Source organism: Algoriphagus sp., assembly GCF_039969895.1.
Taxonomy (GTDB): Bacteria; Bacteroidota; Bacteroidia; order Cytophagales; family Cyclobacteriaceae; genus Algoriphagus.
In genome coordinates this window covers 288,357-519,042 of record NZ_JBDVMZ010000014.1, presented here as the reverse complement: position 1 = coordinate 519,042, position 230,686 = coordinate 288,357, and the positions used below count along the sequence as shown (strand labels likewise).

The 230,686-nt window shown below is 42.8% G+C and carries 184 protein-coding genes, 1 tRNA gene and 1 riboswitch (1 of these 186 running past the window's edge); of the genes, 88 read left to right on the top strand and 97 right to left on the bottom strand.

Annotated elements, in window-relative coordinates; all coding sequences use genetic code 11:
- Nucleotides 1-241: 241 nt before the first annotated feature.
- Both ABJH64_RS13520 and ABJH64_RS13515 read left to right on the top strand, forming a co-directional pair.
- Nucleotides 242-784, top strand: a complete 543-nt coding sequence (locus ABJH64_RS13520; RefSeq protein WP_348274324.1) for a DsrE family protein — start codon at nt 242-244, stop codon at nt 782-784.
- 45 nt (nt 785-829) lie between these two features.
- Nucleotides 830-3,358 carry an ATP-binding protein gene (locus tag ABJH64_RS13515; RefSeq protein WP_348274323.1) on the top strand — a complete coding sequence of 843 codons (2,529 nt, stop codon included), beginning with the start codon at nt 830-832 and terminating at the stop codon, nt 3,356-3,358.
- Here ABJH64_RS13515 and ABJH64_RS13510 read toward each other — a convergent pair.
- Both ABJH64_RS13510 and ABJH64_RS13505 read right to left on the bottom strand, forming a co-directional pair.
- Nucleotides 3,355-4,767, bottom strand: a complete 1,413-nt coding sequence (locus tag ABJH64_RS13510; RefSeq protein WP_348274322.1) for a sigma-54 dependent transcriptional regulator — start codon at nt 4,765-4,767, stop codon at nt 3,355-3,357. The genes ABJH64_RS13515 and ABJH64_RS13510 overlap by 4 nt on opposite strands.
- Before the next feature lie 83 nt (nt 4,768-4,850).
- The gene (locus ABJH64_RS13505) at nt 4,851-5,168 is read right to left on the bottom strand and encodes a hypothetical protein (protein ID WP_348274321.1); all 318 of its coding nucleotides are present in this window, start codon (nt 5,166-5,168) and stop codon (nt 4,851-4,853) included.
- A gap of 483 nt (nt 5,169-5,651) precedes the next feature.
- Between ABJH64_RS13505 and ABJH64_RS13500 the strand changes: the two genes are divergently transcribed.
- The 5 genes from ABJH64_RS13500 (at nt 5,652) to ABJH64_RS13480 (ending at nt 11,726) form a co-directional block, all read left to right on the top strand.
- Nucleotides 5,652-7,535 (top strand): amidophosphoribosyltransferase, encoded by a 1,884-nt coding sequence (locus ABJH64_RS13500; RefSeq protein WP_348274320.1) that lies wholly within the window; start codon nt 5,652-5,654, stop codon nt 7,533-7,535.
- 143 nt (nt 7,536-7,678) lie between these two features.
- Nucleotides 7,679-8,731, top strand: a complete 1,053-nt coding sequence (locus ABJH64_RS13495) for a M42 family metallopeptidase (RefSeq protein WP_348299002.1) — start codon at nt 7,679-7,681, stop codon at nt 8,729-8,731.
- Nucleotides 8,732-8,882: 151 nt separating this feature from the next.
- Nucleotides 8,883-9,920, top strand: coding sequence for a phosphatase domain-containing protein (locus tag ABJH64_RS13490; protein ID WP_348273749.1), 1,038 nt, complete (start codon nt 8,883-8,885; stop codon nt 9,918-9,920).
- A 20-nt stretch (nt 9,921-9,940) separates the two neighbouring features.
- The gene (locus ABJH64_RS13485; RefSeq protein ID WP_348273750.1) at nt 9,941-10,840 is read left to right on the top strand and encodes a diacylglycerol kinase family protein; all 900 of its coding nucleotides are present in this window, start codon (nt 9,941-9,943) and stop codon (nt 10,838-10,840) included.
- An 88-nt stretch (nt 10,841-10,928) separates the two neighbouring features.
- Entirely contained in the window at nt 10,929-11,726 is a 798-nt protein-coding gene (locus ABJH64_RS13480; protein WP_348273786.1) for a DUF1080 domain-containing protein, read from the top strand.
- A gap of 70 nt (nt 11,727-11,796) precedes the next feature.
- Here the strand turns inward: ABJH64_RS13480 and ABJH64_RS13475 are convergent, their stop codons facing one another.
- The 10 genes from ABJH64_RS13475 to ABJH64_RS13430 all read right to left on the bottom strand — a co-directional run bounded on the left by ABJH64_RS13475 (nt 11,797) and on the right by ABJH64_RS13430 (nt 22,849).
- Nucleotides 11,797-12,900: a Gfo/Idh/MocA family oxidoreductase gene (locus ABJH64_RS13475; RefSeq protein ID WP_348299000.1), complete on the bottom strand. Its 1,104-nt coding sequence runs from the start codon at nt 12,898-12,900 to the stop codon at nt 11,797-11,799.
- Between the two features lie 82 nt (nt 12,901-12,982).
- Complete coding sequence (locus ABJH64_RS13470; RefSeq protein WP_348273752.1) at nt 12,983-13,156, bottom strand: DUF433 domain-containing protein; 174 nt, start codon at nt 13,154-13,156, stop codon at nt 12,983-12,985.
- Between the two features lie 73 nt (nt 13,157-13,229).
- Nucleotides 13,230-14,000: a 3-ketoacyl-ACP reductase gene (locus ABJH64_RS13465; RefSeq protein WP_348273753.1), complete on the bottom strand. Its 771-nt coding sequence runs from the start codon at nt 13,998-14,000 to the stop codon at nt 13,230-13,232.
- On the bottom strand, nt 13,997-15,442 hold the full coding sequence (locus tag ABJH64_RS13460; RefSeq protein WP_348273754.1) for an NADH:flavin oxidoreductase: 1,446 nt from the start codon (nt 15,440-15,442) through the stop codon (nt 13,997-13,999). Before ABJH64_RS13460 ends, ABJH64_RS13465 begins: the two co-directional genes overlap by 4 nt.
- Nucleotides 15,439-16,818: a glycosyl hydrolase gene (locus ABJH64_RS13455; protein ID WP_348273755.1), complete on the bottom strand. Its 1,380-nt coding sequence runs from the start codon at nt 16,816-16,818 to the stop codon at nt 15,439-15,441. Before ABJH64_RS13455 ends, ABJH64_RS13460 begins: the two co-directional genes overlap by 4 nt.
- Nucleotides 16,808-18,220, bottom strand: coding sequence for a sodium:solute symporter family protein (locus ABJH64_RS13450; RefSeq protein WP_348273756.1), 1,413 nt, complete (start codon nt 18,218-18,220; stop codon nt 16,808-16,810). The genes ABJH64_RS13455 and ABJH64_RS13450 overlap by 11 nt, the downstream gene beginning before the upstream one ends.
- Nucleotides 18,217-18,429 (bottom strand): hypothetical protein, encoded by a 213-nt coding sequence (locus ABJH64_RS13445; RefSeq protein WP_348273757.1) that lies wholly within the window; start codon nt 18,427-18,429, stop codon nt 18,217-18,219. Before ABJH64_RS13445 ends, ABJH64_RS13450 begins: the two co-directional genes overlap by 4 nt.
- A gap of 331 nt (nt 18,430-18,760) precedes the next feature.
- Nucleotides 18,761-21,058 carry an FdhF/YdeP family oxidoreductase gene (locus ABJH64_RS13440; RefSeq protein ID WP_348273758.1) on the bottom strand — a complete coding sequence of 766 codons (2,298 nt, stop codon included), beginning with the start codon at nt 21,056-21,058 and terminating at the stop codon, nt 18,761-18,763.
- 126 nt (nt 21,059-21,184) lie between these two features.
- A complete protein-coding gene (locus ABJH64_RS13435; RefSeq protein WP_348273759.1) occupies nt 21,185-21,814 on the bottom strand; it encodes an NAD(P)H-dependent oxidoreductase in 630 nt (209 codons plus the stop codon).
- A gap of 150 nt (nt 21,815-21,964) precedes the next feature.
- A complete protein-coding gene (locus ABJH64_RS13430) occupies nt 21,965-22,849 on the bottom strand; it encodes a DUF808 domain-containing protein (RefSeq protein ID WP_348273760.1) in 885 nt (294 codons plus the stop codon).
- A gap of 174 nt (nt 22,850-23,023) precedes the next feature.
- Here ABJH64_RS13430 and ABJH64_RS13425 point away from each other — a divergent pair, with 174 nt between their 5' ends.
- Together ABJH64_RS13425 and ABJH64_RS13420 are read left to right on the top strand one after the other, a co-directional pair.
- Entirely contained in the window at nt 23,024-23,956 is a 933-nt protein-coding gene (locus ABJH64_RS13425) for an SGNH/GDSL hydrolase family protein (RefSeq protein ID WP_348298998.1), read from the top strand.
- Nucleotides 23,957-24,106: 150 nt separating this feature from the next.
- Nucleotides 24,107-24,622, top strand: a complete 516-nt coding sequence (locus ABJH64_RS13420; RefSeq protein ID WP_348273762.1) for a GNAT family N-acetyltransferase — start codon at nt 24,107-24,109, stop codon at nt 24,620-24,622.
- Between the two features lie 242 nt (nt 24,623-24,864).
- Here ABJH64_RS13420 and ABJH64_RS13415 read toward each other — a convergent pair whose 3' ends face one another.
- Nucleotides 24,865-25,764 carry a sugar phosphate isomerase/epimerase gene (locus tag ABJH64_RS13415; RefSeq protein WP_348273763.1) on the bottom strand — a complete coding sequence of 300 codons (900 nt, stop codon included), beginning with the start codon at nt 25,762-25,764 and terminating at the stop codon, nt 24,865-24,867.
- 331 nt (nt 25,765-26,095) lie between these two features.
- Entirely contained in the window at nt 26,096-26,773 is a 678-nt protein-coding gene (locus ABJH64_RS13410; protein WP_348273764.1) for an OmpA family protein, read from the bottom strand.
- Nucleotides 26,774-27,129: 356 nt separating this feature from the next.
- Between ABJH64_RS13410 and ABJH64_RS13405 the strand changes: the two genes are divergently transcribed.
- The 6 genes from ABJH64_RS13405 (at nt 27,130) to ABJH64_RS13380 (ending at nt 34,871) form a co-directional block, all read left to right on the top strand.
- The gene (locus tag ABJH64_RS13405) at nt 27,130-28,371 is read left to right on the top strand and encodes an ectonucleotide pyrophosphatase/phosphodiesterase (RefSeq protein WP_348273765.1); all 1,242 of its coding nucleotides are present in this window, start codon (nt 27,130-27,132) and stop codon (nt 28,369-28,371) included.
- Between the two features lie 6 nt (nt 28,372-28,377).
- Nucleotides 28,378-28,773, top strand: a complete 396-nt coding sequence (locus ABJH64_RS13400) for a group III truncated hemoglobin (RefSeq protein WP_348273766.1) — start codon at nt 28,378-28,380, stop codon at nt 28,771-28,773.
- A gap of 362 nt (nt 28,774-29,135) precedes the next feature.
- Nucleotides 29,136-29,804 (top strand): DUF1080 domain-containing protein, encoded by a 669-nt coding sequence (locus ABJH64_RS13395; RefSeq protein ID WP_348273767.1) that lies wholly within the window; start codon nt 29,136-29,138, stop codon nt 29,802-29,804.
- A 139-nt stretch (nt 29,805-29,943) separates the two neighbouring features.
- Nucleotides 29,944-30,966 (top strand): hypothetical protein, encoded by a 1,023-nt coding sequence (locus ABJH64_RS13390; protein WP_348273768.1) that lies wholly within the window; start codon nt 29,944-29,946, stop codon nt 30,964-30,966.
- A 123-nt stretch (nt 30,967-31,089) separates the two neighbouring features.
- Nucleotides 31,090-31,971 carry a formate/nitrite transporter family protein gene (locus ABJH64_RS13385; protein ID WP_348273769.1) on the top strand — a complete coding sequence of 294 codons (882 nt, stop codon included), beginning with the start codon at nt 31,090-31,092 and terminating at the stop codon, nt 31,969-31,971.
- 473 nt (nt 31,972-32,444) lie between these two features.
- A complete protein-coding gene (locus ABJH64_RS13380) occupies nt 32,445-34,871 on the top strand; it encodes a TonB-dependent receptor (RefSeq protein ID WP_348273770.1) in 2,427 nt (808 codons plus the stop codon).
- Between the two features lie 412 nt (nt 34,872-35,283).
- On the opposite strand, the gene ABJH64_RS13375 is transcribed toward ABJH64_RS13380, so the two are convergent.
- Nucleotides 35,284-36,075 carry an NYN domain-containing protein gene (locus tag ABJH64_RS13375; protein ID WP_348273771.1) on the bottom strand — a complete coding sequence of 264 codons (792 nt, stop codon included), beginning with the start codon at nt 36,073-36,075 and terminating at the stop codon, nt 35,284-35,286.
- A gap of 192 nt (nt 36,076-36,267) precedes the next feature.
- Between ABJH64_RS13375 and ABJH64_RS13370 the strand changes: the two genes are divergently transcribed.
- The gene (locus ABJH64_RS13370) at nt 36,268-36,474 is read left to right on the top strand and encodes a hypothetical protein (protein ID WP_348273772.1); all 207 of its coding nucleotides are present in this window, start codon (nt 36,268-36,270) and stop codon (nt 36,472-36,474) included.
- Nucleotides 36,475-37,181: 707 nt separating this feature from the next.
- Here ABJH64_RS13370 and ABJH64_RS13365 read toward each other — a convergent pair.
- Nucleotides 37,182-38,069, bottom strand: coding sequence for a dienelactone hydrolase family protein (locus ABJH64_RS13365; protein ID WP_348273773.1), 888 nt, complete (start codon nt 38,067-38,069; stop codon nt 37,182-37,184).
- A 443-nt stretch (nt 38,070-38,512) separates the two neighbouring features.
- Here ABJH64_RS13365 and ABJH64_RS13360 point away from each other — a divergent pair, with 443 nt between their 5' ends.
- Nucleotides 38,513-40,687, top strand: coding sequence for a radical SAM protein (locus ABJH64_RS13360; RefSeq protein WP_348273774.1), 2,175 nt, complete (start codon nt 38,513-38,515; stop codon nt 40,685-40,687).
- Nucleotides 40,688-41,237: 550 nt separating this feature from the next.
- Here ABJH64_RS13360 and ABJH64_RS13355 read toward each other — a convergent pair.
- Nucleotides 41,238-43,766: a phospholipase C, phosphocholine-specific gene (locus ABJH64_RS13355; protein ID WP_348273775.1), complete on the bottom strand. Its 2,529-nt coding sequence runs from the start codon at nt 43,764-43,766 to the stop codon at nt 41,238-41,240.
- A gap of 169 nt (nt 43,767-43,935) precedes the next feature.
- Between ABJH64_RS13355 and ABJH64_RS13350 the strand changes: the two genes are divergently transcribed.
- The gene (locus tag ABJH64_RS13350) at nt 43,936-44,502 is read left to right on the top strand and encodes a Pycsar system effector family protein (protein ID WP_348273776.1); all 567 of its coding nucleotides are present in this window, start codon (nt 43,936-43,938) and stop codon (nt 44,500-44,502) included.
- 68 nt (nt 44,503-44,570) lie between these two features.
- On the opposite strand, the gene ABJH64_RS13345 is transcribed toward ABJH64_RS13350, so the two are convergent.
- The 10 genes from ABJH64_RS13345 to ABJH64_RS13300 form a co-directional block, all read right to left on the bottom strand.
- Nucleotides 44,571-45,152, bottom strand: coding sequence for a class I SAM-dependent methyltransferase (locus ABJH64_RS13345; protein ID WP_348273777.1), 582 nt, complete (start codon nt 45,150-45,152; stop codon nt 44,571-44,573).
- 78 nt (nt 45,153-45,230) lie between these two features.
- Nucleotides 45,231-45,932, bottom strand: a complete 702-nt coding sequence (locus tag ABJH64_RS13340; protein WP_348273778.1) for an SIMPL domain-containing protein — start codon at nt 45,930-45,932, stop codon at nt 45,231-45,233.
- Nucleotides 45,933-46,081: 149 nt separating this feature from the next.
- Entirely contained in the window at nt 46,082-47,053 is a 972-nt protein-coding gene (locus ABJH64_RS13335) for a kelch repeat-containing protein (protein ID WP_348273779.1), read from the bottom strand.
- 27 nt (nt 47,054-47,080) lie between these two features.
- Nucleotides 47,081-47,239, bottom strand: a complete 159-nt coding sequence (locus ABJH64_RS13330) for a hypothetical protein (RefSeq protein ID WP_348273780.1) — start codon at nt 47,237-47,239, stop codon at nt 47,081-47,083.
- A gap of 169 nt (nt 47,240-47,408) precedes the next feature.
- On the bottom strand, nt 47,409-48,257 hold the full coding sequence (locus ABJH64_RS13325; RefSeq protein ID WP_348273781.1) for a prephenate dehydrogenase: 849 nt from the start codon (nt 48,255-48,257) through the stop codon (nt 47,409-47,411).
- Between the two features lie 114 nt (nt 48,258-48,371).
- Nucleotides 48,372-49,517 carry an aminotransferase class I/II-fold pyridoxal phosphate-dependent enzyme gene (locus ABJH64_RS13320; RefSeq protein WP_348273782.1) on the bottom strand — a complete coding sequence of 382 codons (1,146 nt, stop codon included), beginning with the start codon at nt 49,515-49,517 and terminating at the stop codon, nt 48,372-48,374.
- Nucleotides 49,514-50,341: a prephenate dehydratase gene (locus ABJH64_RS13315; RefSeq protein ID WP_348273783.1), complete on the bottom strand. Its 828-nt coding sequence runs from the start codon at nt 50,339-50,341 to the stop codon at nt 49,514-49,516. The genes ABJH64_RS13320 and ABJH64_RS13315 overlap by 4 nt, the downstream gene beginning before the upstream one ends.
- A 3-nt stretch (nt 50,342-50,344) precedes the next feature.
- A complete protein-coding gene (locus ABJH64_RS13310; RefSeq protein ID WP_348273787.1) occupies nt 50,345-51,562 on the bottom strand; it encodes a 3-phosphoshikimate 1-carboxyvinyltransferase in 1,218 nt (405 codons plus the stop codon).
- A 35-nt stretch (nt 51,563-51,597) separates the two neighbouring features.
- On the bottom strand, nt 51,598-52,641 hold the full coding sequence (gene aroB, locus ABJH64_RS13305; RefSeq protein WP_348273784.1) for a 3-dehydroquinate synthase: 1,044 nt from the start codon (nt 52,639-52,641) through the stop codon (nt 51,598-51,600).
- A gap of 166 nt (nt 52,642-52,807) precedes the next feature.
- Nucleotides 52,808-53,905, bottom strand: coding sequence for a chorismate mutase (locus ABJH64_RS13300; protein WP_348298996.1), 1,098 nt, complete (start codon nt 53,903-53,905; stop codon nt 52,808-52,810).
- 872 nt (nt 53,906-54,777) lie between these two features.
- Between ABJH64_RS13300 and ABJH64_RS13295 the strand changes: the two genes are divergently transcribed.
- A complete protein-coding gene (locus ABJH64_RS13295; RefSeq protein WP_348274381.1) occupies nt 54,778-55,953 on the top strand; it encodes a proline dehydrogenase family protein in 1,176 nt (391 codons plus the stop codon).
- 167 nt (nt 55,954-56,120) lie between these two features.
- Entirely contained in the window at nt 56,121-57,827 is a 1,707-nt protein-coding gene (gene lysS, locus ABJH64_RS13290) for a lysine--tRNA ligase (protein WP_348274380.1), read from the top strand.
- A 426-nt stretch (nt 57,828-58,253) separates the two neighbouring features.
- Here the strand turns inward: lysS and ABJH64_RS13285 are convergent, their stop codons facing one another.
- The gene (locus ABJH64_RS13285; RefSeq protein WP_348274379.1) at nt 58,254-59,885 is read right to left on the bottom strand and encodes an ABC-F family ATP-binding cassette domain-containing protein; all 1,632 of its coding nucleotides are present in this window, start codon (nt 59,883-59,885) and stop codon (nt 58,254-58,256) included.
- Between the two features lie 210 nt (nt 59,886-60,095).
- The gene (gene sucD, locus ABJH64_RS13280; RefSeq protein ID WP_348274378.1) at nt 60,096-60,977 is read right to left on the bottom strand and encodes a succinate--CoA ligase subunit alpha; all 882 of its coding nucleotides are present in this window, start codon (nt 60,975-60,977) and stop codon (nt 60,096-60,098) included.
- A gap of 284 nt (nt 60,978-61,261) precedes the next feature.
- Here sucD and ABJH64_RS13275 point away from each other — a divergent pair, with 284 nt between their 5' ends.
- From ABJH64_RS13275 to ABJH64_RS13260, 4 genes are all read left to right on the top strand, one after another.
- Nucleotides 61,262-62,437, top strand: a complete 1,176-nt coding sequence (locus ABJH64_RS13275; protein WP_348274377.1) for an ATP-binding protein — start codon at nt 61,262-61,264, stop codon at nt 62,435-62,437.
- Between the two features lies 1 nt (nt 62,438).
- Complete coding sequence (locus ABJH64_RS13270) at nt 62,439-63,071, top strand: ATP-binding cassette domain-containing protein (RefSeq protein ID WP_348274376.1); 633 nt, start codon at nt 62,439-62,441, stop codon at nt 63,069-63,071.
- Nucleotides 63,068-64,333, top strand: a complete 1,266-nt coding sequence (locus ABJH64_RS13265) for an FtsX-like permease family protein (protein WP_348274375.1) — start codon at nt 63,068-63,070, stop codon at nt 64,331-64,333. The genes ABJH64_RS13270 and ABJH64_RS13265 overlap by 4 nt, the downstream gene beginning before the upstream one ends.
- A gap of 97 nt (nt 64,334-64,430) precedes the next feature.
- Nucleotides 64,431-64,871 carry a hypothetical protein gene (locus tag ABJH64_RS13260; protein WP_348274383.1) on the top strand — a complete coding sequence of 147 codons (441 nt, stop codon included), beginning with the start codon at nt 64,431-64,433 and terminating at the stop codon, nt 64,869-64,871.
- Between the two features lie 194 nt (nt 64,872-65,065).
- Here the strand turns inward: ABJH64_RS13260 and ABJH64_RS13255 are convergent, their stop codons facing one another.
- A complete protein-coding gene (locus tag ABJH64_RS13255) occupies nt 65,066-65,887 on the bottom strand; it encodes an aminotransferase class IV (RefSeq protein ID WP_348274374.1) in 822 nt (273 codons plus the stop codon).
- A gap of 128 nt (nt 65,888-66,015) precedes the next feature.
- Here ABJH64_RS13255 and ABJH64_RS13250 point away from each other — a divergent pair, with 128 nt between their 5' ends.
- Complete coding sequence (locus tag ABJH64_RS13250) at nt 66,016-66,435, top strand: hypothetical protein (RefSeq protein ID WP_348274373.1); 420 nt, start codon at nt 66,016-66,018, stop codon at nt 66,433-66,435.
- Here the strand turns inward: ABJH64_RS13250 and ABJH64_RS13245 are convergent, their stop codons facing one another.
- The 3 genes from ABJH64_RS13245 to ABJH64_RS13235 are packed head-to-tail and all read right to left on the bottom strand — an operon-like array spanning nt 66,436 to nt 68,067.
- Nucleotides 66,436-66,876: a cytochrome c gene (locus tag ABJH64_RS13245; RefSeq protein ID WP_348274372.1), complete on the bottom strand. Its 441-nt coding sequence runs from the start codon at nt 66,874-66,876 to the stop codon at nt 66,436-66,438.
- Nucleotides 66,873-67,526, bottom strand: coding sequence for an SCO family protein (locus ABJH64_RS13240; RefSeq protein WP_348274371.1), 654 nt, complete (start codon nt 67,524-67,526; stop codon nt 66,873-66,875). Before ABJH64_RS13240 ends, ABJH64_RS13245 begins: the two co-directional genes overlap by 4 nt.
- 4 nt (nt 67,527-67,530) lie before the next feature.
- Nucleotides 67,531-68,067: a CopD family protein gene (locus ABJH64_RS13235; protein WP_348298994.1), complete on the bottom strand. Its 537-nt coding sequence runs from the start codon at nt 68,065-68,067 to the stop codon at nt 67,531-67,533.
- Nucleotides 68,068-68,120: 53 nt separating this feature from the next.
- Between ABJH64_RS13235 and ABJH64_RS13230 the strand changes: the two genes are divergently transcribed.
- Genes ABJH64_RS13230 through ABJH64_RS13220 form a run of 3 tightly spaced genes read left to right on the top strand, consistent with a single transcriptional unit; the run spans nt 68,121 to nt 70,262 of the window.
- Nucleotides 68,121-68,528 (top strand): hypothetical protein, encoded by a 408-nt coding sequence (locus ABJH64_RS13230; protein WP_348277276.1) that lies wholly within the window; start codon nt 68,121-68,123, stop codon nt 68,526-68,528.
- The gene (gene meaB, locus ABJH64_RS13225; protein WP_348277275.1) at nt 68,525-69,520 is read left to right on the top strand and encodes a methylmalonyl Co-A mutase-associated GTPase MeaB; all 996 of its coding nucleotides are present in this window, start codon (nt 68,525-68,527) and stop codon (nt 69,518-69,520) included. The genes ABJH64_RS13230 and meaB overlap by 4 nt, the downstream gene beginning before the upstream one ends.
- Nucleotide 69,521: 1 nt before the next feature.
- Nucleotides 69,522-70,262 carry a DUF4163 domain-containing protein gene (locus tag ABJH64_RS13220; RefSeq protein ID WP_348277274.1) on the top strand — a complete coding sequence of 247 codons (741 nt, stop codon included), beginning with the start codon at nt 69,522-69,524 and terminating at the stop codon, nt 70,260-70,262.
- Between the two features lie 287 nt (nt 70,263-70,549).
- Here ABJH64_RS13220 and ABJH64_RS13215 read toward each other — a convergent pair whose 3' ends face one another.
- Both ABJH64_RS13215 and ABJH64_RS13210 read right to left on the bottom strand, forming a co-directional pair.
- A complete protein-coding gene (locus tag ABJH64_RS13215) occupies nt 70,550-71,599 on the bottom strand; it encodes a DUF5074 domain-containing protein (protein ID WP_348277273.1) in 1,050 nt (349 codons plus the stop codon).
- Complete coding sequence (locus ABJH64_RS13210) at nt 71,596-73,452, bottom strand: TonB-dependent receptor (protein WP_348277272.1); 1,857 nt, start codon at nt 73,450-73,452, stop codon at nt 71,596-71,598. Before ABJH64_RS13210 ends, ABJH64_RS13215 begins: the two co-directional genes overlap by 4 nt.
- Nucleotides 73,453-73,566: 114 nt before the next feature.
- Nucleotides 73,567-73,782, bottom strand: a riboswitch (cobalamin riboswitch).
- Between the two features lie 99 nt (nt 73,783-73,881).
- On the opposite strand from ABJH64_RS13210, the gene ABJH64_RS13205 reads away from it, so the two are divergent.
- The 6 genes from ABJH64_RS13205 (at nt 73,882) to ABJH64_RS13180 (ending at nt 80,178) form a co-directional block, all read left to right on the top strand.
- On the top strand, nt 73,882-75,042 hold the full coding sequence (locus tag ABJH64_RS13205) for an ABC transporter substrate-binding protein (RefSeq protein ID WP_348277271.1): 1,161 nt from the start codon (nt 73,882-73,884) through the stop codon (nt 75,040-75,042).
- Entirely contained in the window at nt 75,029-76,060 is a 1,032-nt protein-coding gene (locus ABJH64_RS13200) for an iron ABC transporter permease (protein WP_348277270.1), read from the top strand. Before ABJH64_RS13205 ends, ABJH64_RS13200 begins: the two co-directional genes overlap by 14 nt.
- Nucleotides 76,061-77,047 (top strand): ABC transporter ATP-binding protein, encoded by a 987-nt coding sequence (locus tag ABJH64_RS13195; RefSeq protein WP_348277269.1) that lies wholly within the window; start codon nt 76,061-76,063, stop codon nt 77,045-77,047.
- A 276-nt stretch (nt 77,048-77,323) separates the two neighbouring features.
- A complete protein-coding gene (locus tag ABJH64_RS13190; RefSeq protein WP_348299864.1) occupies nt 77,324-78,808 on the top strand; it encodes a DUF5687 family protein in 1,485 nt (494 codons plus the stop codon).
- Complete coding sequence (locus tag ABJH64_RS13185; RefSeq protein WP_348299863.1) at nt 78,805-79,500, top strand: ABC transporter ATP-binding protein; 696 nt, start codon at nt 78,805-78,807, stop codon at nt 79,498-79,500. Before ABJH64_RS13190 ends, ABJH64_RS13185 begins: the two co-directional genes overlap by 4 nt.
- 366 nt (nt 79,501-79,866) lie before the next feature.
- Entirely contained in the window at nt 79,867-80,178 is a 312-nt protein-coding gene (locus ABJH64_RS13180) for a hypothetical protein (protein ID WP_348299862.1), read from the top strand.
- Nucleotides 80,179-80,266: 88 nt separating this feature from the next.
- Here ABJH64_RS13180 and ABJH64_RS13175 read toward each other — a convergent pair whose 3' ends face one another.
- The 8 genes from ABJH64_RS13175 to ABJH64_RS13140 form a co-directional block, all read right to left on the bottom strand.
- Nucleotides 80,267-81,706: a TolC family protein gene (locus tag ABJH64_RS13175; RefSeq protein ID WP_348299861.1), complete on the bottom strand. Its 1,440-nt coding sequence runs from the start codon at nt 81,704-81,706 to the stop codon at nt 80,267-80,269.
- Nucleotides 81,699-84,866 (bottom strand): efflux RND transporter permease subunit, encoded by a 3,168-nt coding sequence (locus tag ABJH64_RS13170; RefSeq protein WP_348299860.1) that lies wholly within the window; start codon nt 84,864-84,866, stop codon nt 81,699-81,701. The genes ABJH64_RS13175 and ABJH64_RS13170 overlap by 8 nt, the downstream gene beginning before the upstream one ends.
- 29 nt (nt 84,867-84,895) lie before the next feature.
- A complete protein-coding gene (locus ABJH64_RS13165) occupies nt 84,896-85,984 on the bottom strand; it encodes an efflux RND transporter periplasmic adaptor subunit (RefSeq protein ID WP_348299859.1) in 1,089 nt (362 codons plus the stop codon).
- A gap of 280 nt (nt 85,985-86,264) precedes the next feature.
- Nucleotides 86,265-86,678: a hypothetical protein gene (locus tag ABJH64_RS13160; RefSeq protein WP_348299858.1), complete on the bottom strand. Its 414-nt coding sequence runs from the start codon at nt 86,676-86,678 to the stop codon at nt 86,265-86,267.
- Nucleotides 86,679-87,030: 352 nt separating this feature from the next.
- On the bottom strand, nt 87,031-87,684 hold the full coding sequence (locus ABJH64_RS13155; RefSeq protein WP_348299857.1) for an SDR family oxidoreductase: 654 nt from the start codon (nt 87,682-87,684) through the stop codon (nt 87,031-87,033).
- A 217-nt stretch (nt 87,685-87,901) separates the two neighbouring features.
- Complete coding sequence (locus ABJH64_RS13150) at nt 87,902-88,750, bottom strand: N-acetylmuramoyl-L-alanine amidase-like domain-containing protein (RefSeq protein ID WP_348299856.1); 849 nt, start codon at nt 88,748-88,750, stop codon at nt 87,902-87,904.
- Nucleotides 88,751-88,985: 235 nt separating this feature from the next.
- Nucleotides 88,986-92,555 carry a M1 family aminopeptidase gene (locus ABJH64_RS13145; RefSeq protein WP_348299855.1) on the bottom strand — a complete coding sequence of 1,190 codons (3,570 nt, stop codon included), beginning with the start codon at nt 92,553-92,555 and terminating at the stop codon, nt 88,986-88,988.
- Nucleotides 92,552-93,430 carry an ABC transporter ATP-binding protein gene (locus ABJH64_RS13140; RefSeq protein ID WP_348276917.1) on the bottom strand — a complete coding sequence of 293 codons (879 nt, stop codon included), beginning with the start codon at nt 93,428-93,430 and terminating at the stop codon, nt 92,552-92,554. Before ABJH64_RS13140 ends, ABJH64_RS13145 begins: the two co-directional genes overlap by 4 nt.
- Nucleotides 93,431-93,635: 205 nt before the next feature.
- Between ABJH64_RS13140 and ABJH64_RS13135 the strand changes: the two genes are divergently transcribed.
- Together ABJH64_RS13135 and ABJH64_RS13130 are read left to right on the top strand one after the other, a co-directional pair.
- The gene (locus ABJH64_RS13135) at nt 93,636-94,754 is read left to right on the top strand and encodes a sensor histidine kinase (RefSeq protein ID WP_348276918.1); all 1,119 of its coding nucleotides are present in this window, start codon (nt 93,636-93,638) and stop codon (nt 94,752-94,754) included.
- The gene (locus ABJH64_RS13130; protein WP_348276919.1) at nt 94,742-95,431 is read left to right on the top strand and encodes a LytTR family DNA-binding domain-containing protein; all 690 of its coding nucleotides are present in this window, start codon (nt 94,742-94,744) and stop codon (nt 95,429-95,431) included. The genes ABJH64_RS13135 and ABJH64_RS13130 overlap by 13 nt, the downstream gene beginning before the upstream one ends.
- 100 nt (nt 95,432-95,531) lie before the next feature.
- On the opposite strand, the gene ABJH64_RS13125 is transcribed toward ABJH64_RS13130, so the two are convergent.
- Entirely contained in the window at nt 95,532-95,816 is a 285-nt protein-coding gene (locus ABJH64_RS13125) for a GIY-YIG nuclease family protein (RefSeq protein ID WP_348276920.1), read from the bottom strand.
- A 47-nt stretch (nt 95,817-95,863) separates the two neighbouring features.
- Nucleotides 95,864-95,937, bottom strand: a tRNA-Asn gene (locus ABJH64_RS13120).
- 320 nt (nt 95,938-96,257) lie between these two features.
- Here ABJH64_RS13120 and ABJH64_RS13115 point away from each other — a divergent pair.
- Together ABJH64_RS13115 and ABJH64_RS13110 are read left to right on the top strand one after the other, a co-directional pair.
- Nucleotides 96,258-97,121, top strand: coding sequence for a hypothetical protein (locus tag ABJH64_RS13115; RefSeq protein ID WP_348273928.1), 864 nt, complete (start codon nt 96,258-96,260; stop codon nt 97,119-97,121).
- A 4-nt stretch (nt 97,122-97,125) separates the two neighbouring features.
- Complete coding sequence (locus ABJH64_RS13110) at nt 97,126-98,058, top strand: arginine deiminase-related protein (RefSeq protein ID WP_348273929.1); 933 nt, start codon at nt 97,126-97,128, stop codon at nt 98,056-98,058.
- 61 nt (nt 98,059-98,119) lie between these two features.
- Here the strand turns inward: ABJH64_RS13110 and ABJH64_RS13105 are convergent, their stop codons facing one another.
- Nucleotides 98,120-98,257, bottom strand: coding sequence for a hypothetical protein (locus ABJH64_RS13105; RefSeq protein WP_348273930.1), 138 nt, complete (start codon nt 98,255-98,257; stop codon nt 98,120-98,122).
- Nucleotides 98,258-98,573: 316 nt separating this feature from the next.
- Nucleotides 98,574-99,917: an adenylosuccinate lyase gene (gene purB / locus ABJH64_RS13100; protein ID WP_348273931.1), complete on the bottom strand. Its 1,344-nt coding sequence runs from the start codon at nt 99,915-99,917 to the stop codon at nt 98,574-98,576.
- A gap of 220 nt (nt 99,918-100,137) precedes the next feature.
- On the opposite strand from purB, the gene ABJH64_RS13095 reads away from it, so the two are divergent.
- Nucleotides 100,138-101,241 carry a ferredoxin--NADP reductase gene (locus tag ABJH64_RS13095; RefSeq protein WP_348273932.1) on the top strand — a complete coding sequence of 368 codons (1,104 nt, stop codon included), beginning with the start codon at nt 100,138-100,140 and terminating at the stop codon, nt 101,239-101,241.
- 28 nt (nt 101,242-101,269) lie between these two features.
- A complete protein-coding gene (locus ABJH64_RS13090) occupies nt 101,270-101,758 on the top strand; it encodes a hypothetical protein (protein ID WP_348273933.1) in 489 nt (162 codons plus the stop codon).
- 237 nt (nt 101,759-101,995) lie between these two features.
- Here ABJH64_RS13090 and ABJH64_RS13085 read toward each other — a convergent pair whose 3' ends face one another.
- The 9 genes from ABJH64_RS13085 to ABJH64_RS13045 all read right to left on the bottom strand — a co-directional run bounded on the left by ABJH64_RS13085 (nt 101,996) and on the right by ABJH64_RS13045 (nt 110,867).
- The gene (locus ABJH64_RS13085) at nt 101,996-102,925 is read right to left on the bottom strand and encodes a DUF4097 family beta strand repeat-containing protein (RefSeq protein ID WP_348273934.1); all 930 of its coding nucleotides are present in this window, start codon (nt 102,923-102,925) and stop codon (nt 101,996-101,998) included.
- Between the two features lie 13 nt (nt 102,926-102,938).
- On the bottom strand, nt 102,939-103,739 hold the full coding sequence (locus tag ABJH64_RS13080; RefSeq protein WP_348273935.1) for a hypothetical protein: 801 nt from the start codon (nt 103,737-103,739) through the stop codon (nt 102,939-102,941).
- A 110-nt stretch (nt 103,740-103,849) separates the two neighbouring features.
- On the bottom strand, nt 103,850-104,881 hold the full coding sequence (locus ABJH64_RS13075) for an outer membrane beta-barrel protein (RefSeq protein ID WP_348273936.1): 1,032 nt from the start codon (nt 104,879-104,881) through the stop codon (nt 103,850-103,852).
- A gap of 29 nt (nt 104,882-104,910) precedes the next feature.
- Complete coding sequence (locus tag ABJH64_RS13070; protein WP_348273937.1) at nt 104,911-105,708, bottom strand: hypothetical protein; 798 nt, start codon at nt 105,706-105,708, stop codon at nt 104,911-104,913.
- Entirely contained in the window at nt 105,701-106,270 is a 570-nt protein-coding gene (locus ABJH64_RS13065) for a sigma-70 family RNA polymerase sigma factor (RefSeq protein ID WP_348273938.1), read from the bottom strand. Before ABJH64_RS13065 ends, ABJH64_RS13070 begins: the two co-directional genes overlap by 8 nt.
- A gap of 280 nt (nt 106,271-106,550) precedes the next feature.
- Nucleotides 106,551-107,951 carry an MBL fold metallo-hydrolase gene (locus ABJH64_RS13060; RefSeq protein ID WP_348299853.1) on the bottom strand — a complete coding sequence of 467 codons (1,401 nt, stop codon included), beginning with the start codon at nt 107,949-107,951 and terminating at the stop codon, nt 106,551-106,553.
- A gap of 278 nt (nt 107,952-108,229) precedes the next feature.
- Complete coding sequence (locus tag ABJH64_RS13055) at nt 108,230-108,397, bottom strand: DUF4386 domain-containing protein (protein WP_348299865.1); 168 nt, start codon at nt 108,395-108,397, stop codon at nt 108,230-108,232.
- A 10-nt stretch (nt 108,398-108,407) separates the two neighbouring features.
- Complete coding sequence (locus ABJH64_RS13050) at nt 108,408-110,429, bottom strand: PspC domain-containing protein (RefSeq protein ID WP_348273940.1); 2,022 nt, start codon at nt 110,427-110,429, stop codon at nt 108,408-108,410.
- 108 nt (nt 110,430-110,537) lie between these two features.
- Nucleotides 110,538-110,867 (bottom strand): PadR family transcriptional regulator, encoded by a 330-nt coding sequence (locus ABJH64_RS13045; RefSeq protein ID WP_348273941.1) that lies wholly within the window; start codon nt 110,865-110,867, stop codon nt 110,538-110,540.
- A 671-nt stretch (nt 110,868-111,538) separates the two neighbouring features.
- Between ABJH64_RS13045 and ABJH64_RS13040 the strand changes: the two genes are divergently transcribed.
- The 11 genes from ABJH64_RS13040 (at nt 111,539) to ABJH64_RS12990 (ending at nt 125,497) form a co-directional block, all read left to right on the top strand.
- Nucleotides 111,539-112,618 carry a PorV/PorQ family protein gene (locus tag ABJH64_RS13040; RefSeq protein ID WP_348273942.1) on the top strand — a complete coding sequence of 360 codons (1,080 nt, stop codon included), beginning with the start codon at nt 111,539-111,541 and terminating at the stop codon, nt 112,616-112,618.
- Nucleotides 112,615-117,633, top strand: coding sequence for a C25 family cysteine peptidase (locus ABJH64_RS13035; protein ID WP_348273943.1), 5,019 nt, complete (start codon nt 112,615-112,617; stop codon nt 117,631-117,633). The genes ABJH64_RS13040 and ABJH64_RS13035 overlap by 4 nt, the downstream gene beginning before the upstream one ends.
- A gap of 530 nt (nt 117,634-118,163) precedes the next feature.
- A complete protein-coding gene (locus ABJH64_RS13030) occupies nt 118,164-118,631 on the top strand; it encodes an ABC transporter permease (RefSeq protein WP_348299852.1) in 468 nt (155 codons plus the stop codon).
- Nucleotides 118,632-118,652: 21 nt separating this feature from the next.
- On the top strand, nt 118,653-118,976 hold the full coding sequence (locus ABJH64_RS13025; RefSeq protein ID WP_348273945.1) for a hypothetical protein: 324 nt from the start codon (nt 118,653-118,655) through the stop codon (nt 118,974-118,976).
- Between the two features lie 240 nt (nt 118,977-119,216).
- The gene (locus ABJH64_RS13020; protein WP_348273946.1) at nt 119,217-120,236 is read left to right on the top strand and encodes a pirin family protein; all 1,020 of its coding nucleotides are present in this window, start codon (nt 119,217-119,219) and stop codon (nt 120,234-120,236) included.
- Between the two features lie 701 nt (nt 120,237-120,937).
- The gene (locus tag ABJH64_RS13015; RefSeq protein ID WP_348273947.1) at nt 120,938-122,515 is read left to right on the top strand and encodes an ATP-binding protein; all 1,578 of its coding nucleotides are present in this window, start codon (nt 120,938-120,940) and stop codon (nt 122,513-122,515) included.
- Nucleotides 122,512-122,895: a response regulator gene (locus ABJH64_RS13010; protein WP_348273948.1), complete on the top strand. Its 384-nt coding sequence runs from the start codon at nt 122,512-122,514 to the stop codon at nt 122,893-122,895. Before ABJH64_RS13015 ends, ABJH64_RS13010 begins: the two co-directional genes overlap by 4 nt.
- Before the next feature lie 427 nt (nt 122,896-123,322).
- A complete protein-coding gene (locus ABJH64_RS13005) occupies nt 123,323-123,586 on the top strand; it encodes a TIGR03643 family protein (protein ID WP_348273949.1) in 264 nt (87 codons plus the stop codon).
- Nucleotides 123,586-124,683 carry an FAD-binding domain-containing protein gene (locus tag ABJH64_RS13000; protein WP_348273950.1) on the top strand — a complete coding sequence of 366 codons (1,098 nt, stop codon included), beginning with the start codon at nt 123,586-123,588 and terminating at the stop codon, nt 124,681-124,683. Before ABJH64_RS13005 ends, ABJH64_RS13000 begins: the two co-directional genes overlap by 1 nt.
- Nucleotides 124,684-124,715: 32 nt before the next feature.
- Nucleotides 124,716-125,342, top strand: a complete 627-nt coding sequence (locus ABJH64_RS12995; protein WP_348273951.1) for a flavin reductase — start codon at nt 124,716-124,718, stop codon at nt 125,340-125,342.
- On the top strand, nt 125,342-125,497 hold the full coding sequence (locus tag ABJH64_RS12990; protein WP_348273952.1) for a DUF2256 domain-containing protein: 156 nt from the start codon (nt 125,342-125,344) through the stop codon (nt 125,495-125,497). The genes ABJH64_RS12995 and ABJH64_RS12990 overlap by 1 nt, the downstream gene beginning before the upstream one ends.
- A gap of 347 nt (nt 125,498-125,844) precedes the next feature.
- On the opposite strand, the gene ABJH64_RS12985 is transcribed toward ABJH64_RS12990, so the two are convergent.
- Complete coding sequence (locus ABJH64_RS12985) at nt 125,845-126,540, bottom strand: VTT domain-containing protein (protein ID WP_348273953.1); 696 nt, start codon at nt 126,538-126,540, stop codon at nt 125,845-125,847.
- Between the two features lie 130 nt (nt 126,541-126,670).
- Here ABJH64_RS12985 and ABJH64_RS12980 point away from each other — a divergent pair, with 130 nt between their 5' ends.
- Nucleotides 126,671-127,816 carry a cystathionine gamma-synthase gene (locus ABJH64_RS12980; RefSeq protein WP_348273954.1) on the top strand — a complete coding sequence of 382 codons (1,146 nt, stop codon included), beginning with the start codon at nt 126,671-126,673 and terminating at the stop codon, nt 127,814-127,816.
- A gap of 168 nt (nt 127,817-127,984) precedes the next feature.
- Here ABJH64_RS12980 and ABJH64_RS12975 read toward each other — a convergent pair whose 3' ends face one another.
- On the bottom strand, nt 127,985-130,291 hold the full coding sequence (locus tag ABJH64_RS12975) for a GH92 family glycosyl hydrolase (protein WP_348273955.1): 2,307 nt from the start codon (nt 130,289-130,291) through the stop codon (nt 127,985-127,987).
- 163 nt (nt 130,292-130,454) lie between these two features.
- The gene (gene ssb / locus ABJH64_RS12970) at nt 130,455-130,826 is read right to left on the bottom strand and encodes a single-stranded DNA-binding protein (RefSeq protein ID WP_348273956.1); all 372 of its coding nucleotides are present in this window, start codon (nt 130,824-130,826) and stop codon (nt 130,455-130,457) included.
- Between the two features lie 462 nt (nt 130,827-131,288).
- On the opposite strand from ssb, the gene ABJH64_RS12965 reads away from it, so the two are divergent.
- The 9 genes from ABJH64_RS12965 to ABJH64_RS12925 all read left to right on the top strand — a co-directional run bounded on the left by ABJH64_RS12965 (nt 131,289) and on the right by ABJH64_RS12925 (nt 139,434).
- Complete coding sequence (locus ABJH64_RS12965) at nt 131,289-132,086, top strand: SDR family NAD(P)-dependent oxidoreductase (RefSeq protein ID WP_348273957.1); 798 nt, start codon at nt 131,289-131,291, stop codon at nt 132,084-132,086.
- An 85-nt stretch (nt 132,087-132,171) separates the two neighbouring features.
- Nucleotides 132,172-133,620: an MBOAT family O-acyltransferase gene (locus ABJH64_RS12960; protein ID WP_348273958.1), complete on the top strand. Its 1,449-nt coding sequence runs from the start codon at nt 132,172-132,174 to the stop codon at nt 133,618-133,620.
- A 3-nt stretch (nt 133,621-133,623) separates the two neighbouring features.
- Nucleotides 133,624-134,670, top strand: coding sequence for a hypothetical protein (locus tag ABJH64_RS12955; RefSeq protein WP_348273959.1), 1,047 nt, complete (start codon nt 133,624-133,626; stop codon nt 134,668-134,670).
- Between the two features lie 97 nt (nt 134,671-134,767).
- Nucleotides 134,768-135,595: a metallophosphoesterase gene (locus ABJH64_RS12950; protein WP_348273960.1), complete on the top strand. Its 828-nt coding sequence runs from the start codon at nt 134,768-134,770 to the stop codon at nt 135,593-135,595.
- A 175-nt stretch (nt 135,596-135,770) separates the two neighbouring features.
- Nucleotides 135,771-136,250 carry a hypothetical protein gene (locus tag ABJH64_RS12945; RefSeq protein ID WP_348273961.1) on the top strand — a complete coding sequence of 160 codons (480 nt, stop codon included), beginning with the start codon at nt 135,771-135,773 and terminating at the stop codon, nt 136,248-136,250.
- Between the two features lie 103 nt (nt 136,251-136,353).
- On the top strand, nt 136,354-136,998 hold the full coding sequence (locus ABJH64_RS12940; protein ID WP_348273962.1) for a hypothetical protein: 645 nt from the start codon (nt 136,354-136,356) through the stop codon (nt 136,996-136,998).
- A 422-nt stretch (nt 136,999-137,420) separates the two neighbouring features.
- Nucleotides 137,421-138,014 (top strand): hypothetical protein, encoded by a 594-nt coding sequence (locus ABJH64_RS12935; RefSeq protein WP_348273963.1) that lies wholly within the window; start codon nt 137,421-137,423, stop codon nt 138,012-138,014.
- 35 nt (nt 138,015-138,049) lie between these two features.
- Nucleotides 138,050-138,937 carry a zinc-dependent peptidase gene (locus ABJH64_RS12930; RefSeq protein WP_348273964.1) on the top strand — a complete coding sequence of 296 codons (888 nt, stop codon included), beginning with the start codon at nt 138,050-138,052 and terminating at the stop codon, nt 138,935-138,937.
- 38 nt (nt 138,938-138,975) lie between these two features.
- On the top strand, nt 138,976-139,434 hold the full coding sequence (locus tag ABJH64_RS12925) for a nuclear transport factor 2 family protein (protein ID WP_348273965.1): 459 nt from the start codon (nt 138,976-138,978) through the stop codon (nt 139,432-139,434).
- A gap of 185 nt (nt 139,435-139,619) precedes the next feature.
- On the opposite strand, the gene ABJH64_RS12920 is transcribed toward ABJH64_RS12925, so the two are convergent.
- Both ABJH64_RS12920 and ABJH64_RS12915 read right to left on the bottom strand, forming a co-directional pair.
- Complete coding sequence (locus tag ABJH64_RS12920; RefSeq protein ID WP_348273966.1) at nt 139,620-140,138, bottom strand: hypothetical protein; 519 nt, start codon at nt 140,136-140,138, stop codon at nt 139,620-139,622.
- A 3-nt stretch (nt 140,139-140,141) separates the two neighbouring features.
- Nucleotides 140,142-141,407: a sulfite oxidase gene (locus tag ABJH64_RS12915; protein WP_348273967.1), complete on the bottom strand. Its 1,266-nt coding sequence runs from the start codon at nt 141,405-141,407 to the stop codon at nt 140,142-140,144.
- 369 nt (nt 141,408-141,776) lie between these two features.
- Here ABJH64_RS12915 and ABJH64_RS12910 point away from each other — a divergent pair, with 369 nt between their 5' ends.
- The 7 genes from ABJH64_RS12910 to ABJH64_RS12880 all read left to right on the top strand — a co-directional run bounded on the left by ABJH64_RS12910 (nt 141,777) and on the right by ABJH64_RS12880 (nt 154,379).
- A complete protein-coding gene (locus ABJH64_RS12910) occupies nt 141,777-144,248 on the top strand; it encodes an FtsX-like permease family protein (RefSeq protein ID WP_348273968.1) in 2,472 nt (823 codons plus the stop codon).
- A 292-nt stretch (nt 144,249-144,540) separates the two neighbouring features.
- The gene (locus ABJH64_RS12905) at nt 144,541-146,961 is read left to right on the top strand and encodes an FtsX-like permease family protein (protein ID WP_348273969.1); all 2,421 of its coding nucleotides are present in this window, start codon (nt 144,541-144,543) and stop codon (nt 146,959-146,961) included.
- Between the two features lie 424 nt (nt 146,962-147,385).
- Entirely contained in the window at nt 147,386-148,051 is a 666-nt protein-coding gene (locus ABJH64_RS12900) for a DUF1080 domain-containing protein (protein ID WP_348273970.1), read from the top strand.
- A 27-nt stretch (nt 148,052-148,078) separates the two neighbouring features.
- A complete protein-coding gene (locus ABJH64_RS12895; RefSeq protein ID WP_348273971.1) occupies nt 148,079-149,428 on the top strand; it encodes a Gfo/Idh/MocA family oxidoreductase in 1,350 nt (449 codons plus the stop codon).
- 433 nt (nt 149,429-149,861) lie between these two features.
- Nucleotides 149,862-152,261 carry an FtsX-like permease family protein gene (locus ABJH64_RS12890; RefSeq protein WP_348273972.1) on the top strand — a complete coding sequence of 800 codons (2,400 nt, stop codon included), beginning with the start codon at nt 149,862-149,864 and terminating at the stop codon, nt 152,259-152,261.
- 107 nt (nt 152,262-152,368) lie between these two features.
- Entirely contained in the window at nt 152,369-153,052 is a 684-nt protein-coding gene (locus ABJH64_RS12885) for an ABC transporter ATP-binding protein (RefSeq protein WP_348273973.1), read from the top strand.
- Entirely contained in the window at nt 153,030-154,379 is a 1,350-nt protein-coding gene (locus tag ABJH64_RS12880; RefSeq protein ID WP_348273974.1) for a TolC family protein, read from the top strand. The genes ABJH64_RS12885 and ABJH64_RS12880 overlap by 23 nt, the downstream gene beginning before the upstream one ends.
- Nucleotides 154,380-154,809: 430 nt before the next feature.
- On the opposite strand, the gene ABJH64_RS12875 is transcribed toward ABJH64_RS12880, so the two are convergent.
- Together ABJH64_RS12875 and ABJH64_RS12870 are read right to left on the bottom strand one after the other, a co-directional pair.
- Complete coding sequence (locus ABJH64_RS12875) at nt 154,810-155,658, bottom strand: OmpA family protein (protein WP_348273975.1); 849 nt, start codon at nt 155,656-155,658, stop codon at nt 154,810-154,812.
- Between the two features lie 217 nt (nt 155,659-155,875).
- The gene (locus ABJH64_RS12870; RefSeq protein ID WP_348273976.1) at nt 155,876-156,460 is read right to left on the bottom strand and encodes a DUF4136 domain-containing protein; all 585 of its coding nucleotides are present in this window, start codon (nt 156,458-156,460) and stop codon (nt 155,876-155,878) included.
- A 222-nt stretch (nt 156,461-156,682) separates the two neighbouring features.
- Here ABJH64_RS12870 and ABJH64_RS12865 point away from each other — a divergent pair, with 222 nt between their 5' ends.
- Complete coding sequence (locus tag ABJH64_RS12865) at nt 156,683-157,267, top strand: uracil-DNA glycosylase family protein (protein ID WP_348273977.1); 585 nt, start codon at nt 156,683-156,685, stop codon at nt 157,265-157,267.
- A gap of 112 nt (nt 157,268-157,379) precedes the next feature.
- On the top strand, nt 157,380-158,534 hold the full coding sequence (locus tag ABJH64_RS12860) for a hypothetical protein (protein WP_348273978.1): 1,155 nt from the start codon (nt 157,380-157,382) through the stop codon (nt 158,532-158,534).
- Nucleotides 158,535-158,903: 369 nt separating this feature from the next.
- Here ABJH64_RS12860 and ABJH64_RS12855 read toward each other — a convergent pair whose 3' ends face one another.
- Complete coding sequence (locus tag ABJH64_RS12855) at nt 158,904-159,815, bottom strand: sugar phosphate isomerase/epimerase (protein ID WP_348273979.1); 912 nt, start codon at nt 159,813-159,815, stop codon at nt 158,904-158,906.
- A 157-nt stretch (nt 159,816-159,972) separates the two neighbouring features.
- On the opposite strand from ABJH64_RS12855, the gene ABJH64_RS12850 reads away from it, so the two are divergent.
- Complete coding sequence (locus ABJH64_RS12850; protein WP_348273980.1) at nt 159,973-160,638, top strand: FAD-binding oxidoreductase; 666 nt, start codon at nt 159,973-159,975, stop codon at nt 160,636-160,638.
- 11 nt (nt 160,639-160,649) lie between these two features.
- Here ABJH64_RS12850 and ABJH64_RS12845 read toward each other — a convergent pair whose 3' ends face one another.
- The 6 genes from ABJH64_RS12845 to ABJH64_RS12820 all read right to left on the bottom strand — a co-directional run bounded on the left by ABJH64_RS12845 (nt 160,650) and on the right by ABJH64_RS12820 (nt 165,736).
- Nucleotides 160,650-161,894, bottom strand: a complete 1,245-nt coding sequence (locus tag ABJH64_RS12845; protein WP_348273981.1) for a sodium:proton antiporter — start codon at nt 161,892-161,894, stop codon at nt 160,650-160,652.
- A gap of 107 nt (nt 161,895-162,001) precedes the next feature.
- Entirely contained in the window at nt 162,002-163,246 is a 1,245-nt protein-coding gene (locus ABJH64_RS12840) for a hypothetical protein (RefSeq protein ID WP_348273982.1), read from the bottom strand.
- Nucleotides 163,247-163,301: 55 nt separating this feature from the next.
- Nucleotides 163,302-163,997 (bottom strand): DoxX family protein, encoded by a 696-nt coding sequence (locus ABJH64_RS12835; protein ID WP_348273983.1) that lies wholly within the window; start codon nt 163,995-163,997, stop codon nt 163,302-163,304.
- A gap of 60 nt (nt 163,998-164,057) precedes the next feature.
- Entirely contained in the window at nt 164,058-164,351 is a 294-nt protein-coding gene (locus ABJH64_RS12830; protein ID WP_348273984.1) for a transcriptional regulator, read from the bottom strand.
- Between the two features lies 1 nt (nt 164,352).
- Nucleotides 164,353-164,967, bottom strand: a complete 615-nt coding sequence (locus ABJH64_RS12825) for a hypothetical protein (RefSeq protein ID WP_348273985.1) — start codon at nt 164,965-164,967, stop codon at nt 164,353-164,355.
- A 322-nt stretch (nt 164,968-165,289) separates the two neighbouring features.
- Nucleotides 165,290-165,736 (bottom strand): nuclear transport factor 2 family protein, encoded by a 447-nt coding sequence (locus tag ABJH64_RS12820; RefSeq protein ID WP_348273986.1) that lies wholly within the window; start codon nt 165,734-165,736, stop codon nt 165,290-165,292.
- Between the two features lie 429 nt (nt 165,737-166,165).
- Here ABJH64_RS12820 and ABJH64_RS12815 point away from each other — a divergent pair, with 429 nt between their 5' ends.
- Both ABJH64_RS12815 and ABJH64_RS12810 read left to right on the top strand, forming a co-directional pair.
- Nucleotides 166,166-167,440 carry a hypothetical protein gene (locus tag ABJH64_RS12815; protein WP_348273987.1) on the top strand — a complete coding sequence of 425 codons (1,275 nt, stop codon included), beginning with the start codon at nt 166,166-166,168 and terminating at the stop codon, nt 167,438-167,440.
- Nucleotides 167,441-167,443: 3 nt separating this feature from the next.
- Entirely contained in the window at nt 167,444-168,904 is a 1,461-nt protein-coding gene (locus tag ABJH64_RS12810) for a hypothetical protein (RefSeq protein ID WP_348273988.1), read from the top strand.
- A 15-nt stretch (nt 168,905-168,919) separates the two neighbouring features.
- Here the strand turns inward: ABJH64_RS12810 and ABJH64_RS12805 are convergent, their stop codons facing one another.
- Nucleotides 168,920-170,482 carry a hypothetical protein gene (locus ABJH64_RS12805; protein ID WP_348273989.1) on the bottom strand — a complete coding sequence of 521 codons (1,563 nt, stop codon included), beginning with the start codon at nt 170,480-170,482 and terminating at the stop codon, nt 168,920-168,922.
- A 203-nt stretch (nt 170,483-170,685) separates the two neighbouring features.
- Here ABJH64_RS12805 and ABJH64_RS12800 point away from each other — a divergent pair, with 203 nt between their 5' ends.
- Nucleotides 170,686-175,806, top strand: a complete 5,121-nt coding sequence (locus ABJH64_RS12800; RefSeq protein ID WP_348299088.1) for an adenylate/guanylate cyclase domain-containing protein — start codon at nt 170,686-170,688, stop codon at nt 175,804-175,806.
- 307 nt (nt 175,807-176,113) lie between these two features.
- Here ABJH64_RS12800 and ABJH64_RS12795 read toward each other — a convergent pair whose 3' ends face one another.
- The 5 genes from ABJH64_RS12795 to ABJH64_RS12775 all read right to left on the bottom strand — a co-directional run bounded on the left by ABJH64_RS12795 (nt 176,114) and on the right by ABJH64_RS12775 (nt 186,577).
- A complete protein-coding gene (locus tag ABJH64_RS12795; protein ID WP_348277307.1) occupies nt 176,114-181,609 on the bottom strand; it encodes an AAA domain-containing protein in 5,496 nt (1,831 codons plus the stop codon).
- Between the two features lie 218 nt (nt 181,610-181,827).
- Complete coding sequence (locus ABJH64_RS12790) at nt 181,828-183,651, bottom strand: Xaa-Pro dipeptidyl-peptidase (RefSeq protein WP_348277308.1); 1,824 nt, start codon at nt 183,649-183,651, stop codon at nt 181,828-181,830.
- A gap of 423 nt (nt 183,652-184,074) precedes the next feature.
- Entirely contained in the window at nt 184,075-184,878 is an 804-nt protein-coding gene (locus ABJH64_RS12785) for a DUF1206 domain-containing protein (RefSeq protein ID WP_348277309.1), read from the bottom strand.
- 940 nt (nt 184,879-185,818) lie between these two features.
- Nucleotides 185,819-186,037 (bottom strand): helix-turn-helix transcriptional regulator, encoded by a 219-nt coding sequence (locus tag ABJH64_RS12780; protein ID WP_348277310.1) that lies wholly within the window; start codon nt 186,035-186,037, stop codon nt 185,819-185,821.
- A 3-nt stretch (nt 186,038-186,040) separates the two neighbouring features.
- Complete coding sequence (locus tag ABJH64_RS12775; protein WP_348277311.1) at nt 186,041-186,577, bottom strand: DUF2975 domain-containing protein; 537 nt, start codon at nt 186,575-186,577, stop codon at nt 186,041-186,043.
- Between the two features lie 250 nt (nt 186,578-186,827).
- Between ABJH64_RS12775 and ABJH64_RS12770 the strand changes: the two genes are divergently transcribed.
- Both ABJH64_RS12770 and ABJH64_RS12765 read left to right on the top strand, forming a co-directional pair.
- Nucleotides 186,828-187,703, top strand: a complete 876-nt coding sequence (locus ABJH64_RS12770; protein ID WP_348277312.1) for a carbon-nitrogen hydrolase — start codon at nt 186,828-186,830, stop codon at nt 187,701-187,703.
- 6 nt (nt 187,704-187,709) lie between these two features.
- Nucleotides 187,710-188,783 carry an agmatine deiminase family protein gene (locus ABJH64_RS12765; RefSeq protein ID WP_348277313.1) on the top strand — a complete coding sequence of 358 codons (1,074 nt, stop codon included), beginning with the start codon at nt 187,710-187,712 and terminating at the stop codon, nt 188,781-188,783.
- 342 nt (nt 188,784-189,125) lie between these two features.
- On the opposite strand, the gene ABJH64_RS12760 is transcribed toward ABJH64_RS12765, so the two are convergent.
- The 12 genes from ABJH64_RS12760 to ABJH64_RS12705 all read right to left on the bottom strand — a co-directional run bounded on the left by ABJH64_RS12760 (nt 189,126) and on the right by ABJH64_RS12705 (nt 208,724).
- Nucleotides 189,126-190,367: a glutamate-5-semialdehyde dehydrogenase gene (locus tag ABJH64_RS12760; protein ID WP_348277314.1), complete on the bottom strand. Its 1,242-nt coding sequence runs from the start codon at nt 190,365-190,367 to the stop codon at nt 189,126-189,128.
- The gene (gene proB / locus ABJH64_RS12755) at nt 190,360-191,442 is read right to left on the bottom strand and encodes a glutamate 5-kinase (protein ID WP_348277315.1); all 1,083 of its coding nucleotides are present in this window, start codon (nt 191,440-191,442) and stop codon (nt 190,360-190,362) included. The genes ABJH64_RS12760 and proB overlap by 8 nt, the downstream gene beginning before the upstream one ends.
- Before the next feature lie 136 nt (nt 191,443-191,578).
- Nucleotides 191,579-192,451 (bottom strand): geranylgeranylglycerol-phosphate geranylgeranyltransferase, encoded by an 873-nt coding sequence (locus ABJH64_RS12750; protein ID WP_348277316.1) that lies wholly within the window; start codon nt 192,449-192,451, stop codon nt 191,579-191,581.
- A gap of 272 nt (nt 192,452-192,723) precedes the next feature.
- Nucleotides 192,724-193,677, bottom strand: a complete 954-nt coding sequence (locus ABJH64_RS12745) for a carbon-nitrogen hydrolase family protein (RefSeq protein WP_348277317.1) — start codon at nt 193,675-193,677, stop codon at nt 192,724-192,726.
- Between the two features lie 130 nt (nt 193,678-193,807).
- Nucleotides 193,808-195,394: a glucoamylase family protein gene (locus tag ABJH64_RS12740; protein ID WP_348277318.1), complete on the bottom strand. Its 1,587-nt coding sequence runs from the start codon at nt 195,392-195,394 to the stop codon at nt 193,808-193,810.
- Nucleotides 195,395-195,548: 154 nt separating this feature from the next.
- Complete coding sequence (locus ABJH64_RS12735; RefSeq protein ID WP_348277319.1) at nt 195,549-197,033, bottom strand: RagB/SusD family nutrient uptake outer membrane protein; 1,485 nt, start codon at nt 197,031-197,033, stop codon at nt 195,549-195,551.
- Between the two features lie 12 nt (nt 197,034-197,045).
- Nucleotides 197,046-200,057 (bottom strand): TonB-dependent receptor, encoded by a 3,012-nt coding sequence (locus tag ABJH64_RS12730; RefSeq protein WP_348277320.1) that lies wholly within the window; start codon nt 200,055-200,057, stop codon nt 197,046-197,048.
- 266 nt (nt 200,058-200,323) lie between these two features.
- Nucleotides 200,324-202,204, bottom strand: coding sequence for a 7TM diverse intracellular signaling domain-containing protein (locus ABJH64_RS12725; RefSeq protein WP_348277321.1), 1,881 nt, complete (start codon nt 202,202-202,204; stop codon nt 200,324-200,326).
- 107 nt (nt 202,205-202,311) lie between these two features.
- Complete coding sequence (locus tag ABJH64_RS12720) at nt 202,312-203,094, bottom strand: glycerophosphodiester phosphodiesterase family protein (protein WP_348277322.1); 783 nt, start codon at nt 203,092-203,094, stop codon at nt 202,312-202,314.
- A 753-nt stretch (nt 203,095-203,847) separates the two neighbouring features.
- The gene (locus ABJH64_RS12715) at nt 203,848-206,511 is read right to left on the bottom strand and encodes a HEAT repeat domain-containing protein (protein WP_348277323.1); all 2,664 of its coding nucleotides are present in this window, start codon (nt 206,509-206,511) and stop codon (nt 203,848-203,850) included.
- Nucleotides 206,512-206,720: 209 nt separating this feature from the next.
- Entirely contained in the window at nt 206,721-207,896 is a 1,176-nt protein-coding gene (locus ABJH64_RS12710) for a VCBS repeat-containing protein (protein ID WP_348277324.1), read from the bottom strand.
- A 15-nt stretch (nt 207,897-207,911) separates the two neighbouring features.
- Nucleotides 207,912-208,724 (bottom strand): creatininase family protein, encoded by an 813-nt coding sequence (locus tag ABJH64_RS12705; RefSeq protein WP_348277325.1) that lies wholly within the window; start codon nt 208,722-208,724, stop codon nt 207,912-207,914.
- Between the two features lie 238 nt (nt 208,725-208,962).
- On the opposite strand from ABJH64_RS12705, the gene ABJH64_RS12700 reads away from it, so the two are divergent.
- From ABJH64_RS12700 to ABJH64_RS12685, 4 genes are all read left to right on the top strand, one after another.
- Nucleotides 208,963-209,661 carry a ferritin-like domain-containing protein gene (locus ABJH64_RS12700; RefSeq protein ID WP_348277326.1) on the top strand — a complete coding sequence of 233 codons (699 nt, stop codon included), beginning with the start codon at nt 208,963-208,965 and terminating at the stop codon, nt 209,659-209,661.
- Nucleotides 209,662-209,685: 24 nt separating this feature from the next.
- Nucleotides 209,686-210,504 (top strand): ferritin-like domain-containing protein, encoded by an 819-nt coding sequence (locus ABJH64_RS12695; protein WP_348277327.1) that lies wholly within the window; start codon nt 209,686-209,688, stop codon nt 210,502-210,504.
- A gap of 464 nt (nt 210,505-210,968) precedes the next feature.
- On the top strand, nt 210,969-211,541 hold the full coding sequence (locus ABJH64_RS12690) for an outer membrane beta-barrel protein (protein ID WP_348277328.1): 573 nt from the start codon (nt 210,969-210,971) through the stop codon (nt 211,539-211,541).
- 96 nt (nt 211,542-211,637) lie between these two features.
- Nucleotides 211,638-212,306: a hypothetical protein gene (locus ABJH64_RS12685; protein ID WP_348277329.1), complete on the top strand. Its 669-nt coding sequence runs from the start codon at nt 211,638-211,640 to the stop codon at nt 212,304-212,306.
- A gap of 11 nt (nt 212,307-212,317) precedes the next feature.
- Here ABJH64_RS12685 and ABJH64_RS12680 read toward each other — a convergent pair whose 3' ends face one another.
- Nucleotides 212,318-213,427 carry a family 20 glycosylhydrolase gene (locus ABJH64_RS12680; protein WP_348277330.1) on the bottom strand — a complete coding sequence of 370 codons (1,110 nt, stop codon included), beginning with the start codon at nt 213,425-213,427 and terminating at the stop codon, nt 212,318-212,320.
- 143 nt (nt 213,428-213,570) lie between these two features.
- Nucleotides 213,571-214,080 (bottom strand): RidA family protein, encoded by a 510-nt coding sequence (locus ABJH64_RS12675; protein WP_348277331.1) that lies wholly within the window; start codon nt 214,078-214,080, stop codon nt 213,571-213,573.
- Between the two features lie 78 nt (nt 214,081-214,158).
- Between ABJH64_RS12675 and ABJH64_RS12670 the strand changes: the two genes are divergently transcribed.
- The gene (locus tag ABJH64_RS12670) at nt 214,159-214,620 is read left to right on the top strand and encodes a GNAT family N-acetyltransferase (RefSeq protein WP_348277332.1); all 462 of its coding nucleotides are present in this window, start codon (nt 214,159-214,161) and stop codon (nt 214,618-214,620) included.
- Nucleotides 214,621-214,642: 22 nt separating this feature from the next.
- Here ABJH64_RS12670 and ABJH64_RS12665 read toward each other — a convergent pair whose 3' ends face one another.
- Both ABJH64_RS12665 and ABJH64_RS12660 read right to left on the bottom strand, forming a co-directional pair.
- Entirely contained in the window at nt 214,643-215,566 is a 924-nt protein-coding gene (locus ABJH64_RS12665; RefSeq protein ID WP_348277333.1) for a DUF6089 family protein, read from the bottom strand.
- 52 nt (nt 215,567-215,618) lie between these two features.
- On the bottom strand, nt 215,619-216,521 hold the full coding sequence (locus ABJH64_RS12660; RefSeq protein WP_348277334.1) for a mechanosensitive ion channel domain-containing protein: 903 nt from the start codon (nt 216,519-216,521) through the stop codon (nt 215,619-215,621).
- A gap of 165 nt (nt 216,522-216,686) precedes the next feature.
- Between ABJH64_RS12660 and ABJH64_RS12655 the strand changes: the two genes are divergently transcribed.
- The 5 genes from ABJH64_RS12655 to ABJH64_RS12635 all read left to right on the top strand — a co-directional run bounded on the left by ABJH64_RS12655 (nt 216,687) and on the right by ABJH64_RS12635 (nt 223,142).
- Nucleotides 216,687-218,228: a GNAT family N-acetyltransferase gene (locus ABJH64_RS12655; protein ID WP_348334698.1), complete on the top strand. Its 1,542-nt coding sequence runs from the start codon at nt 216,687-216,689 to the stop codon at nt 218,226-218,228.
- The gene (locus ABJH64_RS12650) at nt 218,210-218,794 is read left to right on the top strand and encodes an HAD-IIIA family hydrolase (RefSeq protein ID WP_348277336.1); all 585 of its coding nucleotides are present in this window, start codon (nt 218,210-218,212) and stop codon (nt 218,792-218,794) included. Before ABJH64_RS12655 ends, ABJH64_RS12650 begins: the two co-directional genes overlap by 19 nt.
- Entirely contained in the window at nt 218,781-219,632 is an 852-nt protein-coding gene (kdsA, locus tag ABJH64_RS12645) for a 3-deoxy-8-phosphooctulonate synthase (protein ID WP_348277337.1), read from the top strand. Before ABJH64_RS12650 ends, kdsA begins: the two co-directional genes overlap by 14 nt.
- Nucleotides 219,633-219,640: 8 nt before the next feature.
- Nucleotides 219,641-221,281, top strand: a complete 1,641-nt coding sequence (locus tag ABJH64_RS12640) for a L,D-transpeptidase family protein (RefSeq protein WP_348299817.1) — start codon at nt 219,641-219,643, stop codon at nt 221,279-221,281.
- Between the two features lie 205 nt (nt 221,282-221,486).
- Entirely contained in the window at nt 221,487-223,142 is a 1,656-nt protein-coding gene (locus ABJH64_RS12635; RefSeq protein WP_348277339.1) for a L,D-transpeptidase family protein, read from the top strand.
- Here ABJH64_RS12635 and ABJH64_RS12630 read toward each other — a convergent pair.
- Nucleotides 223,122-223,811 (bottom strand): murein L,D-transpeptidase catalytic domain family protein, encoded by a 690-nt coding sequence (locus tag ABJH64_RS12630; protein WP_348277340.1) that lies wholly within the window; start codon nt 223,809-223,811, stop codon nt 223,122-223,124. The two genes, ABJH64_RS12635 and ABJH64_RS12630, sit on opposite strands and share 21 nt — an antisense overlap.
- 289 nt (nt 223,812-224,100) lie before the next feature.
- Between ABJH64_RS12630 and ABJH64_RS12625 the strand changes: the two genes are divergently transcribed.
- Both ABJH64_RS12625 and folE read left to right on the top strand, forming a co-directional pair.
- Nucleotides 224,101-224,511 carry a 6-carboxytetrahydropterin synthase gene (locus tag ABJH64_RS12625; protein WP_348277341.1) on the top strand — a complete coding sequence of 137 codons (411 nt, stop codon included), beginning with the start codon at nt 224,101-224,103 and terminating at the stop codon, nt 224,509-224,511.
- A complete protein-coding gene (gene folE, locus ABJH64_RS12620; RefSeq protein ID WP_348299433.1) occupies nt 224,471-225,175 on the top strand; it encodes a GTP cyclohydrolase I FolE in 705 nt (234 codons plus the stop codon). Before ABJH64_RS12625 ends, folE begins: the two co-directional genes overlap by 41 nt.
- A 145-nt stretch (nt 225,176-225,320) precedes the next feature.
- Here the strand turns inward: folE and ABJH64_RS12615 are convergent, their stop codons facing one another.
- The 4 genes from ABJH64_RS12615 to ABJH64_RS12600 all read right to left on the bottom strand — a co-directional run.
- A complete protein-coding gene (locus ABJH64_RS12615) occupies nt 225,321-226,154 on the bottom strand; it encodes a hypothetical protein (RefSeq protein WP_348274234.1) in 834 nt (277 codons plus the stop codon).
- 2 nt (nt 226,155-226,156) lie between these two features.
- Nucleotides 226,157-227,107 carry a Smr/MutS family protein gene (locus ABJH64_RS12610; RefSeq protein ID WP_348274233.1) on the bottom strand — a complete coding sequence of 317 codons (951 nt, stop codon included), beginning with the start codon at nt 227,105-227,107 and terminating at the stop codon, nt 226,157-226,159.
- Nucleotides 227,107-228,402, bottom strand: coding sequence for a deoxyribodipyrimidine photo-lyase (locus tag ABJH64_RS12605; protein WP_348274232.1), 1,296 nt, complete (start codon nt 228,400-228,402; stop codon nt 227,107-227,109). Before ABJH64_RS12605 ends, ABJH64_RS12610 begins: the two co-directional genes overlap by 1 nt.
- A gap of 269 nt (nt 228,403-228,671) precedes the next feature.
- A protein-coding gene (locus tag ABJH64_RS12600; protein ID WP_348274231.1) for a translocation/assembly module TamB domain-containing protein crosses the window boundary here: on the bottom strand, nt 228,672-230,686 show its 3' portion. It continues 2,524 nt past the right edge of the window; the window shows 2,015 of its 4,539 coding nt (coding positions 2,525-4,539); the start codon falls outside the window, past its right edge; the stop codon is at nt 228,672-228,674.

Below are 230,686 nucleotides of genomic sequence, written 5' to 3'. Positions count from 1 at the left end.
GTTATCTTTCAAGTACTCCAAATCCCTTTTCGCAACCAAATAGAAGTCCGAAGACCGGCGACCAGTGAAACTTAATTTCTAAGCTCACCAAATCCTATTTTGCTTCTTTACTAGTGAAAAAGCGGATGTATCATTTCTTTTTTATTTAGAAAGTTAAGGAGGTCTTCAAATTAACTTTTTCCACCAACGGCCTCTTTACTCCCCATTATTTTCCCTACATTTTCAGCCAAATTTGATAGATATGAACCAACTACTGAGAGTAGCCTTCTTTTGCGCAGCAGTTTTTACCGCGCAGTGTTCCATTGCTCAAGAGGCGCAGTATCCAATAGTAAAAGAGTATGGCGGAATTTATGAAGTTCCAGAAGCCACTGAGCGGCCAGATGGGAGCTTGGAGTATTTTATCCTTGTGGATATGACTACAGCTGCTTCGGATAATGCGGAAGTAAGTCGTTGGGTGGATAATATTGCTCGTATGATGAATCTTCACGGGTTAGCTGGCGTTACCAAAGACCGTTTGCACGTGAAAGTTGTCGTGCATGGCGGGGCTATAGCTACTGTGATGAATAATGAGGAGTATAAAAAGCGATATGAGGTCGATAACCCTAATATTCCCGTTTATAAAGCTTTGAAAGCTGCTGGTGCAGAAATTCTTGTTTGCGGGCAATCCTTGCGAGCTAGAAATTTGACCAAGGAAAATGTGTACGATGGAGTGAATGTTGCACTTTCGGCACTTACCACCGTCACTACCTATGCTCCAAAAGGTTATACCGTCTTGAAATTTTAATCCCCACTTGGAATAATTATTGGTTCTTGGGGTAACGTGTTTTTGATGATGAAGAAGTCCCCAAGCTCCAATACCGCAGGGAAAGTCGTGACTGGCTTTTTCATAGCTGCTATTTTCCTGATAGGAATGGCGGGGCTGACTTACTACACTCAAAATCGGCTTCTTGAAACCATGCGTGAACTGGCAGAGCCTAGCCAGAAGCTCACCTTGCTGAACAAGGTGCAGTCGGATATTATCCAAATCACCCAAATGGATCAATCTGGCGTGGATTCTGACTTTAGGGTTCAGGATTCTAGCGCGAATTCTCTGAAGAGAAAATTGGAGGAATTGGCAGAACTGGCAGAAGATTCCCTCGAAGCTTCCTATATCCAAAGCGTTCAGACGAACCTTGATACGCTAATTCTCGGCTATGTGAATTTGTATGAAGTGAAGACCAGTTTAGCCAACCGGAACTTCACACAGGAAGCGCTAAACAAAGTGGAGTTGGGAATTCGCCGACGAGCCGCTAGCGAAGCACAACAGCCCATAGCCAAGATCAACACAAAGGATCAATTTTTCAGTGAACTGGAGCAGGAGATTTCTTCCAGAAAAGAGGTTCAGGCAAATCAAGGCAGAAATACCACTATCATCGCCAAGGACGTTGATAAAGCCATTGCATATTTGCGTGACTTGCAAAGGCAAAACCTTCGGGGATCCACGCTGCCAGAAGGCCAGGCGCTGGACAGCGTGTTGTATAACATCAAAGACGTCATCAATCGGGTCAATCGGGAGGAGGCTTTTCAGCGGCAGAAGCTAGCCAAAATGGAAGCTGACATTTCTATCAGCCAGAGTAAAATCATCAATACGATACAGAGTCTTGTGAGTACGCTGCAGCAGCGTGCCGTAGAAAAGTCTGACCGGCAGAATGACTCCGCCTATCAGCTGACCTATGACATGACTTTTTTCCTGATCCTTATCGTGATTTTGGCAGTGATAGGAGCTGCAGTGATGGTATATTCTATTTTGAAAGAAATAAAAGTAACGAAGAAATATCAGGAGAATCTTGAAGTAGCACGGCAGAAATCTGAGCAGTTGGCCAGATCAAAGCAAGAATTCCTGGCCAATATGAGTCATGAGATTCGAAATCCACTTCATGTAATTCAGGGTTACAGGTCGGTTTTGGAGAAATCAGAACTGGATTCTAGCCAGCAATCGCATCTTAGGATGATAGGCTTTGCCTCGGATACTCTGATGGAAATCGTGGATGAAGTGTTGGATTTCTCTAAGCTCGAGGCAGGGAAATTGAAATTGGAGGCGCATCCCTTTGACCCGGAATTGCTTTTTTCCTCGCTTCAGAATTTCTTCGAATTACAAGCCGCCGAAAAGAACGTAGAATTTGATTGGTCACTGGATCTGCCGGAAGATAGCTGGCTGATCGGGGATCAATTGAGATTAAAGCAAATCCTGAATAACTTATTGAGCAATGCCTTTAAGTTTACTTCAGAAGGGCGGATTAGTGTAAATGTGGTGTGGGGAGAGGGTCTGCTTTCTGTGGAGATCAGGGACACTGGGATCGGGATGTCTCCCGCTGTATTGGACAAAGTCTTCCGGGAGTTTGATCAGGCAGATACGTCGATTTCCAGGAAATATGGCGGAACAGGACTAGGCTTGGCGATAGTGCAGCGACTTGTTTCCTTGATGCAGGGAGAAATTGTTGTTACCAGTGTAGAGCATCAGGGCACCGAAATGCTAGTGAAATTACCGATGGTCACCACCCCATCACAGCGTGTAGCCTTCAATCCTGAGGAAATACAATCGCTAGATCTGAGTGGGTTGAAAATCCTCCTAGTGGACGATGACAAAGTGGGGATTCGCTATCTGGAAACTATCCTCAGCTATTTTGGGGCATCTATCATCGCCTATCCGGGAGGGATCAATTTCAGAGATGAGTTTGAGGAGATGGAATTTGACCTGGCGATTTTGGATATTCAGATGCCAGAGTTTTCAGGATTTGATGTGGTGAAAAAGCTACGCTCCATTGATAAATACCAGGAGATCCCGATTTTAGCCATGACTGCAAACGTGTTTGTGGAAGAACGTGATAAGTTGATAGAAAGCGGTTTTACAGAGATTATTTTCAAACCTTTCCAAGAGCGGGTTTTGATCGAATGCCTAGGGAAATTTTTCCCAAATCATGTCATGAAGGATGAGCAACTAAGCGACAAAACCGGTGAATCCGATACTGCTTTGTTTCAATTGAAAGACTTGGCTCGATTCTGCATGGGAGATGAAATGCTCCTTCAGGATATCGTGCGCGAGCTAATTGTGGAAACACAAAAGGATCTCAAAAAGATAAATAGTGCAAGAAAAAGGAATGACTTTGATGAAATCCTGGAGATTTGCCATCAGCTGGGTAGTCGTCTGGGACAGATAAAAAGTTCCGCCGGCTATACGGCACGAAAGGTGGAAAACAGCCTAAAAATCGGCAACAAAAATGGTCTCAGTGAGACACTGAGCCAATTAGATGAGGAAATAAACATCTTGCTTCAAGCGCTCTCCGAGACCATCGAAAAATCGGCAAACGTAGAAAGTTAGTCTAATCCGTATTTTTCCATTTTGCTGTAAAGCGTCTTTCGATCCATATTTAGAATTCGCGCGGTTTTGGATTTGTTGAATTTGGTATCGGCTAATACTTTTTGGATCAACTCCTTTTCCTGCTCCACCCATTGAGATTTATAGTCTTTGGGCGAAGGCAAATCCTTTCCTCTAGAGTCGCTAGTGAAGCTAGTACGTGTACTTCCTAGTGTGGCTGTTGGCTCATACAAATCTGCCGGCAGGCCTTCTTTCTCCACATGAGATCCAGAGGTTAGCAGCACAGCCCGCTTGATGATATTTCTCAATTCCCTGAGATTCCCTGGCCAATCATACCCTAGAAATATCTCCCATACTTCGGGCGAAAAACCCTTGACGGCTTTGCCTAGACGGGTGTTGCTCTCTTCGAGAAACTGATCTGCAAAATCTTCCAGGTCTTCTTTTCTCCTGCGAAGCGGAATTGCACTTAGCGTAAACTCATTCAGTCTATGATATAGATCCTCTCGAAAATGCCCATCTCCTGCCTGCAATAGCAAGTTGTCATTCGTGGCGGCAATTATTCTCACGTCGATTTGGGTTTCCTTATTTCCGCCGATTCTACGGATGGTTCGTTCTTGAATTGCTCTTAGGAGTTGGATCTGAACATCGTAGCTTAGGTTCCCAATTTCATCCAGGAAAATAGTACCACCATTTGCCATCTCAAAGTGCCCGGTTTTATTTTCGAGTGCGCCTGTAAACGCACCTTTTACATGCCCAAACAGTTCACTACCTGCAAGTTCTTTGGGCAAGGCCCCACAATCAATTGCTATAAAAGGACCGTCTTTTCTGGAAGAAAAATCATGAATTCTTCGTGAAATAAATTCTTTTCCTGTCCCAGTTTCTCCTAAGACTAATACGCTTAGATCTGTGGGAGCTACGAGTTGAATGTGTTTTTCGAGTTTATCAGCTTCTGACGAACTGCCCACCACATAGCTATCTCTCAGGTTTTTCTTGGACGAATGAGAAGGTGTAGGAGCAGCTGTCGCTTGGGGTTCGGATTCAGGATCAGAAGTTTTGGCTGACAGGGATTCATTGACAGTGGCAAGAAGCTCATCGGGGTTGATTGGCTTGGTGATGTATTCAAATGCACCCAGCTTCATCGCTTTGATGGCTATTCGGATATCAGAATAGTGAGTGATGAGAATAACCTGAGTGTGGGGGTAGTTGCTTTTCGACCACTGCAGCAGCTCCATCCCGGTGCCATCCGGAAGTCTAAAGTCAGCGATGATCAAGTCAAACTTTGCGTTGCTGAAAAATTGCTGAGCTTCCTTGACTTTGACGGCGGTTTGCACTGCAAATCCATTTTTCTCCAGAAAGGTTTTAACTATTCTCGAATAGGTCAAATCGTCCTCTACTAATAATATATTCTTCATGAACTAATGTCTTTACTGGGGTAGTTAACAAAAAAAGCACCAGACAAGAGTCCAGTGCTTTTAAAAATAGAGACTTGATGCCTTTATTCCGTTATTTCATTTCCTTCTTGGTCATACTTTTTGGTCAGTTTTTCTTCAGTACCATTATCAAATATGACTTCAAAGTGGAATTTCCCATCCAACTGCGTGATCTGAAATGCCTCGGTGATCGGCAAAGCCTTCACTTCTTCATTTGCAGCGATTGCAGTTTTAACCGCATCAGGCAAAGCCTCTGCTTCTATTTTTACTTTTTCCTGCTGAGCGATTTGCTCCATAGGATTTACATTTTCTTGAAGTACAGCTGGAGTGGCCATAGCTGCTCCTGCTACTAACATAGCGGACATTAAAAGAACCTTTTTCATGTGTTTATAATTTGATTTGTAATGGCCACATGGAATCTCGCATTGTTATGATCATCCCATTGAGTGATGTTCGTCGTCATGCCTGCTTGCCTCAGGCAGGCCTGTCTGCCTCAGGCTCGATTTCATGTGTTAAGTTGGTTAAGTTTAATACTTGTAAACTAGTTGGAGTCCGGACTCCTGATTCTAGACTTTAGCGTTTTGAATCTGAAAGCAAAAACGCCAAGGTTATGCCAACAGCCAAAAACTGCTTTATTTGAGCATTTTTTGATGAAAGTCGATAAAACTGCTGTGGAGTAAAACATCAGTTTGTTCTTAACAAATCTTAAAACTGGGGCGAAATATCAACTATCTCAGCTATTTAGCCGATTTCTGAAGGGTGAATGAAAAAACAAAATTTTAATTTAATTCATAGAACTTTTTTAAAGAAAAACTCTTTTAAAAACTAGTAACTTTGAATCTTCAAAATAACATTTGCCAGACTCTATGAGTGACGCCATCAAACACGAATGCGGAATAGCAATGATTAGATTGCGAAAACCTGCCCAGTATTACATTGATAAATACGGGACAGCAGCTTTTGCCTCTAACAGGCTTTACGTCCTGATGCAAAAACAAATCAACAGAGGTCAGGATGGCGCTGGTGTAGCCAATGTCAAGATCGATACAAAGCCCGGCACTCGCTATATCAGCCGATATAGATCTGTAGAGCCATCGGCAGTCAATTATATTTTTGACAAAATCAACCGCAAATACAAAAAAGCCAAGAAAATCGCCGGGCATGACGCATTGAGCGATGGAGCTTGGTTGAAGGAAAATATCGCGTTCACGGGTGAAGTATGGCTGGGACATCTCAGGTATGGAACACATGGAGAAAACTCCATAGAGACTTGTCATCCGTTTTTGAAGCAAAATAACTGGAGAAGTCGTAACCTAGTCATGGCCGGCAACTTCAACATGACTAACGTGGAGGAGCTTTTTGGTAAGCTAGTTCAAATCGGTCAGCATCCTAAAGAGAAAACTGATACCGTCACTGTGATGGAAAAAATCGGTCACTTTCTAGATGAAGATAACCAACGCATTTTTGATAAATACAAGCACCAATTTTCCAATGAGCAGATCACTCAGCTCATAGAAGATGAACTGGATGTGACGCGGATTTTGAGAAGGTCTTGTAGAGATTTTGACGGTGGATATGCTATGGCAGGTATCGTCGGAAACGGCTCATCTTTCGTAGTGAGAGATCCTTCTGGTATCCGACCGGCTTTCTACTATGCTGACGATGAAGTGATCGTGGTCGCATCTGAGAAGCCAGCGATAAAGTCAGCTTTCAATATTGATTTCAATTCTATCAAAGAGATCCAGCCAGGTCATGCTTTGGTAATCAATAAGGATGGCTCGTATTCAGAGCCTGAAATCATGCCTGCTAGAGAAAAGAAATCTTGTTCATTCGAACGTATTTATTTCTCCAGAGGTACAGATCCGAATATCTACCAAGAACGAAAAAATCTTGGCAAAGCCTTAATTCCTCAGATTTTGAAAGCTATAGATTTCGACCTGAAGAATACAGTATTCTCCTATATCCCAAATACGGCTGAGACAGCATTTTTGGGGATGATTGAGGGGTTGGAGGACTACCTGGCCACCAAAAGGCGAGAAGTATTTGTGGATGGCAAGCCATTCATGGGCGATTTGGATGAGCTTTTAAGCTTCAGACCTCGTGTAGAAAAGCTCGTGAGCAAAGATGTGAAACTTAGAACGTTCATCACCAGCGATGACAATCGTGACTCGATGGTTGCGAATGTCTATGACACGACTTTCGAAGTGATCAAATCAGGAATAGACACGATCGTAGTCATCGATGACAGTATCGTGAGAGGTACTACTTTGGAGAAAAGTATCCTGACTACGCTGGATAAGTTGAATCCAAAACGAATTATCATCGTGTCATCAGCACCGCAAATTCGATATCCTGACTGCTATGGAATAGACATGTCCAAGATGAAAGATTTCATTGCATTCAGAGCAGCATTGGCTTTGCTGAAAGAGCGAAAAATCTCCAATAAACTTGACGAAGTCTATGAGGCATGCCTGAGTCAGCCGTATTCTACCGAGAACTTTGTGAAGGGAGTTTACAGTGAATTCACCGATGAGGAGATATCAGATAAAATATCTCAAATCGTCACTAATGAAGACATTAAAGCTGAGGTGCAGATCATCTATCAGACCGTTGAAAACCTACATAAATGCTGTCCAGATCACTTGGGCGATTGGTATTTCACCGGAGATTATCCTACCACGGGAGGGATGAGGGTAGTCAATAAATCCTTTGTTAATTACATGGAAGGAAAGACTGTCCGAGCTTATTAAAGTCACAGCTATTTAAAGGTTTGCCTTCTTATGAGGTAGAACTTTTCAAAAAAATAAAGGCACTCAGAACTTATTCTTTGTGCCTTTTTTCGTTCAACTTAGTTCAAATTCTTAATTTCACTTATCAAGAAAAACTATATAAAATGGATATAAACGTAGGTCTTTTAAAACAAATATGTGAAATCGCCGGTGCGCCAGGCTTCGAGAAACGAGTGAGAGATCTAGTCCTCGAACTAGTCACTCCGCTGGCAGACGAAGTAAAAGTGGATAATATAGGTAATGTGATCGCTATCAAAAATGGCAAAAGAAATCCCGACGGAAAGCGTGTGATGATCGCGGCTCATATGGATGAGATTGGCTTTATTGTTACCCATATTGATGAAAATGGATTTTTGAGATTTCATACTTTAGGTGGCTTTGACCCTAAAACACTAACAGCGCAGCGCGTGATCGTGCATGGCAAAAAGGACCTGTTGGGCGTGATGGGGAGTAAGCCTATCCATGTGATGTCTGCAGAGGAGCGCACCAAGCTTCCTAAAACCACCGACTTTTTCATAGACCTAGGCATGTCTAAGGTAGAGGTGGAAAAGTACATCTCCATTGGCGACCCAGTGACAAGAGACCGGGAACTGATCGAGATGGGTGACTGTGTGAATTGCAAATCAATCGATAATCGGGTAGCGGTATTTATCCTTATCGAAGCACTGAAGCAATTGGAAAATCCTGCCTATGATGTCTATGCGACCTTCACCGTACAGGAGGAAGTAGGACTGCGCGGGGCAAATGTAGCTGCACATGGAATCAACCCAGATTTTGGAATTGCATTGGATACCACGATTGCCTTTGACGTGCCGGGTGCTCAGGCACACGAGAAGGTGACTGAACTCGGCAAAGGAACTGCCATCAAAATCATGGATGCGATGACGATTTGCGATTATCGCATGGTGGAGTTTATGAAGCAAACTGCTGACAATGCCGCTATTTCCTGGCAACCGGAAATTCTCGTAGCAGGTGGAACGGATACCGCTGGAGTTCAGCGGATGGGGAAGCAAGGAGCCATTGCAGGGGCGATATCCATTCCTACCAGACATTTGCACCAAGTCATAGAAATGGCTCACAAGCAGGATATCGCTGATTCGATCGCATTATTGAAAGCTTGCTTAGAAAATATAGACGGATACGATTGGAAGCATTGAGCCTTTCGCCTTTTTATGCCTAGATGAAATCGAGCCTGTCTGCCTCAGGCAGGCCTGTCTGCCTCAGACAGGCATCACTAGTAAGTCACCCATTGGGATGATTATTAGAAATGCGAGATTCCATGTGACCTAAAAGAAAAATTAGAAACACATGAAAAATATCCTGATAACCTTCTGCGTGGTTTTTGCCGCTATACTAGTTTACCAACTAGGAGGCTATCTCATGAGTACGATTATCAAGGACAAAATAAAAGTTGAACCCTTTTTAGCTTTGGGAAATGACAAAGAAGTTTTTTTCAAAGGCAGGGTTATAAAGGCTTATACGCAGAAAAGACCCTCTTCGCGAAAAAATTGGCTGTCCAATATCATCTCGGCAGTCAAGCGATATGCTGGATCTTCTGTTCCTTCGGCCAAAGTAGAAATCAATTTTCAGGATAAGAGCTACGTTGTCACTACTGATGAAGATGGGGTTTTTGAGTTACATGTCGGGGATTCTTACCTCACTTCAGATCAAAGTGAGCCAGCGACTTTCTATGTGCTTGAGCCAAAATCCAAAGTGGCTACCATCGCCTACATGGAGGTGACTAGGTACTCTGGAAATTTGGGGATTATCTCGGATATAGACGACACCATACTAATTTCTCATTCTACAGACATAGGAAAGAAGTTTTGGCTATCGGTTTCCAAAAATGCTTTTTCCAGACGGCCTCTTCCTGGCGTTTCGGAGTTTTACAAGAAAATCACTTCAGATAGTACGATTCCCATTTTCTATGTCTCAAGTAGTGATTGGTCCTTATTTGATTTGATCAAGGATTTCTTGAGGTATAGGCATATTCCGGAGGGGCCGATTTTGTTGAAAGACAAGCATATCAACCTGAAAAATATCTGGAAATCTGGCGGTGGTGATCATTCTCATAAGCTGCAAAAAATAGAACTACTGATGGATTTATTTCCTCAAATGCAGTTTAACCTCATCGGTGATAGTGGACAACATGATCCAGAAATCTACGCTCAGGTGATTAAGGATTATCCAGGTAGAGTAAAGGATGTATTTATCAGAATTGTGGGAAATCTCGATCCGAACAGAGCAACTGAATTGAAGAAACTCCATGGGTTTGATCATTTTCATTTTATCCAATCCTCTGAAGAAGCAATAGAGATTTTAGAAAAGGAATCCATCACTCACTAACGAAGTCTAACTGCTGCAAAATGGCTAGAAAATGTTTAATAATTTATAATCCTGTTTCTGGAAATAACACTGTCACCCACGATTCCCTTATGGAAATGGCCAGGGTGAGGATGCCTGACTTTTCCGTAGAAATATGGGAAACCACAGGTGAAGATGATGCTCAAAAAATACGTTCTACCTATGCAAACACTACCCCTGATGTAGTGATAATAGGTGGAGGCGACGGCACGGTAAAATTGGTAGCTAAAAGCCTGCATGGAATCAGAGTGCCACTCTGTATTTTACCCTTGGGCTCAGCCAATGGACTCGCCAAATGCATGGGTATCGACGATATAGTGAGTTCTTGGGAGGCTGTCCGCACCTTTGCCATTCAGCCCATAGATGCTATTCATATCAATGAGGAAATTTGCCTGCACCTAGCTGATTTTGGCACCAATGCCAATTTGATCCAGAAGTTTGAGCAGGAGGAGACCCGCGGTATGCTGGGGTATGTCAAGAATGGTCTTTCGGAAATATTAAATGCCGAGGAAAAGAGGTTTGTCCTAAAAATAGGAGATAGAACCATCGATGTTTTAGCAAAAATGCTGGTCATAGCCAATGGAGATCAATATGGGACCGGGGCAATAGTGAATGGAGGAGGGCTGATGCACGATGGTAAATTTGAAGTCGTTACCTTCAATCCAGAGACTGCAGATGAATATTTGAAAATCACAGTGGGTTTTTTGAAAGGTGATTTTAAGAAACAAAAATGGGTTCAAAAATGGACTTTAGAAGCGTGTGAAATTGTAAATCCAGACGGGGTGATGTTTCAAATCGATGGAGAACTCATGGGTTCACCCGAAGCTATCTCTGCCAAAATCGAAAAACATGCATTTCAATTCTTGACAGGTAAAAGCTATACTGCCCACCATACCTCCTAGCATAGGGCATACTCATCCTAAAGTCTGCAGTGGAACCACAGATTTCCCTATCTTACTTTTACGTTTTACTGCAACTACAACCTATATGATTAAGAATACCCTTCTAGCCTTTATTGCAGGAAGTTTATTGATTTCCTGCGGTTCAGAAAAAAAAATGAGCCGATCCGCAGCTTCCTCTAATTCGGAATGGATAGAAATGTTTAATGGGAAAAACCTGGATGGCTGGACACCAAAAATTTTTCATCATGAATCGGGCGAAAATTACCAGAACACCTTCAAAGTAAGTGATGGGATGATAGAAGTCAATTACGATGATTACGAAGAATTTGGTGATCGCTACGGGCATTTGTTTTATGAAAAACCGTTCTCTTCATTTCATATGACTTGGGAATATAAGTTTACGGACCAGTGGCTTGAGGACGCGGCAAGTTACACCTATAGAAATAGCGGGGTGATGTTTCATTCCCAAGCTCCAGAGACGATTCTGAAGGAACAAGATTGGCCAATCTCTGTAGAATGGCAGATGCTCGCCGAAGAAAAAAAAGGTGTCGCCAGACCAACTGGCAATATGTGCTCTCCTGGCACTGATGTGTATTTTGAGGGGAAAAAAGATCCCAGACATTGCATCAACTCCACTTCTCCAACCTTCAAATGGGACGAGTGGGTAAAAGCTGATCTGATCGTATATGGAGACTCGCTCGTGATTCATTTAGTGAACGATGAAGAAGTTTTGCGATATACCCTGCCCCAGATCGGCGGAGGAGTTGCTAATGGCTTTGATCCTAAATACAAACAAGACGGGAAGTCGCTGAAAGAAGGATTTATTGGCCTCCAAAGTGAAGGTCAAGGGGTGGTATTTAAGAATTTGAAGATTAAAGAATTGTAGGGACAAAAAATCCTTCACCCCAGAAATCAGGGGATTCACGTAGGGGCGAAAAATCCTTCGCCCGTACACATTATTTTAAATATACTGTCTTCCCGGTCTTGGCGCTTTCTACGGCGGCGGAGAGGATTTCCATCACCACCATATTGTTTTCCAGCGATGGAAGGGCGTAATCATCGAGTACAAGGTCGCCGTGGATTATGGCTAAGAAAAGTGTAAAAGGGTCTTCGAATGGTGTATTTTGATAGGTTAAGTTTATTGTTTCCTCGTCATACCCGCTGTAGCCTTCAGCATTTCTTACTCTAACTGTAAATAAATTGTCTGCATAAATAGCTCCAGTCAAACCGTAGATTTCCATGTCTTTTCTACCTATAGGCCAATTCCACGAGGCCTGTATCACCCCTTGGGAATCATCGTAAGCAAGGATAATAGTAGCCTCATCGTCCACTTTCGGATTGTTTTCAGGCTGAAGCTGCTGAGTTACTGCGGTGACAGACATTGGTTTTTTGCCATCCTGCAGCCAAGTGATAAGATTGGCACCATAGCATCCAAAATCTATAAGGGCACCGCCTCCGTTCAGTTCTGGGTCTGTCAGCCAGGAAAGAAATTCCTCGCTCACACCGATTTTTTTCGGGCCTTTGTGTCCGTCGTGAACGACTACTTTTCTGATTGCGCCCACTTCTCCAGACTCAAGCACCTCCCGTGCTTTGAATGTGCTCGGGTACCAAGTGGTTTCATAATTAGTGAGGAGATGGATGTCATGCTTTTCAGCCAAAGCCTTCATCTTCTGTGCGTGATCGAGGCTTACCGCGAGCGGTTTTTCCACCATCACATGAATCCCTCTAGGCGCGCAAGCTTCTACCACTGCTAGATGATCATAGATATTTCCAAAAGCTGTAACAGCCTCAGGCTTCGTTTTCTCCAGCATTTCTTCGATGCTATCATAAACCAAATCCATAGAAATTCCATGTTGCTCAGTTAGCTTTTTGGCAAGTTCTCGATTGGGCTCAGCTATTCCGACGATCTCCAAGTCTTCACGATCATTTGCATTCAATATCCAACCCACATGGCCATGAGTCAGTCCTGCTACTCCGATTTTGGTTGGCTTCTGCTGCGCAAAAGTGTAAGTGCTAAAAAGTGATGCAAGGATAAGACTGAGAATAATGCGTGTGCTCATTAGATTTTAAGGATTAGAAAACTAAAAAGTCGAGAAATTGAGCTGACTATACAAGTATTTAAGGGATTTACTTTTCCATGCCTTAATCAAACGTACTTTGTTCAGACAGCTCTGGAAAATCAGAATTAATTTCCTTTTTAGTCATTCCGTTTGCCGACCAGTTTAAAACATACGATACTGAAATTCTAGTACCGATGAAAATTGGTTTTCCAAAACGTTTGCCGGAATTGATTTCGATGTATTTACTGAAATACATCTCTAAATACCTCAAAATCAGACAACAGTGTCAACGAAAATGCCTTATATGTTGTATGAAACTTATCAGTAAACTACATCCTAGCTACAGTCATCCCTCCATCCACTACTAGCACCTGACCTGTAGAATAAGGCAAATCTCCTCTGACCAAAGCAGCCACTACCTTTCCAATGTCCTCTGGAAATCCCATTCTTGGCTCAAGAGTCATCCCATTTTTCACGCCTTCATGATATTTTTCTCTCACTTTTTCGATCATATCTGTCTCGATTACGCCTGGGCGAATCTCATAAACTGGAATTCCAAATTCTGCCATTTTCACTGCCATCACTTGCGAAAGCATAGAAAGTGCAGCTTTGGACATGCAGTAAGAAGCACGGATAGATGAGGCAACGGTCGAGGAAATGGAAGTAATATTCACGATGGATATCTCTGACTCTGGCGTTGCTCTCTTCAGTTCTGCCATCCATTTTGCGATAGCCTGAGTCAGGAAAAAAGTGCCTTTCATATTAATGTCCATCAGCTGGTCAAAGTCCTCTTCGGAAATATCGAAAACGTCATTTCGAGTTCGGGGAGCTACGCCGGCATTATTGATGAGTACATCGATTTTGCCAAACTTTGCGATCATACCCGAAACGATCGCCTCCCGGTCTTCAGCGGACGCGATATTTCCTTGCAGATATTCTACCCGCACTCCGAAGGATCTTAATTCTTCCAACGCCGCCCTGGCACTGGACTCTTCGCGCACTCCATTGATGGCTAGGTTGAAGCCTTCCTCGGCCAGTTTCCTGGCGATTCCCATACCTATTCCACGGCTTCCGCCTGTGACTAATGCTACTCGACTCATGTTGCTTTGAGGGTTTTAAGAGTTTCGTGGATTTCCATTTTTTTGTAAAAAGGATCTAAAGGAAAACAACCTGAAATCATTCCATTTCTAGGTGCAGTGGTGCAATCTGAAAACGTACGACAGATTTTTGCTCGCTTCATCGGAGTTCCTTCTAAGACATCAGCTGGCAATTCAGGATAGCTGAGCACCATTCTTCCTAGGCCGATAGAATCTGCTTTTCCCTCATTCAATACATTCTGAGCCACATTTGGTAGCCACTCTTGAAGGTAGGAATAGGCAGATCCCACGACGTAGAAATTAGGAAAAGCTTTTTTGACCTCCGCTACCGCTGCTATCTGGCGGGCTACTCCTTGGAGTGGATCTTCCGGGGGCATGTAGCCATCAGACGGGGGAAAAAGAGCTGGGCGTTGGATGTGAGGATTGTAATAAGGACTACCGGCTGTAGTGCAAAGCAGTTCTATGTCGAGGTTTTCCAGTTCCCTGAGAAATTGAAATGACTCGCTGAGATCTTCTCCATGACCTGAATCATTTCCGCCAAAAGCATAGTTGTATGCACCTTCTGTGGCTGGAATTCCCGTTCCCTCTGGGCCCTGCTTGAAAGGCATCCAATCGAAAATACTCATGCGAACTCCTATGTCTAAGCCCGGTGCTTCTGCTCTGATTCCAGCTACGATCTCCCGGATAAAGCGGGTTCGGTTTTCTAAAGACTTACCATAAATCCCTTCCCGATCATAAGCGCTCAAGAATTCATGGCCCAAATACCCATGGCAATGCTTGATGTCCACGAATTTGAAACCGGTTTTTTGCGCCCGTACGGCAGCGATGACATAGGCATCGATCAGTTCAGAAATTTCTCCATCAGTCATCAGCGGGTAATCCTCCGCCAAGCCGAATTTCTTATTTAGAATGGGATGGGAATATAAGATCTTCGGCTCCATCTGGGTTTTGCTATTCGGCTTGCAAAATCTGCCGGAGTGAGTTAGTTGTAGCCCAGTGAATAAGTCAGAACTATCGCCAAAAGCTGCTTTATGCTCAGATTCAACCATTTGATAGAGTTTTTCAAAATCCCCGAGATTTTGCTCATTGATCATGAGCTGATTAGGATTGGCTCTTCCTGCCGGCTGCACGGCTACGGCTTCGCAGCCCCAGAGTAATTTGGCACCAGAAATGGCAAAGTTCTTCCAGCGTCTTTGGGTGAGTTCGGTGGGTTTGCCATCAGTTGTCCCATCCCAGCCTTCCATAGGCAGGATGCAGAAAGCATTTCCAATCTGGTTTCCGGATCTGAGCTGATGCGTTTTCGTAAAAGGGGATTCTTTTCCCAGCGATAGCTTTTCATCAAAAGCTAGGTCAATTCCTTCCTTGTCCAGGTGCTCACGGAAAATTTCGGCGGTTTTTAACTGTGCCACTCTTGGAAACTGCGGCTTGTATTTTCCTAGACTCATTGGCTTACACAGTTATAAAAGCTGTAATAGTTTTCTCCTTTTTGCATTCGCTGAAGAAGCAAAGCCAGTTCCCGGGCATGATAGTCTCCCCACATACACGATTCTCCATGGGGAGCTCTATCCGGATCTGGGCGATAATCCCAGCCATTGGGTTGATGATAGATTGCATGCAAAATCAAGCCCTGATGGGTTGGGTCGGTGGATAGATAGGGTTCTGAGAAAAGATTCTGAGCTATCTGAATTCCAGCCTTGATGTATTTTTCTGATCGTTCAGGATCTGAGTTTTTCATCCAATTCCCGATCCTAATCAATCCTTGAGCAGTAATGCAGGCCGCGGATGAATCGATCGGCTCGTGAGCATTGTAAGGATCTGATTTTTCGTTGAGGTAATCTCCCATTTTAGACAAGCCTGGAGCTCCGGTATCCCAGTAGGGAACGCCATCTGTAGGAGTGTTTTTGAGGTAAAATTCAGAAGTTGCGATGGCAGCTTTGGTGAGCTCATGGATAAAGTCAGCTTTAGAAATAACTGATGAATAATCACTCTCTTCGATTTGATCGAGGATTTCCAGTGTTTCTCCGATTCCGCAAATCGCCCAAGCTAAGCCACGTGTCCACGTACTAAAACCGGTGTAACCTTGCTGTGAGTTTGGACAGCGATAGTTGCCGTCGTTAGTGTTGAAGATAATTTCGTGTGCTGTTCTTCCAGAAACATCGTAGGTATCACGGCCTTCGCCATAGAAGATGGAGTAGCGAAGTGTCGATAAAATATGCTGAACAGCCCGTTGAATCAGAGAGATTCGTTTGTCGTTTTCTCCCTGTAAAACATGTCCTAATCCATGCGAAACTACCAAAGCTCTACATGAGCGAATCGTATCTACAAATAAGGAATGAGGTCCATTGAAGGAATATATAAAACCTCCGGATTGAGTAGGTGTCCAGCGCATCGCCTGCACCGCTCCACTCACTTTGAGCGCTAGTTCGTAGAAGTTTTTCTCCCAGTCTGTACCAATTATTTTCCCTTCCTTGATCAATCGAAGTAAATTTCCGTAGGTGCTCACATTGTTGAATCCATGGTCGTGGACGCCAGTGTGTGTGAGGTGTGGAGCCATTTTATTTAGCGTGCTGTCTCTACCAATTTTCAGAAATTGCTCGTCGCCGGTGGCATCGAATTGAAGAATAGCAGCCCCATACTGGAATCCCTGCGTCCATTCTGTCCAACCTCGAGTCACGTACTTTCCACCTTCGGTGAAAACTGGCGCTCCATTTTTGGGGTCAAAAGACTTTTCTATCAGTAAGATTTTTTCTCCGGAAAGCTTCCAAAATCTAGCGAGAGGCTCTTCCAGTTGATTTATTGAAATGGTTGAATCAAGCTTCATGAGTTGTTTTATGGGTCAAATGATGACGGATCATCAAGGTAAAAGTGATAACAAATAGAATAATGTACATTAAGAAATCTAATGGATAGCCTGCGATGATCGTAGGGACTATGCCCACCAGTGATGACACGAAAGTGATTAAAGCGAAAGTAGAAAGCCAGATCAGTTCCTTCGGAGGATTTTTAAAAATCACCGCTCCCAACACCACAGGAGCGATCATGGATGTGCCGGCAAAACTCACCCTTGCCAGCAACACCAATTCGTCACTCATGTAGGTGGAAAATACCAAAACGATGAGTGAAAATACCAGAATTGAAATCTTGGTGACACGCATATTGGATTTATCCGAACCGGAAAGTAGCGAGCGTAATTCTGTGCCAAGTGCGAAAATCTGTGCATTGGTGGTAGAAAGACAGGCTGCGAATAAGCCTACTACGGCGAGTGCCGCTACTGGAACTGCCTGATCAAAGAGCAGTGCATTGGTGAGGAAGTCAGCTGTACTCGCATCAGGATATTTGATGGCACCATAGAGCCCTATGAATGCCGTAGGTAAAATCACCAAGATTGCAAATATCCCTACTGCATAAGCCATGCGATGTACGGATTTGAGATTTTTCATCACGACTAAGCGAGTAGTGAACTGCGGCTGAGAAACTGGGATAAGGACAATTGCAATGGCAGAAGCGATGAGAAATGGTGAAGTAAATAAGCCTTTAGGTCCAGGAAGTGTAAGCAAATCTGGATTGCTGGAAGAGACGGTAGCCAAACCAGCCTCTAGGCCGCCACTCATTTGCAGGCAAGTCACTCCGATGATCCAGATCACCGTGAGCATGATTACACCTTGGATCGCATCGCTATATACGATCGCTTTTAGCCCACCAATCTCAGAATAAATCAGCATGATGAACACCAGAAGTGCCGACCAAGACCAGGAGGGTAGGAAGTCTGGGAAAGCGGCATCTAAGAAAATCGAGATCCCGCGGATTTGAATTGCTACGTAAGGAATTAAAAAGAGGAATGCACTGGCGAATACCAAGTATCCTGCGAAGGAATTTCCATAGCAGGACTTCATCAGTCCGGCTACTCCTTTGTACCCGTTAATTGAGGCTCTTTTTCGCAAAGCGTATCCAAACCAAATCAGGAAAAATACCATCAACGCATCCGAAAAGGCTAAGAAAACCCAGGCACCAACTCCGTGGGAGCGGAAGAAATCCGGCATGCCCATGAAGGTAAATGCCGAGAATAAGGCAGCCGAAAATGTCAGAAAGCCGAGGATCGTCCCGATGTTTGATCCTGCGAAAATGAAATCGTCTGAGGTTCTTTCTTTACTGTACGAGCGGTAGGAGGCATAGCCTAGCATGGCTAGGAATAGCGTGAAAAAGAAAATTAACCATCCTATCATGGCTTCTTCGGATCTTCAAATGGGAAAAATTTGGAGCCTAAAAACGTGGCAAATACAACCAAGCAGGTGACAAGAAATCCGGTCCAAAAGACAAAGGGTATTCCAGCTAAAGTAGGGTCTAGTTTGTTTTCTCTGAATAGAAGCAGAAATGCACCGATAGTCAGGAGAATAACTAGCAGCACCAGGGTTTTCCATTGTTTGGATTGCATGAGAACAGGTTAAGGTTATTTTGGATAAGTTGGGTTTCGCCTAAAAATCGATTTTAGATTGGCTTAAAATAGCAATTATCTTCTTTAATTCTAACCTGTGCTTGTGCTAGCATGGGGATTTTGTTACGAAATGGATTGCATGTGGAAGGGCGACTTTTGTGAGTGGTAAATTTTGTAAATAGTAAGTAGTGAGAAGTAGCAGGTGAAAAGTAATAGGTATTTGCAGAGGAAAAATCGGATGCCATTGTAATACACACCTACCGATCTTTTATATTCTAGCACTAATGACAACTTTTTACTTCTCACTTTTCACAGCATACTTTCTATAATCCTAAGCCTTCTCTATACTCACTCTGACTGACTTTGAAATCGGAGTATTGCTTTTGTCAGCGTATTGGTGGATTGGGATGAGGGGGTTAGTTTCTGGGAAATAAGCCGCAAGATTGCCTATTGGGATATTATATGGGATGACTAAAAACTGGAAAACCTTACGCACTTGCCCTTCATAATTGCTCATGATATTGACCACGTCCATTTTCTTGAGGTTCTCTTTGGCTATGTCCGCCTCATTCATAAAAAGAACCCTGCGCTCATTATGAATACCTCTATAGCGATCGTCTAGACCATAAATTGTCGTATTGAACTGATCGTGTGAGCGGATACTCATGAGCAGATATTCGTTTTCTTTCAGGTTGTGAATTGGAAGTTCAGTCATACTAAACTGTGCTCTTTGATTTGGGAGTTTGCTGAAATCAAGATCCCGCACATTATTAGGCAGGTAAAATCCCGAACCCTTCGACTTGGTGTTGATATCCTTGAAAGAAGCGATTACTTCACCCAGTTTTTCTCGAAGTAATTCGTAATCAGAACCAAGCTCATCCCAGTTTACCGAATGGTTTTCCTTAAAATAAGCTGAAGCTATCCCAGCTACTATCTCTGGCTCGCTTTTGATTTCCTTGGAAATAGGTGCAAGGAAACCCTTGGATTGATGGACGATTCCCATGCTGTTTTCTACCGTGAAATGTCGCTGTTCTCCATCTTTGACGTCCTTTTCTGATCTTCCCAGGGTGGGCAAAATCAAGGCAGTTTTCCCAGTGATCAAATGACTTCGGTTTAGCTTGGTACTGATCTGAACTGTCAAATCACAGTTTTGAAGTGCTTTGGCGGTGTATTCTGTATCTGAGGCTGCAGAGCCAAAATTTCCGCCTAGGGCTACGAAAACCTTAGCTTTACCTTCGTACATGGCAGGAATGGCTTTGACCACATCGACTCCTTCATGATCGGGAGCATCAAAGCCAAAAGTCTTTTTAATCGCTGCATTCAGTTCTTTGGATACGTAGTGCATGATGCCTACGGTTCGATCTCCTTGCACATTGCTATGGCCTCTCACAGGGCAGGTGCCTGCGCCGGGTTTACCTAGACTTCCTTTCAGAAGCAACAGATTGACGCATTCCTTGACATTTGCTACCCCATTTTTATGCTGGGTCAAACCCATCGCCCAGCAGATGATGATTTTATTTTTCTCGGCTAAAAGAGCTACTGCTTCGTCAATCAATTTCTCATCTACGCCACAGAGTTCTAGTAGCTCCTTTTCTGTATGCTTGTCCAGATGTGCCAAAAGTGATTCGTAGCCTTCGGTGTACTTCTCGATAAATTCATGGTCAAATACCTTCGAGTTTACTTTGTCCAAAGCAGCCAATTTTTTCTGAATCAGTTTAAGTAGAGCTACATCCTGATTGATTTTCACCTGAAGAAAAATGTCTGTCAATCCATGTCCATTCAGTAGCATTCCACTTAGTGCCTGAGGATTTCGAAAACGAATCAAACCAGCTTCCTGAAGAGGGTTAATACAGATGATTTTCCCGCCATTACTCTTGCATTTTTCCAGCGCAGAAAGCATTCTTGGATGATTCGTTCCTGGATTTTGACCTATGACTATCACCACTTCGGCTTTGTCAAAGTCTTCAAGTTTCACCGAGCCTTTTCCTATTCCTAGCGTTTCGGAAAGTCCAACTCCGCTGGATTCATGACACATATTGGAGCAGTCGGGCATATTGTTCGTGCCAAAAGCTCTGACGAAAAGTCCGTATAAAAATGCAGCTTCGTTGCTTGATCTGCCCGAAGTGTAGAAGATGGCTTCGTCAGGACTGGCCAGTGCATGCAGGTGATCTGAGATCACTCTAAATGCTTCTTCCCATGTGCATGCCTCATAATAATTGGAGTTAGGCTTGAGGATCATCGGAGCGACTAATCTTCCGCTTTTGCCAATTTTATAATCTGACCAACTGGAAATCTCCTGCACAGAATAGTTTGAGAAAAATTCTTCATCTACGATTTTGGAAGTGGCTTCTTCTGCCAGAGCCTTTGCACCATTTTCGCAGTATTCACCCAATTTAGATCGGTTTTCAGGATCTGGCCAAGCGCATCCCGGACAGTCGAAACCATCCTTTTGATTCATGTGGGAAAGTGTCTGGAAGGATTTAATGACTCCCATTTCCTTAAAGGTATGCTCAAGTGCCACTTTCACCCCCGTCAATCCCGCGGCATAAGCTGCTGGATCTTTCAGTGTTATTCCAGTAAACTCCTTGCAGCTTTGGGCTTGGATATTTTTGCGCGATGGTAAAGACATAGGTTGGTTTTTCTCTAGGCAATTTCTTAAAGTTAAAGAAATCTGGAGGTCCTACTATTGACAAACAAAAAAAGTGGATTTAGCTCTCGCCAAATCCACTTTTTAATCTATTCAATCACCTCTTAATTAGATGACTGTCACAAACTTCTCTTTTGGAGTTCGCACTTTTTTCATGTTAACTAACCAGTCGCCTTCTTCATTTCTGTAGCCAAGAGGCAAAACGATCACCGAGCGAAGTCCTTTTGATTTTAAATCCAAAATCTCATCCAGTGCCGCTGGATCAAAGCCTTCCATCGGAGTAGAATCTACTTCTTGCTCTGCAGCTGCTATGAGAGCAGTTCCCAGCGCAATGTAGGCTTGCTTTGCGGCATGAGTGAAGTTCTCTTCGGCAGTTTTAGCTCCATAATTTTTCAACAGCATAGTTCTATAGTCATCAGTCATAGAATCAGGGATATTTCTCTGCTCATTGTTGAATTTGAAGACAGCATTGATCCGCTCTTCCGTATAATTGTCCCAAGCTGCGAAAACAAGCACGTGCGAAGCATCCGTTATTTGGCTTTGATTCCAAGCGATAGGCTTGATTTTTTCTTTCACTTCCGGGTCAGTGATGACCAAAATCTCATAGGGTTGAAGTCCAGATGAGGAGGCAGAAAGTCTAATCGCTTCTAGAATGTAATCGACTTTTTCTTGAGGAACTGGTGTTCCATTCATTGATTTTGTGGCATATCGCCAATTCAAATTTTCTAAAACTTTCATAATGTGTTGGTTCAGTTTTCAAACTCCTGAGATGTTCATCTGGAGCTATAGATGCTAAACAATGCAAGCATACGAAAGTTCAATGTATAAGCAATAAATGTATATACATTACTATTTTACTCTAGTTATTTCTAAGCTTCCTGTTGGTGTTTAGTGAGTTGCAGAGTTGCTTTTTGCAAACAACTTTTTACCAAAATGAATAATCGCCCAAACCGCGAACCCTACGACTAAACCGACAAGGAATTCGGTGATGATAGCAGGGATGGCTGGGAACAGGTGATGCATAAAATCAATGTTGTGAACGAAAATTCCTCCCGAGACAAGCATCAAGGCAATCGTTCCGATGACTCCCATCGCTTTGATGATTTTGGGTAAAGCATTCACTAGAAGTAGTCCCACTTTGTCCGAAAAACTGTCTTTGCGTTCGTTCATAGCGATTAGTCTGTAGCCAAATTCATCCATACGCACGATTACAGCGACGATTCCATAGACTCCCACAGTAGCAAGTAAGGCAATAATCGTCACCACCATGATTTGTTCTAGTATGGGTTCTCCCACCACCGTACCCAAGGCTATAATCACGATTTCGACGGAAAGGATGAAGTCGGTGACAATTGCAGATTTGACCTTCTCTTTTTCCTTTGCAAGAACTTCCTCTTTCGTTAGCTCTTCTTCCAGATTGATTTGGTGGGCTGGTTTGTGTGGAAAAGCATATTCGTAGATCTTCTCCGCACCTTCATATGCCAGGTAAAGACCACCGATGATAAGGATAATCGTAACCGCTGCGGGGACAAAAGCGCTTAGTAAGAACGCAACGGGAAGTATGATTACTTTATTTAAAAATGAACCTTTGGTGATGGCCCACAAGACAGGGATTTCACGATCGGAGACAAATCCTGAGGCTTTCTCAGCATTCACTGCCAAATCATCACCTAATATCCCAGCTGTTTTTTTCGCTGCTACCTTACTCATCACCGCTACATCATCCATTAGAGTAGCGATATCATCAAGCAATGCAAATAATCCTGAAGCCATTTCTTTTTATAAAAATTTTTAAAATATCCTTCCAATTGATAAGAATTGGAGGTGAAGATACTTTGCTCTAGCGATGCACACAAATGAATATTTCATGAGTGGAGAATTTGCTGGAGTGCATTATAATCTATTTAACTTGAGATTTAATACATGTTTTATACCAAAACTTCCATCATGAATAGAGTTGCTTTAGTTTTTTTACTCTTTACAGTTTTCCATGTTTCTGCTTTTTCGCAGACAGATTACTCCATCCCTGAGGAGGCACAGAGAATAGTTTTTTTGGGAAATAGCATCACATATTCCGGCCAATACATCAGCTATGTGGAGGCTTATTATAGGTTGAAACATCCACTTCGGGAATTGGAATGGATCAACGTTGGGTTGCCGAGTGAGACAGTTTCGGGTCTATCTGAGGAAAATCATGCGGGTGGAGCTTTTCCGAGGCCAGACCTTCACGAGCGGTTGAATCGGGTTTTTGAGCGGTTGAATCCTGACGTGGTTTTTGTGAATTATGGCATGAACGATGGAATTTATTTGCCTCTGGATGAGGGGAGATTTCAGAAATATAAGGATGGCATCAATTGGCTTCACGGTGAAATCATCGCAATTTCCGCTTACGCGATTTTTGTAACTCCGCCAGTATATGATCCGAAAAAAGGAGCTGCCTACGCCAATGTCCTGGACAATTATTCGGATTGGTTGCTGTCCAGAAGATATACAGCAGGTTGGAAAGTGATCGATATTCACTGGCCCATGCGCAACTACTTGGAGGATCAGCGCGCCTTGGACAGCGCATATTTTTTGGCAAAAGATGGGGTGCACCCTGGCGAAATCGGTCATTGGTTGATGGCTAAGGAGATCCTGTTGGCGCTGGGCGAGTCCGAGGTCAAAGATTTCAATGATATTCATGAGGCGTTAGCTGCATTTTCTCATGGAGAGGAAGTGCTGAGCTTGATTTCCAAGCGTCAAATGCTACTTAGAGACGCTTGGCTGACATCCACGGGGCATGTGCGACCGGGACTAGCTCCTGGAGTGGCGCTGGAAGAAGCGCAAGCACTGGCGAACGAAATTGAAAGTCAGCTTACCCAGTTGCTATTAAATAATTAAGGCTTATGGATGAGGTATAAGGGTTTTTATAGGTAGATTTTCTTTTGAGGAAAAGAGGCGAATTCAAGCTAAAGAATTGAAATCAAATTAAATTTGCCGGAAATAAAGAACTATCCAGACTTTGGATAGCTCGAAATAATACATTACCGCATGCCCTATTTGATCAGAAAGGCCAATTTTGATGACCTGACGTCTCTACTGGAAATGGCTAGAAGAGCATTTGTTCAAGCTTTTACCGAAGGAAATAAACCTGAAAACGTAAACGCCTACCTAGAGGAGGCATTCACTGAAGAGCAGTTTGCAGAAGAAATGGAAAATCCAGCTTCAGTATTTTTTCTACTTGAAGTAGATGGTGATCTCGCGGGCTATGCCAAGGTGAATTTTGTCCCTGCGCAGACAGATCTTCATGACAATTCTAGTTTGGAAGTAGCTCGATTATACCTGCTGGAGAATTATGTGGGGTCAGGTTACGGCAAGATCTTACTCACACATACCATCAATTTTGCTAAGCTGAATAAGAAAAAATACCTCTGGCTGGGTGTATGGGAAAAGAATACCCGAGCGATCAAATTCTATGAAAAGAATGGTCTGAACGTGTTTAGTTCGCATCCTTTTCAATTCGGTGATGAGTTGCAGACTGACTTCTTGATGCGGGTAAATTTCTAAAGGACACTAGCAGGTGGCTTTTCTGAAAAGTAATGTCTGATTACTCGCGAGGATTCCAGTTGCGTTTAATTCTTTGCTTATCTGATCGGAAGACCGATGACCAGACTTGCCTCAATTTTTAGGTTTGAGATTTCCTAAGTCATGTTTGCCTCTCTACTGGCAGTAAAGCTGATAGTTAGGAAATAAATTCTTCTAAATAAGCCTATGCTTTGGATCGGGCCTTCTTTTGCGAAGCAATAAACTCATCCAAATAACTGCTTCACCGCCGCAAGATCCTGCTGATGAGCCGTGACCACATCGATAGAATTAGGAGATTCGGCTTCTAAACATTGCTCGATCACTAGGTGGGGTTTGATGTTTTTAGCTTTTAATTGATGTGCAAATTCCGAATAATCAATATCCCCCTGCGCTGAGAAGGTTTCATCCCAGGTTCCGTCGGTCGATTGTCTAAGATGAAGCTCCACGATGCGATCTCCGTACATTTTCAGCATATCGAACACCGCGAGCTGAGAATTATCTGATCCGCGATAGACCCAGTGCGTATCAAAGCAAAAAGCGACATGCTCCGGCGAGGTGTTTTGCAAGGTGTGGTGAATCTCCCGAGCGCCCGCTCTTAGCTCCATGTCATGTGTGTGGTAAGCCAAGGTTATTCCTTTCTTCTTGAGCTCTTTTCCCAGCTTTTCCATAGCTTTTGATTGAGTAAGCAGCTGAGCATCAGATTTATTCACAGGATTGTTCCAATCGATCGGGCTTGGGTTGGTGACAAAAATCTTACAGCCAAAGGGTGCCGCCAAATCCGCTATTTTCAGGATATTTTGAATGGATTTATCTACTTCTGCATCTTCATGCAACACCGAATTGGCATAGAGGGAAGGCATGGAAATTCCATTCTTTTTCATTTCAGGAATCAGCTTTTGGAGATCTTCGGGCGTATCGATTCCAGGTTCGAATGCTTTGAGACCAGACATGGCATAACGTCTCATGTCCTCCTCCCAATTTTCGCCCCAGACTTTCCCTTCACGCTTGTAAAAAGTCTTCCAGTTGTAGCCATTGCTAGAGATGGTGGTTTCTTTGAGGTCAAGAATTTTGAAGTCAAAGCTCATGAGAAGGGGTAGGGCAGCCAGGAAATTTCTTCGTTGCATAGGTTTGATGATTAATTCGGTCCTAATATATGATTATCCGCACTAATGCCAGTCACCTTATATTCCTTGCTTATCTGATTGGAAGACCGATGACCGAAGCGGCCTCAATTCTTAAGTTTAACATTTGCTACATTGCTTATTCCACCTTACTGATAGAAATGCGGATAATCATATCCTAATAATATAAATTCTCAGGAAACAGTCCTACTACCGGGACTCTGGAAGATCATTGACTTCACACATCTGCTCGTATTGAATTTTTTTTAAAGCATGAAAAAAGGTGGTTTTTGAGACCACCTTTCGGATATATAAATAGGGCTTGTGAAAGAGATTACAACTCTCCCAGTTCGCCTCGTTCAGCCATTTTTTGCATCTTCTTATTAGCATAGATAGCTACTTCCACGCGTCTGTTTTGTTGACGACCGTCTTCTGTGTCATTAGAGGCAGTTGGTTGAACTTCACCATAAGCGGTGATTTCCATTCTTTTTTTAGCGATTCCATTGGACGTCAAGAAATCTTCTACGGAGTAAGCTCTTCTTCTAGACAAGTCCATATTGTAGTCTTCAGCACCAGTATTGTCGGTGTGACCTTCAATCAAAATATTTGTTTCTTCGTATTTTTTGAGGGTTTCAGCTAGCTCGGCTAGATTTTGCTTAGATATTTCACTCAGCTCAGATTTATCTACGTCAAACATTAGCCCGGAATCAAAGGTGATCTTGATTCCTTCACCTACTCTTTCCACTTCAGCACCTTCCAGATCTTCCTGCAATTCGTCGGCTGCTTTATCCATCTCATTTCCGATGACGGCTCCAGCCGATCCACCGATGGCAGAACCTATCAATACACCTATAGCAGTATTTCCATCTCCAGCTATTAATCCTCCTAGTGCTCCACCTGCCGCACCGCCTATTGCACCGCCTTTTACTGCGTTACTTGACTTACAACTCACGGCTCCCAGGCTTGTGGCGCAGATCATTGTTGCTATTAAAAATTTGTTGGTCGTTTTCATCTGTTCGTTTATTAAGATTTTAATTATTTAACCCGATTCCTCTCGGTGGGGATTACGAGCGAGTGATTGCTGCTCTATACCTATGAAGGCTTTGAGCTGCTCGATTCTATTATGTGTTGGAATGCTAATTTCAATTCTTGTACCATGTCGCTTATTTGTGAATGGAGGCTGTTTTTCGAATTTTTGACAGGGAAAATATTCCCGATAGTGCGGAGAATAGGGCAAAATGGGCGTGAGTATGACTGTATCTTGCTACTGCTCTGCCTCAATTTTTACCTTGTATTTAAAAGAGCATTTAGTGATGGCTGGATTGCTTGCCAAAACTGAAGCTGGTATTTTTGCAGAAAGGTACTATTATGACACGACTCTTCAAGCTGCTATTGATTGCGGCTTTAGTTTTTCCAATTTTCTCTTTTTCCCATGAGAAAAAAGAACCTATCGTTATCCTGATTTCTCTGGATGGCTTCCGATATGATTATGTGGAAAGATTTCAGCCTGAAAATCTAAGTAAGTTCATAGCCGATGGCGTGAAAGCGGAAAGTATGATGCCGTCCTTTCCCAGCAAGACCTTTCCAAATCACTACACCCTGGCGACGGGAATGAAGCCCGAGCATCACGGATTGGTGGACAATTCATTCTATGATCCCAAAAAAGACCAGACTTACGGGATAGGAAAAAAAGAGCTGGTGCAAGATGGTACCTGGTATGGAGGTACGCCACTCTGGGTTCTCGCCGAGCAGAATGATATGGTGGCAGCCAGTTATTTTTTCGTTGGATCGGAAGCGGCGGTGCAGGGTGTGAGGCCTAGCTATTATTACGATTACGATGGGAAGGTGAGCAATCTCACTCGCGTGACGGAAGTGTTCAAATGGCTGGAGTTGCCAGAAGAAAAACGTCCGAGGTTGATCACACTTTATTTTTCAGACATGGATGATATAGGTCACCGCTATGGTCCAAACAACGATGAGAAGCTGTCAGCGGGATTGGAAAAGCTGGATCGTCAACTCGGAGCATTATTCGAAGGCTTGAAAAGCTATGACCTAGATATCAATGTGATCTTGGTATCGGATCATGGTATGATGAATGTGAAGCCGGAGAATTACCTGAATTTGACCGAACTCACCAAGGATATTCCCGCTAGAATAGTAAATAGTGGGGCTTTGGCACATGTGTATTTGGAAAATCAGCAGGATAAGGAACGGGTTATCCGGCAACTGGAGGCGTCTAAACTCCCGATTCACGTGACTGATGTGGATGATAAGGAAAATTATCAGGACTTGATGTATAAGGATAAGATTGGAGATATTCTGATTATTCCTGATCGAGATTACTACCTCTCATGGGAAACAACTCTGATGAGAATGAGGGAAAATTTGGATCGATTGGACACGAAGATTTTTGGAGAGCATGGCTATAGCCCAGCTTACAAGGACATGCATGCGATCTTTTATGCCAATGGCCCGGCTTTTCAAGCAGGGTTGGAAATTGAAACTTTTCAGAATATCCACGTGTATCCATTGATATGTAAGATCCTAGGACTTCCTATTCCTGATGATATCGACGGGAAGTTGGAAGTGCTGGAGCCAATTTTAAAATAAAGTGAAATGGATAAGATTGATATAAGTTCGAGGAAGGAAGTTGATTTTTTAGTCCGGAGATTTTATGATCAAATCCGCCAGCACGATACGCTAGGACCGATTTTCAATGGAGTAATAAAAGATTGGGACACACACCTGGTTCATCTGAGTGATTTTTGGGAAATGATCCTCTTACAGTCTGGTCCTGGTGCTGGCAAGTTTAATCCAGTTCGAGTTCATCGTGAGGTGGACGCAGCTGTGGATAATAGCATAGAGCAGGCACACTTTGGGAATTGGCTGGAGCTCTGGTTTGAAACTTTAGATAAGTACTTCGAGGGTGAAAATGCCAACTATGCTAAGGAACATGCACGGAGAATGGCACACATGCTTTTTATGCGGATTTGGGAAGCTAGGGTGAGGTGATTTTTAGTTTTCAGTAGCAGTAATCAATCAAAGATTTTGGTCCAAGCCCGATATGGGGACCGATGGTGAATTGAATTCATAGACTTTCCAATCATACTAAACTTGCTTAAAATGAAGAGTTTGTCCCAGCGGGACAACTGGTTTGTAGCTTATTGAGTGTCGTTTATTTCCTCGTTCCATAAGAACGAATGGTGAGTCATATCACCAGACATTTCTAGGGAACTATTTAGCTATAGTCATCAAACTTATGTTTTTTGAAATATAGTTTTCAGCCACATAAAATTGTAAAAAGTAAAAAATGAGAGGTGATAGGTGCGCAGATTCTTGTTAGTTTAAGGGTGCTTTAACTTTATCCCAAACTCATGAAAAAACTTTCTTTACTGTTGCTTTTTGTCCTAGTCACTTTTTTCACCCAAAGCCAAACCATCCATCTTTTCGATGGAAAAAGCCTGGATGGCTGGTACATGGACGTACCGGATTTGGAAGCTGATAGCTCGTTACGCATTCCTTTTATCATTCGGGATGGACTTTTGGTGAGTTTGGGTACTCCTCAGGGGCACTTGATCACAGAGAAGGAATATGATAATTACACCCTAGAACTTGATTATCGATTTGTCGGTGAGCCAGGTAATTGCGGAATTCTGGTTCATGCTTCCGCGCCTCGGGCCTTGTACGATATGTTTCCCAAGTCGATAGAAGTGCAGCTGATGCATAGCAATGCGGGGGATTTCTGGTGTATCGAGCAAAACATCGAAGTGGAAGGTATGGAAGCCAGACGCGGCCCGAAGGAAAACTGGGGAGTAAATGGCAACAAAGAAAGAAGAATCAAGAATCTTACTGACGACTCCGAGAAGCCACTTGGCGAATGGAATCACATCAAAATCCGATGTAACGGAGATAAAATTACCGTCTGGTTAAATGGCGATTTGGTCAATGACGGATTCAATGCCACGGCTACCCGAGGGAAAATAGCCTTGCAGGCCGAGGGAGCAGAAGTGGAGTTCAAGAATGTGACGTTAACTGGACTTTAGTGTACAAGTTTTTAAAAGCAAGTAGATTTTATTTATTGAATAGCAAATTCGAGCTTGGAATGTTTACATTGGATTAGATCAATCAGAATGAGTTGAAAATCTGAGTTTTACTGATTTTTTAAGTTTAAATTTTAGGAATATGAAAAAGTACTTGTCCTTGGTTGGAACTTTGGTTTTTTTGTCCTTCGCCGCCTTTTCACAGCAAGAAAAATTGCTTTTTGATTCAGAGGAAATCCTGGAACTTACGATGAGTTTTTCTGTAAAAAAGCTGCGAAGTGAAACCAACGACTCCACCTTCATTGATTCCTTTCTGGGGTTCAGGAATTCAGCTGGTGTCCTTGATACCTTGGATGTGGAGCTCAGAGCGCGAGGCAATTTCCGCAAGGCCAATTGCTACTATCCGCCCATCCGTATGCGCTTGAAAAAGCAGGAAGGAAAAGGGAATTTGTTTGACGGGAGTAGAAATCTGAAAATCGTGTTTCCTTGTCAGAGAGGCAAAAATGCTGACGCTTATGTAGTGAAGGAGTTTTTGTGCTACAAACTGTATGAGCAAGTGAGTGATTACACTTTTCAGACCCGGATGATTCGAATTAATTTTTTCAATGAAGATGATAAAAAGGGTCAATCAGAGCAGCTGATAGGGTTCTTGATTGAGGACGATGATAAAGTGGCGGAGCGATTTGAAGGGGAAATTCTGGAAAATAAGAAGATAATAGGAGCAGTGTTGGAGGATTCGTCTGCGATCAGACACGACCTTTTTCAGTACATGATAGGCAATACCGATTGGTCTAGTATGTACCAGCACAATATGAAGATTTTGAAGCTCGATGAAAAAACAGTAGTTCCCTTGGCGTATGATTTTGATATGACGGGGATGGTTTTGCCACCCTATGCTCAGGTTTCCAATCTGGTAGCTATTAAGACAGTCAGTCAAAGATTGTATAGAGGTTTTTGCAGGGATGAAGCCATGATGCAGGCTATTCGGGAGGAGTTTATGGAGAAAGAAGAAGCCCTCTTTTCAGAAATAGCAGATCTTGAACCCTTGGTGCCCGGATACGAAATCAAATTTATGACTAATTACCTGAAGGAATTCTACGAAATTCTGAGGGACGATAAGCGATTTGAAAACAATATATTGGCTGCCTGTAGAACTACAGAGTGATTTTTTAAGTGATTAGCCTATAGTGACTTTGGAGCTTAATTTTTTAGTCTCCTGCTTTATTTTTCTTAAATCAAGCTGATTACCTTATGTTGTACGATGGTTGCATAAAATATAACCTACACAATGGCTTGGAAAAAAGAAAAAACAGAGGAACAACTCGAGGCTGAAAAGCAACGGGATATAGACAAGGAGCTAAGGAGGTCTGATTCTAAGGGTAAAGACACAGCCAAAACGCATGGAGAAATCCTGCGCGAACAAATTAACCATGCTAAGGATACCTATGATAAGAGTGCCCAAAGTATTTTTACAAGTTCTCTGACCGCAGGTCTGGAGATTGGATTTAGCTACCTGCTGATCTGTACTCTTTATTTTTTTCTGATAGATAAGGTGGATGATAGTTCACTGATCCGAATTGTGGCTTTGGTGTATCCTTTAGGTTTTATTTTGGTGGTTTTGGGGCAAAGTATCTTGTTCACCGAGCAGACAGCGTTGCTTACACTACCGGTGTTAAATAAAAAGCAAACTATAGGTAGCATGCTCAAGTTATGGGGCATTGTCATCGTGGGCAATCTCATAGGCGGATACATAATCGCTGGTATTTTGCTATGGTTAGGGCCACATTTGGGGATTTTCACGATTGATGTGGTGGTCGCTATTGCAGAGCATGTACTACATCCGCCTACCACCGTCGTGTTTGTAAGTGCGATTGTCGCCGGTTGGCTGATGGGCTTGCTTTCCTGGCTGTTGGCTTCTTCTCGGGATACGATCAGCAGAATCGTGATGATTTTTATGATTACAGCGGTGATGTCATTCACAGGTCTGCATCACAGTATTATTGGTAGTGTGGAGGTATTTTCTGGCATGCTGAGTTCTCCGGATATATCGCTGTGGGATTATGTTTCCTTCCAAAGTACCGCCTTATTGGGCAATGCTTTTGGAGGAGCGATCTTTGTGGCCTTGCTGAAGTATAGAGCTTTTGTGTTCAATATTATTTCGAAGTATTGATCGTTTGTCTGTGCTCTTTCTGCTAGGGTAGTGGATCAAATCCCTGAATAGCTCCCACGGTGGTTCACTTCTGCAATCCAGCAGTCAATCTCCAGTATTCAAAAAAAGCTTTACTGCTTCCAAAAGCTCTTATATCTCCAGCTGCAGTCTTTTTTTGATTTTAAGGGTTGAGCTGACATTGTGAAAGATGTGATAGATCTGTTTAGAAATTCAGGATATTGGTCTGTGCATTTATAACGGTCTCAGCTTTAAAATCCTCCTGTAGTTGTAAGATACTATCGTTTTCAGCCTTGATTACTGAGGTAAAAAGCTCCAAAATTCATGCGTGTTGTGCTACTTTCTATGTTGTGAGTAAACACAATTTTCAAAACTTATTTTTATTAAGATTTTTTCTAAATAGTTCTTGTTTCGAATTATTCTGCCTAGTACGTTTGTGTTATTATTTGAAGTTAATCTAAATAAAAACACAAACAATGCGAGTAGTTTACCTCAGTAGTATCCTCTACTTTTTGGCTTTGAATATGTCTTTTGCGCAGCAAAATGCTGTTCAGGGTAAGGTTCTGGATCAAAATCAACAGCCAATAGCAGGAGCATCTATCACCTTGGAAGGAACAGTACGAGGTGTGCAATCAGACAAAAATGGGAATTATCAACTGAAGGATTTGCCTAAAGGAAGCTATGAGCTCAAGGCAAGTTTGATTGGTTTTAAGCCCCAAACTATAGCGTTTTCCATTGGTAAAGAGGAAGTGAAGACATTTGACATGACGTTGGAGGAGGATGCGATCTGGATGGAGTCCTTCGAAGTCATGGCGAGCAGAGGGATGAATGGTCAAGGCCGGCTTCCTGAAGTAGAGGATTTTCGAATCAACGCCGGAAGAAAAAGTGAAGTGATCCGGTTGGGAGAAATCGATGCTAACCTGGCTATGAATAACAGTCGTCAAATCTTTGGGCGTACGCCGGGAATATCGATTTGGGAAAATGACGGTTCGGGTATTCAGCTTGGCGTGGCTTCCAGAGGTTTGAGTCCCAATCGCTCTTGGGAGTTCAATGTGCGAATGAATGGCTATGATATCACGCCAGACCCTATGGGCTACCCGGAAGCGTACTTCACTCCTCCGATGGAAGTGGTGGAAAACATTGAAATCATCCGAGGTGCATCGTCACTGCAGTATGGGCCGCAGTTTGGGGGGCTTATGAATTTTGTTTTGCGCAAGCCAGATCCATCCACCCGATTCACTGCTGAGACGATCAACACAGTCGGGAGCAATGGGCTTTTTAGCAGCTTCAATTATATCGGCGGCACGGAAGGTAAGTGGGACTATACGGCCTACTATCAAAAAAGAAGAGGGAATGGCTGGCGCGAAAATGGGTTTTTCAACACCGATCACGCACATTTGGAAGTGAATTATGCACTGAGTAATCGCTTGAAGATCGGGACGGAGATGACCTATATGACTACCAAAAGTCAGCAGCCAGGAGGATTGACTGATGCACAATTTGCTGAGGACCCAAGTCAAAGCACACGTTCCAGAAACTGGTTCAATACACCATGGTTCATCCCCTCCCTCAATGCGGATTATATTATCAGTCCGAAAACAAAGTTGAACTTCAAGGCCTTCGGCACCATTGCGGAGCGAAATAGCGTAGGCTTTGTGAATGCGATCACGGTGGAAGATGATCTTGGCAATCGGCAGGTAGATCGAGATATGTACCACACTATAGGTACTGAATTGCGATTGAGTACTGAGTATTCCTTACTAGGAAAGGAGCACAACTTAGTAGCAGGGTATAGATTCTACAAAGGAAATATTGACCGCAATCAGCGTGGAGTAGGAGATGCCGGTTCGGATATGGATTTTGATTTGGTAGAATCAAGCTATCCCCGAGATTTGGACTTTGTCAATACAAACCAAGCCGTATTTGTAGAAAACATGTTTAATGTCACAGAGAAATTCTTACTGACTGCAGGGTTGCGCGTAGAGCATATTTCTTCCACTATGGAGGGGATTCTAAACACAGTCAATGGCGTACCTCAGCTATTGACACCGGAGAATAGAACTCGAAATTTTGCCTTATTTGGCTTCGGTGCTGAGTATCACCTGACCAAAACTACCGAGCTGTACACGAATTTCTCACAGGCCTATCGACCTGTATTGATCTCTGACCTCACACCTCCGGCGACTACAGATCTAATCGACCCCAATCTGAAGGATGCCAGTGGCTACAATTTTGATTTGGGTTATAGAGGGAATATTGGATCCTTCCTGAATTTTGATGCGAGTTTCTTTTACCTGAACTATACCGATCGCATCGGGACGATTACCCAGACTGCAGCAGATGGTTCTCGATTTCAATTCCGTACTAATCTGGGGACCTCAGTCAGTCAGGGTGTGGAAGCATTTGTAGAGTTTGATCCGATCACTGCATTTATAGGGAATTCCACTGTGGGTTACATACATCTCTTTGCTTCGTTGGCTTATGTTAATGCCGAGTATCAGGACTTTCAGCGCACGACAGTAAGTGATGGTGAGATTGTAATCAGCAACTTAGCCGGAAATCAGGTTGAAAATGCCCCAAGAAAAATCAACCGCTACGGTGCGACTTACCGATTCAAAGACTTCTCCATGACTTGGCAGCTGAGCGATATTGGAGATGCATTTGCTGATGCGACCAATTCTGTAGAACCGAATGCGGCTGCAACCTCCGGATTGATACCATCCTATAGCGTGCAGGATCTATCCGCTGGCTATACTTACAAAAAGAAATACAGTATAAAATCGGGAGTTAATAATTTAACAAATGCCAGCTACTTTACCAGAAGAGCGGGTGGCTATCCAGGCCCTGGGATTATGCCAGCTGATGGAAGAACATTCTATTTGACCTTTGGGGTGAAAATTTGAAGCGATTTGCTTGAAGTTATTTAGATCGGCTAGGTATTAGCTATTCTATTTGAATAACAAAATTTTCTGGGTGAATCCATTAAAAAGAGAGGAGTTGTCTTGGTAGGCAATTCCTCTCTTTTTTGTCTGTAAATGAGGTGAATAGTTTAATCATTTTAAATGGGGTAGCTCTCTAGTCTTAAGACAAATTAACTTAGTCAATTAGTTTGGGATAATTATATTGGTGAATGAAAAGATTTTTACTTCTTTTTCTGATTGGCCCAGGCTTCTTTTCTTGTAGTGTAAAGGATCCGAATATTTCTAAAAATGCTGCTGACTTTAGGCTGGAAATAGTTGATTCGATGAGGATCGATTATCTAGGGAGTTTATGTAGAATTGAAAGTGCTTCTGTCACCCGACATCGGACATCAAGCTATCTCAACTTCACCAATGGATAATTCAACCCATTCACTTCATTTTTCATCACTTGGTATTTCTTCAAACTCTTAAAAAGCTCTGTCAGATTTCTAAATCCATAGGACCTTGGGTCAAAGCTTGGGTCAATTTTGCGGAGTGAAGCGCCGATTTTAGCAATGTGGATTGCCTCTTCTTCATCTGAAGAGATCTCAAAAGCCTTGTCAATTACTTCCAGATCTAGATCTTGATTTTCCTTCGCAGGGTTTTCCTTTTTGATTTCTTCCTCTACCACCACATTTTTTCGAGTAGAAGTCGCTTGACTTTTTGCAGGTTTTTTAGCTTCTGCCTTGTTATTTTCTTCCTTGGCTTGCGGGGATAGGTTCTCTGCATAGGTGAAAATTTCACAAGACTGCACAAAAGCTTTTGGCGTAATCCTACGTCCGATTCCCATCACAAACATGCCTTCCTCACGGATTCTTTTTGCCAAACCTGTATAATCAGAATCTGAGGAAACTATGCAAAAGCCGTCCACAGAGCCGCTATGAAGTATATCCATCGCATCGATGATCATGGAGCTATCCGTGGAATTTTTGCCAGTGGTGTAGGAGAATTTTTGGATGGGGCTGAAAGAATGAAGGTTGATCATTTCTTTCCAACTGTTCATGTGAGGAGTAGTCCAATCCCCGTAGATTCTACGGATAGTGGCCTTTCCGTATTTGGAAACCTCCTCGAGGATTTCTTTGATCAATTTTGCTTGTGCATTATCCCCGTCGATAAGGACGGCGATGTTGAATTTGTTGTTATTCATGTATAAAAATAGAATGTCGTAGCCGGTAAGTTAGCAATTAGTAAGCCGAGGATGGGGATTGGAGAAGAAAATTAAGGTAGTCCCAAGTTTTTCTTATCTCGCGGCGGCGCAACGACGCAACGAAGTCTGCTTAGCGATTGGGCTGTGTGTTGAACTTCAAATGTTTTAGGATCCAATTTAACTCTGGTCGTTATGAGTATCCTCACTTACATGGTTGGAAGAATCACTGATCGTTCCTTCGGCACTCTGACAGCTTATTGCTTCCTAGAAATCCCAGAATGCAATTCTGGGTTGGTAGGTGCTAGAGAGATTAAGAGTGCCGAAGGTATGATCGGTTTTTTGACTATTTTGCTTCTAGCGGTTCCATTTAATTCTCTGGATTTTACCAGTGACAAGTAGTACTGTTCCACCTCCAGTGAAACAACCCATAAGAAAGGCGCTCCAACCATTGTAAGGCAGGAAATATATTGCAATGCCCATGGCAATAAGTACTAATCCTAAAATTCTTATTTTATTCATGCTGATTTGCGGTTTGAGCAGAATCCAAATTACCCATTTTTTAAATAGCGGGATACTATTGATGTTGTTCGTGATGACACGAAACAACGACGGAGCGACTGGACTGTGTGTTGAACCTCTGTCGCCGGGGTCTGTGTACTCACAGACCACTCGGTAGTAGTATTGAATTACAAATTCCTGAGGAAAAAAAGGTTTAGCTACAAACTACGCTTAGTGCAGAGGTGATTGAATAATAAAGTGGACTCAAAGTCTTTTACGCTTGCTTTGCAATTATTTAAACTAAACCGGTCTGTGAGGACACAGACCGGGGGTGAGGATCAATTTAAATTGATTAGAATATGAAAGTGTAGTTACAAACTACGCTTAGTCCAGAGCTTGGTATTCACTCAGTGGGGTCATGCTTTTAGTTTTATTATCACAAGCATGACCACGGAGTGGTCCAACTTTTCAATAACCGCGGGTGCAACCCGTGGATACTCGCCTACATTCATCGTCCGGCAACCCTGAAGGGGTTGAACAATTTTGTTATTGACTAAACAAAAAAAGAGCGCCCGTCAGCGCTCCTTTAAATATCTAACTAGAGTTTCTTACCCCAACTTCTCCTTAAAGAACCCGATCGTCCTATCCCAGGACAAGGTAGCGGCTGCCTCGTCGTATCGAGGTGTGGTGTTATTATGGAAACCATGATTGGTATCGGGATAGATGAAGGCTTGATATTCCACGCCATTTTCCTTTAGCACTTCCTCATAGGCAGGCCAGCCGGCATTGACCCGCTCGTCCAGGCCTGCGTATTGCAGCATCAGTGGAGCTTTGATCTGCGCAGCCTCCTCGGCAGATGGTTGTCCTCCATAGTAAGGTACTGCCGCTCCCAGTTCCGGTAGGCGCACGGCCATCATATTGGATATCCACCCGCCGAAGCAGAAACCTACCACACCCACTTCTCCTGTGCAATCCGGGTGATTTTTCAGGTATTCGTAAGCAGCGATAAAATCCTCCAGCATTTCGTTTCGATCTCTTTTGCTTTGCATCGCACGGCCTTCGTCGTCATTGCCGGGATAGCCACCAAGGGGAGTGAGCGCATCCGGAGCCAAAGAGATAAATCCAGCCACGGCCGTTCTTCTTCCCACGTCTTCTATGTAAGGATTCAGGCCTCGGTTTTCATGAACGACTACCACTCCGGGTACTTTACCGGAAGTTCCGGTTGGTGTGGAAAGCAAGCCTTTGATTTTGCCACCGCCCTTAGGAGAATCGTAAGTGATGTAATCCGAAGCAAGGCGGGGATCATCCGACTTGATCGTGCGGGTATCTAGGTAATTTGGCATCATCGCACTCATCAGCGCGGCGACGGTCACGCCTCCTACGGCATAAGCAGATAGTTTTTCGATGAATTGTCTGCGTTCCAGTTTGTTGTGTGCATAGGCATCGTACAGGTCAAAAACCTCCTGATTGATGTCTTCTTTTTTAAGTTCGTTCATGGTTTTGGTTTTGTGGCTAGAAGGGTAATTTACTAAAATGTGAGATGTAATAATGTGCGTTCGTGTAATTTCTGTGTAGGATGTGAGGTTTGGGTTTGTAATAGTATGAGCTTGTGTTTTGTAAGAAAATCCGAAGGATTGAAACAATTCATGACCCTCGGCACAGCCGGGGGTGGTTATAGAAAATGTAAAAAAGCAAGCCCCAAAGGGCAGTGACTGAAAAGTTCCGCCCTTTCAGGGCTTAGTGGTCTGCAGATTCGTTTACCCTGCACTTCGTACAGGGTTATGAATAGTTTGACTCCTTCGGAGCCTATTCGGAGACATACGGGTTTGACCAATAAATTATCTTTCGCTTGGACCTCTTTCCAGCTATCAATTAGGTTAATCACTCAATACTTAACAATTCTTCCGAAATTGCGGACGCAAATCACTCACTTATCATTTTGGCTCAAAAAATTCTCTTTATCACTCCGCCTTTTACGCAGCTGAATACGCCCTATCCTGCCACAGCTTATCTAAAAGGGTACATGAATCAAATCGGTGTAGCCTCCAATCAGGTGGATCTGGGCATTGAGGTGATTTTGCAGCTTTTTTCTAAAAAGGGCTTAACCAAAATCTTTGCAGAAATAGAGGCAAATGAGGCTGAAATGTCTGATAATATCGCGCGGATTGTTCGTCTCAAGGCTAATTATCTCCAGACGATAGATCCTGTCATTGCTTTTTTACAAGACAAAAATCCTACGCTTGCCTACCGCATAGCCGAGGGAGATTATCTGCCCGAGGCAAGTCGTTTTGAGCAGTTGGACGATCTGGAATGGGCATTTGGCACCTTGGGTGTACGTGACAAAGCCCGATATTTTGCGACGCTTTACCTAGAGGATATTGGAGATCTGATCTCAGAGCAAATCGATCCTCACTTTGGATTTAGCCGCTACGCTGAGCGCTTGGGAATGTCTGCAAATACTTTTGACGAAATGCAGGATGCACTTCAGCAGGAGTCGGGGATCATTGACGAGTTGTTGTGTGCCTTGCTGGAGCAAAAGATTCAGCAGTACCAACCGACTTCCGTTGCCTTTTCAGTTCCTTTTCCAGGAAATCTATACGGCGCTTTCAAGTGTGGTCAATACCTCAAAAAGCATCATAAGGAATTGGTGCTTTGGATGGGTGGAGGCTACCCGAATACGGAGTTGCGGTCGCTGAAGGAGCCTAGGGTTTTTGACTACATGGACTTTGTCGTATTGGATGATGGGGAAGCGCCGATCCGTCTGTTGCTAGAACATCTGGACGGGAAGATTCCTGTTGCAGAGTTGAAGCGAACTTTTACCAGAATAGACGGTGAAGTAAACTATTGTAATGGCAATAATGCTAAAGACGTACCGCAGCGGGAAGTTGGAACCCCGGATTATTCAGATTTGCTGATAAGGGATTATCTGTCGGTAATCGAAGTGGCCAATCCCATGCATAGATTGTGGTCGGATGGGCGTTGGAATAAGATGACGCTGGCGCATGGCTGCTACTGGGGGAAATGTACTTTTTGTGACGTGTCACTGGATTATATCGGGAGATACGAACCGATCACGGCTTCGATTTTGTGCGATAGAATCGAAGAAATCATCGCGCAAACTGGCCAGAATGGGTTTCACTTCGTCGATGAAGCAGCACCACCGGCTTTGATGCGGGATTTGGCGATTGAGCTATTGAGGAGGCAGCTTTCAGTGACTTGGTGGACGAATATTCGTTTCGAAAGTAGTTTTACGGCGGATCTTTGTCGCTTGCTGAGAGCTTCGGGTTGCATCGCCGTATCTGGTGGATTGGAAGTGGCTTCTGATCGTCTGTTGGCTTTGATCAAAAAAGGAGTTACAGTCTCCCAAGTTGCCCAAGTGACCAATCATTTTACCCAATCGGGAATCATGGTTCATGCCTATCTGATGTATGGTTTTCCTACGCAAACAGCCCAAGAGACGATCGATTCACTAGAAATGGTGAGGCAATTGATTCAGGCAGGCGTGATACAATCCGGTTTCTGGCATCGATTTGCGATGACTGCACATAGCCCGGTTGGACTCGATCCCAAAGCTTTTGGAGCAGTGAATTTGATGCCTGTGGCTGGCACTTTTGCCAACAATGATCTGCCTCACGAGGATCCCACAGGAGCTGATCACGAGCTTTTCGGTGAAGGGCTTCGCAAATCATTGTTTAATTACATGCATGGCGTCTGCTTTGACGTGCCGCTTCAGGATTGGTTTGATACTAAGGTGCCTAAGACGACAGTTTCTAAGGATTTCATCGCCAATGAAATTGCAAACGAACCTCAAGCTACCTATCTGGACAGAAAGCGCATTCTTTGGATTGGAGCGCAGCCTGAACTTCAGATTTTCGAAGAAGATGAGCTTTGCGAGTTGATTTTCTCAGGGAAAAAAGAGGACTTCGCCATGGAACTTCCATTGGATTTGGGTGAGTGGGTTTTTGAAATGTTACAGACGGTTGGCTATGAGCAAAAACTTAACACCTTAAAACTGATTCGGGCAAGTTATGAAGAGACTTTTGGGGACTTTGAGGAAATGCTCGAATCAGAAGTTTGGGAGATCTTGAGAGAGCATGGGTTGCTGGTGTTTTGATCTGGGGGTAGGAAGACGGAAGACGGAAGACTGAAGACTGAAGACCGAAAGTTTGCCTCAATAGTAGTGTTTACCGAATCCTATGAAATTTTATGTTTTCTCAATTGGGGAAGTGATTTTAAACTCAAAACGGGATATTTTTTACTCAGTATTAAAGTAGAAAACTATTATTTCTCTCGAGATGATAGTGTACATCGAATTGAAAATCATTTTTCAAGTAAGTAGATATAAGCAGACAAAAACAAGCTTCACACTATGATCTGAGTCTCTTTCCTCTCCCATCTTCAGTCTTCGGTCGGGTATAGAAGAGAGGTTTAAAACTGTGTGATCATTTCGAATTCTATATGATTCCAAAAAACAATTGCTATGGCACAACTTGTGAATTGAAGCCATACCAACCATTTTAAACCCTAACTTTCCCCATTATGAACAATCTTTTCAAAGGACTAATCGCAGGCTATGGAGCTTACAAACTAGGCGGAGGATGCCTCGGAACTATCTTGGTATTTGTGCTCATCTTTGTCCTGCTAGGACAGTGTAGTTAATTTTTCTACACAGTTCTTCCCATCTGCGGATCTGAAATGCTGTCTTTGCCGGTTTCCAATCTTCCGGCGTAGGTAATTTTCAGATCCTTATTTTCTTTAGACTCCAGCGTCACCTCATACCAGCCCTTATACTTACTTGTGTCAATTTTTACGTTGGTTTCCTTACCTGCCTCCAGCTTGATCTCCTGATTTAGTTTCTGATAAATGTTGTCTTGGATAGAAAGTGTAAGTTTGGAGGTCGATGTATTTTTAATAGAGAACTCCAGTTCTTCGGTAGGTTTATTTTTTTTCAAAAGGGAAGTTGCTGCTACTTCTATTTTGGAGGAAGTAGGTGTGCCCTTGAATTCCCGATAAAAACCATTTGGTCCATACACTCTCAAGTGAAACATGCCATTTTCGAATTCAGAAATTGGCCAATCGTATGAGATACTATCGCCTGACTTCACTGCAAAAGCCCATGTTTTCACAGGTTCAAAAGCATTCGTTTTGCGATTCAAATACTTTCCGGGAGCATAGACATTGAAGCCTGAGCCTAGAGCCTCTTTTCCGAAAATCTCCTGAGATGCAGTGAATGTGATGATGAAATTCTTGCCATCTGAACTGACGTTTCCATCCGCGTGCAAGTCGTATTTCAGTCCATTAGATGGTTTTGTGCCTTTTTCCTGAACAGCGAAAATAGCTGAATTGGCCATATTCTGAGCAGCTCGTGTTGCTTCTTCTTCCGTCAGCTTGATGAAGTTGGTCGGTTCGTTCTTGAATTTTGCATTGTAAATCTGCTGTACAAATTCAGTTTCATTTATAGGTTCAGCATGGCTGATTTTCTCCCCATGATAAGGCCGAAAAGCTGAAGTAAGATCTCCGCTGACAGTCCTTCGCCAGGAACTGATATTCGTTTCTTCGATTTTCTTACCCGTCTTTTTCGAGAGGAAATTTTCCAGAAACTGAATCGTAGAAGTAATATCACAAACTTCAGAATTAACATAGCCGCCCCGAGTCCAAGGCGATGCAATGATCAGTGGAACACGGTATCCTAGGCCTACCGGGCTTGTTCGCGCATCTTCTGGCTTGAAGCCATAGTTGATCTCTTCCTCGGCGGTCACGTATTCTCCGGCACTTGAAAGACCGGCGGACATTTTGCCGTTTGGCTCGATAGGATGTGGTGGGACAAAAGGTGGGATATGGTCGAAATAACCATCATTTTCGTCGTAGTTGATGATGAAAATTGTTTTCTTCCAGACCTCCGGATCTTCCGTCAAAATGTTCATAATTTCTGAAGCATACCAAGCGCCATACCAGGGAGCACTGGGATGATCGGAGAATTTCTGTGGAGCGACTAGCCAAGTGACAGTCGGCAAAGTTCCCTCTTTGACATCCTTGCGGAATTGGTGTAAGATATCGCCTTTTGGAATTAGAGTTTCCCGGTCTGCATCCTTTTCCTGATAGGCGAGCGTTTCCGTTTGATGGTAATTTGGATCTCCGGTATTGGTTTGGAAGGCCTTTTTATGTATGCTTTTGGCGCGATCAGAGAGTTTGTCAAATTCCTCCGCATTCCATTTTTCCACATACACATCCAAATAGGCTAGCCCTTCTTCCTTTTCCTTCAATTCCTTCTCTAGCTCTTCAAGATTAGTAGGATTACTCGCCAGCTTCACTTTGAGTTCGGAGATTTCAGATGGAAGAGACTGATGTCTTTTCTGAAGAAACAGGTAGTGCTCGGGATGAAATCGTACCCCAAACTGTGAAAACCATTCTAGGTTATTGTCTGTAAAGTTTGCCAAAAGCGACTCGGCCTCACCTTCCAATTCGGTGGTGATGCTCAATTCATTTTGATAGACTTTCCACGAAATCTCATTGTCCTCAAGTAACTCAGGAAAAGTCCTCCAGGTGCCTTCTTTTCCGTAGGTCAATTCTTCATTACGAACTTTGGCTTTTTCTCCGTCTGCACCGTGAGTTTTTCCCGTCCAAAAATAACTCCTGTTGGTCGTGGTACCGGTGAGAGCTGCGCAAAAGTGCTGGTCGCAAACTGTGAATGCATCAGCCAAAGCATAATAGAAAGGCAAATCTTCTCGGCTGTAAAAACCCATCGTTAGCGGTAAGTTGTAGTATTCCTTACCGGGACGCTTGGCTTCAATCCAATTGTCGTATTTGCCATCGTTTCGGGCATCGACTTGATTCTCCCAGGAATGAGGCGTTCCACTCATCCAAGTTGCCTTGGTGTCTTTGATGTCGAAGCGAAAAGGGGCAAAGCGATTTCCATTTCTATCTGGCTGAAGCCACACGGGGTTTAGGTCGGGTAGGGTGATGGCTCTGGGATCATTGAAGCCGCGCACGCCTTTCATCGTGCCAAAACAGTGATCAAAAGACCTGTTTTCCTGCATCAACATTACCACGTGTTCCGCGTCATAAAAAGTAGTTCCCGGCGCAGCAGGGATAGCCATTGCTTTTTGCACTGCAGATGGCATAGCACTCCAAATGCTGGCTCCGCCTGTGACTAAGGCTGCTTTCTTTAAAAATTCTCTTCTTGAATCGTTCATCACTTACTAATTTATTGGCGAGTATAGCTACTTTTCGGGGGACCGGATTACTCCCAAAGTTTCCTTTTTGTTAAGATTCCTGTAGGGGGTTGTAAGTAAAAGTCTCTCAGTGACTGAATTAAACTTGGCTATTTATTTTGTACTTTCAGTTTAACAAAAAATATGGAACATGGAAGAATTTTTAGAAACTAAAAAAGATAAAAATGAACGTCCTCAGCAGACTTTTTTTCGTGTCTCTTTTTTAAATAATTGCAATCTGCTCCAGATAGCAGACAATAAGGCCAATATCGTGATCAGTATTAACGCACTGGTGATTTCATCAGTGGTAGCGATTATTGGGTATGGGACCATGTCACATCAATTAGACTTTCAAGGGACTTATATTCTGGTGCCTATTCTGGTATTATTGACTACTTGTCTTGTTTCCACGATATTGGCAGTGCAGGCCGCTCGTCCAAAAGTGATGGGGAAAAACATAAAAAAGTCCGAAGATGTAAAGTCTAGCCTGCTGTTTTTTGGAGTGAGTTCTGCTTTTACTTTGTCGGAATATCTGGCGGAAGTTGATCAATTGTTGACATCAAAAAAGCAGGTGCAAGAGCAGATGGCTATTTCGCTCTATTATCAAGGAAAGGTGCTGGACAGGAAATATACCCTTCTGGCTCATGCCTATACCGTCTTTATTATAGGATTGGCAGTTGGGGTCGCGACATTTTTCATTTATTTATTGGTTCTATAGAAAACTGAAAGGCTCATTTCTAACAATTGAAATGAGCCTTTCCTTTAATGATCATGTAGCGTTTCAGCCTATTTGATCCGAGTCATCAGGATAATACCCGTTGACCAATTCATCTTGGTAAGGCAAAAATCCTCTCGTGCTTCCAAGGTCTTGACCAATAACTCTGCTTTTTCAGCATGACCATCTGGCCAATTAGGCTGTTCGTCCATATCATCGATAAGGTATATACCGCCGATTTTGACTAAGTCAAGTGTAGCATCAAGTTCACTATATTTTCCTGGCCAAGCATCTGCGAAGATTAAGTCAAACTGGTCTCCGGTGTAATTTTTTATCCATGTGGATCCATCCTGACATAAAATATTCACACGCGAATCAAGGCTGAACAACTGGCTGACGATTTCGGTAAGTTTCGGGTCGTTATCTAGAGAAACAATACTCCCACAGTCATCCATGCCGTCCACCATCCATGAGAGGGACAAGCCTATTCCAGTTCCTAATTCTAGAAAATTGCCACAAGGCTTGCTAGACACCAGGGTTTTTAGGAGAGTTCCCACATAAATATCAGATGGCATCGTAAAACCAATTTTTGATGATTTTGCAGCGATTACGGGGTGAATTCTGGGTTTGTTTCGAATAAGTGTTTGATCCATTAGATAAAAATAGAATGAATTGATAGCGTTGACTAAGAATTAAAAGTAACGTAGCTGATGGCTTTCTTGGATTTACTCTTAATAGGTATATTTCACATAAACCCGCTTCTGTATGCTTTGATCATCTGGATTTAACATGGGCGGTGCATCAGCCATGTCGGCACTAGTACGCATCATTTCCATTTTGGCATAAGGGCGAGCAATCGGCTGTGAATCCAGAGAAACTCTATGTACACGAATGGATTTAATGTTCAGCGTTTGCGCGATCAAAAGGGCTCTGCTTTCGGCATTTTTCAATGCAGCGGCGAGTAGTTCATCTTCCAGAGATTTTTGAGTAGCCTCCGAAATTTGGAAATGTAAGTTGAAACTCATATCGCCGGCTCCCTGAATAGACTCTACGATCTTTTGCAAGTCTTCATTCTTGCTGCTCGTCACTATTCTCAGAGATTGTCTAGCCACGTAGCCAGAATCTCGCTGTACGCCACTTCTGTAGATTCTATTGACATCTACGGAATAATTGTCCGCGATGAGTTTGTAGTCCTTGATCTTTGCTTTAGTCAATGCATCCGAAAGTAGCTTAGTTTTCTTATTCAGGACAGATACAGCATCCGTCACTTTCATCGATTTTTCTTCCAAATTAATCTGAAAAGACGCTTCGTCTGGAGCAACTTTTTTCTCACTGAATCCTTCCACTTCGATGAGGGGAATGGTCATGTTATCCTGAGCAAAAACAGGTAATACTAATGCTAACGCGAGTAGGATAGTTAGGTAGTTTTTCATGTGTAAGTCTTTTGTGTGGTATTTAACTAGTCAAAATGGAAGCCAGTTAAAAGAATGGAAGGGACTATTAAGAGAAATTAAGGAAAAGAAGCCTGAATTTTCAATTCCTAGAAGGCCATTTTAAACCCGAAACTAACAACCCAAAATTCCTATTTCCATTCCAAAACCTCCATGGTGTTCAGCTCTGGTCCTCCGCCGCGCTTGGCACTTCCGGCTGCTACATAGAGTTTGCCTTTGTAGTGGATCACTCCTGTGCCATGACGGCCTTGGGCCAGATCTGGAAGTCTGGACCAGGTACCAGTTTGCGTATCGAGTATTTCTACCTCATCATGGGAATTTTCTTGTGCCGTGCTTTCGCCGTTGAACACCACCAAGTATTTCCCACTGCCTACTGAAGAAGTTCCTCCTCTTGGCGTAGGCAAATCCGCCGCGACTGTACTCCAAGTGTTTGTTTTGAAATCATAATAGTCCACTTCTGAAATTACCAAGTCAAGGACTTTGCCTACTTCAGCATTTGAAGTTCTTCCTCCAGCGGCATATATTTTATCTTCTACGATCGCTGCACCGAAGTGATCTCTTGGCCTTGGAGCATCCGGCAGGATAGTCCAGTTGCCGGTTTTCGTATCATATTCATCAAACCAAGGCACAAAGTCTGCAAAGTGTCCATCGACGATTCCGCAGACTAAATAGAACTTGTCATCACGAACAACTACACCTACGGATCCTCTACGTCTGTCTTCAGGAATTTCTGCTCCTTGACGCCAGGTATTGGTCTTTGGGTTAAAAATAAGAAAATGTGTCAGAGGAGTTTCATGTGGATAGCCACCCGTAAGTGCTCCGATTACATAGATTTCATTTTTGAAAGAGATGGCTTGAAAATGGTGGAACTCCATTGGAGCCATGGCCAGCGTTTTCCAGGTGTTAGTTTTCGGGTCGTATTCTTCAATAGGTTTGATTCCGCGACCGCCAAGTAGGTAGAATTTCCCATTGTTTTCTACAAAAGAATTTTCATGCCGTGGAAGGGGATAGTTGAGCGTTTCCACCGCTGTCCATTTTTCTTTGGATTGGGAAAATGCAGCTAGGGAACTGAATAGGAGGGCTAGGGTGAAAAAGTATTTCATGGGTTGGATTTTGGGTTAGGTTAAAAATTAACTCATAATCTTTTTTTGCCAAGAAGCTAACTCAGCTGGATTCTCAACTTCTTCTCCCAACTCTGAATATTTTTCCTTTAGAGACTCCCATTCTTTGAGTGAAATGATGACTCCTGTAGTTTTGCCATCTTCGTCTTGAATATATTGTAGTGCCATATTTTTTGCCTTTAATGCTTCATTAAGATATCAATTAAACGGTTGAAAGTTATAAAATAGCTCATCGATTTGGATTCTGGTATTTTCTTCATGTGTTGGAGCAAAATCAAAACACCATTCGGTTATTGCAAATGGTGTTTTAGCTAAAGAGCTACCTGGCAGATCAACCTTATTTTTCCAAATCCAGAATATCCCGAATCTTATTGATTTCAGTCATATCATCAGACAAGCCCTGCCCATCACTGGAAGCGATCTTATCTCGAAATGACGTCAGGTTAGCGATATACCCATCCAAAGCTGATAGAATATTATCCTTGTTCTCGGTGAAAATAGGCGCCCACATAGCAGGGCTTGATTTGGCTAGACGAACCGTCGATTCAAACCCAGATCCTGCCATATCAAAAATATTTTTCTCATCTTCCATCTTTTGCAAGACTGTTTTGCCCAGCATAAACGAGGAAATATGTGATAGGTGAGACACAAATGCCAAGTGGCGGTCATGCTCCTCAGGGTCCATAAATCTCAGCTTCAGATTCAGCGCATCGAATAGCTCATAAGCTTTTTCCTTGAGGTTTAGATCAGTTTTTTCCAGGTCACAGATGATCGTCACTTTCCTGTCCAGCAATCCGGCAAATGCTGCCTTCGGGCCTGAATATTCTGTACCGGCGATAGGGTGTGCTGCTAAGTATTGCTTTCTTTTTGGATGCCCGGCCACGAGATTGCAAAGCTTAGCTTTCGTCGATCCCACGTCAAATACTAGCGTGTTTTCACCAATATGATCTAGCGTCTGCACAAGAAGATCGCCCAAGGTATCTGCAGGTGTAGCTAAAATGACAATATCTGTATCAGCATCAGCAGCTTCCTTAGCCTCGTCGATGAGCTCAAGACTCAACGCGTCTTGTAAATTTTTGTCACTTATGTCGGTTCCAGTAATGATAATATCCTGGAATTTATTTTTAGCAGCTAGGGCAAAGGAACCTCCAAGAAGTCCCAAACCTACAATGTGTAATTTTTTCATATCAAAATGTTTAATTTTTAAATTCGATTTTAACCAGTAAAAAGCATTTTAGGATTTGTTCAATACTGGCAAATTAGTGACTTCCGTCTCCCGTTATCGGTTTTTTGTCCCTAGTTATTTTATCCTGTTAATCGCTTCCAAAATCTTAAACTCAGGCATACAAAGCGAGAAGCGCACGTAGCTTTCTCCTTCTGAACCGAAGATTTTGCCGGGTGTGATAAATATATTTCTCTCATAGAGTAATTCATCCACGAGCTCTACTGCTGATCTTCCATCTGGCACTTTGCACCAGACAAATAAGCCAGCCGCATTGGTGTCATAGCTAAGATTTAACTTATCCGCAAGCTTCCAAACCAGTTTTCTTCGGCTTTGATAAGTGCTGCCCAAGTCAGAAAACCAACTTTCTCCTAAGTTCAAAGCTGCAATTGCGCCTTTCTGAATTCCCAAAAACATCCCAGAATCCATGTTGCTCTTCACTTTCAATACTTTTGAAATCCAATCTTCTCTACCGACAAGCATCCCAACTCTCCAGCCGGGCATATTGAATACTTTACTCAGAGAGTTCAACTCCATAGCAACTTCTTTCGCTCCGGGAATAGATAAGATACTAATCGGTTCCTTCGTCAAAATATGACTATATGGATTGTCGTGCAGCAAAATAATCCCATGTTTTTTGGCGAAAACCACCAATTCCTGCAAGACCGGACGGCTTCCAGGTGCTCCAGTAGGCATGTGCGGATAGTTTATCCACATGAGTTTCACTCTGCTGAGATCTTGATTTTCCAATTCTTCCAAATTGGGTCTGCCAGCTTTACCTAGGTCAATTCCGTAGTAAATTGCTTTCGCGCCGAGCAGATTTGTCACCGATGTGTAAGTAGGATAGCCTGGATTTGGGATCAAAACCTCATCTCCCGGATTCAGGAAAGTCATGCTGAGATGCATAATTCCCTCTTTCGACCCCATCATTGGAAGTATTTCCTTTGTTGGATCTAAGCTCACCCCATATTCTCTGGCGTAAAAATTACCCATGGAGGTCCTAAGCTCAGCAATCCCTTGGTAGCTTTGGTAGCCGTGCGATTGCTGGTTGTCAGCTGTACTTTTTAGCGCATCGATTACCTTCTTGTCTGGTGCCAAATCCGGACTACCAATTCCAAGGTTTATAATAGGCTTTCCTTCGGCAATCAACTGATTCACCTCCCGTAGTTTGGCGGAAAAGTAATATTCCTCTACACTGTTCACTCGATCTGCAAAACCTTTCATTGTTTCCTACTTAGGTATTCTCCAAAAATTTTCACTTCACCAAAACTCCCTCTAATTTCCTCAATTGTATTGGAAAAAACGGAATGATCTGTAAAAACCAAGTCGATGAAAAAAGCATATTCCCAAGGCTTTTCGATCACTGGAATCGACTGGATTTTGCTCAGATCCATGCCTTTCTCGGAGATTAACGTCAGCAGCTTTGCCAATCCTCCGGGCTGGTTTTGAATGGTCACTTTTATTGACGCTTTATCTACTGAATAGGGAGCTACTACGGCTTCCTTTTGAAGTATAATGAATCGGGTAAAATTGCTTTTCACCGTCTGAATATCCGGAGCAAGGATTTCCATCCCATAGATTTCTGCCGCTATGCTAGAGGCGATTGCTGCTACTCCAGGTAGGGTTTGTTCCGCAATATCCCTAGCCACCGAAGCGGTGTCGGTATCTTCCTTAAGTTTGATATGAGGATGCTGCGCAAAAAAAGCCTTGCACTGCAAAAGTGCCATAGGATGAGAACGAACTTCTGTAATATCCTGAATTGTCTGGCCTGGAAGAGCCATGAATTGATGCCCGATCGGTAAATAATATTCATCCCGAATGCTCAGCCCGTAACGATCTATCAAATCATAATTTGGTAAAATCGCTCCGGCAATGGAGTTCTCAATGGCCATCACCGCAAAGGTTGCTTCTTCAGTTGCGACAGCTTTCGCCACCGGTTCAAACGTAGTAAAACTGATTATATCTATGTTCTCTCCAAAATTACGCAGCGCTACTTGATGATGAAAAGAGCCTGGAACGCCCTGAATGGCTATTTTTAGCTTGCTCATACGTTAAGATTGGCTGAGGATGGAAATTCCGGCTAGCTGGCAATGCTTCCAAAAACTGGGATAGGATTTGTTTACTACAGTTGGATCTTCTATGCTTACGCGTGTCTTGGTGATCAGCGGCATAAAAGCCATCGCCATTCTATGGTCATCATAGGTGTGAATTTTCACTTCCGCTGGCATAGTTACCGAAGGAATCACTTGATAAACTTCAGGTTCGATTTCCTTCAAGTCCGCATGGAACTTAGCCAGCTCTTGTTGCAAGGCATAGATTCTGTCCGTTTCCTTGATTTTCAAACTTTCCAATCCTGTAAAAGTGGCATTCTGACCTAGGATTGCACAAGTCACTGCGATGGTCTGCGCCAAGTCAGGGCAATGCGTGAAATCCCAGTTTTTTAAACCTGTCACTGGTTGCTTTTCCAATAAAACGCCGCCGTCTTTGAAGGTGCTTTTGATACCTAACTGTCCCATGATTTCCACCACAGCAGAATCTCCCTGCAGACTGTTTTCCTTCAAACCTGAAAGAAAAAACTCACCAGAATCCGCACAAGCCAATAAACTGAACCAATATCCAGCCCCAGACCAGTCGCTTTCTACTGCGAATGTAGTAGGCTGATAGGCTTGATGTGGAACAGTGATTTTATTGTCTTTCCATTCATAGCTGATTCCAAACTGAGACATAGAATCCAGGGTCATCTCTATGTAAGATCGAGAGCCTACTTTTCCTTCCAGCTCAAGTTCCAAACCTTGCGGCAACAAAGGCGCGATCATCAAAATCGCAGAAATGTATTGGCTGGAAACGTCTCCACGGATTTTTACCTCAGCACTTTTCTGCTTAGAAAGTCCATGAACTGCCATAGGCGGATAGCCTTCCGCACCCAAGTAATGAATTTCCGCCCCAAGCGTTCTCAGTGCATCCACCAAAATTCCGATTGGTCGTTCACACATACGTGGTGTTCCAGTCATTACCTTGTTCTGGTTGGTGATGGCGGCGTAAGCAGTCAAGAAGCGCATCGTCGTTCCTGCGTCCAGCACGTCATACACGGGTGGGTTTTTCTTCAGCAAAGAGATCATCGTTTGTGTATCACGAGCTTCGGCCAGGTTGCTAAGCTCATTTTTTCCTTCCGTCAACGCATCGATAATCAGGACGCGATTGGATTCACTTTTGGAAGAAGGAAGAGGAATATGGGTAGCCGAAAAATCTGATTTTTGGGCCAGATGGATGGTTTCCTTGGTTTCAGTCGTCAAAATACAGGGAATTAGGTCTGAGGTAGATTTTGGTAATATTGGATTGCTTGCTGGATTTCTTCCCGAGTGACAGGAATATTGTAGGTGCAATCGCCAATGGAGTTGAGCAAAGAAAACATCAGCTCTTTGCCTTCATTTTTTTTGTCCTGCAGGCAAAAATCAAGTACGTCCGGAACGTCAGTGTCTAGGATTTCAACGTTGCCATAGACTTTCAAAAACGCAGCTTGAATTTGTCTCAGTTCTGTCTCTGAGAGATTTAATTTCTTGTGTGAGAGCCAAGCTTCGCAGATCATTCCGATGGCGATGGCTTCACCATGTAATAAATGTCGTGGCCCGTCCAAAAAGTACGTTTCCAAAGCATGGCCTATCGTGTGTCCGAAATTCAGGATTTTACGCAAACCAGCTTCTTTTGGATCTTCTTTGACCACAGCCCTTTTGATCTCCACAGAATGGTGGATCAGCGGAGTCCAAAAGGAGTCTTTCCAATGCTCAAAATCCAAACTTTCGAAATACGTTTTATCACGTATTAATCCGTGCTTTATGATCTCAGCATAGCCGGACCTTAGTTCTTGCTCGGGTAAGGTCTTCAGGAATTCGGATGCTACAATCACCGTCTCAGGTTCATTGAATACGCCCAAGTGATTTTTCAAGCCTTCAAAATCCACTCCCAATTTTCCGCCTACACTTGCATCCACCTGAGAAAGTAGGGTAGTAGGCATGTTGATAAACCGAATGCCTCTTTTGTAAAGGCTGGCGCAAAATCCACCCATATCTCCCAAAACACCACCTCCGATATTGAGGAATAGTGCTTTGCGGTCAAGTTGAGCTGCTGTCATAGCTGCCCAGATCTGCAAGCAGGTAGCCATGGTTTTGTGTTTTTCACCTGGAGCTATGGTGAAAAAAGTAGAGTTGGAAGGAAAAACTTCTTCTACCAAAGGCAAACAATACTCTTTGGTGTTTTCATCTGTCAGAATAAAAAGGCTGGAATAGTTGAGCTCGCCAAGGACGGCGGTCAAATCGACTGAGGCATTTTCAGAAAAGATAATGGCGTTCACGAAGGCGAAAGTTTGCTGAGTATAAAATTAGAGTAAAAATCTGAGGAGAAATATTCTCCTCAGATTTACTATAAGCTCAGTGTTTATGAATTGCTTGTACTTAGATTGAAAGGGTTCATAGCCAATAGCCTATGGTAAATGGACTATAAACCATACAATCAACGATTTACTTTTTCACTGGATCGGCTTCTCTAAGCTGCTTCTCCTGACGTTTAACAGACTCTTCGTGAATACAATAAAGTAACTCCTTCATGAATTTTTGGCTAAGATTCTTAGCTATTCCTTTTTGAGTTCGGCTTTCCATCACATCTTTCCAACGATCTGACTGAAAGACCGATAAGTGATGTTCTCTTTTATGAGCGCCGATCTGTTCGATCACTGCGAATCTTTCCTGAAGAATGTCTAGTAATTGATCGTCCAGGTGATCCACAGCTCTTCTTAGATCATTCAATCTTTCGCTTGGCTGCTCAGATTCTAGTGGTTTTTTGAAATCGATGGCATCCAAAATCTCTTTCAATCGAGCTGGAGTCACTTGCTGTTTTGCATCAGACCAGGCATTGTCCGGATCATGGTGCGTTTCGATCATCAAACCGTCCAAACCGAAGTTCATCGCTTTTTGTGACACTTCCAGAATACCATCTCTTTTTCCTACGATGTGAGAAGGGTCATTGATTACCTCCATGCCAGTCCATACGCGCTTCAAGTGCATCGGCATAGACCAATTGGGTTTGTTTCTGAAGCGCTTGTCATAAGCATCAGAGAATCCTCTGTGAATCGCAGCTATTTTGGTCAATCCCACTGCGTGGAATCTTTCTAATGCACCTATCCAAAGGTCAAGGTCTGGATTCATTGGGTTTTTCACCATCACCGGAATATCCGAGCCTTTCAATGCATCTGCAATTTCCTGAACTGCGAAGGGGTTTACAGTAGTTCTGGCGCCTACCCAAACCACGTCCACGTTGTTTCTAAGGGCGATCTCCGCATGAGCTGCATTTCCCACCTCAACTGTGATCGGGATGTTTAGATGGTGACGAACGATCTCCATCCACTTTAAGCCTTCTTCACCGATTCCTTCGAAGCTTCCCGGTCTGGTTCTTGGCTTCCAGATTCCAGCGCGGAACATAGAAGGGATTACCTTGTTTTCCTTCATCTCGATACAAATCTGCTCGATCTGCTCTGGAGTCTCGGCGGAGCAAGGCCCCGCGATGATGGTTGGGCCTGTCAGTCCTAGGCCCCAGTCTTTGATTTGTTTGTGATTTTTCATAATACTGAGCTTTAAATGAAAAAAGCCCGACTCTTTCGAATCGGGCTTTATGTGTTATATGATTTTGTAGTTTAGGCTAGGCAATACACAACTCCGATTCGATTTTGTCTTCGAAAGTAAAAGTAAAAGAAGCTAAAATATGTCGCTGCTGTGTTTAACATACGCCAAATGTAAAAGGGTGATTCTTAAAATCAAAATTAATTTTTTGCCGCAGCTGTTATTTAATCTTCAAAGAATGAGGCGATTCTTTGCGTTTTTTAAAATTAGGTCAAAATTTCAGGTTCTTTCAGAATTATATTTTGATTTTTTATTTTATAGGTTTTTAATGTATCGTAAATATTTTTTTGAAATAATTAAAAAATGCGGGATATGGTTAAAGGAAAATGATCTTGGTTTTGGTATAAAAGAAGATTCAATTCACGCTAAGTATCGAAGGGATGTTGGTTTGGTGGGCAGAAGGGTTGATCCAAAAGATTTTAATTCATGCTATAGGTATGTTAGCTGAATTTTGACTACAAAATAAAATATGATTATCCGCTTTTCTACCAGTAAGGTGGAATAAGCAATGTAGCAAATGTTAAACTTAAGAATTGAGGAACGCTTCGGTCATCGGTCTTCCAACCAGCTAAGTAAGGAATATAAGGTGACTGGCATTATTGCGGATAATCATCAAATAAAATATCGTCAGGTCGTGACTTCGCTCGACTTGATGTAATTACATCGATCGATCTCACCACAATACTTCGTTCGAGCTGAGGCAAATCTTAAGTCAAAAATCTATTGTTTAGCGTCTTTTTATAACCCTCAATTATCCCAACAAAAGCAATCCTAAAGCAGTTTTTTTGATATCTTTGCAGCTTTATTTCTGGAATATGCCCGCTAAACCCACTATTTCTTTTGACAACTTAAAAGTTGCCTTTGCTTCTAAAAGTGATGCAGAGCTCAGGAAAATGCACTTGGTTTTTGCCTTGTTGAACAATAAGTTCGTCTCTGATCTGGGAATTGCTTTGACCAAGATAGGTTTTGCCCTTCGCCTCCCTATCAAAGGGATCATGAAGCAGACGATGTTTGGGCATTTCTGTGGAGGTGAGACCATAGCAGAAAGCACCGCCGCAGCGCAGAAACTTGCAGAATACGGGGTGGAAAGTACCCTTGATTATTCGGTAGAAGGAGATGGGGACGAAGCTAGCTACGATCAGACTTGTGCTGAGATCCTGAAAACCATAGAAAAAGCTCAAAATCAGGATTCTTTACCTTTTGCAGTTTTCAAAGTGACAGGATTGGGAGATCATCGCGTGATGACCAAAGTACAGGCGGGCGAGATCCTTTCGCAAGAGGAAAGCCTTGCTTATGATAGATTGAAAAACCGTGTGGATCAACTCTGTCATGCGGCTTTTCAGAAAGGTGTGAAGATTTTGATTGATGCGGAGGAATCTTGGTTTCAGGATACCATTGATTCAATGGCCTACGAGGCTATGGAGAAATACAATAGGGAATCCTGCATAGTATATAACACCTACCAGATGTATCGACATGATATGCTGGAACGATTGAAAGCAGCTGAACAAGTGGCCAAAGCCAACGGCTATTTGCTAGGAGCCAAACTTGTGCGGGGCGCTTACATGGAAAAGGAAGCAGAGCGGGCGGAGGAAATGGGCTATACCAATCCTATTCAACCTAATAAGGTAGCTACTGACAGAGACTACGATCTTGGAGTGGAATTTTGTATTTCCAATGGGGTTTATTTGGTGAGTGGCTCGCATAATGAAGCTAGCAATCACCTCGTGGTAGAGCTGATCGAAAAACATGGGATTGACAAAGCATCGGATCAAGTTTTCTTTGCGCAGCTCTATGGAATGAGTGATAATATTTCTTTCAATCTAGCCAATGCCGGGTATCGTGTGTTGAAATATGTGCCTTATGGGCCAGTAGAGAAAGTGATGCCTTACCTGATACGTAGGGCTTCTGAGAATTCCAGTATTGCGGGGCAAAGCAGTCGGGAGTTTTCGTTGATTAAGAAGGAGATTGCGAGGAGGAAGAGTAAATAATTGCTGATTTATGTCCGATGCCGGATGACCGATGTCAGGAATAATAAGATGAGAAGTGTGAGGTAGTAGGTTGAAAGAGGGTGAAAATGCTGGATTGAAGTGTTCACCGGACATCAGTCACCTGACACCCTACAATTAAAAGAATAACAAATTTCAAATTATATAGAATGCAACTTTTGAGCGAACAGGAAATAGAAAGACGTAAAGATCGGGAAGAACTGATGAAGCTGGGAATCAACCCTTATCCAGCAGAGGAGTTTCCGATCAATGTCACTTCGGAAGATATTCATCGCAACTACGAGAACAGAAAGTTGGACTACAAGGATATCAAAATTGCCGGTCGTCTGATGAGTCGTAGAATCATGGGTTCTGCGTCGTTTGGAGAGATTCAAGACGCATCTGGAAGGCTTCAATTTTATATTCGCAGGGATGATATCTGCCCTGGTGAAGATAAAACCTTATATAACTCTGTGTTCAAAAAGCTACTTGGAATCGGTGATTTCTTGGGCTTGAAAGGCTACATTTTTACCACGCAGACGGGTGAGATATCTCTTCATGTGACTGAGTTGACCGTGCTTTCCAAGTCTGTAAAGCCACTTCCTGTAGTGAAAAGAGATGAGGAGGGTAATGTTCACGACGGATTCACAGATCCTGAGATGAGATACCGTCAGCGCTATGTGGATTTGACGGTGAATCCTGAAGTTCGCAAAACCTTCGTGACTCGCTCTAAAATCATTACCCAGATGCGTCGCTATTTTGACGATCATGGGTGGTTGGAAGTAGAGACGCCTATCCTACAGGCCGTTCACGGTGGAGCAGCAGCTCGACCGTTTGATACCCATCACAATACGTTAGATATGCCGCTTTTTCTCCGTATCGCAAATGAGTTATATCTGAAAAGGTTGATCGTAGGTGGGTTTGATGGAGTTTATGAGTTTGGAAAAATGTTCCGAAACGAAGGTATGGATCGTACGCACAATCCAGAATTTACCTCCATGGAAATCTACGTAGCCTACAAAGACTACATCTGGATGATGAAAATGGTGGAGCAACTCATCGAAAAAGTTACTCAGGAGATTCATGGCAAAACCAAAATCACAGTAGGTAAAAATGAGATTGAATTTGCCGGGCCTTATAGAAGGTTGACCATGTACGATTCTATCAAGGAATATGCAGGAATCGACGTGAGCAAGATGGATGAGGAAGGCTTGCGCAAGGTATGTGCAGAGTTAGGAATCGAAGTAGATGCATCGATGGGCAAAGGCAAATTGGTGGATGAGATATTCGGTGAGAAGGTGGAGGCCAATTTGATCCAACCTACCTACATCACGGATTATCCTATAGAGATGACGCCTTTGGCGAAAAAGCATAGAACTGAACCTGGCTTGGTAGAGCGATTTGAGCTGTTTGTGAATGGCAAGGAAATCGCAAATGCTTATACCGAGTTGAACGATCCTATTGATCAGCGTGAGCGCTTTGAAGATCAGTTGAAATTAGCTGAAAGAGGAGACGACGAGGCAATGGCGATGGATGAGGATTTTCTTCGTGCACTCGAGTACGGTATGCCGCCAACCTCAGGTTTGGGAATTGGAATCGACCGTTTGACAATGCTGTTGACCAATAATACGACGATTCAGGAAGTGTTATTCTTCCCACAGATGAGACCTGAGAAAAAGCAGGTGGATATGACTGAGGAGGAGAAAGGTATCTTTGAGCTTTTGAAGGTAGAATCTCCAGTAGCTATAGCTGATCTTAAAAGTAAAGCTGGACTGAGCGGAAAAAAGTGGGACGTAGCGATGAAAGGCCTTACAGGTAAAGGCGTAGCTAAAGTGACCAAAGAAGGAGACGCGGTGACAGTGTCACTGGTAGATTAACTCTGGAAAATATATGAACACTGAAACCGAGCTTCGAGGCTCGGTTTTTTTCGTGTTGACTTTCTAAGGATTTTAGGTCCCTTGGAAAGTTTTTCTGTTTTGCTGCTATTCTAGAAGATTTAGAAAGAAAAAGGGATTGGCTACGAAGAGCAAGACGAGAAGTGAGTTTGTTTTTTTAACCACAAGGTGCTCGGAGTTTTGCGCAGAGAAAAAGGAGATTTGCCACAAAGGGCACGAAGAAGGCGCGAAGATATTTGTAGTTCAAACACCGTGGTCTGTGTCTCACAGACCACTTATTCTACCGACGTGAGTGTCTTCACTCACTGCCTTTTTATTTACAGCTAGTTGATTGGTCCATGGTATTTTCGTAGCACGTTTTACTGACCTTTGAAGAAATTTGGCTTTCATCGGTCAACCTACAACAACCTATCTTTCCACTTCTTTCAGATTCTCAATCTTCTTATTACGTAGGAAGCCATTGATATCCTCGAAGTGTTCTTTTACACGCTTGTTTCCGAATTCAAAAACTTTGGTAACCAAGCCATCCAAGAAATCTCTGTCGTGAGATACGATGATCAGCGTCCCATCAAAAGCCTTTAAAGCATCTTTAATGATGTCTTTGGTTTTCATGTCCAAGTGATTGGTAGGCTCATCGAGAATCAGCAGGTTCACAGGTTCTAAAAGTAGCTTGATCATCGCTAGACGTGTTTTTTCTCCTCCAGAGAGCACTTTCACCTTTTTGTTGATTGCATCGCCTTGGAACATAAATGCGCCTAAGATATCCTTCACTTTCGTGCGAACTTCTCCCACAGCGATGTAGTCAATCGTTTCAAAAATAGTCAAGCTCTCATCCAAAAGGGAAGCCTGATTTTGCGCGAAGTAACCAATCATGGAATTGTGGCCTAATTCACACTTGCCTTCAAAGTCGATCTCTCCCATAATCGCCTTGATCATAGTGGATTTACCTTCCCCGTTTTTTCCCACAAAAGAAACCTTCTGACCACGTTCAATGGTCATGGAAGCATTTTTGAAGACCACATGATCACCATACTTTTTGCTCATGTCCTCGACGATCACTGGATAATTTCCCGATCGGGGAGAAGGAGGGAAGCGAAGTTTCAGTGCGGAAGTATCTACCTCATCGACTTCGATGATCTCCATTTTCTCCAGCATTTTCACTCGGGATTGTACTTGAAGTGTTTTAGAATAGGTGCCTTTGAAGCGATCGATAAATCCTTGGATATCGGCAATTGTTGCCTGCTGCTCCTCATAATGCTTTTGCTGCTGCTCGCGACGCTCTTTTCTGAGTTCTAGGTAATGACTATACTTGGCTTTGTAATCGTAAATACGACCCATCGTTACTTCGATAGTTCGGGTAGTGATATTGTCCACAAAAGCTCTATCGTGGGAAATTACCACCACAGCCTTGGCTTTATTCAGAAGGAAATCTTCCAACCACTGAATAGATTCAATATCCAAGTGGTTAGTTGGCTCATCGAGAAGAATCAAATCAGGCTTTTGAAGTAGGATTTTTGCCAACTCAATCCGCATTCTCCAACCTCCGGAAAACTCCGAAGTAGAGCGCGTCAAATCTGCTCTTTCGAAGCCCAATCCAAGCAATACTTTCTCAACCTCGGCTTCGTAATTTACTTCCTCGATGGCGTAGAATTTTTCACTCAATTCAGAAACTTGCTCGATCAGCTTGTAATATTCCTCGGACTCATAATCCGTTCGCACCGTTAATTCCTCATTGATTCGATCGATCTCAGTTTTCATATTCAGGTAGCTGGCAAAAGCTTTGGAAGTCTCATCCATCACCGAGCAGTCATCTGAAGTCAGCAAGTGCTGCGGAAGGTAGGCGACCACAAAGTCTTTTGGAGCCGATACCGACCCTAAACTTGGCTTAGTCTCCCCGGCAATGATCTTCAAAAGTGTGGATTTGCCAGCGCCGTTTTTACCCATTAAGGCTATTTTGTCTGTTTCGTTGATGGCAAAGGAAACATTGCTAAAAAGAGTGGTGCCGCTGTGGATGACGCCAACGTTATCTACTGAAATCATAAGTCTAGAAATTGAAGCGGCAAAGGTAAGAAATAGAAGATTGAAAAATTGGAAGATTTGAAAATTGAAAAATTGCGATCCTTAACTTGGTCGTCGATGCTTGCAAATCTCCTTGATCACAACTTATACTGAAACCAAAAAAAAACCGCCCCGAAATCAATCGAAGCGGTTTTATCACCGGGCATCCGTCACCAAACACCCAACAAATAGTTAAGCATTCACACCCAATACTTGAGCAATAGTAGCACCGATCTCCGCTGGAGAATCTACTACGTGAATTCCATTTTCTCTCATGATTCTCATTTTGGCAGCTGCAGTATCGTCAGCTCCACCGATGATTGCACCAGCGTGACCCATTCTACGTCCAGCAGGAGCAGTTTGACCTGCGATGAAACCTACTACTGGCTTCTTGTTGCCATTTTCTTTGATCCACTTTGCTGCCTCAGCTTCGTAGTTACCTCCGATTTCACCGATCATTACGATCGCGTCAGTCTCAGGATCTTCCATGAGCAACTGTACTGCTTGCTTAGTGGATGTTCCGATGATAGGATCTCCACCGATACCGATGGCAGTAGATACACCTAGACCGGCTTTGGCTACTTGATCAGCAGCTTCGTAAGTTAAAGTTCCTGACTTAGACACGATACCGATTCTACCTGATTTGAATACAAAACCTGGCATGATACCAACTTTCGCTTCACCTGGAGTGATTACACCTGGGCAGTTTGGACCGATCAGGGTAGCACCTCTTTCTAGAATGTAAGGTTTAGCTTTCATCATATCTGCCACAGGAATACCTTCTGTGATTGCGATGATCACTTTGATGCCTGCATCTGCAGCTTCCATGATCGCATCTGCAGCGAAAGCTGGCGGTACGAAAATAATAGAAGTATTGGCGCCAGTTTTTTGAACGGCTTCTTCTACAGAGTTGAAAACAGGTTTTTCCAAGTGAGTTGAACCACCTTTGCCTGGAGTTACACCACCGACTACGTTTGTTCCGTATTCGATCATTTGCTGTGCGTGAAACGAACCCTCAGATCCGGTGAAACCTTGTACGATCACCTTGGAATTTTTATTTACTAGTACACTCATGATGCGATTTCTATAGTTTGGCACAAAAATATAACAAACCCACCGCCCACAAAAGAAAAGGATAACATTATGCTGGGATTTTGATGATTCTTTGAGAAACCTGTCCTGAGAGAGATGGATGGTAGGTCAGCGTGACCTTATACTTGCTTATTTCTCGTTTGGTAAAAGGGCATATTGATTAGCGACAGTAGTCTTTAGTAAAGCAATTCAGCTATTTGCTCTTGTCAGAGACATATTTTTCATATTTTCGAGACAAATTAGTTAGTCACCTTCCAGCACCTCGTATGTTCAGTCTCAAAATCCTCATCGTTGAAGATGATCCAGTATCAGCCCTTTTGCTTCAGCGGGCGCTTGAGAAAAATAGACACGAGATACTTGGAATAGCTGATTCGGGTGAAAAGGCACTAGATATTCTGAGTGGCAATCCTGCCGATATGGTAATGATGGATATCAACCTAGCCGGTGAGCTCGACGGGATAAAAACCACTGAGATAATCAATGAGATCTACGATATTCCAGTCGTCTATCTAAGCGCCAGCTCGGATGCGGAGACCCTCAATAAAGTGGTTGGGACCAATCCAAGTGCCTATGTGATCAAGCCGTTCAACATTCGAGAACTTAATATGGTGATCGAATTGGCCATTTACAAGGATCGAAAAGAGAAGGAATTGCAGAAGCTCAACAATGAGTTGGAAGAAAAAGTGAAGCAACGTACGGTAGAACTTTACAATGCGAACCGCGAGCTTACCAAAGCATTGGAAAAGGAGCGAGAAATCAATGAATTGAAATCACGAATTGTTTTGAACGTCTCTCATGGTTTCAAAACACCCTTGACATCCATCCTGAGCTCTGCGCAGTTGCTGCAGATTTACGCTGAAAAGGACCATCCATTCAAGCCAAAAATCACCAAGCATGCCTTCAAAATCGAAAATTCAGTCAGAGCATTGAATAATCTGCTGACGAGTGTATTATTTTTTGGTAAAGCCGATGCAGGAAAAATTGAATTCAAGCCTAAAAAGATGTTTTTGGGTGCCTTTGTCAAAGAGGTTATAGATACCGTGAATGCCGGAAAGGAAAATGACGTCAAAATCAAACCTGAATTAATCAATCTTCCCAAGGTAATTACCTCTGATTCAGAGCTATTGAATCAGATTTTTGAAAATCTACTTTCAAATAGCTTGAAATATTCAAAGGATGGTCAGGAGGTGGTCTTCAAAATGGAATTTGCTAACAATAAATTGATAGGAACTGTGGAAGATCAAGGAATCGGGATTCCCGAAGCTGAGCAAAGCCAACTTTTCGAGCGTTTTTTCAGAGCAAAAAATGTGGGCTTAGTAGAAGGGTCAGGCCTTGGACTTTCTATCGTGAAAAAATGTGTGGATGTATTGAAAGGGGAGATAAGTTTTGAGAGTAGTGTAAAAAAAGGGACAACCTTTAGAGTAGAAATTCCGGTAAGATAATATGCTTTTTGAATCAAAAAATTTAAAGTACAGTCATCCCAATCAACCATCACTTAGTTTTCCTGACATCTCCCTGCAACAAGGGGAAAGTATGCTAGTGCTAGGGAAATCTGGTTCAGGGAAAACCACCCTATTGAATTTGCTTGCAGGGTTGCTTTTACCTGAAAGTGGAGAAGTGACTCTGAACCAACAAAACCTATCTGCCATGAAAGGACAGAAATTGGATTTATTTCGTGGCAAAGAAATCGGGATCGTTTTTCAAAAACCACACTTACTAGCTGCGCTGAACGTCAAAGAGAACCTTCAGATGGCGCATTTTTTCAGTAAGAAAAAAGGTCAGGAATTAGATCAGTTGCTAGCAGAATTAGGATTGAGCGGAAAAGCTAACTCCTCAGTCTTGACCCTGAGCGAAGGCGAAGCTCAGCGAGTTTCAATAGCTCGAGCACTTGCAACTAGTCCCAAACTGATCCTCGCAGATGAGCCTACCTCTAGCTTAGATGATGAAAATGCAAACAAAGTCATACAGCTTCTAAAGACGCAAGCAGCTAAAATCGGAGCAGCCTTGATCATCGTCACCCATGACCAGCGTGTCAAAACGCAAATTTCCAATTTTGTAGAAGTAAAGCCCTTATGAATTTATTTAAGCTCAGTTGGAAATATTTGACATTCAGACCACTTTCTACGGGATTGAATGTGCTGTTGCTCGCTCTTGGCCTGGCGATAATTACTGTGTTGCTGTTGATACAAGATCAGTTTGAAAAGAAAATGAACCAAGACGCGGTTGGGATAGATTTGGTCGTGGGGGCTAAGGGAAGTCCTTTGCAATTGATCCTTGCTGGCGTTTACCATATCGATTTTCCGACAGGGAATATTCCGATGGATGAAGCACAGAAACTTTCCAGAAATCGTCTAGTGAAAAACATAATCCCTATGGCTTTGGGGGATAATTACCAAGGATTTCGAATAGTAGGAACTAACCATGACTATCCGGGACTTTATGATGCACAACTCCAAAACGGGCAGCTGTGGGCGAAGCCTTATGAAGTCGTTTTGGGCGCTGAGGTTTCTGAAAAGTCGGGCTATCGAGTAGGAGACGAGTTCGTTGGAAGTCACGGAATAAGCGTGGGAAGTCATGAACACGATGCACATAAGTTCAAGGTAGTAGGTGTGTTGGAGCGAAAAGGAAATGTGCTGGATCGGTTGATCTTGACTAGCGTGGAGTCTATTTGGTTTACGCACGACGAAGAGGGAGAAACTGAGCTTTCTGATTCTACCTCAAATCACACAGACCATCATGAGGCGCATCTGCAAGATTCCGTAGCTATAAAGGGGTTTCCCAAAACCGATGATTCCAGAGAATTGACCACGCTTTTGGTGCAATACAGAAACCCAATGGCGGCTATACAGTTGCCAAGGATAATTAATTCAGGTACCTCTATGCAAGCTGCTTCACCATCCTTTGAGATGTCTAGGTTGTTCGAGTTGCTTGGGGTAGGGATTACCTTGTTGCAAGGGTTGGCGGTTGTGATTATCGGGATTTCAGGGCTTGGGATTTTCATAGCCTTATACAATTCTCTCAAGGAAAGGAAGTATGACCTGGCGATTCTTCGGGCGATAGGAGCTTCTCGAGGTCAGCTCCTACTATTGATTTTTTTGGAAGGAATTATGCTCACACTACTAGGAGCAATTTTGGGTATTTTGTTGGGCCACAGCTTCCTGTCTGTGATTATTTCTCAGAATGAACAAGGTGTGGTGGGATCTCTTCAGCCATGGATTTTCCTCAAACAAGAACTTTGGATAGTAGTATATGCGTTAATGGTAGGTGTTTTGGCCTCTATAATCCCAGCTATTGCAGCTTATCAAACAAGTATTGCAAAGCAATTGACAAAGGCTTAACTAGCGGCAGAATTAGAGTAACCCAAATAAAAATGTATCGAGCCTGGGGATTCTACCTTTGGGCTAGACCAACCTTAGAAATTAATATAACATGCAGATGAATAAGTTGAAGATAGCCTTATTGGCAGTTTTAGTAGTGATTGTGGGACAAACCTCCCTTGTGGCTCAAAGTACCAATGTCTGGAAGAATCTCTCTGAAGTCACTTATAAAATCTCAGAAGACGAATTTGGAGAACTTTATGTGCCGGTTTTCTCAGAGAACATTACCAAGCTGGCAGGCAAAGTGGTTGAGGCAGATGGCTATATTATTCCTTTTGAAGGAATGTTCAAGCCTGAGCATATCATCCTTTCCAGTTTACCTCTGGCAGAATGCTTTTTCTGTGGATCTGGTGGGCCGGAGACAGTCATGGAAGTAGATATGGCCTCACCGATCAAGTACACCTCGGACAGGGTGCGGGTGCGTGGAACACTTACGCTAAACAGCAAGGATCCTGAGAAGCTCATGTACATTATGAAAAATGCCACCTTGGTCAAATAAGCATTTTTCTACAAAGCATGCGGATTTTCCTCAAAGATCAAATTGGGTCGTTGAGGGTTGGTAGGTATTTGCAGTCATGAATGTGTTTAGAAAATGGGAAATGTTTTCATTTCTCCTTGATGTGAAATGAACCTAACGTAGCGTGTTCTTGAGGCGCCAAGCGGTTTCATTCAGCGGTTATCCGGCATATTCCTTTAATAACAAATTCCCTTTTCCAGCGCTTTGAATTTATCCAAAAGTCCTAGTGAAACTTGCCCAGGTTTTCCATTACCGATTTTGTGCTCGTCGATTTGAGTGACTGGAAGTAGTACTTTGGTCGTGCTGGTGATGAACGCTTCATCGGCGTTCAGCACTTCTTGCATACTGATAGGTCGAATTTTTACATCGCCAGCCAATTCGATGATGTGTTTTCTCGTGATGCCTTTAAGAATATGTGCATCAGGAGTGCTGATTACGCCGTCTTTTACGATGAAAAAGTTGCTGCGAGAACTCTCACTTACGTGGCCATTGAGATGATAAAGTACATCTTCGGCATCAGCATCTTTCCAGCGCATACTATCCCAAACTGCTAGTGCATAGTTGGTGGTTTTGATTTCGGCGATTGGCCTCACGTATTCTAAGGACAGTAATTTGATGCCTTTCTCATATTTCTCTTGGGCAGGAAAAATCAAAGATTCAGCGAAGATGAACAACTTTCCTTTGGCTGGTGAAAAGTGATTTGGAGAAATTCCTCCACTCAAAACCATTCGGATACCACCTTCTTTGAGATGGTTTTTTTCAATCAATTCCTGTATCACGGCCTTCAATTCGGCGCGGGAGTACTCAAGAGGCAAGAAGGTTTTTTCTGCTGACGCGAGAAATCTATCTAGATAGTTATCTAGAAAAAGAGCTTGAAAATTAACAGTTCGGAAAAAATCAAATATGCCATATCCTCGGATGAAACTTAAATCCATCGGGTGAATGATCGCTTTTTCTGTAGGTATGATTTGGCCGTCGGCAAAACAAAATGGTTTCATAGTAGCTGGGGTTAGAGCACCTAAAAATACTAGCTCTAGCTGAATAAATCACTTTTCCCCTCTCATCTTCATTTTTAATACTATTTAGAGATTAAGTAATAACTTTACGGCACAAAATTCTAATTACCATGAAGCGATCTATTCTGTTTTTAATTTTTACCTCTTTTTTAGCTATCACTTCCTGTGGTCCTAGTGGCCCTAGTGAGAATGAACTTCTTCGCGCTGAGGTGATTGCTGTTCATGATGAAGTGATGCCAAAAATAGGGCAATTGAAATCCCTAGAGCGTAAAGCACTGGAAAAGGTCAAAGAACTCGAGAGTGAGGAGCCTGTAGATTCAGTGAAAATCATAACATTTAAATCATTGGCTTATGATCTCAATCAGGCAGATGAAGCCATGTTTGACTGGATGCATCAGTACGATACGGAGGATGGAGAAAAGACTGAAGAAGAGCTAAAGCAATACCTCGACGAGCAGATGGTGTTGATCACGAAAGTGAATGTAGATATGAAAGCGGCTTTGGAGAAAGCAAACAAGGCACTGAACTGATCAAAAGTCAGGTTTTTGCTGCAAGTAATTCTCCACCTCTTTGGAGGTGATTTTTCCCTCGTTCATTCCCCAGATATTATACAGATAAGTGCTGATCTGCGCTATTTCCAGTGGCGTGAGCTTAGGGTTGGCCGGCATGGGTTGGTTATAAATTTGTCCATTTACTGTGATTTCTCCCTCCAGCCCGTGCTTCATGATCCAAACCGTTCGATGAACCGATGCCTGAAAGTAATCTGCATCACGCAAGGGAGGAATTAGATTGCCTACACCAGTTCCGTCATTTTGGTGGCAATTTCCACAGTGATTTTCGTAAATGGTCTTCCCATCCACCGCATATTTCATCACTTCAGGATCTTCGATATGCACGAGCACATTATCTTCATTGGTGCTTTTTGGGCTACATGCTGACGCAAAAAGTAGGATGATCAAGAACTTTCTCATTTGTCTAGCAGCTTTGGGATATCTTTTAGCAGTTTATCCACTTGATCAGACTTCGTTCCATCATACACGCCGCGAATGTGACCTTCTTGATCGATAAGTAGGAAAGCTCCGGAATGCAAAAATCCACCTGGCTCATTTTGGTCTGCTTGTGCCGTAGTGATGTAGCTGGTTTGGCCGATTTCATAGATTTTCTCAGCATCCCCGGTGAGAAAATTCCAAGTTTGAGCATCTTCTATTCCTAATTTTTGAGCATAATCTTTCAATACTTCCTGCGTGTCATGCCTAGGATCAATGGTATGGCTTAGGATTTTAAAGTTGGGGTTGTCACCGAATTTTTCATACACCCGAATCATTTCTTTCTTCATAATCGGGCAGATAGTAGGGCAAGTCGTGAAAAAGAAATCTGCTACATATACTTTTCCATTTACGTCCTGATTACTGATGGTTTGGCCTTCTTGATTGGTGAATGAGAATTCAGCTATCTGATGGTAAACAGTATCCTGCACTACAGCGCCATCTACCGTTTTTTCATCTACATGCCAATTACCCAGCTTTGGAAGTGGAGCAGTTTCATTTTTTCCGGCAGGATTGCATTGGGAAAAAAGAAGAGAAATCAGAAGTAGCGAAAGTATTGAAAACCTATTATTCATAAGATTAAGCGTTTTTTCTAAATTTTTTGTACAGGCGAATACCCAGCATCAAGGTCACGCCCAGTGTAATCAGGCCAGCCAATCCCCAAACCATGCTGAGCGTACTTTTCAAGACAATCAAAAACACGATCGCAAAGAGCAGCAGGGTGGATGCCTCATTCCATATCCTCAACTGTATAGAAGTCCATCGGGTTCGCCCAGCTTGAAGTTCTTTGAAGAGTTTGTGACACCAGCCGTGATACCCATAGAGTAATACTACAAACGCCAGTTTAGCATGCATGAATGGCAACTGCAAGAATTCCATTCGGTGTGTCAATACCAAAGTTCCGAAGATTAACGTGAGCACGGCAGACGGCCAGGTGATGATGTACCAAAGCCGCGAGGCCATTAGGTCCAACTGAGGTTTGAGGATTTTTCGCTCTGATTCTGGACGTTCCATCACTTCAGTTTGATAGATGAATAATCGAACGATATAAAATAGTCCTGCAAACCAGGTGACTACAAAGATGATGTGAAGTGCTTTGAGGTACTCGAAAGTCATTCTCGGAATTTTCGGCTAAATTAAGGCCTAAACTTTACAACCCCACTTAAATCTTGAAAAGCTCAAAGTTCATTTTCTATATAATTGTTGCAGGTGTAATCGCGCTGGTGATTTTGATAGCCAAGGAATCATTTTTTCAACCTGGTATCGAGCGTTTCGAAGGCAAATACAAGGAACTTTCTACCTATAGAAATGAAAACAATACCGGGCCAGTAGTACGGATTTATGCCGTACAAGCCTTGGATAATTCCCAAGAATGGATGCGGGAGTACGGGGACGCGATGCCACACACCAAATACGGTAGGACGGTAGTTTTCTTTTTCTCTGATCAAATTGATCAGGCGATTGATTTATCTCCCACTGATCCGTATTTCAGCCCAGAATTGTGGCAATATGTACATGCTACCTATCAGAAAAGCCCAATGGGCGATGTGAGTTTTATTGATGGCTACCCGAAATGAGAAAGAGGTTAACACTGAACGAATACAAAGAAGGAGTACTTGCCGGAGATAGAACCAAGCTCAGTCAGGCAATAACCCTGGCAGAAAGTTCCTTGGAGAGTGATCAGGCTCTTGCATCGGATTTGGTCCAGCAACTTTTGCCATTTACCGGGAAGTCGGTTCGCATAGGGATCACCGGAGTTCCGGGAGTGGGGAAAAGTACTTTTATTGAGGCCTTCGGCAAAATGCTTGTTGAGCAAGGGAAGTCCGTAGCAGTTTTGGCAGTGGATCCCTCTAGTCAAAAAAGCAAGGGCAGCATCCTCGGTGACAAAACCAGGATGGAAAAATTAGCGAGTGATAAGCGAGCTTTCATCCGTCCAAGCCCTACCGGAAGTACTTTAGGCGGTGTCAGTTCCAAAACTAGAGAAGCCATGTTGCTGTGCGAAGCAGCAGGTTTCGATGCGATACTGATCGAGACGGTGGGAGTGGGTCAATCCGAAACAGCGGTGAAAAGCATGGTGGATTTTTTCCTGTTACTCATGCTTTCAGGTGCGGGAGACGAACTTCAGGGGATCAAAAAAGGCATAATGGAAATGGCCGACGGGGTAGTCATCCACAAGGCAGACGGCGACAATCTGGCAAAGGCCAAAAGAGCAAAGTCAACGTATAAAAATGCCCTTCATCTTTTTCCTCTAGGAGATAATAAGTGGTCAGCTCCTGTGATAACGGCCTCTTCTTTGACTGGAGAAGGGCTGAATGAGTGCTGGCAAATGATTCATTCCTATCAGGAAAAAATGCAGGAATCTGGTTTTTGGGAGGCAAATCGCTCCGAGCAACGGCTTAATTGGTTGGAAGAAAATATGCAATATTTGTTGGGGAGGTTGTTTCTAGGAAATCCGAAGGTTCAGGAAATGCTAACGCAAAATCGCAGCCTTGTGGCTTCTGGAAAACTCAGTCCTTTGGCGCTTGCACGCGATTTAATGCAGGCTTTTTTCAATCAAAAGAAACTCTAAAATGAAATATCTATTCATACTAACTGCCTTACTTTTCTTTGCCTGTGGGGAAAAAGCTACAGAGTCAACTACTAAACTTAGTTTCAGTAGCAAGTCTTTTTCCTCTAAACGATGCATCGATGAAAGCTGTGCAAAGGTGGAAATTAGCTATCCTATAGCGGAAAATTCTCCAGCAGCTGCTCAGATTAACGATGATATCATGGGGCAGCTACTGGTTTATTTTAATAATGAAGAAGGTTTCAGCAACTTAGATTCTGCCGCAAAGAGTTTTCTTGATTCGTATGAAGAATTCAAAACTGACTTTCCTGAATCACCAGGCGAATGGACTGTGGAGCTCAAAGTTGAAGTAACCTACGAGTCAGACAGCACGCTCAGTGTTCAATTTTCAGAGTTCAACTATGCTGGTGGCGCGCACCCCAATTCCAGTGTTTACTACATGAATTTTGATAAGCAGACCGGAGAATACTTAAGTGTGGATCGGGTGATTTTGGACGAGGGGAAAATGCTGCATTTGGCAGAAACTGCTTTCAGAAAACATCATGAAGTAGAAGAAGGAAAGTCATTGGAGGAAGCAGGCTTCTTTTTACCGGAAACAGGTTTCTTTCTCCCAAATGCAATAGGGTATGAAAATGATAAATTCATTTTAACCTACATTCCTTATGAGATTGGGCCTTATGTATTGGGATATACTGTGTTGGAGTTTGACCTGAAGGACTTAGAGGGAATTGTGAGAGCGGAATAACTATTCACTCCCATTATTTTGAACTCCCTTGGAGTGTCTATTCTACAAAAAGCCGCTAAGAAATTAATCTCAGCGGCCTTTTCACCTAGTTACATCGTAAAAGTTTGTTTTATCAGAGTCTAATTTTCTAATATGATTATCCGCTTTTCTACCAGTAAGGTGGAATAAGCAATGTAGCAAATGTTAAACTTAAGAATTGAGGCCGCTTCGGTCATCGGTCTTCCAACCAGATAAGCAAGGAATATAAGCTGACTGGCATTTATGCGGATAATTATATTTTCTAATCTCTAATAAATCAAAAACCCAGAAGGGCCTCTGCCAACTTCGAAAGTTCTGATGACTGAGCCTGATTCAGAAAGAACAGTTATAGATCCGTTTCCTTGAAAGCCATTGGCATTAGCAACGTAGATTTGATCACGCTCATCGTCATAACCTATTCCGTAGAAACCTGAGCCAGTCATCAGTTCGGTTGCAGTTGCAGTGTTGCCTTCTAGATCAATTCCAACAACAGCATCATTGTAATCAGGCCATCCAGAGCTAGTTAAAATATACATTTCATCATCTCCGTCGAAAGCAATTTTACCACTAGCATTGGCAAGCGGAATAGTATAAGAAGTTCCCAAAGTAAGACTGCTCAAATTCAACGTGTAGAAAATAACCTTATCTGAGTCCACGGCATATACCCAAAGTACACCATCCTCTTCGTGGAATTGTTTTGGTGATGCTTCCAAATCAAGAATGGTAATTACCCTTTCTTGAGTGGCGTCGATGATTTCGATTTTGTCTTCTTCCGAACCAGCTACGATGATGTAGTTATTATAGGAGAACAGATCTTCAGGCTTGTTTGAAACTTCAATTTTCTTCGAAACACCTCCGCCATCTAGGCCATTCACTACAGCAACGTAAGAATCCGGGGTACCATAGCTAGCGTCGTAAGGTCCGTAGTCGCTGATGAAAAGCTTGCTCCCATTCACAGCCAAAGATCTTGGTTGATCCAAATCTGCCGAGACAGCACCTAGGCTTTTGAAATCTGTAGGGTCCACGATTTCTACTTTTCCGGTATTAGCTACCAGGTAAAGTCTTTCTGCCTCTAGAACCATATCTTCCAACAGACCCGCAAAAGGTCTCATGTTTTCTGCTTCGAAAATAGTAGGAAGTAGCTCTTCGGTGTTTGGATTCAAGTGATAGACTTCGCCGTCATTTGTCCCGAAGTTCCCTTCATTCATGATCAAAATGCCGTTGTTGTACTTGCCTAGTGGCTTTTCATCGCCACTGTCAGAGCAGGCAAATGAGACAGAAATCAGGGCTGAAGCCCAAAGAAGTTGGTTTAGTTTCATAATATTAAGGATATGTTAAATTGAAAAGATCTTCCAGGCATAGCTCTCAGATAGAGCACTTGATAGTCGGTGTTGAATACATTGTTGATCTGAAAACTCATTGGCAACCGGAGGTTTCCAAGCTCTAGCTGGTCGTAGCCTAAGCCGAAATTGAAGAGCTGAAAAGAAGGCATCAAGCGAGGATTGTCCGCCGTGACCGAGCGCTCGCCTATATAATACGTGCTCACGAAACTTGACAAACCAGCTTTTTCTACCTGTATTTTTGCGTTGGCTTGATGCCGCGGCGTGTAGGGGAGTTGCTTGCCTACTGATTGGTCATTTTCACCAGTTCCCTTGGTGGTCACAGCTTTGGAGTAGGTGTAGGAGGTTGTCAAGTTCCAATTCCAAGTTCCAATTGTACTTCCCAGGGTTCCTTGGTATTCTATGCCTTGATTATCTACTGTTTTGATGTTCTCTGGAGTCCATACACTACCCTTTGGTAGCCAAATAATCCAGTTGTCAACAGACATCCGGTAGTAAGTCATACTTTGATTCCAGGTGAATTTTCCTGTTCCGCTCCATGCCAAACCAATTTCTCCACTTAGACTTTCTTCAGGTTTGAGCGCTGGATTTCCGCCAGGATTCCAGAATCTATCGTTAAGCGTGGGTACTTTAAAGCCTTTTCCGGCGGATGTTTTGAGTTGAAACGCTTGATTTCCTTTTCTCCAAAAACTCCAATCCATTCCTAAGCCAGGAGTGAAGGGGGCAAATGTGCCAGCATAGATCAACTGACGAAGATTTAGAGAAAAAGACAGGTTGTCGCTGGCGGAGTATTTGGTACTTTGATAAAGTTCTACTCGGGTATCGTCTTCTGTGTAAGTGCTGAGTTCTCCTTTAGCCAAGGTGTATCGAATGCCGGCTTTTGTATTCCACTTTTCTGAAAAAGTCTGATCCCAATCTCCACTGGCAAAATATTGTGTAGTTTGATTTAGACTTTCATTGAAAAGCATTTTGTCCTGAACAAACCCTGTTTTCAGGTTCCAGATGGACTTTTTTCCAAAATAAAAGTAATCCAAAACCGCTCGCACACCCTGATCTTCCTGCTCATCTTGGGTAGTTGACCCCATCACGGGCTGTACTTCCCGGTTAGCTTTATGCCACCAAACGGCCGCTTTCAACTGATTTCGTTCATTTAGATTCCACCCCAGATCCTGTGCCCATCCCATTTGCTCGACCTGTGCATGATCCTCGTTTACTTCAGGAGTTCCTAGCTGTCCCAGGTCTTTGTACGGGAAATTATTCTTTGAAAAATCACGATATATCCGGGTTTTGGTGCTGAAATTCGGAGTAGAAAAACCTCCTGTCACATGTGTGTTGAGCAGACCAAAACTTCCTGCTTGCTGTAAAAGTGCGAGTTCCAGTCCTTTTCCAAAACTAGGTTGAGATGCTAAATGTATGCTACCACCAATGGCCTCATTGCCGAAAAGTGCGCCTGCATTTCCAAACTGCAAACTCACCTGATCGACAGCGGAAATCGGTAGTATGGATAAATCACTTTGGCCAAGAGAAGGACTGTTGATGGGAAGTCCATTCCAGAACACTGCTGTATGTCCGGCTGAAGTACCTCGAAAAGATGGGGAAGCAATCATGCCCGCTCCGTACTGCCTCACGAAAACCGGGGATTGTTCCTGAAGAATATCTGCCAACGACCGGCCTTGAAAATTTTCCAAATCCGCTTTTTGCCAATTGATCACTTTTTGTCCTTGGGCAAAGCGATCCAAAGCTGGCGCATAGATTTCCACCTCGGCTAGCTTGACCGTGTCTTGAACCGGGCTGGAACCCACAAAAGAAATTGCCCACAAAAGCAAAAACATCCCTGATCGAATTAGTTGAAAATTCGATTCGGGCTTGAAGAGAAATGTGAAGAAGGATGCGAAACCGAAAGCAATCGGTCCAGGAACATTCTTCGTAGCCTTTCCTCCGAAAGCACAGAATCAACAGAAATCGGCAGGTCTCCTGGCTCACCTCGATTTGCCGCCTTCTCATCCCAAATTGGTTTTGGAACAATGGCCTTTGTGACAAATCATTTGCGGAAAAATCCGCTCGGTTTACAGTTGCGGGGACAGCTTTGGTTTTACACCAAATTCCCTTTTAATCCCAAGAGCTCGTAGGAGAGATTGGGAACCTATTTCGGCTACAAATCTAGATGCATAAAGCTTAGGAAAAAAATCTGTTTGCGGACAAATTTTGGAAGTGGGGAAATCCCGAGCTTATTTTGGATTTTATTCCTCCAACGAAACTCCGTGAAAAAACTTCGATTTTACTTCCTTATTTCTTCTGTTTCATTAGTGGTATTCGCTTCTTTTTCAAGGTGTAAGGAAAGAAAGGATAAAGAGACTGCGATGCTTGAAAATAGCGCTTTGAGCTATGCTTCCGGCTTCACTATTTCTAAAGGAAATAATTATTGGGAACTGGAAGTGACTCAGGCCTGGACAGGTGCGGATCGAATTTTTAGATATTTAGTCTTGGAAGAAAATGCAGAGAAACCTACCGGAAATTATGATGCAATAATTCAGCTTCCAGTAGAAAATGTGGTCCTCACTTCGACCACGCAAATTCCACATTTGGATATGTTGAATGCTACTGAAAAGTTGATCGGTTTTCCGGATTTGAATTTGATTTCTTCAGAGAAAACTTGGAAGCAAATCGATGCAGGAAAAGTCACCGACTTGGGCGCTGGTCCTTCGGCAAATACTGAAATGGTCATCGATCTGGCTCCGGATTGGATCATGATTTCTACATTGGGAGAGGATTTGAAATATTTGGATCTGCTGGCGCAAGCGGAAATTCCAGCGATAATTAACGGGGAATATGTGGAGCAACATCCCCTTGGAAGGGCTGAATGGATCAAGTTTACGGGGATTCTCTTGGGAAAATATGAGGAAGCGAAAGTTGCTTTTGAAGAGGTTGAAAAAGCCTATCTGGAAGCGGAAAAATTGGGCAGCTCGATAGAAGGTTCACTGCGTCCGTCGGTTCTCAGCGGAGTGCTTTATCAGGATATTTGGTATGCGCCAGGAAGTGAGAGCTGGGGAGCAAAAATCCTCCAAAATGCTGGAGGGAATTATATTTTCTCAGCTCAGAAGGGAACTGGATCTGTTCAGTTGAATTATGAGTTTGTGCTTGAAAATGCACTGGAAGCCGATTTTTGGATAGGTTCTGCAGATTATTCTGATTTGCAAACCATGGGTAATGCAGAGCCGAGGTACAGAGCTTTTGCTGCGTTCAAATCCGGAAATGTTTTTTCCTACACGCAGAAAAAAGGAAGAGCGGGAGGGCTGGAATACTTTGAGTTGGGCTACATGCGACCGGATTTGATTTTGAAAGACCTAATCAAAATCCTTCATCCAGACTTACTTCCGGACTATGAGTTGTATTTTTATCAACGACTCAATGAAAGCAACTAGGCCGGTAATTTTACTTTTTGCAGCTCTGACCCTATTGGTTTTGAGCTTTCTGCTCAATGTCAGCTTGGGTTCTGTGTCTATATCTCCAGGTGAAATTGTAGAAGGAATATTCACAGGTGACTGGACGAAAGCATCCCGGGAACAGATTATTTTGAATTACAGAATTCCAAAGGCATTAGTCGCTATTATGGCTGGTATAGGGCTGAGCATCAGCGGTCTTCAGATGCAGACTTTTTTCAGAAATCCCCTTGCTGGACCGTTCGTGTTGGGGATTAGTTCAGGTGCAGGATTAGGAGTTGCCATCTTGATGTTGGCTGGATCGGCGTTTGGCTTGGTTGCATTTGGCGGAGTTATGAGTCCTTGGGCGATTGCGGTCGCTGGGACCTTAGGCGCAGGCTTGGTCTTGGTCACGGTGAGTTTAGTGGCTTGGAAAGTTCGTGATAGCATGACCCTTTTAATCGTTGGTTTGATGTTCGGATCGGCTGTTTCGGCGGTGATTTCGGTATTGTCCTATTTTTCTGGGGCAGAGGCACTGAAGCTTTTCACTATTTGGTCTATGGGTAGTTTGGGAGGCCTGGTTTGGGAGCAAGTTTGGGTGCTGATCTTTGTTATTGCGCTTGGGATTATTCCGGTGATTGCCTCTGTCAAATCCTATAATGGGATGCTTTTAGGAGAGAGCTACGCAAAAAGTATGGGGATAAATCCTGATCGTTTGCGCTGGCTGATGATCTTGAGTACTGGATTATTGGCAGGTTGTATTACGGCTTTTTGTGGACCAATTGCGTTCGTTGGGATAGCGGTTCCGCATGTCGCCCGGATAGTTTGGCGCACATCGGATCATCGGGTGTTATTTCCGGCTACGGCTATTTTGGGAGGGATTTTACTACTGCTTTGTGATGTGGTCGCGCAGTTGCCTGGCTCATCTCAGACTTTACCCATCAATGCGGTAACATCCTTGGTAGGTGCTCCGATTGTGATCAGTCTGGTTTTGAAAAAGAACTTTAGCAAAGAATTCTAAATGATGGATAAAGCGACGGTAATTGGAAAGAATCTGACGGTGGGCTATACCAAGCGAAAGCAAAAAAAGGAGATTCTTCGTGACCTAAGTTTTGCGCTTAACTCTGGCGAAATGACCTGCCTTTTGGGGCCAAATGGTGTGGGGAAATCTACGCTGGTCAAGGCGATTTTAGGACAAATAAAACCCTGGTCGGGCTCAGTTTTTTTGAATGGGAAAGAGATAGCCTCTTATACTAATGAAGATTTGTCGAAGGAACTTTCGGTGGTGTTGACCGAGCCTTTTTTGCCGGGAAATATGACTGTAGGCCAATTGGTTGCGATGGGAAGAATTCCGCATACGAGTTGGACAGGGAAATTGTCTGAAGCTGATTTGAAGGCAGTTGAAAAAGCTTTGGTAGCCACCAAAATCACTTATCTGAAAGACGAGCGACTGGCTGAAATCTCCGATGGGCAGCGACAAAAAGCGATGATCGCGCGGGCGCTGGCGCAGGACGGAAAAGTGATGGTACTAGATGAACCGACAGCTCATCTGGACTTGGTAAATCGTTTTGAGATTATGCGTTTACTCCATGAAATTTCTAGAAGTCAGCAAAAGGCCATTTTAGTCGTGACCCATGATCTGGAAATAGCACTCGAGACGGCTGATAGGTTTTGGTTGCTGAATTGCGGATCGCCGTTGATTTCTGGTCTGCCAGAGGATCTGGTGATTTCTGGTTCCATAAATCAATTATTGCCAGGAAAGCAGTTTCATTTCAGCGTGGATCGAGGAAGAATTGAGTCTGTGGAATCGGACGTGAAATTTGATTTTTCCGGGCCAGTCGAATTAGTTCAGTGGGTGAGAAATGCTTTGCTAAAAGCTGGAGTTAAGAATCTAAAATCGACCATTGAGGTTTGTGGGAACCCTTTATTGATGAAGTATGAAGGTCAGAATTTTGAGAGTGTTGGTGAGTTAGTGGAGGGTTTGAAAAGGAGAGAAGTCCACCTTTGATATTTATTTTAGAAATCAAGCGCTTAATTTTTTTACCGGTTTAGCGCCACATTTTATTCTCTTGTATGGTTTCGGTTCTTCAAAGACTTCGGTATCCAGTTTTAAAGAGCGTGTTTTCATGATTAGGAAGTATATACAATAGAAATATATATTTTCTTATAAGTCCAGGAAAAATGATACAGACTTGATTCATATTTTTCTTGGCCTAGTAAGCTTAATCTTCAATGTTTTTCTAATTTGAGCTCAAATTTGTCCTCACAAACTTTATGAGAATTTATGTTATTTGAATTGATCCGGCTGGAATTCTTGAAAAGCTTCCGCTCCACATCTTTTGCTAAGAGTGTGATGGTGGCGATTTTCTTGGGTTTCTTGGCTCTGATGCTTTTGAGCTACTTATTCATGGCAGGCCTTTTTCTAAATAGGATTTTAGCAGAATTAGTAGAGGGGCAGGGCACGACTGTGACCTTGAACTCCGGGCTGATTTTCTTCTTTTTGGTGGAGTTTATGTACCGGTATTTTCTTCAAAAACTCCCTGTAATCGAGTTGGAAAGTCTTTTGCATTTGCCGATTTCTAAGAAAAGAATTATAAATATCCTGCTTGGAAGATCTTTCTTTTCAGCCCTGAGTGTAGTTGCATTGATCTTGTTTACTCCCTTTGCGTTCACGGAGATCGCTGTTCAATACGGTGTTGCCGGGGCGATATCCTGGCTTGGGGCAGTGGTTTTTATCAGTTGGACTTTGCATTGGTTTATGCTTTGGTTCAAGCAGCGATTCGAAGATAGCCTGATCGGAGTGGTGATCGTTTTTGCAGTTCTGGTCTTAGGCGGAGGCTCCACTTACCTGGGTTGGTTTAATTTGGGTGAATTGGTAGCTCCATTTTTCACTTTTGCCATGAGTAGTTTTATTCCCATGGCAGTTGGTTCTATCACCTGTGTTGTGGGCTATTATTTGGCATTTTCTTATTATTTGAACAATGCCTATTTAGAGGATTTGGCTTCAGAAGAAGAGGTTCGATTTGTAAACCAAAGCGTAGGGTTTTTCTCCAGATTCGGCATGGCAGGGGAATTGGCAAATTTGGAATGGAAACTGATCATCCGCCACAAAAAGAGTAGAACTTTCTTGATGCTGAGTGCTATTTTCTTGTTGTATGGGACGTTTTTCTATGATAATCCAGCCTACCAAGAGGGCCCGATGCGGCACATGTTTATTTTCGTAGGGGTATTCATCACGGGTGTTTTCATGATACAGTATGGACAGTTGTTCTTAAGTTGGAATTCAGGCTATTTCGATTTTTTCCTAGGTAGAAAAGATGGAATAGAGAACCTGATCAAAGGAAAATACCTACTGCTTTTATCCATCTCCTTTCTATGCTTTATGCTTTCTATTCCTTATTTATATTTTGGATGGAAATTCTTGCTGATTCATTTTGCAACTTTCTTATTCAATGCCGGTATTATGATCCACATGATTATTTATCTGGCACTTTGGAAGCCTAAGCCAATGGATCTCAATAAAGGTGCAATGTTCAATTACGAAGGAGTGGGAGCCGCTCAGTTTCTTATGATAATCCCGATGATGATCGCGCCCTATGTGATCTATTTGCCTTTTGCGCTTTTGTTCAATATGTATGCAGGACTGGCTGCCATGGGCACTTTAGGCGTGGTGGGGATCTTGTTCTTCAAGCCACTTTCTAACATTAATATAAATCGGGTATTGAAACACCGTTACGAAATTTCATCTTCATTCCGTCAAGAGTTATGATCAAAGTCACCGAACTAAAAAAACAATATAAAGAAGCTGTTGTACTCGATGTTGCGCTTTTGGAAATCCCCAAATCTGAATGCTTTGGATTGGTAGGGAATAATGGCGCAGGGAAAACGACCTTGTTTAGGATTATGCTCGATCTGGTGAGAGCTACGCATGGCAATGTGGAAATCGACGGAAAAGATGTAAGCAAATCAGACGATTGGAAGCGAATCACGGGTGCTTATCTGGACGAACACATGTTACTTTCCTATTTGACAGCGGATGAGTATTTTCAGACTTTGAGGAAAATCTACGGCCTTTCGGAAGCTGATCTTCAACTTCATTTAAGCAAGTTTACGGAGTTTTTCAATGATGAGATTGTAGGCAAAAAGAAGTACATCCGCGATCTGTCAAAGGGTAATTTGAAGAAAGTAGGTATCGCTGCTGCACTGATGGGAAGTCCAGAGGTGGTATTTTTGGATGAGCCTTTTGAAAATTTGGACCCCAGTTCTCAGATTCGATTGAAGAAATTGATCCTATTGGAAAAGGAAACTTCTCAGGTTACTTTCCTGATTTCTAGCCATGACCTGAACCATGTCACAGAGATTTGCGATCGCATCGTGTTATTGGAAAAAGGAAAAATCATCAATGATATGAGCGACAAGTCGGCTATGCTTTCTGAGCTGGATGCTTATTTCACAGGATAACACTTGATTACAAGTTCGTTTTTTTATAGGAAATGAACATGTAGATTGAAAACTCACATTATCTGGACATATAGTGGCTATATGACCATTTCTTTTATTAACATGAATATGTTCTATGATAATCCGCTTTTCTACCAATAAGGTGGAATAGGTAATGTAGCAAATGTTAAGCTGAAGAATTGAGGCCGCTTCGGTCTTCGGTATTCCAATCAGATAAGCAAGCAATATAAGGTGACTGGCATTATTGCGGATAATCATACTATGTTTTTTCCATGTTCATATTTTCCATAGGAAGCGAAGAGTTCTACAGCCATCGAGAATAATTTCACCACAGAGGACGAGTGGTACAAAGCCTGGATTCTCTATATGCTGAAGGCTGTGGAGAAAACGGCTATTCTCACCGAGAATTTGATCCGGGAGATCATCGTGCAGATGGAAGCTACACTAGCTCATGGCAAATCAAAAATCAAATGGTATTCGAAAGAAGTCAGCGAGCTGATTTTTTCCCAACCTTATCTTGATCCCAAAATCTTGGTTGAACTCATAGGCGTGAGCTCCAGAACGACGCTGACCAAGTATTTCTCAGAACTAAGCGAAGCAAAACTCCTTTTTCAGAAAAAAGATGGCAAGGAAATTTACTACATCAATGAGGAGAGAGCAAGGATTTTAGGGGATTAAAAAAGTCCCTCCGAACATTCAGAGGGACTTTCGAAAGTGCTATCCAAGCCAGCGGATGGACAGCGGTTCAACCGTTAATCAACCAATTTTATTTCCAGCCGCCACCTAGAGCCTGGTAGATAGTTACGGTGGCATTCATTTGTTTCATCTTGGTTTCTATCAATTCGAACTTGGATTCAAGCGCATCTCTTTGGGTTAATAAAACTTCCATATAATCAGCTCGTGCCGAGTTGAAGAGCTCATTGGATATAGCTACTGACTGATTGAGTGCATCTACTTCCTGAGACTTCAAATCATAGGTTTGCTCTAAGTTTTTGATGTTAGAAAGCTGATTAGCTACTTCTATGTAGGCATTCAGAATGGTTTGCTCATAGTCATAGATTGCTTGGATTTGCTTAGCATTCGCGGTCAAATACCTCGCTTTTATTGCATTTCTATTGATCAATGGTGCAACCAGTTCACCTGTCAGAGAATAGATCAGGGATTCTGGGGAAGTGAAGATGTAGCTGGGATTGAATGCATTGAAGCCCAAGCCTGCTGTGATCTCCAAAGTAGGATAGAAGTCAGCTTTGGCTACTTGGATATCTATCTTTGATGCAGCCAGCTCTAACTCAGCTTGTCTGATGTCTGGTCTATTTTCCAAAAGCTGAGAAGGAATTCCTTCATAGATCGTGTGAGGAATCATGTCAGCAAATGCCTCAGAGTTGCGCTCTACTTTCTGAGGAAATCTACCTACCAGGAAGTTGATTCGGTTTTCTACTTCTATGATATCCTGTTGGATTCCATATTGAAGACTTTTGGTGTTCAGTACCTGAGCCTGAAATCTACGGACGGCCAGTTCAGTGACTCTTGCTGCATCCTTTTGATATTTTACTATCTCAAATGCATTGTTTTGAATCTCAATGTTTTGCTGAACGATAGCAAGTTCATTATCCAGCGCCAGCAATTCAAAGTAAGAGTTGGCAATCTCAGAAATCAGATTGGTGACCATGAAGTTTTTGCCTTCCACACTTGCCAGATACCTGGTCAATGCTGATTTTTTAGCATTTCTTAGTTTGTGCCAGATATCGATTTCCCAAGTGGCGTAAGCTCCCAGCATGTAATCTTGCAAGGGATCAGGCATTTCTTTGCCAGGTTTGATATCTGTGTTGGCATCGTTTGCGCCTTGACTGGTGTATCGACCTACTTTGTCCACACCTGCGGCAGCACCGATATTCACTGAAGGTAAGATTTCGCCTTTACGAACTCTCACTTCGTTTTGGGCGATCTGAATTTCCTGCAAAGTGATATTCAACTCCTGATTGTTGCTCAGCGCTGTGTCTATCAAAGCTATCAGGTTTGGATCAGTGAAATACTCCCTCCATGTAAGCTCTTTAGCCGTATTTGTGCTGTCTTGATTGCTATTTTCATAGCGCTCAGGTGTCGTGTTGTTGACGTCTTTTTGTATGAGCTCTGGAGTTTTGCAAGCAGACACTGCCAGTGCTAAGGCCGCTGCGCTCAGACCTATAGTTGCGATTTTTTTAAGCATGTGAATGTTGTTTTTGCTCGGATAGAGGCGTCTCATCTTGATTTTTGATCAATTGGCGGCCATCAGCCAACCTTGCGAAAATGTAGTACAAACCTGGGACTATGATCACCCCGAAGATGGTTCCGAATAGCATCCCACCAAGTGCTGAGGCACCGATGGTATGGTTGCCTATAGCTCCTGCTCCCGAAGCAACGATCAATGGAATCAAGCCTGCGATAAAGGCAAAAGAGGTCATCAGGATTGGGCGGAAACGAACTCGCGCTCCTTCTATCGCGGCTTCCAGGATTGAGAATCCTTCCTGTCGCTTTTGCACGGCAAATTCCACAATCAGCACGGCATTTTTTCCCAACAAGCCCACCAGCATGATCAAGCCAATCTGCGCGTAGATGTCATTGTCCAATCCCATTAATTTTAGTAAGAAAAAGGAACCGAATACCCCTGCCGGGAGAGAGAATACAACCGCAAGCGGGATAATAAAGCTTTCATACTGAGCTGCAAGTACGAAGTAAACAAACACCAATACGATCAAGAATACGTAAAGCGCCTCATTTCCTCTGTTCGACTCATCGTAAGAAAGGCCTTCCCATGCGATGTCGTATCCTTTCGGTAAGGTCTGCTCCGATACTTCCCGAATCGCCTGAATGGCATCAGCAGTAGTGTATCCAGGAGCAGGAAGCCCTCGGATGGATGCTGAATTATACATGTTATAGCGGGTGACTTCGTTAGGTCCCTGAGTTTTCTTCATCGTCATGAATGCAGAATAGGGGACCATTTCTCCAGCTTCATTTTTTACAAATAAATCTAGTACGTCTGACGGAAGCCTTCTGAATGCAGGATCAGACTGCACATATACTTTGAAAAATCTCCCAAATCGTATAAACCCTTGCTCGTAAGTACTACCGATGAGAATGTTTAGATTTTCCATGGCATCTCCGATAGAAACACCTTTTTGCATTGCCTTGTCATTGTCAATCTCCAATTCATACTGAGGATAATTGGCAGCAAAGAAGGTAAATAAGCCACTAAGCTCTTTGCGTGCACCAAGGTCATCCATGAATTTCTTATTGATCTTGTCAAAATCCTGGTAATCAGTAGTGGTAGTTTTGTCTAACAGACGTAGTGAGAAACCACCTGATGAGCCAAAACCCGGAATTGCCGGAGGTTCGAAGAATTCTACGACAGCACCAAGCCCTTTTGATTCATGCTCAAGCTCTTCCATGATTTCCTTCACGGAATGCTTTCGCTCGCCCCATGGCTTCAAATTGATCAAACAGGTACCGGCATTAGAGCCTCGGCCTTCAGTCATGATCTCATATCCTGCCAGAGATGAAACTGATTCTACTCCGTCTATTTCCTCACAGATTTTTTGAAGTTTCTGAGAAACTTGATTGGTGCGCTCTAGTGTAGATCCTGGAGGCGTTTGGATGATTGCATAGATAGTTCCCTGATCTTCACTTGGGATAAATCCGGATGGAAGTATTTGGTTTTCAAAAACAATACCTGCTCCGAATAGTAAAAGAATCACCCAAGTCAACCATCGTCTGCTCACCATAGTACGAAGTAAGCTGACGTATTTGCCGGTTAACTTCTCAAACCCACTGTTGAATCCATCCAATGCTTTGGAAAGGATATTCTTTTTCTTCTCCTTTCCATGGTGATTTTTCAACAGCATAGCGCAAAGTACTGGAGTTAGCGTCAAGGCAATGATCGCTGAAATCACAATGGAACTAGCCATGGTAATGGAGAACTGACGATAGAAAGTACCCACAGGTCCACTCATAAAGGAGATTGGTAAGAATACCGAAACCATGACTGCCGTGATGGCGATGATCGCACCGGAGATTTCACCCAATACTCTTTTTACCGCTTGATACGGAGTCAGATGAGGCATTTCTTCCATCTTGGCGTGGACCGCTTCCACCACCACAATGGCATCATCGACCACAATTCCAATAGCAAGTACTAGGGCGAAAAGGGTGATGATGTTGATCGAAAGCCCAAAAATCTGGAGGACAAAGAATGCTCCGATCAGTGATACTGGTACGGCTATGATCGGAATCAAGGTCGATCGCCAGTCACCCAAGAATACAAAGACAACCAGCGCAACTAGGATAAAGGCATCCCGCAACGTATGAATTACTTGCTCCGTGGAGGCGTCCAGGAATCTGGAAACGTCATAACTGATGCTGTAATCCATTCCGGGAGGAAAGGACTGCTTCATAATCTCTAGCTCAGCTTTCACCTCTTCGATTACCTCACTCGCGTTACTTCCATAGTTCTGCTTTAAGACTATTGCCGCTGAGGGTTTGCCATCCAGATTGGAGTAGATATCAAAAAATTCACTGCCCAGTTCCGTTTTGGCAATATCTTTTAAGTGTATGCTTTCGCCGTCTGAATTTGCTCGAATGACGATATTGTCATACTCTTCCGCCTTACTGAAACGCCCTTTGTATGTTAACACATACTCTAAAGATTGCGCCTCTATACCGGAACTTTGGCCTATCCGTCCAGGTCGGCCTACGATACTTTGCTCTTGCATCGCTTCCATCACCTCATCTACTGAGATGTTGTAAGCCCGCATACGGTCAGGATTTAGCCATACCCGCATCGCATACGTTCGGCTACCTAATATTTGTGATCTTGCTACTCCTTTGATCCGGTTGATTTCAGGGATCATATTCACGTTAGCGTAGTTATACAGGAATTTTTCATCCATGCTTTCGCTCGTTGAATACAGGTTCACATACATCAACATACTAGGTTGGATAGGAGTGATTACCACACCTTCGCGCTGAACTAGCTCTGGCAAAAGAGGCATCACTTGATCCACTCTTGTCTTCACTCGGATAACAGCCTGATTGGGATCGGTTCCCGGTTCGAAGATGATGTTAATGGTAGCTTCTCCAGCACTGGTAGCATCTGTCGCCATGTATCTCATATCCTGGACACCGTTGATGGCATTTTCCAGGGTGATCAGCGTGGACTTCACCAATACATCAGCACTTGAGCCTGGGTAGGCTATGAAAATACTTACCGTAGTAGGTGCAATAGGCGGAAACTGCGATATGGGCAGTTGATTGATAGACAGAGATCCTACAAATACAATGATGATAGAGATCACAATCGCAAGGACTGGTCTTTTTATGAATGTGCTAAACATTAGTTGTTCTGTTTTTAGGGGAGAAAAAACTATTCAGCATAGAGGCCTAACTGGGACAAGGCAGTTTTTGGCTGCACGAAGTCAAAGTGTATTTCGTCATTTTCTCTTACCAGGCGAAGCCCCTCTAGGAGGATTTTATCGGTGGTTTCTAAGCCTGCTGCGACCACATAAATGTGTGGGATTTCAGCAGCGATGCTTATTTCTCTTGAGCGTACTCTGTTCTCTGAATCCACTACAAAGACATATTTCTTATCTAAAACTTCAAATGTGGCTTTCTGAGGAATCAGCAGCGCATTTTTTAATGGAATTCGCATTTCGATGTTGCCAGTTTCCCCATGTCTCAGAAGTCCTTCAGGATTTGGAAATGTGGCTCTGAACGCAATGTTTCCAGTTTCATTGTTGAAATCTGCCTCGATCGTTTCTACTATACCCTGATGTGCGAAGTATTTGTTGTTTGCCATTAATAGATGGACTATTACATCCTCATCGCTCTTAACTTCAGATTTATATTCTAAATATTCTGCTTCAGGGACGTTGTAGTACACCCACATTTTACTGTTGTCAGAAAACTCAGATAGTAGCTCTCCTTCTTCCAGCAAACTCCCTTCTCTAACTCTGAACCGACCGATGATTCCGTCAAATGGAGCTCTGATTTCGGTGAACTGTAAGTGAACTTCTGCTAGAGCAAGTTCTGCCTGAGCTTTGGACAATTTTGCTTTTGCCATGGCCAGTTCGTTCGGCGCTACGATATTTCTATCTGCCAGTGTTTTCGTGTTTTGGTATTCGATCTCGGCAAATTCAACTTCTGCCTTTGCGCTTTGCTGCTCTGCTTCGTACAGCTTAGGCATGATCTTGAACATGAGCTGGCCTTTTTTCACTAATTGGCCTTCATCCACATAGATCTTTTGTAAGTAGCCTCTTTCCTGAGCGCGAAGCTCAATGTGTTGAATAGAATTAATTTGAGACACATAATCTTTGGTGATCAAGGTGTCCATCGTTAGCGGGCTAGTTACCTGAAAGGTAGTTTCAGCCTCCTGATGCTCTTCCTCATGGGAGCTGCAGCTGGATATCCACAGTGAGGCGCACAGGCCTAAGAGCATGAAAATTTGATTTTTCATTTGATTTTTCATTTGTTTTTAGATGGCCTACCCAACGGTTTGGGGCGGGCTTTGCAATCTCGAGGGAGTTTTTAAATCCCAAATTTTGAAGGTTGAGTCAATCTGGATTTCATTGGTTGATTAGTAAATCGAGAAAGATCCTGGTGATTTTGGGTGTTTGTGTAGTCGTAAATACACGGGTTCTTCTGGACGCCAATAGCCGATAACTATGGAAGCAGAAGGATAATTAAGAAAAAGGGAGAGTTGTAGGCAAAAAGGATTTTCGCCTTGAAAAAGTATATTAAATTATAAATACCTGTAAGACTACGTGCTTACGGAGTTCACTGGTATTGGGTACAAACTTGCTGAAATGCAAGTCGTGAGATAAATCCAGAAAAAGAAAGCCAAAAACTCGAGTGAAGAAATAAGAAGCCTCAAGCTGAGTGCTTTTTAAGAACTTATGATCTGTGGAAAACTCATCGTCTTCCTCTTCGACCTTAGAATTATTGACGGTGAATATGTCCTTGCCTTTCGCTTTGGAAGTAGAAAAGGTGAGTGGATGCTGTTTTGTATTATTTGTGCCGACAACAGACTCGAATGAGCCACCAAGATTGTCTATAGCGGCGTCATTAGCGACGTTAGCGTAGATTGCGCTGTAGCCACTCGATAAGAGTATGCTTAGTGCTAAAAGAAATCTAACTAAATACTTTGCCATTTCGACGCAAACTTATAGAAGCTATTTATGATATTCAAACATATTTCATTAATTATCTTTTGGGTTGCACAAAAAAGTAAGGAGTAATTTTTTACGTAAGATCCTTCCGGTAAGAATGTCTGCTACATTGAACTTATTGAAAAAAAAATTGCTGACAGACCTCTCAGGAAATAGAAAAGCTTTCCCCTAGCTAGAAATTAAAACTAGCGTTTACTTTTATTGGTTGACTATCGTGAAATTCTGCTTTTACTTTTCAATCCAAAAAATGATGTCTTGATCCTTTCCTTTCTTAAAATGAAAAAACCTCTCGGTTACGGAGAGGTTTGAACATTGATTTTTAGCGAATTCAGTTTTAGGAGATCTGCAAAACCGCTTCATCGATTTGCACATCTCCAGCCAGAATTTCGAAATGGGAATTATGTGCCACCTCATGAGCAAGCACATGCACAAGTGTTTTGGCGACATCTTCCCGTGAAATTTTGCCTGACTCGTCAAAAGATTGCTCTGCTTTGATTTTTCCCTGCCCTTTGTCATCTGTCAATCCGCCTGGTCTTACTATCGTGTATTCCAAGCCACTTGCTTTCAAATACTCATCAGCATTATGCTTGGCTTTGAGGTATTTATACAAGTCAGAATCTTCATCAGGATTTTCCGCGCCCATGGAGCTGAGCATCACATATTTTTTGAGATGGTACTTTTTCGCCAAATCCACACTTTTCTTGGCTCCTTCCTGATCTACGGCTATTGTTTTTTCATCGCTACTGGATCCACCAGCACCAGCGGCGAAGATTACTTTGTCGATATTTTCGAAGGCATGCTCGAAGTCTTCCTCTAAATCGCCGAGCACAATTCGTATATTTTTCTCTTCGAATTGTTTTTTTTGAGACTCTTTGCGGACCATCGCCACAGGCCTGTAGCCTGGAGAATCTGCCAATATATCGCAAATCAATTGACCTGTAGAGCCGTTTGCGCCTATCACTAGAATGTTCTGAATATCTTGTTTCATGATTTTTTGAGTTTAATTATGCTTCAAAAAAATCAATAAGCTTGCCACGCACTTGGCATCTATCCAAACGCGCACCGGAATTACTTCTCTTGTTCAAGCTTTTTTGGAGAAAAAAACCGACAGCTTGGTCACTTCTTTATTCAGGAAACCATTAAATCTTGTCTTTACTTGCTTAACAAATAAATGAAGCGAAGAGGAATTTCCGGACTGTTCTTTTTTAGTTGGAACTTTGAGCAAGTCTTGACACCATTATCCCTGATTGAGTTTTGTTCGCAGCCAAATAATCGCTGAGCGGTTTTTCGGAGATTTCTACCACCATGTTTTTTGAGGAGGCATGCATCAGATGAATCCTTCCATTTTTCTCAAAAGCAAACCCTACATGCACCATGTCGAGATTGGGTAGGGATGTCGTGATCGCTATGATGTCACCCGTTTGGATGGATTTTTCCAATTTAGAGATGTTGTCTTTTGGGATGAGAAAATACTTGCGAGTCGCAATGACGGCTTCAGTTTCCTTAATTGCAGCTACATTAGTAGGATCAGCGAGCTGTGGGTAAAACTTTGGGTTTTCCGACATAAAAGTCGGGGCATTAGGATAAGGAATTCCACCTATTTCCTCGGTGATGTCTTTGAAAAGCCCTTTTTCACCATTTGCATACATCCAATCTGAGAAGTAATGCAGGCGAGATGGATAGCCGGTATTTTGACCATTTCGATAGCGAATCAGTTCCAACTCCCGCTCAAAGGCCTCTGGGGTGGATTCACATTTTTCCGCTAATTGCACCAGAGCAATCACACTTTCCAAATAGGTGGTACAATCCACACCAATCAAATCGATCACCAGCTGCTCCTCTCCCGGGAGTTCTAGCGTTTTGGCTACATACGGGGTACCGATGAACCACTGTCCAATCGCCGCCACTAGTTCACCACTAGACTTGCCATCTGCTTCGAGTTCAGCCACTTTGCTCAGATTTTGCGCTAGCTTTAGTTGGTTTTCAGGGGTGCAAACCGTTTGGGCTTGGGTGGAAAAGGAAAGGAGTAGGAAAGAGAGCAGGAGGAGTTTCAAGGTGAGTGAGGTTTTGTAAACGGTTGTAAAATAAAATGAATCTCAGTCTTATTCAACCATCCTATGTGCTACCAGATAATTTCCTTTCCTTTTTCCCTCCGCCCTCACAAAGCCATGATCTTTCTAGTGACGGTTCTAATTGGTCGGATATAAATGCTAAGAGCAAAGCTTCTCCATTTTTAGAAATCTTCATTTAAAAAAATGAAGAACTAAGCCCTTGTTGTTGAATTCTGATTCAATCCAATTGATAGAAATTGTCTCTTCGATTTGAATCGGGTCGGGTGCCCCAGGGATCCAGGCCGATCCATTGGGGCTTGACCTTGGAGATGAGAGTAAATTCCCCACTGCCTTGATGTATAGCGATTTTTTGGTTTGAAAGGATTTCAGATTCGGTACTGATATCTTCCGGATGAGCAGCTAACAGCGCTAGTGTAAATGGCTCATCCATAGCTATTTCCTGCACCGAGCCATCAACTAATGTTGCCAGCTTTTTGGCTGAATAGGCAACTTTCAGTTCGTACTCACCATTGCTTAATAGTTTCGTATTTACTTCGTGAATTTTGATGTCGTAGTGAATCACTTTTTCAAACCAATCTTGAATTAGGGCCTTTTCTGCTGGGCTGCTTAGCGCGTTTAATTCGCTCAGAAAATCGCTGATCTTTGCTGCGGGTTTGGGGTTAGTTCTATTGGCAGCGACTATTTTTCGAATTACAGAATTGACTTTTTCCGCTCCGATCAATTCCTGAGTAGCCAGCAAACTGATTAGACTTTTTCCGTAGGATAAATAATTTTGGCTTTCCAGTTTGGACAGTGGTGGCTCTTTTTCTGAAGCGAAGGCTCTACCCGAAAAGTACGTTCGGTTGGCATTGTCGGTTAGGTGCCAAATCGCTTGTTTTCCTAGTTCTTTTTCCATCACCATCGCCTCGGCATATTTGGCAAAACCTTCTACGAACAGAGATGCGCCTGGTAGATTTCTTGGAGCTAGAAGATGCCCAAACCACTGGTGGGCCACCTCGTGAATCACCCGCTTGCGTTGCAAATCAAATTGATTTTTGGGTTCTGGCTTCACCAGGAAATAATTGTCCTCAACCATGCTGATCACGCCCGGATGAGCAAAGCCTCCAAAACCCCAGTAGGATGGCACTTCTACGATTTTCAGATGTGTATCCGGGTATTCACCAAAAGTTTCAGAGAGTATTTCCAAACTGGTCTTCATGGTGGACAACGTCACATTTGAAGCCATCTGGTGGCTGGGAATCGAATAGACTTCTAACAAAACATTTTCTGATTGTAAACTTTCTTTGTGAAAATTACCCGAGAAAAAAGCGAAGGCAGGCATGATCTGATGCGTACTTTTAAACTTGAAAATGTTTCTGTCTCTTGTTGTTTTTTGATCCATCAAATCTCCCGAGGTGAGTGCGGTTTGACCTAAATCCGTGCTGATTTCTGCTTCAAAATCAACTTTCACTAGATTCATTTCTATACCATCAGCATGCTCTTGAGGTCCAAATTTCTCAGGTTTGAGCGGTAAACCTCGCTTTCTTCTCTCCTGATTATCGCTGATTTCCCGGCCTTCAGAAAACCCAAAGTACGGAGCAAAATCCCTGAAATTGAGGTAGGTGCCATCTCGGATGATCGCTGGATCTGAAGTAAAGATGTTTTTTTGGGATTGTACCTCAAATGAGAATTCCAGCTCTTCATCGACTTCTATCGGTTTTTCAAACTCAACTATATAAACGCCTTGAGCTTCGTCTTTGGAGATTTCCCTGGCGTATTGCAGGCTTATACTCTTCAATTCTTCTTTTTCGGTTAGTAGGATTTTGCTGATAATTTTATCACTCGTATTCTTTAGTTTGCCTTGAATTGTGGCGGCAAAAGTCCCTTGCGATGGATAAAGATCTACTTTGAGATATAGGGAGGAATAGCTCAAAAGTGCGGTTGTCTCATAGGGTTTGTAGTTAAGTTCATACTGCTCTTTTTTGCTTAGCATTTCGGCTTGACTTTGATACTTTTCTACATAATTGATCTGATAGAAGCTAAAGCCAGCTAAAGTAAGAAATGCCGTCAAGCCGAGGATTCCAGCGTTTTTGTATTTATTCCAAGAGGATTTCTCGGAAATTCTAGCGAGTGATCCCTGCCAGTTATTGATTGAAAATAGGACCGAACTGCCGATCAGGAAGATCCAAAGCAGGGCTAAAACCCAGAATCCACTAGAATTCATTTCCCATCCTGCCTGCTCACTGTAGATCAAAGCCGGGAGATCTCCGATTTTGAAAAGTGGATGATTCAGTCCCAATGCCGTACCTAATGGGCCGGAGAAAAGGGCGAAACTAAGACCTGAGATTCCCATGCCGAGGTAGTTGCTTTTGCAGAAATTCTGAATGAGTAGAAATAGTGTAGCGTAGAAGGCAAGTGAAATTCCAGGATATACAAAAAGGCTGAAAAGTGCCAAGCTATCCGTGCTGAGGTATCCTTGGGACAAGTGAAATATTAACGTTAGTAATACGGTGACCTCGATAATCAGCAGGATTAGGATCAAGAGGGAAATAAGTTTGGACAGGAAAAAATACCGGTTTGGTGTAGGGGTAGCGCCAAGGATTTCATGGAATTTCGATGCCCTTGCTCTCCAGACTAATTCCCCCGAGAAAAATATCAGCAAGAGAATTCCAAATAAATACAAGGGCTGCTGAATCTGCTCCAAGAGCAGTTGACTGGCTGGGAAATAGCGTTCATTGTATGCGCCTCCCGCCGAGATTTTGGAGTAAATCTCAGTGATGGCCAGGATGAGCCATGTTCCCATGATCCCCCAAAAAGCTATGCTTTTAAGAATAAGTCGAAGATCCTGACGGATAAGTGTTTCCAAAATTGGCCTATATCTTTTGGTGCAAATAGCAGGTGCTTCTGGTGCGTGGATAATACTAGTTGCTACTTTGGTTCGGTCTTCTTGTGATTCCGATTTTGCTTTTCTTTTTGCGCTATGCTCAGATCTGAACGAAAATTTGGCATAACTGAAAGCGAGCAAAAGTCCACTGATTCCTATCCACAGAACTCGATTCCAGCCCAGAAGGCCAAGGAAGGAAATTGATTCTTGATTTTTCTGAAAAGGAGTCCACAGGTTGGTTTGCTCAAAAAAGGCTGAAAGCCCAAATGGATCTGCCAAAGCTGCTGCAAATAGGTTTTCGCTGGCGACGGGACTCGCATTAGCCAGAAGAGGCGAGTTCAAAAATATGGCTGAGATAAAGTACAGCGCATAGATTAAAACGGCCATGGCATAGGTTGCCAAGGAGTTTTTGGTAAGCAGACATACGGAAAACAGCAACACTGTGCAGAAGGTGACTGATGGAATCAAAAATATCCAAGCTACGGAAATGCTGTCTTGTAGATTGAAGCTAGCAATTCGGCTTGGGTCTAGGTCTGAGAAGCCGACGCCCAAATAAAATCCTGGAACTGCTAGGAGCAAAACCAGAATTCCTACGAGCCATGCGCCGAGGAATCGACTGAAAAAGAACCCGTTTTTGGACAGCTGAGTCGTATATATAAGTGCTTCCATGCTATACGTCTTGTCTCTCTGGACTGCCGTGACGACAAAAAACATGATGGAAAAAACAGCTCCAAGACTGATCAAGCCCATTTTGAAAAATAACTCATAGGCAGAATTGTAATTTACGCCAGCAGGAGTAGCTCCCTGGCTGCCCATCAAGTATGCAAAACCAAAATAGATCAGCGCAAAAATGTGAACGGCTTTGGTTTTCAGTTGGTAGCTGAGCTCAAACCTAAGTAAGGATGTGAAGTGTACGCCTCTCATTTCTTGGAAGATTGAAGAGTGGAAAAATAGAAGTCTTCCAAGCTTGGATTGACCTGAGCAAAACCGGCATCAGGCAATTCATCTGCTTGTACATGAATGAGGGTTGCTCCAGCGATGAGTTTGGAGGAGATGATATTCAGCTTTTCTTGGTAGGCTGGCAACTCGGATTTGGAGATTTTTTTACACCATATTTTCCCGATTAAACTTGCAGTAAGCAAAGCTGGATTCCCTTGCGCGATGATTTTTCCTTGGTTCATGATGGCCATTTGGGGACAAAGCTCCAAGACATCATCAACCAAATGAGTGGATAGGATGACGATTACATTTTCCCCGATTTCACTGAGTAGATTCAGAAATCGGTTTCTTTCCTCAGGATCCAGGCCGGCAGTAGGCTCGTCCACGATGATTAATTTTGGATCTCCAAGGAGTGCTTGCGCAATTCCAAATCGCTGCTTCATTCCCCCGGAATAAGAGTACACGGCTTTTTTTCTATGGTCAAAGAGGTTGGTTTGCTGTAGAAGAAATTCAATCTGCTCTTTTCGTTGGTTGGAATTTGAGATTCCTTTCAAAATAGCTAAGTGATCGAGTAGCTCAAGTGCGGAGGTCCGGGGATACACGCCAAATTCCTGTGGCAGGTAGCCAAGTGATGAGCGGATAAGCTCAGGTTGATTTTGTACCTCATTTTCGTTAAAAAGAATTTCCCCAGAGTCAGCTGATTGAAGCATGGCTAAGGTTCTCATGAGGGTAGATTTGCCAGCGCCATTTGGGCCCAACAGGCCAAACATTCCGTTGGTAATGGTTAGAGATACGCCGTCCAGGGCCTTTACGCCATTGGGATAAGTTTTGCAGAGCTTGCTGATTTTGAGTGTGTTCATTTTGGCCTTTTCTATTTTGGAGAAGCGAAGGTTGAGAATCGGCCTGAGCGCAACTAATTAAGATGTCGTACTGCTTGTATTTGAGGATGAACCCGACAAATCTTAGCCTTTGAGTGAAAAGGCACGTTTTTAAGCGTTCGTCCTTAAATTGCTTGTGTAGGTCATGTATATTTTCGCTCAGAGACCGACTAACTATCTTAGCTGAATGCTTCTCAATAGATCCATTTACAAATCCCTGGGCTGGGGCTTAGGTATTACCCTGGTCGTGTCCTATGTGCTTCATCGGATGGGTTTTATTCGTATAGATTTCGAAGATTACCTCGAAAACATCCTAATTCTGGGCACTTGGTGGACGCTGACCAGTTTGGTGTTTTATTATAGCAAGAAAGTTAGGCTCCAAAAACGCAGTTTGCTCAGGATATTTGTATTGGCACTTTTCTTCACCGGCATTCTACTTTTGGACCAATGGATGGCCATACCGGACAATCCCGTTTCCATATTTTTATTGATTCTGTTTTGGATGGGGATAGCTCATTTCATTACTCCGGTCTTTTTCAAAAAGTATCAAAAAGGCATTATTTCAGTATATGGGTTGATTTGGTTGGTGTTTCTGGTTTTGCGCGGGAAGGAAAATTACCTTCGGGAGCATCATGATGTACTGATGTTGATGCTGCTGATTCCCATTCCTTTTTTCTTATTACTTTGGGTGTTTGAGCAATGGAAGAGGATGAGAGATTTGGAAACTCAAAAGAACAAGGCGGAGTTGGCCATGTTGAAAAATCAGATCAATCCGCATTTTCTCTTCAATACCTTGAATAACCTCTATGGGCTTTGTGTAGAAAAATCTGATTTGGCTCCAGAGGTGGTACTGATGCTCTCTGAAATGATGCGTTATACGATCTATGAGGGAAAGGAAAATGAAGTTTTGCTGAGCAAGGAAGTGGAATACCTGGAGAGTTTTTTGGCACTGCACAAATTGCGCCACCGCCAAATACCAAAGATAGAGTTTCAGTTGAATTTGGTCGAGGGATTAAAAGTTGCTCCTTTACTTTTTATCGTTCCCGTGGAGAATGCGTTCAAGCATGGGGTGGAAAAGCTAACTGAGGGTGCGTTTGTGAGGATAGATTTGTCAGCAAATCAGGAAAAGCTTAGCTTCAGAGTGAACAATAATTATGATTTGGAGGGAGAAAACACCGGAAAGGGAATAGGGTTGGAGAATTTGCGACGAAGGCTTGAATTGACTTATCCTGGCCAACATTCCTTACAAATCTCCCAACAGAACGGAATCTATAACTTGGTATTGGAAATTCTATGGAGCAATTAAGGTATGTCATATTGGATGATGAGCCCATTGCGCATCGTATCATTGAGGGTTATTGTGAGAATTTTTCCTTTTTGTCAAAAGCCGGAAATTTCTACAATGGTTTTGAGGCGTTGGAGTTTTTCAGAACCAGCAAAGCAGATTTGATTTTTTTGGATATCAACATGCCAAAGCTTACGGGGTTTGAACTGCTGAAATTACTGCCTCATCCTCCTAAGGTTATCGTGACTTCTGCCCATCAGGAATTTGCGCTTCAGGGTTACGAATTGGATATTTCAGATTACTTGCTCAAGCCGTTTAGCTTGGATCGCTTTATCAAAGCCGTTACTAAAGTAACTCTTGACAAGTCTGTGGGGGCAAAGACTGCCGTTGAACCGGAGCGGATTTTCCTCAAATCCGACAAGAAACATGTGCAGCTGGAATTGGATAAGATTCTATACGTGGAAGCGCTAGGCAACTATTGTAAGGTCTATCACCAAGATGGGATGGTGATTTGCCCGGAGAAAATCTCAGAACTGGAAGGGAAATTGGGAAAGGAGAATTTCATGCGAGTACATAAATCCTACCTGGTGAACGCCGCCAAAATCACAGCTATCGAGGGGAATAGAATTAAAATTGATAGTACTGAGATTCCTGTTGGGCAGACTTATAAAGGAGAGGTAGCAAGGTTGCTGGGATGAGGGGGGAATAAAAAAAAAACTGACACTTTCGAATCAGGCTTTTGCTCCTCCTCAAGGACTTGAACCTTGGACCCTTCCCGATGAATCGGGATCAGATGCACTAACTAAATCGCTGTTTTAAATCGAGTATGTTCAGTGGATTTAGTTTCAGATCAATGAGATATTTTCTGGATTTCATGTTTTTTAAGTGTTTTTCAATCTTCATCGCCTGAGATTTTTCTAACCCTTCTAGTAATATGTGGACATCCCAAGGTTGGCCTTTTTTGGTCCAGATCTTATTTTGATCGCTATTGTGGAATTTTAGACGCTGACTAAAATCTGATGTGTAGCCTATATAAAACTTGTCTATACTTTGAGAATGTAGTATGTAAACAGAAAAATCCATATCCAAAGATTAAACCAAAAAAGCCACACATTTCTGCGTGGCTTTTGCTCCTCCTCAAGGACTTGAACCTTGGACCCTCTGATTAACAGTCAGATGCTCTAACCAACTGAGCTAAGGAGGAATTTTTGTCTTTTCGGTGCTTGTACCGAATTGGTGATGCAAATGTAGGAGGCTATTCCTTTTATTCCAAACTGCAATCAGGAAAAACTGCATGTTTTTACTTTCATTGCTGTTTTTGTATTCAAAATCAATGACTTAATTTTTCCTTATTTTTTAAAAAGATTAGTAAGCTTTTCTGGTTCAAAATCATTTTATGAGATTTTGCAAGAGTTGATTAAGAAAACCTTTCGATTTCTCTACATGACTTTTCAATTCAATCGCGTGTCCTTGAATATCTCAAACCACATTTTCCTTACTTTTAGGGCACAATAAATCTAGCTTATGAAAATCTCAGCAGTAATCCTGATCCTGTTTTTGTCTTTCTCCTGCGTCAACGCTCAGGAAGAAATTGTAACCACTTTCGGAGAGGGTGTTCCTGTAGCTACCGTGTCAGATACAGATCTTGATGAGATTTCGGGTTTGGCGTGTAGCCGAAATATGCCAGGAATGATGTACGTGCACAATGATAGTGGGGGAGAAGCGTCCATTTATCTGCTGGATTCTTTGGGTAAAACACTGGGAAAAATCGAATTGCTCAACACGGTAAATCGGGATTGGGAAGATATCGCTGTAGGTCCGGGGTCGGATGGCAAATCCTACATTTACGTAGGTGAAATCGGCGACAATACTGCTGCATATGATGAAATAGTCATCTATCGTGTACCTGAGCCGGCTACTTTTTCTACAATCAGTAAAATAGAACCTCAGAAAACCACGCTCACTTATCCCGGAGGAGCAAGGGATGCGGAGTCGCTGATGGTTGACCCTATTTCAGGTGATATTTTTATTATTTCCAAACGTGATAGTGCTAATACCTTATATCGACTTCCAGCTGGCAAATTTGGCGCTGCTGATGCCCAACTAGAGGAAATGATCAAACTCCCGCTTACGAGTGCCGTCGCGGCTGATATCTCTGTGGATGGAAGGCAGATCCTGGTGAAAAACTACTTTTCAGTGTATTACTGGAACAGGAAAAATGGCGAAACTATCGCACAAGCGATGAGTAAGGTGCCTACACAATTGCCTTACGCACCCGAGCCACAAGGTGAAGCTATCGGTTTTTCACCTAGCGGAAAGGCGTATTTTACACTTAGTGAAAAGCGATTTGATATAGTACCAGTGCTTTACAAATACTCTGCTAAATAGGCTGATGCAAACTGCCACAACTGTTCTGATGGTTCGCCCTGCGAATTTTGGCTTCAATCCGGAGACTGCTGCCACAAATTTTTATCAGAAATCTGATCCTCGATCGCATGCAGAGATTAATAAGCTAGCGCAACAGGAATTTGATGGTTTTTTGGCTATGCTAAACGATCAGGGAGTTCAGGTGATTGTGGAAGAGGACACAGCTGATCCCCTAAAGACTGATGCTGTTTTCCCAAATAATTGGTTCAGCACCCATGCAGATGGAAAGCTGGTTTTATACCCTATGTTTTCAGCCAATAGAAGATTGGAAAGGCGAAAAGATGTAGTGGAAAATTTGATGAGAAGAGGATTTAAAGTCCAAGAGATCATTGATTTGAGCTTTTTTGAAGATGATCAACAATACTTGGAAGGCACAGGCAGTGTGGTGATGGATCATCAGTCAAAAACGATTTTTGCAAGTTTTTCGGAGAGGACGCATAAGGTTCCTCTGGATTATTTAAGTAAACTCCTGGGCTATAAAGTAGTGGGTTTTCATGCGGTTCAAGAAAGTCAAGGTGAATTAAGGTCTATCTACCATACCAATGTCATGCTGCACGTAGGGTCAGATTTGGCGGTGGTGTGTTTGGATAGCATTCCGAGGGCCTCCGAAAAACTAGCTGTGCAAAGAAGCCTGAGTCAAGCAGGGAAAAAAATAGTGCCGATCACTACAAAACAAAAATTTCACTTCGCTGGCAATATGCTGGAAGTGGGGAACGAGGGTGGTGAAAAATTTACAGTGATGTCTGAAACTGCCTTGGATTCCTTGACTATAGGGCAAATCCAATTGATCGAAAAATACACAACCATCATAAGTCCGTCTATTCCAACCATTGAAAAATTAGGTGGTGGAAGTGCCAGATGTATGATGGCTGAGATTTTTTTGCCGGTGGTGACTTAGTTAAATGAGGGAATATCACTCGCAGGTGAAACTTGTATTCCCCGTCACAAAGACATGGATTTCACTCCACTCCCGGATCTACTTTCTTTTTTCTGGTAAGTTCTGTCTTACCCAAGTCTGACAAATTTTTAACAGCTTCATCTGCTGCACTTTTCATTTGTCCTTGCACGTCTGGAGTTACTGGCTTTTTATTTTTCATGTCTAATGAATTAAAGAATTTAGTTTTAAATGAGTTCACTCGATAACTACTTGTATTCGATTTACTTAAAGTAAGGATTAATTATTAGAAAAGTGCAAATGATTGACTCGTTAAATGGATTACTAGCGATAGGGGCGAGGATGGCCACTTTTATTTTAAAATAAAAAATTCAGTTCTTCTAGAATAAGTACAAAACGGTCAATTTTGACACTTAAAAAAGGCTTAAGGTTTCATGAGTTGAAGTCAACTCATGAAACCTTAAGCCTTTTAGGAAAAAGAAATTATCAGTCAATCCTGACCTTTTACCCGATCTTGATTAGATCCCAGTAAAATTAAAAGGTGAAATCACACTCAACTCAGCTTTTAGCTCATCCGATATTGGGAGATTAGCGATAAATTCTGAGATAGATTTTTCAGTAATTTTAGTATTTGTTCTGGTGAGATCTTTTAGCGCTTCGTATGGTTTTGGGAAGCCTTCTCGTCTCAGTACCGTCTGAATAGCTTCTGCTACTACAGCCCAGTTTTCTTCCAAATCAGCATGAAGTGCAGCCTCGTTTAGCTCCAGTTTTCCAAGTCCTTTCAGTAAGGATTCGAAGGAAATCAACATGTGACCTAGCGGCACACCGATTATCCTCAAAACTGTGCTGTCTGTCAAGTCCCGCTGTAATCTCGACACAGGAAGCTTTGCTGCCAAGTGTTCCAAAAGTGCATTCGCGATGCCCAAATTGCCCTCTGCATTTTCAAAGTCAATCGGGTTGACTTTATGAGGCATGGCCGAGGATCCGATTTCACCTGCTTTGATTTTCTGCTTGAAATAGTTCATCGCCACATACTGCCATACGTCCTTGGACAGGTCTAACAGGATGGTATTGATTCTTTTCAATCCATCAAAAACAGCCGCAAGATTGTCGTAATGTTCGATTTGCGTAGTAGGGTAGCTTCGCTCTAGTCCAAGGTATTCACCCACAAAAGTAAAGGCAAACTCATTCCATTTGATTTCGGGGTATGCTACATGATGTGCATTCATATTGCCTGTAGCTCCGCCAAATTTGGCCGAGTATGGAATATGATTGAGAAGGATAAGTTGCTTTTTCAGTCGCACAACAAAAACCTCAATTTCCTTTCCCAAACGGGTAGGAGAGGCAGGTTGTCCGTGGGTTTTTGCCAACATTGGGATATTTTTCCATTCTTTTGCCAACTCATGAAGTCTATTCATGACAGCATTCAATTGTGGCAAAATCACCTCATTTAAGCCTTCTTTTAGCATTAATGGCGTTGCCGTGTTGTTGATATCCTGAGACGTCAATCCAAAGTGAATAAATTCTTTGTGCGCTTCCAGACCCAGTGTGTCAAACTTTTCTTTGAGAAAATATTCCACCGCTTTTACATCATGATTGGTGATTTTCTCTGTGTCTTTGATCGTGTCTGCATCAGCTAGAGAAAAGTTCGAAACGATCGCTCTTAGTTTCTCAAAATGGCTTTTGTCAAAATCTTTCAGTTGGGGTAATGGAAGCTCACAAAGTGCGATGAAGTACTCTACCTCTACGTGAACACGGTATTTGATCAGAGCAAATTCAGAAAAATAAGCTCTCAAAGGAGCCGTTTTGCCAGCATAGCGTCCGTCTATAGAGGTCACTGCAGTCAATGCGTTTAATTCCATCAGGTTAATTTAATTTGGTTTTAGGAAGGTGTAAAGTTAATTTTTTGAAGGCAAAAGTTTGGGTTTGCACTCCCAAATTCAGGAAATATCCTTCGATTTATTCGAACCAGTCGGGGATTATCTCAGTTAAGAGGTGCAAATAATCTACTACATGACCGGATTTTTGGCTGTATAGGTTAATTTTGCAACCGTTTTAACAGATAAAAAGCTCGGACCAGGAATGTTCAATTTATTTAAGAAAAAGAAGGAAGAGGTAAAGACGCCACAGTATTTGCCGCTGAAAGTGAGAGAGGTAGTAAGAGAAACAGAAGATACGGTTTCATTATATTTTGAGCAGCCAGAGCCATTTTTGGATTATAAGCCAGGTCAGTTTTTGACCTTGGTGATGGATTTTGAAGGAAAAGAGCAGCGCAGATCTTACAGCCTTTGTACTTCTCCCTATGTGGATCCTTTTCCGGGTATTTCTGTGAAGCGTGTACCAAAAGGAAAATTCTCCAACTTTTTGAATGAGCGGGTCTTTCCTGGGAAAACAATCAACGTGCTGAAGCCACTGGGTAATTTCACCACTGATTTTCACTCTAAAAACAAAAAGCATTTTGTTCTAATAGCAGCCGGAAGTGGGATTACGCCAATAATGGGCATTCTCAAATCCGTGCTAGTCAATGAGCCTAATTCTAAAGTTTCGTTGCTTTACTGCAGCCGCAATGAGTCGCAGATAATTTTCAAAAAGGAACTTGGATCACTGGCTGAGAAGTACCCTGACCGATTAGAGTTGATTCACAATCTGAGTCAGCCTAGCGCCGAATGGACAGGTTTGAAGGGGAGATTGACCAAAGAAAACATTGCGGATTTCGCAAAGAAAGCGGAGTTGGATCCTGAGTTTGAAAAGGAATATTTCGCCTGTGGACCCGAAGGAATCATGGATAATGTGGAGGCTGTTTTGGCAGAGTTGGGTGTTCCTACTGAGAAATTTCATAGAGAGAGTTTTTATTCTGCAGCTGCAGACAAAGCGCACGAGGATGCAGCACATGGCCTGACGGGTGGCTTGCTGACTCGTGATGTGACGGTGATTTTGGAAGGTGAGGAATCTGTGGTCACGGTAGCACCAGACAAAACCGTTCTTGAAGCGGGTTTGTCTCAGAATTTGAATATGCCGTACAGCTGTCAAAGTGGCCTTTGTACTGCCTGCAGAGGAAAATTACTCAGCGGAAAAGTGAAGATGGATGAAGACGCAGGCCTGAGTCCAAATGAAATTGAAGCTGGTTACGTGTTGTGTTGTGTGTCACATCCGCTGACAGACGATGTGAAAATCACCATAGAGTAAGCTAGTTCATTCTACCCACTACGCTATTTTGGAAATTCAGGAATTTAGGAGGGTTTACAAAAACCTCGATCGTCTTATTTTGATTCTATTGGTATTGGTACTTCCCGTTTTCGGGATGATTTATTTGTACCAATCTACCGGGGAGATTTCCTGGGATCTTCCTGAATTACCGTTGGTTGTTGGCCAGATACTGACCGGATTGGGAATAGGGATGCTTATTGCTCAATATTTACTTTTTCGAAAAAGAGTAAAGGCGGTTTTTCAAACGGAGGACTTGCTGACCAAGCTAAAAATCTATGCCAACGCCACTCGCGAGCGTTATTTACTACTTTTTTTGGTCGCTCTACTCTGTTCTGCGGGATTGTTGTTTTTTGGATCAGCCATCTACAACGTGATCTTTGCAGTAGCACTTATCTTTTTTTCGGTAGCCAAGCCTACTCCTGAGCGAATCAAGTCCCTGATGAAGTTGTCTAAGGAAGATGCCGAGGTGATAAGGTTGGCATCCCGGCCAGATTAAATTTTGAGATGTTAAACAGTAGATTCAAAAGGAAAATAATGATACTTCAAGATGAAGATGTTAGAATCATAAATTAAGTACTTGGTGACGAAGAATTTGCTCTCAAAATCTTATTTCTTCACTGCTACTAACGATAATTACCTGTGCATCTCTGCTCAATCCTTCACGATACCCGCGGTTAAGACGCAAAAAAGCCAATCCATACAGATTGGCTTTTAAGGATATTATAGCTAATGATTAATTCTCGATGCTGATATTTCCTGACGAAATAGAACCCTTCACCCATTCCTGAGCATCGTTATCGATCTCTAGGTTTTTGCCGGTATTGATTCCACCCACTTTCAGATTGCCTGAGGATGCCTTGAGGGAGAAATTATAGTCTTTCAGATTTGAGGAAGTCTGGATTTTGAAATTCCCAGAAGTACCACTCAAGTTGGTGTTGCCACTCAATCCAGCATTGGTAGCACGGATATTTCCTGAGGTGAATTTAATCTGACCTAAGGCTCCGATGTTGCTTAGTTTTGCATTTCCTGACGTGAGGGTGACACTGAGTTCGCCTTTCACACGATCAGCTTCTAGGGACCCACTGGTGGATTGGTAGGCCACGCTTCCGCCGATGTTACTTATGTTAGCGTTGCCGGAAGTAACTCCAGCTTCTACGTCTCCGGATATTTTATCGATGGTAAGTGACCCGGAGCTTGCTTTGATTGTCAGGTCTCCAGAAATATTGGTAGCTGTAATTTTTCCAGATGATACGCGAAGATTGGTTTTGTCTCCCACCACTTTGTCCACTGTCAGGCTTCCTGAGGAGTTTTTCATGTCCAGATCACTATTCATAGGCCCGGTGATTTTGATGTAACCTTTGCTGCGCGTATTTCCCCAAGAGGAACTACTGGAGCTGGCTTCATGTGATATCTTGAGTACATCACCGACGGTCACGAAGATGATGTCTTGGTTCTCATTCGTCGATTCTAAAAATGCCTCCACGCTCACTTCCGAGTCAGATCCACCCATGAAGGAGACATCCAGCCAACCGCCGCTGACTTCGATGGCCTTGATGTTTGAATAGTTTTTAGTGACGTCCACTAGTACTTTTTGCGCAAAGCTGGCAGCTGAAATCAGCATCATGGCTAAGGCCAAACTTGATAATTTGAAGATGTTTTCCATAGTTGTAGTTGTTTTATCTAATGGTGACTCCGAAGCTTATTGCCTGCACTTCCGGGCCTAAATTTTCTTGGAATAGGTTATTTAAATCATAATTGAAGAATAAAGTCACATCACTTACCCCGATTTCACCTCGAAGTCCATAGCGGAAGTTTTCTACATACATGTTAGATTTTTCAAACTGCTTTTGCTTTTTGCCATCTTCATCGTCATAGACAAACTTACCTCTGCCGCCGATTCTAACTCCGGCATATCCCCCAAGTCCCAATCTCAATTTTTGGTTGTTGGTGAGGATGGTAGGTACTAACGTGAAGTTCAAATAAGAAGCGGAAATTTTGGATTTGGTACCCGTGCCAGGACCGGCAAATTCCTCCCATACGATTCCTTCAGGCGTCTTCACAGCGATTAGATTTCTATCTTCCATTTTGAAATTGTACCAGTTCACTCCGATGCTGGAGTACACTTGAAAGTTTTTGGATACTTTGGTTTTTCCTAAAATATTGATAGCGTAATACCAAGATCCCCAAGGTTTTACTACAGGCATTCTGTCTGTCGGCGTCACTTGGTTGATACCCAGTTCGGTATCCAACCCTGCCGAAAACCTGCTTCTCTTGTGTATTTCACTGACTTCTACTTCGTCGTTCTCTTGGATCTCAAGAATCCATTTTCCATCTTCTTTCTTCTGATAGGTCCAGCTGTTGCCGAATACGGATATGACTTTGGTTTTTGTGTAAATCACCGTGTCTGGTTCGTCCTGAGCAAATGCATGGCTCAAGCAAAGAAGGAAAATAACTAGTGGTAGTAGGGTAGTTTTCATTTTTCTAAAAGTTTTGGGTGTTGTCAGACTGAGCATTGGCGATGGAAATCGTAATAGGATATAGACTCAGACTTCGCTCAGCCTGACATTTGGATAGAAGATTTAAGTTCTTAAAATACTATTCCGAAAGTGATCGGGTTGAGCTCTGGACCTTTTCCTTCTTGAAATAATTCATTCAGATCATATGTGGTGAAAAATTTCACTCGTCCGATTCCCAGCTCGCCTCGGATACCATACCTGAAATTCTGCAAATAAAGTCCCGTGTCTTGCTTGTCTTTAGATTTGTTAGATCCATTCAAATCCCGGTAAACATATTTGGATTGTCCACCCAGTCTGTAACCTGCATAAGGTCCTGCTGCTACTCTGATTCCTCGCCTTCCATTGTCATTCATTTTCCCAAAATCCAATTCCAGCAAAGTCATCGCGGTGAGGTAGGAAGCAGAGATTTTACTTTTGGATCCATCCACGTCTGTGCGCTGAATGAACTCAATGGACTCATCGCCTCTGATGGCTTGATAATCTCTGTTTTCAAACTTGAAGTTGTAGAACTGAAAACCTAGCCCAAAATTCCAGTAGAAGCCTTTGGATAGGCGCTGGGAGGCCATGAAGTTCAGCCCAACTTCCCAGCTGCCCCAGCCCTTCACCGCATAGGGCTTGTCTGAAGTAGGGAAACTGCCGTTTTCCAGGTAGTTATTTATACCTAAATCCATGTTGAAATAAGTGCGAAAAGGAGGGTCGGACTTTCTCTTCAGTCCAGGTTCAAAGCGGACTTTGGTGTTTTCACCGGTCTCATCTACGAGTAGGCGCATGTTACCGATGTAAACTTCCGTCTCAGCACCGTCTTCCGTCACTTTCACTACTTGCTTGGAAGTACCGTCTTTTTTCTTGATTTCTACGATGGTCGTTTCCCCACTGATTTCGTCTTCTTCCAGATCTAGTTCACGAATGATCTGATTGATATTCATCAGTTTGAGCTTTTCAAAATCTTCTTTGTTTTCCACGATGATGACGATTTTTCCGGATTTTCCGAATTCAATCACCACACTATCACTGGCTACGCTGTGGTCAAGGGATGGCATACTTCCGGCAAAACTTAGTTGCACAATTGCCATCATACAAAATAATAGGAGGTATTTTTTCATTAGATTTTATAATTAGTAGTTGGTGAGTTTTATTCCTCAGCTTTTGATTTTTTTGTGGTTATGCTAGCGAAGAGATTGTTTTTTGCATCCTGCAGGTCTGCAAAACCTTGATCTACTTTGCCTAGTAATTCCTCTACTTCTGTCACTGTTTTGCCTATTCCGGCGATGATATTTTTATCTTTTTGAGTTTCTTTCAGGCCATCAGAGTAGATTTTGACAGTATAGGTCGGGTCTGCTTCTTCGGTTGGGCTTGCTACTGCCACTGTTTTTTCTAGGTCTAAAGCTGGCAACACAGGCTCAGCGATAGTAGGGATATCTACCGTGATCGCCGGCACGAATTCATTCACAGTTTTAGGTGTGATTTCCTCTCTTTGATCTCGCGTAGCGATTAGGTTTTGAGGTGTTTTTGGCTGCGCTTTTGGAGTGTTGGAAAAAGAATCAGCAGGCTTTGCATCTGGAGTAATAGTTGGTTTAGTATTCAAATCCTTCGCTGGCTGCTGATTCTCTACATTTGTTTGCGTTTCCTCGATTATTTCAGGTGAAGTAAAATCTTTTGGGGTTGGTGTTTGGATGGTCTCTTCTGTGGTGTTTTCAGAAAGTAGCGGCTTCTGATCTTCAGCTACATTTCCTTCTCTCATCACCAGGTAGCCTACGGCAAACAGGACGGTCAGGGAGGCAGCCACTGCCCACCAGATCCCTTTGTAGGATTTTGACTGCTGTGGGAGCTGAGCTTCCAATCTTTTCCAAGCGAGCGCGCTCGGCTTTTCTGTATGGTTTTCTAGTTTTTCTTTGAAAAACTGATCCAACTTATTTTTTTCCTTAGCCATTGTTTCTCCTTTCTTTTGGTGTTTGACTGGCAATTTTCTCTTTCAAAGTATTCCTAGCTCTATTGAGCTGAGATTTGGAAGTGCTCTCTGTGATTCCCAAGAGTTCTGCGATCTCTTGATGTGAGAAACCTTCGATTGCAAAGAGGTTGAACACTGTCCGATATCCTACTGGCAGGCTTTCCACCATTCGCATCAAATCTTCCGTTTCCATCTGATTGAGTTCATAGTTGTGATCCTGATACTCGGTCTCATTTTCCATGTTGATCTCCATCATCAGATGACGATGACTTCTCAGCGTCATTAGTGCTTGCGTGACGATGATTCGCTTCATCCAGCCTTCAAAACTCCCTTTGGATTGAAACTGAGGAAGTTTTTCGAAGATTTTCATAAAGCCCTCGATCATCACATCTTCAGCATGCTCCCGATCCTTAAGGTATCGGATGCAGATGACCAGAAATTTCCCTGAATACTTATCATACAACTGGCGCTGTGCCAGTCGGTCGCCTTTGAGACAACCTTGTATTAATTTTGATTCCTGTGAAAAATTGGTGCTGCTGAACATTCGATTTAGCTTTCAATTAGGTAGATGCCCGTTCTGAAAAAATGGTTGCGTGGGTAAGTGAAAAAAAGTTAATTTTTTTGATTGTGCACTGGTTTCTGATCGAGGTATTGTTTTTAACTAGTTTAAAATGAGTGGTTTAATAACCTTCGAAAAAGCTACGTGCTATAGCAAAACTTATTGCAGTAAAAGTAAAGAATAAAAAGAAATGGTCTCCACAGGACTGAATTTACTGTCATGAGGAGACCCATTATTTGATAGAAAATGCTATCCTGAATGCCCGTCAAATACCAGTAAACAACACAAATGACTCGAGGTAATTTGGGATTACTGTATTCCATCCCAATTCATTCTTTAGCTTTTGTGCCAGTATTCCAGCACTTTCTTCTTCTCCATGGACGACGAATGCGAGCTTTGGTTTTTCATTGAATCCCTCCGCCCATTCCATCAATTCGTTTTGATCAGCATGAGCCGATAGACCTTCCACACTATAGATTTTGGCGTTTACAGCTACTTGCTGCCCATAGATACTTACCATAGGTTCACCATTCACCAATCTTCGTCCACGAGTGCCATCCGCTTGATAGCCTACGAACACAACTCCGTTTTTTTCATTAGGGAGATGATGAAATAAATGATGCATCACACGACCACCCGTAGCCATACCACTGGCAGAGATGATAATTGCCCTGCCTTTGAGGTCGTTGAGCGTACGTGACTGCTCTTGCTTGCGGTAATAGTGGAGTTGGGAATGCTGGAAAGGATGCTGAACATGGTCATCCAGCACGGCTACGAGTTGGTGATCCTGGTGGAAGTCCTTATACAAATTGGAGACGTTGATCGCCATCGGAGAATCCAAGTAGATCGGTGCTGAAGGGATCTTGCCTTTTTTCATCAATTGGTACAAATAATACATCACCAACTGAGTTCTACCTACTGCAAATGCCGGGATTATTACCAATCCATCTCTGTCAAATGTGTCATTTATAGCTCTAGCAAGTTCTTCTTCAGGCTTAATTGCGGCGGCAACACGATCGCCGTAAGTAGATTCTATCCATACGACATCGGCTTCCGGGATCAACGTAGGCGGGTACAAAATAGGATCATGGTACCTGCCCAAATCCCCAGAAAACACCAGCTTCTTCGTCTGCGTGTCGCCCTTGATAACCACCTTGGCTATGGCCGCTCCTAATATATGGCCAGCATGATAATAGGTGACTTCTACAGAAGGGTGTATTGAAAATGGCTTTTTGAAATTTTGAGGAACGAAAAGCGGAAATACAGCTTCTGCATCTTCTACGGTATAAAGTGGCTGTGGGTCATCATGGCTAGAGTAGCCCTTTTTTCTGGCATATTCTGCTTCTTCTTCCTGCAGCTTACCGGAATCGAGCAGGAGGATTTTGGCGAGTTCTGCTGTCGGGTCAGTGCAATAGATAGGCCCGGAAAAGCCATCCTTGACCAATTTCGGCAAGTAACCTATGTGATCCATGTGCGCATGGGTGAGGACGATGGCTTCCATATCGGTCGGAGGCATGGGGAATTTATCCCAGTTTCTCCTGCGCAATTCTTTTCTCCCCTGGAAAAGACCACAATCCACCAAGAACTCAAATTCTCCTATATCCAATAAATATCGGGAACCCGTAACTGTAGCCGCTGCTCCTAAAAACTTTACTGTTACATCCATTTTATTTGGGTTTAGCTTATGACTTTCTTTTCCCCAAATAACCTATTTGTACCCATTATTAAAAGCCAAAGGCAAATTCCTATTTCACCTACAGAGGCTGGTATTCCAACGATCTCAGAAAAAAGTGTTTGGTGAAAATCTGGATATAGAACATCTCCAATATGATTATCCGCAAGAATGCCAGTCACCTTATATTCCTTGCTTATCTGGTTGGAAGACCGATGACCGAAGCGGCCTCAATTCTTAAGTTTAACATTTGCTACATTGCTTATTCCACCTTACTGGGAGAAATGCGGATAATCATATTCTCCAAAAAATGAGATCAAATAGCCAAAGCATCCAGCCATTAATAAAATTCCGAAGAACCTTGGCAGAAAGTCTGATTTATAGACTAAATAACCAAAAGGAAAAAGCCAAAGTACCCAAAAAGAGGCATCCTTTCGGATGCCTCTTTGTTTAGTCTATCACTACTGTACTATCTACATTTTTCTTTTTCTGCTCAAATTTTGCCCGGCTGATGCTGTCAAGTTTCTCCCGGTTGAAATCTCCTGTATCTGGTTCTTCCACTTCAAAATTGATTTCCTGTCCGTCATTTTCCTCTAGCTCCTCCATGTTTTCTTCGTCTTCATTAGACCTTCTATTTTCCTTGCAGGTCAGGCACACCAGTCCTTGTTCATTGAATGTCCAGACGGTATTTTGCGAAAGATCAGATGAGCGATAGCCATTTCTGTAAATGGTGTTTTGAAGAATGTCTAGAAGCGAGCGCTCCATTATGAATGGCTTTTCGTAGGGGATTTCCAAAACCAAATTCAGCTTTTGATCGCGGAATTGCTCAATAGTAGAGATGTCATACCCTTCGTCAAAAGAGATCATTGAATCCAATACGCTGTAGTGATAGGCAATCACTTGCGCATTATTCATTGCTTCAGCCTTGGTTTTACCTCTGGAGAAGAAATCTTGGCGAAGCGTCACCAGGCTATCAGAAGTGCCTTCCAGCTTCAGATTGACCATATTAAAGGTGGATTCTTCTCCTATAGGATTCAGTCGCAGGATCATAACTCCCTCACTTACGGGAACAGTTTCTTCTATTTTATGCCAATTTTCTTCTTTGAACTGTGCGATGATAAGCGGGATTTGGAATGCGCAGATGCCCACACACAACAGCCATAGCCCTAGCGCGACAAAACCAAACCTTGCCCCTATGAGATTTTTCTGGGACAAGACACTCAACCCCAATAGGATGATGATAATACCAGGAATCACTATCAAGAAGGATGCGCCGATTATTAGCCAGATTGGGATGAGGTTGGAGAACAGCTCAATTGGGAAGTTGTCCATCAAAACTCGGTAGTCATCGTTGGAAAAGATGCCCAAGTAAAGCGCTAAGCTGGTAATAGGAGCAAAAGTAAGTCCCAGTCCGATGAAGAAAACAAACAAGCCAAATATCACCCGGATTACATTCAGTATAAACTTACCCAGCGGTCCCAATGCTTTACCTATAGCTTCAATCACTTGGCCTATTACTCGAAATGGAGTCAGGAGAATCTGTCTGGTTTTCGACTCGGGCTCTTTAGGCATAGGGTTTATATTTTCCTTAAGCGTAGAATCAATGTTGTCAAGGGTGATTTCCCCGCCTTTCATTCGGATACGCTCCGTAATAGAACTCGCCACTGGAGTGATGATCCACAGAATCAGGTAAATAAGTAAACCTGAGCCACCGGCTATCATCAAAAGAAAGAATGCCAAGCGGATGTAGATTACTTCTATTCCGAAGTAGGCAGCCAATCCACTAGCCACGCCTCCCAATACTTTATCATCAGGATTTCTAAAGAGTTTTTTGATGTTTTTGTCTTCTTCTACTTCATAGGAAACCGGCAAAATGATCCATAGCACGATGTATGCGATCGCGGCCAGAATCCCAAATCCCAGGTGAAATCTAAAACTATCGAACGGCCAAATATCCAAGAAATCATAGTCTAATCTCAGGTTGCCACTAAATAATAGCAGGATAGCGATGAGTCTGGTCCAGAGAGGATCTATAGAGAAATAGTGTGCAATTCCAGCACACACGCCTCCAAGGATTTTCCGACTTTCCAGCCGGACGAGTTTTTTATAGCCTTTTTGAGTTGCGTCTGGTGGGGTCACGTATTTATAGAAATCCTGATCAGCAGAAGCATTTTCCTCCGTTGATTCTTGTTCGCTTTTTTCGTCCTCTATGGACGCAAAATCAGCGATGGTTCCCATTTTTTCTATGAGCTTGTCCACGTTTTCTGCCGTGATCACCTGCTTATTGTTTTTCAGATTGCTCAGAAAAATCTCCGCTATCCTATTCTCTATATCAGAAAGGATCTCATGGTTGTCTTTATAGGAAGAGAAGTGATGGTTGATCGCATCCAGGTATTTGCGAAGCGTATCGTAACCGTCCTCTTCGATGTGGAATAGAATTCCACTGATATTTATACTTATCGTCTTTTTCATCTCTTTGTCATTTGTTTGTTAGAGTCACCCCTTTTGCTGTAGTGAGAAATTTCGCATCTCTGCTGATTTTTCCGAAAATGCCTGCGGGCAACGTGCTTGATTTCTTGATCAATTCTTTGAGGTGATGAGTTGGGTAGAATTGACCAGAGCATCCCAGGTGGTGGCCAGCGTACTGAGGAAGGTTTTTCCTTCATCCGTAATGGCGTAGTACTTTCTCGGCGGGCCCGATTCAGACTCTACCCAGCGATATTCGACAAGTGAGGCGGTCTTCAGTCGATTGAGAAGGGGATACAGTGTCCCTTCTACTACGATCATCTGAGCTAGCGTCAGCTCTTCGATCAGGTCTGAAGTGTAAACCTCGCCTCGAGATATGATATGCAATACGCAAAATTCTAAGAGTCCTTTGCGCATTTGAATCTGTGTGTTGGCGACATTCATTGAGTTAGGTGATTAGGTTACTATTTTCCAGGAACTTCTTTTCCTGTCTTTTCTTACTAGTGAAAAATTATACCAATCTTCTCCAAGCTACCTTGCATAACCTAATTCCTTGCCATAGGCAGGTAGTTGGTATAGAGAAATAGCTAAAAAACCACTCTTATTTTACTCAGATCGATGTTTGTGTTTTTTGGAGACTTCTTTGAAAAAAGTTTAAATAAAAAATATTGGCTTAGCCACTTTAAAGAATTGTTAAATTTCTGAACATATTTCTGTTCGGGCGCGGACAGGTGAATAGACATTTAAGATCAGCTACTTGATTACAGATCGTGCCGTCTGCACAAGAGGTAGGTTGGATAGGCATTTTGCCAAAAGCAAATCTAGTTTCAGCCCAGAATTCAATTCTGGGCTGAAACTAATGGTCAAATTAGCCATGAGTGCCTACAGCACGATGAGTGAAATTTCGACTTCATTCTATGATTTACACGAGCATTGAGGCTGCTTTGATCAGCAGTCTTACAGCACATTAGCTGGCAGCGGAGGAAATTATGATAAAGTCATTATTTCATTATTTTTCACCTCCGTTACCATAGGACTGATTATTTGGTTTATTTTGAAAGGTGAATTTTAGCAGAGCAACTACAGTTTTTTATTCTTTTCTCTTTTTCCTCCTCATGGCAGGGGGCACCCCCGTTTTTTCTCAGGATTTGGCTCCCAAATATTCCAATGAATTTCTCAGCATAGGAGTAGGAGCTAGGGCATTGGGAATGGGTGGTGCACAAGTGTCGGCAGTTCGTGATGTCACTGCCGCGTATTGGAACCCTGCGGCGCTGATGGGCGTGCAGCACAAATACGAATTCAGCCTGATGCACGCAGAGTATTTCGCCGGGGTGGCACAATACGATTACCTGAGTTTTACTACGCCGATCAAAGATCAGAGTCAGGTGGCTGTTTCTCTAATTCGCTTCGGTGTAGATGATATTCCTGATACGAGATTTCTCTACGACGCCAACGGCGCATTGAATTACAATAACATCCAATTCTTCAACGCCGCAGATTATGCCTTGCTCCTAAGCTACGCCAGAGACCTCTCGGACAATTTCAAAGTAGGCATGAATGCCAAAATCATCCACAGAAACGTCGGCAAGTTTGCTCAGGCTTGGGGTTTTGGGCTCGATGTGGGTGGAATATACGTGAAGGACAAGCTGACGCTCGGACTAATGGTGCGTGATATCACTACTACTTTCAACGCCTGGTCTCATGACGCCGAACTCGTACGAGAGATCTATGCTCAGACTGATAATGAGATCCCTGTCAATTCAGTAGAGCTGACCTTGCCTCGAGCGATTTCTAGCGTAAGCTATGATTTTCAGATTGGCAAGCAGTTCAGTTTGCTGGCTACGCTGGATCTGGATATGACTTTTGATGGAGAGAGAAACACCGTGATCAGCAGCCCTCTCGTGAGTATTGATCCTCGGTTTGGATTGGAAGCTGGTTTTCAGAAGATCGCTTACCTACGTGCCGGGCTGAGTAACTTCCAATACATCAAGGATTTTCAGGGGAAAGAGACGTTGAATGTAATGCCTAGCATGGGCTTAGGTGTTTTTATAAGTGAGCGCTTTCAGATCGATTATGCGCTTTCAGATATTGGGAATGTTTCAGAGACTCCTTATTCTCATGTGTTTAGTGTGAAGGTGAGTTTGGAGAAACTAGACTCTGACTTTAGAAAATTTAAAAGCTGGACAGGCCGATGATACAAAGAATTCTTCTCCTTTTTCTGGCATTTCTTATAGTTGACCAGCTAGCACTGGCGCAGCAGCCGGTCTGGTATTCTTACGACCAGACTTACTACAAAATACCTACTGCAAGCGATGGTATTCATCGGGTGACCGCTGCAACGCTGAGCGGTGCAGGGATCAACCTCACTGGTTTGGATCCCCGAAATATCCGGCTTTATCATAGAGGGAAAGAAGTTGCCATATATATTCAAGGTGAAAATGACGGCAGATTTGATTCGGGAGATTACCTGGATTTCTTCGGGAGAAAGAATGATGCGACGCTGGACAAATTACTCTACAGTGATTTCGCAACGCTTCCAAATCCCTATTTCAACACGAACTCGGATACTACGGCTTATTTCTTAACTGTCACTACTGGGCAAAATGGAAAACGGATGAGTCTTCGTGCTGCTCCAGAAGCTTCGCTGCCAGCAAGTGCTTCCTATGGGGCTGAAAAGTTGACCGTCCTGGCGGAGCAATACTCGCTGGGAATTGGATATCAGTTGGGATTCAGGCTGTCAAAGTTTGATCAAGGGCAGGGATGGATGTCTGCGGTGATCACCAAAGGCAATACGCGCCAGCTCACCTTCAATCAGCTTGGCACGTTAGGAACTGGAGCTGCGAAATTGGAGATAGGATTGGTAGGAAGATCTGAAAATGTGCATGTCACTCGGATTTTGGCTGGGCCGACGGCAGCCAATCAGCGTCTGATCTCTACCGTGACTTCCAACGGATACGAATATCCACAGCTCACGCTAGCGTTGACTATGGCAGATTTCAATCCTGACGGAAGTATAGTCATCGGCGTAAATGCAGCAGGAACTGAAGCTATTGATAATATTTCTGTGGCTTACGCCAAAATCACTTTCCAAAACAGGGTGAGCGCTGGAGATTTTTCTTCAAAACTTTTCATTTCCCCTGCGGGAAATCAACAAATCAATCTTCCTCAGTTGGCGGGAGCTTATGCAGCTCTTGAAATCTCCGATCCTGAAAACCCTCAGAAAGTTCAGCTTTCCAAAACTGGCCAAACACTTTCCTTCAGGTCTGCTGTCGCCAATGATTCGAGTAAAATATGGGTTCAAAATGAAGCGAACGTCATCTCAGCGAAAATCATCCAGCAGGTGAAATTCAGGAATTACTTGGCTCAACCTGCCAACTATATCCTGGTGGGGCATCGAGCATTGGAGAAATCCACCACACAATTTGACAATCCACTGAAATCCTACGCCGATCATAGAGCTTCGCCGGCAGGAGGGGGATTTGATACGTTGAGAGTGCGGATGGAGGATTTGTACAATCAATTTTCCTACGGAGAATATACCCCGACGGCGCTTTACGAATTTTTGAGAGCTTATTATCCCGTCCATAAGCCTACGCATATGTTACTTGCTGGCAGAGCATTGGCTATGTATTCCACGGCTCGAGCTGGCGGAGTAACTTATTTTTACAGAAATAATCCAGGGGCTTTCGGCTTTCAAGACCTAGTTCCGGCAGGAGGGTTTCCTTTTTCTGACAATATTTATACCCTTGGTCTAGACCCTTCGAAGCCTCTAGTGCCTGCTTTGGCGATAGGGAGAATTCCGGCCAGAAATGCACAGCAGCTTGCAGACTACCTTGGCAAAGCCATTGAAAAAGATGCTGTTGGACTTTCAGAACCTTGGCAAAAGGAGTTGATTCACCTCAGTGGAGGAGAATCAGAATTTGAATTGGAGCGATATTTTAACTTCATGAATGGCTTCAAGACCATAGCAGAAGGGCCTTATTTGGGAGGGAATGTTACCACCTATAGAAAGCGGTCCAATTCCACTATTGAAGTGATTGATATTACCGGCGACCTCAATGAAGGCCGATCCATGCTGACGTTTTTTGGGCATGGATCACCCACTGTTATTGACATCGAGATAGGATTTGCTTCAGATCCCACGCTGAACTATCAGAACAAAGGCAAGTATCCGGTGATGCTTTTCAATGGCTGTGATTATGGATCTGCTTTTGGCAATAGCTACACGCAAGGTGAAGACTGGGTGATTACTCCAGAAAAAGGCGCTGTTTCCGTGATGGCCAATTCCGCTATTGGGGTAGATGTCTTTTTGAGACGATATTCTGATATGTTTTATAGAAAAGCATTTGCTGACAGTAGTTTGATTTACCGGACACTAGGGGAGGTAAAGCGTGAGGCAGAAGAAGCGTTTGTTGAAAATTATGGAAGCGCCCCGCTCACTTACTCGCACATGGAGCAGATGATTAACTATGGTGATCCAGGCTTGAAGATTTTTCCTGCGGAAAAGGCTGATTATACCGTCAGGGCAGAGGAGGTTTCCATAGACAGCTTTGATGAAATACCGATTTCCGTGCTTTCGGATAGTTTGCAATTGACTTTTGTCCTAAGAAATATCGGTAGAGTGGACACGGACTCTTTAGAATATAAGGTCTCGAGGCAATTGCCGGACGGAACGATCGAAAGTTTTGCTCCAGTCAAAATTCCTTATGTGGCTCGGGTTGACTCTCTCTTTTTCACTATTCCTAATTCAGGCCGAAATTCCGCAGGAGAAAACAGTTTTACGCTAGAAGTGAATTCTTCCAGGAATGTGGAGGAAATGACCTTCCTAAATAATCAGGTCAATTTTACCAAATTTATTCCACTGAGTGGCACACTGAATGTATATCCGCTGGACTATGGTATAGTGAATGGTAGCCAAACTATGCTCGTAGCTCAGGCGCCGGGCAAAACCACCGAAGATCGCACCATCATCATTCAGTTGGACACTGCGGCTTCCTTCAATTCTGCGTACCGCAAAGAAGTGCGTGTCACTACTCGAGGAGTAGCTGAGATGCCTTTGGCTCTGACGGCATTCTCGGATAGCACCACGTTCTATTGGAGATCAAAATTCCAGGAGGCCAAACCAGGAGAGACCGATACCTGGACAAACTCCAGTTTTTCCTTTATTCCTGCTGGACCTGAGGGCTGGACACAGCGCACGTCCTTCCAGCTTGATGAGAGTCAGCTGACCAATTTGACGATCAGTGAGTCAGACAGACGTTGGAAATATATTGACATACAGGAAAAAGTAGAAGTTTTCACGGTGGGTGCTCAAGTGGATTCGCTTTCGTTCAGAAACACCCAGTTTTACCTGGATCAAATTCCTCAAATAATCGATAACGTCAACAATGCAAATAGCCGACTTTGTCCAAATGGTTCACTTGGTCTAGTAGCTTTTGAGCAAAAAAGTCTGATGCCATATCTGGCGATTCCGGTTCCGGGATTTGATATTCTGGATTCCAGAGCCTGTGGTCGCGTGCCGCAAATGATCCAAAGTATTCAAAATGCCTGGATAACTACCCCTGGCCAAAGAATGCTGATTGATTATGTAAACAATGTAAAGGTTGGCGATTACGTGGTGATTTTCTCTGTAGGCAATGTCACCTTCGAAGCTTGGCCAGATATTGCGATTGAGAAATTGAAGGAATTAGGTGCAAGTGAAGCGACACTTCGAGCATTGAAAAACGGAGAGCCTTATATTCTTTATGGTAAAAAAGGCATGCGTCCAGGTGAAGCTATAGAGATCGTGGGCGACAAAACCATGGAAGTCCCGCCGGCACAACAGACGATTTCCTTCGATACTGAGCTTACTGGCTACCTGACATCTGGGATGATTTTGACTCCAAGAGTAGGGCCAGCGTCCACTTGGGAGCGGTTTTTCCAAAATGTAAATTCCAGAACCTGGATCAACGAGGAAGAAAGAACCTATTTTGATATCATCGGAGTAAAGGAAAATGGCGAGGAAGATTTATTGATTAGCAACACCTATGACAGGGAAATGGATCTCTCTTTCATCAGTACAGATACCTATCCCTATCTGAAACTCCGCTACAGCATGAATGATCCTGAATCCACCGCTCCGGCTCAGTTGGACAAGTGGCAGGTGAACTATACGGGAGTGCCTGAGGGCGTGCTGATCCTAAAATCCGCCAAGGAGCAAGTCAACCTGCGTGAAGGAGAAACGGGATTGTTGGAGCTACAATTCAGGAATATCTCCAAGTACAACTTCCTTGATTCAATTCAGGTGAATTGGAAAATGACCCATGTGACAAGCAAGAAAGTGGAGGAGTTCTCCAAGAAATTCCCTGCGCTGAAGGCTGGAGAAAGCTTCGACTTTACGATAGAGTTCAATTCTGTAGGGAAAACGGGAGAGAATGAGCTGGAGATTTTTGCTAATCCAAGGATACAGCGGGAGCAGACCTTCCGCAACAACCAGGTGGATATGGGGGCATACTTTGTCGTGGAGGGGGATAATTCCACGGCGCTGCTTGATGTGAACTTCGACGGGATCTACATCTTGGATGGAGACATTGTCTCGCCTAATGTGCTGATCACGGCTTTGCTGAAGAATGACCAAACCTTACTTTATAAGAAGGATACTGTGGGACTGGATCTCTACCTGAAGCAAAACTGTGAAACCTGTGATTTCAAGCGGGTGAACTTCTCCAACCCAAATCTTACTTGGTCTCCTGCCTCAGCAGATGAAGACTTCAAGGTTTCCTTGATTCCCGGTCCGCTGGAAGACGGAATCTATACGCTGAGAATTGCCAATGAGGATTCCAGCGAACCCTATGAGATTACATTCGAAGTGATCAACGAATCCCAGATCACGAACTTCTATCCTTATCCAAATCCATTCAGCACCTCGGTTCGCTTTGTCTTTACGGTGACGGGGATAGAAGTCCCAGACGAGATCAAGATCCAGATCATGACCGTCACGGGCAAAGTCGTGCGAGAGATTTTGCAGAACGAGCTCGGCCCTATCCGAATCGGAAATAACCTGACCGAGTATGCCTGGGATGGCAAGGATGAGTTTGGCGACCAACTCGCCAACGGAGTCTATATCTACCGCGTCCTAGTCCGCAAAAACGGGCAATTTATGGAGCATAGACCTACTGCCGGAGACAAAGCATTTAAGAAGGGGTACGGGAAGATGTATTTGTTGAGGTGATTCTCGTCATTGCGAACGACGAAGGAGAGAAGCAATCCGGATAAAAATACTAAAGTATAGTCGGGCCAAACTTTAGAATTTAACACATCTACCGCTGTGCCTCGACTCTGCATTAAAATCGTTAGGAAAAGATTGCATCTTCAACTTTCTACCTCCCGCTGAGCGTAGTCTAGGCGTTGCCATCATTAGGTGTAATAATGCTTTACCAGAGCATTTTTATACGCTCGATCCTACCTTCCTATCCTTATCAATTACAAATTGATCTTGATAGTTGGGTAAAGTTGCAAACTTCACCCAGTCCTAATCACATGCTTCGGATTTAGTAGGAGCCGAGTGGAGAAAACTTCTACCTAAATGTGTCAAATTGCTACAAAAGTGTACGAAATTCGAACAGCTTTTGTAAAAGTTTTTAGTTAAAAGTCTGATAACTAGGAAGATGTGTTTTAGTGTAGATTTTGCCACGTCGTTGGAGAATAATCCCTGCACTCAGTATTCAGCCTAAAAAAGATAAGAACTTCCATGCTTTAGTTATGATTAAAAACAATTTAAGGCTCGCACTCCGGATACTCTGGAAAAACAAACTTTTCTCATCAATCAATATTATCAGCCTCTCATTGAGCATGGCGGTGGGAGTTATCATTTTCACAGGCCTTAAAGCTACTTTTGATACTGATGGGTTTCATCCCGAAGTAAATCAGCTCGTGCGGATACTCACACAGCATACACTAGAGGGGGAGCAAACACAATGGGCCACTGCTCCATTGCCGTTGGCATCCCCACTGGAAAATCTATCCTTCATCAAAAATACGGTGAGGGTGCGTGTGGCAGGAAAATACAATCTGCAAACTGACAAGGGTGACCTACCTATTGATATAAAGTTTTCAGAACCTTCTTTTTTTGATGTTTTTGGTTTCCACTTGCTGTCGGGCAATTCCCAAAGTCTTGCCGATAATTCCGGTACGCTTTTTTTAACTGAAAAAAGCATGGATTTTGCTTAACAATTTTAAACAAGCGTCTAAATGGAAAAAATGTCAAAACCCATGGCTTTCAATTTGTTGAAAGAAAAATTTTTACGCAATGGAAATCTGCGGATTAAAGATGAATTATTGGTGGCAAAACCCGGATCTCATAAAAGTAAAAAGGGCTACGAGGTGAGGATTTTGGCTAAGAATGAACAGGAATTGGAAGAGATACAGACCGCAATTTCTTCACTAGACTTATATGTAGCGAAAACATTTTTGAAAGGAAAGCAAATTGTTCAACCCATATATGGCAAGGAAATCACCAAGAAATTCGAGAAGATTAAGCTAATGGAAGAAAAGAATCAAAATTTTTTTCTGTAACAAAAGGTCCTTTCATCGACCCTTACTTGATCTACTGCTATTCCCCCACTTTGTCTTCAGACTTCATTATTTAGCCAGGATTCTGGATTAAAATTCAGGTAATATTCTATTGTGAGCTCAAGGGCAAATTGAACTTAGTCGAAGCGATTTTTGCTTTATCACTTGTATTACATAAGAGCTAGGTCTTCCAAATCAAACGCTACTCGAAGCTTTGCTTTTTCACCACAAAACAGAACTCGCATGAAAAACAAACTAATTTCTATTAACCGATTGGGAATGCCGTGGGCAACTCAAGATCCATTTTTATTTGCCGTACATCACCTTGATTTTTACCCGAAGGGCAATGAACACATGGGAATAGACCGCTCAGATTTGGTAGGTAGAAATGTAGGTCAGGACTTCGGTGGCAAGGACGGATTCAGCATGTATCATGGTGAAAATGTACCTGGTTTTCCTTACCATCCGCATTTGGGATTTGAGACGATCACTATTGGGAAGCAAGGTTTTGTGGATCACAGTGATTCTCTTGGGGGTGCAGGTAGATTTGGAGCAGGCGATCTGCAGTGGATGACTGCAGGAAAAGGGGTTTTGCATTCGGAGATGTTTCCACTTATTCACGCAGATAAAGAGAACACGCTGGAGATTTTTCAAATCTGGATAAACCTACCCAGCCAGAGCAAATTCGTAGAACCTCATTACAAAATGCTATGGAATGAGAGCATTCCCAAGGTTGAAGAAACTGATAGTAATGGAAAGAAAATAGGAATAGAGGTATATGCCGGAAGCTATGGCAGCCATCAAGCCCCGGCACCAACGCCAGACTCTTGGGCAGCAAATCCGGAAAATGGAGTAGCCATCTTTAGCGTGAAAATGGAAGCCAATGCCCAGTGGACTCTTCCAGCATCAATAAATACTCAGGTTAATAACACGCTTTATTTCTACACGGGTGATACGATCGACCTGGAGGGTAGGGAGGTTGCTGTAAAGCACCTCGTCCAGGTGGTACCTGGGGAAAGCTTGAAGATCAGGAATGGAGGCAAGGAATCAGAAATTCTTATTCTCCAAGGCAAGCCCATCAATGAACCAGTGGCAAGCCGTGGTCCTTTTGTAATGAATACCGAAGAGGAACTTAACAAAGGATTCGCTGAATTTCGCAGAACTCAATTTGGCGGATGGCCGTGGCCTGACACCGAGCAAGTGTTTGATAGAAATAAAGGACGCTTCGCAAAATATGCGGATGGAACTGAGGAGGTCAAATAGACTGGGACTTTTTTAGACATTGGCTAGCTCACCAACTGCTCAAAGAAATAGGAAGCAGTCAGATACCTACGGGATTATTATTAATAACCATTTTGAAATAATTATACTTTTAAGTATTCCTCATAGAGGAAGTTGATCTTTAAATTTCATGGGATAACTTCTCCTAAATCACCATATGAAAACACAATAAATTATTGGTTGAAAAGCAGGACTAACTCGCTCTGCAAATAACTGAAATATGATTATCCGCTTTTCTACCAGTAAGGAGGAATAAGCAATGTATCAAATGTTAAACTTAAGAATTGAGGCCGCTTCGGTCATCGGTCTTCCAACCAGATAAGCAAGAAATATAAGGTGACTGGCATTATGACGGATAATCATAAACTGATATATCAAAACCCCTTTAAGATTCGTCTGGAAGGGGTTTTTTGATTTAATTAAATAGGTGGTAATCTTCAATGTCGCTACCTATTCCGCTTAGTTTAGGTAGGAGTAGAGATAAAAAGTACTCTTCCTTACCTATGGTTTGACCTATAATTACAAAAGCATTCCGCTCAATATGCGTATTTTAGGAAAATATAATGGATCTGATGCTCAAGTGCCAATTAGGCTTTAGCTCTACCCATTAGGGTCGTCTTTCATTATCCGTTATGAAAGCAGAGCACCCTTACCTATCTGTAACTATATAAATAGAATCTCATATGATTTCTGATTTCTTTAATAAATTACTGGACAGCGAGTTCATGCCTCACGGGCACTGCTATTATTGGGATCCTATAATCGTGTGGGTCAATGCAATATCAGGAAGCTTAATCGCTTTAGCCTATTTGACGATTCCATTTACTTTGATCTATATCGTCAGGAAAAGAAATGATATCAAATTTTCATCTGTGGTTCTTTTGTTTGCACTCTTCATTCTTAGTTGCAGTGCTACTCATATCATGGATGTGATTAATATTTGGGAGCCCATGTATAGATTGGATTCCACTTTTAGGGTGATCACAGCGATAGCTTCAGTAGCCACAGCTTTTATGCTAATGAAGATTACTCCGCAGATCTTATCCATACCAAATGCTGATAATTATAAGAAACTGAATGAGGAATTAAAAGCACAAATCATCCGTCTTCAGGAAAAAGATATGATTATCAGCGAGCAGGTCCAACAGCTTCAGATTCAAAATGAGACATACAAGGTAGCTGAGGAGAATGCAAATTTTGGCAGCTACATGTGGGAGATGAATACCGGCCTTTTGGTTTATTCTGATAATTTATTTCGAATTTTTGGCTTTGAACCTCAGGAGTTTACCCCGACTTTTGAGCGATTTCAATCCTTAATTCATCCTGATGATTTAGAGCTAGTGAATGCTAATGCGGAGAAAACCATCCAAACAGGAAAGCTGGTAGAGGAACCTTACCGAATTATTAACAATAAGGGAGAAATAAGGCATCTTCGCTCGAGTGGCGGTTTTACAGGAGGTAAGGATAACCGTATGTTAATAGGTACAGTTCAGGATATTACCAAGGATTTGAAAGATGCAGAAATACTGAGGGCTAAAAATATTGAGCTTGAAAATGCAAATGCAGAATTAAACTCATTTACTTATATAGCAAGTCATGATTTGCAGGAGCCTCTGCGAAAAATCAAAGTATTTAGCAACCTTATCTTGGAGAGTGGAGAACTTTCAGATAGTACAAAGGGCTTTTTCAATAGAATAACCGATGCAAGTGAGCGAATGAGAAACCTGATTATATCGCTGCTTGATTTTTCTCGGGTCAATAAAACTGATTTGGTTTTTGAAGCTTGTGACTTGAATAAAATAGTTGAAGAATCAAAAATTGATCTCAATCTAAGCATAGAAAGTGAAAAGGTGATTATTGATTATGCAAACCTTCCCACTATCAATGGATTGCCGAGCCAGCTCAATCAGCTCTTTACGAATCTGCTGGATAATGCTATCAAATACAGTAGATCTGGGGTGACTCCTCATATCACAATCACGGCCACTATTGTTCAAAAAAGTGCCATAGATCATCCTGCGGCTACGCATAAAGCATATCATGTCATCAAAATAAGCGACAATGGAATCGGGTTTGACAATGAATATTCCTCTGTGATATTTGAAATTTTCCAGCGACTGCATAATAAGAATGATTATTCAGGTACAGGAATTGGCTTAGCAATCGTCAAGAAAATTGTAACTAATCATCAGGGATTTATTCTGGCTGAGGGTAATAAGAATTTAGGGTCTATATTTACAGTCTATATACCCACACTATGAAAAAGTTATTGCTGATAGATGACGATGAAGATGATCAATTTCTTTTTAAGATGGCGATTAAGTCTTTATTTCCGACGTTCAGCTGTGACGTTTCTCATGATGGTAGTCATGCACTAGCTCTTTTAAAAGAAGGTAAGGATCTTCCAGACCTGATTTTTGTTGATTTGAATATGCCTATCATGAATGGCTTTGATTTTCTGGTTCATATCAAAAAGGAGCAGCAGTTGAACAAAATACCAATTGGTGTATTTACTACTTCTATCAATGCTCGAGATCAGGAACGAACCATGCAACAAGGAGCTAGCTTTTTTTTGACAAAGCCTTCTGATTTTCAGGTGCTATGCGACAAATTACGCGATGTCATTCTGATGAATAGTTAATGAGCTGTTTAGCTTTTTATAAGGCTCTACTTAGGTGTGTTGTGCGGTAGCTATTGAGGTACATTAACCGCTTTTCTAAGAATAATTTTTTCGTTTGGATGAGTTTCTTAGAGTTGAGCATAGGCTTGGTCAGCAGAAAAACGTTGCTTTTCCCGTTTCATTTTATTCCACTCATTAAAGTTGCTTTTTTCCTGAAAGACTACAGACGCATTCTTTTGGATTGCCCGCTTGCAGAATGAAGTTAAAGTAAATTTTTTAAGCAGTTGGAGCCAGTAGTACGAACTGGATCAGATCTACTACAATTCAGCATTATTGGAAGCTTTTACTGCATCATCTCAAAACATTTTCCCTCAAATATTGCTTTCGAAGTAGAGAAAATTGCTGAAAACGCACCTTGAAGTTGTTAGCATAAAGCACAATACCACCAATGACCGATCGAGAAATAGATAGAATCATAGAAATGGCTTGGGAGGATAGAACCCCTTTTGAAGCTATAGAAACACAATTTGGCCTGAAAGAAGCAGAGGTGATCAAACTTATGAGACGTGAGCTGAAAGAGAGTAGCTTCAAAATGTGGAGAAAGCGCGTCAACAGCGGAGTAAGCCAAAAACATCTGAAGATGAGAAACCCAGATATCGAGCGATTCAAATGCTCCAGACAAAGAACTATCTCACTTAATAAAATTACCTAGTGCATCATTTTCCTACAGATATCTCCTCGATCAACAGCAGGATTCAAGCTATTGATCCTGTGAAGTATGCAGCTACTCGAAATTATAAAGATGGGGCTGTCACCCGTCTGAGTCCTTATATTTCCAGAGGCGTGATTTCTACCCGCCAGGTTTTTGAACACATCAAAACCTTAAAGTTGCCTTGGTATAAAGTTGAAAAGCTAGTTCAGGAATTGGCGTGGAGGGATTACTGGCAACAGGTATGGCTAGCAAAGGGCGAAGGGATCGAACAAGATTTAAAAAATCAGCAAGCTCCCATTGCTTCTCAGCAAATTCCCTTGGCAGTGATTAATGCAGAGACGGGAATACATGAAGTGGACGAGGCCATCAAGCAGCTTTATGAGACGGGGTACATGCATAATCACATGCGTATGTACATCGCGTCTATTTGTTGCAATATTGCCAATTCACATTGGTTGCAGCCTGCCAAATGGCTGTATGGCCATCTGCTCGATGGGGATTTGGCAAGTAATCACCTGAGTTGGCAGTGGGTTGCAGGTGCTTTTTCCAGCAAAAAGTATTACGCTAATCAATGGAATATCAATACCTATTTCAAGAGTGATCAGCAGGATACATTTCTCGACGTGTCGTATGAGGAGTTTCCTGACTTGGCGATTCCGGAGATATTACGCGAAACTCAGGCTTTCGACTTGGAGACTGTACTTCCTATGGCAGCTCCGTTGAGCGTGGATCCAAAGAAAAAGACCTTGGTTTATACTTATTATAACCTCGATCCATTCTGGCATTCAGGGGAGGAAGTGCAGCGTATTTTGCTCTTAGAGCCAACCTTTTTTCAGAAAAATCCAATCAGTCAGCAATGCCTCAAATTTGCGTTAGACCTGGCAAAAAATATAGCGGGAGTACAGCTTTTTGTGGGAGAATTCTCTGAATTAGCCAATCAGATCAACACCGAAGCCATTCACTTCAAAGAGCATCCCACTTCGGCTCATTTTCGTGGAACTGTCGAAGCTAGAGATTGGATCAGTGGGGTGAAGGGGTATTATCCATCTTTTTTCGCTTTCTGGAAAAAGTGTAAAAAAGAAATCAACTACGAGTAAACTACAGGATTATAACTCTCTAAAAGTGCAACATGCTACTGAACAAAAACGAAATTGAAAAGCTAGAGCAAAAATACAAGTTGAACCTAATCAACTCGATCTCTGGAGTGAAGCCTGCCAATCTGATCGGGAGCAGGTCCAAAAACGGAGAAGATAATGTCGCGATTTTTTCTTCAGTAGTGCATTTGGGTTCCAGTCCCGCACTGCTAGCATTTGTCATGAGGCCACAGACTGATATTCCCAGAGACACCTATCCGAACATACTGGAAACAGGGACTTACACCATCAATCATGTATCGGAAGCTTTTATCAAGCAAGCTCACTATACCTCCGCCAAACTCGAAAGGGGAGAATCGGAATTTGAGCGAATGAAGTTGGAGAAGGAATTTATAGGTGAGTTTCCCGCACCTTTCGTGAAGAGTAGCGCCGTCAAGCTAGGGATGAGACATCAGGAAAGTATTCCCTTGCCCAATGGTTGCATACTCGTCATAGGCTCCGTGGAAATGATTTCATGTCCAGATCAAGTGGTCAATGAGCTAGGACAGCTGGACTTGGAAAGCTACGCTGGAGTCGGTATTTCCGGATTGAATACCTATTATAGGCTTACCAAATTGGACACATTTCCCTATGTCCGAGAAGACCAAATTCCAGAATTCTAATGAAAAAATCTGATCTGCCTACCAAGATTTGTATAGTCTGTAAGAGGCCATATGCTTGGCGTAAAAAATGGGAAAAAAACTGGGAAGAGGTGAAGTATTGTAGCGAAAGGTGTAAAAGGAATAAAGGGACCTCTCTATATACAGCTTTAAACTGATTTTATGAGGGTTCACAACTAGTTCATCTTTGAGAATTGCACATCGAAAATTGTCTAATATGATTGTCCGCTTTTCTACCAGTAAGGTGGAATAAGCAAGCTAGCAACTGTTAAACTTAAGAATTGAGGCCGTTTCGGTCATCGGTCTTCCAACCAGATAAGCAAGGAATATAAGGTGACTGGCATTATTGCGGATAATCCTATTGTCTAAAATGTTTTGCCGCTCTGCCCAGCAAACAGAATTTCAGGGTATGGATTTCTCATGAAAAAGCCACTTCAGTCACCAGTCTTCAAATCAACTAAGCAAAGAATTTAAGCTGACTGACATCCCTGCTGATAATCAGCGATCATTTTTCCTTTTTCCTCAGATAATTATAAATCCCGCCCACACCAATAATCAACAGTACAACTCCAATTGCCCATTGCAGGGGGCTGTTCATGGATTCTTTAGCTGAGAGAAAAGAGCTTGCCAGTACTCCCGCCGAGAAAGCGATTACTGTACGCGTGAGCATTCCTGGAATACCAAAGACAAGTACTTTCCAGAGTTTGATGTTCATGGAAGCAAAGAGAAAATTGGAAACTGCGAAAGGAACTATAGGGGAGATCCTCACAAAGAAGATTAGCGAGCCCTCTTTTTCCTTACGGGTCTCGATCTCCTTCTTGAACTTAGGGTTTCTTTTGTAAAGTAATTTAGTGAAACCCAGATTGGTGATTTTCCCCAAAGTAAAACCCAACACCGAAGCTAGGGAATACCCCACAATAAGGAACGGTAGAGACCACCAACCAAAATAAAACCCGGAAGCCAAAGCCACCAAGGTGGTGGGAAGCAGCGCCAAACCCATCAATAAGGCACCAATTGCAGTGTAGAGGAAATAGTCCCACGCTGACTGCAGGATAACATGCTCTAAGAGATCATAGTTAGTAGCAAGTGCAGCACTACCTATTATGGGCATGGTCACCACCCATAGCCATGCAAAAATCCCCACAGGATGACTGGCGAAGTAGGTTTGGATAGTTTTGAATATCCTGCCCTTTTTTGTCATATTTGATTTATCATCCATTAGTTCGCTGGGAAAGCTTGCAAGTTTAACATGCACAGCCTTAATATCACCCCTGAAATCTTAAAAGGTTTTCTATTTCCCCCAGAACCAAAATAATTTAAAATAAGCACGAATGAAATTTGGAACAAAAGCAATTCATGCCGGGATCGAGCCCGATCCTGTGACAGGTGCGATTATGACCCCGATTTACCAGACTTCCACCTACGTCCAAAAATCTCTGGGTGAGCATCCAGTCTATGCCTATGCTCGCTCTCAAAATCCTACCCGCACTGCACTTCAGGACAATTTGGCCGCATTGGAAAATGGCAAACATGGCATTTGTTTTTCCTCTGGCGTGGCAGCGATAGATGCAGTGGTGAAGTTGCTTAATCCCGGTGATGAGATCATCAGTACGAATGACTTGTATGGGGGAACTTACCGACTTTTTACCCAAGTATATGAGCGATATGGGATCAAGTTCAAATTTGTGCCTATGTCAGAGGCGGAAAATATTGCGGCGCATATCACCGAAAAAACAAAAATGATCTGGGTGGAAACCCCCACCAATCCAATGATGAACATCATCGATATCGCAGCAGTAGCTAAATTGACCGCTGGTTACCAGCTGATCCTCGCGGTAGATAATACGTTTGCTTCGCCGTATTTGCAGAATCCATTGGACCTCGGAGCTGATATTGTGATGCATTCCGCTACCAAATACCTTGGAGGTCATTCGGATGTGGTAATGGGAGCATTGGTGGTGAACGATGATGAGCTGGCGCAAAAGCTTGGCTTTATACAAAATGCTTGCGGTGCTGTACCTGGGCCTCAGGACTGTTTTTTGGTGTTGAGAGGGATCAAAACCCTACATCTTAGGATGGAGCGCCATAGTCAAAATGGTAAGACCATCGCTGCCTATCTCAAAAATCACCCTAAGGTAGCAAAGGTCTATTGGCCAGGCTTCGAGGATCATCCGAATCATGCGATTGCCAGAAAGCAAATGCGAGATTTTGGAGGAATGATATCTTTTTCTTTGGTGGGAAATAGGCAGGCTGACGCCAAAAAAGTGATGGAGAGCTTTCAGATTTTTGCACTTGCCGAATCCTTAGGAGGAGTGGAATCACTCTGTGGACATCCAGCCACTATGACCCATGCGAGCATTCCGAAGGAAGATAGGGAGAAAGTAGGTTTGGTGGACTCTTTGATTCGCCTGAGCGTGGGAGTAGAGGATGCAGAGGATTTGAAGAATGATTTGGCGCAGGCATTGGGTAAGGTTTAAGGGGGAGGACCGCTGAATGCAGCTGCTTTTTGGTAAGGCCATCCAGATAATTTTAGCATATTGGGGCGAGATATTTTTCGCCCCATTTCCAATTCAAGTAGTCCAGCTGTTGCCAAATCGGCTTCGGGAGTTTTTTTAAACCACGTAGGGATATAGAAGTCAGAGTGGTCAAGGCTTTTCACTCATTTCTAATCTCAACTCTCCACCACCTGTAATCTGTGAATGGGACAGTTCCAGGTTGCCTAAGTTTTGATTTTTCCAGGTCGCTGATTTCACATAGACACTTGTCGGGCTATTTCCCTCGGTTTTGATGATGAATTCCTTTCCAGGATAATAGTAGGGATTCAAGGAAATAGTGATTTTGTCAAAAATTGGGCTGCTGATTTCATAAGCTGGATCGATTTCCGTGCCGCCGTTCATTTGGAACAAACCAATCTTCATCAACACCGCCAAGCTTCCCATCAATCCTTGATCTTCATCCCCATTGTAGCCATTTTCTGGACTGAGATCAGAATAAACACTTTTTATCACCGCGCGGGACCAGTATTGGGTCAGATCCGGACGTCCCAACTTATGGAAAACAAAAGCGGTCTGGATAGAAGGCTGGTTGCCATAATTGACTGGAATTCTGCGGTATTCGGGATGGGTTTCCTGAGAGTGAGAAGTGCCAGAGGTGAAGCCAAGTTTTGAAGCCTCTTCAAATGAAGCGTTCAATTTTGCCACTGCCTTCTCTCTGCCACCCATGAGTTCTGCCAGGCCTTCCAGATCATGTGGTACAAACCAGGTGTTTTGACTTGCGTTTGCCTCATTGAATCCAGCGCCATATTCATAGGCATCGAAGGGGGTTTTCCATTCTCCATTTACAGTTTTAGGACGCATCCAGCCTGTTTCTGTATCAAAGGTGTTTTTGTAGTAGGTCGAACGAGTGAGAAACTCCTGTGCTGTTGGCTCATCGCCTAAGGCTTTTGCCAGTTGCGCGAGTGTCCAATCCTGATAGGCATAATCCATCGTCAAACTTGGCCCACCCTGATGAAAACCGAAGCGCTGACCTTCTGGATTTGGCCAAGGAACATAGCCATTTTCGAGGTAGTAGGATAAACCGCCTCCTTTGGAAGTTCTGTGCTCGTAGCCTGCTTTTTCCATGATTCCGCCTGGCCTGTGATTTTTTTTCAAACCCTCATAAGCCAGCTGCACGTCAAACCCACGAATTCCTTTTTGGTACGCACTTACGATAAAAGGCGTACTCGACGCGCCCGTCATCACATAAGTGTAATTTCCACCGGAAGGTCCTCTCGGGATCAGACCCCCATCTACATAGTAGCGCAACATAGAATTGACAAATTCCTCTGTGATCTCGGGATAGACCAGGTGCCAAAGGGTATTGATCGTCCACTGAGCGCCCCAAAAAGAATCAGAATTGAAATGCCTAAACTTGGGTTTGCCAGCATTATCGAGAGGGATTTGCTTTGCCACAAGTGTTCCGCTAGTCATATCGGCGTATTTGCCATTGACGTCTGAGATTGTTCTTCTGCCTTGTAGCGCATGGAACAAATCGGTATAAAAACGTCTATGTGCTTTCTCAGTAGCCCCTTCTACCTGTATTCTGCCGAGGTAGCTGTTCCATTCCTCGAAGGACTCCGATTGAATTTGGTTGAAATCCCAATGCGCCAATTCTGTTTTCAGATTAAGCATAGCTTGCTCTGCACTCACGTATGAGATTCCCACTTTCATTAGTAGCTCCTCTTGAGAATCGTCAAAAGTCAGTAGAGCACCAGAGTTTTTGCCTTTGATTTCGGAAAGGGTAGCATTAACTCCGGCTTCCGACCAGCCTTCAATTCCTGTGATTGATCTATTGAGTTTGATTGCATAAAACACCTGAGTGTCAAAAGGACGTCTAATCGTTTTGCTATTGATTAGGTATCCTTGTAGCGTGTTTTTGTCTAATTGGATGATTTCTCCATCGGTGATTTCAGAGGGGCCCAGCATTCCTCCCAATCGGATCATGACTTGCTGAGCTCCATTTTTTGGAAAAGTATAGCGGTGAAAACCCACCCGCATCGTGGAGGTGAGTTCTACTTTGATGTCATACCTATCCAGCATCAACTTGTGATACCCTGGCTGAACTATTTCTGAATCATGGGAAAAAGGCGAGCCGAAATCTGTGTTTGTCTCCAAGTCAATTCCAGAAACTGGAAGAACGGAAAGTGCCGAAAGTTGCCAAGCATGTACGTGGCTGAGACCTTTGATGGAGTCGCTTTCATACCTGTACCCAGATCCCCAAGCTCCTCCAGTATCGGTGTCAGGGCTGAGGTTCACCATTCCGAATGGTCTGGTGGCCGAGTTGAAAAAGAACCAACGGGAGTTTTTACTATCCACGTGGGGATTCACCAAGTCCGCGGGGGATTTTTTTGTTTGGGCAAAGACGAAAAGTGAAACCTGTAAAAGTACTAGCGTAAGAAAGAGTTGGCGGTTCATATTGAGGGTTTGTGGTATGGAATCTTTAAGTACGTTTCAAAAAACCGGAAAACAAACCTACAGTATTGGGTATTTACGCAAAGGATTTCTGAGGTATAAAAAGAAAAAAGGTTGGCAACTTTAACGCTCCCAACCTTCTTAGTATTTAAGATCTATGGATTCCTTAAAAAGGAAGATCGGCTTCCTCTTTCATCTTGGCAGTTTTCTCACCCATGAGAAGGATTTCGTTGACTACTATCTCGGTGATGAAGCGCTTCACGCCATCCTTATCGGTATAATCCCGATTGCTGATTTTGCCTTCGACGGCGATCTCAGATCCTTTGTCTGTGTATTTGTCTAGGATCTCTGCGTTCTTGCCCCAGATGACGAGCCTGTGCCAGGTAGTTTCGGTGATACGCTCACCCTTTTGGTTTTTGTAAACTTCGTTGGTCGCGAGGTTGACGTTGCCTACGACCTTGCCACTTTCTAGGGTTTTCAATTCTACTTTAGCTCCTAGGTGACCGATTAGCTGTACTTTGTTTCTTAGCGCATTCATGATGTTAGTTGTTTTGGTTAGAAAATTTGTTTGATGTTTCGCCAGAGGTAAAACTTATGATCCAAAGTTGGGAAATCGTTCTGCGCTAAGTCGGTAGCTAGTCGTTTGTATTCGATAGTATTCGTTTGCTGTCGGATAAAGTTGGTTTAAGTCGAATCGAGGCTGATTAAGTAATTGAAAAAGTTTAGTAGGTTTAGAGGGAAGAGAGGGAGTTGCTTGTAGCGATTAGTGGAATTTCAAATTAAACACGCGCAATATGTTACCTTATATAAACTTGACGGTCAGAAAATAGTAGAGCTTAGAAAGCACCAACCCAAAAGCGGGAGTTCTTCTTGGCTTTAAAATTTTTATCTCCATCAAAATTTAAGGGTGGTCAACAGGTATTTGATTCGAATTCAGTAAGTTGCTTAACCACAAATTTTTACCCTTTTTAAAATTAATTCAGTCTAACTCATTTTTTCCATGAAAAACTTAAAGCAAAACGTTGTTTGGATAACAGGCGCTTCGTCTGGTATTGGCAAAGCTATGGCCTTGGAATGGGCATGCTTGGGGTATAAAGTGGTGCTTTCTGCCAGGCGTCAGGAATTGCTGGAAGAGATAGCTCTTGAGATAAGAAAGTCGGGTGGAGAAGCTTTGGTTATTCCAGTTGATATTCTAGAAGAAAAATCTATTGAAGAGGCTGTTCAGCAACTTATAAGCACATGGGGTCGTCTTGATATTGCTGTGGCAAATGCCGGATTTGGCGTTTTTGGAAGTATGGAAACCTTGACAGCGAAAGATTGGAGCAGGCAAATGCAAGGAAATGTGACCGGTTTAGCCTTGACTGTAAAATACGCCCTGCCACATTTGAAGCAAACGCAAGGTAGAATTGGTTTAGTTGGCAGTGTAGCAGCTTTTATTCCCAACCCACATGTAGGAGCCTATGGCGCTTCGAAAGCCGCCGTTCATTCGATAGGATTGACACTGCAAGTTGAGCTGAAAGGTACTGGTGTGAGTTGCACCACCATACATCCGGGGTTTGTAGTTTCGGAGATTGCCAGAGTTGATAATGAAGGCCTATGGCATCCAAACCGTCCAGATCCACGACCGGCAAATCTGATGTGGCCTACCGATAAAGCTGCGAAAGTGATGGTGAAGGCTATAATGAAGCGAAAAAGAACGTATGTTTTTACCGCCCATGGCAAAGTTTTACTTTGGATGCAGCGTTGGTTTCCTAGTTTGGTGAGAACAATATCCTCAAAAGGGCCAAAGCCAGAATAGTCAGAACTTGCGGAGAATTCCTTAAACTTGTTTCTTGAAATCAAAAGAAATTAACCTCCCCATTTCCCTTCATTCTAAGTACTAAATGCTTTTTAATTCCATAGACTTTGCCGTTTTCTTACCGATAGTTTTTGTTCTCTATTGGTTTGTGGTAAACAGAAACCTGCAACTGCAGAATTTTTTAATCGTCGCTGCAAGTTTGATTTTTTATGGCTGGTGGGATTGGAGGTTTCTATCACTGATCTTGTTCAGTGCGGTGGTAGATTATTTGATTGGTAGAAAACTCAGCGCAGAGGAAAGTCCGACCACACGAAAGATTTTGCTTTGGGTAAGTATTTTGGTGAACCTTGGTTTCCTTGGTTTTTTCAAATACTACAATTTCTTCCTCGATAATTTTATGGGAGCTTTTTCATTTTTTGGGTATGCTATTCAAGCGAATTCTCTCAACATCATCCTTCCCGTTGGAATCAGTTTTTACACGTTCCAAACCTTAAGCTACACGATAGATGTGTACCGAAAAAAGTTAACTCCTACAAAGGATTTCATTGCATTTCTGGCTTTCGTGAGTTTCTTTCCACAATTGGTGGCAGGGCCCATCGAAAGAGCGACGAATCTCTTACCTCAGTTTTTCAAAGAGCGGAAATTTGATTATCTGAAAGCAGTGGATGGCATGCGCCAAATACTCTGGGGTTTGTTCAAGAAGATCGTCATAGCGGACAATTGCGCAGAGTTTGCCAATTTGATCTTCAATAATTCTGATGATTACAGAGGTAGTACACTGGTTATTGGAGCGATATTTTTCACTTTTCAGATCTATGGTGACTTCTCCGGGTACTCAGATATTGCGATTGGGACTTCCCGTTTATTTGGGTTTGATTTGAAGCAGAACTTTGCTTTCCCATACTTCTCCAGAGATATGGCAGAATTTTGGCGACGCTGGCATATTTCACTGTCCACATGGTTTAGAGATTACGTCTATATTCCTCTCGGAGGAAGTCATGGTGGTACCTGGATGAAAGTTCGAAATACCTTTATTATTTTCATTGTGAGTGGGTTTTGGCATGGAGCCAATTGGACTTTTATAGTCTGGGGCGCACTGAATGCTGTTTATTTTCTGCCTCTTTTGCTAAGGAATAAAAACAGGAATAACCTGGATGAAATAGCGCAGGGGAGGTTTTTTCCCAGCCTTAAGGAAATCTCTTCCATACTTCTCACCTTTGGGTTAACCGTTTTTGCCTGGATATTTTTCAGGGCTAATTCTATGGGACATGCGGTAAGTTATATCGCTGAGATTTTCTCCGGCAGTTTGTTCACTGTTCCGGATTTTGAAGGAAGTGGACGCGCATTTAGGTTATTTATTCTGGTGATTTTATTCATGTTGGTCGAGTGGAGGGGGCGTGAAGATCAGTATGCTATCGAAACATTGGGTTTGCAATGGAAGCGACCTATACGTCGAGCGCTATATTTCGGCATCATAATTCTCCTCTTTTGGTTTGGACAGAATGAGCAGCAGTTTATTTACTTTCAATTTTGAGTGATGAAGAAGTTTATAACAACTACATGTGTTTTTGTCCTTCCATTTTTCGGGTTATATCTATTCAATGTGATCAACTATAGCCAAAGAGGAGCGGAGGGAGATCTGGCTCGAATGGGGTATTTCTATACCAATCCCTCGCCGAGGAGTGTCATCGATAGTCTGTATGTTATTCCAAAGCAATACACGCTACTATCGGAGATCGGATTGTCCTCCAAGGAGAAATTTGATGTGATGACTATTGGAGATTCTTTTTCAGAACAGGGTAAATTAGGGTGGAAAAACTACCTAGCTGCTACGGGTACTTCTGTATTGCATGTGGATAGATTTATCTCTGGCAGCAATCCAATTCAGACCTTGGTTTCTTTGGTGAACTCTGGTTTTTTTGACCATATAAAACCCGAGTTTGTCGTAGTCCAGTCAATAGAGCGTGACTTTAATACTAGAGCAACTAGTCTTGACTTTGCTGCGAAGATGGATTTGAATGCGTTGACAGAGAAAATAGAGAAGCATAAGAGTTCATCGCCTAACTATGACCTCCAGTTTTTTTCTGACGCTACGCTCAAAATGCCGCTGAATAATTTTCAGTTTTCCTACACAGACAAACCCATTTTCTCTAATACCCATCAGGTCAAAACGACAAGAAGGGATCTGTTTTCAAATTCGCCAGACCAACTTCTATTTTACAAACATGATCTACAGAAAATGGGAGCAAAAAATGATTCTCTGAAAACCCTGTCTAGTATCGACGCCATTGGCCAATTAAGCGAGATGCTTGCGCAACTAGATGTTGAATTAATTGTGTTGGTCAGTCCGGATAAGTTTGATCTGTATTACCCTTTCGTAGCAGATCAATCCAAGTTTGAGACCCCGACCTTTTTCGCTACCTACGAAGGAGCAGATAAGGCTTACGTCAATGTGGACACCTACCGGATCTTCTCCGAAAAAATGGGTGAACAAAAAGATATTTACTACTATGACGATACGCACTGGTCGCCTGTAGGAGGGAAGATCGTGGTGAATGAAGTTTTGAGATTGATGAATCAGTGAATTGTGTCATCTCTGATTTCAAAGAGTAGTAGGGTTAAACCTGAGTTTATCAGTATTTTCACTTCCAACATAAACCTCCTCCCAACCCCTTTTCCCCATGAACAGACGTCCTTTTCTTAAAAATCTAACCCTGCTAGGAAGCGGATTGGTGGCATTTCCTGTTGCAGGTTTCTCTAGCTCACTAAGCAAAGTTGAGTACGAAACAGCCTTTCAGCCTGTATTCAAGTTCATTACGGCTTCTGATGGGCATTTTGGCCAGCCGGAAACAGATTATATAACTTCCCATCAAAATCTGATCGAAGCCATCAAGCGCGAGTCTGATGTGGACCTGGTGGTATTCAACGGAGATCTCATTCACGATGACCCTTTGTTGATGCCTGAGGTGAAGAAAGTCTATGACCGGTTGCTCCCCTTGCCGTATTATGTGGTAAAGGGAAATCACGATAGAGTATCTGAGGACAAATGGCTTGAGATCTGGGGACAAGCTTCCAATACATTTTTTACCGTCAAAGATCAATTCGGTATGATACTTCTCAATTCCTCCAATGAGGCAGGCGATTACCTCTGTGTGGATCAGGATTTTTTGCGATCAGCGTTGGAAGAAATGCAAACACTGGAGCAGGTGTTTGTTTTTATTCATATTTCTCAGCGAGATTGGACTAGGCATGGGATAGATTGTCAGGAAGTACTGGATCTCATTGCACGCTATACGAATGTGAAAGCTACTTTTCACGGGCATGATCATGACGTAGATGGCCTGATGTGGAATCAGAAAAAGCCATACTTCTGGTCAGGGCATTTCGGAGGAAGTTGGGGCAATCCATTTCCAAGTTACCGCGTCTGTGAAGTGGATGAGCAAGGCAAAACCAGAACGGCTTTGAAACGGGTTTCTGATGGAGAAATGCTGAATGCGCATTCCATTTAATCCGTAGGTACGATTCAAGATTTCTTTCAAAGCTTTAATTGGATGAGTAAAATTTGAGCTAGTGGAGGATTTTTTTTGTTCCAAAAAAATTAGTTTTTTAAAGGTTTATAGTAGATTTAGAGAGGGTGTGGAATATCGAGAGGCGGAGATGAATTAGAACCTTAAATGAAAAACTATGATCTGGTTTAACCTACAAGAACTTGAACGAAAAATCATCGAAGATAAACTCTCAGAGCAGGATGGATTTGAGTACTTCTTGGCCTTCTCTATCATGGGAGCTCTTTCGATGTATATCAACACTTCCTATAGTTTATTAACAGTCTTGGAAGTGGCGATCGTAGTTGGGATCACGATCTGGGGATCTTACTTGATATTTAAGACAAATTCAGAAGGAGATAGAAAGGACTTTTTCAAAAGGTATTTTGCGCTGGCTTGGGTTATTTCTTTCAGGTTATTCATTTTCACAATGATTGCGACGTTCTTCATATCCATACTATTACTCACGTTTGGTTCTAAAGGCGGTGGTGTGAATAGCTATGTGACGGACATTTTTATGATGATTATTGTGTCACTCTTTGGGTTGGTTTACTACCTCTTGCTCAATAATTCATTCAGGAAAGTCTCTTCACGATCTGTTCAACAGCCGATTGCATGAGTTGAGTGCAGTTTGAATGCGTCAGCTGAAGCGAATGGGGGGGTACTGTTCAAGAAAGTTATGTGTCGATCGAATGAGAATTTTTAAAGCAGCATAGTTACCAATGAATCAAAAAACTGAAAAAATAGCTGCTAAGGTTTTTAACATAGCACTAGCTTCTGCTTTTCTGTCCTTGGCTATTTTATTGGTTGTGATCAGGATAGATTACTCCAACATCGCGATTTGGGGTTTTTATATTATCCTCTTTGCCAATTTTGTATTTCTACCTGTACTTTTCATCGCGCTGATTGTATTGGTAATTTTCAACTTCAGATCTTATGGCTTTCTTCGCGGAGCAGAGAAGTCGTCTTTACGAATTCTAACTGTGCTAGTAGCTGCTTTCATGCTTTATCTGGGTTTTGAGATAGTCAGAAGTACGAGCGAAGGACTGAAAGTTGTGTTTAAAAATCATACCTCTAAGCCTATTAAGAATATTGACCTTTATGGGCGGGGAAGTATCACTGAGCTAGCTGTTCTGGCTCCATACGCGGAGGCCGCATTGGTATTTCGAGGAATAGCCATTAGGCATAATCTCGAAAATGACTATGAAAATGAAGTAAGCCTTGTGTATTATATGGACGACACCTTTTATAACTATCCGGTTTTTGAAGGTCCAGGTAGGTATATAGGGATAAGTGGACCTTTTCAGATTGATTTTTTTGGGCCGGACTCTGTGCGGTTTTCTTATTTGAAAGATGAAAATCTTTAATATGATTATCCGCAATCTTGCCAGTCACCTTAAATTCCTTGCTTATCTGGTTGGAAGACCGATGACCGAAGTGGCCTCAATTCTTAAGTTTAACACTTGCTACATTGCTTATTCCACCTTACTGGTAGAATAGCGGATAATCATAATCTTTAAATAGCTTCTATGATTATACGCAATCTTGCCAGCAACCAAATTTCCCTTGCCCAACCGCACAGAAGTCCGAAGAGCGGTGAGCGAACTGGTCTCAAAGTCGATTTACTCTATAGCTTAAATTCTGATAAAAGATTTGTTGGTTCCCCACTTGAATTGCCTCGCCTAATTAGTTAAAGAATAAACCTAACATGAATAGAGGTTGCCACTTGTCAAACATGAACTACAATCCAATGGGGAAAAATCTATCTTACATCAAAAACCTGTAAATCATGTGGTGGCAATATCTCTTAGTTTTTCTCGGTGCGCTATTATTTGACATCGTACCATTTCCCTTTCCGCCGGCTTTTACGATCATGGTTTTTTTGCAGATCGTATTTAAGCTAAATGAGTGGTGGGTCATCATCATCGGCGTAGCCGGTTCCGTGCTGGGTAGGTACATCCTGCTGCTCTATGCTCCTGTTCTTGCAGATAAGTACCTGAAAGAATCCAAAAATAATGACATCCAGATTCTGGGTGAAAAAATGAAAAAAAACAAATGGGCTGGACAGTTGATCGTGCTTTCTTATTCTCTACTTCCCCTTCCCACTACGCCCCTGTTTTTGGGCGCGGGGATTTCCAAACTCAACCCTATTTACATTATCCCTGCCTTTCTTGTTGGTAAATTCACCAGTGACACCCTTGCTATTTTTGCTGGGGCCTATGCTGTAACTAATGCCCAAAGTATTCTCGAGAATGCACTTTCTTGGCAATCTATTCTTAGTCTCCTTCTGGGATTGTTCTTGCTTTTCTGCCTGTTCTTTGTGGACTGGAGAACCCTAATTCTTCACAGAAAGCTGATAATTAACTATAGGATTTTAAAGTAAAATCTCCCTCACTCTCCATTCTAACTCACATTCCTTTGATCATCAACATCCTAGTTGGTTTATTCATAGCCCTTATTCTGTATTTACTTTTTCGTCCAAAAGGAATCAAAAGTGGGCTCCAAGTCCCAGCCCTTTTTCCAGAAAAGTGGAGATTGTACTTACTTCAGGAGGTGAATTTCTACGCTTCTCTAAGCGAAGAGGATAAAGCAGTTTTTGAAGAAGGGATTCTGCGATTTCTGGAGCGCGTGCGGATCACGGGAGTGAAAACGACTGTGGATGAGGAAGATCGATTGTTGGTGGCGAGCAGTGCGGTGATACCTGTTATTGCTTTTCCAGAGTGGGAATATTCGAGTCTGCATGAGGTTCTTCTGTATCCAGATACGTTTGATGAGAAATATGATTTTCAAGATAAAGACCGAACTATCTCAGGGATGGTAGGTAGTGGAGGAGTGATGCACCATGTGGTGTTATTTTCCAAACCCGCCTTGCATCAGGGGTTTGACAATGCCAGTGGTAAGATGAACGTGGGGATTCATGAGTTTGTCCATTTGTTTGACAAGCAGGACGGGGAGATCGATGGAATTCCTCATGTGATCATGAAGAATCAGGCAGTGCTTCCTTGGCTGCATTTGATCTCTGAGAACACGAAGGAGATGATGGCTGGCGAGAGTGATATCAATGTCTATGGCGCTACGAATAAGCAGGAATTTTTGGCGGTGGCTAGCGAGTATTTTTTTCAGCGACCGCAGCTTTTCAAAGAAAAACATCCAGACTTGTACGCCGTGCTGTCTTCAGTATTTCAAAACGATTTGGCAGCAAGTCAATCTGGTGACAATACGCTGAAGCGAAGTATAGGGAGAAATGATCCCTGTCCCTGTAGAAGTGGGGAAAAGTTTAAGGATTGTTGTATGACGGATGATTGACTATTTTAGCGATAAGTAGTATGATTCCTTCCGAACCCATGAAAATAAATTTAATACTCCTCTTGTTCGTGATCAGCTTTAACAGCTTTTCGCAGGAAACAAATCAGCAGGAAATTGCCGCAGTTGAACATGTCGTCAATCGATTTTTCGAATCCTTAGAGAAACAGGATACCCTACTGCTTCAGGAGGTAGCTTTTATGGAAGGTCAGATCTGGACAGTAAACCATACCGTCAGTCCAGCCAGACGTCGCATGCGGTTTTTCAGGGACGATCTGAAATCCTTTACTTCCAAGAATTCTTACTTAGAAACTGCTAAATCTATGGAAGTGAAAATCCATAAGGAAATGGCCATGGCTTGGGTGCCGTATGAGTTCAGGATGAATGGAGACTTCTCTCACTGTGGAGTGGATGTGTTTACTTTGGTGAAGGCAGAGGGGAATTGGAAAATTATCAACCTGTCCTATACGATCGATAAAGAGGGCTGCACTAGCAAATGAGGTTAATCAATTCACTTAACAGAAACAACTTCTGATTTTTTTTCACCGCAAAGAAACCATGAAAGAAAAGTTTTCACACTTATCTCTACTTACACTAAATCTGGTATTCACTAGTTTCAAAAATAACGAGCATCGGTCATCCGACAATTTTCATCGCTCATCAGTCAGGCTTCACCAACCTTCTTCTACTCCTTCAGCTCATACCAATCAATCCCAGTAAGGGGCTTTCTACGGCCGTAAGATTCTTTAGGTCCATAATTCTCCGCCAGGTAATCGAGAATTAATGACTCATTTTCCCCCAAATCCCAAAGTCCCTGCGTCTCTTGCATCCATACGATTTTTTCGTGCCAAACCTCACGGCTAAAACCACTCTGCAAGATCAGCGCGCTGGAGTGGCAAGCAGTGCAATTTCCTTTCACGATTTCATATCCTTCGCTGGCAATAAGGCCAGAATCAGCATCTTTTCCATCGATCAGTTGAACGATGGAATCTGCAGACTCTTCTGTAGGCAGAGTACTAGCTTCAACTGAAGTATCTGAGTTCAGAAAGGCCGAAATCTCCGGCTGAAAAACTAGCAAAACTACCAGCCCCGCTAGCAGAACTACTATACCTATTAAGCCTGCTACGGATTTAACCAGCGTATTTAAAAGGGCAAACTTCTCTTTTTGAGCAGGAGAGGGATGATGTTTGGGTTGATTGCGCATCGTTTAGCTTACTTTGACGGCGATTCTATGACAAGCATTATTCAGGTAGCCTTTCGGATTCCAGCCTGGCATAACCATGGTTTGCGAGATACCTTTTGAGTCAGTGGCTTTTGCCCAGATCTCATAATATCCTGCCTGCGGAAAAGTCAGGTCTATAGACCATTGTTGCCAAGCAAGTCTGTTCGTAGGTTTTTTCAACGTGCAAGTTTTCCAAGTCGCACCAAAATCAGTAGTCACTTGCATCTCTTTTACTTCCAGGTCCCCAGCCCAAGCATGGCCTTGCACGGTAAGTTTTTTGTCTTTGCCAAACATCGCTCCCGTTTTTGGGTAGGTGATCATGGATTTTACAGGCATGGATTCGATAATTTTCATGTCCTCATCCGGTACTTCCTGACCTGGCGCCACAGGATATTTTGGAACTCGATAGGAGTCACCCATCATTTTCTCCCCGTCATGCACCTTGTTTCTGACTACGAGTTTGTTCAGCCACTTGCCAGAAACTGATGCTGGCCAGCCCCCGCATACTAATCGAAGAGGATAGCCATGTGTCAGAGGAATGTCTTTTCCATTAAGTTGAAAAGCCAATAAAGACTCATCTTCCATTGCTTTCGCTATCGGAACACCTCGAGAGATTACCACTTTATTTGGATCGCCGTTGAGATGCTTGTCAGCACCGTAGTAGCCTATGTAAACTGCGTCGGATTTGATTCCCACGTCTGCCAGCACATCCTTAAGGCGTACTCCAGTCCATTGGGAACAGTAAACGGCACCTTCTTCCCATTGATTTCCGGATGCCTGCGGGTAAAAACCAGCTCGGCCATTTCCACCACATTCGATTACGAGCTGATAGCTGTAGGATTTGAATTTGCTTTTGAGCTCGGCGAGGGTGTAGGTTTTTTCTTTTACCACTGACTCACCACCCACCGTTAGCGTCCATTTAGACACCTCTATATCTTCAGGGATTAGTCCATTATTTCGGATGAAAATACTGGAAACTGGCGTGATCGCGTCATTCAATAGATGAGCCGGTGGCTCGATGTTCCAAGGTTTCTCATTGCGTACGATCATCTCTTTGCTTTTTCCTTCCAGTGGATTAAAATCTGCTGGAAGCATCACGGGAATGTAGCCTTTTGGCATACTCGCAGCATGCACAATATCAGCCCCGAGAAATGCCGCCATCGCGGCGAGGGTGCTTTTTTGCAAAAAGGATCTTCTATCCGAAGAATTTTCTTTCTTTTTCTTAGCGCTAGTTGATTCTTTTCTTGACATGGGGAAGTAGGGTTGAAAAGTGACTTGGGTAAAATTAGAAATCTTACTGACTTTTATCCAATTACAATCTGATGATTTGATATTTCAGCAGCTGATCAGGTTGGATTTTTTCTAATGAAGCTTGCAAAACTGTGAGAAGTGGCGGGATTTGTAATTAACTCTTTTTCGGACTTTGCCCACCAGCGGACAAAAATGTTCGCTTGATTTTTAAAATAAGTTACTTGAAATGCAAATAGGGTCTATTTTATGGTTTTTATACTGGCACAGAAATTTGATAAAGGGAAGAGGATTAACTCTTTGTTTTTGGATTTTCTTTGATAATCTAATTTACAGACTTTGTCCTTCACCCTTAAACTAGCACTATTCTCTATGTGGAAGAACTACCTTGAAATAGCTTGGAGAAATTTGGTAAGGCAAAAGTCTTTTACCCTGATTAACATTTTGGGTTTATCTATTGGCTTAGCCTGTTGTTTGATTCTGCTGGCTTTTGTGAAGCAGGAGCGATCGTATGATTCTTTTCATCAGGAGAGTAATCAAATCTATCGAGTGGTTCAGAGAGTCAGCAATTCTTCGGAATGGGCCTGGACCGGTGGTGCTGTCAGTGCAATGCTTCGTAAGGAATTTCCAAATGAACTAAGTGAGGTAGTCATGCTAGTGCCTGCCAGCATGTACCTGAAGTCTCCAGAGGGAATCAGCCCGGATGATAGTTTCAAAGAAGATCACTTTTACTATGCCGACGCTGGATTTGACGCGTTATTTGGCTTTGCGCTGAAAGAGGGCTCCTGGGATGGCGTATTTGATAATCCTTATCAGCTTGCACTGACTGAGACAAAAGCATTCAAGTATTTCGGAGATGTATCAGCCGTAGGAAAAACCCTCGTTGCTTCTGATGGAACTCTCTTTGAAATCAAAGCCGTACTGGAAGACCTTCCTTCTAATACACACATGAAATTCGATTTCATCACCGGGATGAGCTCGTTTAAGTCAAACAATAATTTTCCTTTGGATGGAGAATTTGGAAGCTTCTGGTGGCCTCAGGGATATACTTATGTAAAAAGAAACTCCAACACTGACGTTAGCGAACTAAGTAAGAAAATCCCGGAAGTAATCGGTAACTATCGCAATCCAGAAGAAGCCAAAAACTACCTACAATACTTTCAACCGATCGAAGACATCCATCTGACTGCTGGATATGAACGGGAATGGACTCCCGTGATGTCCCGGCAGACGCTCTTTATTTTTGGTTCCATAGGTCTATTTGTACTGCTGCTGGCCTGTATCAATTTTATCAATCTTGCTACGGCTAAAGCTATCAAGCGCATGAAAGAGATTGGAATTCGAAAAGTAAATGGAGCACTCCGAGGTCAATTAATTCGTCAATTCCTTACCGAATCTTTTCTGATGAATGCGATCGCCTTGATCGTAGGTATAGCGTTAATCTACCTGATTCTCCCCCTTTCTAATGCGCTTCTTGGTGTACAAATTTCTTTCAGCCTAAGTGCTGATCCTGCCATTCCTTTATTTATTCTTACTATCTGGATTGTTTCTTCCCTGTTGGCCGGAACTTTCCCAGCTTTTTACCTATCCGGGCTGAAGCCAGAGATGATATTAAAGCAAGCCGGAGGAGCAGGAGGCAAGGCAGGTCTTCGCAAGTCTCTTGTGGTATTTCAGTTTGTGCTCTCAGCTTTGCTGGTTTTTTGTGGTGGAGTGGCTTATTACCAACATAGTTTTTTGAAGAATTCCGACATGGGCTTTGACTACACTCAACTAGTGGCCATTTCTCTCAATGATCAGGCGAAAGCGAATCTTGGAGTCTTGAAACATGAGTTGGGAAGTCTAGCTGGTGTGGAGACTGTCAATGCCGTAAGTGCTATACCTGGAGTAGAAGCAGGTTGGTCCCCTTCATTTTCCTATACAGACATGAAGGAGGGTGATGAGCAGGATGTTTATTTGCAATACGTGGATGCTAGTTTTTTCGATAACCTTAGTATTCCCCTGATTTCAGGAAGAGCATTCAGCGAAGAGTTTTCAGACCAAGGCACCAAGCGGATGATGCGTGAGCGATTTGCTGCAATGGATGATTTGGGAATAGTGATCAATGAATCCGCAGCGGAATGGATGAAGAAGAATCCTGACGAAGCCTTGGGTATGGGTGTTCGTGTATTTACGGAGGAAAATGGTCAACTATTTTCCGATTACCGAGGCTTTGTGGTGGGGGTAGTGGCTGATTATCACACCCAGAATCTTAAAGATGAAATCGTCCCCACCATCTATTTTCCTACTCAAACTTCAGCCTTTGACGCAAGTAATTACTTGCTGCTTAGAGTTGGAGATAAGTTCGGCTTTAGCGAGCTAGAAACAATTAAATCCAAATGGAAAGCACTACTGCCTGGGGTTCCGTTTGATTATAGATTTGTAGCTGATACTATTGCTTTGCAATACGATCAGGAAGCTAGAATCGGAAATATCCTTGGCGTATTTGCGCTACTGACCTTATTTATTTCTTGTTTAGGGTTACTGGGATTGTCGATTTTCACGGCTGAGGCCAAACGCAAAGAGATAGGAATCCGAAAGGTTTTGGGTGCCTCGGTTTTTGGCATTATTCAGAAATTGTCCCTCGAGTTTTTGATGCCTGTAGGAGTAGGACTGTTGATCTCATTGCCGATTGGCTATTACCTTATGGATGAGTGGCTCAGCCAATTTGCAAATAAGGTGAGTATTTCTCCTTGGTTTTTCTTGGGAACTGCCGCTTCTTCCATCCTCGTGGCCTGGCTGACTGTAGCAATGCAATCTTGGAAAACTGCCTATGCTAACCCTGTAGAGTCAATAAAAAGTGAATAAATAGCTTGGAAAGGTATCAAATGACCGACCTGGAAGTCCATTTCTAAAAATTCACATTATTAAATTATATCATTCCGCAATCTTGCTCGTATCCAAAATTCTCTTGCTCAATCGGACTGAAGACCGGAGACCGAAGTGGCCTCAATTCTTGAGTTTAACATTTGCTACATTGCTTATTCCTCCTTACTGGTAGAAAAGCGGATAATTATAAATTCTTATTATGCATCACGCTCGTTGCTGGTATCAAAGCTTATATACCGGTTATATTTTCAAATTTTCAAATCTATAAATCATGCTGAAAAACTATTTCAAAATAGCCTGGAGAAATCTCTTAAGAAATAAGCTCAGGACTAGCATTCATATTCTGGGTTTATCGATTGGAATTGCGATCTGCTTTCTGATTTTCAATGTGGTCACACATTCCTATAGTTTTGATCAGTTTCACCCGGACAAGGAGCGGATTTTCCGAATCAACACCCTTACAGATTGGGGTGATGGCGGTGGGAGTTTTCCAAATTCCGGAACTCCGGGACCACTGGGAGAGGTGATTACGGATGAGATAGCAGGTTTGGAGGAAAAAGGCAGGCTCTATACGATGTATGAGACCTTGGTCACATTGCCAGGTACAGCAAAGGTATTTGGAAGGAGCAATGAAATAACCTTTGCAGACCCGGGTTTCTTCACCATTTTTCCTAGAAAATGGTTGGCAGGAAATCCCGAAACAGCCTTGGTCCAACCGGAATCTGTCGTGATCTCAGAGGCGAGTTTGCATAAGTATTTCCCTGGCTCTGAAGCTTCTGACGTGCTCGGCCAGGAATTGATGTATGTAGAATCTGACACCATCTATGCTACAGTCACCGGTGTGATTGCTGATTACCTTGAGAATACAGATTTCATTTTCACAGATTTCGTTTCTTTCAGTACCATCCGAACGGATGAACAGATCGAGTGGTATGGCTTACATGATTGGACGTCTGTTAACTCCAGCAACCAGCTTTTTGTCAAACTCGCAAAGGGAGTTTTTCCTAAATCAGTTGATGAAGCTTTTAAGCCTTTGATAGCAAAAAACATGGAGTCTGAAGAGGACGGAGAATATGCCACGAGCTTTTTTACCGAGCCGCTTTCAGAGATGCATTTTCAGCCAAATTATGGAAACACACACGTTTCAAAGACTTTTTTAAAAGGGTTAATATTTATTGGCTTGATCATATTGGTGCTGGCCACCCTGAATTTTGTAAATCTGGAAACGGCGCAAGCGATCAGCCGATCTAAGGAAGTTGGGATTAGAAAAACTATTGGCGGAACTAGGCTTCAATTGATTTCACAGTTTTTGGCGGAGACATTTTTGATTATTATCATTAGTACAATCCTAGCTTTAGGACTGGTCGAAGGATTAAAGCTGCTGTTTGCTTCCTACCTTCCACAGGGTTTTGCGATAGCTTACTTTTCGCTTTCGAACATTCTTTTTTATGCAGCATTCCCCCTTTTGTTGACCGTTATCACTGGTATTTACCCTGCGCTTATCCTTTCCAATTACGATCCTCAGCGTGCTTTGAAGGGGGAAATGATTCGAAATGGTAAATTTTCGGTGGGCGTTTTTCTAAGAAAAAATCTTACGGTCATTCAGCTTTCTTCCTCTATCGCCTTTATCATTTTGGTGTTGGTGCTGAACTATCAGTTGAAATATGTGAGTAGTCAGCCTTTAGGGTTTGATAAAGAAGCGGTGCTCTATGCGCCCGTGCCATTCATGTCTGATCCGGATAAAATGCTTCAGCTTCAGGACCGCTTTAATCAGGAAGCGATTGTGCAGCGCGCGAGTTTGAGTGGAAGTTTGGTGACTTCTACGAGTCTTTGGACATCCATCGCTATAATCCCCGTGGACTCCACCGAGCAGGAGATTGCTATCCAGGTGATGAACGTTGATTCTGCCTTTGTTCAAGTCAATCGTATTCCCTTACTGGCAGGTTCGGATAAGATTTCCAGCGATGATGAGATTATAATCAATGCACAATTTGTAAAAGATGCAGGTTATGCTTCGTCTGAAGAAGCTGTGAACAGTGTGATTCGATACTCCGATAGACAGGTGAAAATCATTGGGGTAGTAGGGGATTTTCATTCCAGATCTCTGCGTGAGGAAATTCGTCCATTGCTGTTTACCTATAATCCTACTTATTTTCAGTCGGTAAATGTAAAACTGAATTCCGACCAAAACCTGGCTGCTGCTAAAGAGCGTCTGGAGCAGATTTATAGAACAGTATATCCTTACGAGGAGGCGTCCTTTAGCTTTCTAGATGCACAAATAAAACGTTTTTATCAAGAAGATGTCCGGATCAAAAATGTGCTGGGATTCGCCTGTGCCTTGGCGATTTTGATTTCCTGTTTGGGATTATTTGGACTTTCCAGCTTCACCATTGCCCAGCGTACCAAAGAAATTAGCATCCGAAAAGTACTGGGTGCCACCCTGCAGCAGATCCTTTTCCTGATCACCAAAGAATATATGATCCTAGTAGGAGTGTCATTCCTGATTGGAATTTTCCCAGCGTATTATTTTCTGAATGACTGGCTGAATGGCTTCAATACCAGAGTGGATATGCCCTATTGGATCTTTGTTGGCGCGGGTTTGGGAGTGCTGGCGATCTGTTTGTTGATCGTCGGGATACATTCTTATGTGGCTTCACAAACCAATCCTGCAAAGGTGTTGAAGAGTGAGTAGCGGAAATATCTCTCGCAACGGCGCGGCGGCACGGCGAAGGTGATTAACCTTTGGGTTTTTTATTTTAGAGTAGGTAGGGGCGAATAGTTATTCGCCCGCTCATTGTTAGCGAATTAAACTTTTGGAAAAGGAATTATAAATTCCCAAAATGAAAAGCGTAGAAACTCCCGTACATCTGTCGGTTCTACGCTTAGAAAAAGCTGGTTCTGCACCTAGCGCGGCAAGCTCCAGAGATTTTTTACACTTACTTTTTACTAGTTTCTTTCTGCCAAAATCAACCTGTCTTTTCCTAAAAAATCAATTAATAACCACAGAAGTAAATAAAATTTTTAATTAAGTTTTTTTGGTTCATAATTGACATGAAACGCTAAATTGCAATTCAGTTTATATTTTGAAACGCTAGTTCAAGCAAATAACCTTTGGTATGTCAAGACCCAAGCATCTTCAATTTTCCATACTATTTCTCTGTGTAATCTTTTTGGCAGCATGCAGCAGTCAGAAAAATAGCTCCGACGCAGGGTTTACCCCACTTTTTAACGGAGAAAATCTGGACGGATGGGTAGGAAATAAGACTTCCTATCGTGCAGAGGACGGGATGATAGTCATTGATCCCAAAGGAACAGGTGGTGGTAATCTTTTTACGGAGAAAGAGTATGGGGACTTTGTGTTTCGCTTTGATTTTCAGCTTACACCCGGCGCCAACAATGGGCTGGGGATCCATGCACCGCTAGAAGGAGATGCAGCGTATGTGGGAAAAGAACTTCAGATCCTGGACAATACAGCAGATAAATTTAAAGACCTGGAGGTATATCAATACCACGGCTCTGTATATGGAGTGATACCAGCGAAGCGCGGTTTTTTGAAGCCAGTAGGAGAATGGAATTCTCAGGAGGTAATAGTCAATCACCCGCACATCAAAATCATCTTGAATGGAGAGGTTATTGTAGATGGGGACTACCTAGAAGCTAGCAAAAATGGGACTTTGGATAAAAAAGATCACCCGGGATTGCAGCGTAGCAGCGGTCATATTGGCTTTCTAGGACATGGAGATGTCGTGCGTTTTAAGAATATAAGTATCAAAGAATTATAAGCAACCAAGTAATAATTTCAATAGAATATGAGTAAGAAAATTCAGAGTATTGATCGTAGAGACTTTGTCAAAAAAAGTGGTTTAGGGATTTTGGGAGCTGCTTTGGCACCTTCTCTTTTGGCTAGACTGAATGCCGGGGAGCGACTGAGAACAGCCCATATTGGCCTTGGAAGTATGGGAATGGCAGATTTGGGTGCTATTTCATCTCATCCGCAAGTAGATGTCATGGTTCTATGCGATGTGGATAGCGCTAATCTGGCGAAAGCCAAGGTGCTACATCCTACAGCAAAAACCTACAGTGATTACCGTATCCTGTTGAATGAAATGGGCAATGAAATCGATGCAGTCATCGTATCTACACCCGATCATACCCATGCACCCGCTTCAATGATGGCTATGGAGATGAACAAGCCTGTGTACTGTCAGAAGCCGCTAACGCATCATGTGAGTGAGGCTAGAGCAATGAATAAACTCGCTGCCGAAAAGAACCTCGTGACTCAGATGGGTATTCAGGTTCACTCTTTTTATGACTACAAATTAGCGACGCTACTGATCCAGTCTGGTATCATCGGTAAGGTGCATACTGTGCGTGCCTGGTCTCCAAAAGACTGGGGGTACGATGGGCCAGAGCCTGAAGGTTCGGATCCTGTACCTGCTACGCTGGACTGGAATCTGTGGCAAGGAACTGCTCCAGAGCGTCCATATAAAGAAGGGTTTTATCACCCCGGCAACTGGAGAAAGGTGATGGATTATGGATGTGGTACGCTAGGAGATATGGGCGTTCATATTTTTGACACGCCATATAATGCCCTTGAACTAGACGTTCCTCGCACGATTGTCAATGAGTGCCGCGAACCTACGGGCTTTGGATTCCCTGCAAATAATATCGTGACTTATGAATTCCCGGGTACCAAACATACCGCTGACACCTTAAAGTGGGTTTGGTATGATGGAATCGGTGCACCAGAGGCACATGAGGACTTAGTACTTCCAAATGGCGATAAGTTACCAGATCAGGGAGCTATGTTTATGGGCGAAAAAGGGCGTTTGTTATTGCCGCATTTCCAGCAGCTACCGCGCAAAATAGTGGATGGTAAGTATGTGGAAATGGATATCGAATCATTCAATCTGGGCAAACCTGTAAAGGATTACGCTGCTGAAAGTAACAAGCATTACCATCAGTTTGTGGATGCTTGCTTAGGTAAAGGTGAGACTACTGCTCCATTCTCTTATGCCTCTCGACTGACCGAAACCATCTTATTGGGCGTAATCGCGGGTCGATTCCCTAACGAGACGCTGCACTGGGATAGCAAAAAAGCAAAGTTTGCTGAGAAAAAAGCGAATAAGTATTTGAAAGGAAAGTATCGCAAATTCTAGTAGCTAGGTGATAGAATCAAGAGCCGAGTGTCAAGAGCTTAGCGTTAAGATAGTAGATTTTAGAGCTAAGATGTTGGAATTTGATACCTGGCAGTAGGTCGAGCGAAGTCGAAACCGAACTCAGCTATAACTTTAAATTCAATCAATGGGACTGTTGCTTTAAGTATTGACCATTGAAAATTAAAACTCGACAATAGCTTTTGTTCGCCAGCGAACAAAAACGTTCGAGTTGGAAGTCTTAATAAAAGTGTAAAAATGCCTTTGAAGTGAATTCAGAGGCATTTTTTTATGGCATAAAAGTGGAAATGAGGTGAAACCGAATTCGGTCCCAGTCTCCGTGAGCAGCGCAACCTGTTTTGCGAGGATTAGGGAATAAACTTAAAATGAAGAGTTGAGTAAGGTAATCTTCCAATTTTAAATCTTTCAATTTCTTATGTGGAAAAACTATTTTAAAATATCCCTGCGCAACCTGAAAAAACGCAAGCTCTACACAGGTATCAATCTTATCGGATTGACTATAGCCATCGTGAGTTTTTTGGCGATTTGCCTATACATTCAGCATGAGTGGAGCTACGATAAAATGTACGCCGATCACGATCGAATCTACAGATTCAACCAGGAGTTTATCTCTCTGGGCGAAAGCCAACTAGTCAGTTCTACTCCTTCAAGCCTCATACCTACACTTATCGAGGAAGTTCCTGAAGTGGAAACAGGAACTTTATTATTTGATATCAGCATTTTTTCTTCCGTCCTAGTAGATGGGGGAGAAGGGAATCAAGAGGAGAATGCCTTTGCTTTTGCAGATGAGAATTATTTTAAGGTGTTTGATTTTGAGTTGATCTCAGGCAATCCTGCGTTGGTTTTGGCGGAGCCAAATCAATTGGTACTTACCAAGAGTACAGCTGAGCGTTATTTTGGAGATGCTATTTCTGCAGTAGGAAAAGCAATGAAGGTGGATGGGGAGGATTACTCCGTATCTGGTGTGATGGAGGATTTTCCGACCAATAGCCACATGGCGTTTGACTTTTTGGCCTCATTCAAATCCCATCGCCATGGCACCGAGCCTGAATGGTCGCCGAGTAATTATTATACTTATGTGAAGCTAAAAGAAGGTGCGGATGTCGCTGGTTTTGAAAAGAAAGTTGAGGAAATAAAAGAGAAGTACTTAGGAAAAGACTTAGCAGAATATGGCTATAAAACGTTTTTTCATTTGCAACCCGTAAGCCAGATTCATTTGGGTAATCAGTCGCTCAGCAGCATCAAACCAGGAACGGATATTCGCTATTTATATATTTTCGGGATCGTAGCCTTGCTGTTGATTGCCATTGGGATAATCAATTATGTGAATTTGGCTACTGCCGAAGCCACCGAGCGAAACAAGGAGGTGGGGCTTCGCAAAGCAATGGGAGCTGGTCGTGGACAGCTTTTTGGACAATTCGTCTCTGAATCCATGCTCCTAACTTTTGCAGCGACGGTTTTGAGTATCCTGTGTTTATATCTTATTCTGCCAAAATTTTCTCAGATCGGTGGAGTGCCGCTGAGTGCCAATTCCTTGATGAATCCACTGGGAATGAGCTTTATGATTGGGTTGATTCTGGTGGTAGGCTTGCTTGCCGGGATGTACCCTTCCCTAGTCTTGTCGGGAATGGAGCCAATTAAGGCGTTGGCTAATAAAACCAAGATGGGAGGAGGTGCTTGGGTGAGAAAGTCGCTAGTGGTATTTCAGTTCTTTGTTTCCATAGGTCTGCTGATCGCTACTTTCGTGGTGAAAAGCCAATTGGACTACATGCAAAATGTGAGTTTGGGGTATGATAAAGAGCAGGTCGTGGCTTTGACCTATCATTACAACATGCGAAATATAGCGGAGACGATGAAATCTGAAATGCTCAGAAGCGGTGCAGCAAGTTCCGTTGCTTTGGCAGGCGATATGCCCGTACATATCAAAGCCGGCTACACTATTTTTCCGGGTGGGGACAATGACCGTGAATTTATGATCACTGGGTATTCTACGGATGAAGATATCGTTGAAACCCTGAACCTGGCGATTTTGGCAGGAACCGATCTTAACGAAAATGATTTGACAAGAAATCAGGCCAATGAAAAGGAAGAGTTGATTTCCATTATCCTCAATGAATCAGCCATAAAAGAAATGGGATGGACTGCTGAGGAGTCAATTGGAAAAACGGTGAATTTTGGCTTTTCCAATGCCAGAATAAAAGCCGTTGTGGGAGATTTTTATTTCAACTCTATGCATGAGAGAATCGGTCCGCTTGGAATTTTCAAAGATCAGATCAATGCAAATGTGATCCTGGTGAAAATCCCACCGGGAAACCCTTCTGCCACGCTGGCGACCCTCGAGGAAGTCTGGAAGAAATTTGTGCCTGACCGTCCATTCAACTACCGCTTTGTGGATCAGGAATATGCCCAGCTTTACCGTTCGGAGGAGCGTGTGGGTGTGATTTTCACCTTATTCTCCGGGATAGCAGTTTTTATTGCGTGTATGGGATTATTTGGTTTGGTCTCCTATGTAGCACTTCGGCGTACGCGAGAGATCAGTATTCGTAAGGTTCTAGGCGCTACGCAAAAAGATGTGGTTTCAGTACTGGCTTCTGATTTCTTCAAGTTACTAGTGGTAGCCTCAGTTTTGGCTGTAGGGTTTGGGTTGTGGTTTAGCAAAACTTGGCTTCAATCCTTCGCCAATCAAGTGGAGTTCTCACCTTGGCCTTATATTCTGGCAATCGCGCTAGTATTGTTCTTAGCTACATTGACGATAGGCTATAGAAGCTGGAAAGTGTTCCGATTGAATCCTGCGAAAACGCTGAAAAGTGAGTAGCAATGTAGTGAAGGGAGATCGGAGAAAAAGAGAATAGAGATTAGCGAGTTTAAAAAGTCGAAGATTGAAATCTCAAGTGACACAAATACGGTAATAAAAATTATAAAATGATAGAAATTAAGAAGTTAGACAAATACATAGAATCGCGTTTTCAGCGGATTTTTTTACTCAAAGGAATAAGCCTGAGCATCAGCGAGGGGGAATTTGTGACCATCATGGGTCCAAGTGGCGCGGGGAAATCTACACTGCTAAATATCCTAGGATTGTTGGATGAAGATTATGAAGGAGAATATTTGTTTGGAGATAGAAATCTGGCCAAAATGAAGGAACGAGAGCGGGCAGCACTGCATAAAAGTGAGTTTGGCTACATCTTTCAAGCCTATCATTTGATCGATGAACTGACGGTTTATGAGAATATTGAGACGCCACTTTTATATAGGAATGTTTCTTCCACCGAGCGCAAAAGCATCATTGCCAATCTTCTTGACCGCTTCAATATGGTAGCCAAAAAGGATCTTTTTCCAGCGCAACTATCGGGTGGGCAGCAGCAGCTGGTAGGAATCGCTAGGGCAGTGGCTGGACGGCCAAGAGTGCTTCTGGCAGATGAGCCCACGGGTAATCTTCACTCAGGTCAAGCCAAGGAAATCATGGAGGTTTTTCAGGAATTGCATAGGGAAGGAACGACAATAATTCAGGCGACGCATGCCAGAGAAAATGCGGATTACGGCACTCGATTGATCGATATGCTGGACGGAAAAATAGAAAAAGATGAAGCGATTATTCATGTATAAAAAGTTCATAACCTTCCTTATAGCAGTACTACTTACAGGCACTATTCAGGCTCAGGATACGCTGAGAATTAATTTTCGCCAGGCAGTAGATTTGGCTTTGTCTGCCAATGTTACTTACCAAACCCAGTCCAATAACATGGAAGTGCTGAAGCTGGAAAAGCAAAATGCGCTACTTTCTCATCTTCCTAATGCAAACATCAACAGTTCATTTTCCCAACAATCGGGACAGCAGTTTCAACAAATAGAAGGTGAAATCGTCGTGACGAATGTGACCAATGAGGTAGTCAATGCAGGCTTGAATATGAGTATGCCGATTTTCAATTCCGGTAGAAGAATCTTGGATACGCAGTCGGCAAAATTAGCCTACGAAGCTGGGGAAAAAGGCCTGGACCGAGCTCAGCAACAGGTGATGTTTGATGTGGCTAGACGCTACTTGCAAGTACTTTTAGATCAGGAAATAGTGAGGATTTCTCTAGAAAATCTGGAGAATCAAAAAGAGACACTGAGACAGATAGATGGGTTTGTAGATGCTGGCCTTCGTACCTTATCAGACAAGTATAATCAGCAATCCGAAGTTGCTCGACTGGAATCTGTACTGGTAGATGCAGAGTTGCAATACGAGAATGATGTATGGGACTTGTCCGAATATTTGCAGCTGGAGCCGGGAGTGGTACCTGTCTTGGAAGAGGTGGATCCGAGGTCAGGAGGGTTGAGGTTTGAAGGAATGGATATGGCAGAATTGTATGACATTGCTCAAGCCAATAGAGCTGACGGTGTGCAGCAGAAACTCTTGGAGACCTCCTTTAAAAAGGACATGCAGGCAATAAAGGCTATGTATTATCCAAGAATCGGTGCTTTTTATAATTACAATACCTTCTTTACTTCCTTGGATGACAGGAATCTACAGGATCAACTTTTAAAAGTTTACCCACAGAACACTTTAGGTCTGAGCTTGAACATTCCCATATTCAACAACTTCCAAACCAGATTGGATGTGAGTAGGAGTAAAGTTGCATACAAAAATCAGGTTTTGCAGAAGGAGTCTTTGGACAGAAAAATCTATCAGGATGTGAAGCTAGCTTATCTCAATTATATGGCGGCTGTTAAAAAGGAGGGGAATACGAGTATCCAGGTGTTGGCGGCGGAGGAAGCACAGAATGCTATCTCAGAGCGATTTAGGTTGGGGATTTCCAATTTCGTCGATTTGGCTACCGCCAATCAACAGCTAGTCGCTGCTCAAGCTGACAAGGCCCAGGCTGTTTACACGCTCTTTTTCCAAGAAGTATTGATGCAGCACGCGCTGGGAACGTTGGAGGTGCTGCAGTAGATAGGAAATTTAAAACCTTAGACATTTGATTCAAGACGTCAGATTTAAGAATCAAGACAAAGCAGAATTAGAAGCTTTCTTATCTGAATCCAAGAGTCGTTCCTACGGAACGAAAAGTACTAACTATTTATACATTTTCTACAGACTAGACCTTTCTACGGAAGGTTGAATTTACCCTGAAAATTTGCCCTATGAGGGCAATTGGTCCGTAGCTAGGAAGTCGCAATTCATTTAATCGTTCCAGCGGAACGCGTCCTGATTGTTCCGAAAATGTGAGAAAACATATAGTCCGGCTTCTCCAGAAGCAGGACATTGTTTCGTGATCTCCGCGAAAAACTCTGTGCCCACTGCGGTTAAAAATAAAAAAAGCGGACTATATAGCCCGCTTTTCGGTTGTGGTGGTTAAAGTTAGTTGGTGGTTTTTCTTATCTTAAAGCATTGCAAAGAACATGTCCAAGTCTGGAATCAACACAATTCTTGTTCTTCTGTTGATTGCCATATTTTCAGGAGTATCGTTGTCAACTAGAGGCATATAGCTGGCTCTACCTGCTGCGATCATTTTTTCAGGTGCTACTCCGTACTCTTCCTGTAGCTTTCTCACAATACTGGTTGCTCTTTTTACGGATAGATCCCAGTTGTCCTGAACTACTCCCGTAGAGATCGTACGTGGATCAGTATGTCCCTCGATCATCACTTGAAGGCTTGGCTCTGCATTGATTAGCTCAGCCAACTTCTCAAGCAATGGATCTGCTTTGGAGTTCATTCTGTAGCTACCTGTGTTGAAAAGCAGCTTGTCCGAAACAGAAATCATCACAACCGTCTGATCAATGGAGATATTGACATCGTCTTCTTCTCCTTCTACTGTATTCTCAGTAATGTTTTTCTTTAGGTTATATTCTACAGCCAAATTCACAGAATCCTCTAAAGTCTGCGCCTGAGCTAGCTTCGCCTGATCTACATTGGCCAAGGTTGCCTTCATTTTCTCTTTAGAATTTTTTGACATTACTGTTGCACCTTCAAGGCTAAGCATTCCATCATTTTTCAGGGTCAGCGCATCATTTGTATCACGCAGGGAATTGATTCTTGCGTTGTATTCAGCTACTCTGTTCTCGATGATTTGCATCTTTTCCTCGAGTTCAGCTTTCTCTTGTTCTGTGGTAGCTAATTCTGTCTGAGTTTTGTAAAGATTACCTTCAAGTTCCGTGTATTTCTTTTTGGATACACAAGAGACCATCACAGTGGCGCTCAGCAGTCCGGTTACGATAAGTGATTTTTTCATAGTTGATTTCATTGTCTTTGGATCAACTATTTCAAAGCAATTGCCATAACCAAAAACAACCTGCTAAATCTATTTTATATTCTTAAAAGGTAGATATAATGCTAATGGAGGCCCTTTTGGTAAAAAAAAGAAGCCCCAATGTGCGAAAGGGGCTTCTAGCAGAAACTGTGGAATGATTACACAGGTTGTCTCGTTCGTTACTCACTGGGTCGGAAGATTATTCCATTTGCCTGATTAGGACTTTGAACTCATTCATAACCCTATAGGCTGCCCGCGTGACGTCGGATTGGAAATTGGGAGATTCTTCATCAAAGTTTGCTGCTGTGTAACCTTGCCAGATGGTATTTCCTCGTCTTCCATCAATCACGTAGATGACTAGCATGCCTTGGTTTTGGGTGTAGCGCACCAGATTGTAAGTCTCATCTCGTTCTAAGTCCTTGTCTTCATCGAGGTCGGATGGCACCGGAACTGTTCCTGTTCTTCTTAACCAAAAATCAAACTCAGGCTGTACATATCCCCGGTATTTGATAGAGTCCATGAAGATTTTGTAGCTCACCAACATATCAGGTTTACTTTCTTCTTCCCTGAAACCCTGAGAGCCTAGCCTAGCGCCTATGGTCGCATTCAGGACTGGGGTTATTGTGGAATTTTCACTTTCCGAGGGATTTACAAATGCAAAGGTTTTATACCTTTTAAAGGAGGCCTGGTAATTGTAATCGTAATCGGTCACATAATCCTTGGAAGAAAAGCAACCTGCACAAATGAAAAGTAGCAGTGCGAAGAGCAAGTAGGTGTTTTTCATGGCGTTGGAAGATGAATGGTTGAAAGATGTGTTGCTAGTTACGTAGTGTGGTAATCAGGTGGATTTAACATTCGTTAACATCTATTTGTTTAGAATCAATAAGTTGAATTTCAATAGAGTAGCCTATTAATTTACCATAAAATCTCTAGTAAATTCAAAACCAATCTATTTTCTTTCTTTTTCCCCGAATAGAAGTATTTTAAAAACAAGCAACAGGTAGTGATGGAGAGTTTTCGAACAGTAGTCTCTGAGGCTAAGGCATGTACCCTTTGTGAGAAATTCCTGCCTCTTGGCCCGCGCCCGGTTTTTACCATTCACCCTAAAAGTAAAATTCTCATCATTGGACAGGCTCCAGGGACGAAAGTTCATGCGACTGGAATTCCCTGGAACGATGCCAGTGGCAATGAACTTCGTAGGTGGCTAGACGTGGATCGTGAAACATTTTATGATCCATCACTCTTTGGAATAATGCCTATGGGATTTTGCTATCCGGGCAGGGGAAAAGGTGGCGATCTCCCTCCAAGACCTGAATGCGCGCCAACTTGGCATCGACAGATGAGGAATCAGATGCCTGATGTGAAACTGACTTTACTCATTGGTCAGTACGCGCTAAATTATTATTTAGGGAAAAACAGGAAGAAGACTTTAACAGAGACGGTAAGAAATTACGAGGAATATTTGCCAGATTTCATTCCTCTGGTGCATCCATCCCCGCGTAATCTGATGTGGAGGCGAAGAAATACCTGGTTTGAGGAGGAAGTGGTGCCGGCGCTTCGAGATCGGGTGCATAAGTTGATAAATGTATAGATCAGGTTAAAAATTGTTAAGTGTTTTTCGCTTGTTAATTGGTTTAGTTTTTTTAGGTATTAATTGATAATCATGTAATTGAACCTCTATTTTTTACCATCAATCCATTTCTATGAGACTCAACCCTATTCTATTCTCCTCTGCGGTTTTTTTATCCGGACTCTTCTCCTGTGGAGAAAAAACTGAAAAAACCTCTGCATCGAAAAGCTTTTCTCTGGAGATCATCGATTCGGTACAGATTGATTATCTCGGGGAGATGATGCTAATGGACTATGACCCCAAGGCAGATAAATACCTGCTTGCCACAGATTCCTATTATGAATACCTGGAAGTGAATACTAAGGGGGAATTTCTTAATCATAATAAATTCAGTGAGGAAGGGATAGATCCAATCGGGCAAGCCTTAGGTCTTGGGTATTTCAAGGGAGATGTGACCGTTTTCAACCCGCCCAAAGGGTACTTTAGATTTCAAGATTCCACTAAAGTAGGAGAAATCACCATTCCCTATCCTCATCAGATATTTATGATGTATCCAAAGCTTGGGGTATTTGAGTCAGGCAATAAGATTTATTACCCGAAGCCATGGCCGGAATCATTGGCTGTTAATTTTGAAGAGGGTGAATTTTATCAAGCCTTGTACAGGCTACCGATCATTGAAGCGCAGGATAAAATTACTGGAGATACGCTCGGTGCTTTGAGTTTGCCGGAAACTTCCCATTTGCTGGGAGATCAGGTTCACGGTTTTCCTATTCCAGTTTACACTTTGGATAAAGATAAGCTACTGCTAAGTATGTGGTTTGAGCCGAGGTTTTATGTGTATAACAAGGTCGGTGATCAGTTTGTCTATGAAAAGACGGTTGATATCACTATTCCAGATTGGGTTGATTATACTCCTGTTCCCTTGAATAAAGCAGAACAATTTTTTACAGAAAACCAGAAAAAGAGAATTGGAAATCTCACTAATATTCTGGTGTCGGGCGACTATTACATCGCCATATACAATAGAGGACTCGATGAACAACAAGTAATTGATCTAGGACCTCCGACTAGAGACGGGCTAGAAGCACGCAGAAAAAATCCGAATTTCGCCGCGATTTTTGACAAGAATTTTAACCAATTAGCTACCAACGTTCCATTTCCAGTTTCGAGCAACTTCCCCAATGTGGTCAACAAAGCTGGTGAACTAGTAGTCTCCAAAGTTGCAGGTTTATCAGCAACTGAGGATGATGGGATCATACTTTATAGGCTCAAATTGACGGAGAAATAATAGGGTACGTTTGGTGCTATTTTTCAGTTAATCCACCTTCTGTAAGGTTTGACGTCATCAAATTGGCGTGAGGTGAAAAATTTTAAAGGATTTTAAGCGGACACTTGAATTTGAGAATTGATTATTCAGTGTCAATTCTTCTTTTTTCCTCCTGAGATTTTGTAGATCAAATACCCTACACCTATCACAAAGTGTAGGATTACTATTCCGACTATGATGTAAATGAATGTATTGCTCATAAGGACTCAAGCTGTTTTTTTTAAAGCAAGTGCCATTTTTTAGCTATAAAAAAGGAAAAAGCCATTCGGTTTAGGAATGGCTTTTTGTGACTGAAAAGTTCAAGTATAGACAATTGAACCACTAATGAATTTATTTAAACCCAATTTCTTCCAATCCTGAGTGAGAGATTTTGATGGCCTCCATAGGGTCCAAACCGAAGGTATTGTCTTGCTCTACTAGGTAAAATTCCATTCCTGACTTTTCTTTTTCAGCTAGGATTTTTTTGAAATCTATTGTTCCAGTTCCTACAGGAGCGAAGTTGCCTTCTGCATTCATGTCCTTCACATGCCAAGCAATGAAGCGTCCTGGATATTTCTCAAAGTAAGTCAATGGGTCAACGCCTGCTTTGGTCACCCAGAAAAGGTCCATCTGGAAATTGACAAATTTAGGATCACATTTTTCCAATAGTAGATCTTCGATGATCGTGCCATCTTCCATTGCTTTGAATTCAAAGTCGTGATTGTGGTAAAGCAACTTGATGCCGGCATTAGCGCATTTTTCACCCAAGGTGTTCATGATTGTCACCAACTCTTCAGGCGTTCCTTTCATGCCCATACCTTCAGGTCCGAAAGTAAACATGCCCATAGGAGGAACTGGAATTACAAAATATTCAATCCCGGCAGCTTTTACATCAGCGATGAGTTGGTCTGCATTTTCCATATTAACCATGCCCATGTGTGCACTTTTCGCAGTCAAACCAAGTGACTGTAGATAGGAACTGAATTCAGTGGGAGTCATTCCGTAGAATTTGCCATCGGCATAATTAGCAGCTTCTACGTAAGCGTATCCCGCATCCGCTACAGCTTGAAGGGTTGCTTTTGGATTGCTTGCCATCGAATCTCTTACGGTATAGAGTGCTAGACCGCCAAAACTGGAGGATTCTTCTTGAACTGTTTCCGTTGTTTCTGTGGAAGTTTCTAGGCTTTTTTCAGAACTACATGCTGTGAAGCCCAGAGCCAAGGCTAAAAGTAGAGTGAAGCTTGAATTGATTGTTTGTTTCATAGGTTTTCTTTTTTGATGCGGGCAAGTTAGCTAAATCATAGAAATAATTAGGATTGGGATGGATTTGCTGACAGTTGGCTTATCGCCAAAACTGCTTATAAATAAACAAATGCATCAAAATCCGTAAGGTAGAGTATAACCAACCCTTAAAAACACCATGACACAAGTAGTGAAAATACTCGACATTCAGCGATTGACGCATGATGTGAAGAAATACAAACTGGAAAAACCCACTGGCTATGACTTCACGCCTGGACAAGCTACCGAGGTAGCTATTAACCAAGAGCAGTGGAAAAATGAGTTCCGTCCATTTACCTTCACCTCTACAGCCGAGGAAGACTACCTAGCTTTTGTGATAAAATCCTATGCAGATCATAAGGGAGTTACCCATGAGATGGACAAGTTGTCTGTGGGCGATGAGTTACTCATCAAGGATGCCTGGGGAGCGATTCAATATAAAGGCACGGGAGTTTTTATCGCTGGCGGAGCAGGAGTTACACCGTTTATTGGGATTTTTAGGTCGCTTGAGTCAAGGGATGAGTTGAAGGGAAATACCTTGCTATTTGCTAATAAAACAGCTGAGGATGTGATCATGGCGTCCTATTTCCGCAAAGCTCTAGGGAATAACTTTGTTTCCATTCTTGAAAAAGAGCAGGCAGGAGGTCATCTACAAGGGATGATTGATAAGGATTTTATAAGAACCCATATCAAAGATTTCCAACAGGAATTCTACGTATGCGGGCCAGATGCGATGGTCAAGGATATCAGTAAAATCTTAGAGGAGTTGGGCGCAAATCCTGAGGCAATCACCTTTGAAAAGTAATTTCCAAACGGTCAAGCATATTTTCGAATGATCCTTTTCACCAAAGGACCAATTGTCAATCCCTGAACTATTATGGAAAATATGACGATCACGTAGGTAACTGTGAGAAAGAGTTCGCGCTCCATCTCCGCTTCTAAGGAGAGCGCAAGCGCAATAGATATACCGCCTCGAATTCCTCCCCAGGTCATTATAAGTCCTGTTTTTGGGATGAAATCTAATCTCTTTTTAAAGAAAGCCACCGGTCCGGCCAGGGCAATATATCTAGCCAGGAGACCAATAGGGATGGCTATTAATCCAAATATCAGATAATTGCCATCCAGAGATATGATCATCAGCTCCAATCCAATCAAAACAAAAAGCAAGGCGTTCAGCAGGACATCAATTAATTCCCAAAACTTATCCACGTAGTTTTGAGTGGTTGCGGACCATGCATTTTCAGGTGATTTATTTCCAATAAAAATCCCAGCTATTACTACCGCAAGTGGTCCTGACACATGGAGATATTGAGCCAAACCTGAGATTCCCATCACCAGGGCTAAGGTGATTAGCACTTCTGTTTCGAAATTATCGATCACTTTCATCAGCCTGAAGGCAAGCCATCCAGCTACTAATCCAAGCAAAATTCCTCCGAGAACTTCTTCTACAAACAGCAGCCCCACATCTCCGGCACTCATCGAATCCAGACCTTGCTGCGCGATTTTGAAAATCACGATAAATACCACTACTCCGACACCGTCATTGAATAGGGATTCGCCCACGATCTTGGTTTCTAGTTTTTTTGGTGCGTTGGCGTCTTTCAAAATACCCAATACAGCGATAGGATCCGTGGGAGAGATCAGTGCACCAAAAAGTAAACAGTAGATAAAATCAATCGGATAGTCAAAAACCAAAAACAGGAAATACATCATCGTGCCGATCAGAAAAGTAGAAATAAGCACCCCGATCGTCGCAAATAATGCAATGGGAGCTTTCTGCGTTTTCAACGCATCCAGCTTGGTATGAAGTGCTCCAGCAAAAAGCAGAAAACTCAGCATCACATCCAAGAGTACCGTTTCGAAGTCAATTGACTGCATCAACAGCTCGGCTTCTTCTAAGATGAAAGGGTTGACACTACCCACTAGGTGAATGGCTAAGGTGAAAATAATCGCTATGATCATCAAACCTATAGTAAAAGGCAGCTTCAAAAATTTGGTATTGATAAATGCAAAAGCTGCCGAGAGGACGGTCAAAATGGTGATGATGGTAAAAATATCCATGAATAGCTATGGTTTTGGTGTCTAAGCCCAAATTATAACCAATTAATCGATTGCTGCAAAAAACTGCTGACATCATTCTTGGTGAATGACGTCAGCGAGGGATTGATTTATTGGAAATCAAAAATAAATGGAAACAGAAATAGCACGATAGCTACCCAAACCAAATAAACGGGGATATACATGACTATAGCTTTGCCTATAGCTAATTTCTCTGAATTTTTTGTGATGGTCTTGTAGAGATGAAAGGCGATCATCAGCAGATGTACCAGCATCAAGACATTGCTTCCCAGCACAGCCAATCGATTAGGTGTAAAGCCCCATTCAGCGATTCTAAATAAGATAGCTGAAAGCGCTATGCCGTTCACCAAAATGGTGACCATGGATAATAAAAAAATGACCCAAAAATCGATGCCCAACATCTTTTGGGTAGATCCCTCTGCCACTGAGAAGAAAATCAGCGCCATTACGCCGATCAGTAGGGAGTTGAAAAGTAGCAGGAATTCACGGTCATTGTAGGGGTCTTTTCCAGAGTAAATAATTGCCCCCAAATACACCAGCAGCATCACCAAAACTACTGGGCTGAAAAGTTTGGCGATGATAGGAGATACTTTGTTGACTAGCTGAGGATTGATGTAGGTAAGAAACGTCGCAACAATCGGTACAGCTGGAAGTCCAAAAACGATCAGGTAATTTTCGAAAAAGGGTTCGATATTGATCCCTATCAGTTCGAAGAGGCCGAAAGTGATTGCCGTCACTAGACCACAGGCAATGGCGAGAATACCGATCATGACTATACCATCGCCATTAAATCGGAGGTATTCCAGTCTTTGCCTGAAATTCCCCAGTTCATTTCCCGAGAATGCCACTCCCAGCAGCATCCAAAGAAAAATAGGTAAGTGAATGCAAGCTAGAAATAAGGTGTCACTGTCTTGGTTGTCCGGAAGTAAATTGATGAAAATTAGGCTTCCAACTAGGCTAGCAGCTAAGATCCCTACCGTTTTGATGTTCACGTTATTTTTCCAGATGAAAAATGCCGTCAAAAAAGGAAAGACGATGAAGCCTATATTTCTTGGGAAGAAAAACTCATCAGAGATCGAAAATAGATCAGGCATTTTGGCGACGAATCCCGCTAGTAGGGTGGCGATGACCACGAAAATTAAATCTGACAGAGTTCCCCAGGCAATGGAATTTGATTCATAGTTCAGGCGTTCATGCCAAAATCTCGCAGCGTTGTTGTTTTCAATAGCAGGATAAAGGGCTTTGAAAGTTTCCTTGAATTCTGATTTATTTTTTCTGTACAAAGCTTCCAGATAGGCTGCGTCGTCGAGGTGGCTGAGAATGGATTCGCGCATAGAATAAGTTGTTTAGTGTTTTTAATGGTAGGGAGATTTCAAAGAGAATGAGTGATTATAATTTAGCATTTTCATAAGCTGCCAGGCAGTCATCCAGCGGATTGCCGCTGGTATGAATACACTCGCAAAATGCGGCGCCGGCTTCCTGATGATCTTTTCCAACAAACTGGGAGTTACAGTCCTTTAACGAGTTTTCGGGCATTACCTCATGTCCATAGATGCCATATAAAATCACTAGAATGAAGGTGGCGAGTACTCCTGTGAAGAAGATGAAAGGGAATTTTGAATCGTGTTTTTTTAGTTGTTTGTAATTGACCTGTTTGGTTAAATCACCAAAAGGGAGGATGTACTTCCACTTATCATAGTTCCACATTAGAATATATAAATTGGCTAGTACCATGAGCGGACTAGTGACATGGGATCCTTCAAAGCGAACGGCAAAGGATAAGATCCAAATATTCACGATAATCGGCAGATAAAGCAAAGCTCCCAGAGTGACTGTTCGAGGGATTAGTAGAAAAATTGCTGCGATCACTTGAGCTATTCCTATGAAGGTATAGTAATATCCTGTGTGATGAAGCGCTTCCAGATATGCCCCCATGGGATGCAAAGGGGATAAGCCGCTGGCAAATCGCTCACCAAGAATTTTCACCATACCTGCCACTAGGAATGCATAGGCAAGCAGCACACGACAAATAATATAAAATATATAGTACCAGCGGTTTTGTTTGTATTCATTAAGCTGCTTCATATAGGAGAAATGTAATTTTTGAAAGTACTTTGATTTACAAAGTGAATGTGTAAATTTTTTTCAGTTTTTATTTTCATTGATCAAATTTTCCAGGAATTCCAGATGCTCTTGGAATGCTACTTTCCCTTCCTCGGTAGCAGAATAATTGGTGAGTGGTTTTCTTCCTACAAAGGACTTACTAACACTGATGTATTCCTGCTTTTCCAAGCTTTTCAAATGGGAAGCAAGATTGCCATCGGTCACATCCAGAAGTTCCTTGAAGCTATTGAAATCATATGCCTCATTGACCATCAAGATGGACATGACACGCAGTCTGACCACATTTTCAAATGCCTTATCGTAATTTCCGCGCACCTTATCTGTCGTATTTGTAATACATCATGGATCCGTAGATCACATGCAAAACACCAAATCCTAACGCCCAGCACACAAGACCAAACTCAGGAAAAATAGCTGCGATGATTCCCAGGATCAATTGGCCGAAGCCAAGATTTTTTATTTCACCTAGTGTGAAATTAGCCGCATTAATAAGTCCCAGCCCGTAGAAGATCAAGGTGGCAGATGCGATGAGTTGATAGGCTTCTTCCTGTATCAGCGCAAAAGAAAATAATCCGCCTGCCACTACCGGGACAAACAGACCTAGTAGGAATCGTCGGCTGGCTGGAGACCAAAGCTTCTGCGACTGTCGCTTGCTTTTGCTCTGGCTAAGTAAGTAGGCAGTTCCTATCGCTAGCACTAGAACAATAAAGGCTACTGCCAATAGGTTGACCTGTAAATCAGCACTAGAAATAACAGGAGTGGCACTTACATACTCATTGCCTGGGAGGTAAATCCAGTACCAAGCGATACCTGCACCTACAAAAGCATAGATACCTGCTAGTATTCCTGCCAATCCGCTGAGGGAAAGGAAGCGCGTACTTCGCTCCATCATTGATTTGATGTCAGCTAATTCTTGTTCTGGTTTTCGCATAGTTAAAAGTACTTTGAATCACAAAGTAAAAATGAAAAATTGAATTAATCTAGCAGGGAGGGAATTATTTTAAGTTTTAATTGAACTTGTTTCTCCGCTTACTTAACAGCAAAGAATCAAAAGCCAACGTGAATTTGGATAACCCAATAAATATCGGTGATTAAGGCCATTCTGGTCGCACTAGTCTGCAGTTCGGGTAGGGGGCTTCAGACTTTTGTCCGGTTGGAAGACCGATGACCGAAGCGGCCTCAATTCTTAAGTTTAACATTTGATACATTGCTTATTCCACCTTACTGGTAGAAAAGCGGATAATCATATTACTCTATTCCATTTCTGTAACCGCCATGGTATGATTGCCGACAAGCAGACAGTTGCCGTCCACTTCCACATAGGTACGCATGAAATGGTATTTGATGGTAGTTGGATCCCTGTCTACCACGGTGAAACCAGTGACGATGGCGGTATTACCAGTGATCGCCACTTTCACATCGCTTTGAATTCTCGAGCGGGTATTGGAAGTTCCTGCAGCTTTTTGCTTTTTGGAACGATCTACTGCTTTTTCTTTGGTATCTATGGTCCCTGCATGATTGTGAACCCAGGTAAAATTGTCAGACAGTAAATTTTCGATAAACTCCGGATCTGGGTTGAGGTTAGCCTGTTCCCATCGAGCATCCAACGCTTTAATGTTAGCTTCAGACATACAGTTCTGGGCTGATGCTCCGAAATACGTGAAAATGCTGAACAGGACAACTAGGCTTAAGACTTTCATAGCGTTTATGGTTTGAGTGGGTGATTACGGTGTTTATGGTTACAAATTACGATTTGGTGGGGAAGATTTAGTAAGTGTCTGCCAACGAAAATTACCAACAGTTTCTAGCATTCCCTCTACCACTAGTTCATTTGGGATGTTTCAAGATATAAATATTCTTAGTTAGAAATTACACTTTTGCCAGGATTGGGATATTGAATTTTTAACTTTATATTGAAAGAGGCATAGCTAAGTAGCTCGTATTAGATTTTTTCTCACCTGTTCAGAGAAGGATATCTTACCTTGAAAAATGAGTTGATAGTATTCATTCAGGCAGATTTTTGAATGAAGAGTGAAGAATGAAATAGGGAATCTTTTGGAGTTTAGTTTACCAAAAGCTAAGTGTTTTTTTACTGATTTTTAATCCAACTATAGGTTAACACAATCTATATGAAGCAAAACTCGATTACTATCCTCGTACCGGTGATTCCTGATAGGGTTCAGGAGTTATTGTCCCAACTGGCAGAGGTCAAACACAATGCTCAGGAAGGCATCGCAAGGGATTTTGATGAGCTAGCACTGATACATTATGCCCGATGGGTGGTGATAGATCATGGGAAATCATGGATAAATGATGATCAAAAAAGAGAACCCAAACTTCTTTTTGTAATTGATTACGATGGGAAGGAGGCGGAAATGTTGTCCAAGATTTGCGAAAAATCAAGTACTATCCTCGACTTGATCTATGTTTTTTGCACTGATTACCCACCGCTAAATATCATAACTGACCAAGCCAGAAAAGCATTTCTTCACGACCATGTGATCAAAGATACTGCCGTCTATATCGGTGCGCCAGGAAGGTCCGTCCTTCAGATCCGGAAGGAAAAAAAGCTACGAAATTACATTCGGGCGTTCTTGGATTCGAGATCTTGGACAGGAGTTTCGGCACAAACTGTAGTAGAAGCGATCAAAACTCAACTGACCTCATCCACAGAATTTGATTTCTTGAAGGACGATCCTATCGCCATGCCCAAAATCAACTATCCTGTCCTGATTCTGGTTGGATTACTAGCTATCCTTTTATTGCCCATTTGGCTGCCAATATTGATCTGTTGGATGCTTGTTCTCCATTTTTTCTACGAACGAAAAGATGTGAACTTCACTCGTAAAAGAAGTCAACTCGACGATGATTTTTTGACAGAGTTGGAAAAATATGAGGATTGGCAAAATCAAAATCAATTCACCCAGCTAGTAGATATGAAGGAAGGGAACGTCAGGCTCATTTCCATCAAATTCATGTTCATGCTATCCAATTTCCTGATCAAGATGATTTTCAATCAAGGGAAGCTCATGGGTATTCCTACGATTCACTTTGCCAAGTGGGTCATGTTTGAAAAGAATTCCAGAGTTCTGTTTTTTTCGAATTTCGACGGAAGCTGGCAACAATACCTGGGGGATTTTATTGATAATAGCGGATGGGGCTTGACTGGAATTTTCTCCAACACCAAGGTTTTCCCTAAGACTAATTTTTTGATCACTGGCGGCGCTTACCTGGAAGAATATTTCCTCGCCTGGAGTCGAAACTCTGAATTAGTAACCAATTACTGGTATTCGGCCTATCCAGATCTTTCCATCAAAAACGTCAATAACAACACCAGAATCAGAGTTCAGCTGTCGAAAACTCATACCGAGCGTCAAGCCGCCAACTTTCTAAAACTCATTTAGTCTATGGATATCACCTTGCTAGAACTTGAAAATATTCAGGGTTACCTCATCCGAGGTTATGCTCACATGTTGTATTCTAGATTTGTTTACCTGAAGATTACTGACGCCGAAGCGACCAAAAAATGGCTTTCCACCACTTGGCAGGAATTTACTTCCGCCGAGAGGATACATGACAAATCGAAAATTTCACCTACTCATCTGAACATAGCCTTCACTCATGACGGCTTGCGAGCATTGGGTTTGGATGAAGATAATCTGGGCTCTTTTTCTCGGGAGTTTCGCCAGGGAATGGTCTCGCCACATCGATCAAGGCTTCTTGGAGATGCTGATTCCAGCAGCCCTGAGCATTGGATTTGGGGGGCAGCACATCATGAGGAGATTCACATTTGTCTGATGGTTTTCGGAAATGATAAATCAGCTAAGGACGATCTGGGAAAAGATAAACTTGTCTGTCTTGACTATTATGCTGAGCTGGCGGCACAGTTTGAAGAAAATGGCTTGCTGGAGTTGTTTCATATAGATGGGCAAACGCAGCCCGATAACAAAGAGCACTTTGGATTTAGGGATGGGATTTCCCAGCCCATCATAGAAGGATCGGGCAGAGTTGGTAACCAGGATGATGTGATCAAAGCAGGTGAATTTTTATTTGGCTACAAAAATGAATTCGGCGTATATCCAGACACTCCGCTGCTGAGACGAGAGCAAGGAAACACTAATCTACTCACTTCTGATGCTGGAGGAAGCGGTCTGAAGGACATTGGGAAAGACGGGACATTTATGGTGATGCGTCAGCTGGATCAGGATGTAGCGAAGTTTTGGAATTTCATGAATGACAACACGAGGAATCCAGACGGGACTATCAATGAAGCTGAGAGCTTGAAATTGGGTGCAAAATTCGTGGGTAGATGGCAAAACGGAGGCCCCATTGCGCTTTTTCCAGATAAAGACCCAGGCCCTCATAGTGACATCAACGATTTTGGGTATGCCAAATTTGATAAGGATGGCTTGAAGTGCCCTTTTGGTTCACATCTAAGGAGACAAAATCCAAGAGATAGCGTGGATGATCACAACAGGCATACCTCTCTCAAGCTAAGTAAGCAGCATAGAATCATCCGACGAGCTAGACTTTATGGGCAGATCTATGAAGGTTCACCTACGAATACATCACCTACGGGAGAGGTAGGATTACTCTTTATTTGTTTCAATGCTGACATCAGCCGTCAGTTCGAATTTCTCCAATATACTTGGTCAAACCTTCCCAAAAATAAGGAGCTCTACAATGACCCTGATCCGATTTTGGGAGTGAAGGAGAATCCAGATCCTGAGGAAGAACAGAATTTTACCATTCAAGATTTACCTGTAAACAGGACGGTGAAAAACATGCCTAGAGTAATCACGGTGAAGGGTGGGGGTTATTTCTTTGTCCCTTCAATCAACGTCCTACGCTACTTGGCTACCATTTAATAGACTATTCGAAAATCATTCCTCTAAGAATGCCTTGGCATTATTCAGGCCATTTTGTAGGTATTTTTTCAAAAACAAAGGAGCGAAAAGGGATAAGAATATCCTTGCCAATAGGTTCTTATAGGTGAATATATAAACCCAACGAAGTCTGGTTTTATCATCGATCGTGTCAAACCACATATGACCGTAGGTTTTGTTAGTGAAGTGTTTGAAAATATCGCTGAAGTCGGTGGTCTGGTAAGCGTAGTTGGAATAGTGATGCACGGAGATGAGCTCCTCCACAAGTGTCGCCGAATCTCCTCTTTCTACCAGTCTGTTGTCTCCCACCTTAGCCCAGTTTCCACGGAGTTTAGTCACTTTGATGATACCATAGATCGGGCCTGTTTTCAACAGCCAGCTTGGCAATTCTTCTACGCTTGATACGAATTCATAGGCAGTTTTTTTGTCCACATCTACGATGACCTCCGCAGTAGTGAAGATGATGTGTTTGGTAGGAACTACCTGATCCAAGGTGACTTTAGTATTAAGCTTATTCAGGCCATGGAGGAAATCTGCCGAATCTTTTGGCTCCACATCAGGAAGCTTATTCTTGTCGTGTCGGAATTTTGACATCACTTCGTACACTCTTTTTCTCACTCGATTGAATCCGCCCAGCGGTCTATGCTCCGGCAGGGAATGCCAGGGATTGAAGGAAAGATTGTCTCCATAGGCTAGCTGCGCATTGCTGTCAAAAACCTGCGGATGAATCGTCAATGTGGCGACTTTGATGTTTTGTGAGGTCCAAGCCACTGTAGGATCTTCAATCGGCATGGCCTCGGCGTCTGTCTGAAACTGAACGAAAAAATCAAACTTGGCTTCGTTGTCGTGAAGTGTTTGAGCAAGATTGTATCTCAGGTAATCGCGATCGGTAGTATTTTCCACCACGATGTTATTACTCGGAGATGGCCTTAGATGATATTTGACAGCTTGACCCTGACCAAACTGATACGGCTGCGTACTCCAATAGGGGATCTCGAGTGGGTTTCTACAGCTCACCTTGCTTTTGATGGCTCGCCTGAGAATCGGCCAGAGCAGGGGATTTAGAATAAATAGATTACTCTTGATGAAATTGGGCGAAGTCATGGCATTCAGCAGTCTGCTGAGCTCCTTTACCGTTTTGGCAAAGAAAGTCTCGGTGCTCATGAGCAAAAAATCCTGAGTTTCCGCGGTAAGTTCGTCGTTCAGAATCTTATCTCCGGGCACTCCCAAAAGTTTGATAGCTGCTCCCCGGATATCTTTTTTCCTGTCTTTTTGGGGTTTGGTGTTTCCGTTGGAAAAGCGAACCCAGGCATGGTAATTTTTTGGTACACCGGCGAATACGCCCACTTTTAGATTATCTGGCAAATCCTTTTCCACCTGAAAAGACGCTTTGACACAACCATGCATCTTGGTATGAACCTGCCGAAGCATCTTCTTGTCCTTGTACATTCTGCTGACTTGAGCTTCAAATTCCTGGATCATTTTATAGGCAATTAGATCTTCGTCTTCTTGCACATATTCCTGTCCTAGCTGCTTTGGATTTGCTTTCTGAGTGCCCATACTGGTCTTTTAAAATGAGGTGAAAAAGGTTATAAAAATCTACTTCAATGTAATTAAAATTATGGCAAAGGAGGGTTGATTTGAAATTTTATTTTGTGTTTTATTTACTGGAAATTGTATTAAATTTAGAGATCATGTTTTTCTAAAAATTTTATTTTTTAGTTCAAAAACATGCTCCACCCCAGCTAAAACACTCTTTTCCGATGAAATGGCAAATTTTATACTCAGGAAATAATTCAGATGTACAGTCATCTGAATCTGCCTCGAGTTATAGTTTTGTTTCTAAGAAAATCCTCCTCTCCACACTTTCTCAGATTGAAGCCTTAAAAGCCACTAATGAAGCCGATCTTTCAGGAGCGTCTATCCCTGGTTTTAGGAAAGTCTTAGAAAGTAAAAATACCGGCACTGAACTCAACTTGAAGCTTCAGTTCATCAAAGGACAAACTTTAAAAGAGCTGCTTTCCAAGCAAACTTCACTCAGTGAGCAGGTGCAGATTTGTCTGGCGCTGGTAAAGAAACTCGATGAAGTTCACCGGAGCGAATATGTTCATTTGAACCTCAATCCAGATCACATACTGCTAGAGGAGGGGTCAAATACTGTTTATTTTATCAGCCTTGGCCTGGCTACTCGTATCAAAAGGAAAATCGGAACAGAACGCCGGCTGGTTTTTTTTGAAGCGGACTACGATTACATCGCTCCCGAGCAAACGGGTAGGATCAGTGCCGACATAGGCTTTTACACAGATATTTATGCCTTAGGAATTATCTTTTATTGGATTTTCGCAAGGCAATTGCCCTTTCAGTCCAAGGAAGGAGCTGCCAAAATCCACGCCCACATCGCGCTGACTCCAAAGCAACCGGCAGAGCTTGCTGGGATTCCTCAGGTACTTTCTGATTTGATCATGAAAATGATCGAAAAAGACGTGCAAAACAGGTATCATTCGACTCAGGGGGTACAGTATGATCTGGAAATGATTCTATACGCTATCCAAAAAGACCTGGATATTGATGGGTTTTTACTCGGCACGCATGACTCCTCAGGGGTTCTGATGTTTTCTGATCAACTCTACGCGCGGGACAAGCAACTCAAACAGCTAAAAGATGCATTTTCAAGAACCACCGAGGGTGAAAAAAAGCTAGTCTATGTGCTTGGCAATTCCGGTGTGGGGAAATCTGCACTGGTAGAGCGAATGTATAGGCCTGTGGTGCAGTCAGGCGGGTTTTTTATCTCAGGCAAATTTGATCAGCTCCGGGCGGATGTGCCTTATTCCGCTTTTTCTCAGGCACTGGGAAAGCTGATGAGTCAGGTTTTACTTTTGAAGGAGCAGGAGCTTAGTCGATGGAAAACAAAGCTGCATGAATTGCTTCAGCCTATCGGTAGAGTATTGTTTGAGGTAATTCCGGGTTTGGAAAGATTGCTGGAAAATGAGCCTGAAGTTCCTGTATTGACTGGTGCCGAGGCGCAATTGCGATTTAATTATGCCTTCACTAAATTCTTTCAGGTTTTTGCAGTGCTGGGCAAGCCTGTGTTTATTTTCATCGATGATCTTCAGTGGAGTGATGTGTCTTCGCTGGAGTTGATGAAGACCATTTTGCTCAACTCGGAACTCAGCTCGCTTATGATTGTGGGTGCATATCGGGACAATGAAATTTCTCCAGGTCATCTTTTTCATCAGTTCAACTTAGAACTGGAACAGCAAGGAATAAGCCCTGAAGAAATTCACCTGGAAAACCTGAAGGAAGAAGATATAAAGCAGCTGGTTTCAAATGTTTTAGGGAAATCGGAGCGGTCTTTGGACGAGTTAGCATCTATTGTTTTTAAAAAATCAGTCGGTAACGCCCTGTTTGCCAATCAGTTTATCAAAGCGATTTACAAAAATGAAATGCTGTTTTTCGACAGCAAGCAAGGTGCATGGAATTGGGATATAGCTAAGCTGATCAGCTACAATGTGGAGGGAGACATCGTCAACCTTTTCCTCGAAACCATCAATCAACTGCCAGATCATACCATAGAAATCCTCAAGCACGCAGCTTGTATTGGGAATAAATTTTGGTTCGAAGACCTGGTGAAAATATCCGCTCGAGAGAACGAAGATATTACGTTAGACTTTAATCAGGCGCTGGATTTGGATCTCGTCATCGAGAGCTTGGACGGTAGTTTTTATTTTGTTCATGATAAGGTGCAGCAGGCTATCTATTCTCTGATCGATGCCCATGGGAAAAAAGAAAACCATCTCAAGATTGGCCGGATTTTGCTGGAAACTACCAAATCGGAAAATCTCAGGGAAGAGATATTTGATATCGTGAACCAGTTCAATTTCGGAAAGGAATTGATCGATGATCCTTCGGAATTGCGGAAGCTGTGCGAGCTGAATAGTATCGCCGGGCAGCGCGCTCAGAATTCTACGGCTTATAGCTTGGCGATGCAGTATTTTGAAAATGCGCTGCAGCTTCTTGCCCAGGACTCTTGGCAGGTAGATCGTGCATTTACCTACGACCTCTACCTGAAATCAGCCATTGCTGCCTACCAAATCAATAATCAAAGCCGTTTTGAAGCGTTTACCAAATTGCTCGACAGTCATGCTGAGGGAGTTCTGGATAGACTCAAGCTAGCAGATCTGAAAATTCAAAATGCAAATGTTGAGAACGATCAAAGGCGGGTAATAGAAATTGCTATTGAAGTTCTTCGTCTGGTTGAGATTGATTTGAAGCGCCACCCGTCCCAGCTGAACGTACTTTTTGGCTTTTTCCGGACCAATCTGAGATTAGCGTTTACCTCAGAAGAAAAAATCCTCCAACTCCCAGAAATCAAGGATGAAAAGTTGGTGATCGCGATGTCGATTATGCACCATACGGCTTTGGCAGCTTACCTCACCGAACCCAATTTGCTTCCTTTGATCATGTTTGAGCTGATAAGGCTCACCTTGAAAAACGGACTTGGCGCTAAGACTCCGGTAGCTTTTGTAGTGTTCGGCTACATCAACATTGCGTTTATGGGCAATATGTCCAAAGGCCTTAAAATGGGTCAGCTCGGCAATAAAGTTTATGAAGTGCTTCAGGATGAGGACGAATTTGTCTCCTTCAAGCAAGTGTATGTGATGTTTATTTCGCACTGGTTGAAGCATCTGGCTGAGAGTATTCCTGAGCTGGAGGAGGCATTGAAAAAAGGTTTAGAAACCGGGGATTTTGAATTTACCTCCATCATCGGGCAATTGATTATTTATTGGAACTTTTACGGAGGGGAACCTTTGCCGAAGATTCTGCATCGGGGAGAATTGCTCAGCAAGCAAATCGCGCCTCTGAATCAAATCATGCAAATCAAACGAATCGCTCTCTTTCGACAGTCCGCGGTGTGTCTGGTAGAAGGAGTCCAAGATTTCGATTTTTTAGCAGGGGAGATTTTTGATGAGCGAAAAATAGACTTTCCTAATGAGCCCGCTTTCAGTTTGTATTTTCATAATCTATATGCCCAGAAGACCATTTTGAGCTTAGTTTTCAATAAAAATGAGGCAGCTTGGAAGTTTTCTTCCATGGCCAGATTGCATTTGATTCCGGTGAAAGGTTCGATCACAGAGATGCTTTTTTTCTATTATGAAAATCTTAGCATTACGCCGATTTTCCATAGTAAATCCGCTGCAGAGCAGAAAGCACTTTTGGCCTTATGTAAAAAGAATATGAAGCTAATCGGCGGGCTGGTGAAGCATTCAGAGGTGAATTTCCTGCATCGCTATGAGTTTATGAAAGCAGAATATGAAGCTCTCAGAGGCAATTTTGATTTGGCGGTCAAGTCATTCACCTATGCAATCAGATACGCCAGAGTACATAAATACATCCAGGATGAAGCGTTGATATGGGAGCGGGCAGGGGTTTACTTTCAACGTAAGCAGCAACCCGAAGCCGCGCAATTCTACCTTTCAAATGCCTACAAATCCTATGAAAAGTGGGGAGCCAAGGCTAAACTAACTCAAATGAAAGAATTGTACGCTGGATTTATTTCGGCTGAAGAAATAGGCGTCAAAGCCACCACGCTGGATCTGGACACTATCCTGAAAACGATCAATCTTATCTCAGGAGAAATGAAACTGGAAAATATCCTGACAGGATTGATGCAGCTCGTGAGTGAAAATGCCGGAGCAGACCGGGCATTTCTCATTACCATAGAGAAAGATAAGAAGTTGATCAAAGCGTCCATAGACAACTCCACCAGCGAGATAGAAGTCATGCAAAATATCTCGTACGATGATTTTGAGGAGATTAGCCATTCGGTGATCAACTATGTGCTCAGATCCGGAGAAACTCTGGTACTGGATGATGCGACCAAGACGCTGCCGTATGCTGACGAGACTTACATCACTTCCAATAAAATCAAATCCATTCTCTGCATACCTCAGAAGCATTCCGGTGTGGGTTTTTCTCTACTTTACTTGGAAAACAGTTCTTTGACAGGAGCTTTCACCAAAGATAGAATGGAGATCCTCCAAGTCATGGCGACGCAAACAGCCATTTCCCTCCAAAATGCCATGCTACTGGAAAGCACCAATCTGCTCAATGCTCAACTGATACAGGAAGTAGAGGTCCGAAAAGAGGTGGAGGAAAACCTCAAGCTAAATGAAAAAAGACTAGAGGAGTACAATTCTAATCTGGAACTGAAGGTAAGGGAGCGTACCGAGGATCTGCAAAACGAAATGGAAAAAGCGGATCGCCTCCTGTTAAATATCCTACCGCTGAATATAGCCCGAGAACTGAAAGAAAACGGGAATGCCGCATCCAAGAAATATGAAAGTGTGACGGTGATGTTTACGGATTTCAAGGGTTTCTCTATGATCGCTGAGCAAATGAGTGCGGTGGACCTGGTAGCGGAGATTGATTATTGCTTTAAGGAATTTGACAAAATCATCGAGAAATATGGGATTGAGAAGATCAAAACCATAGGGGATTCATACATGGCAGCAGGAGGAATACCTATGGAAAATACCACACATCCTATAGATGCGATCCACGCGGCCTTGGAAATCCGGGATTTTATAGAGCTGCATAAGGAGAAAAGCAGAAGGGAAAACAAACCGATCTTCGAGCTAAGAATTGGAATTCATACGGGGAATGTAGTGGCTGGAATTGTAGGGCTAAATAAGTTTGCCTACGATATCTGGGGAGATACAGTGAATCTAGCTTCCAGGATGGAAAGCAGCAGCGAGCCAGGCAAAATCAATATTTCAGGAACGACTTACGAACTAGTCAAAGAGCACTTCTCCTGCACTCATCGAGGCAAGGTCCAAGCTAAAAACAAGGGCGAAGTGGATATGTACTTTGTGGAGCGGAAGTAGGCTGAGCAGGGAATGGAACTACAAATCCCAAAAAATATAAAAGCGTAGTTACATGCTACGCTGAGGCAAGGATTCAGTGAACCTCTGTAAACAGCCTGTCCCGAGAATCGGGAAGACCCGTACGTACGGTGGTGTGAGAGGCGCACCATGGGCTTATGGCTCACGGCCGTCTACTCGATTGGGTAATCGTGCTTTTTCTTTTCTGTCAGTGCGTTGGCTCAGACACATTCTTTGACAAGCTTTGGCTGGTGCGTTGGCTTTGAGCGGCTTGGCAATGTGTGTGGCTGCTGAGCGTTGGAGTCATTGGTTATCTTATTTCAATTATTTGAACTTCACTGTTTGTGTCGCCTATTGTAACCCTGTCTCCAATTGTTCTACCTTTTATTGAATTAGCTAAAGGCGTCATAATATTTACAATTTGCACTCCATCAATAATTTCAGCACCATAAGTAGGAGAGTCCACCAATTTCACTTTCAATTCCTTTTCATTACTTAGGAATTTGATTTTAACTGTGCTGTTAAGTACGACTCTATTGTCAAAGAGAGAGATTGGAATGAGTTCTACTCGTTCTACTACTGGTTCTTGGTCTTTTTTCGAATGCCGTTTAATTATAGACCATTCAGATTCGTAATAATTATTATCAACTGGTTTACCATTGGCAGTAAAACTTTGGAATACTAATCGACTGATGTCATTGTAGATATCTAAGGGCAAGACATTGTAATCTATTCGGTCAAAATCATTGTAAATTACTTTGTAGCCTTGCAAGTGAAGTTGCTCCCGTGTCGAAATGTTTTCGGTCAAATGCGCTTTGAATTTTCTATGACCATTCTCATTGAAGTAAATGCCAATGATTTTTTCAGTTTCAATAGCTTCGATGTGCACCAATTCCCCATCTTTATTCAAACCATTCATATATTCTTTCCCAATTCTTCTTGAAAGAAGAGTTGGAATATGGACTTTATTGACATGACCTGATTTGTAACATTGTAGAAGAAAACCTGTCTGGTAAATTTCTTGTATTGGAATTACATAATCAGCTTTCAACGGCTCCTCATCTGTCAGAATATATGTGCCTGATTTAAATAGGTTAAAGTATCGAAGTATTTTATCTGTTCTTGGGCTTGAAGCAACCTGCTCAAAATGTTCTATCGGAGTTTCTTCATCATCTGTATCAATGTCCAAAGCTGAACTTTGCACCTCTAATGATTTATCAGTTTTTACTTCTTTTTCCTCTTGGATAATAGATTCCTGATAGCCAAAATCTGTAATAGGTTCTATCATTTTTTCTTCAAATACAGGAATCATGTTCCAAAGGGGTTCTAATGCTTTCTCTCTGTTGGTGTAATACTCATAACCACGAACTCTGAAGAACTGCCAACCGCATCTTTCAAGTACTTTTTGGCGCATCATGTCATTTTGATGCTGTTCAGGGCCATGCCATTTATCACCATCACATTCTATGGCTATTTTAGTTCCATCAGGTAATAGAGCAACCATATCAATCTTGTATCGACCTTTCGCCACTTCGTATTGAGGAATAATGCTAAGTTGCTTCCGTACGATATCATTGTAAACGTCAACTTCAAACCAACTGTCGAAAGGCTCAGGTTGTGTTCCCATTCGCCTTTCTATTGGTGTGTTGAAAATCGGTTGATAGGAGTTGTAATTTTTGAAATGGTTTAATAGTTTGTAACGTAAATCATTTGTATTACTCAAATCGTCCAACTGAATTGAATGGAATAAATAAATCTGCTCTTTAGCTCGACTTACAGCAACATTGAAGCGTCTTTCGTCTTCTGGTTTCACAAGTGCTGACCTATTGTGATTGTGAGCTGTAACCAAGCTTAAAAAGATAATATCCCTTTCATCACCTTGAAAGGATGAAGAGTTCCCACAAACAATTTTACGTTTATGAAATTCCTTTTCTCCAATTCTTTTCAGGAGTAGGTTTTCAATCACATTTGCTTGTTGATTTCCCTGAAGGGTTATCACTCCGATTGACTTCCCATTATAGTTTTCGTCTTCGACTAACTTCCCAATTGTTTCAGCAATGTGATTTGCCTCTGGCTCATTTATAATTCTTGCGCCACTGCCTTCTGTGTAGCCATTGGGACAAAACTCTGCCATCAATGGTTCAAGACGATTTTCTGAATATTGCTTTAATGGATAAAGCCCTTTTCCATCAGGGGCATAGAAATTACGATTTGAGAACTCGATGATTTCAGGCATACATCTGAAGTGTTCCTGCAGAACAATCCGCTTACCTCCTGTCAATCTATCACAATGGTCGAAAAAACTATGCTTTAGACCATAAAAATCTGAAAATGGAATCTCCTTATTTATACTAGGTTTGAGATGTTTGTGAATCAAAGACTTTACTAAATCATCTTTTACTCCTACGTACTCCGGAGCTGTTTGCTTATCATCACCAACTACGATTACTTTTTTGGCTAAATAGAATAGAAAAATAGCATCAGGTCCTAGCTGACTAGCCTCATCAATGATTATATAGTCGAAGATTTCAGGTTCTGGCTGAAATTGTTCAACAACTTGATAAAGTGGCATAATCCAACACGGTATCGATTTTTTGCAATACTCCATTTCTTTATTAGCCACATTACGAAAGTGTCTGTAGTTGGGACTTGTGCGACTTCTAGGAATAGATCTTACAGCTTGCTTCCAAGCAATGAGGTGCGATTGCAGATTAGGATTCTCATTCAAGCTTTCAACTACTTTACTCCATGCTTTTTTAGATGCCAATTGAGAAACCAAATCTTTTTCTTTTGACTCTAGGTTATTTAGATCTTGACTGAGTTGATTTTCATAATTCACATCCATCAGCTTTTCAAGTTGATGTTGAGCATTTCTGAAATAGATTGCTTGTTTTAAATTTTCTACATCCTTAGCTGAAAAGGAATTGTCCTCTACCAATTGTGTTGTGGATGGGATTTTAGAATAAAGCTCTGAACGTAAATTTCTGAAATTCAGAAAGTTCTCTTTTTCATAAGCTAGCTTTTCAATTCTGTTCAGTAATTCTTCATAAGTGTGGAAGTCAAGGTTGTTGTATGCTTCAATTATGTTTTCCTTAATTGGGTGGTAGCCTTTTGGAACATAATTATTCAGATATGCGGTAGATTGATTAATAAGCTCATTAAACTCCGAAATGCTCTCTTTTAGTTTGCTATACTCGGCTTTGAGAAAAGATGTCTTTAGGTCTTCATAATCAAAAAGTTTTATCTGCAAATTGCTAATGGATTCAATTGCCAATTTCACTGCTTTTGCTTCTTCTATTAACTTTGATAAGCGTAACACTTCATTATGAATTTGCTTGAAGAATGAAATCTTCTTGAATAGTAAGTTTCCTTTTGGCTCTTCTTTCCCCCAAATTTCGGATAGCTCAATAAAGTTTTGTCGAAAAGAAATATCCTTCAATACAGTTTCATACTCTTCAATGGTATCGCAAGGACTTCCATTGACACGAACTGCTTCAATAAAATAAAGGCGTTCTTTTATTTCTCTTGGTAGAAATGGCTTTTTAATTGAAAAAGTAAATCCTGATAACGGATTACCTTCATTTAAATATGCAAGAAGTGTTTGAGCATCATTTTTAAGCTGCTTTAAACTTTTAGTCTGAGGATAAGAGACTTCAATATCCTTGTCAATCTGCCGTAAATCATGCTTTTCGAACTTTTCGAGTACTGACTTTGACTGATTCAATATTTGCAACCATTCTTGATTTCTGCCTATCAAAAAGGATTCTATAACAGAAGAGGTAAAGTCAATCTGGAATTTATCTACTTCGTTGTAAAAGTTTTGAAGATTATTTAGCTGTTGAAATAGTTGCTCAAAATCTGAACATGAAATTTTTAGGTTAGCATCTTTTGGAAAAGAGCCATTGGCAAGCTTGGCAGTAAGATTTGAATATTCCTTTAACTGGTTAGCAGTAAGTAATTTATTTGTGTCAGGGATTTTAAAATCAAATTCATCGGTTTCAATTTGCTTGTAGTTTTCATGCAATTGAATAAATTCCGTTAGACGAGATAGCAACTCATTATTTTCAATATTGCTGAAATCGTCTTCGTACCATTCGAATAAAGGTGTATCTCTTTCAAGATTTTCAGCAATTTCAGTTAGAGTTCCTTTGTATTTCTCGTTAACCTCCTGTTTTCTTGTCGCTTTTTCCTTAATCTTAACAAGACTATTTGAGGTTTCAGCGATTGATTCTCTCGTATTCTTTAAATCATTTTCAAACTCATCAATTTGTGATTGATATTGAGTTAGATTGGCTCTTGATAATTCATCATTTATGGCATTGACACTTGATTGTAAGTCTTGGATGGAAGATGAGTCTCCACTTAAAAGGTTTACTGCCAAATCCTGAAATTCAGGAGGGAGTTTATCTTTTAGAACTTCCAATGCTCTTTTTGTATAGGCGGTAATTAGAACCTTCTTACCGTTTGCGAGCAAGTGACAAATCAAATTGGCAATAGTGTGTGACTTTCCTGTGCCTGGAGGGCCTTGAACGAGAACCTTATTGTTTCTTTTAGCTTTTTCTACTATCTCTAATTGTTCGTCATTGTATTCCTTAGGGAAAAATATTGGCTCATTCTGTGAACCATTAAATGAGTTATCAGGCGAATAATTATCATCTTCAGTATTTGGGTGGATACCTATAAGGTCATTTATTGTCGGGATTTCAAGGCTATCTTCACCATTTTCAATATTCTCTAATATCTTCTCATATAGAGCGGTAAAACTTCGAGTATTTCTTTTTCTAAGTAAGAGAGCTGGGGAAAAAGTGATATTTGGTTTTGAAGGTATTCTATTTGGCTTTTCAATTAAGTGGTTATAGCTGCCATCAGGAGAAAACCTTTCAGCAAACATTTGTAAAGCATCTTCTGTGTTGCTAAAAATTGTTTCAATATTTTTCTCTTTAATGTAGCTCTCTACCGCCTTTTCGGCATCTATAATGTTTTGCGAATCAAACTGGTCAAATAAGTCAAGGATGGAATCAGTTTCAATTTGAGGCGCAGATTCTAAGTTTGGTGAAACGAATATTTGTGAGTCCTTTTGAGAGTACTCGAAGTTAATATCGACTCTTTGGTTTAAAATATGTCTGAAAATCTTAGGTCCTTCATCATTCTCCTTGAAGTTCAAGAGTCCGACACCAACAACCAATTCGTACTCTTCTCCAAATTGCTGGGTTTTGTTGAATATTCGGAATAGTTGTTTGTAAACAGAGTTTAATTTTTCATACTTCTCATGTTCAATTCTGTATGCTTCGAGTTTCTCGTTGTATTCTATCAGGTCATTAATCCATTTTTTGTCAATGTAATGCTGTAATTCTTTTTCAAGTTCCGGGAAGTCTTCAATCGAAAGAGTTTCTCCATTGATTTCAAGATCTACTTTTAACTTGGGTTCATCTTCTTCATTTAATAAAGTTGGTTTGTCAATCCATTTTTCCAAGTTTTCTGTAAGGTTTGCAAAATCTGGTTTCGCTGGTTCTTTAGGCTTTCTTACTTTCAACCAATAGTCGTTGTCTTCATTGAAGTCTGGTCTGATAATGTTTTCAAAAAGCTCATTTTCGGGAATGTCGTTCAGCCAAAATTTCTCAGGATATTGTGTTTCTTGAGCGTCAATGTCGCGGACAGGGTTACTTCTAAGTTTCGAGAACTCTTTGAGGTAATTAAATATTTGTAAGTATTTGTCCTTTTTCATTTCACTCAATTCTTCCTTTTTCAATTTCCTGTCGAGCTTTGGCAAAAATTCAAGCTCTTTTGGTTTTTTCAGCGGTGGCATTTGCTTGTCGGCAAAAACTAAATGTGCTATTTGCGGGTCAACTGTCTTTTTACACTGAGCACAACTCCCTTATTCCTTCACCCTTTTAATCTCTATCATTCCAAATTGGTCAAGTATTTACGCCTTTTGGCTTGCTATTACCTACCCACAAGAACCCCAATTCCCCATTCTCCCACAATACCCTGTACAGGGTATATTTCATAAAATTTGTATCTTTTTTACCTCACCGCTTTCTCTACCATCCCATTTCCGCCCACCACCGGAAGGGTCAAGACCGTTCCATCCAGATCGATAGTTAATTCTGTGCCTGGCTGGGGTAGGAGAGTGAACTCAGCGTCTGAGGAGAAGATCATCAGTCCGATCTGCTGTCCTGCTGCGATGATCTGATCGTCTGGTTGCAAGTCGAAAGTGACCTCGTAGAATTGACCTGGTACTAGAGGTTCTCCCTTGCGAATGGAGGCGTGGTTTTGTGGATCTGCCCAGCCTCGGGTGATGATGTTATCGGTGATTTTCGCATTTCTCCCCTCTGTCCAAGGCAGGGAAACCAACCATACTGAAAGGTTGGCCGCAGGTTTATTGGACGCCAGTTTCACGGTAATCTTCGGAATTCCAGAAATATGAAGTGGCTCGCTAAGTACTGGGCTCATGTAGATCAATCTATGCTCAGTATAATCTGCCTGCGCTAAGGCTGATCCGGGGAAGGAATAGTTGTCCACTAGCGTTTCTTGTTTGCCTGTGGTCTTTTTCTCCAAACTCATGCGACCAGCAGCAGGAGCTCCAGGGCTCAGGTAGAAATTCACATCTGAAGCTTCAGGATTTGGGAAGTCTGCATAGGCGGTTGGGTTGCTTTGCTCGTCTCGCTCTCGGACGATGTAGGCTTTAGGGCCTTTTTCCACGCCGTTTTCTACCCCATGCAGGTACTTGGTAAACCATTGATTCATCATAGAAAATGGAGGCGGACCGCCATGCCCGTTTTGGTGGTAGTAGATTTTGGCAGGAATACCTTTGGCGCGAGCCGCATCATAAATCCTATAGCTGTGCTCGGGCATCACGTTCCAGTCATTGAAGCCATGCGACATCAAGAGTGCGGCTTTCATGGGTTCCATGTCATTGAGGTAGTCACGGCCAGCCCAGAAGTCATTGTAGTCACCGCTGATTCTATCCATGCCCTGGGCCATTTCAGTATCGCGAATAGTTTTGTTGCTATACGCTCTTTTGGATTCATCCCCGCTGTGTATATAATCATACAAGACATCGATGTCCTCGCCCAGGTATCCGCCCGGTGAGCGGACAAGGCCATTGGATCGGTAATAATGGTAATAAGAGGTGTTGGGAGCGATAGGAATGATGGCTTCCAGTCCTTTTACGCCGGTAGTTGCCGCGGCAAGTGGGAGCGTGCCGTTATAGGAAGTTCCGGTCATGCCCACTTTCCCTGTGGACCAAAATGCCATCACTTTTTCATTCCCATCCGGTGTGGTGTAGCCATTGTCTTTTCCCGTCAACCATTCGATGACGGCCTTTGGAGCTAAGGATTCATTGTCTCCACCGACGGTGGGCGAACCCTGAGAAAGCCCTGTGCCCGGAGAGGAGGAGTGCACGACGATGTAGCCACGAGGAACCCAGAGCATAATTTCAGAATTGGAGATGATGGGACGCTTGCCTGTCCGCACCACTTCGGTATGATTTCTCGGAGGACCAGCTACGCCTAGCTCATGCTTCACCTCCCAAAAGATGGGAGCACTACCGGCAGTTCCCGCATAATAGGGGCTACTGGCATAGACTATTGGAAGCTTTAACCCTTCAGTTTCGGTTTGCTGAGGTCGGGTGACATCCACATGCATTCTATCTTTTTTGCCATCACCATCCGTGTCAAATTCCGTCTCAACCCAGAGATCATGACGGATCCAGTTGGAGGAATCCTTCAATTCGGGGATGACTTGGGCTTCCCCATTTTGGAAAATAGGTTTGACTTGGGCGGGGAGGTTGTGAGTTCCGAATGTTAGTAAAAGAAGAAAAAGTAGGGGGAGTTTGAAGTTTTTCATAATGCCTAAGTCGATGTGGGATTAATGGAAGCCTCAAGATAAGGTAATATGATTTTCCGCAATAATGCCAGTCATCTAATATTCCTTGCTTATCTGGGTGGAAGACCGAAGCGGCCTCAATTCTTAAGTTTAACACTTGCTACATTGCTTATTCCACCTTTCTAGTAAAAAAGCGGATAATCATATAAGTTAAAATGGTTTATTTAGGTCATTTCTGTCATAGCTCTACCATGCTTGTTACAGTGGTGCGAGCATTCAACAGACCCTGCTATCCATAGTAATTAGTAGTATTATCCGGTATTTCCTCTGTATTGAGGTATGGAAAAAGTATGAAATAGTACTGTCAATACTTGAGGCCACTTCGTTGTTCCGATCTGATAAGCAAAGAATGTAAGGCGACTGGCATCATGGCGAATAATCTGACTAATCTATTTCTTTTCGGCTTGCATGCCGGGCAACCATAAAACTAAATATGCCAAATCCCATCATACCTAGCGCTACCGCACCCATGAGAATACTACCATAAGGTAAACTCAGCAAGTATTGAAATGCGCCCTCGGTATCTCTCAACTCGCTGGCATTATGAGCTATACATACTTTTACCAGAAAAAATGAAATTACCCCAAAAACGACTCCTCTGGCTATGTAGCCATATCTACCGCTTCGTTTTACCAGCTTGTATTCTTTAGTATTGTCTGGATTTTTATCAATCAGCACCATGAATTTGGCACTTATGCCCAAATAGAATTGCCATAGCGCATTTCCGGCCATTCCCAAGGCAATGCCCCAAACGACCCAGATTCCCCAATCCTTTTCCAGCAACATGCTCAAAGCAGCTTTTTGGGAGGATCCTTCTGAGGAACCTACGTTGTTGAAAAGTGGCTGTGCAAAGGAAAAACCGATAACGGTGTAGAATATTCCTGAATAAGCAAATTGGATTCTAGGGCCAATTCTAGTTTTGTCGCCTTCTCCATTGGGATCTACGGCGGATTCATAAAAGCGCCAAACTCCATGAGCTACCAGGCCTAAAGCCACGATGGAGGTGAGAAAAATGCCGCCCGGTAGGTCATATAGAAATTGCGCTATGCCTAACTTTCCTTTTATTTCTCCTCCTAATCCTGAGGCGACCATGGCTGCCAAAAGTCCTATCAGTCCGTACACCAAGCCTTTGCTATAATAGCCGAATTGCTTGACCTTCTTTAGTTTATCTTTTTTTGAATTATCCATTTTTCGAGGTACTGGTTTGAAAACCGGACCGAATCGCTCTTAATTTCCCACTATTTATCGGAATTAACCAAATCCTATTGGGGGAGTTTGAGGAATTTCATAAAGCGTATTTTATTGTCGTTTAAACGAACTCATAAGATAAGGCAAAAGGAATATTTGGAGGTGTTTGTTAATTAAATTTACATTGTTTTCGTCATTGCGAGCCACAGCTTGCCCCGATATGTCGGGGAAGCAATCTTACCGAAGCGATTAGACTGCTTCGGTCGTGCCTCACTCGCAGTGACGATAACGGCCAGACTGCTTCGGTCGTACCTCCCTCGCAGTGACGGTAACGGCCAGACTGCTTCGTCGTACCTCCTCGCAGTGACGGTAACGACCAGACTGCTTCGTCGTACCTCCCTCGCAGTGACGACACTTTCGTCATTGCGAGGCACGAAGCAATCTTAACGAAGCGATTAGACTGCTTCGGTCGTACCTCCCTCGCAGTGACGACACTTCCGTCATTGCGAGGCACAGCTTGCCCCGATATGTCGGGGAAGCAATCTTAACGAAGCGCTTAGACTGCTTCGTCGTACCTCCCTCGCAGTGACGGTAACGGCCAGACTGCTTCGGTCGTACTTCCCTCGCAGTGACGGTAACGGCCAGACTGCTTCGTCGTACCTCCTCGAAGTGACGAAACTTCCGTCATTGCGAGGTACGAAGCAATCTCAACGAAGCGATTAGACTGCTTCGGTCGTGACTCCCTCGCAGTGACGACACTTCCGTCATTGCGAGGCACGAAGCAATCTTAATGAAGCGATTAGACTGCTTCGTCGTATCTCCTCGCAGTGACGATAACGGCCAGACTGCTTCGGTCGTACCTCCCTCGCAGTGACGATAACGGCCAGACTTTTTCGTTCGTGCCTCACTCGCAGAGATGATCACGAACAGACGTTTTCTTTCACTTCTGATCCTCCTCACTCACAAATTCTAAAATATCCGCCGGCTGACAGTTTAGGGCCTTGCAGATTGCTTCCAAGGTGCTAAAACGAATGGCTTTGGCCTTGCCAGTTTTTAGGATGGAAAGATTCGATAGGGTCAGATTTACACGCTCGGATAGTTCGTTCAGGGAGATTTTCCGCTTGGCCATCATCACATCTAGGTTTACTACGATTGGCATGGCTTATACGGTTAGGTCGTTTTCGGCTTGAATAGCAAGGCCTTTTTTGAAAATTACAGAAATGATATAAATGATTGCCGCCATCAAAATAAACGCCTCACTAGCTCCCCAAAACTGATTTAGATCGGCAGTAGCGTAACCTTTGTGCATTAAATTATTGGCAAACTGTCGAGCGATGTAACTTATGATTCCTATGGAAAAGGTGATGTAACTGATCCTCGAAATCTTTTCTGAAACAACGTCATTGAAGGGGTTTGACAGGTCCAATTTGAGCAAAAGCATAATAACGATGTAAAATAATATTGCTTTCAGCAGGGCAATCGTCAGGACTAGACTATACATGCTATAGAAGGCCCATTCACTGCGTACAAACATCGCACTCAAGTCCAGTTTTTGATATAGGTTTGGGACCATTTCAGGTTTGAAAATGCTGAAAGCGAAATTGACTAGCAAACCTCCAGCTTCGATGCACAAGCCCACGAAAATGATCCAAGCAATAATGTGCAGCGCAATAAATACGAATTTTTCTGATTTTGACATGGGATGTTCTGTTTAAATTATTTCCCAAAAATGATGAATATTTATTGATAAGCAATAAAAATAAGCTTTTTATCGGAAAATAATTCAAATATGATTTCCCTTAGGAATAAGCACGGAATCTTTTTCACCTTCCTGCCGTTATTCTGATCCTTGTCTTTCAAAATTCCCACTTGCGAAATCGAACTTCGTCATTTGGCATTGGCATTAGGCAAAAGTATCTTTGTAAACCTTTCATTTAAACCGAACTATTTTGGCAAATAAATCTGTAAAAGTGGGCTTGGTCCAGTTGAGTTGTTCTGGAGACGTAGCCGAAAACATGACCAAAACCATCGCTGGCGTGCGTGAAGCAGCAGCTAAAGGCGCTCAGGTGGTAGTACTTCAGGAGCTTTTCCGATCGCTTTATTTTTGCGATGTGGAAGATTACGAAAACTTCAAGTTGGCGGAGGCCATTCCTGGTCCATCCACCGAAACACTTGGCGGTCTTGCCAAGGAACTTGGCGTGGTGATCGTTGCTTCACTTTTTGAAAAACGTGCAGAAGGCTTATACCACAATACCACGGCGGTATTGGATGCGGACGGAAGCTACTTAGGCAAATACAGAAAAATGCACATTCCTGATGATCCTGGCTATTATGAGAAGTTTTACTTCACGCCAGGCGACTTGGGGTATAAAGTTTTCCCAACCAAATATGGCAAAATCGGCGTACTGATCTGCTGGGATCAGTGGTATCCGGAAGCTGCTAGAATCACAGCACTCAAGGGTGCGGATTTCCTCGTGTACCCAACTGCCATCGGTTGGGCAGGCACGCAGGATGAAGCTACTAACGACGAGCAATACGGAGCTTGGCAGACGATTCAGCGTTCTCATGCGGTAGCGAATGGAATTCCAGTGGTTTCAGTAAACAGGACAGGAGTGGAAGGCCCGATGCAATTCTGGGGCGGAAGCTTTGTGTCCAATGCCTTTGGGCGCGTGACGTACAAAGCACCGCATTTGGAGGAAGAAGTTCATGTGGAGGAGCTTGATCTGACTGGTTCGGATCGTTACCGTACGCACTGGCCTTTCTTGAGAGATCGTAGAATCGATTCTTACCAACAAATTACTCAGCGCTACCTCGACGAAGAATAGTTTTCCATGAAAGATATATTTGAATTCGCTAAGACTGGCGAGAAAACTCCAGCAGAACTAGGTTATTACTTCCCCGCTGAATTTGCGCCGCAAGAATCCATGTGGCTGAGTTGGCCGCATAAGGAAGCCTCGTGGCCAGGCAAAATAGAGACGATTTATGCGCCATATTCTCTTTTTGTAAAGGAGGTTGCAAAAGGGCAAAAGGTTAATATCAACGTGGCCGACGAGGCTATGAAAACTTTTGCGCTAGCACATCTGGAAAAAGCAGGAGTAGATCTAAGCAAGGTTAAATTCCATTTTTTTCCTACCAACGATGCTTGGTGTCGTGATCATGGGCCGGCTTTTCTGATCAATCCAAAAGCCGATGTCAAAAAGGTACTTGTGAAATGGAATTACAATGCGTGGGGCGAAAAATATCCTCCTCATGATCTGGACAATCAGATTCCGATCAAAATCGCTGAAGAATTGGGGATTCCATGCTTCAAACCTGGGATGGTTATGGAAGGCGGTTCGGTAGAATTTAATGGAAAAGGGACACTGCTAACTTCAGAAGCTTGTCTGCTGAATGAAAACAGAAATCCTCATCTCAAACAAGCTGAGATCGAGAGATACTTGCAGGACTTTTACGGCGTGAATCATATTCTCTGGGTTGGCGATGGAATTGTAGGTGATGATACGGATGGACACATCGATGACATCACTCGCTTTGTCAACGAAGATACGGTCGTGACTGTAGTGGAAGAGAATGTAGCCGATGAAAATCATGAATTGCTTCAGGAGAATCTGAAGCGTTTGAATAAAATGAAACTAGAAAATGGAAAGCAGCTAAACGTAGTGGAGCTACCTATGCCTGGTCCAGTTTTCTTTGATGATCAGCGATTACCAGCCTCCTATGCGAATTTCTACATCGCCAATGAATCCGTGATTGTCCCGACTTTCCGAGATAAGAATGATCAGAAGGCCTTGGATATACTTGCAGATTGTTTTCCAACGCGAAGAATCGTAGGGATCGATAGCACAGATATCATCTGGGGCTTGGGTAGTTTTCACTGCCTGAGTCAGCAGGAGCCTTCCGTTTAAGAATAAGTCTCTTGTAAAGGCGAAAAGGCTTAACGTTAAATAACCTTCGAAGAAAGTCCAGAATGCTACTTGGATTGACTTCGAAGGTTTTTTTATTCTAAGCCTAATCTTTGTCTAGGGTAATCATAATGAAATTCCCTTATGCACGCTTTACCATTTTCAGCTCAGTAAAGAAAACCAAATAACCAAAGGGGGATCTTTTTGGCTAAAGATTAAGACTGGGCTTTTTCATAAAATTGTCTTGAAGTCAAGACAAATGCAGGTATAAATTGTCTTGAGCTCAAGATAATTTTTCAATCTTTCAATTTTGAATTAGGAAGCTTGAAAACTGCAAACTGATCTCTAACTTCTTACCTGTCCATCACCTCTCACGATCCACTTATAGCTGCAAAGTTCTTTCAGCGCCATTGGACCACGCGCATGGAGTTTTTGAGTACTGATGCCTATTTCTGCCCCTAACCCAAACTGCGCTCCATCGGTGAAAGCCGTAGAGGCATTCGCATAAACTGCCGCTGCATCTACTTCCAGCAAAAAACGATCGATGGTTTCCTGATTTTCTGCGACTATCGCTTCGGAATGTTTGGAGGAATATGCTGCGATATGATCCAGCGCTTCATCCAGATTAGCAACGGTTTTGATGGAGAGTTTTAGTCCAAGGAATTCTGTTCCAAAGTGTGATTCCTCAGCTTTTGAGATCAAATCATGGATATCCAGCGCAATAAATGCTTTTTCATCTGCGAAAACCTGAACCTCACTTTTCAGCAGAGGCTGGATAAGGTTAGATAAAGCCGGCAGGTGACGTTCATGGATGATCAGGCAATCCAGCGAATTACACACGCTAGGACGACGGGTTTTGGCATTGAAAATGATTTCCTTCGCTTTCTCCAAATCAGCAGATTCATCGACATAGGTATGCACGATTCCAGCTCCCGTTTCAATGACAGGCACTTTTGCATTTTCCCTGACGAAATTGATCAAGCCTTGAGATCCACGCGGGATGATCACATCCACAAGGCCCACGGCTTCCAAAAGTGCTTTGGTCGCAGCTCGATCTGCAGGTAAAAGTTGGAATGCTGATACTGGCAGCTCATTGACCTCCAAGACCTGATGAATCAAATTCATGATGGCACGATTGGAAAAATCAGCATCTGACCCACCTTTCAATACCAAGCCATTCCCGGATTTCAGGGCAAGTGTAAACACATCAAAGGTCACATTTGGTCTGGCTTCATAGATGATCCCAATCACTCCAAGGGGAACGGTAGTTTTCTCCAGAGAAAGGCCGTTTTCCAGCGTCCTGGATTCCAAGACATGATGCAGGGGACTTGGTAAAGCGCTCACCTGAATGATTTCCCCGGCGATATTTTGGATGCGTTCTTCAGTGAGCAACAGTCGATCGTACATGGGATTACCAGGCTCCATTCGATCTAGATCTTTTTGGTTTTCTTCCAGCAGGAAATCCATGTGTTCCACTGCGGAAATCGCCAGATTGTGTAAGACCTGATTGACTTTCGTATTGCTGAGACCGGTTAATTTTCTGGCTCCTTTTTTTACTTCTTCAAATAGATGTTGGTACTCAGTCATGATCGAAAATATAGAGGTAATCGTAATGGATTAATGCTTTTTGGTTTTTTTGACCAATGCGGTCAAGGGCGATTTTGGAAGAATACTCTGCGCGGCCGAGACCGATTTTGTGGCCTTTCTCATCGCGGATCAGAAGAATATCTCCTTTGGCAAACTCTCCTTCAAGCTTAATAATTCCAATTGGCAAGAGACTGCGAATCACCTCGGCAGTCAGCGAGCTTTTCGCACCTTCGTTGATCGTGACTTCACCCACGTAATAGTGCTCCCCGTGGGCGAGCCATTTCTTTGCGCCCGGCTTTACTTTTTGAGGCTCAAACCAGGTACATCTCAAGCTTTTATCGGCAAATTCTCCCAATACATTTTCCCGCTTGCCATTGGCTATTATCACCTGAATGCCCAAATCAGCTGATTTCTTTGCCATGGCATATTTGGTCAGCATTCCACCTCGTCCGAAAGATGATTTGGATGCAGAGATATAATTGGAAACTTCCGGCATCTTGGAAGCTACTTTTTCAATCAGATTAGACGCTGGGTCGGAAGGATTGCCGGTAAAAATCCCATCTACATTGGTCAGCAATACCATCGTGTCTGCATTGATCATCGCAGCGGTGAGACTTGCCAGTTCGTCGTTATCCGTGAACATAAGTTCCGTAATGGTCACCGTGTCATTCTCATTAATTATGGGCAAAATACCCTGAGAAAGTAACGCCTGCACACAGTTTTTCATGTTCAGAAAATGCTTTCTGTCACGGAAATCCTCCTTTGTCACTAAGATCTGAGCAACTGCCTGTCCGTGTTTTTCGAAGAAGTTTTGGTATTGATGGATTAGTCTGATTTGGCCAGTTGAAGCCCAGATCTGTTTTTTGAAAACTGGATTTAGTTTTTCAGGAAGGGGAATTGCCTGTCTTCCAAAAGCCACTGCGCCTGAACTTACCAGCACAACCTGCTTTCCTCTAGAACTGAGCTCATGGATCTGCGCTACCAGCTTTTCCATACGCTCCAAATCAGGAAGCCCATTTTCTTGCGTGAGCACATTCGACCCAATCTTGATTACAAGTAATTTGCTGCTTAGCATAATTATGAATTTTGCATGAAAATAGAGGAAATGGTATGGAATTGCTAAAAAAATGTCTTATCCCATAGGAAAATGAATGAGCTGCCACGATGTTCGCTTGTTAATCGAAAAACGGTTAGCGCATTTATGGGATTTCTCAGAGCATACTCATACTCAGCGTCCCGATCATCATCAAAATCTTGGCGATGGTACTCAGTTGGGTGAAATGATCTTTGCGGTCAGCTAGATAGATTCTATACATAAAGTATAAGAAGAAAATACCCATGCCACTGAAATAATAAAAAATCAAGGGGCGGTCTAGCTTGTAGGTGACTATCAGAATAGCACAGACAAATACCATTGCGATCAGAAAAATAAGGGATTTGGTTTTGCGAAAGCCTAGAACAATTGGCAGCGTGCGGCAGCCATGCTTTCTGTCGCCGGGCCGGTCTTCTATATCCTTGATTATTTCTCGAATCAGGTTGAGGAAGAAGGCAAAAATAGCATAGGTCAACACCAGCAATTCTGCTTTCTGATAATGAATGGCAAGGATATAAATCGAAAACCCCGTAAGAAAAGCAACGGTGAAATTCCCTACAAAAGGTTCTCTTTTCAGTTGATTGCTGTAGAACCAAAGCAGGAAAGCAGCGAAGAAATTGATCAAGGCAATTTTTGGACTGACTAGATAGCCCAGGCCAATCGCAGTAAAATTCAGAATGGTGTGTAGTAAAATCACGACTCTGCGTTTGATTCCTTTGCCTACCACTACATTTCCGGGGCGGTTGACATAGTCGATTTTGACATCGTAATAGTCATTGATCATGTATCCTGCCGCAGTGATCAGAAGGGTGGAAATTAGGATCAAATACAGTTTATAGTCCTGAACAACCGGGAGTCCTGAGTTGCTGGTACCGATTAAAAAGTATGCGGTCATTAGCTGCGCAAATCCCACCATCAGCAGATTGATAGGTCTGCTGATCCGAAAAAGTCCTCGTATGGAAATGGTTCTGTCCACAGTCATAGTGTTCATACGTCAAAAATAGATTCTATTCCCGTCACATCTATAGAAATATCTCGGTATGTGGTTTTTTACCACAGCGTACACGGAGGTTTCGCGGAGGGCGCAGTTTTCTATTTCGAGTTGAGTTAGTAAAGGTAGTGGAGACACGAATCGAGGCAGAAGGTATAACCATATCGAAATCAGGGTGCAAGTGAAAACTCAACTATGCTTAAAATGATAGATTGTATCTCATCTACTCCTTTGCGTAAACTTTGTGCCTCTTTGCAGTTAAAAAAAACAACTCATTCATACTTCACACTCGTCTGCCGCTCTCGATTGACATTCAATTGCAACACATCTGGCCGTGAATAATGCCCTACAGGATCAAAGTTCTGCCGCTCTTCCAATACGCGATTGAAATCCAAGGTCTCAATCAAAAGACCTTCCTTATTTGCCACTGGTTCCAAAATCCACTTGCCATCTGGCCCTGCAATGCAGGATCCTCCATCTGCCAAGACCTCAGGCGCATTTTCAAGAATTAGATCCAAATGTGGTGTGCCAGCTGGGAAATCACTTTTTCGCATCAAACTGGAAACAGAAATCACAAATGACCTGCTTTCCTGAGCGATCATGCGGGTGATATTTTCTGTGTTTCTGACAGCTCCCGGCCAAACTGCGATATGCAGATTTTCACCCAGACCATACAAGGCTGTTCTTGCCAATGGCATCCAGTTTTCCCAGCAATTCAGCCCTCCGACGGTAAACTCCTTTAGCGAATGAACTTGCAGGCCGTTTCCATCGCCGGGAGACCAAGTCAGTCGCTCTTCGTAGGTAGGTTGCAGTTTGCGGTGAACGGATTTAATCTCACCGTCAGCATCGATATATACCAGCGAGCAATAGATGCTGTGGCCACCTCGGTCAATTGGTCTTTCAATAATCCCTAAGTAAATAGCGATTTTGAGCTTTTTTGCTAATTCCTGAATTTCCAATAAATCTCCACTCTCGAACTGAACGGCATTCCTTAAGTAATGTGCGTGAATTTCCTTTTGCACTTTATCATCCCAAGCGGATCCATTGGTCATTGACAGCCAAAAAGGATAACCCGGAACGAGCCCTTCCCCGAAAACAACCAACTCACAACCTTGAGCTGCTGCGTCTGTGATGGACGTTTTCACTTTCTCGAGTGTGGCTGCTTTGTCTAGCCAAACGGGTGAAATTTGGGCCAGAGCGACTTTCAGAAGATTGGAGGATGTCATGATAGGGGATTTTGATCGGAAATTACAGGATTGTGATCTTCGATCAAAGTGAATTGAGCCTGTAAAAAGTAATCCCCCTAGCCAACTATGGAAAGGGGGATTAACTGGTCGTAAAAGTATATCAACTTTTCTAGTTAGAAATGTTTGGACCTTCAAAGCCCAGCTTTTTCAACCCTTTCTGAACTTCAGGTGCTCCCATAAATAATTTCCAGCCTAGTCCAGTTCTATAGTTTTCTATCATAGCGACCATCGGGCCCTGATCGATCGCAAGGTATCGCTCAGGATAATAATCATGCTCGGGACTCATTGCATCATAGAAACCATAATGACCAAACACTTTTTTTCCATAGTTATAATAGAGATTTTTGATCACTTTCAAGGACTCTTCCGGAGTGTAAGGAATAGATGAAATCGCAGCAGTTGGCGAAATTACTCCTGTGTCATTTCTAGGAAAATGAGCATTGTAGCCATTGATGGAGTAGGAAGCAGTCAGTCCCCAGAGATCCTCTCCATATCCGGCAAAACCATTTGGATTTTCTACTGCGTGAGCTCGGTTGATCAGTGTGTGATTGGTATTTAATTTCTCATAATCAGCGTATTGATCTTTCAGACCCATAGGATTCAGTCCCAAGTAAGAATAATGTGACCAGAAAAGGGGTCCGCCCTTTTCTTCGGCTCCATTATGCTTTAAAATCAATTCATAGCCAAAAGCTTCCTTATCAGATTTGATTCCTCCGCTTCTTGCCCATCCCTTGTGGTAGGCCGCTGGATCAATCGTGTGTGTAGGAGAGGAAGCTGCGAGTACATAGGTGATAAGACATTCGTTGTATCCTTCCAGAGGGAAGTTCATGTCCCAAGCATACTCCGGTGACCAGTGCCAATACAACACATCCTGCCCGTCTCGAGTGTACCAAGTCCAGTCCATTTCTTTCCAGAGTTGATCTATTCGGTCTGCAACCACTTTTTGTCTTTCATCTCCATCTTTGAAATATTCCCGAACGGCGATAAGGCTTTGCATCAGGAAGGCAGACTCTACCAGATCGCCTCCATTATCTTTTTGGCCAAAAGGCTGCACTTTTCCTGTTTGTCCATTTATCCAGTGCGGCCAAACTCCCTTGAATTTGTCTGCTTTTTCTAGAAAACGCACGATTTTTTCAAATCGTGCTACACCTTGTTCTTTGCTGATCCAGCCTCTTTCCATCCCTGCGATCAGACCGAAGAAGCCCATTCCAGAACCTCCCGTTGTTACGACGTGGGCATCGTTTTGCGGATATTCTCCATCGATGTGAATTCGCTCTGGAGCTAGACCAGAATTAGGTTCAGCTCCATCCCAGAAATAGCGGAAGGTATAGAACTCAACCATATCCAGCAGTTCTTCATCCGTCATTTTATGAGTTTTGGTGGCCGCTCTTCCAACGATAGTAGAATCCTCACCGGAATAAGCTCTGACCTCGTAGTTCAGATCCAGTTCCATCCCCAGATCATTCACGAAATCCAAGTAAATCGTGTCTTCCAGTACTGCACGTCTGGTATAGTGATCATCATCCATACTTACCCATACTCCATAGGAGTCTGCTTTTGGATCTTTATCCCAAGAGAGTTCCACATGAATATCATATGGTGTCGCCTTGATGGTATTAGTTGTTTCATCTGCTTGTTGGCAAGCAAAAGAAAATACAGCTAAGGTGAGAATGGGGAGGGGTAAAGAGGTTTTCATGTGTTACTTGATTTTATTGGTCATGTGGAATCTCACATCGCGGATGATCATTCCTTGGTGAAAGGACTGATTGATGTTCGATTTCATAGCTTAAAAATTAGGAGAAATATTAAAGAAGACTCCCGCCACAGCAAGTAAGCGGGAGTCTAGGGGTTTAGTACCCCGGATTCTGGATGATTGAACCTCCGCTAATGTCTATTTCTGACTGAGGTATTGGATAAACTTCATGCTTGCCAGGAGTCCAGGTGATTCCTAGTGCTGCGAACACTTCCTGTGCTCTTCCTTGTCTCACCAAATCAAAATATCTGTGTTGCTCCATGGCTAATTCCACTCTTCTCTCATGATAGATGGCTTCTCTTAGTTCGGACTGCTCAGTCATAGTCAAGTCTGGTAAAATATTCTCATTGCCTTGACGGGCTCTTTCTCTCACCAGGTTGACATATTGCAACGCTTGGCTAGAATTCCCGATTTCGTTAGCCGCCTCTGCTGCGATCAAAAGCAAATCAGCATATCTGAATAAGCGGATATTTGCACCACTATTACCAAAGCCAGACGGTGGTCTTTCCGGCAACCAAGCTTTTCTACTAAAACGGGCATTAGCACCCATATTTGGATCTGGCATCACAATCTCGCCTGAAGGCAAAGTATCACCTTCGTTAATTATGGTCGCTGCCAGTCTTGGATCATTCTCTTCATAAGCAGCCATCAGATCATCCGATGGGCCGTTGAATCCCCAGCCATTATTTGGATTGCCACGGATTCCCTGCACCTCGTTAAACTGAGATCCGCCACCACCAGCTTCGAGCGCAACGGTGGACACTTCGAAAATACTTTCTGAAGAATGCTCACCTTCTCTACGGAAAATGCCTTCGTAATCGGGATAAAGCTCATATTCACCACTGGCGATCACTTCCTGAGCCCTATCATAGGCTTCCTGAAATTCATTTTGAAAAAGGTGTACTTTAGCCAAAAATGACTTTGCAGCTCCAGCTGTAGCTCTACCTAGTTCAGAAGCCGGATATTCAGACTTCTCTGGCAGATTTGCTGCAGCAAATTCTAAATCTTCCTCTATGAATGCATAAATCGTTTCTTTCGATACACGCGCTTGTTGATACTCATCAGGATTCAACGGGGTTTCGATCAAAGGCAAATCTCCATAAGTTCTCACTAAAAAGAAGTAGAAATAGGCTCTTAGAAATCTTGCCTCGCCGATCAATCTGGTTTTTAGTTCCTCATCCATATCGATTTCAGGGACATTGGCGATCACCTGATTAGCGCGGAAAATTCCTTGAAAATAACCTGACCATATTCCGTTTACGGCAGAATTATTTGCGTCAAAGGTGAAGTCATTGATGTCTTGCAGGAATCCTGCATCGCCGGGCACGGAACCTTTGTCTGCATCATCTGAAGCAATGTCTGTGACACCTATATAGGAAAATACATGCACATTGAAACTTCTTAGATGCGCGTAAATCGCATTTACCGCTTGAGTTGCCTGAGTTGCATCTTTGAAGAAATTCTCAGAAGTGAGTTGACCTAATGGTGCTTTCTCCAAGTAATCTTCGCAGGATACTATCCCAACACTCATCAGAATGCCGAGGCCTAGGACTGCTATTTTATGGTTTATCTTATTTTTCATTTTTTTTTGGGTTTAGAAGCTGGCTGAGACGCCTACGTTAAACGTTCTTGCTACTGGGTATAGACCGCTGTCATATCCAGTTCCTAGTACATTTCCACCGCCGATTTCAGGCGTGTATCCTGAGTATTTTGTCCATGTCAAGACATTTGTTCCGGATAGGTAAACTCGGAAGTTTTGGAGCTTTACCTTACTTAAAACAACCTCAGAGAAGTTGTAGCCAACTTGGATGTTTCTCAATCTCAAGAAAGAACCGTCTTCTACAAATCTATCAGAGACTTCGTAGTTGTGTCCGCCATTCGTAACTCTAGGTTCAGAATTACTTGTGCCTTCACCGGTCCATCTGTCTAAGTAGCTTGTTTCAAAATTGTAGGTGTTGAAGCGGGTTTGCTTCTTCGCATTGTAGATTTCGTTTCCGAGTGTACCGTTGAAATCTGCACGTAGGTCAAAGCCTTTGTAGTCAAAGCCGAAATTGAAACCATAAACCAGATCAGGAATAGGACTTCCAAGAATTACACGGTCATTGTTGTTCACAACACCGTCTCCATTGGTATCTTCATAGATTAAGTCACCAGCTACTTCTGGTCCTCGCTTTGGAATGGAAGAAAGGTCAGCTTCGTTTTGGAACACACCTGCAGTCTTGTAGCCATAGTAATGTCCGATTGATTCACCTACGATCGTTCTGGATCCGAGGTAGCCTGAGATTCCTACAGCTCCTCCGAAAATAGCCTCATTTCCATCTCCCAAATCCAATACTTCGTTATTTACAGTGGAAGCAACGATTCCAAAATTGTAGGAAAAGTCACCTTTTTGATCTCTCCAATTTAACGTAAGGTCAACCCCTGAATTCTTCACGTTTGCTGCATTGACAACAGGATTGTTGGATGCACCCACATAAGATGGAATCGGAACTGCTACCAGGATGTCGTTGGTGGTCCTGGTATAATAGTCCAACTCACCTGTCAGTTTCTCATTAAAAAAGCCAAACTCGAAACCAATATTTGAGGTAACTGTTTCTTCCCATTGAATAAATGGATTAGAAAGTCTGGTTATTGTCGCACCGTAAACCAACTCTTCATTTTCACCGAATACGGCGTTTTGATTTCCATTTACTACAGGACGGCCTTCATATACATAGATCTTGTCATTACCGATTTTTCCCCAGCTACCGCGAATTTTCAGATTGGAAAGAAAATTTTGGTTTTGAAGAAATCCTTCTTCGATGATGTTATATCCAAGTGCAATGGATGGGAAATTTCCATATCTTCTCTCTTCCCCAAATCGGCTAGATCCATCTCTTCTAAATGTACCTGTAAAGAGAAACTTGTTTTTGAACGTATAATTTGCTCTGAAAAGGTAGGAAAGCATAGCCCAGGACTCTCCTGTATTTGAATTCGTCTGGGAAGTCAGTTCACCGGCATTCAAATACCAAAGTGAGGGATCTTCACCTGGAAGATTTCTTCTTCCTCCACCTAGGGATTCTGTATAGAAATCTTGGGTGGTAATACCGCCTAGCAAGTTAAGCCGATGGTCTTCCCACTCTTTACTGTAGTTCAGCGTATTCTCCCAGAGAATATTTGTATTTCTCATATTGGAAACATTTACAGAATTCTCTGGATTCTGCTGGGTAGGGGAGACAAAGTAAACAGGAGTAAAGCTCTTAGAGTCCTGAAATACCAGGTCCAGACCTACATTACTTCGGAAGGTGAAGTTCTTAAGGAATTTCACATCCATGAAGAAGTTACCCACTCCACGGTAATTGTTGGTTCGGTTATTTGAGTTGTACTCAAACTGTGCAGCGGGATTTCCTACTGGAGCTGTGTTGGTGTAGCTTCCATCAGGCTGAGTAGGCTCGAAAATCGGATATGCACGATATGCATTTCCAATTACCCCAGGCTCATTTTGCTGATTGTTATAGATAAAAGAAAGGTTGTGACCAAAAGTCACTACTTCGCTCATTTTGTACTGGTTGTTCAATCGGATTGTCAAACGTTCGAATTCTGATTCTTTGACCACACCTTGTTGATTGAAGTAATTCGCACTTAGGTTGAAGTTTGTTTTCGCTGAGCCTCCATTTGCGCCAATGCTAATGTTATTGATTGGAGCATTTCTGAAGATGTAATCTTGCCAATCTGTTCCTTCCTGGTAATCATTTACATTATAAATTGGCTGATTCCCTACATTTTGCTCCAGCTCATTTGCCAGCTGCGCAAATTCCCGGGCGTTTACTAGGCTGATTTTATTAGCTACTTGCTGCACACCTGTGTAAGCATCCACCGTGACTCGCGTATCTGTGTCAAACGAACCTTGTTTGGTAGTGACGATGATTACCCCATTTGCACCTCTCGATCCGTAAATAGCCGTGGCAGAGGCATCTTTCAATACCTCCATGGATTCCACATCATTTGGGTTCAGGAAATTGATATCATCAAGCAACATCCCATCGACTACATACAGAGGATTTGAATTGTTCAATGTACCGACACCACGAATCCTAACTGTAGAACCCGCTCCTGGAGCACCGGAATTTTGGGTAATCTGAACACCACTGACGCGTCCTTGGAGAGATTGGGTCACATCGGAAACAGGCAGTCGACTGATATCTTCAGATTTGACACTGGATATAGCACCTGTCAAATCGCTTTTGCGCTGAATACCATATCCGACGACTACAAACTCATCAAGATCAGCTAGATCTTCTACAAGTGTCACGTTAATGGTAGTTCGTCCATTTATTGGCTCCTCTACCGTTTGAAATCCCACGAAGGTGAATACCAAATCTGCGGCTTCTGGGACCTCTAAGGAATACTTCCCATCAAGGTCAGTGACAGTTCCGTTGGTGGTTCCTTTGATGACCACATTCACTCCTGGAAGAGGAAATCCAGTGTCATCGACAACAGTGCCGCTGACGGGAACATTTTGTCCAAACGAATTATGGACAGTAAAGAATGAGAATAGGAGAAGGGCTAAAATTAAATACTTGTTCAGTTGCCAAGTATTCCCCCGCTCAGGTAGCAATTTTTCCATTTGGCGTATTGGGTTTGGTTTAGTTTAGTTAATAACTAGAGACACTTACTTGCTCCAGTGGTAAATGAAACTACCAGCACAGGAAGATTTTAAAAAAAATAACTTCGAAATCGATTGAAAAAATGTTAGGAAACTAACGATTTATTGATGTCTATTCCTGCTTTGTTTTCATTGGAAAAACGTCTATTTAATTAATTTAGGGGGTTATTAGAAAATCGTTCACGCTTTATTATCAGGATTTGACTAGCAATGATTATTGCTTGAAATCAGTTGAGTTCATGCGATCTCTCCAGTACGATGTCCTCCCATTCAGGCTGATGAATCCCCTTCATTTCAAGTTGCAATTTGACCTTTACCCTGAAGCTACTTATCGCGTTTACTCTGAGATCCAGCAACTGGGAAAGCTCTTCCAGCGTGAGTTTGCTGTGCTCGGAAATGACGGTGTAGGACAGGTAAAATGCTTTTTCTATCGGGAGACGGATACCGTGGAAAATCGTCCCGGCAGTAGCTGATTCTATATGACCGCAGCGTGAACATCGACGGTGAAAAACCTTTGAGCTCTTCGAGAATTTAGTATGCTCACAAGCTTTGCATGAGAATCCATTGTCCCATTTGACTTGCTCCAAGTAGCGAAGGCAAGCGGTAGAATCTGGGAATATCTTTTTGAAATCTTCATAGCTCATCCGTTTATTGGTGATTCTCGCCTGTAGGTTCTCCTTGATCTGAGACTTAAGTTTCCAAATGTCTTTATCCAAAATGGAGTTAATACGCTTAATCTCTTCGTCCTTTTGTAAGATCTGCTGATTGTATTCTAGGAGGAGTTGGTTCTTTTTAGCCAGTTCCTGAGTCCTTTCATTGACTCTTTGCTCCAATTCTCTATTGACCTTTTCTTTCAGCTGGGCATTTGTCTCTGCTTGACGAAGAGAGCGAAGCAATGCCCGATCACGATTGTCTTTCAGGATTTTCACCCGATCACCAAGTGCCAAAGTTAGCAGCAACATCTCCATCAGAAAGGCAATGTGCAAACTGTAGTAAATTACTGTGCTGTGTGGAATAATGGCTGTGTGGACCATTGCTTTCAGTGCTACTCCCAAAAAAAGAATTGCGTAAGCAATTACAAATAATCGTGCTACGCTATAGCCTTTTACCAAGACATAAACGCTGGAAAAAAGTATGAGAAAGAAGGGAATGATATCGTAAATCTGAATTTCCAACAGCGCTGGAAAAAAAGCAATTCCACCTGCAAATAGAATTGTTTTAACTAGGAGGATTACCTGAAAGCAGCGATGCATGCTGGGGAATCTCTTCTTCAAATTGAGGAAGTGAGTGGAGAAAAGCAGCGCAAATACGATAATCAAAAAGCTAGAGAGGCCCGATATAGGCTGGTTCCATTCGGGATGATTGGGCCAAAAATACTGGAATGCGATCCCATCTACACAAGCTGCAAAAATACCTACGCTTAGTAAGTAGAATACATAATACAGGTATTTCACCTCTTTAATAGCCAGATAAATCAATCCATTGTAAAGTGAAATAATCAGAATCATTCCATAGAAAATGCCGTAAAGGAAGTACTCATTTAGTGCATAATAGATGAAGCGATTGTATGATCTGAAGGCAATTCGGATATCAGCCTTTTGCGAAGATTTGATTTTGAAATAATAGGTGGCTATTCCTGGAGTTTCATTTTCTACAGGGATGTGAAAGTTTTTATGTGCAAAGATTCTGTCTCCAAAAGGTGCTTTATCACCGAGTTTTAATTCCTTATATCCGCTTTCTGAGGGTATATAGGCTATTATTTGATCAATCGTCTGGTCATAAAATTCCATCAGCCACTGCTTCTTACTTTGCGGAGTTTTCTGAATTGCTACTTTGACCCAATAGGTACTTTCGGTTGAAAAGTTATTTTTGTTGAAGTCAGGATTGATCTTGAGTTTGCCGTTAATTGGATTGGAAAGTATATCGCTAAGCTCCAGCTCGTTGCTTTGGTCTTCATAGAAAGTAAGGCGGTCTATCGCATAAATTCTTTCGTCAAGCTGATCGTTGATTTGAAAAGTGTACGGGGATGATTGGGCAAGTGCATAGGAAGACAACAAACTGCTCACTGCACTCAGGAGTACAAATACATTTCGATAAAACTTGTCCATAAAACATTGGGTATATTCCTGTAGAAGGAACAAAAACAAGACCTTATGCTTTTGGTATGTGAAATCGAAGGTTTATTTGAAAATAGTCAGCAGTAAAAGCGCTTTGATTACCTCCTTTCTTGGATCAGTTTAAATAATAACTCCGGCTCATCCGTGGTGATGAAATCTGGATTTTGATCTAGCAACCAAATCAAATCTTCCGCACTATTCACTGTCCAGGCATTTACTGTCAGGCCTAATTTCTGCGCTTCTTTGATCCACTGCGGGTTTTTCTTGAGCAAATTGATATTGTAGTCGAAGCCGAAGAATCCAGCCTCCTTCAATTCAGCGGGTGTTTTGTCTCCTGTGAGGTAAGCCACATTTGCTTCAGGATCTGTGGCGATAGCCTTTAGTCCGCCTTCGTAGCTGAAGGTGATGTAGTCCACCCATTTCTCAGCTTTCATTTTCTTGACGGTTTGCACCGACTTTTCAGCAACCTCTTCACTTCGAGCCACAGAGATTTTAGAGGGTTTGATCTCAAAAATCAGCTTGGTTCCCTTCTGCTTTTTGCCAGCTTTCAGGTATTCTTCCACCGTTGCCAGCTTCTCCCCATTTGCATGCTTTTTGGTCAAAAGATCGGTATATGTCGATGTCTCGATCTCTATACCTTCGAAATCTGCATCGTGATTCACTACCAAAACTCCATCTGAAGTCATCCAGACATCAAACTCCGAACCTTCACAGCCTAATCTCACTGCTTCTTTGAGCGAAGCCAGCGAATTTTGAGGCAAATCTTGCGCTTTCCATGCCCCCCGGTGAGCGATGACTTTGTTCTTATGAAAGGATTTCTGCGCAACGGAAGCAGTACTGACTACCAAAAAAACAAGGAGAGTGAATAGAATGGTTTTCATGAGGGAGGAGTTTACGAATGTCAACTAGCTTTCCAAAAATAGAGAATTGAGGGCTAGGTACCGTCCCAGTTATCAGAATTCATGAAAACATAATCAACGAGCTGCGTGTACGGCGGGTAATTGCTCGCGGCGGCGCGGCGGCGCAACGGATAGGGCGTGTTTTTACTTGACAATTGAGTTTGAAAATTGATCCTTGAGAATTTATTCTCCCGCCACGGCGCAAAGGCGCATAGAACTATTCAAAGGCTTCTATAGAATGACTTGCTTCGACTAATTCAGCGATTTTAGTGACCCCGCTAAGCGTTGCTTATATCTACGCTTTTATATTTTTAGGGATATGTAATTCATTTCAAAAAAGTTCAACCCACTGATCATTGATCATTTTTTAGCTCAGTCCAGCTTCTGGAGAAGCAGGACAACCCCCATATCAGGGGTTTCACCCTCGGTTACGCCACGGCGCACAGGTATTGGAAGGTTTGATCTCCCTAAAAAAAATCGGGACAAGCACTTTGTGGTCATCTCTTTGAATCAATATTGAACGTATGACCTCGTATGGGGTCAAACCTCTCAATAGCCATGGGTGCAACCCATGGTGAACTTTTACATTCTTCCAAGCGACCGCGAAGTGGTCGAACTTAATTTTAATCTAATAGGCTAGGCTAGTAGCATTCTCATGCACCATTGTTTCTGTCATCACAGACCACGAACCTCAAAAACCGTGGTCTGTATCATCACAGACCACGAAGTGAATACCTATTTCTGCTGCTGCAAATAAGTAACCAGAGAAGCCAGTTCTTCATAAGAAAGGGAATTGACCAATCCTGCTGGCATCATGGAGGTCTCCATGACCTTGCGCGAGGAAATCTTGCTCTTGTCTAGCTTGCTGGCTTTTCCAGTGATGTCGGTCAATACTACTTCGTTTGCAGTTTCTGCAGTCACAAAACCCATGTAGCTCTTGTCGTCATTGGTATTGATGAGCACAGAGGCGAACCCTTGTGAGATGGAAGCGTTTGGCTTCAGGATAGATTCGGTGATCTGAGAGCGGTTCATGATCGAGCCGATCTGCCCCATGAATGGGCCTTTCAGCGGTTGGCCTTTCTCTATGCTATGACAAGCTATGCAACCTTGGCTGGTGAAAAGAGCTTTTCCTTTGATCGGATCTCCTTTGAGATCTTGTACTGCGATCATCACATCTTCGATAGAAGTAGCACCAACTTGGCCTTTCTTATTCTTGATTTTTTCCAGGTCAACCTCAGTTTCTTGAATCACCAAGTTGGATTGCTCTTCACCAAACTCTGCTATATCCATTCTGTTTCGCTCGTTGAGAGCGGTGAAATACTGTCTTTTCGTTGGATCATCCTGTGCATTTCGCTCAGCAATCAGGAAGTCTTTGATCTGATCAGAGGACTCCCAAGTGATACCTTTGTAATACGGGCCATGGGTGTCTGGGCGAGTTCCCCACCACCATGAACCGTCATAAGGTGCTTCTTTCTTGTACAATCTGGAAAGTGTGCCCAGGATCTCTGCCTTCAACTCCATGTCATCTGTGTCACCATAGGCTTTGATCAATCCATCGACTGCTTTAGGATCATGCATGTAGCGCAAGGTCCAAAGTGCGATGGTGGAGTTTTCGGTGCCTATTGCTTTAACAGCTGCATCGATAGCATTGAGTTTGACTAGTGACTTCACCGCTACGTGAGGAAGGATAATCGCAGAATTTGGGGTAGCATGTGGGCCTTCTGTTCCTGCCTCTGGTTGTTTGAATGTAGTTGGTACGTTGACTTTCAAAAGCTCCTCCGCAGCTTCTGGATTGCCAATTCTACCCAAAGCCACAATTGCTGCGGATTTTACGCGGTCATTAGGATCAGAGACACCGTCGATGAATGGAGCAAGGGGAACTCCCTGAAGACAGGTTTTACGATCTGCTAAAGCTCGCAAGGCAAATTCTCTTACTTTTTCCTCCTCAGCTAATTTCACCAATTCGCTAGTTCCACTTTCGCAGGTCGCTTGAGCGTAGGTGTATATTCCCGCTACTCTAACTTGTAGGGATAATGACTTATCAGTCGCTACGGAAAGTGCAGCTGCAGCCGCTTCGCCAGGAAATCGAGCGAGTAACTCCTGCTGTGCATGAAAACGGGAAGTGGAATTATTTGCTTTTAGCAAAGCTGTTAATTCCTCAATTGTTGCTGTCTTCAGATCAGGGAATGCTTCGTAAGTCCAGTCTGCAGGTACCACTCGGACTACGTAGCCTTTTTCCTCAGAACCAAAATATCCCGCACCATCCCAAGCCGCCAGGTACATACGTCCTGAGCCATCTACGTCCAAATCTGAAATCTGCGGAAGCTTGATGAACTCTTCGTCCTGCTGAGTAAATCCAGGGCCATCCATGGTCACGCGGTGAATGTACAGTTGACTTCTACCCCAATCGGCCATCATCGGCACGTGGTTGTACTTGGCCGGCCAGCGATCATCGTCCATGAAGTAGCTTCCAGTTCCCGATCCTCCGCCTAAGTCGGCAAGGGCTGGGATAGTTTCTTCGGTGAAATTCTTGAAAAAGTTAGGGTAGCCGTACTCGCCAGACTGCGTGTAGTGAATAAAACGGATGTTCCAACCGCTGCCATCATTGGTGTTGCCGCGAGTGTAAATATTCATAAAGGGATCTATCGCCACATCGTAGATATTTCTGGTTCCGTGGATGTATTCTTCCATCTCAGTGCCGTCAGGGCGAACTCGGACTATCCCGCCTCCCAGCATGGTCAGTTGGGTGCCATCTCTATCCGTAGCATTGTGGAAACCAAAATCTCCCACCGCGATATAAATCCAACCATCGATGCCCATTCGGATGCCGTTGGTGGAGTGATCTGTACCACGAGAACGGATGGAAGCCGGGGAGGAGATTCCTTCGATCAGCATTTTGGGTGCACCATCTGCTACACCATCATCGTCTTTGTCTTCGAAAACGACTAAGTTCATTCCTTCGGCTACTCCTGTTTCTTCAGAAAATTGCGTGTGGAGGACAAAAACCTGATCTCTCACTGCGATAATTCCTCGTGGATTATCGACTTTGACAAATTCCGTATGAGAATCAAGTTCACCGTCGTTGTTGCTATCCACTAATCTGACGATGGCTCCTTTACCGGGCTCTTTTCCCAAAGAACCCATCATATCCACACCTACGAATACTTTTCCGTCAGGAGAAACTGCCAGCGCAGCGGGCGAGGGAACGATATCTGGCCCTGCAAAATTGGTCATGAGCAGCTCGGTGCTATCAGCGCCGTGTTTGGCTGTATCAAGGGCGTATTGAGGATAGTAAGCGGTGAGCTCTTCTAAGTCGGCCTTTCTGGTATCGGGACTGGTACATCCGATTGCTACCAAAGAACCAATCAGGATTGCTAGTGGAAATGAAATTTTAGACATGCTAAAAATAAAATTGGAGGTTTATTATTTCGAGAGGTGCATGTAGCACATCCAAATATATCAGGATCAAAGAAAAATGGGAACCTATAATCAATAGAGGCTCAGATCCTGTGAATACTGGCGTATAAGTAAGGCTTAACGGTTACAGAGCGGACCTACCCTGCGGATGAGTAATGGTATGTGGGATTCTGGTTGGATCTCTGTCAATCCTACTGTTTTATCCTATTTTCAAAAAGGAAGATCCCATTCTTATTTGCTATGACGATGTCGGGTTTTTGATCTTGATTCATGTCCTGCACGGCGATGTTAAGCCCGGCTCCGGAGTCGTTGTCTATGATGTGTTCTCGTACGAAAGGCCCAATCATAGGGGTGAATTCTATATAAAACAAATAGGGTGTATCAGCATCACCGAGGTCATTTCCATTATGGGCTAGGTACCTTTTACCGGCGATCATTTCCATGTTCCCATCGCCGTTGAGATCTGCCAGGATGGTGGCATGGGTTTGAGAGGTGAGGTTATTGATCAGGTGAGTTTTGAAGGTAGAGTCATTGACATATTCCTGCCACCATACGCCCATAGCGTGCGCCGAGGAGCTCACTACATCATTTTTGAAATCCCCATTCACATCCAAGATCTGCATGTGAGCGGCTTTGTCACTGATGGCAGCCGGGTGAAAAATCCAGTCTCCTGACTTTAGATCAGTTTTTCCTTCAAACCATCCTTCGGAAATCACTACGTCTTTGATTTTGTCGCCATTGATATCACCATACCCTAATCCATGAGAAAATCTATCAGTACCAGGCACATTTTCCGCCGTCAGCTCAAATCGTTTCCATTCCGTCTCGCCAGGTTCTGTTGGCGCTTGAAGCCAAATTATTTGTCTAGTTTTATAGTCACCGCATAGGATGTCAACTCTACCGTCTCCGTCCATGTCCACAAAGGCCGGAGATTCATTGGAAATACCCACAGAATCTGCGATGATGTGTTTCTTCCAGTCGTTACTTTCACTTTTTGGATTTTCAAACCAGTAGGCGGGAGTGCCGGGATAGTCAATAATCACGATGTCGTCCCAGCCATCTAGATTGACGTCCATTCCCAGGTTCAAGAAGGAATTGCTGTATTCTTTTCTCGGGTCAAAAGCCCGGGAAGAGGAAATTTGGTGCTGCGTCCAAGTGGGCGCTTCAAACCAGTAATACCCCGCCACTATATCTAGTTGACCATCTTTATTCATGTCTCCTGTAGCTACTCCTTCGGAAAAGAATTCTCTGGAGATGACTGTTTTTTTGAAATCTTGCTCTTGGCTGAAGGCTAGGGTTGCTACTAATAAAAAGACTAAGATGCCGATTGATCGTGCAGCGAGAGGTTTAAAAGTTGTAGTTTTCATATACATGTAAAGTAGTTATAATCCTGCTAAATCCCATTTTCTGACCACTTCTTGGATGAATGCAGAGATTTTTGCATTTACTTTTTCAAAATACTCATCGGCCTGAGCCTGATCAAAGTTGGGATAACCTTGGCCTTCCTTGTACAAGCCAATAGAGGAGGGGAAAGGAACAGCCGACCAAGTGCCAGTTGCAGGATAGGGTGTCGCCAGATCTGCGTGGTATCTTTCTTTGTGTACCAAAGTCGGGTCGATGGCTTGGATATAAGCGGTTTCGTTTAGTCCGGCATGTCCTCCATCTTCGTTGAACACTTCCAAGGTCACATCAGCCGCAAAAGACCACCAGTTCAGCACGAGCGTTCTCACGCCTACTTCGTTAGCTACTTCTCCAGCTACCTCCTGTAAAACCTTCGTCTGCTCGCCCCCGTGCCCATTCAGGATAATGATATTCCGAAAGCCATTTTTTGCTAACCCTAACAAAATATCTCTAATAAATGGGCGATAGGCTGCTTCTGAGATTTGAAACGCACCCGGGAAAGCCGCCATGCTGCCCGTGATTCCATAGTTTAAGGTGGGAGCGATGAGCGCGTTGAGCTCTTCGGCTATGTCTTGGGCCATCGCTTCTGGGGCTGTGTTATCGGCTCCATTGTTCACTACTCCATGGGGTTCTAATGTCCCAGTTGGTAATAAAACGGTATTTATTTGCCCAGGTACATATTCCGCAAACTCCATCCAATTGATAAGATTCATTTGCCGGGTGGAGATTTTTTCTTGCGCATTTATCTGGAAAAATGGGAAAAGCAGAATAAATGCTAAAAGTGGCTTTTTCATAGTTGTGAGGTTTAAAAAGGGGATTTTAAAGAGATTCAAATAGGTGTGACAGCCTTATTTCAAGTTCAAAATACCATTCAATTTTGATTTATCTCAAAAAACTTAAGGGTTTGCTCAATCCAGGTGGGACTTAGGCTTCGTAATTGAATTTAAAGTAGCAGATCGGTCAAATCGGGTACTGATGGTACTACAATTTTACGAAAACCATAATCTTATTATTAACCTAAACACACAGAAAATGAAAGATGAATTAATTAAGCCGCAGGGACTGCTCAAAAATGCAAATCGCCGACAGTTCCTTAGAACAGGCTCCTTATCGGTAGCTGCCGCAGGATTGATCATGGTAGGCTGCAAAGACGTGGAAGACATGGATCCTATGCCAATGAACGGTGTAAAATTAGGATCAGGCGATATTGGAATATTGAATTATGCCTATGCCTTGGAGCAATTGGAAGCAGCATTTTATGCCGCTGTGATTCAAGGAGGGTACTTTGCTAATGCGAGTGCAGAAGAGAAGACCATTATGGGAGATTTGGAAAAGCATGAAAGAGCTCACCGAGAGTTTTTCAAAGCTGCACTTGGCGATGCGGCGATACCTGGCCTAGAAGTAGATTTTAGCGCTATCAATTTTGGAGATAGAATGTCGGTATTGAATGCAGCCAAGACTTTTGAGGATTTGGGCGTTGCTGCCTATAACGGTGCTGGACAATTTATTCAAAGTGTAGATTACTTGCTGATCGCAGGAAAAATAGTTTCAGTAGAAGCGAGACATGCTGCTGCGATCAGAGATTTGTTGAATCCAGGTTCTGCAGATTTTGCAGGCGACGATTTGATCGACGCGAATGGACTTGAGCGTACGTTGAGCTTCTCGGAAGTATTGACTGCTGCCAGCACCTATGTAAAGACACCGATTGACTTTAGTCAATTGCCATCCTAATCCACCACCATAAACTATAACGACATGAACTTATTGAATTTATTAGATAAAATGTGCCCGGATACTAACAGTCCGGAGGAAAAAGAACTATTCTTTTCAAGAAGAGATGCCTTCCGCAAGTTTGGAGACATGAGTAAGAAAGTGGCCATGGCTGCTGTACCGCTGGGTATTCTATCATCTTTGCCGAAGGTGGCGAAAGCAGATACCGCAAGTTTGATTGGCGTATTGAATTTTGCCTTGACCCTGGAGCATCTAGAGTATAGATATTACCAGATGGGTATAGAGTCAGGAGTCATAGCAGGAGCAGATGCAGCTATTTTCAACAAAATCAGAGACCATGAGTTGGCTCACGTGAATTTCCTCACCGAAGTGATCACTAATGTACTAAATGGTACGGCGGTGGCTGAGCCAGAATTTGACTTTACAGCAGGTGGTAATTTCATGCCATTCTCTGATTACCCTACATTTTTGGCACTTTCTCAAGCCTTTGAAGATACTGGCGTGAGAGCATACAAGGGTCAGGCAGGCAATGTTATGGAAAACGACGTGGTATTGACAGCCGCGCTTTCTATCCATTCAGTGGAGGCTAGACATGCTTCCATGGTCCGAAGATTAAGAACCAAAAAAGGCCAGGATACAGTGAAGGGTTGGATTACCAATGATTCCAGAGGTAGTCTTCCAGCTCCAACACAAGCAATCTATGATGGCGAGCAGAATGTTATGCATGGGGGTGTAAACATCGTGAATCTGACCGGAATAGATGCTGGTGCAGTATCAGAGGGCTGGGATGAGCCACTGAGCAAAGATCAAGTGCTCGGAATTGCTTCTCTTTTCCTTGCCTAGTTTGGTTAATAGTTGGGGTTGAGTGGTTTAGATGCTGCTTCCGGTTGGAGGTGGCATCTTTTTTATGTTTAAGTAAAGAGCACACGGAGATTGCGCAGAGGTCGCTGGTTAGGTCTTAGATTGAAATGATTAGAGGATAAATAAAGATTTACTTTTCAAAAAGTCAGACTGAGCGAATTCGAAGTTCTTACTTTGGCTCTACATGTAGTCCTGCTTTTCCAGAAGCTGGAATTTTTAATTTGTATTGGTTTAATTAATTTTTACCAAAGTTTAGAGCTTTGCCCTAGTTGACTTTCGTAACCTCTTTTCCCCAAGTAAAGCTAGTACCAATTCCAGGCGACAGCCAACTAAGGATATTGCATAGCAATTATGGTATGAATACACTAATAAATTGAAGTTCTACCCTAATGGGATGGAATTCTATGATTGAATTTTATTAGTTTTAAAATGAAAAAACATAGCTCATGAAAAAGTATCTATTGATTTTATTAATGGTTTGTGGTGCAGGAATGTACGCACAGGCGCAGGTGCTAAAGCCTGGGGTAGGGGTGAATTTTAGTGATTTCACCACCAATTCCGGGGAAGCAAGCGGCAAAGCCGGGTGGCAGCTGGGGGCAAGCATGGCCTTTGGAAACAAGTTTTACTTTGAGCCGGGACTCTATTATGTAGGTAAATCAACTGACTATTCAGATCCTAATAACCCTTCTCAGGATGATTTTGAGGCCGACTTTAATGGTTTTAGAATTCCTGTTGCGGTGGGATTAAATATTTTAGGCAATAGTGAGTCCACTGCTGTATTGAGGGCGTTTGGGGGTGGATCTGCTTTTTTATTGACTAGTGTAGGTGATGGTTTTGACAAGGACGATTTCAATTCAGCCTCCTATGGTGTATTTGCTGGAGCAGGTGTTGATTTCTCCATACTTTTCGTGGAGGTAGCCTATGAGTGGTCCGTCACTGATTTGTCGGACGTGAGCACAATCGACGTAGGAAAAAGTAGAGGCCTTTTTGCTACAGCCGGCTTGAGATTTAGGCTTTAAGCTAGCGTTCAGCAAAGGAAAAAGGAGGATGGGGACATCCTCCTTTTTTTTGTGACTCTAATTATATCCTTTTTGACAATTTCTTGGCTGAGTATCATGGTTACGCTAATTGTTTCTAGCGGATTTGCGGCTAAGCTGCTTGTTTCTAAAGGTATTGGAACTATAAAACATACTACTATTAAAACAGATGTGAGGAATGAAACTACTGACTTACAGGATTTCTCAGTAATCCATATCAGTGCAGCATCGAATCTTCGAATATTTCCTGGAGAGACGAATCAATTGGAATACGATGAGATAAGTGGAGAGAATATTAAGCCGCCTAAGACAGCAGCAATTCAAGATTATATCGTAAAAAATGATACGCTTTTCATCAACAATCTCCGCAATGCAAGCAACGGTGGTTACACGTTGAGGGTGAGTAGTCTGAAGCATCTGATAGTAAAAAACACCACTAGTTTAGACTTAAAGCGGTTTTCTCAGGATTCACTTTTGATCAATTCTGTAAATAGTAATGTGACTATTTCGGAAAATTCTACCATCTCCTATGTGGAACTGAAGTCAGGGCAGAAATTTGATCTGGTTTTTAAATCCAGGAAGGATTTTGGAATGGCTCTCTCGGAGGATAATTGCACTATTTCTGGAGATATAGCTGAGGTTTCAGGAATGATAGGAAATTACACAGCGCTTGGAATTCCTAGAAGGACAGAGAAAGTAGCTATTGATACATCTGATAATGGGAAATTGCACTATATAGTTAATTAGTCCTATGGCAATTATCTTTTCTCTACCTCATTTACCTTTTCATACATCTTTCGGAAAGTATGCCACTGGGTATTGGTTCCTCCATCTTGATCTAGGGTATTTGCATAGAATCCATCCATAAATCTACTCGCGCTGGTCCAGACAGTTTGCATGATGCCATAGAAGTTTTCCTTCATCGCAGGAGTTGAGTTTGCTCTGAATCTGTACATATCCTCCGCCTGAGCGATGGCTACAGTGGGGTTCCTCCAGGTTCCGGTGACTACCTTGAGGCCTTTGGCAGCAAATAATACAGCCGTCTGATCCGGGCGTTCGTAGTGCCAGTCGGCGATGATGACATTCTTAGGGATTAGGTCGATAGCTCTATGCGTATTATTCATACTAGCTTCCCACATGCCTAGCCCGGTAGTTTTGCCATCTATCAGTCGATCTCCCCAGATCCAAAGTTCTCGGTCATTAGCTGCCAGATGATTGCTGATTTTGGTGACTTCTCCTGCGAAAAGCTCTGCCTTGTCTCTGCCGGCACATCGTGGACATTTATCGTCGCCTATGTAGAACACCTCGTCCATACCTGCATGAAAGGCGTCTGCCTCAAATACCTCACATATTTCATCCATCAGTGCAAATACAACTTCATGTACCTCTGGATGGAGCGGGCAGTAGCTTTTGCAATAGAGACCATCCTCATTTGGCCACTCGTATTTCTCAGGCATCTTCACATGGGGCGTTTCGTCAAACTGGGGATAGACCTTCAGCAAATTCTCCAAATCTTCCGCCCAGGATTGATGACCCAGTAGATTGATCTGAGGAATGAGTTTTATTTCATGTTTCTTGGCTACAGTTACCAGTTTTTTGACATCCGAAGTGCTCAGAGCGGTTTCGTTTCTTAATTCAGGGTGAGAATCGAATTCATAGTTGTAATCCACTCGGAGCACCAAGGTATTTACTCCTCTAGTCCCTAGCTCTTCATCGATGAACTTGACAAATCGATCTACTTCATCCGGCGAAGGAGCTGCTATCGCAAAGCCTTTGATAGGCAGTCGATCGGTTTCTTGAGCAAAAACCGATAGCGTAGAAAAAAGAGAAAAGGCGATTAGAATAACAGTAAATATTGGCTTGTTCATCAGGAAAATTAATTGAGTAAAATCACATCAGTTAAAATATTCCTTTCAATTTATACAAAAAAATAAAGAAGATGAGTGTCTTAAATAAAAAAATTAAAGAATGTCATGCGCCAGAAAAATTTTAATTGAGCCTTTCTAGTTGTTTATTCTTTAATCTCAACGATCACTTCTATTTCCACGGCCATGTTATTAGGTAAGGCAGCCACGCCTACGGCTGAGCGGGCATGTTTTCCCTTTTCTCCAAAAATCTCCACCATCAAGTCCGAAAATCCATTGATGACCGCCGGTTGCTTGGTAAAGTCTGGGGCAGAATTAACCATTCCCAGCACTTTGACGAACTGTTTGATTTTGGTCAAGTCTCCTCCTGTAGCTACTTTCAGTACCGCTATGATTTCCAAACCAGTTTCTCTGGCTGCTTGGTAGCCCTCGTCAATCGTTAAGTCGGCGCCTACCTTACCATATACATCAGGCCCAGAACCTGACAGGTAAAGAAGATTGCCTACTTGCTTCCACTTCACATAGTTTGCGATAGGAGAGCCCACTTCGGGCAGGGAGAGTCCTAGTTGTTCTAGTTTCTGCTCTGGAGTCTGAGCATTTGCTAGAAATACGAGTAGAAATAGAGGGAGGAGCAGGGTGATTTTTCTGAGATTCATGGCAACTGAGCGTATTGATTGTAGGTCTAAGCTAGTTGATTCTTTTTATTTTTGGATTTCCTTAGGTATAAATAACAAATGAATCAGATTGAAATAGTCCCGTATTCGGATGAATTGAGCCCTTTTTTCAAAACTATTAACCAGCCCTGGGTAGAAGAGCTGTTTTCTGTTGAGGCTTTCGATCGCGCTCAATTCGACAGTCCAGCCGAGACGATTATCAAACCTGGAGGAGCCATTCTTTTTGCCCGGCTGGGGACGGAAATCGTAGGTACCGTTGGTCTCCATAGGATTACAGAGTCGGAAGTTGAAATGATCAAAATGGGGGTGATGGCTTCTCCACAAGGTAAAGGAGTGGGGCTTCTACTTGGGAGGGCTATTTTGGAAAAAGCCAAAGAAATGGGAGCAAAGAAAGTAGTACTTTACAGTCACTCTAAGCTAGTGCAGGCACTGAAAATTTACCAAAAGCTGGGCTTTAAAGCAGCAGAACTAGAGGAGGGTAAATATTGTAGATGCGATATTAAAATGGAATTAGAAATTTGAGATTTCTAAGTTGAAATTACCCCTACCAGAATCGGAAAGCCTTCTCATTCACTCTGTTTCTGAAGAAGAAGTTGTCCCAGATATCAGGTGAAAGATAGATTTCTACACCAACATTAACTGTCATATACCCATCATAACGATGGGTAAGGCCTGAACCTCTTCGGATTCTGCCATTATTTCTAAGGATTTTATCTACATCTGGCAAGCCATTCTCATCCAGGAAATCGGGATTTCTAACGGCTAATCTTAGACGGTCAGGATTGTTTCCAGTCACATAATCATCCACCAGATCCAGGTAAAACTCACTGATATTGTACGCGGAAATATCATCCATGTAATCTGTGAGTGTAAAGCGGTAATTCCCCTCTACAGTCAAATCCATATAGACATTCAGCTTGTACTTCAGGCCCAGCCCCATCGGGAATACCACGATGTTTTTTTCATAGGGATTGTTTTCTAGCTGAAGCGGTCGCAAATCCACCCATTCTCCATCCAACTGAGTTTTTGGCGTATTTGTGGACATTCCTATACCTGCAAAAATGTAAGGATTCCACAGATTTCGATGAATATTTGGAAGCTTCACTGGAAACAAATAATACTCGATCATAGCCGTTCCTTCCCAGTTTTGAGCCCTAAAATTCAGGTTTCGAATAGCTCTGTTAGCACGTGGATCGGATGGTGGATCCTGCCCAGACATCTTAATATAGGAGAAATCTAGCCTAGCCCTCAGGTTGGTGCCAAAGGTATAATGTATGCCTATGTTGGCGTTCCAGTCAGGTTGAACTCCCTCGTTGTATTTCCAGAAAGAATATAATTCCCCAAAGTACTGAGTAGCACCAGCACTAGCAGAAAATGACCAAGGTTCCTCAAATTTGAAACGATAAAAACTCTGAGAATAAGCCAGTGTGGAAGAGAAAAAAAGTAAAATAAGGAGAGTTTTTTTCATAAATGGCCATCATGGGAGTTTACCAAAAATGGGATTATTCGTGAAATTTAGGCTATTTATCCAACTTTTCAAATCCTGATTTTAAGTGGAGGTCACGCTGAGGGAATGGTATTTCTATGCCTTGCTCACCAAATTTTTTGAAGATCGCATAATATAATTGGCTTTTCAGCACTTTTGGTCGATTGATATACTCTGAGGACCAGACACGCAAAATGAAATTGATGCTGTTGTCTCCGTAGCTTTCAAAAAGCACATCCGGTGGAGGGATGTTTAGTACGCCATTATTTTCTTTTGCTGCTTCCATCAATATTTTTTTGATGTTTTCTGGGTCTTCTTTGTACGAAACTCCCACCGGAAAATTGAATCGAATGTTTCGATCATTATGCGACCAATTGATCACTGGACTGTCTATGAATTGGCTGTTTGGAACAATGATCGTAATGTTGTCATTGGTCACGATAGTAGTAGAACGTGCAGATATTCGAATCACATCTCCTGACACTTCGCCTACTTCTATCCTGTCGCCCACTTTAATAGGCCGCTCAAAGAGGATGATCAGTCCTGAAATAAAGTTGTTGGTGATGTTTTGAAGACCAAAACCAATACCTACACCGAGTGCACCGGCCAAAATTCCAAAAGCACTTAAATCAACTCCATTCGTCTGAAGAATGGAAAATACCCCCGCCAATACGAGCACATACTTGACTATCATTCCGATCGAAGATCTGGTGCCGGCTTCGATCTGATAGCGGGTAAGGACTTTGTTTACAAGTAGTTTTCGTATCCATTCAGTGACTACGAAGAGCACAATGAAGGATATGATCAAGGTAAGGATTAAGCCAACCGTAAGCTTGGACTCTCCCAAACTCACAAGACTGTAGCTCAAAATTTGTTCTATCCACTCAATAAAACCTTGGACTTTTTCTGGAGCTATTTCTTGTATTCCTTCTTGCATTTATATTTTGCGCTTACTGAATTTCTGGTGAATCTTAAAACTATTGAGATTTGCGCTCAAAGTACCAAAATTCTTTAAAAACCTGATCTTTCAAAGATTTTCCACCTGGCTTCTTTAAGGTATAGTCTTTGGGAGTTTTCAATTGATTTTGGCTAATTTTGAACCATGAGCAAACAAAAAGAAGAGTTAGAGCATAGGCTAAAGCTTAGAAATGTAAAGCTTGCTGACTATGATGATATACTAGAGATCATGAATTCCATCTATAAGAATCAAGGTGGAGCTTGGACCAAGCAAGAGTTTAAAAATCAATTGAAAGCTTTTCCAGAGGGTCAAATTGGAATCGAAGATAATGGCAAACTGGTGGCCGCTGCACTGAGTATAGTAGTGGATTACACCAAGTTTGGGGACAATCACACCTATGATCAGATCACTGGCTATGGCAAATTTGACACCCATGATATGGATGGAGATACGCTGTATGGCACTGATGTATTTGTACACGCCGATTATCGCGGGATGCGCCTCGGTCGAAGATTATATGACGTTCGCAAGGAAATCTGCGAAAATCTAAACCTAAGATCCATCATTGCAGGTGGACGAATTCCAGGATATAAAAATTACGCTGACGACATCACCCCTAGGAAATACATTGACCTAGTGAAAAATAAGGAGGTGTATGATCCGGTCTTATCGTTTCAGCTCGCCAATGAGTTTCACGTACGAAAAGTAATTACCAAATATTTGCCATCTGATACAGATTCTAGGGCTTATGCCACTCTTTTGGAATGGATAAATATTTACTACGAAAAGGACGAAAAGTTAATTGGTAATAAGAAGTCAATCGTTCGACTAGGGCTAGTTCAGTGGAAAATGCGTCGCTTCTCGAACGTAGATGATCTGATGCAGCAAGTAGAGTTTTTCGTAGATACCGTTTCTGGGTACAAGTCGGATTTCTGTCTGCTTCCTGAGTTTTTCAATGCGCCTCTTTTGGCGGAATTCAATGACATGGACGCCTCCGAAGCGATCCGTAATTTGGCAGATTACACGGATGAGATTATCAGTAGGATGAGTGATCTGGCTGTTTCTTATAACGTGAACATCGTGGCAGGTTCCATGCCGGAGTATGATGGGAAAAAGCTACGAAATGTAAGTTACCTATGCCGAAGAGACGGTACTCAGGACAAGCAATACAAGCTGCACATTACCCCTGATGAAGCATCTTACTGGGGATTGCAGGGCGGAAACGGCATCAATGTGTTTGATACGGACGCGGGAAGAATCGGAATTTTGATCTGCTATGATGTGGAATTCCCTGAGCTGGGAAGAATCCTGGCCGAGCAAGAAATGGATATTCTGTTTGTTCCTTTTTGGACGGATACCAAGAATGCTTTCCTTCGGGTAAATACCTGTGCCAAATCCCGTGCTATCGAAAACGAGTGTTACGTGGCAATCACAGGCTCGGTAGGCAACCTTCCGAAGGTGGAAAACATGGATATACAATATTCCCAAGCGGCCATTTACTCTCCCTCTGACTTCTCTTTTCCACACGATGCAGTAGTCGCTATGGCCTCCGAAAACGAGGAAACTATCATCGTAGCAGATGTGGACTTGGATCTACTGACTAAGCAGCGTAAAGCAGGAAGTGTGCGAAACCTAGAGCAGAGAAGGCTCGATCTTTATTCAATCCAATGGAAACAGAAAAAATAATAGCAGCCTATTTTTCCCATATTTCAGAAGAAGTTTGGGAAAAAGCCGCCAAAATAAAATTGGTAATCACTGACATAGACGGAGTGATGACTGACGGTGGTATCATCTATGATGATAATAAATTGGAATTGAAGAAATTCAATGTGAAGGATGGATTGATCATCTATCACCTCCGCAAAAGCGGATTGATGGTGGGCTCCATCACAGGCAGAGAATCCTATGTAGTGCAAAATCGCTGTGAGGAATTGAAGTTTGACTTTCATTACCACGGTGTGAAGAATAAGGGTAAGAAATTCCAAGAAGTCTTGGACACCTTAGAACTGACAGCCGAAGAGGTCGCTTTCATCGGAGATGATTTGATCGATCTTCCGATTTTGTCACGCGTTGGACTAGCAGTAGTGCCGAGCGATGCCATCGAATATATCAAGCCCTTTGCACATTATGTGTCGAGATTTGCAGGCGGAAAAGGAGTTTTCAGAGAGGTCGGAGATCTTCTACTTCATGCCAATGGCGAGCTAGTCTCATTAATTGATACTTTATCCCTAACCGACAATGACAAGAAATAATCAGCCCATGAGAATCACTGATTCGGTGATTTTGGGTGAAAATAAACCGGTGCTTTTCTCAGGCCCCTGTGCAGTGGAAAGCTTTGATATATGTTTGGAAATAGGCACCAAAGTAAAGGATTGGGCCGAACAGCATGGTTTTTCTTATGTGTTCAAAGCTTCTTTTGATAAGGCAAACCGTACTTCTTCAGGCTCTTTTCGCAGTATAGGAATGGATAAGTCGCTGGAAGTTTTGCAGCGAGTAGGAAATGCTCTGAACGTCCCTTTAGTAACAGATATCCATGAAAGTCACCAAGTGAACGAGGTAGCAGCAGTGGTGGACGTCCTTCAGATTCCTGCGTTTTTGTGCAGACAGACGGATTTACTTTTGGCCGCAGGCGAAAGTGGAAAAGCTGTCAAAATCAAACGCGGCCAGTTCATGGCGCCTGAGGATATGCAATATGCAGTGACCAAAGTAAGATCTACCGGCAATGAAAATGTTTGTTTGACGGAAAGAGGTTTTTCCCTGGGCTATCACAATCTGGTAGTGGATATGCGCGGTCTCCCGATCATGCGTCAGTATGCACCAGTGGTATTTGATGTCACCCATTCAGTTCAGCAGCCTGGAGGTCAAGGAGGTACGAGTGGTGGTCAGCGAGAGTTTGCGCCTATTTTGGCGAGAGCAGCTGCTGGTACTGGGATCGATGGTTTTTTCATAGAAACTCATCCAGAACCATCCAAAGCACTGAGCGATGGGCCTAATTTGATCCCACTTCATAAGATGGGTGAATTTCTGGAGATGCTAAAAGAAGCTTGGTCACTAGGCAGAAAGTACCAGGATTTTGAGGTGACTAATTAATGATCCGTATGTTTAGACATGTCATGTTACTAATGCTCCTGAGCTTTGCTCCGGGGCTTTTTTGTTTGGCTCAGAGCACTGATATTCGGGATAACATTCGTATCCGATTGGAGCAGGATCAGCCGGATATTCCCTTGAGTGTAAGAGGAAGCGAGCTCTTTGCGAAGACTGAGATTCACCAATTCTACTTCGACCGGCAATTTGCCCAAATCTGGTCAGAAGCTGGAAGATTGACCGAGCTGGCTTATGAGTTGAGGTTTGAAATCATGCAAAGCAAGTTTGATGGACTGAATCCACAAGACTATCACTTAGAGTTGATCAACGTCTTTTTTACTCAGTTTGAAGCCAATAAAAAGCTCAACAAAGCCAATGCACTGGATGATTTGGCGGATGTGGAATTGTTACTTTCCGATGCTTTTTTTCATTTGGCAGCACATCTAGAGATAGGTAAAGTTGATCCACAAAAACTCAAAGGTGATTGGGACATTGCTCCAAAAACTTCAAAAGTTTCCTACATAAATCTGCTTGAATCTGCAGTGAATAGGAAGCAAATAAGACAGACACTAGAGACCCTTTATCCTCACGTCACTATCTACAAAAAGGGTCGTGAAGTAATTCGCGCATTAGATGAAATCCGCAAGGCAGACACGCTAAATTGGAAAGATGTGAAGGTCGCTAAAACCATCAAAGTGGGAGATAGCAACAGCGGTGTTCCAAATTTGCGGCAGCGATTAGCTTTTTGGAAATATTTAGGTGAATACCCTTTTGAGGATGAAAAGGTCTATGATTCTACGATGTACGCTGCAGTTAAGCAATTTCAGGATAGAAATGGCCTAGAACCTGATGGCGCACTAGGTAAGAATACCGTTACTGCTTTGAATCAATCGCCGTCTGACCTAATAGCTATTGCTTCGGTCAATATGGAGCGACTGCGATGGCTTCCTGATACCTTAAGGGGGGCTGAAATGATTGTAGTGAATATCGCAAACTACCAGCTTGATTACCTAAGTAATCGAGACACACTCTTCAGTGCGAGGGTGATTGTCGGCAAAAAATATCATGCCTCCCCGATATTTTCTTCAGCGATGAGTTACATTGTTTTTAGTCCTTATTGGAATCTGCCGACTTCCATCGTCAGAAATGAAGTGATGCCTGCCGTGAGAAAAAATCCGAATTACCTAGCGCAAAAGAACATGGAGGTGGTGACTTATTCAGGCAAACCTGTAGATCCATCTACCGTAAACTGGAGCGGAAAATCTATTCCCTACATGGTAAGACAAAAGCCGGGGCCTACCAATTCTCTGGGATTAGTGAAGTTTATGTTTCCTAATGAATACAGTGTATATATCCACGATACGCCCGCCAGGAGTCTTTTCACGAGAGAAGATCGGGCACTAAGTCATGGATGCATTCGACTTCAAAACCCAGCAGATTTTGCTTCACTTTTGCTGAAGGGAGATGATTCCTGGACCACTGAGAAAATAAATGCTGCCATGAATCAATCCCATGAGCAGATCGTGAATTTGGATCGCAAAATCCCCGTAGTGCTACTATACCTTACTTTTTGGGCGGACTCCAAGGGACAGGGACATTTCCGACAGGATATTTATGATAGGGATGAAGAAATTTTGGAGGCACTTCGGAAGTAGGTGCAAGTGTATTGAACTAAATGATTTACCCCAAGTTGGGTAATTGCAGTCTCAGTCGTTAGGCTCTTCGGATTTTACCTTGAAATCCCGATATAGTTATGGTCTTGAAAATGAGCTAGAAGGGCTGGGATTTGAGGAAATTCAAGGCTGAAACAGATAAGTGTACGAACTTTGACTAGTAAGAGGCTATACAAAAACGCCTTTTATGAACAAGAAGATAATTATTTCACTTTCAGCCATATTGCTTCTAGGAGTTGGATTGATTTGGTTTTTCAATCAGCGTAGGTCTGATATTTCGGATGAGTTGGAGACAGCTTTTAATGAGGGCAAAAATCCTGTGTTGGGAAGTTCTAGATTCTCTGAGGAAATCAGGAATTTTTACACCGAAAGAGAATACATGGAGGTTTGGTTGTTCAACGGGACACTATCCAAGCAAGGAAAGGCGCTATTGACCCAGATTGAAGAATCAAAATATGATGGTTTGCAGCCCGCAGATTATAATCTGGCCAAGATCTATGAATTGTCTATTGATCAAGATCAAGCGAACAAGAAATTCCGAAATCTTTCCGCTGATGAAAAAGTAACCTTGGAGCTTCTGCTTACTGATAGCTTCTTCGGTCTCGCACGTGATTTGGAAAATGGCAAGGTGAATCCAGCCAGTTTAGATAAGAATTGGAAGTTTGAAGCTAAGAAAACTAAGGTTGATTATTTGAGCCTTCTCGAAAAAGTAGCCAATGGAGGTTCCGTTGAGAAGACTTTAGCAACTCTTTATCCCACTACTGACTTGTATTCCCGAGGTAGAGAAGCAATAAAAAATCTGTATGAAATCAAGAAAAATGACACGCTAACCTGGGAGTTTGCTGCAGTGGATGGAGCAATAGAAGTAGGAGAGAAGCATGCTGCAATTCCTGCTTTGCGCAAGCGGTTGATTTTTTGGGATTTTCTGAAAAATGAACAGTTGGAAGACCCGACTTTATTTGATTCTGCGATGTACAGGGGGCTTCAGGATTATCAGGAATCAAATGGAATGAATCCTGACGGAGTGATTGGTACCTTAGTCGCAGAATCCTTGAATAAATCCCCACAAGATCTGATTGACATCGCTTCTATCAATATGGAAAGGCTTCGCTGGATGCCCGCACTGGATTGGAAAAAGGAAATGGTACTAGTGAATGTCGCCAACTATCAGCTTGACTATTTACAAAATTCGGATACGACATTCTCTGCCAAAGTAATCGTAGGTAAGGAATATAATGAGTCGCCGACCTTCACTGCACCCATGAGTTACATCGTTTTTAGCCCTTATTGGAATATTCCGGAGTCTATTACTAACGAGGAGATTATTCCATCATTGAGGAAAAACTCAAACTATCTCGCTGAGAAAAATATGGAAGTAGTCAATGGATCTGGCGAAGTAGTCAAAGCTACTCAAGTCAATCTCTCAAAAGATCAGGGTTACCGGGTGAGACAAAAGCCAGGCGGCGATAATTCGCTGGGTTTGGTGAAGTTTATGTTCCCAAACGAATACAATATCTACATTCATGATACTCCGGCAAGAAGCCTGTTTGAAAAAGAAACCAGAGCATTAAGCCATGGCTGTATTCGAATTCAGAATCCGGATCAGTTTGCGAAAATTCTCCTCAATAACAGCGACTGGGATGATGAAAAGATCCAAGCAGCTATGAATCAGCAAAATGAAGAAGTAGTTGAGCTAGATCGAGATATCCCGGTAGTTATTCTTTATATGACCTTTTGGGCAGATGCTGATGGAAAAGCAAACTTTAGATCTGACGTCTATAATCGGGATGCTGCGTTGTTGAAAGCTTTGCGAAGCAATAAATCAGGCCTTGATCAGGCTTGATTTATTGAGATAGTTTTCGTCCTTCCCAAAGATAAAAAGTAAGGATCCATCTTTGATTAGGTCTATAGCTTGCGCAGAAAGTTCACTTGGAAGTGCCGGGCAGCCCAAACTCCTGCCTAATCTTCCTACTGACTTCGCAAATTCTTCCCGAGCATAATCAGCCCCGTGAATCACAATGGCTCGGTTTCTTGCTTGGTCATTGAACCCTTTTTCCAATCCATCCAGCCTCAGCGAGTAGCCATGCTTCCCACTGTAAGTTTCTGCAGTTTTGTAGAAACCCAAGCTGCTTTTGAAGGATTCTGGTTGATTGGAGAAGTAATTTGCCATCAAATCACCGGAATTTCTACCATGGGAAACCACTGAATTTAGAAGGATTTCACCTTTCTCAGGATCTATGATCCACATGCGTTTAGCTGTGGAAGGAAGGCTGAAATCGATAACGGTAAGGACTTTTGAAGCTAACTTATCCTTCATTTTGCTCCATCCTTGAAAAGCCATCGTGAAAACTTCCTTGGACGGTAGCTCTCCTGTGCTGCTGTTTAGGCCTTCGTAAAGTGCTGAAACAGGATCGTGTGCAGTAATTGAACTTGGGTTGTATTCTTTGAAATCTGGATTGGGGAAAATTCCTATGAATAAAAGGAAGGTAATCGCAAGAGTTTGTGAAAGCATAAGCAATGGAGTGATCTGACAAATTTAGCTTGATGTTCTGTGAGTACAAACGAACTTGAAGTCAGTCTCTTATGATTTTGATCATAAAAGTTGTGAAATTTTTCAGGGAACCATACAAGATGAATCTAAGGTTTAGAGGTATTCAGGGTGATTTTAATACCTCTAGATAATTCTGTAATTTCGCGTTCCAAAATTTATCTTACTGTATTTCAGGTTGCTTGTAGTTCTGTAACAGTATAAAACTAAAATAATTCAAACAAAAGTTGAAAAGCCGCTGTTTCACCAACTCATGAAAGTATCAGTTTACAGAAAAGAACATTTCAACGCAGCACATCGACTACACAATCCTGAGTGGTCTGAGGAAAAGAACCAATTAGTATTTGGTAAGTGTAATAATCCTCACTTTCACGGTCACAATTACGAGTTGATCGTTAAGTTAAGAGGGGAAATCGACCCAAAGACGGGCTACGTATATGATATGAAATTGCTCTCAGATTTGATCAAGGAGCATGTGTTAAGGAAATTAGATCATAAAAATTTAAATCTGGATACCGATGAATTCAAAGAACTTAACCCAACCGCTGAGAACATTGCAGTGGTTATTTGGAATATTTTAAGGGAAAAAATTGATCGAAAATTCGAGTTAACAATTCGACTATATGAAACAGAAAGAAACTTTGTTGAATACGATGGGAATTAATATCGCTAGAGCATCTGCGGAAGACATCGGAGATGAACACGTGGGAACTTCCCTAGAAACACCCTTAAGAGAGGATGCTTTCGTGATGGATGATGAATTGAAAATCGAGTTGATCGAGAAACATTTCAGAGAGATCATGCATATCATGGGTCTGGATCTTACTGATGACAGCCTGAAGGGCACGCCACATCGTGTGGCAAAGATGTATGTCAAAGAGGTATTTAGCGGATTGGACCCAAAGAACAAGCCTGTCGCTAAGCTTTTCGAAAATAAATACAAGTACAGCGAAATGCTGGTGGAGAAGAATATCACCTTTTTTTCCCACTGTGAGCATCACTTTGTACCTATCCATGGCAAAGCTCACGTGGCATACATTTCCAATGGTTCAGTGATTGGGTTGTCCAAAATCAATCGTATCGTTCAGTATTTTTCACAAAGGCCTCAAGTGCAAGAGCGTCTGACCATGCAGATCGGAAATGAATTGATCGAAGCGCTGGGAACGGATGATGTCGCTGTAATTATGGACGCTGACCACATGTGTGTGAGTTCGAGAGGAGTGAAGGATACGAGCAGTTCTACGTTGACGTCTTTCTATTCAGGGAAGTTTGAGAAAGACGAACAAACTCGAAACGAATTCTTAAAATACATAAGTCTGGAGAGATAATTCTGAAGTACTAAACCAATTTTGAAACCGAGCCTAATCGCTCGGTTTTTTTATAAGCGTCTATTTTCAGTGCTTTAGTAACTAGCCTAGGAGAATTGAATCGTACTGATTTTTACCTGGCTATTCTGCACTTGACCTAGGAAGTTTACCCCAAAATTTTATCGAACAACTGATGTGCCTGAGTTTCGGCCTGGGAAGAAAGGCGGGTTTTCTGATCCTTGAGTTCCTTCAGCCATTCTAGGTATTTTTTACCTGCATCGGGTTTGTCCCGAAGAAAATGCGTGAGAGATTGCAGCGAAAGCTGATTCGAATACCAAGGTTTGAGATTATCCTTGAGTGCGGCGATTTCTTGGTGGATAGCCGGGATAAAAATTGAATTGAAGCCTAAGTGAATCAGCAGGTTTTCTAGCATGATGATCGTCCTCAGTCCGTCAAATGTGTCTTTTAGGGCCTTGCTATCCATAGTCCCTTTCTTGTCCAGTTGAAAAAAATCCAGTTCCTCTTGAATGAGCTGGTTGACTGCAGTATGAATCCCCAAGGGTTTGATGCCTCGGCTCGCTTTCATGGCTTTGTCATGGAAGTCATCCCAGCTTTTCAAGGTACTTCCGACGATCAAATCAAAAGCTTCGTTGTAGAGTTGCTTTTTATATTTATCCAGATGAATTCTGTAACCATTGAATTTGATCCCCAGCTTTTCTTCTCGATCATTCAGACTCTTTTCGGCTAGTTTGAAATGATGAATTTTGCGAAGGCTTCTCTTCAAATCCTTGAAATCTTTGAAGATGTTGAAATTCAAGCCTTCGATTTCAAAATGAACCTTGGCCATCAAGTCAGCATAGAGCTCCAGAAATTCCATTTTCCCGAGCAACTCTATTGCCTTTTTCGACTTTATCTGCTTACCCAAAGTCAAAAAAATAACTTTCGCCTCTTGCAGCTGTGACTCAAGAAGCTGAAAGACAGGGGATACTTTTGCCTGCATAGTTAGGAGATTCTGACCAGTGTCGCACCGTAGCCCCACTGATCCTTTTGTGTATCCTGAAAATACTTAATATTCTGGAGTTGACTGAGACGCTTGTGAATTTCTTTTCGCAGCACCCCATTGCCAATCCCATGAATGAAGGTGATCTCATCCATTCCCGAGACGATGGCTTGGTCGAGATTTCTTTCGAAAGCCTCCAACTGTACCCTTAGCATCTCCGAATTGCTCATTCCTTTGGGATCTGTGGCTAGTTTTTCAATGTGTAGATCTATAGATCGCGAAGGTTTTACGGCTTTTTGAGGTTCAGATTTTGGTCTGATTTCGTCTAGTTCCTGATTGAGTGCTCGTATGTCGAGTTCTTTGGTAGTTTGTTCTAGGTGAAAAATGTAAGCAGTTTTATCCAAGCGAGGTGCTTTAGACAGATGTTTGAAAAACTGCGTAGGTTTCATTTTCAACTGACGCTCGAAGGCAGGAATAGCTTTTTCCAGTGTATTATGAATGGGAATAAAACGTAGCAAAAAAGCAGGCCATTCGTCCATCTCCTTCAACAGTCGGTCGTCGAATTTCTTTGATTCTCCCGGATTCAATTTATCGGCGAGCAGGGTTCGTTGGTTTGTGCCATGGACTTCAGAAGCATGGGCGAGGTAGGCTTGCCGGCTGTCGTTGATTAGATAGAGGCTAAGGCTTTGGTCGTTGATAGGCAGAAAGGCGAGATATAATCCTTGATCCTTCGGGCCGGAAATCGGAAGTGCTGTATCGACTTCTTTTTCTTCTACCGGCTTTTCTCCAAAATGCTTCTTTTCAGCCTCATGAATCAGCACTAATTCCGACTTCAATGCAGGGATGATGAATCCATCCTCAATTTCTATTTGCATTCTACCACTAGAAGAGATTTTGCGGATAATTCCTTCTTCATTTCCATGTAGTAGCCTTACTCGGTCTCCAATATTCATTAATTCAGGGCTGATTTGTAGGTATCGATTGCACGTTGCCTTGCAAATTTATGATCTACGATCGGTTTTGGGTACTTATCTGAATTTATTTCAGGAATCCATTTTTTGATATACTTCCAGTTCTTGTCAAATTTTTCCTGCTGGGAACTTGGATTGAATACGCGGAAATAGGGTTGGGCGTCCGTTCCGGTGCCTGCAGCCCATTGCCAGCCGCCATTATTCGAGGCCAATTCATAGTCCAGGAGCTTCTCTGCAAAATAAGCCTCGCCCCAGCGCCAATCAATCAGCAGATGTTTGGTGAGGAAAGAAGCGACGACCATCCGAACGCGATTGTGCATGTATCCTGTTTGATTCAATTCGCGCATTCCAGCATCTACGATGGGATAACCGGTTTTTCCCTGACACCAAGCTTCGAATTCCTCTTCGTTATTTCTCCAAGGGATTTGGTCGTAGGCAGGTTTGAAGGCTTTGTCAACCACCTCAGGGGTGTAAGCCAAAATCATCATATAAAACTCTCGCCAGATCAGTTCATTGAGAAAAGTAGCGTTAAGCTCGGAAGCACGAAGGGCGAGTTTTCTGATAGAAATAGTACCAAAGCGTAGATGAATTCCCAGTCTGGAGGTGCCGTTTTTGGCGGGAAAATCTCGCGTTTGATCGTAATGGGCTATGGTATCCTCGTCTGCAGTTTTGGGAGGAGTAGAGATTTCAGTCTTGGTAAAACCAATGTCTTCTAACGAAGGAAGCTCGAATGCACTAGTCTCTAGAAGGTTTTTCCATTGCATGGGCTGATAATCAGGTACTTCTGAAGCGTTGAATTTGTCCAGCCATACTTTGCTAAATGGAGTGAAAACTTTGTAGAATTCACCTGATCCATTCAATATTTCTCCAGGCTCAAAAATTACTTGATCCTTATAGCAGTGAAATGGAATCTCTTTCTCTTCGAGGATCTTCTTGATTTTTTCATCCCTGCTTTTGGCATAAGGCTCATAATCTCGGTTGGTGAAGACAGCCTGAATGTCGTACTCGCTCATTAACTCCTTGTAAACGGCCTCAGGTTCCCCGTATTTCACCAGGATGGAAGATCCCTTTTTTTCTAATTCATGATGAAGTCTTGTCACGTGTTCGTGAATGAATTCTACTCTGGCGTCTGCTTTATTCTCCAGTTTATCCAGGATATTCCTGTCAAAAATAAATAGGGGCAACACCTGCTCACTTTCATTCAGTGCGGCAAACAAGCCATGATTATCTTCTATTCTGAGGTCTCTTCTGAACCAAAAAATGCTGATTTTTTTCATTGGTTTTTAGTAAGTGTAATAATGAAAGAAGGGGTATTGTTTAGAAAATTCCAATTATTTCCCACCTGAAAAGCAAAGAATTCATGGCGACTGTCAGCTTTTAGGATAATCATTTATGATTATCCGCATTTCTACCAGTAAGGTGGAATAAGCAATGTAGCAAATGTTAAACTTAAGAATTGAGGCCGCTTTGGTCATCGGTCTTCCAACCAGATAAGCAAGGAATATAAGGTGAGTGGCATTATTGCGGATATTCATATAATCATTTTTCAATTACCACTTTTAAAGCCCCCATCCTTCATAAATCTGATCTTGCGCTCCTGATCCAAAGAATCTAGCCTCTCTTCGATGTTGTCTAATTCGATGGGCGTCCATTCCTTATTTTCTAAATCATACCTCAAGAAATCATCTTGGTCGTTGATGATCAATTTGTCCTTTTTCTTACGGGTGATTTTGCTGAAAAGCTCAGAGAATGAATTGAAGGAGACGCTTTGGGAAACAGAAACTCCGTACGTGGAAACATTTTCGGAAAGAGATAAGGAGGTGAAGGTGTTGTAATTATTTCTGTTGAAAATCCGAATTCTATATACACCATCTTCGGTAAGTAAATATTCTGCCTGCCAATCTCCGATGATGGAAGAGGCGCTGGCATTGCCCTGATTGTTGGTGAATCCACCATCTCTAGAGACTCTAAGACGGCCATCCAAAAACGTGTAAGCTACGCTGAGTTGGAAGGTTTCGAGCGCATTTTGATCCAGACTAGCCACATCTAGATCTACTTCCAGGTTTTTATCCACCTGTCCCAGAAAGCTATTTAGTTGGGAAGAGAGCAACTGGCCCAAGCTGGAAGAAATGGTAGAAACACCGGAGAATTGACCTTCGGGCGAAAAGGAGCGCGTCATAATTACCGAGAATACCTGTCGGTTCATCTCCTGTTCGTCAGCAGCTATTTTGGTTTGGAAGGAAGAAATTGTCGTCTGGATTTCTCCACTGGAGGGGAATTCCGAGAAATCAAACCCAAAACTGATAGCAGGAGAAAGCAGCTCGCCATCCAAATTCAATAATACTTTCACGGGATATCTGCGACTGGAAGTCGAGCTCTGGTTGTCGGTAGTAGTGATATTAGCTAAGAGAGGCTGCAGGGACACGCTTTCGGTATATTCCGCTGAGATGTCCATGATGCCCTGATAGGGATCGCCATACCAGCTGATTCTACCGCCCGGTTTAATGCTGAATTGTTTTTTCAAGACATTATAAAGGGAGAAATTATACATCCCTTCCGTGATTTCGTAGGTGCCATTCAGGGTGAAATTACCCTGAGTATCCACATTCATCGTCAATACGCCACGGCCTCTACCTGAGATTCCTTCTTCTGTCTGCGGATCTATAATAATCTCAGCATACGCATCCGGGGTAAGATCTAGGACGAAATTCATCCTCACATTCTCGATTTCCAGTCGATTGACTTCCTCAGCGATTTGTTTGATACGAACAGTGTCTTGGATATTGATCATATGGATGTAATCTTCCTGAGCTTGAGTATTGCTACTACGAAGCGGGATATAGATCCTCGTGTTCGGCTCGCTGGTCACGCGCGCATTGATATCCATGTTTTTGGTGGTGCCGATTACCTCAGCCGTGCCGGAGACAAAAGCAGTTCCATAGAACGTCTCGTTGTCCTTGTCCGTCGTATTCATCACCTGTAGGTTATTCAGATTTGATCGGATGTCAAGACGTATATCCTTGAATCCCTGGTGATTAATTCCTCCTGTCAGTGTAGCTCTATTGCCATAGAGGTCATTCAGTACGAGTTGTTGAAGACTGACCTGGTTAGGTCTGAATAGTAAATTGCCATTTAGCAGATAGGTGGTTTTGAGGTAATTCACTGTCAGCCTCCCGTCGTTCAGCTTACCAATACCATCCACCTGAGGCGAAGCCATGGTTCCTCTCACATCAATGTTGCCAGCGATAGTTCCGCCCATATCGGAGAGGTAGTTGGATAGAAAAGGCTCCAAAATCACCAAACTAGCGTCATTCAGAATCGCCTCCATATTCAGCTCCTGATTCTCCATGAGCATGTAGCCACTCAAGTCTATCGTCTTTTTACCCTGATTTACGTTGGTGAGGGATAAATTCATTCGCCCGGATTCCAGCTCAGCGGTGGCGCTCATATCTCCAATCGGGAATTTATTGATTGCGAAATCGCTCAGGCTAAACTCCCCTTCCATGGATGCTTTCTCCAGCAAGTGCTCCACAGAAATCAGACCATTGGCAGTTCCATCAA

What these genes read in the sequence shown, in the direction of transcription:
- ABJH64_RS12630 (WP_348277340.1), bottom strand. Translation starts at nt 223,811, where the DNA reads ATGCTTTCACAAACTCTTGCGATTACCTTCCTTTTATTCATAGGAATT.
- ABJH64_RS13420 (WP_348273762.1), top strand. Translation starts at nt 24,107, where the DNA reads ATGCCCTATTTGATCAGAAAGGCCAATTTTGATGACCTGACGTCTCTA.
- ABJH64_RS12675 (WP_348277331.1), bottom strand. Translation starts at nt 214,080, where the DNA reads ATGAATCTCAGAAAAATCACCCTGCTCCTCCCTCTATTTCTACTCGTA.
- ABJH64_RS12945 (WP_348273961.1), top strand. Translation starts at nt 135,771, where the DNA reads ATGATCTGGTTTAACCTACAAGAACTTGAACGAAAAATCATCGAAGAT.
- ABJH64_RS13220 (WP_348277274.1), top strand. Translation starts at nt 69,522, where the DNA reads ATGAAATATCTATTCATACTAACTGCCTTACTTTTCTTTGCCTGTGGG.
- ABJH64_RS13510 (WP_348274322.1), bottom strand. Translation starts at nt 4,767, where the DNA reads ATGAAGAATATATTATTAGTAGAGGACGATTTGACCTATTCGAGAATA.
- ssb (WP_348273956.1), bottom strand. Translation starts at nt 130,826, where the DNA reads ATGAATGCGCTAAGAAACAAAGTACAGCTAATCGGTCACCTAGGAGCT.
- ABJH64_RS13355 (WP_348273775.1), bottom strand. Translation starts at nt 43,766, where the DNA reads ATGAACGATTCAAGAAGAGAATTTTTAAAGAAAGCAGCCTTAGTCACA.
- ABJH64_RS13180 (WP_348299862.1), top strand. Translation starts at nt 79,867, where the DNA reads ATGCTGAAGGCTGTGGAGAAAACGGCTATTCTCACCGAGAATTTGATC.
- ABJH64_RS12610 (WP_348274233.1), bottom strand. Translation starts at nt 227,107, where the DNA reads ATGAATATTGGAGACCGAGTAAGGCTACTACATGGAAATGAAGAAGGA.
- ABJH64_RS12920 (WP_348273966.1), bottom strand. Translation starts at nt 140,138, where the DNA reads ATGCGCAATCAACCCAAACATCATCCCTCTCCTGCTCAAAAAGAGAAG.
- ABJH64_RS13010 (WP_348273948.1), top strand. Translation starts at nt 122,512, where the DNA reads ATGAAAAAGTTATTGCTGATAGATGACGATGAAGATGATCAATTTCTT.
- ABJH64_RS12640 (WP_348299817.1), top strand. Translation starts at nt 219,641, where the DNA reads ATGTTTAGACATGTCATGTTACTAATGCTCCTGAGCTTTGCTCCGGGG.
- ABJH64_RS13405 (WP_348273765.1), top strand. Translation starts at nt 27,130, where the DNA reads ATGACACGACTCTTCAAGCTGCTATTGATTGCGGCTTTAGTTTTTCCA.
- ABJH64_RS12720 (WP_348277322.1), bottom strand. Translation starts at nt 203,094, where the DNA reads ATGAAAACCATTCTATTCACTCTCCTTGTTTTTTTGGTAGTCAGTACT.
- proB (WP_348277315.1), bottom strand. Translation starts at nt 191,442, where the DNA reads ATGCTAAGCAGCAAATTACTTGTAATCAAGATTGGGTCGAATGTGCTC.
- ABJH64_RS13030 (WP_348299852.1), top strand. Translation starts at nt 118,164, where the DNA reads ATGATTAAAAACAATTTAAGGCTCGCACTCCGGATACTCTGGAAAAAC.
- ABJH64_RS12665 (WP_348277333.1), bottom strand. Translation starts at nt 215,566, where the DNA reads ATGAAAAAAACTCTCCTTATTTTACTTTTTTTCTCTTCCACACTGGCT.
- ABJH64_RS12650 (WP_348277336.1), top strand. Translation starts at nt 218,210, where the DNA reads ATGGAAACAGAAAAAATAATAGCAGCCTATTTTTCCCATATTTCAGAA.
- ABJH64_RS12835 (WP_348273983.1), bottom strand. Translation starts at nt 163,997, where the DNA reads ATGAAGCAGCTTAATGAATACAAACAAAACCGCTGGTACTATATATTT.
- ABJH64_RS13210 (WP_348277272.1), bottom strand. Translation starts at nt 73,452, where the DNA reads ATGTTTTTGCTTTTGTGGGCAATTTCTTTTGTGGGTTCCAGCCCGGTT.
- ABJH64_RS13400 (WP_348273766.1), top strand. Translation starts at nt 28,378, where the DNA reads ATGGATAAGATTGATATAAGTTCGAGGAAGGAAGTTGATTTTTTAGTC.
- ABJH64_RS13170 (WP_348299860.1), bottom strand. Translation starts at nt 84,866, where the DNA reads ATGTTTAGCACATTCATAAAAAGACCAGTCCTTGCGATTGTGATCTCT.
- ABJH64_RS13240 (WP_348274371.1), bottom strand. Translation starts at nt 67,526, where the DNA reads ATGAATAATAGGTTTTCAATACTTTCGCTACTTCTGATTTCTCTTCTT.
- ABJH64_RS13340 (WP_348273778.1), bottom strand. Translation starts at nt 45,932, where the DNA reads ATGAAAAACTACCTAACTATCCTACTCGCGTTAGCATTAGTATTACCT.
- ABJH64_RS13040 (WP_348273942.1), top strand. Translation starts at nt 111,539, where the DNA reads ATGGCAGGGGGCACCCCCGTTTTTTCTCAGGATTTGGCTCCCAAATAT.
- ABJH64_RS12960 (WP_348273958.1), top strand. Translation starts at nt 132,172, where the DNA reads ATGCTTTTTAATTCCATAGACTTTGCCGTTTTCTTACCGATAGTTTTT.
- ABJH64_RS12660 (WP_348277334.1), bottom strand. Translation starts at nt 216,521, where the DNA reads ATGCAAGAAGGAATACAAGAAATAGCTCCAGAAAAAGTCCAAGGTTTT.
- ABJH64_RS13065 (WP_348273938.1), bottom strand. Translation starts at nt 106,270, where the DNA reads ATGTTCAGCAGCACCAATTTTTCACAGGAATCAAAATTAATACAAGGT.
- purB (WP_348273931.1), bottom strand. Translation starts at nt 99,917, where the DNA reads ATGGAATTAAACGCATTGACTGCAGTGACCTCTATAGACGGACGCTAT.
- ABJH64_RS12825 (WP_348273985.1), bottom strand. Translation starts at nt 164,967, where the DNA reads ATGCGAAAACCAGAACAAGAATTAGCTGACATCAAATCAATGATGGAG.
- ABJH64_RS12765 (WP_348277313.1), top strand. Translation starts at nt 187,710, where the DNA reads ATGAAAGATATATTTGAATTCGCTAAGACTGGCGAGAAAACTCCAGCA.
- ABJH64_RS13020 (WP_348273946.1), top strand. Translation starts at nt 119,217, where the DNA reads ATGAAAAACAAACTAATTTCTATTAACCGATTGGGAATGCCGTGGGCA.
- ABJH64_RS13060 (WP_348299853.1), bottom strand. Translation starts at nt 107,951, where the DNA reads ATGGATGTAACAGTAAAGTTTTTAGGAGCAGCGGCTACAGTTACGGGT.
- ABJH64_RS12775 (WP_348277311.1), bottom strand. Translation starts at nt 186,577, where the DNA reads ATGTCAAAATCAGAAAAATTCGTATTTATTGCGCTGCACATTATTGCT.
- ABJH64_RS13175 (WP_348299861.1), bottom strand. Translation starts at nt 81,706, where the DNA reads ATGCTTAAAAAAATCGCAACTATAGGTCTGAGCGCAGCGGCCTTAGCA.
- ABJH64_RS13395 (WP_348273767.1), top strand. Translation starts at nt 29,136, where the DNA reads ATGAAAAAACTTTCTTTACTGTTGCTTTTTGTCCTAGTCACTTTTTTC.
- ABJH64_RS13035 (WP_348273943.1), top strand. Translation starts at nt 112,615, where the DNA reads ATGATACAAAGAATTCTTCTCCTTTTTCTGGCATTTCTTATAGTTGAC.
- ABJH64_RS13185 (WP_348299863.1), top strand. Translation starts at nt 78,805, where the DNA reads ATGATCAAAGTCACCGAACTAAAAAAACAATATAAAGAAGCTGTTGTA.
- ABJH64_RS13415 (WP_348273763.1), bottom strand. Translation starts at nt 25,764, where the DNA reads ATGCAACGAAGAAATTTCCTGGCTGCCCTACCCCTTCTCATGAGCTTT.
- ABJH64_RS13470 (WP_348273752.1), bottom strand. Translation starts at nt 13,156, where the DNA reads ATGTATTTCAGTAAATACATCGAAATCAATTCCGGCAAACGTTTTGGA.
- ABJH64_RS13110 (WP_348273929.1), top strand. Translation starts at nt 97,126, where the DNA reads ATGCAAACTGCCACAACTGTTCTGATGGTTCGCCCTGCGAATTTTGGC.
- ABJH64_RS12605 (WP_348274232.1), bottom strand. Translation starts at nt 228,402, where the DNA reads ATGAAAAAAATCAGCATTTTTTGGTTCAGAAGAGACCTCAGAATAGAA.
- ABJH64_RS13190 (WP_348299864.1), top strand. Translation starts at nt 77,324, where the DNA reads ATGTTATTTGAATTGATCCGGCTGGAATTCTTGAAAAGCTTCCGCTCC.
- ABJH64_RS12915 (WP_348273967.1), bottom strand. Translation starts at nt 141,407, where the DNA reads ATGTCAAGAAAAGAATCAACTAGCGCTAAGAAAAAGAAAGAAAATTCT.
- ABJH64_RS13080 (WP_348273935.1), bottom strand. Translation starts at nt 103,739, where the DNA reads ATGAAAACTACCCTACTACCACTAGTTATTTTCCTTCTTTGCTTGAGC.
- ABJH64_RS12860 (WP_348273978.1), top strand. Translation starts at nt 157,380, where the DNA reads ATGAGACTCAACCCTATTCTATTCTCCTCTGCGGTTTTTTTATCCGGA.
- ABJH64_RS12900 (WP_348273970.1), top strand. Translation starts at nt 147,386, where the DNA reads ATGTCAAGACCCAAGCATCTTCAATTTTCCATACTATTTCTCTGTGTA.
- ABJH64_RS13465 (WP_348273753.1), bottom strand. Translation starts at nt 14,000, where the DNA reads ATGAGTCGAGTAGCATTAGTCACAGGCGGAAGCCGTGGAATAGGTATG.
- ABJH64_RS13345 (WP_348273777.1), bottom strand. Translation starts at nt 45,152, where the DNA reads ATGGATCAAACACTTATTCGAAACAAACCCAGAATTCACCCCGTAATC.
- ABJH64_RS12615 (WP_348274234.1), bottom strand. Translation starts at nt 226,154, where the DNA reads ATGCAGGCAAAAGTATCCCCTGTCTTTCAGCTTCTTGAGTCACAGCTG.
- ABJH64_RS12910 (WP_348273968.1), top strand. Translation starts at nt 141,777, where the DNA reads ATGTGGAAGAACTACCTTGAAATAGCTTGGAGAAATTTGGTAAGGCAA.
- ABJH64_RS12695 (WP_348277327.1), top strand. Translation starts at nt 209,686, where the DNA reads ATGAACTTATTGAATTTATTAGATAAAATGTGCCCGGATACTAACAGT.
- ABJH64_RS12855 (WP_348273979.1), bottom strand. Translation starts at nt 159,815, where the DNA reads ATGAAACAAACAATCAATTCAAGCTTCACTCTACTTTTAGCCTTGGCT.
- ABJH64_RS13285 (WP_348274379.1), bottom strand. Translation starts at nt 59,885, where the DNA reads ATGATTTCAGTAGATAACGTTGGCGTCATCCACAGCGGCACCACTCTT.
- ABJH64_RS12795 (WP_348277307.1), bottom strand. Translation starts at nt 181,609, where the DNA reads ATGCCACCGCTGAAAAAACCAAAAGAGCTTGAATTTTTGCCAAAGCTC.
- ABJH64_RS12625 (WP_348277341.1), top strand. Translation starts at nt 224,101, where the DNA reads ATGAAAGTATCAGTTTACAGAAAAGAACATTTCAACGCAGCACATCGA.
- ABJH64_RS12990 (WP_348273952.1), top strand. Translation starts at nt 125,342, where the DNA reads ATGAAAAAATCTGATCTGCCTACCAAGATTTGTATAGTCTGTAAGAGG.
- ABJH64_RS13455 (WP_348273755.1), bottom strand. Translation starts at nt 16,818, where the DNA reads ATGAAGCTTGATTCAACCATTTCAATAAATCAACTGGAAGAGCCTCTC.
- ABJH64_RS13520 (WP_348274324.1), top strand. Translation starts at nt 242, where the DNA reads ATGAACCAACTACTGAGAGTAGCCTTCTTTTGCGCAGCAGTTTTTACC.
- ABJH64_RS13295 (WP_348274381.1), top strand. Translation starts at nt 54,778, where the DNA reads ATGCCCGCTAAACCCACTATTTCTTTTGACAACTTAAAAGTTGCCTTT.
- ABJH64_RS13330 (WP_348273780.1), bottom strand. Translation starts at nt 47,239, where the DNA reads ATGGCACTACAATATATTCAAGACGAAGATGGCAAAACTACAGGAGTC.
- ABJH64_RS13245 (WP_348274372.1), bottom strand. Translation starts at nt 66,876, where the DNA reads ATGAGAAAGTTCTTGATCATCCTACTTTTTGCGTCAGCATGTAGCCCA.
- ABJH64_RS13215 (WP_348277273.1), bottom strand. Translation starts at nt 71,599, where the DNA reads ATGAAACTAAACCAACTTCTTTGGGCTTCAGCCCTGATTTCTGTCTCA.
- ABJH64_RS13135 (WP_348276918.1), top strand. Translation starts at nt 93,636, where the DNA reads ATGCTTCTCAATAGATCCATTTACAAATCCCTGGGCTGGGGCTTAGGT.
- ABJH64_RS12870 (WP_348273976.1), bottom strand. Translation starts at nt 156,460, where the DNA reads ATGAAAAACACCTACTTGCTCTTCGCACTGCTACTTTTCATTTGTGCA.
- ABJH64_RS13365 (WP_348273773.1), bottom strand. Translation starts at nt 38,069, where the DNA reads ATGAACGAACTTAAAAAAGAAGACATCAATCAGGAGGTTTTTGACCTG.
- ABJH64_RS13475 (WP_348299000.1), bottom strand. Translation starts at nt 12,900, where the DNA reads ATGAGCACACGCATTATTCTCAGTCTTATCCTTGCATCACTTTTTAGC.
- ABJH64_RS13250 (WP_348274373.1), top strand. Translation starts at nt 66,016, where the DNA reads ATGAAGCGATCTATTCTGTTTTTAATTTTTACCTCTTTTTTAGCTATC.
- ABJH64_RS12815 (WP_348273987.1), top strand. Translation starts at nt 166,166, where the DNA reads ATGAAGCAAAACTCGATTACTATCCTCGTACCGGTGATTCCTGATAGG.
- ABJH64_RS12705 (WP_348277325.1), bottom strand. Translation starts at nt 208,724, where the DNA reads ATGAAAAAGCCACTTTTAGCATTTATTCTGCTTTTCCCATTTTTCCAG.
- ABJH64_RS13160 (WP_348299858.1), bottom strand. Translation starts at nt 86,678, where the DNA reads ATGGCAAAGTATTTAGTTAGATTTCTTTTAGCACTAAGCATACTCTTA.
- ABJH64_RS12845 (WP_348273981.1), bottom strand. Translation starts at nt 161,894, where the DNA reads ATGGATATTTTTACCATCATCACCATTTTGACCGTCCTCTCGGCAGCT.
- ABJH64_RS13165 (WP_348299859.1), bottom strand. Translation starts at nt 85,984, where the DNA reads ATGAAAAATCAAATTTTCATGCTCTTAGGCCTGTGCGCCTCACTGTGG.
- kdsA (WP_348277337.1), top strand. Translation starts at nt 218,781, where the DNA reads ATGACAAGAAATAATCAGCCCATGAGAATCACTGATTCGGTGATTTTG.
- sucD (WP_348274378.1), bottom strand. Translation starts at nt 60,977, where the DNA reads ATGAGTGTACTAGTAAATAAAAATTCCAAGGTGATCGTACAAGGTTTC.
- ABJH64_RS13460 (WP_348273754.1), bottom strand. Translation starts at nt 15,442, where the DNA reads ATGAGTCTAGGAAAATACAAGCCGCAGTTTCCAAGAGTGGCACAGTTA.
- ABJH64_RS12740 (WP_348277318.1), bottom strand. Translation starts at nt 195,394, where the DNA reads ATGAAAACCTCTTTACCCCTCCCCATTCTCACCTTAGCTGTATTTTCT.
- ABJH64_RS12700 (WP_348277326.1), top strand. Translation starts at nt 208,963, where the DNA reads ATGAAAGATGAATTAATTAAGCCGCAGGGACTGCTCAAAAATGCAAAT.
- ABJH64_RS13275 (WP_348274377.1), top strand. Translation starts at nt 61,262, where the DNA reads ATGTTCAGTCTCAAAATCCTCATCGTTGAAGATGATCCAGTATCAGCC.
- ABJH64_RS12725 (WP_348277321.1), bottom strand. Translation starts at nt 202,204, where the DNA reads ATGGACAAGTTTTATCGAAATGTATTTGTACTCCTGAGTGCAGTGAGC.
- ABJH64_RS13300 (WP_348298996.1), bottom strand. Translation starts at nt 53,905, where the DNA reads ATGAAAAATCACAAACAAATCAAAGACTGGGGCCTAGGACTGACAGGC.
- ABJH64_RS13445 (WP_348273757.1), bottom strand. Translation starts at nt 18,429, where the DNA reads ATGCAATCCAAACAATGGAAAACCCTGGTGCTGCTAGTTATTCTCCTG.
- ABJH64_RS12655 (WP_348334698.1), top strand. Translation starts at nt 216,687, where the DNA reads ATGAGCAAACAAAAAGAAGAGTTAGAGCATAGGCTAAAGCTTAGAAAT.
- ABJH64_RS12710 (WP_348277324.1), bottom strand. Translation starts at nt 207,896, where the DNA reads ATGAAAACTACAACTTTTAAACCTCTCGCTGCACGATCAATCGGCATC.
- ABJH64_RS13050 (WP_348273940.1), bottom strand. Translation starts at nt 110,429, where the DNA reads ATGAAAAAGACGATAAGTATAAATATCAGTGGAATTCTATTCCACATC.
- ABJH64_RS13490 (WP_348273749.1), top strand. Translation starts at nt 8,883, where the DNA reads ATGAAAAATATCCTGATAACCTTCTGCGTGGTTTTTGCCGCTATACTA.
- ABJH64_RS12760 (WP_348277314.1), bottom strand. Translation starts at nt 190,367, where the DNA reads ATGACTGAGTACCAACATCTATTTGAAGAAGTAAAAAAAGGAGCCAGA.
- ABJH64_RS13255 (WP_348274374.1), bottom strand. Translation starts at nt 65,887, where the DNA reads ATGAAACCATTTTGTTTTGCCGACGGCCAAATCATACCTACAGAAAAA.
- ABJH64_RS12850 (WP_348273980.1), top strand. Translation starts at nt 159,973, where the DNA reads ATGACACAAGTAGTGAAAATACTCGACATTCAGCGATTGACGCATGAT.
- ABJH64_RS13375 (WP_348273771.1), bottom strand. Translation starts at nt 36,075, where the DNA reads ATGAATAACAACAAATTCAACATCGCCGTCCTTATCGACGGGGATAAT.
- ABJH64_RS12950 (WP_348273960.1), top strand. Translation starts at nt 134,768, where the DNA reads ATGAACAGACGTCCTTTTCTTAAAAATCTAACCCTGCTAGGAAGCGGA.
- ABJH64_RS13015 (WP_348273947.1), top strand. Translation starts at nt 120,938, where the DNA reads ATGATTTCTGATTTCTTTAATAAATTACTGGACAGCGAGTTCATGCCT.
- ABJH64_RS12690 (WP_348277328.1), top strand. Translation starts at nt 210,969, where the DNA reads ATGAAAAAGTATCTATTGATTTTATTAATGGTTTGTGGTGCAGGAATG.
- ABJH64_RS12810 (WP_348273988.1), top strand. Translation starts at nt 167,444, where the DNA reads ATGGATATCACCTTGCTAGAACTTGAAAATATTCAGGGTTACCTCATC.
- ABJH64_RS12955 (WP_348273959.1), top strand. Translation starts at nt 133,624, where the DNA reads ATGAAGAAGTTTATAACAACTACATGTGTTTTTGTCCTTCCATTTTTC.
- ABJH64_RS13125 (WP_348276920.1), bottom strand. Translation starts at nt 95,816, where the DNA reads ATGGATTTTTCTGTTTACATACTACATTCTCAAAGTATAGACAAGTTT.
- ABJH64_RS13385 (WP_348273769.1), top strand. Translation starts at nt 31,090, where the DNA reads ATGGCTTGGAAAAAAGAAAAAACAGAGGAACAACTCGAGGCTGAAAAG.
- ABJH64_RS13380 (WP_348273770.1), top strand. Translation starts at nt 32,445, where the DNA reads ATGCGAGTAGTTTACCTCAGTAGTATCCTCTACTTTTTGGCTTTGAAT.
- ABJH64_RS13235 (WP_348298994.1), bottom strand. Translation starts at nt 68,067, where the DNA reads ATGACTTTCGAGTACCTCAAAGCACTTCACATCATCTTTGTAGTCACC.
- ABJH64_RS13070 (WP_348273937.1), bottom strand. Translation starts at nt 105,708, where the DNA reads ATGGCTAAGGAAAAAAATAAGTTGGATCAGTTTTTCAAAGAAAAACTA.
- ABJH64_RS13200 (WP_348277270.1), top strand. Translation starts at nt 75,029, where the DNA reads ATGAAAGCAACTAGGCCGGTAATTTTACTTTTTGCAGCTCTGACCCTA.
- ABJH64_RS13260 (WP_348274383.1), top strand. Translation starts at nt 64,431, where the DNA reads ATGAATAAGTTGAAGATAGCCTTATTGGCAGTTTTAGTAGTGATTGTG.
- ABJH64_RS13105 (WP_348273930.1), bottom strand. Translation starts at nt 98,257, where the DNA reads ATGAAAAATAAAAAGCCAGTAACTCCAGACGTGCAAGGACAAATGAAA.
- ABJH64_RS12805 (WP_348273989.1), bottom strand. Translation starts at nt 170,482, where the DNA reads ATGGGCACTCAGAAAGCAAATCCAAAGCAGCTAGGACAGGAATATGTG.
- ABJH64_RS13320 (WP_348273782.1), bottom strand. Translation starts at nt 49,517, where the DNA reads ATGAAAGGTTTTGCAGATCGAGTGAACAGTGTAGAGGAATATTACTTT.
- ABJH64_RS13130 (WP_348276919.1), top strand. Translation starts at nt 94,742, where the DNA reads ATGGAGCAATTAAGGTATGTCATATTGGATGATGAGCCCATTGCGCAT.
- ABJH64_RS12895 (WP_348273971.1), top strand. Translation starts at nt 148,079, where the DNA reads ATGAGTAAGAAAATTCAGAGTATTGATCGTAGAGACTTTGTCAAAAAA.
- ABJH64_RS12875 (WP_348273975.1), bottom strand. Translation starts at nt 155,658, where the DNA reads ATGAAAAAATCACTTATCGTAACCGGACTGCTGAGCGCCACTGTGATG.
- ABJH64_RS12780 (WP_348277310.1), bottom strand. Translation starts at nt 186,037, where the DNA reads ATGCCAATCGTAGTAAACCTAGATGTGATGATGGCCAAGCGGAAAATC.
- lysS (WP_348274380.1), top strand. Translation starts at nt 56,121, where the DNA reads ATGCAACTTTTGAGCGAACAGGAAATAGAAAGACGTAAAGATCGGGAA.
- ABJH64_RS13410 (WP_348273764.1), bottom strand. Translation starts at nt 26,773, where the DNA reads ATGAAAACGACCAACAAATTTTTAATAGCAACAATGATCTGCGCCACA.
- ABJH64_RS13515 (WP_348274323.1), top strand. Translation starts at nt 830, where the DNA reads ATGATGAAGAAGTCCCCAAGCTCCAATACCGCAGGGAAAGTCGTGACT.
- ABJH64_RS12995 (WP_348273951.1), top strand. Translation starts at nt 124,716, where the DNA reads ATGCTACTGAACAAAAACGAAATTGAAAAGCTAGAGCAAAAATACAAG.
- ABJH64_RS13435 (WP_348273759.1), bottom strand. Translation starts at nt 21,814, where the DNA reads ATGAAAGTTTTAGAAAATTTGAATTGGCGATATGCCACAAAATCAATG.
- ABJH64_RS13425 (WP_348298998.1), top strand. Translation starts at nt 23,024, where the DNA reads ATGAATAGAGTTGCTTTAGTTTTTTTACTCTTTACAGTTTTCCATGTT.
- ABJH64_RS12820 (WP_348273986.1), bottom strand. Translation starts at nt 165,736, where the DNA reads ATGAAAGTCTTAAGCCTAGTTGTCCTGTTCAGCATTTTCACGTATTTC.
- ABJH64_RS13145 (WP_348299855.1), bottom strand. Translation starts at nt 92,555, where the DNA reads ATGAGAGGCGTACACTTCACATCCTTACTTAGGTTTGAGCTCAGCTAC.
- ABJH64_RS12925 (WP_348273965.1), top strand. Translation starts at nt 138,976, where the DNA reads ATGAAAATAAATTTAATACTCCTCTTGTTCGTGATCAGCTTTAACAGC.
- ABJH64_RS12735 (WP_348277319.1), bottom strand. Translation starts at nt 197,033, where the DNA reads ATGAAAAATAAGATAAACCATAAAATAGCAGTCCTAGGCCTCGGCATT.
- ABJH64_RS13505 (WP_348274321.1), bottom strand. Translation starts at nt 5,168, where the DNA reads ATGAAAAAGGTTCTTTTAATGTCCGCTATGTTAGTAGCAGGAGCAGCT.
- ABJH64_RS12940 (WP_348273962.1), top strand. Translation starts at nt 136,354, where the DNA reads ATGAATCAAAAAACTGAAAAAATAGCTGCTAAGGTTTTTAACATAGCA.
- ABJH64_RS13265 (WP_348274375.1), top strand. Translation starts at nt 63,068, where the DNA reads ATGAATTTATTTAAGCTCAGTTGGAAATATTTGACATTCAGACCACTT.
- ABJH64_RS12975 (WP_348273955.1), bottom strand. Translation starts at nt 130,291, where the DNA reads ATGAACCGCCAACTCTTTCTTACGCTAGTACTTTTACAGGTTTCACTT.
- ABJH64_RS12750 (WP_348277316.1), bottom strand. Translation starts at nt 192,451, where the DNA reads ATGAACACTATGACTGTGGACAGAACCATTTCCATACGAGGACTTTTT.
- ABJH64_RS13085 (WP_348273934.1), bottom strand. Translation starts at nt 102,925, where the DNA reads ATGGAAAACATCTTCAAATTATCAAGTTTGGCCTTAGCCATGATGCTG.
- ABJH64_RS12680 (WP_348277330.1), bottom strand. Translation starts at nt 213,427, where the DNA reads ATGAACAAGCCAATATTTACTGTTATTCTAATCGCCTTTTCTCTTTTT.
- ABJH64_RS12670 (WP_348277332.1), top strand. Translation starts at nt 214,159, where the DNA reads ATGAATCAGATTGAAATAGTCCCGTATTCGGATGAATTGAGCCCTTTT.
- ABJH64_RS13335 (WP_348273779.1), bottom strand. Translation starts at nt 47,053, where the DNA reads ATGAAATACTTTTTCACCCTAGCCCTCCTATTCAGTTCCCTAGCTGCA.
- ABJH64_RS12885 (WP_348273973.1), top strand. Translation starts at nt 152,369, where the DNA reads ATGATAGAAATTAAGAAGTTAGACAAATACATAGAATCGCGTTTTCAG.
- ABJH64_RS12890 (WP_348273972.1), top strand. Translation starts at nt 149,862, where the DNA reads ATGTGGAAAAACTATTTTAAAATATCCCTGCGCAACCTGAAAAAACGC.
- ABJH64_RS13270 (WP_348274376.1), top strand. Translation starts at nt 62,439, where the DNA reads ATGCTTTTTGAATCAAAAAATTTAAAGTACAGTCATCCCAATCAACCA.
- ABJH64_RS13350 (WP_348273776.1), top strand. Translation starts at nt 43,936, where the DNA reads ATGGAAGAATTTTTAGAAACTAAAAAAGATAAAAATGAACGTCCTCAG.
- ABJH64_RS13390 (WP_348273768.1), top strand. Translation starts at nt 29,944, where the DNA reads ATGAAAAAGTACTTGTCCTTGGTTGGAACTTTGGTTTTTTTGTCCTTC.
- meaB (WP_348277275.1), top strand. Translation starts at nt 68,525, where the DNA reads ATGAGAAAGAGGTTAACACTGAACGAATACAAAGAAGGAGTACTTGCC.
- ABJH64_RS13325 (WP_348273781.1), bottom strand. Translation starts at nt 48,257, where the DNA reads ATGAAAAAATTACACATTGTAGGTTTGGGACTTCTTGGAGGTTCCTTT.
- ABJH64_RS13095 (WP_348273932.1), top strand. Translation starts at nt 100,138, where the DNA reads ATGTTCAATTTATTTAAGAAAAAGAAGGAAGAGGTAAAGACGCCACAG.
- ABJH64_RS13025 (WP_348273945.1), top strand. Translation starts at nt 118,653, where the DNA reads ATGGAAAAAATGTCAAAACCCATGGCTTTCAATTTGTTGAAAGAAAAA.
- ABJH64_RS13140 (WP_348276917.1), bottom strand. Translation starts at nt 93,430, where the DNA reads ATGAACACACTCAAAATCAGCAAGCTCTGCAAAACTTATCCCAATGGC.
- ABJH64_RS13115 (WP_348273928.1), top strand. Translation starts at nt 96,258, where the DNA reads ATGAAAATCTCAGCAGTAATCCTGATCCTGTTTTTGTCTTTCTCCTGC.
- ABJH64_RS13430 (WP_348273760.1), bottom strand. Translation starts at nt 22,849, where the DNA reads ATGGCTTCAGGATTATTTGCATTGCTTGATGATATCGCTACTCTAATG.
- ABJH64_RS13045 (WP_348273941.1), bottom strand. Translation starts at nt 110,867, where the DNA reads ATGAATGTCGCCAACACACAGATTCAAATGCGCAAAGGACTCTTAGAA.
- ABJH64_RS12935 (WP_348273963.1), top strand. Translation starts at nt 137,421, where the DNA reads ATGTGGTGGCAATATCTCTTAGTTTTTCTCGGTGCGCTATTATTTGAC.
- ABJH64_RS13495 (WP_348299002.1), top strand. Translation starts at nt 7,679, where the DNA reads ATGGATATAAACGTAGGTCTTTTAAAACAAATATGTGAAATCGCCGGT.
- ABJH64_RS12985 (WP_348273953.1), bottom strand. Translation starts at nt 126,540, where the DNA reads ATGACAAAAAAGGGCAGGATATTCAAAACTATCCAAACCTACTTCGCC.
- ABJH64_RS12965 (WP_348273957.1), top strand. Translation starts at nt 131,289, where the DNA reads ATGAAAAACTTAAAGCAAAACGTTGTTTGGATAACAGGCGCTTCGTCT.
- ABJH64_RS12685 (WP_348277329.1), top strand. Translation starts at nt 211,638, where the DNA reads ATGGTTACGCTAATTGTTTCTAGCGGATTTGCGGCTAAGCTGCTTGTT.
- ABJH64_RS12635 (WP_348277339.1), top strand. Translation starts at nt 221,487, where the DNA reads ATGAACAAGAAGATAATTATTTCACTTTCAGCCATATTGCTTCTAGGA.
- ABJH64_RS12880 (WP_348273974.1), top strand. Translation starts at nt 153,030, where the DNA reads ATGAAGCGATTATTCATGTATAAAAAGTTCATAACCTTCCTTATAGCA.
- ABJH64_RS13370 (WP_348273772.1), top strand. Translation starts at nt 36,268, where the DNA reads ATGAGTATCCTCACTTACATGGTTGGAAGAATCACTGATCGTTCCTTC.
- ABJH64_RS12865 (WP_348273977.1), top strand. Translation starts at nt 156,683, where the DNA reads ATGGAGAGTTTTCGAACAGTAGTCTCTGAGGCTAAGGCATGTACCCTT.
- ABJH64_RS12980 (WP_348273954.1), top strand. Translation starts at nt 126,671, where the DNA reads ATGAAATTTGGAACAAAAGCAATTCATGCCGGGATCGAGCCCGATCCT.
- ABJH64_RS13485 (WP_348273750.1), top strand. Translation starts at nt 9,941, where the DNA reads ATGGCTAGAAAATGTTTAATAATTTATAATCCTGTTTCTGGAAATAAC.
- ABJH64_RS13155 (WP_348299857.1), bottom strand. Translation starts at nt 87,684, where the DNA reads ATGAAACAAGATATTCAGAACATTCTAGTGATAGGCGCAAACGGCTCT.
- ABJH64_RS13075 (WP_348273936.1), bottom strand. Translation starts at nt 104,881, where the DNA reads ATGAAAAAATACCTCCTATTATTTTGTATGATGGCAATTGTGCAACTA.
- ABJH64_RS12715 (WP_348277323.1), bottom strand. Translation starts at nt 206,511, where the DNA reads ATGTCTAAAATTTCATTTCCACTAGCAATCCTGATTGGTTCTTTGGTA.
- ABJH64_RS12785 (WP_348277309.1), bottom strand. Translation starts at nt 184,878, where the DNA reads ATGGATAATTCAAAAAAAGATAAACTAAAGAAGGTCAAGCAATTCGGC.
- ABJH64_RS13195 (WP_348277269.1), top strand. Translation starts at nt 76,061, where the DNA reads ATGATGGATAAAGCGACGGTAATTGGAAAGAATCTGACGGTGGGCTAT.
- ABJH64_RS13005 (WP_348273949.1), top strand. Translation starts at nt 123,323, where the DNA reads ATGACCGATCGAGAAATAGATAGAATCATAGAAATGGCTTGGGAGGAT.
- ABJH64_RS12840 (WP_348273982.1), bottom strand. Translation starts at nt 163,246, where the DNA reads ATGCGCGAATCCATTCTCAGCCACCTCGACGACGCAGCCTATCTGGAA.
- ABJH64_RS13440 (WP_348273758.1), bottom strand. Translation starts at nt 21,058, where the DNA reads ATGTCTTTACCATCGCGCAAAAATATCCAAGCCCAAAGCTGCAAGGAG.
- folE (WP_348299433.1), top strand. Translation starts at nt 224,471, where the DNA reads ATGAAACAGAAAGAAACTTTGTTGAATACGATGGGAATTAATATCGCT.
- ABJH64_RS12790 (WP_348277308.1), bottom strand. Translation starts at nt 183,651, where the DNA reads ATGAAAAACTTCAAACTCCCCCTACTTTTTCTTCTTTTACTAACATTC.
- ABJH64_RS12730 (WP_348277320.1), bottom strand. Translation starts at nt 200,057, where the DNA reads ATGGAAAAATTGCTACCTGAGCGGGGGAATACTTGGCAACTGAACAAG.
- ABJH64_RS13500 (WP_348274320.1), top strand. Translation starts at nt 5,652, where the DNA reads ATGAGTGACGCCATCAAACACGAATGCGGAATAGCAATGATTAGATTG.
- ABJH64_RS12745 (WP_348277317.1), bottom strand. Translation starts at nt 193,677, where the DNA reads ATGACATCCTCCAATCTTCTGAAAGTCGCTCTGGCCCAAATTTCACCC.
- ABJH64_RS13315 (WP_348273783.1), bottom strand. Translation starts at nt 50,341, where the DNA reads ATGAGCAAGCTAAAAATAGCCATTCAGGGCGTTCCAGGCTCTTTTCAT.
- ABJH64_RS12905 (WP_348273969.1), top strand. Translation starts at nt 144,541, where the DNA reads ATGCTGAAAAACTATTTCAAAATAGCCTGGAGAAATCTCTTAAGAAAT.
- ABJH64_RS12800 (WP_348299088.1), top strand. Translation starts at nt 170,686, where the DNA reads ATGAAATGGCAAATTTTATACTCAGGAAATAATTCAGATGTACAGTCA.
- ABJH64_RS13450 (WP_348273756.1), bottom strand. Translation starts at nt 18,220, where the DNA reads ATGATAGGATGGTTAATTTTCTTTTTCACGCTATTCCTAGCCATGCTA.